The organism is Agromyces larvae, assembly GCF_022811705.1.
Taxonomy (GTDB): domain Bacteria; phylum Actinomycetota; class Actinomycetes; order Actinomycetales; family Microbacteriaceae; genus Agromyces; species Agromyces larvae.
The window spans coordinates 2771529-2998563 of the sequence record NZ_CP094528.1 but is presented as its reverse complement, the minus strand read 5'-3'; the positions used below and the strand labels follow the sequence as shown (position 1 = coordinate 2998563).

Annotated in this window: 220 protein-coding genes, 1 tRNA gene and 1 pseudogene (1 of these 222 running past the window's edge); 126 read left to right on the top strand and 96 right to left on the bottom strand. The window is 70.8% G+C overall.

All coding sequences use genetic code 11. The features are described from left to right. Together MTO99_RS14415 and MTO99_RS14410 are read left to right on the top strand one after the other, a co-directional pair. On the top strand, window positions 1-1163 hold the 3' portion of the coding sequence (locus MTO99_RS14415) for an MATE family efflux transporter (protein WP_243554327.1). Its footprint begins 361 nt before the window's first position; the window shows 1163 of its 1524 coding nt (coding positions 362-1524); its start codon lies off the left edge, out of view; its stop codon occupies window positions 1161-1163. A 34-nt stretch (window positions 1164-1197) separates the two neighbouring features. Beyond that, window positions 1198-1578, top strand: a complete 381-nt coding sequence (locus MTO99_RS14410) for a DUF2809 domain-containing protein (RefSeq protein WP_243554326.1) — start codon at window positions 1198-1200, stop codon at window positions 1576-1578. 8 nt (window positions 1579-1586) lie between these two features. Here MTO99_RS14410 and MTO99_RS14405 read toward each other — a convergent pair whose 3' ends face one another. Then, window positions 1587-3248 carry an MFS transporter gene (locus MTO99_RS14405; RefSeq protein ID WP_243554325.1) on the bottom strand — a complete coding sequence of 554 codons (1662 nt, stop codon included), beginning with the start codon at window positions 3246-3248 and terminating at the stop codon, window positions 1587-1589. Between the two features lie 78 nt (window positions 3249-3326). Between MTO99_RS14405 and MTO99_RS14400 the strand changes: the two genes are divergently transcribed. The 5 genes from MTO99_RS14400 to MTO99_RS14380 all read left to right on the top strand — a co-directional run bounded on the left by MTO99_RS14400 (window position 3327) and on the right by MTO99_RS14380 (window position 8383). Beyond that, window positions 3327-3704 carry a PadR family transcriptional regulator gene (locus MTO99_RS14400; RefSeq protein WP_243554324.1) on the top strand — a complete coding sequence of 126 codons (378 nt, stop codon included), beginning with the start codon at window positions 3327-3329 and terminating at the stop codon, window positions 3702-3704. Next, complete coding sequence (locus MTO99_RS14395) at window positions 3701-5254, top strand: HAAS signaling domain-containing protein (protein WP_243554323.1); 1554 nt, start codon at window positions 3701-3703, stop codon at window positions 5252-5254. Before MTO99_RS14400 ends, MTO99_RS14395 begins: the two co-directional genes overlap by 4 nt. A gap of 221 nt (window positions 5255-5475) precedes the next feature. Next, window positions 5476-6651: a Re/Si-specific NAD(P)(+) transhydrogenase subunit alpha gene (locus MTO99_RS14390; RefSeq protein ID WP_243554322.1), complete on the top strand. Its 1176-nt coding sequence runs from the start codon at window positions 5476-5478 to the stop codon at window positions 6649-6651. Beyond that, window positions 6651-7013 (top strand): NAD(P) transhydrogenase subunit alpha part 2, encoded by a 363-nt coding sequence (locus MTO99_RS14385; protein WP_243554321.1) that lies wholly within the window; start codon window positions 6651-6653, stop codon window positions 7011-7013. Before MTO99_RS14390 ends, MTO99_RS14385 begins: the two co-directional genes overlap by 1 nt. Then, window positions 7010-8383, top strand: a complete 1374-nt coding sequence (locus MTO99_RS14380; protein ID WP_243554320.1) for an NAD(P)(+) transhydrogenase (Re/Si-specific) subunit beta — start codon at window positions 7010-7012, stop codon at window positions 8381-8383. Before MTO99_RS14385 ends, MTO99_RS14380 begins: the two co-directional genes overlap by 4 nt. Before the next feature lie 32 nt (window positions 8384-8415). Here the strand turns inward: MTO99_RS14380 and MTO99_RS14375 are convergent, their stop codons facing one another. The 6 genes from MTO99_RS14375 to MTO99_RS14350 are packed head-to-tail and all read right to left on the bottom strand — an operon-like array spanning window position 8416 to window position 15197. Next, window positions 8416-9036 carry a dihydrofolate reductase family protein gene (locus MTO99_RS14375; RefSeq protein WP_243554319.1) on the bottom strand — a complete coding sequence of 207 codons (621 nt, stop codon included), beginning with the start codon at window positions 9034-9036 and terminating at the stop codon, window positions 8416-8418. After that, a complete protein-coding gene (locus tag MTO99_RS14370) occupies window positions 9033-9542 on the bottom strand; it encodes an SRPBCC family protein (RefSeq protein WP_243554318.1) in 510 nt (169 codons plus the stop codon). The genes MTO99_RS14375 and MTO99_RS14370 overlap by 4 nt, the downstream gene beginning before the upstream one ends. Then, complete coding sequence (locus MTO99_RS14365) at window positions 9535-9888, bottom strand: ArsR/SmtB family transcription factor (RefSeq protein ID WP_243554317.1); 354 nt, start codon at window positions 9886-9888, stop codon at window positions 9535-9537. Before MTO99_RS14365 ends, MTO99_RS14370 begins: the two co-directional genes overlap by 8 nt. Window positions 9889-9943: 55 nt before the next feature. After that, entirely contained in the window at window positions 9944-11743 is a 1800-nt protein-coding gene (locus MTO99_RS14360) for an ABC transporter ATP-binding protein (RefSeq protein ID WP_243554316.1), read from the bottom strand. After that, complete coding sequence (locus MTO99_RS14355) at window positions 11740-13764, bottom strand: ABC transporter ATP-binding protein (RefSeq protein ID WP_243554315.1); 2025 nt, start codon at window positions 13762-13764, stop codon at window positions 11740-11742. Before MTO99_RS14355 ends, MTO99_RS14360 begins: the two co-directional genes overlap by 4 nt. Then, window positions 13761-15197: a GntR family transcriptional regulator gene (locus MTO99_RS14350; RefSeq protein WP_243554314.1), complete on the bottom strand. Its 1437-nt coding sequence runs from the start codon at window positions 15195-15197 to the stop codon at window positions 13761-13763. Before MTO99_RS14350 ends, MTO99_RS14355 begins: the two co-directional genes overlap by 4 nt. A 221-nt stretch (window positions 15198-15418) precedes the next feature. On the opposite strand from MTO99_RS14350, the gene MTO99_RS14345 reads away from it, so the two are divergent. The 7 genes from MTO99_RS14345 (at window position 15419) to MTO99_RS14315 (ending at window position 23310) form a co-directional block, all read left to right on the top strand. Further along, window positions 15419-17113, top strand: a complete 1695-nt coding sequence (locus MTO99_RS14345; RefSeq protein ID WP_243554313.1) for an ABC transporter substrate-binding protein — start codon at window positions 15419-15421, stop codon at window positions 17111-17113. After that, complete coding sequence (locus tag MTO99_RS14340) at window positions 17110-18150, top strand: ABC transporter permease (RefSeq protein ID WP_243554312.1); 1041 nt, start codon at window positions 17110-17112, stop codon at window positions 18148-18150. Before MTO99_RS14345 ends, MTO99_RS14340 begins: the two co-directional genes overlap by 4 nt. After that, window positions 18147-19025 (top strand): ABC transporter permease, encoded by an 879-nt coding sequence (locus tag MTO99_RS14335; protein WP_243554311.1) that lies wholly within the window; start codon window positions 18147-18149, stop codon window positions 19023-19025. Before MTO99_RS14340 ends, MTO99_RS14335 begins: the two co-directional genes overlap by 4 nt. Beyond that, window positions 19022-20839, top strand: a complete 1818-nt coding sequence (locus MTO99_RS14330; protein WP_243554310.1) for a dipeptide ABC transporter ATP-binding protein — start codon at window positions 19022-19024, stop codon at window positions 20837-20839. The genes MTO99_RS14335 and MTO99_RS14330 overlap by 4 nt, the downstream gene beginning before the upstream one ends. Then, a complete protein-coding gene (locus tag MTO99_RS14325) occupies window positions 20836-22197 on the top strand; it encodes an NtaA/DmoA family FMN-dependent monooxygenase (RefSeq protein WP_243554309.1) in 1362 nt (453 codons plus the stop codon). Before MTO99_RS14330 ends, MTO99_RS14325 begins: the two co-directional genes overlap by 4 nt. 214 nt (window positions 22198-22411) lie before the next feature. Then, a complete protein-coding gene (locus MTO99_RS14320) occupies window positions 22412-23038 on the top strand; it encodes a DUF308 domain-containing protein (RefSeq protein ID WP_243554308.1) in 627 nt (208 codons plus the stop codon). Then, the gene (locus MTO99_RS14315) at window positions 23035-23310 is read left to right on the top strand and encodes an ABC transporter ATP-binding protein (RefSeq protein WP_243554307.1); all 276 of its coding nucleotides are present in this window, start codon (window positions 23035-23037) and stop codon (window positions 23308-23310) included. The genes MTO99_RS14320 and MTO99_RS14315 overlap by 4 nt, the downstream gene beginning before the upstream one ends. A 101-nt stretch (window positions 23311-23411) precedes the next feature. Here MTO99_RS14315 and purB read toward each other — a convergent pair whose 3' ends face one another. Both purB and MTO99_RS14305 read right to left on the bottom strand, forming a co-directional pair. Then, window positions 23412-24803 carry an adenylosuccinate lyase gene (gene purB / locus MTO99_RS14310; RefSeq protein WP_243554306.1) on the bottom strand — a complete coding sequence of 464 codons (1392 nt, stop codon included), beginning with the start codon at window positions 24801-24803 and terminating at the stop codon, window positions 23412-23414. After that, entirely contained in the window at window positions 24800-25327 is a 528-nt protein-coding gene (locus MTO99_RS14305; protein ID WP_243554305.1) for a low molecular weight protein-tyrosine-phosphatase, read from the bottom strand. Before MTO99_RS14305 ends, purB begins: the two co-directional genes overlap by 4 nt. 75 nt (window positions 25328-25402) lie before the next feature. Here MTO99_RS14305 and MTO99_RS14300 point away from each other — a divergent pair, with 75 nt between their 5' ends. The 3 genes from MTO99_RS14300 (at window position 25403) to MTO99_RS14290 (ending at window position 28377) form a co-directional block, all read left to right on the top strand. Further along, window positions 25403-26431 carry an aminoglycoside phosphotransferase family protein gene (locus tag MTO99_RS14300; protein ID WP_243554304.1) on the top strand — a complete coding sequence of 343 codons (1029 nt, stop codon included), beginning with the start codon at window positions 25403-25405 and terminating at the stop codon, window positions 26429-26431. A 93-nt stretch (window positions 26432-26524) separates the two neighbouring features. Next, the gene (locus MTO99_RS14295; RefSeq protein WP_243554303.1) at window positions 26525-26836 is read left to right on the top strand and encodes a hypothetical protein; all 312 of its coding nucleotides are present in this window, start codon (window positions 26525-26527) and stop codon (window positions 26834-26836) included. Further along, window positions 26833-28377: a hypothetical protein gene (locus MTO99_RS14290; RefSeq protein ID WP_243554302.1), complete on the top strand. Its 1545-nt coding sequence runs from the start codon at window positions 26833-26835 to the stop codon at window positions 28375-28377. Before MTO99_RS14295 ends, MTO99_RS14290 begins: the two co-directional genes overlap by 4 nt. Here MTO99_RS14290 and MTO99_RS14285 read toward each other — a convergent pair. Continuing rightward, entirely contained in the window at window positions 28343-28726 is a 384-nt protein-coding gene (locus tag MTO99_RS14285) for a phage holin family protein (protein WP_243554301.1), read from the bottom strand. The genes MTO99_RS14290 and MTO99_RS14285 overlap by 35 nt on opposite strands. A 52-nt stretch (window positions 28727-28778) precedes the next feature. Between MTO99_RS14285 and MTO99_RS14280 the strand changes: the two genes are divergently transcribed. The 4 genes from MTO99_RS14280 to MTO99_RS14265 all read left to right on the top strand — a co-directional run bounded on the left by MTO99_RS14280 (window position 28779) and on the right by MTO99_RS14265 (window position 33659). Further along, window positions 28779-29906, top strand: a complete 1128-nt coding sequence (locus tag MTO99_RS14280; RefSeq protein WP_494337199.1) for a histidinol-phosphate transaminase — start codon at window positions 28779-28781, stop codon at window positions 29904-29906. 29 nt (window positions 29907-29935) lie between these two features. Continuing rightward, on the top strand, window positions 29936-31069 hold the full coding sequence (locus MTO99_RS14275; protein WP_243554300.1) for a thiamine pyrophosphate-dependent dehydrogenase E1 component subunit alpha: 1134 nt from the start codon (window positions 29936-29938) through the stop codon (window positions 31067-31069). A 98-nt stretch (window positions 31070-31167) separates the two neighbouring features. Then, on the top strand, window positions 31168-32127 hold the full coding sequence (locus tag MTO99_RS14270) for an alpha-ketoacid dehydrogenase subunit beta (protein WP_243559112.1): 960 nt from the start codon (window positions 31168-31170) through the stop codon (window positions 32125-32127). 68 nt (window positions 32128-32195) lie between these two features. Continuing rightward, window positions 32196-33659 carry a dihydrolipoamide acetyltransferase family protein gene (locus tag MTO99_RS14265; protein WP_243554299.1) on the top strand — a complete coding sequence of 488 codons (1464 nt, stop codon included), beginning with the start codon at window positions 32196-32198 and terminating at the stop codon, window positions 33657-33659. A 181-nt stretch (window positions 33660-33840) separates the two neighbouring features. Here the strand turns inward: MTO99_RS14265 and MTO99_RS14260 are convergent, their stop codons facing one another. Next, complete coding sequence (locus tag MTO99_RS14260; protein WP_243554298.1) at window positions 33841-34323, bottom strand: GNAT family N-acetyltransferase; 483 nt, start codon at window positions 34321-34323, stop codon at window positions 33841-33843. A 132-nt stretch (window positions 34324-34455) separates the two neighbouring features. Here MTO99_RS14260 and MTO99_RS14255 point away from each other — a divergent pair, with 132 nt between their 5' ends. The 9 genes from MTO99_RS14255 to rpsN all read left to right on the top strand — a co-directional run bounded on the left by MTO99_RS14255 (window position 34456) and on the right by rpsN (window position 41058). Beyond that, window positions 34456-35550, top strand: coding sequence for a metal ABC transporter substrate-binding protein (locus MTO99_RS14255; RefSeq protein WP_243554297.1), 1095 nt, complete (start codon window positions 34456-34458; stop codon window positions 35548-35550). 4 nt (window positions 35551-35554) lie between these two features. Beyond that, a complete protein-coding gene (locus tag MTO99_RS14250) occupies window positions 35555-36403 on the top strand; it encodes a metal ABC transporter ATP-binding protein (RefSeq protein ID WP_243554296.1) in 849 nt (282 codons plus the stop codon). A gap of 22 nt (window positions 36404-36425) precedes the next feature. Then, on the top strand, window positions 36426-37397 hold the full coding sequence (locus tag MTO99_RS14245; RefSeq protein WP_243554295.1) for a metal ABC transporter permease: 972 nt from the start codon (window positions 36426-36428) through the stop codon (window positions 37395-37397). Next, window positions 37394-38239, top strand: coding sequence for a metal ABC transporter permease (locus MTO99_RS14240; RefSeq protein WP_243554294.1), 846 nt, complete (start codon window positions 37394-37396; stop codon window positions 38237-38239). Before MTO99_RS14245 ends, MTO99_RS14240 begins: the two co-directional genes overlap by 4 nt. Beyond that, window positions 38236-38706 carry a Fur family transcriptional regulator gene (locus MTO99_RS14235; protein ID WP_243554293.1) on the top strand — a complete coding sequence of 157 codons (471 nt, stop codon included), beginning with the start codon at window positions 38236-38238 and terminating at the stop codon, window positions 38704-38706. The genes MTO99_RS14240 and MTO99_RS14235 overlap by 4 nt, the downstream gene beginning before the upstream one ends. Before the next feature lie 44 nt (window positions 38707-38750). Then, on the top strand, window positions 38751-40121 hold the full coding sequence (gene gad / locus MTO99_RS14230) for a glutamate decarboxylase (protein WP_243554292.1): 1371 nt from the start codon (window positions 38751-38753) through the stop codon (window positions 40119-40121). A 225-nt stretch (window positions 40122-40346) separates the two neighbouring features. After that, complete coding sequence (gene rpmB, locus MTO99_RS14225) at window positions 40347-40583, top strand: 50S ribosomal protein L28 (protein WP_149160602.1); 237 nt, start codon at window positions 40347-40349, stop codon at window positions 40581-40583. Further along, window positions 40583-40750: a 50S ribosomal protein L33 gene (rpmG, locus tag MTO99_RS14220; protein WP_149160603.1), complete on the top strand. Its 168-nt coding sequence runs from the start codon at window positions 40583-40585 to the stop codon at window positions 40748-40750. The genes rpmB and rpmG overlap by 1 nt, the downstream gene beginning before the upstream one ends. A 2-nt stretch (window positions 40751-40752) precedes the next feature. Further along, entirely contained in the window at window positions 40753-41058 is a 306-nt protein-coding gene (rpsN, locus tag MTO99_RS14215) for a 30S ribosomal protein S14 (protein ID WP_243554291.1), read from the top strand. A 107-nt stretch (window positions 41059-41165) separates the two neighbouring features. Here the strand turns inward: rpsN and MTO99_RS14210 are convergent, their stop codons facing one another. Continuing rightward, complete coding sequence (locus tag MTO99_RS14210; protein ID WP_243554290.1) at window positions 41166-44969, bottom strand: InlB B-repeat-containing protein; 3804 nt, start codon at window positions 44967-44969, stop codon at window positions 41166-41168. A gap of 185 nt (window positions 44970-45154) precedes the next feature. Between MTO99_RS14210 and MTO99_RS14205 the strand changes: the two genes are divergently transcribed. The 4 genes from MTO99_RS14205 (at window position 45155) to MTO99_RS14190 (ending at window position 50467) form a co-directional block, all read left to right on the top strand. Next, window positions 45155-46630, top strand: a complete 1476-nt coding sequence (locus tag MTO99_RS14205) for a basic amino acid/polyamine antiporter (RefSeq protein ID WP_243554289.1) — start codon at window positions 45155-45157, stop codon at window positions 46628-46630. A 29-nt stretch (window positions 46631-46659) separates the two neighbouring features. After that, window positions 46660-47895 (top strand): arginine deiminase, encoded by a 1236-nt coding sequence (locus MTO99_RS14200; RefSeq protein WP_243554288.1) that lies wholly within the window; start codon window positions 46660-46662, stop codon window positions 47893-47895. A gap of 197 nt (window positions 47896-48092) precedes the next feature. After that, a complete protein-coding gene (locus tag MTO99_RS14195; RefSeq protein WP_149160606.1) occupies window positions 48093-48380 on the top strand; it encodes an HU family DNA-binding protein in 288 nt (95 codons plus the stop codon). Between the two features lie 122 nt (window positions 48381-48502). Continuing rightward, a complete protein-coding gene (locus MTO99_RS14190) occupies window positions 48503-50467 on the top strand; it encodes a bifunctional copper resistance protein CopD/cytochrome c oxidase assembly protein (RefSeq protein WP_243554287.1) in 1965 nt (654 codons plus the stop codon). A 10-nt stretch (window positions 50468-50477) separates the two neighbouring features. Here the strand turns inward: MTO99_RS14190 and MTO99_RS14185 are convergent, their stop codons facing one another. Continuing rightward, the gene (locus MTO99_RS14185; protein ID WP_243554286.1) at window positions 50478-51524 is read right to left on the bottom strand and encodes a hypothetical protein; all 1047 of its coding nucleotides are present in this window, start codon (window positions 51522-51524) and stop codon (window positions 50478-50480) included. Between the two features lie 140 nt (window positions 51525-51664). Here MTO99_RS14185 and MTO99_RS14180 point away from each other — a divergent pair, with 140 nt between their 5' ends. The 6 genes from MTO99_RS14180 (at window position 51665) to MTO99_RS14155 (ending at window position 56970) form a co-directional block, all read left to right on the top strand. Then, entirely contained in the window at window positions 51665-52987 is a 1323-nt protein-coding gene (locus MTO99_RS14180) for an ATP-dependent DNA helicase (RefSeq protein ID WP_243554285.1), read from the top strand. Window positions 52988-53035: 48 nt separating this feature from the next. Beyond that, window positions 53036-54400 (top strand): serine hydrolase domain-containing protein, encoded by a 1365-nt coding sequence (locus MTO99_RS14175; protein WP_243554284.1) that lies wholly within the window; start codon window positions 53036-53038, stop codon window positions 54398-54400. A gap of 27 nt (window positions 54401-54427) precedes the next feature. Further along, a complete protein-coding gene (locus MTO99_RS14170) occupies window positions 54428-55267 on the top strand; it encodes a class II glutamine amidotransferase (protein ID WP_243554283.1) in 840 nt (279 codons plus the stop codon). A gap of 80 nt (window positions 55268-55347) precedes the next feature. After that, window positions 55348-56178: a DUF2306 domain-containing protein gene (locus tag MTO99_RS14165; RefSeq protein WP_243554282.1), complete on the top strand. Its 831-nt coding sequence runs from the start codon at window positions 55348-55350 to the stop codon at window positions 56176-56178. A 28-nt stretch (window positions 56179-56206) separates the two neighbouring features. After that, entirely contained in the window at window positions 56207-56590 is a 384-nt protein-coding gene (locus MTO99_RS14160) for an SHOCT domain-containing protein (protein ID WP_243554281.1), read from the top strand. A gap of 107 nt (window positions 56591-56697) precedes the next feature. Continuing rightward, window positions 56698-56970: a nickel-binding protein gene (locus tag MTO99_RS14155; RefSeq protein ID WP_243554280.1), complete on the top strand. Its 273-nt coding sequence runs from the start codon at window positions 56698-56700 to the stop codon at window positions 56968-56970. A gap of 30 nt (window positions 56971-57000) precedes the next feature. Here MTO99_RS14155 and MTO99_RS14150 read toward each other — a convergent pair whose 3' ends face one another. Continuing rightward, complete coding sequence (locus MTO99_RS14150; RefSeq protein WP_243554279.1) at window positions 57001-59886, bottom strand: ATP-binding protein; 2886 nt, start codon at window positions 59884-59886, stop codon at window positions 57001-57003. A gap of 166 nt (window positions 59887-60052) precedes the next feature. Here MTO99_RS14150 and MTO99_RS14145 point away from each other — a divergent pair, with 166 nt between their 5' ends. Together MTO99_RS14145 and MTO99_RS14140 are read left to right on the top strand one after the other, a co-directional pair. Beyond that, entirely contained in the window at window positions 60053-60331 is a 279-nt protein-coding gene (locus tag MTO99_RS14145) for a hypothetical protein (RefSeq protein WP_243554278.1), read from the top strand. Window positions 60332-60403: 72 nt separating this feature from the next. Then, window positions 60404-60802, top strand: coding sequence for a hypothetical protein (locus MTO99_RS14140; protein ID WP_243554277.1), 399 nt, complete (start codon window positions 60404-60406; stop codon window positions 60800-60802). A gap of 14 nt (window positions 60803-60816) precedes the next feature. On the opposite strand, the gene MTO99_RS14135 is transcribed toward MTO99_RS14140, so the two are convergent. The 4 genes from MTO99_RS14135 to MTO99_RS14120 form a co-directional block, all read right to left on the bottom strand. Next, window positions 60817-61938 (bottom strand): magnesium and cobalt transport protein CorA, encoded by a 1122-nt coding sequence (locus MTO99_RS14135; protein ID WP_243554276.1) that lies wholly within the window; start codon window positions 61936-61938, stop codon window positions 60817-60819. A 90-nt stretch (window positions 61939-62028) separates the two neighbouring features. Next, window positions 62029-62412 (bottom strand): Rid family detoxifying hydrolase, encoded by a 384-nt coding sequence (locus MTO99_RS14130; RefSeq protein ID WP_243554275.1) that lies wholly within the window; start codon window positions 62410-62412, stop codon window positions 62029-62031. 31 nt (window positions 62413-62443) lie between these two features. After that, window positions 62444-62794: a DUF2200 domain-containing protein gene (locus MTO99_RS14125; protein WP_243554274.1), complete on the bottom strand. Its 351-nt coding sequence runs from the start codon at window positions 62792-62794 to the stop codon at window positions 62444-62446. 86 nt (window positions 62795-62880) lie between these two features. Beyond that, window positions 62881-63936: an amidohydrolase family protein gene (locus tag MTO99_RS14120; protein ID WP_243554273.1), complete on the bottom strand. Its 1056-nt coding sequence runs from the start codon at window positions 63934-63936 to the stop codon at window positions 62881-62883. A gap of 151 nt (window positions 63937-64087) precedes the next feature. Here MTO99_RS14120 and MTO99_RS14115 point away from each other — a divergent pair, with 151 nt between their 5' ends. The 9 genes from MTO99_RS14115 to MTO99_RS14075 all read left to right on the top strand — a co-directional run bounded on the left by MTO99_RS14115 (window position 64088) and on the right by MTO99_RS14075 (window position 73208). Then, window positions 64088-64855, top strand: coding sequence for a dienelactone hydrolase family protein (locus MTO99_RS14115; protein WP_243554272.1), 768 nt, complete (start codon window positions 64088-64090; stop codon window positions 64853-64855). A 17-nt stretch (window positions 64856-64872) separates the two neighbouring features. Beyond that, window positions 64873-66180 (top strand): FAD-dependent monooxygenase, encoded by a 1308-nt coding sequence (locus MTO99_RS14110; protein ID WP_243554271.1) that lies wholly within the window; start codon window positions 64873-64875, stop codon window positions 66178-66180. Then, window positions 66173-66643 (top strand): nuclear transport factor 2 family protein, encoded by a 471-nt coding sequence (locus tag MTO99_RS14105; protein WP_243554270.1) that lies wholly within the window; start codon window positions 66173-66175, stop codon window positions 66641-66643. Before MTO99_RS14110 ends, MTO99_RS14105 begins: the two co-directional genes overlap by 8 nt. Further along, window positions 66640-67500, top strand: a complete 861-nt coding sequence (locus MTO99_RS14100) for a fumarylacetoacetate hydrolase family protein (protein ID WP_243554269.1) — start codon at window positions 66640-66642, stop codon at window positions 67498-67500. Before MTO99_RS14105 ends, MTO99_RS14100 begins: the two co-directional genes overlap by 4 nt. After that, the gene (locus MTO99_RS14095; RefSeq protein ID WP_243554268.1) at window positions 67497-67901 is read left to right on the top strand and encodes a RidA family protein; all 405 of its coding nucleotides are present in this window, start codon (window positions 67497-67499) and stop codon (window positions 67899-67901) included. The genes MTO99_RS14100 and MTO99_RS14095 overlap by 4 nt, the downstream gene beginning before the upstream one ends. 64 nt (window positions 67902-67965) lie before the next feature. Next, window positions 67966-68979: an ABC transporter permease gene (locus MTO99_RS14090; protein WP_243554267.1), complete on the top strand. Its 1014-nt coding sequence runs from the start codon at window positions 67966-67968 to the stop codon at window positions 68977-68979. Window positions 68980-69044: 65 nt separating this feature from the next. After that, window positions 69045-70214: a sugar ABC transporter substrate-binding protein gene (locus MTO99_RS14085; protein ID WP_243554266.1), complete on the top strand. Its 1170-nt coding sequence runs from the start codon at window positions 69045-69047 to the stop codon at window positions 70212-70214. After that, window positions 70211-71878, top strand: a complete 1668-nt coding sequence (locus MTO99_RS14080) for a sugar ABC transporter ATP-binding protein (RefSeq protein WP_243554265.1) — start codon at window positions 70211-70213, stop codon at window positions 71876-71878. The genes MTO99_RS14085 and MTO99_RS14080 overlap by 4 nt, the downstream gene beginning before the upstream one ends. Further along, complete coding sequence (locus MTO99_RS14075; RefSeq protein WP_243554264.1) at window positions 71871-73208, top strand: DUF3500 domain-containing protein; 1338 nt, start codon at window positions 71871-71873, stop codon at window positions 73206-73208. The genes MTO99_RS14080 and MTO99_RS14075 overlap by 8 nt, the downstream gene beginning before the upstream one ends. A 113-nt stretch (window positions 73209-73321) precedes the next feature. Here the strand turns inward: MTO99_RS14075 and MTO99_RS14070 are convergent, their stop codons facing one another. The 4 genes and pseudogenes from MTO99_RS14070 to MTO99_RS14060 all read right to left on the bottom strand — a co-directional run bounded on the left by MTO99_RS14070 (window position 73322) and on the right by MTO99_RS14060 (window position 76171). Further along, window positions 73322-74083, bottom strand: coding sequence for a hypothetical protein (locus MTO99_RS14070; protein WP_243554263.1), 762 nt, complete (start codon window positions 74081-74083; stop codon window positions 73322-73324). A gap of 72 nt (window positions 74084-74155) precedes the next feature. Continuing rightward, a pseudogene (locus tag MTO99_RS19195) lies at window positions 74156-74284 on the bottom strand (type IV toxin-antitoxin system AbiEi family antitoxin domain-containing protein); the annotation flags it as partial. 229 nt (window positions 74285-74513) lie between these two features. Then, window positions 74514-75194: a GntR family transcriptional regulator gene (locus MTO99_RS14065; RefSeq protein WP_243554262.1), complete on the bottom strand. Its 681-nt coding sequence runs from the start codon at window positions 75192-75194 to the stop codon at window positions 74514-74516. A 38-nt stretch (window positions 75195-75232) separates the two neighbouring features. Next, on the bottom strand, window positions 75233-76171 hold the full coding sequence (locus tag MTO99_RS14060; protein ID WP_243554261.1) for a LysR family transcriptional regulator: 939 nt from the start codon (window positions 76169-76171) through the stop codon (window positions 75233-75235). Window positions 76172-76299: 128 nt separating this feature from the next. Here MTO99_RS14060 and hpaD point away from each other — a divergent pair, with 128 nt between their 5' ends. Beyond that, window positions 76300-77295 carry a 3,4-dihydroxyphenylacetate 2,3-dioxygenase gene (gene hpaD / locus MTO99_RS14055; protein ID WP_243554260.1) on the top strand — a complete coding sequence of 332 codons (996 nt, stop codon included), beginning with the start codon at window positions 76300-76302 and terminating at the stop codon, window positions 77293-77295. Window positions 77296-77492: 197 nt separating this feature from the next. Here the strand turns inward: hpaD and MTO99_RS14050 are convergent. Beyond that, window positions 77493-77566, bottom strand: a tRNA-Gly gene (locus tag MTO99_RS14050). A 117-nt stretch (window positions 77567-77683) separates the two neighbouring features. Here MTO99_RS14050 and MTO99_RS14045 point away from each other — a divergent pair. Both MTO99_RS14045 and dcd read left to right on the top strand, forming a co-directional pair. After that, window positions 77684-78538 (top strand): hypothetical protein, encoded by an 855-nt coding sequence (locus tag MTO99_RS14045; protein WP_243554259.1) that lies wholly within the window; start codon window positions 77684-77686, stop codon window positions 78536-78538. Between the two features lie 30 nt (window positions 78539-78568). Further along, window positions 78569-79174, top strand: a complete 606-nt coding sequence (dcd, locus tag MTO99_RS14040) for a dCTP deaminase (protein WP_243554258.1) — start codon at window positions 78569-78571, stop codon at window positions 79172-79174. A gap of 42 nt (window positions 79175-79216) precedes the next feature. Here the strand turns inward: dcd and MTO99_RS14035 are convergent, their stop codons facing one another. Next, the gene (locus tag MTO99_RS14035) at window positions 79217-79609 is read right to left on the bottom strand and encodes a DUF4267 domain-containing protein (protein WP_243554257.1); all 393 of its coding nucleotides are present in this window, start codon (window positions 79607-79609) and stop codon (window positions 79217-79219) included. A gap of 85 nt (window positions 79610-79694) precedes the next feature. On the opposite strand from MTO99_RS14035, the gene MTO99_RS14030 reads away from it, so the two are divergent. From MTO99_RS14030 to MTO99_RS14015, 4 genes are all read left to right on the top strand, one after another. Next, window positions 79695-80273: a TetR/AcrR family transcriptional regulator gene (locus MTO99_RS14030; protein ID WP_243554256.1), complete on the top strand. Its 579-nt coding sequence runs from the start codon at window positions 79695-79697 to the stop codon at window positions 80271-80273. A 93-nt stretch (window positions 80274-80366) separates the two neighbouring features. Beyond that, window positions 80367-80855: a CinA family protein gene (locus tag MTO99_RS14025; protein ID WP_243554255.1), complete on the top strand. Its 489-nt coding sequence runs from the start codon at window positions 80367-80369 to the stop codon at window positions 80853-80855. Further along, complete coding sequence (locus tag MTO99_RS14020) at window positions 80852-81535, top strand: carboxylate-amine ligase (protein ID WP_243554254.1); 684 nt, start codon at window positions 80852-80854, stop codon at window positions 81533-81535. The genes MTO99_RS14025 and MTO99_RS14020 overlap by 4 nt, the downstream gene beginning before the upstream one ends. Window positions 81536-81628: 93 nt before the next feature. After that, window positions 81629-81985 (top strand): hypothetical protein, encoded by a 357-nt coding sequence (locus MTO99_RS14015; RefSeq protein ID WP_243554253.1) that lies wholly within the window; start codon window positions 81629-81631, stop codon window positions 81983-81985. A gap of 67 nt (window positions 81986-82052) precedes the next feature. Here the strand turns inward: MTO99_RS14015 and MTO99_RS14010 are convergent, their stop codons facing one another. Beyond that, window positions 82053-82952: an alpha/beta fold hydrolase gene (locus MTO99_RS14010; protein WP_243554252.1), complete on the bottom strand. Its 900-nt coding sequence runs from the start codon at window positions 82950-82952 to the stop codon at window positions 82053-82055. Between the two features lie 130 nt (window positions 82953-83082). Between MTO99_RS14010 and MTO99_RS14005 the strand changes: the two genes are divergently transcribed. The 4 genes from MTO99_RS14005 to MTO99_RS13990 all read left to right on the top strand — a co-directional run bounded on the left by MTO99_RS14005 (window position 83083) and on the right by MTO99_RS13990 (window position 86861). Continuing rightward, a complete protein-coding gene (locus MTO99_RS14005) occupies window positions 83083-83760 on the top strand; it encodes a TetR/AcrR family transcriptional regulator (protein ID WP_243554251.1) in 678 nt (225 codons plus the stop codon). A gap of 38 nt (window positions 83761-83798) precedes the next feature. Continuing rightward, window positions 83799-84392, top strand: coding sequence for a nucleoside deaminase (locus MTO99_RS14000; protein ID WP_243554250.1), 594 nt, complete (start codon window positions 83799-83801; stop codon window positions 84390-84392). Between the two features lie 62 nt (window positions 84393-84454). Further along, window positions 84455-85624: a hypothetical protein gene (locus MTO99_RS13995; RefSeq protein WP_243554249.1), complete on the top strand. Its 1170-nt coding sequence runs from the start codon at window positions 84455-84457 to the stop codon at window positions 85622-85624. A 67-nt stretch (window positions 85625-85691) separates the two neighbouring features. After that, window positions 85692-86861, top strand: coding sequence for a hypothetical protein (locus MTO99_RS13990; RefSeq protein ID WP_243554248.1), 1170 nt, complete (start codon window positions 85692-85694; stop codon window positions 86859-86861). 91 nt (window positions 86862-86952) lie between these two features. Here the strand turns inward: MTO99_RS13990 and MTO99_RS13985 are convergent, their stop codons facing one another. Continuing rightward, window positions 86953-87693, bottom strand: a complete 741-nt coding sequence (locus tag MTO99_RS13985) for a MarR family winged helix-turn-helix transcriptional regulator (protein ID WP_243554247.1) — start codon at window positions 87691-87693, stop codon at window positions 86953-86955. A gap of 97 nt (window positions 87694-87790) precedes the next feature. Between MTO99_RS13985 and MTO99_RS13980 the strand changes: the two genes are divergently transcribed. Beyond that, the gene (locus MTO99_RS13980; protein WP_243554246.1) at window positions 87791-88435 is read left to right on the top strand and encodes a MarR family winged helix-turn-helix transcriptional regulator; all 645 of its coding nucleotides are present in this window, start codon (window positions 87791-87793) and stop codon (window positions 88433-88435) included. A gap of 40 nt (window positions 88436-88475) precedes the next feature. On the opposite strand, the gene MTO99_RS13975 is transcribed toward MTO99_RS13980, so the two are convergent. Further along, window positions 88476-89114 (bottom strand): TetR/AcrR family transcriptional regulator, encoded by a 639-nt coding sequence (locus tag MTO99_RS13975; protein ID WP_243554245.1) that lies wholly within the window; start codon window positions 89112-89114, stop codon window positions 88476-88478. A 218-nt stretch (window positions 89115-89332) separates the two neighbouring features. Here MTO99_RS13975 and MTO99_RS13970 point away from each other — a divergent pair, with 218 nt between their 5' ends. The 7 genes from MTO99_RS13970 to MTO99_RS13940 all read left to right on the top strand — a co-directional run bounded on the left by MTO99_RS13970 (window position 89333) and on the right by MTO99_RS13940 (window position 99615). Further along, window positions 89333-92035, top strand: a complete 2703-nt coding sequence (locus MTO99_RS13970) for a beta-glucosidase family protein (protein ID WP_243554244.1) — start codon at window positions 89333-89335, stop codon at window positions 92033-92035. Between the two features lie 47 nt (window positions 92036-92082). Then, entirely contained in the window at window positions 92083-93753 is a 1671-nt protein-coding gene (locus MTO99_RS13965) for an ABC transporter substrate-binding protein (RefSeq protein ID WP_243554243.1), read from the top strand. 159 nt (window positions 93754-93912) lie between these two features. Then, window positions 93913-95028: an ABC transporter ATP-binding protein gene (locus tag MTO99_RS13960; RefSeq protein ID WP_243554242.1), complete on the top strand. Its 1116-nt coding sequence runs from the start codon at window positions 93913-93915 to the stop codon at window positions 95026-95028. Beyond that, window positions 95025-96005, top strand: coding sequence for an ABC transporter permease (locus MTO99_RS13955; RefSeq protein WP_243554241.1), 981 nt, complete (start codon window positions 95025-95027; stop codon window positions 96003-96005). The genes MTO99_RS13960 and MTO99_RS13955 overlap by 4 nt, the downstream gene beginning before the upstream one ends. 1 nt (window position 96006) lies before the next feature. After that, entirely contained in the window at window positions 96007-97143 is a 1137-nt protein-coding gene (locus MTO99_RS13950) for an ABC transporter permease (protein ID WP_243554240.1), read from the top strand. Further along, window positions 97140-98255: an ABC transporter ATP-binding protein gene (locus MTO99_RS13945; protein ID WP_243554239.1), complete on the top strand. Its 1116-nt coding sequence runs from the start codon at window positions 97140-97142 to the stop codon at window positions 98253-98255. Before MTO99_RS13950 ends, MTO99_RS13945 begins: the two co-directional genes overlap by 4 nt. 310 nt (window positions 98256-98565) lie before the next feature. Then, window positions 98566-99615, top strand: coding sequence for a zinc-dependent alcohol dehydrogenase family protein (locus MTO99_RS13940; protein WP_243554238.1), 1050 nt, complete (start codon window positions 98566-98568; stop codon window positions 99613-99615). A gap of 88 nt (window positions 99616-99703) precedes the next feature. Here MTO99_RS13940 and MTO99_RS13935 read toward each other — a convergent pair whose 3' ends face one another. The 12 genes from MTO99_RS13935 to MTO99_RS13880 all read right to left on the bottom strand — a co-directional run bounded on the left by MTO99_RS13935 (window position 99704) and on the right by MTO99_RS13880 (window position 115617). Further along, window positions 99704-102988 carry an ExeM/NucH family extracellular endonuclease gene (locus MTO99_RS13935; RefSeq protein ID WP_243554237.1) on the bottom strand — a complete coding sequence of 1095 codons (3285 nt, stop codon included), beginning with the start codon at window positions 102986-102988 and terminating at the stop codon, window positions 99704-99706. 182 nt (window positions 102989-103170) lie between these two features. After that, window positions 103171-104571 carry an FAD-dependent oxidoreductase gene (locus MTO99_RS13930; protein WP_243554236.1) on the bottom strand — a complete coding sequence of 467 codons (1401 nt, stop codon included), beginning with the start codon at window positions 104569-104571 and terminating at the stop codon, window positions 103171-103173. Continuing rightward, the gene (cobA, locus tag MTO99_RS13925) at window positions 104568-105347 is read right to left on the bottom strand and encodes a uroporphyrinogen-III C-methyltransferase (protein ID WP_243554235.1); all 780 of its coding nucleotides are present in this window, start codon (window positions 105345-105347) and stop codon (window positions 104568-104570) included. Before cobA ends, MTO99_RS13930 begins: the two co-directional genes overlap by 4 nt. Further along, complete coding sequence (locus tag MTO99_RS13920) at window positions 105344-106381, bottom strand: ABC transporter permease (RefSeq protein ID WP_243554234.1); 1038 nt, start codon at window positions 106379-106381, stop codon at window positions 105344-105346. Before MTO99_RS13920 ends, cobA begins: the two co-directional genes overlap by 4 nt. Further along, the gene (locus MTO99_RS13915) at window positions 106371-107114 is read right to left on the bottom strand and encodes an ABC transporter ATP-binding protein (RefSeq protein WP_243554233.1); all 744 of its coding nucleotides are present in this window, start codon (window positions 107112-107114) and stop codon (window positions 106371-106373) included. The genes MTO99_RS13920 and MTO99_RS13915 overlap by 11 nt, the downstream gene beginning before the upstream one ends. Window positions 107115-107166: 52 nt before the next feature. Further along, window positions 107167-108246, bottom strand: coding sequence for an ABC transporter substrate-binding protein (locus MTO99_RS13910; RefSeq protein WP_243554232.1), 1080 nt, complete (start codon window positions 108244-108246; stop codon window positions 107167-107169). Between the two features lie 72 nt (window positions 108247-108318). Next, window positions 108319-109824 (bottom strand): sulfate adenylyltransferase subunit 1, encoded by a 1506-nt coding sequence (locus tag MTO99_RS13905; protein ID WP_243554231.1) that lies wholly within the window; start codon window positions 109822-109824, stop codon window positions 108319-108321. Beyond that, complete coding sequence (gene cysD / locus MTO99_RS13900; protein WP_243554230.1) at window positions 109824-110744, bottom strand: sulfate adenylyltransferase subunit CysD; 921 nt, start codon at window positions 110742-110744, stop codon at window positions 109824-109826. Before cysD ends, MTO99_RS13905 begins: the two co-directional genes overlap by 1 nt. Then, window positions 110741-111472, bottom strand: coding sequence for a phosphoadenylyl-sulfate reductase (locus MTO99_RS13895; protein ID WP_243559111.1), 732 nt, complete (start codon window positions 111470-111472; stop codon window positions 110741-110743). Before MTO99_RS13895 ends, cysD begins: the two co-directional genes overlap by 4 nt. 35 nt (window positions 111473-111507) lie before the next feature. Further along, window positions 111508-113235 carry a nitrite/sulfite reductase gene (locus MTO99_RS13890; protein WP_243554229.1) on the bottom strand — a complete coding sequence of 576 codons (1728 nt, stop codon included), beginning with the start codon at window positions 113233-113235 and terminating at the stop codon, window positions 111508-111510. Window positions 113236-113386: 151 nt separating this feature from the next. Continuing rightward, window positions 113387-114130: a sirohydrochlorin chelatase gene (locus tag MTO99_RS13885; RefSeq protein WP_243554228.1), complete on the bottom strand. Its 744-nt coding sequence runs from the start codon at window positions 114128-114130 to the stop codon at window positions 113387-113389. 41 nt (window positions 114131-114171) lie between these two features. After that, window positions 114172-115617, bottom strand: a complete 1446-nt coding sequence (locus MTO99_RS13880) for an MFS transporter (protein WP_435520762.1) — start codon at window positions 115615-115617, stop codon at window positions 114172-114174. 130 nt (window positions 115618-115747) lie between these two features. On the opposite strand from MTO99_RS13880, the gene MTO99_RS13875 reads away from it, so the two are divergent. The 3 genes from MTO99_RS13875 (at window position 115748) to MTO99_RS13865 (ending at window position 118530) form a co-directional block, all read left to right on the top strand. Next, window positions 115748-116431, top strand: a complete 684-nt coding sequence (locus MTO99_RS13875) for a YncE family protein (protein ID WP_243554227.1) — start codon at window positions 115748-115750, stop codon at window positions 116429-116431. Between the two features lie 89 nt (window positions 116432-116520). After that, entirely contained in the window at window positions 116521-117018 is a 498-nt protein-coding gene (locus tag MTO99_RS13870) for a DUF8696 domain-containing protein (RefSeq protein WP_243554226.1), read from the top strand. Between the two features lie 54 nt (window positions 117019-117072). Beyond that, complete coding sequence (locus MTO99_RS13865; protein ID WP_243554225.1) at window positions 117073-118530, top strand: Vgb family protein; 1458 nt, start codon at window positions 117073-117075, stop codon at window positions 118528-118530. 7 nt (window positions 118531-118537) lie between these two features. Here the strand turns inward: MTO99_RS13865 and MTO99_RS13860 are convergent, their stop codons facing one another. Next, complete coding sequence (locus MTO99_RS13860) at window positions 118538-119416, bottom strand: serine protein kinase RIO (RefSeq protein ID WP_243554224.1); 879 nt, start codon at window positions 119414-119416, stop codon at window positions 118538-118540. A gap of 254 nt (window positions 119417-119670) precedes the next feature. Here MTO99_RS13860 and MTO99_RS13855 point away from each other — a divergent pair, with 254 nt between their 5' ends. Further along, complete coding sequence (locus MTO99_RS13855) at window positions 119671-120054, top strand: ArsR/SmtB family transcription factor (protein WP_243559107.1); 384 nt, start codon at window positions 119671-119673, stop codon at window positions 120052-120054. Further along, window positions 120051-121703, top strand: a complete 1653-nt coding sequence (locus MTO99_RS13850) for a SulP family inorganic anion transporter (RefSeq protein ID WP_243554223.1) — start codon at window positions 120051-120053, stop codon at window positions 121701-121703. Before MTO99_RS13855 ends, MTO99_RS13850 begins: the two co-directional genes overlap by 4 nt. A gap of 58 nt (window positions 121704-121761) precedes the next feature. Here the strand turns inward: MTO99_RS13850 and MTO99_RS13845 are convergent, their stop codons facing one another. The 4 genes from MTO99_RS13845 to MTO99_RS13830 all read right to left on the bottom strand — a co-directional run bounded on the left by MTO99_RS13845 (window position 121762) and on the right by MTO99_RS13830 (window position 124560). Further along, the gene (locus MTO99_RS13845; protein WP_243554222.1) at window positions 121762-122139 is read right to left on the bottom strand and encodes a fluoride efflux transporter FluC; all 378 of its coding nucleotides are present in this window, start codon (window positions 122137-122139) and stop codon (window positions 121762-121764) included. After that, on the bottom strand, window positions 122136-122579 hold the full coding sequence (locus tag MTO99_RS13840; protein WP_243554221.1) for a fluoride efflux transporter FluC: 444 nt from the start codon (window positions 122577-122579) through the stop codon (window positions 122136-122138). Before MTO99_RS13840 ends, MTO99_RS13845 begins: the two co-directional genes overlap by 4 nt. After that, window positions 122576-123091, bottom strand: coding sequence for a universal stress protein (locus tag MTO99_RS13835; protein WP_243554220.1), 516 nt, complete (start codon window positions 123089-123091; stop codon window positions 122576-122578). The genes MTO99_RS13840 and MTO99_RS13835 overlap by 4 nt, the downstream gene beginning before the upstream one ends. A 266-nt stretch (window positions 123092-123357) precedes the next feature. Beyond that, the gene (locus MTO99_RS13830) at window positions 123358-124560 is read right to left on the bottom strand and encodes a GTP pyrophosphokinase (protein WP_243554219.1); all 1203 of its coding nucleotides are present in this window, start codon (window positions 124558-124560) and stop codon (window positions 123358-123360) included. Window positions 124561-124826: 266 nt separating this feature from the next. Between MTO99_RS13830 and dnaK the strand changes: the two genes are divergently transcribed. From dnaK to MTO99_RS13810, 4 genes are all read left to right on the top strand, one after another. Beyond that, window positions 124827-126695, top strand: a complete 1869-nt coding sequence (dnaK, locus tag MTO99_RS13825) for a molecular chaperone DnaK (RefSeq protein ID WP_243554218.1) — start codon at window positions 124827-124829, stop codon at window positions 126693-126695. A gap of 2 nt (window positions 126696-126697) precedes the next feature. Next, window positions 126698-127381 (top strand): nucleotide exchange factor GrpE, encoded by a 684-nt coding sequence (locus tag MTO99_RS13820; protein ID WP_243554217.1) that lies wholly within the window; start codon window positions 126698-126700, stop codon window positions 127379-127381. A 123-nt stretch (window positions 127382-127504) separates the two neighbouring features. Next, window positions 127505-128497 (top strand): DnaJ C-terminal domain-containing protein, encoded by a 993-nt coding sequence (locus tag MTO99_RS13815; RefSeq protein WP_243554216.1) that lies wholly within the window; start codon window positions 127505-127507, stop codon window positions 128495-128497. Between the two features lie 3 nt (window positions 128498-128500). Further along, a complete protein-coding gene (locus tag MTO99_RS13810) occupies window positions 128501-128914 on the top strand; it encodes a heat shock protein transcriptional repressor HspR (protein WP_243554215.1) in 414 nt (137 codons plus the stop codon). Between the two features lie 69 nt (window positions 128915-128983). Here the strand turns inward: MTO99_RS13810 and MTO99_RS13805 are convergent, their stop codons facing one another. Then, window positions 128984-129433, bottom strand: coding sequence for a MarR family winged helix-turn-helix transcriptional regulator (locus MTO99_RS13805; protein ID WP_243554214.1), 450 nt, complete (start codon window positions 129431-129433; stop codon window positions 128984-128986). A gap of 70 nt (window positions 129434-129503) precedes the next feature. On the opposite strand from MTO99_RS13805, the gene MTO99_RS13800 reads away from it, so the two are divergent. Further along, the gene (locus tag MTO99_RS13800; protein WP_243554213.1) at window positions 129504-130469 is read left to right on the top strand and encodes a quinone oxidoreductase family protein; all 966 of its coding nucleotides are present in this window, start codon (window positions 129504-129506) and stop codon (window positions 130467-130469) included. 76 nt (window positions 130470-130545) lie between these two features. Beyond that, window positions 130546-131376: a hypothetical protein gene (locus tag MTO99_RS19090; protein ID WP_290428388.1), complete on the top strand. Its 831-nt coding sequence runs from the start codon at window positions 130546-130548 to the stop codon at window positions 131374-131376. Window positions 131377-131392: 16 nt separating this feature from the next. Here the strand turns inward: MTO99_RS19090 and MTO99_RS13790 are convergent, their stop codons facing one another. Then, complete coding sequence (locus MTO99_RS13790; RefSeq protein WP_243554212.1) at window positions 131393-132109, bottom strand: hypothetical protein; 717 nt, start codon at window positions 132107-132109, stop codon at window positions 131393-131395. A gap of 69 nt (window positions 132110-132178) precedes the next feature. Here MTO99_RS13790 and MTO99_RS13785 point away from each other — a divergent pair, with 69 nt between their 5' ends. The 4 genes from MTO99_RS13785 to MTO99_RS13770 are packed head-to-tail and all read left to right on the top strand — an operon-like array spanning window position 132179 to window position 135373. Further along, complete coding sequence (locus MTO99_RS13785) at window positions 132179-133345, top strand: class I SAM-dependent methyltransferase (RefSeq protein WP_243554211.1); 1167 nt, start codon at window positions 132179-132181, stop codon at window positions 133343-133345. A gap of 53 nt (window positions 133346-133398) precedes the next feature. After that, window positions 133399-133689, top strand: coding sequence for an ATP-dependent Clp protease adapter ClpS (clpS, locus tag MTO99_RS13780; RefSeq protein ID WP_243554210.1), 291 nt, complete (start codon window positions 133399-133401; stop codon window positions 133687-133689). Next, a complete protein-coding gene (locus MTO99_RS13775; RefSeq protein WP_243554209.1) occupies window positions 133686-134174 on the top strand; it encodes a DUF2017 family protein in 489 nt (162 codons plus the stop codon). The genes clpS and MTO99_RS13775 overlap by 4 nt, the downstream gene beginning before the upstream one ends. A 50-nt stretch (window positions 134175-134224) precedes the next feature. Next, window positions 134225-135373 carry a hypothetical protein gene (locus MTO99_RS13770; protein WP_243554208.1) on the top strand — a complete coding sequence of 383 codons (1149 nt, stop codon included), beginning with the start codon at window positions 134225-134227 and terminating at the stop codon, window positions 135371-135373. A gap of 58 nt (window positions 135374-135431) precedes the next feature. Here MTO99_RS13770 and MTO99_RS13765 read toward each other — a convergent pair whose 3' ends face one another. Further along, window positions 135432-135830, bottom strand: a complete 399-nt coding sequence (locus MTO99_RS13765) for an SHOCT domain-containing protein (RefSeq protein ID WP_243554207.1) — start codon at window positions 135828-135830, stop codon at window positions 135432-135434. 274 nt (window positions 135831-136104) lie between these two features. Here MTO99_RS13765 and MTO99_RS13760 point away from each other — a divergent pair, with 274 nt between their 5' ends. Together MTO99_RS13760 and MTO99_RS13755 are read left to right on the top strand one after the other, a co-directional pair. Next, window positions 136105-137238, top strand: coding sequence for an AI-2E family transporter (locus tag MTO99_RS13760; protein ID WP_243554206.1), 1134 nt, complete (start codon window positions 136105-136107; stop codon window positions 137236-137238). Window positions 137239-137242: 4 nt separating this feature from the next. Next, on the top strand, window positions 137243-138391 hold the full coding sequence (locus MTO99_RS13755) for an AI-2E family transporter (protein WP_243554205.1): 1149 nt from the start codon (window positions 137243-137245) through the stop codon (window positions 138389-138391). Between the two features lie 152 nt (window positions 138392-138543). On the opposite strand, the gene MTO99_RS13750 is transcribed toward MTO99_RS13755, so the two are convergent. Genes MTO99_RS13750 through MTO99_RS13740 form a run of 3 tightly spaced genes read right to left on the bottom strand, consistent with a single transcriptional unit; the run spans window position 138544 to window position 142729 of the window. Then, entirely contained in the window at window positions 138544-140181 is a 1638-nt protein-coding gene (locus MTO99_RS13750; protein ID WP_243554204.1) for an MFS transporter, read from the bottom strand. After that, window positions 140178-141620, bottom strand: coding sequence for a DUF2252 domain-containing protein (locus tag MTO99_RS13745; protein ID WP_243554203.1), 1443 nt, complete (start codon window positions 141618-141620; stop codon window positions 140178-140180). The genes MTO99_RS13750 and MTO99_RS13745 overlap by 4 nt, the downstream gene beginning before the upstream one ends. Next, complete coding sequence (locus MTO99_RS13740) at window positions 141617-142729, bottom strand: DUF998 domain-containing protein (protein ID WP_243554202.1); 1113 nt, start codon at window positions 142727-142729, stop codon at window positions 141617-141619. The genes MTO99_RS13745 and MTO99_RS13740 overlap by 4 nt, the downstream gene beginning before the upstream one ends. Window positions 142730-142873: 144 nt before the next feature. On the opposite strand from MTO99_RS13740, the gene MTO99_RS13735 reads away from it, so the two are divergent. The 5 genes from MTO99_RS13735 to MTO99_RS13715 are packed head-to-tail and all read left to right on the top strand — an operon-like array spanning window position 142874 to window position 146842. Then, a complete protein-coding gene (locus MTO99_RS13735) occupies window positions 142874-143302 on the top strand; it encodes a DUF6325 family protein (protein WP_243554201.1) in 429 nt (142 codons plus the stop codon). A 2-nt stretch (window positions 143303-143304) separates the two neighbouring features. Continuing rightward, on the top strand, window positions 143305-143679 hold the full coding sequence (locus tag MTO99_RS13730) for an SHOCT domain-containing protein (protein WP_243554200.1): 375 nt from the start codon (window positions 143305-143307) through the stop codon (window positions 143677-143679). A gap of 60 nt (window positions 143680-143739) precedes the next feature. Further along, window positions 143740-144903: a type III polyketide synthase gene (locus MTO99_RS13725; protein WP_243554199.1), complete on the top strand. Its 1164-nt coding sequence runs from the start codon at window positions 143740-143742 to the stop codon at window positions 144901-144903. Window positions 144904-144914: 11 nt separating this feature from the next. Then, entirely contained in the window at window positions 144915-145637 is a 723-nt protein-coding gene (locus tag MTO99_RS13720) for a methyltransferase domain-containing protein (RefSeq protein WP_243554198.1), read from the top strand. Continuing rightward, window positions 145634-146842, top strand: a complete 1209-nt coding sequence (locus MTO99_RS13715) for an FAD-dependent oxidoreductase (RefSeq protein ID WP_243554197.1) — start codon at window positions 145634-145636, stop codon at window positions 146840-146842. The genes MTO99_RS13720 and MTO99_RS13715 overlap by 4 nt, the downstream gene beginning before the upstream one ends. 31 nt (window positions 146843-146873) lie before the next feature. Here the strand turns inward: MTO99_RS13715 and MTO99_RS13710 are convergent, their stop codons facing one another. Beyond that, the gene (locus MTO99_RS13710) at window positions 146874-147317 is read right to left on the bottom strand and encodes a nitroreductase family deazaflavin-dependent oxidoreductase (protein ID WP_243554196.1); all 444 of its coding nucleotides are present in this window, start codon (window positions 147315-147317) and stop codon (window positions 146874-146876) included. Window positions 147318-147429: 112 nt separating this feature from the next. Between MTO99_RS13710 and MTO99_RS13705 the strand changes: the two genes are divergently transcribed. Then, window positions 147430-148227 (top strand): tyrosine-protein phosphatase, encoded by a 798-nt coding sequence (locus MTO99_RS13705; RefSeq protein WP_243554195.1) that lies wholly within the window; start codon window positions 147430-147432, stop codon window positions 148225-148227. 16 nt (window positions 148228-148243) lie between these two features. Here the strand turns inward: MTO99_RS13705 and MTO99_RS13700 are convergent, their stop codons facing one another. After that, window positions 148244-149038, bottom strand: coding sequence for a helix-turn-helix domain-containing protein (locus MTO99_RS13700; protein ID WP_243554194.1), 795 nt, complete (start codon window positions 149036-149038; stop codon window positions 148244-148246). 89 nt (window positions 149039-149127) lie between these two features. Here MTO99_RS13700 and MTO99_RS13695 point away from each other — a divergent pair, with 89 nt between their 5' ends. The 7 genes from MTO99_RS13695 to MTO99_RS13665 all read left to right on the top strand — a co-directional run bounded on the left by MTO99_RS13695 (window position 149128) and on the right by MTO99_RS13665 (window position 156003). Beyond that, complete coding sequence (locus tag MTO99_RS13695) at window positions 149128-149997, top strand: siderophore-interacting protein (protein WP_168209157.1); 870 nt, start codon at window positions 149128-149130, stop codon at window positions 149995-149997. 140 nt (window positions 149998-150137) lie between these two features. Further along, window positions 150138-151130 carry a Fe2+-enterobactin ABC transporter substrate-binding protein gene (fepB, locus tag MTO99_RS13690; RefSeq protein WP_243554193.1) on the top strand — a complete coding sequence of 331 codons (993 nt, stop codon included), beginning with the start codon at window positions 150138-150140 and terminating at the stop codon, window positions 151128-151130. Then, a complete protein-coding gene (locus MTO99_RS13685) occupies window positions 151127-152245 on the top strand; it encodes a FecCD family ABC transporter permease (RefSeq protein ID WP_243554192.1) in 1119 nt (372 codons plus the stop codon). The genes fepB and MTO99_RS13685 overlap by 4 nt, the downstream gene beginning before the upstream one ends. Then, a complete protein-coding gene (locus MTO99_RS13680; RefSeq protein ID WP_243554191.1) occupies window positions 152245-153348 on the top strand; it encodes a FecCD family ABC transporter permease in 1104 nt (367 codons plus the stop codon). The genes MTO99_RS13685 and MTO99_RS13680 overlap by 1 nt, the downstream gene beginning before the upstream one ends. A 39-nt stretch (window positions 153349-153387) precedes the next feature. Then, window positions 153388-154215 (top strand): ABC transporter ATP-binding protein, encoded by an 828-nt coding sequence (locus MTO99_RS13675; protein WP_243554190.1) that lies wholly within the window; start codon window positions 153388-153390, stop codon window positions 154213-154215. Further along, entirely contained in the window at window positions 154212-155459 is a 1248-nt protein-coding gene (locus MTO99_RS13670; protein ID WP_243554189.1) for an enterochelin esterase domain-containing protein, read from the top strand. The genes MTO99_RS13675 and MTO99_RS13670 overlap by 4 nt, the downstream gene beginning before the upstream one ends. A 25-nt stretch (window positions 155460-155484) precedes the next feature. Then, on the top strand, window positions 155485-156003 hold the full coding sequence (locus MTO99_RS13665) for a GNAT family N-acetyltransferase (RefSeq protein ID WP_243554188.1): 519 nt from the start codon (window positions 155485-155487) through the stop codon (window positions 156001-156003). A gap of 19 nt (window positions 156004-156022) precedes the next feature. On the opposite strand, the gene MTO99_RS13660 is transcribed toward MTO99_RS13665, so the two are convergent. Continuing rightward, complete coding sequence (locus tag MTO99_RS13660) at window positions 156023-157051, bottom strand: LLM class flavin-dependent oxidoreductase (RefSeq protein WP_243554187.1); 1029 nt, start codon at window positions 157049-157051, stop codon at window positions 156023-156025. 208 nt (window positions 157052-157259) lie between these two features. On the opposite strand from MTO99_RS13660, the gene MTO99_RS13655 reads away from it, so the two are divergent. After that, complete coding sequence (locus tag MTO99_RS13655; RefSeq protein ID WP_243559105.1) at window positions 157260-159494, top strand: ATP-dependent Clp protease ATP-binding subunit; 2235 nt, start codon at window positions 157260-157262, stop codon at window positions 159492-159494. Between the two features lie 153 nt (window positions 159495-159647). Here the strand turns inward: MTO99_RS13655 and MTO99_RS13650 are convergent, their stop codons facing one another. After that, window positions 159648-160037, bottom strand: coding sequence for a peptidoglycan-binding domain-containing protein (locus MTO99_RS13650; protein ID WP_243554186.1), 390 nt, complete (start codon window positions 160035-160037; stop codon window positions 159648-159650). Window positions 160038-160150: 113 nt separating this feature from the next. Continuing rightward, window positions 160151-161425: an MFS transporter gene (locus tag MTO99_RS13645; protein WP_243554185.1), complete on the bottom strand. Its 1275-nt coding sequence runs from the start codon at window positions 161423-161425 to the stop codon at window positions 160151-160153. Window positions 161426-161616: 191 nt separating this feature from the next. Here MTO99_RS13645 and MTO99_RS13640 point away from each other — a divergent pair, with 191 nt between their 5' ends. Next, entirely contained in the window at window positions 161617-162090 is a 474-nt protein-coding gene (locus tag MTO99_RS13640) for an aromatic ring-opening dioxygenase LigA (protein WP_243554184.1), read from the top strand. A 212-nt stretch (window positions 162091-162302) separates the two neighbouring features. Here the strand turns inward: MTO99_RS13640 and MTO99_RS13635 are convergent, their stop codons facing one another. Beyond that, on the bottom strand, window positions 162303-162896 hold the full coding sequence (locus MTO99_RS13635) for a nitroreductase family protein (RefSeq protein ID WP_243554183.1): 594 nt from the start codon (window positions 162894-162896) through the stop codon (window positions 162303-162305). Between the two features lie 101 nt (window positions 162897-162997). After that, on the bottom strand, window positions 162998-164074 hold the full coding sequence (locus MTO99_RS13630) for a threonine aldolase family protein (protein WP_243554182.1): 1077 nt from the start codon (window positions 164072-164074) through the stop codon (window positions 162998-163000). 115 nt (window positions 164075-164189) lie between these two features. Between MTO99_RS13630 and MTO99_RS13625 the strand changes: the two genes are divergently transcribed. Next, window positions 164190-168155, top strand: coding sequence for a phage tail protein (locus MTO99_RS13625; protein WP_243554181.1), 3966 nt, complete (start codon window positions 164190-164192; stop codon window positions 168153-168155). Here the strand turns inward: MTO99_RS13625 and MTO99_RS13620 are convergent. Both MTO99_RS13620 and MTO99_RS13615 read right to left on the bottom strand, forming a co-directional pair. Then, window positions 168133-169317 carry an ABC transporter permease gene (locus MTO99_RS13620; RefSeq protein WP_243554180.1) on the bottom strand — a complete coding sequence of 395 codons (1185 nt, stop codon included), beginning with the start codon at window positions 169315-169317 and terminating at the stop codon, window positions 168133-168135. The genes MTO99_RS13625 and MTO99_RS13620 overlap by 23 nt on opposite strands. Then, on the bottom strand, window positions 169314-170198 hold the full coding sequence (locus MTO99_RS13615) for an ABC transporter ATP-binding protein (RefSeq protein WP_243554179.1): 885 nt from the start codon (window positions 170196-170198) through the stop codon (window positions 169314-169316). Before MTO99_RS13615 ends, MTO99_RS13620 begins: the two co-directional genes overlap by 4 nt. A gap of 311 nt (window positions 170199-170509) precedes the next feature. On the opposite strand from MTO99_RS13615, the gene MTO99_RS13610 reads away from it, so the two are divergent. The 3 genes from MTO99_RS13610 to MTO99_RS13600 all read left to right on the top strand — a co-directional run bounded on the left by MTO99_RS13610 (window position 170510) and on the right by MTO99_RS13600 (window position 173217). Beyond that, window positions 170510-171961: an MFS transporter gene (locus MTO99_RS13610; RefSeq protein ID WP_290428387.1), complete on the top strand. Its 1452-nt coding sequence runs from the start codon at window positions 170510-170512 to the stop codon at window positions 171959-171961. After that, on the top strand, window positions 171958-172329 hold the full coding sequence (locus MTO99_RS13605; protein WP_243554178.1) for a cupin domain-containing protein: 372 nt from the start codon (window positions 171958-171960) through the stop codon (window positions 172327-172329). The genes MTO99_RS13610 and MTO99_RS13605 overlap by 4 nt, the downstream gene beginning before the upstream one ends. 567 nt (window positions 172330-172896) lie before the next feature. Next, window positions 172897-173217 (top strand): hypothetical protein, encoded by a 321-nt coding sequence (locus tag MTO99_RS13600; protein ID WP_243554177.1) that lies wholly within the window; start codon window positions 172897-172899, stop codon window positions 173215-173217. A 376-nt stretch (window positions 173218-173593) separates the two neighbouring features. On the opposite strand, the gene MTO99_RS13595 is transcribed toward MTO99_RS13600, so the two are convergent. After that, window positions 173594-174346: a response regulator gene (locus MTO99_RS13595; protein WP_243554176.1), complete on the bottom strand. Its 753-nt coding sequence runs from the start codon at window positions 174344-174346 to the stop codon at window positions 173594-173596. Beyond that, window positions 174343-175776, bottom strand: coding sequence for a sensor histidine kinase (locus tag MTO99_RS13590; RefSeq protein WP_243554175.1), 1434 nt, complete (start codon window positions 175774-175776; stop codon window positions 174343-174345). Before MTO99_RS13590 ends, MTO99_RS13595 begins: the two co-directional genes overlap by 4 nt. 323 nt (window positions 175777-176099) lie before the next feature. Between MTO99_RS13590 and MTO99_RS13585 the strand changes: the two genes are divergently transcribed. Together MTO99_RS13585 and MTO99_RS13580 are read left to right on the top strand one after the other, a co-directional pair. Further along, window positions 176100-176648 (top strand): EXPERA domain-containing protein, encoded by a 549-nt coding sequence (locus tag MTO99_RS13585; protein WP_243554174.1) that lies wholly within the window; start codon window positions 176100-176102, stop codon window positions 176646-176648. Then, window positions 176648-177019: a UBP-type zinc finger domain-containing protein gene (locus tag MTO99_RS13580; RefSeq protein WP_243554173.1), complete on the top strand. Its 372-nt coding sequence runs from the start codon at window positions 176648-176650 to the stop codon at window positions 177017-177019. Before MTO99_RS13585 ends, MTO99_RS13580 begins: the two co-directional genes overlap by 1 nt. Window positions 177020-177149: 130 nt before the next feature. Here MTO99_RS13580 and MTO99_RS13575 read toward each other — a convergent pair whose 3' ends face one another. The 4 genes from MTO99_RS13575 to MTO99_RS13560 all read right to left on the bottom strand — a co-directional run bounded on the left by MTO99_RS13575 (window position 177150) and on the right by MTO99_RS13560 (window position 180191). Next, the gene (locus tag MTO99_RS13575) at window positions 177150-177293 is read right to left on the bottom strand and encodes a hypothetical protein (RefSeq protein ID WP_243554172.1); all 144 of its coding nucleotides are present in this window, start codon (window positions 177291-177293) and stop codon (window positions 177150-177152) included. A 29-nt stretch (window positions 177294-177322) separates the two neighbouring features. Next, window positions 177323-177952, bottom strand: a complete 630-nt coding sequence (locus MTO99_RS13570) for a VOC family protein (protein ID WP_243554171.1) — start codon at window positions 177950-177952, stop codon at window positions 177323-177325. 75 nt (window positions 177953-178027) lie between these two features. Continuing rightward, window positions 178028-179485, bottom strand: coding sequence for an AAA family ATPase (locus tag MTO99_RS13565; RefSeq protein WP_243554170.1), 1458 nt, complete (start codon window positions 179483-179485; stop codon window positions 178028-178030). Between the two features lie 316 nt (window positions 179486-179801). After that, window positions 179802-180191, bottom strand: a complete 390-nt coding sequence (locus MTO99_RS13560; protein ID WP_243554169.1) for a phage holin family protein — start codon at window positions 180189-180191, stop codon at window positions 179802-179804. 140 nt (window positions 180192-180331) lie between these two features. On the opposite strand from MTO99_RS13560, the gene MTO99_RS13555 reads away from it, so the two are divergent. Continuing rightward, window positions 180332-181318, top strand: a complete 987-nt coding sequence (locus MTO99_RS13555) for a hypothetical protein (protein ID WP_243554168.1) — start codon at window positions 180332-180334, stop codon at window positions 181316-181318. A 24-nt stretch (window positions 181319-181342) separates the two neighbouring features. Here the strand turns inward: MTO99_RS13555 and MTO99_RS13550 are convergent, their stop codons facing one another. The 4 genes from MTO99_RS13550 to MTO99_RS13535 form a co-directional block, all read right to left on the bottom strand. Next, complete coding sequence (locus MTO99_RS13550) at window positions 181343-181738, bottom strand: PPOX class F420-dependent oxidoreductase (protein WP_243554167.1); 396 nt, start codon at window positions 181736-181738, stop codon at window positions 181343-181345. A 112-nt stretch (window positions 181739-181850) separates the two neighbouring features. Beyond that, window positions 181851-182213 carry a hypothetical protein gene (locus tag MTO99_RS13545; RefSeq protein WP_243554166.1) on the bottom strand — a complete coding sequence of 121 codons (363 nt, stop codon included), beginning with the start codon at window positions 182211-182213 and terminating at the stop codon, window positions 181851-181853. Window positions 182214-182262: 49 nt separating this feature from the next. Then, the gene (locus MTO99_RS13540) at window positions 182263-183012 is read right to left on the bottom strand and encodes an SDR family NAD(P)-dependent oxidoreductase (protein WP_243554165.1); all 750 of its coding nucleotides are present in this window, start codon (window positions 183010-183012) and stop codon (window positions 182263-182265) included. Beyond that, window positions 183005-184540 carry a DUF6421 family protein gene (locus MTO99_RS13535; protein WP_243554164.1) on the bottom strand — a complete coding sequence of 512 codons (1536 nt, stop codon included), beginning with the start codon at window positions 184538-184540 and terminating at the stop codon, window positions 183005-183007. The genes MTO99_RS13540 and MTO99_RS13535 overlap by 8 nt, the downstream gene beginning before the upstream one ends. Window positions 184541-184873: 333 nt before the next feature. Between MTO99_RS13535 and MTO99_RS13530 the strand changes: the two genes are divergently transcribed. From MTO99_RS13530 to MTO99_RS13520, 3 genes are read left to right on the top strand one after another with little or no spacing between them, the layout of a single operon-like run. Further along, window positions 184874-185404, top strand: coding sequence for a hypothetical protein (locus MTO99_RS13530; protein ID WP_243554163.1), 531 nt, complete (start codon window positions 184874-184876; stop codon window positions 185402-185404). Window position 185405: 1 nt separating this feature from the next. Further along, window positions 185406-186155 (top strand): DNA alkylation repair protein, encoded by a 750-nt coding sequence (locus MTO99_RS13525; protein ID WP_243554162.1) that lies wholly within the window; start codon window positions 185406-185408, stop codon window positions 186153-186155. A 28-nt stretch (window positions 186156-186183) separates the two neighbouring features. Continuing rightward, a complete protein-coding gene (locus tag MTO99_RS13520) occupies window positions 186184-187776 on the top strand; it encodes a polysaccharide deacetylase family protein (RefSeq protein ID WP_243554161.1) in 1593 nt (530 codons plus the stop codon). 81 nt (window positions 187777-187857) lie between these two features. Here MTO99_RS13520 and acs read toward each other — a convergent pair whose 3' ends face one another. Then, entirely contained in the window at window positions 187858-189861 is a 2004-nt protein-coding gene (gene acs, locus MTO99_RS13515; RefSeq protein ID WP_243554160.1) for an acetate--CoA ligase, read from the bottom strand. 246 nt (window positions 189862-190107) lie between these two features. On the opposite strand from acs, the gene nhaA reads away from it, so the two are divergent. After that, a complete protein-coding gene (gene nhaA / locus MTO99_RS13510; protein WP_243554159.1) occupies window positions 190108-192033 on the top strand; it encodes a Na+/H+ antiporter NhaA in 1926 nt (641 codons plus the stop codon). Here nhaA and MTO99_RS13505 read toward each other — a convergent pair. The 7 genes from MTO99_RS13505 to MTO99_RS13475 form a co-directional block, all read right to left on the bottom strand. Continuing rightward, window positions 192026-192790 (bottom strand): ABC transporter permease, encoded by a 765-nt coding sequence (locus MTO99_RS13505; RefSeq protein WP_243554158.1) that lies wholly within the window; start codon window positions 192788-192790, stop codon window positions 192026-192028. The genes nhaA and MTO99_RS13505 overlap by 8 nt on opposite strands. Next, window positions 192787-193566 carry an ABC transporter ATP-binding protein gene (locus MTO99_RS13500; RefSeq protein ID WP_243554157.1) on the bottom strand — a complete coding sequence of 260 codons (780 nt, stop codon included), beginning with the start codon at window positions 193564-193566 and terminating at the stop codon, window positions 192787-192789. Before MTO99_RS13500 ends, MTO99_RS13505 begins: the two co-directional genes overlap by 4 nt. Window positions 193567-193597: 31 nt before the next feature. Further along, the gene (locus MTO99_RS13495) at window positions 193598-193963 is read right to left on the bottom strand and encodes a DUF1048 domain-containing protein (RefSeq protein WP_243554156.1); all 366 of its coding nucleotides are present in this window, start codon (window positions 193961-193963) and stop codon (window positions 193598-193600) included. Between the two features lies 1 nt (window position 193964). Next, a complete protein-coding gene (locus MTO99_RS13490; protein ID WP_243554155.1) occupies window positions 193965-194294 on the bottom strand; it encodes a PadR family transcriptional regulator in 330 nt (109 codons plus the stop codon). Window positions 194295-194568: 274 nt separating this feature from the next. Next, window positions 194569-195327: an ABC transporter permease gene (locus tag MTO99_RS13485; protein ID WP_243559102.1), complete on the bottom strand. Its 759-nt coding sequence runs from the start codon at window positions 195325-195327 to the stop codon at window positions 194569-194571. A gap of 274 nt (window positions 195328-195601) precedes the next feature. Further along, window positions 195602-196648 (bottom strand): aliphatic sulfonate ABC transporter substrate-binding protein, encoded by a 1047-nt coding sequence (locus tag MTO99_RS13480; RefSeq protein ID WP_243554154.1) that lies wholly within the window; start codon window positions 196646-196648, stop codon window positions 195602-195604. A 50-nt stretch (window positions 196649-196698) separates the two neighbouring features. Beyond that, the gene (locus MTO99_RS13475) at window positions 196699-197565 is read right to left on the bottom strand and encodes an ABC transporter ATP-binding protein (protein ID WP_435520761.1); all 867 of its coding nucleotides are present in this window, start codon (window positions 197563-197565) and stop codon (window positions 196699-196701) included. 147 nt (window positions 197566-197712) lie between these two features. Between MTO99_RS13475 and MTO99_RS13470 the strand changes: the two genes are divergently transcribed. Then, window positions 197713-198552 (top strand): SDR family NAD(P)-dependent oxidoreductase, encoded by an 840-nt coding sequence (locus MTO99_RS13470; RefSeq protein ID WP_243554153.1) that lies wholly within the window; start codon window positions 197713-197715, stop codon window positions 198550-198552. On the opposite strand, the gene MTO99_RS13465 is transcribed toward MTO99_RS13470, so the two are convergent. After that, window positions 198536-199009 carry a DUF2871 domain-containing protein gene (locus tag MTO99_RS13465; RefSeq protein ID WP_243554152.1) on the bottom strand — a complete coding sequence of 158 codons (474 nt, stop codon included), beginning with the start codon at window positions 199007-199009 and terminating at the stop codon, window positions 198536-198538. The genes MTO99_RS13470 and MTO99_RS13465 overlap by 17 nt on opposite strands. 86 nt (window positions 199010-199095) lie before the next feature. On the opposite strand from MTO99_RS13465, the gene MTO99_RS13460 reads away from it, so the two are divergent. Both MTO99_RS13460 and MTO99_RS13455 read left to right on the top strand, forming a co-directional pair. Then, window positions 199096-200301 (top strand): sensor histidine kinase, encoded by a 1206-nt coding sequence (locus MTO99_RS13460; RefSeq protein ID WP_243554151.1) that lies wholly within the window; start codon window positions 199096-199098, stop codon window positions 200299-200301. Further along, on the top strand, window positions 200298-200918 hold the full coding sequence (locus MTO99_RS13455) for a response regulator transcription factor (RefSeq protein WP_243554150.1): 621 nt from the start codon (window positions 200298-200300) through the stop codon (window positions 200916-200918). The genes MTO99_RS13460 and MTO99_RS13455 overlap by 4 nt, the downstream gene beginning before the upstream one ends. Before the next feature lie 11 nt (window positions 200919-200929). Here the strand turns inward: MTO99_RS13455 and MTO99_RS13450 are convergent, their stop codons facing one another. Together MTO99_RS13450 and MTO99_RS13445 are read right to left on the bottom strand one after the other, a co-directional pair. Next, complete coding sequence (locus MTO99_RS13450) at window positions 200930-201778, bottom strand: exodeoxyribonuclease III (protein ID WP_243554149.1); 849 nt, start codon at window positions 201776-201778, stop codon at window positions 200930-200932. 35 nt (window positions 201779-201813) lie between these two features. Beyond that, the gene (locus MTO99_RS13445) at window positions 201814-202308 is read right to left on the bottom strand and encodes a DUF6328 family protein (protein WP_243554148.1); all 495 of its coding nucleotides are present in this window, start codon (window positions 202306-202308) and stop codon (window positions 201814-201816) included. A 128-nt stretch (window positions 202309-202436) separates the two neighbouring features. Here MTO99_RS13445 and MTO99_RS13440 point away from each other — a divergent pair, with 128 nt between their 5' ends. The 4 genes from MTO99_RS13440 to fgd all read left to right on the top strand — a co-directional run bounded on the left by MTO99_RS13440 (window position 202437) and on the right by fgd (window position 206328). Beyond that, window positions 202437-203210, top strand: coding sequence for a coenzyme F420-0:L-glutamate ligase (locus tag MTO99_RS13440; protein ID WP_243554147.1), 774 nt, complete (start codon window positions 202437-202439; stop codon window positions 203208-203210). 170 nt (window positions 203211-203380) lie between these two features. After that, entirely contained in the window at window positions 203381-204382 is a 1002-nt protein-coding gene (locus MTO99_RS13435; RefSeq protein ID WP_243554146.1) for a TIGR03557 family F420-dependent LLM class oxidoreductase, read from the top strand. After that, window positions 204379-205236, top strand: a complete 858-nt coding sequence (locus MTO99_RS13430; RefSeq protein ID WP_243554145.1) for a CofC family guanylyltransferase — start codon at window positions 204379-204381, stop codon at window positions 205234-205236. Before MTO99_RS13435 ends, MTO99_RS13430 begins: the two co-directional genes overlap by 4 nt. A 45-nt stretch (window positions 205237-205281) precedes the next feature. Then, window positions 205282-206328, top strand: coding sequence for a glucose-6-phosphate dehydrogenase (coenzyme-F420) (gene fgd / locus MTO99_RS13425; RefSeq protein ID WP_243554144.1), 1047 nt, complete (start codon window positions 205282-205284; stop codon window positions 206326-206328). A 12-nt stretch (window positions 206329-206340) separates the two neighbouring features. Here the strand turns inward: fgd and MTO99_RS13420 are convergent, their stop codons facing one another. Then, complete coding sequence (locus MTO99_RS13420; protein WP_243554143.1) at window positions 206341-206838, bottom strand: hypothetical protein; 498 nt, start codon at window positions 206836-206838, stop codon at window positions 206341-206343. Between the two features lie 21 nt (window positions 206839-206859). After that, on the bottom strand, window positions 206860-207918 hold the full coding sequence (locus MTO99_RS13415) for an IS110 family RNA-guided transposase (RefSeq protein WP_243554124.1): 1059 nt from the start codon (window positions 207916-207918) through the stop codon (window positions 206860-206862). A gap of 1018 nt (window positions 207919-208936) precedes the next feature. On the opposite strand from MTO99_RS13415, the gene MTO99_RS13410 reads away from it, so the two are divergent. Then, window positions 208937-209578 carry a hypothetical protein gene (locus tag MTO99_RS13410; RefSeq protein WP_243554142.1) on the top strand — a complete coding sequence of 214 codons (642 nt, stop codon included), beginning with the start codon at window positions 208937-208939 and terminating at the stop codon, window positions 209576-209578. On the opposite strand, the gene MTO99_RS13405 is transcribed toward MTO99_RS13410, so the two are convergent. The 8 genes from MTO99_RS13405 to MTO99_RS13370 form a co-directional block, all read right to left on the bottom strand. Further along, window positions 209575-209916, bottom strand: a complete 342-nt coding sequence (locus MTO99_RS13405; protein WP_243554141.1) for a hypothetical protein — start codon at window positions 209914-209916, stop codon at window positions 209575-209577. The genes MTO99_RS13410 and MTO99_RS13405 overlap by 4 nt on opposite strands. Before the next feature lie 106 nt (window positions 209917-210022). Further along, a complete protein-coding gene (locus tag MTO99_RS13400) occupies window positions 210023-211120 on the bottom strand; it encodes an ABC transporter permease (protein ID WP_243554140.1) in 1098 nt (365 codons plus the stop codon). Further along, entirely contained in the window at window positions 211117-211758 is a 642-nt protein-coding gene (locus tag MTO99_RS13395; protein WP_243554139.1) for an ABC transporter ATP-binding protein, read from the bottom strand. The genes MTO99_RS13400 and MTO99_RS13395 overlap by 4 nt, the downstream gene beginning before the upstream one ends. Further along, window positions 211755-212807: a peptidoglycan-binding domain-containing protein gene (locus MTO99_RS13390; RefSeq protein ID WP_243554138.1), complete on the bottom strand. Its 1053-nt coding sequence runs from the start codon at window positions 212805-212807 to the stop codon at window positions 211755-211757. The genes MTO99_RS13395 and MTO99_RS13390 overlap by 4 nt, the downstream gene beginning before the upstream one ends. 689 nt (window positions 212808-213496) lie before the next feature. Beyond that, a protein-coding gene (locus MTO99_RS13385; protein WP_243554133.1) for an IS3 family transposase occupies window positions 213497-214647 on the bottom strand; the annotation gives its coding sequence in 2 pieces (ribosomal slippage) (window positions 213497-214377 and window positions 214377-214647; 1152 coding nt in all). A gap of 617 nt (window positions 214648-215264) precedes the next feature. Continuing rightward, window positions 215265-215645 carry a hypothetical protein gene (locus tag MTO99_RS13380; RefSeq protein WP_243554137.1) on the bottom strand — a complete coding sequence of 127 codons (381 nt, stop codon included), beginning with the start codon at window positions 215643-215645 and terminating at the stop codon, window positions 215265-215267. A 142-nt stretch (window positions 215646-215787) separates the two neighbouring features. After that, window positions 215788-216342, bottom strand: coding sequence for an RES family NAD+ phosphorylase (locus MTO99_RS13375; protein WP_243559098.1), 555 nt, complete (start codon window positions 216340-216342; stop codon window positions 215788-215790). A gap of 101 nt (window positions 216343-216443) precedes the next feature. Next, the gene (locus MTO99_RS13370; RefSeq protein WP_243554136.1) at window positions 216444-217025 is read right to left on the bottom strand and encodes a hypothetical protein; all 582 of its coding nucleotides are present in this window, start codon (window positions 217023-217025) and stop codon (window positions 216444-216446) included. Window positions 217026-218015: 990 nt separating this feature from the next. Here MTO99_RS13370 and MTO99_RS13365 point away from each other — a divergent pair. After that, entirely contained in the window at window positions 218016-218513 is a 498-nt protein-coding gene (locus MTO99_RS13365) for a toll/interleukin-1 receptor domain-containing protein (protein ID WP_243554135.1), read from the top strand. Window positions 218514-218613: 100 nt separating this feature from the next. On the opposite strand, the gene MTO99_RS13360 is transcribed toward MTO99_RS13365, so the two are convergent. After that, window positions 218614-219282: a hypothetical protein gene (locus tag MTO99_RS13360; protein ID WP_243554134.1), complete on the bottom strand. Its 669-nt coding sequence runs from the start codon at window positions 219280-219282 to the stop codon at window positions 218614-218616. Window positions 219283-219411: 129 nt separating this feature from the next. Here MTO99_RS13360 and MTO99_RS13355 point away from each other — a divergent pair. Next, window positions 219412-220562 (top strand): IS3 family transposase gene (locus MTO99_RS13355; protein WP_243554133.1). Its coding sequence is split into 2 segments (ribosomal slippage): window positions 219412-219682 and window positions 219682-220562, totalling 1152 coding nucleotides; the frame shifts between segments, so codons are not numbered across the junction. A gap of 1292 nt (window positions 220563-221854) precedes the next feature. Here the strand turns inward: MTO99_RS13355 and MTO99_RS13350 are convergent. Beyond that, window positions 221855-222487 carry a TetR family transcriptional regulator gene (locus tag MTO99_RS13350; protein WP_243554132.1) on the bottom strand — a complete coding sequence of 211 codons (633 nt, stop codon included), beginning with the start codon at window positions 222485-222487 and terminating at the stop codon, window positions 221855-221857. Between the two features lie 116 nt (window positions 222488-222603). Between MTO99_RS13350 and MTO99_RS13345 the strand changes: the two genes are divergently transcribed. Next, window positions 222604-223077, top strand: coding sequence for a hypothetical protein (locus MTO99_RS13345; protein ID WP_243554131.1), 474 nt, complete (start codon window positions 222604-222606; stop codon window positions 223075-223077). A gap of 28 nt (window positions 223078-223105) precedes the next feature. On the opposite strand, the gene MTO99_RS13340 is transcribed toward MTO99_RS13345, so the two are convergent. From MTO99_RS13340 to MTO99_RS13330, 3 genes are all read right to left on the bottom strand, one after another. Next, the gene (locus MTO99_RS13340; RefSeq protein WP_243554130.1) at window positions 223106-223546 is read right to left on the bottom strand and encodes a hypothetical protein; all 441 of its coding nucleotides are present in this window, start codon (window positions 223544-223546) and stop codon (window positions 223106-223108) included. A gap of 219 nt (window positions 223547-223765) precedes the next feature. Next, window positions 223766-224485, bottom strand: a complete 720-nt coding sequence (locus tag MTO99_RS13335) for an RES domain-containing protein (RefSeq protein ID WP_243554129.1) — start codon at window positions 224483-224485, stop codon at window positions 223766-223768. Next, entirely contained in the window at window positions 224482-224883 is a 402-nt protein-coding gene (locus MTO99_RS13330; RefSeq protein ID WP_243554128.1) for a hypothetical protein, read from the bottom strand. The genes MTO99_RS13335 and MTO99_RS13330 overlap by 4 nt, the downstream gene beginning before the upstream one ends. Before the next feature lie 209 nt (window positions 224884-225092). Between MTO99_RS13330 and MTO99_RS13325 the strand changes: the two genes are divergently transcribed. Beyond that, window positions 225093-225338: a DUF2188 domain-containing protein gene (locus MTO99_RS13325; RefSeq protein ID WP_243554127.1), complete on the top strand. Its 246-nt coding sequence runs from the start codon at window positions 225093-225095 to the stop codon at window positions 225336-225338. Between the two features lie 317 nt (window positions 225339-225655). Then, window positions 225656-225868: a PLD nuclease N-terminal domain-containing protein gene (locus tag MTO99_RS19190; RefSeq protein ID WP_354002486.1), complete on the top strand. Its 213-nt coding sequence runs from the start codon at window positions 225656-225658 to the stop codon at window positions 225866-225868. Window positions 225869-225871: 3 nt separating this feature from the next. On the opposite strand, the gene MTO99_RS13320 is transcribed toward MTO99_RS19190, so the two are convergent. Beyond that, window positions 225872-226567, bottom strand: a complete 696-nt coding sequence (locus MTO99_RS13320; protein ID WP_243554126.1) for a hypothetical protein — start codon at window positions 226565-226567, stop codon at window positions 225872-225874. Window positions 226568-227035: the final 468 nt, after the last annotated feature.

The following is a 227035-nucleotide window of genomic DNA, read 5'->3' as shown; positions in this document are numbered from 1 at the left end:
TGTTGCAGACGCCGCCCGAACTGCTCTCCGAAGCGACCGTGTTCACCCAGGTCAGCTTCCTCGGGGCATCCACGATGATGTTCTTCAACTACCTGTCGGCGATCATCCGCGCGATCGGCGACTCGCGCACGCCGCTGGTGTTCCTCACCGTGGCGTGCGGGTTGAACATCGCGCTCGTGCTGCTGATGGTCGGCGTGCTCGAGTGGGGCGTCGCGGGCGCGGCGCTCGCGACGGTGGTCGCGCAGCTCGTGTCCGTCCTGCTGTGCCTCGAGTTCGTGCGCCGCCGGGTTCCGGTGCTGCATGTGCGTCGGGCGGACTTCCGGGTGACCCGGGCGGAGGTCTCGGAGCACCTCCGGGTCGGCCTGCCGATGGGGTTCCAGGCGTCGATCATCGCGATCGGCACGCTGACCGTGCAGGTCGCCCTCAACGGGCTGGGCGCCGGAGCGGTCGCGGCCTACACGACCGGCGCCCGGGTCGACTCGCTCGCCGTCGCGCTGCTGCAGTCGCTCGGGCTGGCCGTCTCGATGTTCACCGCGCAGAACCTCGGCGGCCGTCGCCCGGACCGCATCCGTCGCGGCGTCGTGCAGGCGACCTGGATGTCGATCGCCGCCGCCCTCGTGCTCGGCGCGCTGCTCATCGCGTTCGGCTCGCACCTGGTCGGCCTCTTCGTCGGCGACGCGCCGGGTGCCGAATCCGTCGTGGCGGACGCGGCGCTGATGCTGACCATCAATGGCCTCACGTACACCGCCCTCGGCGTGCTGTTCGTGCTGCGCGGCGCGCTGCAGGGGCTCGGCCACACCATGGTGCCGACGGTCACGGGCGTGATCGAACTGGTGATGCGCGTGGGCGCGGCGGTCGTGCTGGGGTCGATCTTCGGGTTCGTCGGGGTGGTCTGGAGCAACCCGCTGGCCTGGTTCGGTGCGGTGGTGCTGCTCATCCCGGCGTACGTGCGCGAGCACCGACGGCTCGCGCGGATGCGCGTGGAGCTGCGCACGGCCACGCCGACCACGCCGATCCCGGTGGTCGGTCCGGTCGACGGATCGATGGCAGTCGACGCGGTGGTCACCGGTGCGATCCCGGTGGTGTCGAGCGACCTGGTCGCGCCGGGTCGCGGCGGTCGCGGCATCCGTTCGGTTCGCCTTCGCAGGCGCGCACGCAAGTAGCGGGCGCGCGCGCCCGGCATGGTTGACTGACCGGATGCCTCGAGCCCGCGCCGCCCGGCGCACCCGCCTGATCGCCGGTGGGGCGGTGATCGGATGTCTCGCCGCCGGCCTCTCGTTGCAGCTCGTCGACCGCAGCCCTGCGATCGACCTGCTCGGCAGTGTGCTGTACGCGGCCCTGATCGGGTTCGCGGTGCTGCTGGTCGCACCGGTCGCGCCGCCGTGGGTGCCGGCTGCCGTCGCCTTCGCCGCGGCGGCGGTGATCGAGGGGCTGCAGCTCACGCCGCTGCCCGCGGCGATCTCAGCGGTGGTGCCGGGCGCTCACCTGGTGCTCGGCAGCGCATTCGATCCGTGGGATCTCGCGGCGTATGCCGTCGGCGCGCTGGTCGTCTGGGTGGTGGCGCACTTCGCACGCTGAGGTGCCGGTCACGCCTCCACGTCGGCGTCGGTGTCGAGATCGATCCGGTCGGGGTCGTCGGGTTCGAGCTGTTCGGGGAGTTCGTCGCGCAGTTGGTCGGGCATGCGCGTGGCCGGCACGATCGCGAGCAGCGACAGCGCTGCGAGGGCGAGCAGCGAGAGCTGCAGGGCACGCAGACGGGCGTCCTCGTTGATCTGCACGGCGGCCTCGACCTCGTGCGGCGTGGCATCCGTCTGCGCGAGCACGTCCTCGAGGTGCTCGTTGGTGACGAAGTTGATGTTGTCGAGGTTCACCTGCTGCACCACCTCGGGGGTGAGCTCGGGGTGGTCGTCGACCTCGGAGAGCACGAGCCCGGTGAGGAGGCTGACCGCGAAGACGCTGATCACCGCGATGCCGACGCTGCCCGAGATGTTGTGCACGAGCCCGCGCCAGGCTCCCACATCCCCGGCGAGCTGCTTCGGTGCGCGCGAGAGCAGCGTGTTGAACACGAGGGCGACGATCGATCCCTGACCGAGACCGAGCAGCACCAGCCCGATCACGACGAACGCCTGGCCCCAGCTGTTCTGGATGGTGAACGCGAGCAGCGTGAGCGACCCGGCGACGACGACGAAGCCGACCGCGCCGAGCTGACGCGGCGAGAACCTGCCGTAGAGGGCGGCGACCAGGCTCGAGGCGATGAAGATGGAGATGGTGTACGGGATGATCGAGAAGCTCGTCTCGATGCCGGTCAGCCCCTGCACCACCTGCATGTACAGCGGGATGATGAAGTTCGCCGCGGTGCCGACGAAAAGCATGATGCCCATGCACGCGGTGATCGCGAGTTCGCCCCGGGTCTGCAGCACGCGCAGGTCGAAGATGCGGGCCCGGCTCTCGCTCTGACGGCGGCGGATCCAGACGAAGAAGATCTGCCCGACGACGAGGCCGAGCACGACGAGGATCGGGGCGGGCGAGAGCCCGAGGACGTCGAACGGCGCGCCATCCGTCGCAGTCACGACGCCCCACGGCTCCAGGCCGCTGAAGCCGAAGCTCAACAGGATCACCGCGAGCGCCGCGAGGCCGGCGCCGGTCCAGTCGATCGCGAGCAGCGGCTGGGCGGGAACCTTCTTGATGGTGACGCTCAGCAGCAGGTTCACGACGGCGAGGGCGACCATGAGGATGAACGACCAGCGCCAGCCGATGCTGGTGGCGAAGGTGCCGGCGATCAGCAGGGCGAGCACTCCGGCCAGCGGGATGGCGGCCGCGAGCAGGCCGATCGCGGTGCCCTGCTGCTTGCCGTGGTAGTTGGTGGCGATGAAGACCGTCAGCGCGGGCGCGATGAGCGCGATGACTGCGCCCGAGATCGCCTGAGACACGAAGAGCACCGTGCCCGTCGGTGCGAGGGCCACGCCCAGCATCGCCGCACCGTGGATGATCACCGCGATCTGGAACACGCCCTTGCTGCCGAAGCGGGAGCCGACCTTCGCCCCGAGCAGGATGAACGCGGCCATCGCGAAGGTGCCCGCGGTGATCGCGGTGCCGACGCTCGTGGCGGGGATGCCGAGGTCGCCCGTGATGCCGGCCATCGAGACGGTCAGCGCGTTCACCGCGAAGGACGCCTGGATCTGCGTCAGGACGACGATGATGAGCGGCAGCCACGAGGTGCGTGCGGCGGTCGGAGTTGCAGCGTTCACGGCGGTCCCCCTCGAGGTCAGCGTATCGATCGGGCGCGCACTTCCCTGTACCTTGCATGCTCTGGTACCTTGCGTTGCATGTATCCGGCGGAGCGCGTGCAGACGAACCTCCGCAAGGGCGTGCTCGAGTGGTGCGCGCTCGCCGTGATTCGGGGCGGCGACGTGTACGGGCGAGACCTCGCCCGCCGGCTCGCCGAACTCGGCCTGCTCGCCGGCGAGGGGTCGCTGTACCCGCTGCTCGCGCGGCTGCGCGAACAGGGCTGGGTCGAAACGCGCTGGGCCGAGTCGGCCAGCGGCCCGCCGCGACGCTACTACCGGCTCACCGCAGCGGGAGCCGATGCGGTCGTCGCATTCGAGCAGACCTGGCGCGACGTGTCGGGGTCGGTCGAGGCCGCGCTCGCGGTGACCTCGCCGCCCGAGCGCGACGAGCGAGCAGAACAGGACGGGAAGGGATGACGGTGACGCATTCGCACGACGAGGTGACCGAGCGCGCCTACCTCGAGGAGGTGCGTCGCGAGGTCGCCGCGGTCGATCCGGCCCAGGCCGACGGCATCGTCGCCGAGCTCGGTGAGCACCTTCGCGAAGCCAGGGCGGATGCCGCGGAGCGCGGCGATTCGTTCGACCTCGACGCCGCACTCAGCGACCTCGGCGACCCGGCGGTCATCGCGGCCGCGGTCGAGCGGCCCGCAGGCGACCCCGCCGCCTCCGCTGGTCGAGGAGCGACCGACGAAGGAGGGAGCGTCTCGAGACCCGCTGGCGCGCCATACGGCGCGAGCCGGTTCCTCGACTCGACGGCGGGCGTCGCGATCACGCTCGTGCTCATCGGGATCCCGGTCATCTCGGCCGGCTTCTGGGCCTTCCTCGTCGGCCTCGCACTGCTCTGGACCTCGCGGCGCTGGCGGCTGGGCGACAAGGTGTTCGCGACGGTGGCGATCCCGGCGACCGTGGCCTTCTTCTTGCTGGTGCTGCGTACGACGGGATTCGGGTACCTGTGGACCGCCCTCGTCCTGGCGCCGCCGGTGATCGCCGTCGTGCTCCTGCTTCGGTTGCGCCGCAGCGCCGACGACCGGCGGCGGGTGCTGCAGGTGCCGCGGGCGCCTCGACACGACGCGCCGCGCGGCGGGGTGCTCGGCGTCGCCGATCGCTGGCCCGGTGCGGTGCTCGCGATCGCGGCGGTGCCGGTCGCGACGGCCATCGTGACCGTGCCTGCGCTGGTGTCGCACTCCTGGGCCGCGCTGCCCGTCACCGGTTGGATCGGCGCCCTCGTGCTGGTCATCGGAATCGCCGAGCTCCTCGTCTCGCGCGGCTGGAGCACGGCCGAGCGGATCCTGGGGGTGCTCGCCACCGGCGCGGCGGGCGCGGTGCTCGCCGTGACGCTGAGCGGAGTGATCGGTGCCATTCCCGGGGTGCGGGCGTGTCAGGGCGATGTCTGCATCGATCTCGCCCCGGGGCTGCCCGACCCCGTCACGCTGCTCGACCCGCTCGTGCGGTTCGTGCTGCCGTTCGTGCTCGTCGCGGTCGGCTGGGCGGCGGCGCGGTTCCGGTCGGCGCGCGAGCAGGTCGATTCGCTCGACGGATGGCCCGCGGCGATCGCCGCAGCGGTCGGGATGCTGTTCGGCGCGGTCGCGGTGGCCGCGGTGTTCGCGCTGCGCACCGCCGAGCCGGCCGCCCCGGGCGAGGTCGCGGGCTCCGCCATCGTGGCGGCCTGGCTCGCGATCGCCGGGTCGTTGCTCTGGCTCGTCGGGGTGGTCGTGGTGCTGCGATCGCGCCGCTGGGGCTCGGCCGACCGGTTGATCGCCACGATCTCGGCGCCGCTGCTGTGGTTGGGCGCGCTGCTCGTCGTCGACTCGGCGGCGACCGCGGGCGGGCGCTACTACGGCTCCGACCCGAACCCCTCGCTGACCGACTCGCTGGCCATCACCGGCGCGTGGCCCGTCGTGCTGGCGATCGTCGGCGCCGTGCAGCTCGCGATCGCCGTGCGCCTGCTCGTGGCGCGCGCTCGCTGACCCGCTTCCGCCCCCGCCCCCGCGCTCATTTCTTCCGCCGCGCCCACGGTTCGCCGTTCAGGAAGGCCGGCCGACTCCTCGGCTCCGGCTCGAGTTCCGTCCGGTGAAGGAATCGGCGAAGTTTCGCCGGCGACCGCCGGGAATCATGGCGATTCGCACGCGCGGGTGCCTACGCTCGTCCCAGAGACGCACCACGCACAACGCAGTCGTGAGGAGTACACGTGAAAGTCGGCATCGCCAGGGAGCGACGCGAGGGCGAGCTACGGGTGGCCGCCACGCCCGAGTCGGTGCGGCAGTTGCGCGGCATCGGGCTGGAGGTGATCGTCGAGCGCGGGGCCGGGGATGCCGCGGGGTTCCCCGACGGCGGGTACGTCGACGCGGGGGCGACCCTCGTCGACACGCTCGACCTGGGCCAGCTCGATGTGCTCGCGCACGTGCGCCCGCTCGACCCCGAGACGCCGGCGAAGCTGCGGGCCGGTGCCGTGACCGTCGGGCTCGGCTCGCCGGCGAGCGAGCTCGCGACGGTGCAGGCGCTCGCCGAGGCATCCACGACGTCGTTCGCCCTCGAGCTCGTGCCGCGGATCTCGCGCGCGCAGTCGATGGACGCGCTGACCAGCCAGTCGCTGATCAGCGGCTACCGCTGCGTGCTCGAGGCGGCCATGCGGCTGCCGCGGTTCTTCCCGCTGTTCATGACCGCCGCGGGCACCATCCCGCCCGCGAAGGTGCTCGTGCTCGGTGCGGGCGTCGCCGGCCTCCAGGCGATCGGCACCGCGAAGCGGCTCGGGGCTCGCGTGTCGGCGAACGACGTGCGCGCCGCGTCGGCCGACGAGGTGCGCTCGATGGGCGGCACGTTCATCGACCTCGACCTGGCCGCGGCCGACGCGGCGGGCGGCTACGCGAAGGAGCTCGGCGAAGACCGCGCCGAGCTGCAGCGGCGCCTGCTCGCCCCGCACGTCGCCGAGGCCGATGTGCTCATCACGACGGCCGCGATCCCGGGCCGGGCCGCCCCACGGCTGGTCACGGCCGAGATGGTCGCCGCGATGAAGCCCGGCTCGGTCATCGTCGACCTCGCGGCCGAGACCGGCGGCAACGTCGAGGGCGCGGTCGCCGGGGCGGATGTCCCGGTGCCCGTCGCGGGCGGGCACGGGCACGTCACGATCGTCGGCATGAAGGACGCCGCGTCGCGCATGCCGCACGATGCATCCAAGCTCTACGCGAAGAACGTGTCGAACCTCATCGAACTGCTCACCCACGACGGCGTCGTCGCGCCCGACTTCGACGACGAGGTCGTCGCCGGCGCCTGCCTCACCCACGCCGGCGAGGTGCGGCACCAGCCCACCGCGCAGGCGCTCGCCGAGGCATCCGTCGCAGCCCGCCCCACGGAAGGGATCGCCTGATGGACGCCATCGCCCTCGCCACCATCACCGTGCTCGCGATCTTCGTCGGCTTCGAGGTCGTCTCGAAGGTGTCGAGCACGCTGCACACGCCCCTGATGAGCGGCACCAACGCGATCCACGGCATCGTGCTCGTCGGCGCGATCATCGTGGCCGGCCAGGCATCCGACCCGTGGGTGCTCGTCCTCGCGCTGCTGGCCGTCGTGCTCGCCACCGCCAACCTGGTCGGCGGCTTCGTCGTCACCGACCGCATGCTCGAGATGTTCAAGGGCCGCCGCGCTTCGACAGGCTCAGCGAGCTCGCCGAGCCCGTCGAAGCGAACGGATGCCTCGACCTCCACGACCCCGAAGGGAGCCGCCGAGTGAGCGTGCTCGACCCGACCTGGAGCGCGCTGCTCTACCTCGTCGCCGCGATCTGCTTCATCCTCGCCCTGAAAGGCCTGTCGTCGCCGAAGACGGCGCGCCGCGGCAACCTGATCGGCGCCTTCGGTGCGCTCGTCGCCGTGGTCACCGTGTTCCTGTCGAGCCGGCTCGAGAACATCCCCTGGATCCTGGCCGCGATCGCCGTCGGCACGGCGATCGCCTGGCCCGTCGCGCGTCGCGTGCAGATGACGCAGATGCCGCAGCTCGTCGCCCTGCTGAACGGCGTCGGCGGCGGTGCGGCGGCGATCGTCGCGCTGCTCGAACTCGGCCATGCGGGCGACTGGTGGATCCGCCTCGCGATTGTGCTCACCCTGGTGATCGGCGCGATCTCGTTCGCCGGGTCGATCATCACGTTCCTGAAGCTGCAGGGCATCATGTCGGCGCGCGCCATCCTCTTCCCGGGGCTGCCGGTCGTGATGGGGCTCGTGATCGCCGCGGCGGTCGCGGCGGGCGCCTGGGTCGTCGCCGGCGGGCCGGCGTGGGCGGCCGTCGTCGTGCTCGGCCTCGGCGCGGTGGTCGGCGTGCTGCTCGTGCTGCCGGTCGGCGGCGCCGACGTGCCCATCGTCATCTCACTGCTGAACGCGTTCACCGGCCTCGCGGTCGCCGCATCGGGGTTCGTGCTCGGCAACGTGCTGCTCATCATCGCAGGCACGCTCGTCGGAGCATCCGGAACCATCCTCACCCGCGCGATGGCCCACGCGATGGGCCGCAGCGTCGCGGGCATCCTGTTCGGGGCCTTCAAGGGCGGGTCGACCGCCGGATCGACGACCGAGAGCGACCGCCCGGTGCGCTCGTCGAACGCCGAGGACGTCGCGGTGCTGCTGGGCTACGCGCAGAAGGTCATCATCGTGCCGGGGTACGGGCTCGCGGTCGCGCAGGGTCAGCACACCGTCGCCGAGCTGCGGCAGGCGCTCGAGGCGCGCGGAACCGAGGTGTCGTTCGCGATCCACCCGGTCGCCGGCCGCATGCCCGGGCACATGAACGTGCTGCTCGCCGAAGCCGACGTGCCCTACGAGGCGCTGAAGGAGATGGGCGAGATCAACAGCGAGTTCAAACAGGCGGATGTCGCGCTGGTCGTCGGCGCGAACGACGTCGTGAACCCCGCCGCGAAGTCGACCCCTGGGTCGCCGATCTACGGCATGCCGATCCTCGAGGCGGCCGACGCGAAGCAGGTGGTCTTCCTCAAGCGCTCGATGCGGCCCGGCTTCGCCGGCATCGAGAACGACCTGCTGTACGAACCGCAGACCACGCTGCTGTTCGGCGACGCGAAGGAGTCGCTCGCGAAGGTGCTCACCGCGGTGAAGGGGCTGTAGCCGGCGCCCACCCGGGCGGCACCGGGGAGTCGCTATCGCGGTCGCACCGTGAAACTCAGGTGCGTCGCCCTGGGCGATGCCTCCACGTTGGTCCGGGTCAGCGCGACCCGCCCCGCATCGACGTGCTCGAAGAGGCGGATGCCCGAACCGAACAGGACCGGCGACAGTGCGATCGAGAACTCGTCGACCAGGCCGGCGTTGAGGTACTGCACGATCGTGTCGGCACCGCCGGCGATGCGGACGTCGCGGTCGCCGGCCGCCTCGCGGGCTCGATCGAGCGCGGAATCGATGCCGTCGGTGACGAAGTGGAAGGTCGTTCCGCCCGGCCGGGTCCACGGTTCGCGCGGCTCGTGCGTCACGACGAAGACCGGGGTGTGGAACGGCGCGTCCTCGGGCCACCTCCGCTCGCCGGCATCGAACATGCGCTTGCCCATGATGCTGGCGCCGGTGCGGGCGAACGTCGCCGCAGCGAGGTCGTTGTCGCGGCCCTCTTCGCCGCCCTCGCCGAACCCGAGGTTCTCGCGGGTGAACCGCAGCGAGAGGGTCCACGCCTGCAACTCCATCCACAGCGGCCCCATGAGGTCTTCGGGTGCTTCGGGTGCGATGAACCCGTCGAGCGACATCGAGACGCTGAAGAACACGGTCGCGGTCATCGGTCGGCCCTCCGGCTCGCGACGAGCTCGGCGACGTACTCGGCGAGGTTGCCGAGGGTCTGCTGCCCGCCCTCGATCGCGTGGTACTTCTCGACGGCTTCGTCGCGTTGGCGTGCGGTGGCGAACAGGGTGCGGAGCGTCACCCGGGTCGCCGACCCGTCGGGTTCGAAGGTCAGGACCGACTCGAACGAGTTCGGGTCGTCGCGGTACTCGCCGTGCCGGAACTCGATCCGCTCGGGCGGGCTGAGCAGCGTCCACTTGATCCACTCGGGGTAGTCGGTGCCGTCGGGTCCGCGCATGCGGAAGTGCCACTCGCCGCCCACGCGGAACTCGAAGTCGCTGGTCGTGGTGGTGAATCCATCGGGCCCCCACCACTGCGAGAGATGCCGCACGGCGGTGAACGCCTCGAACACCAGCTCACGGGGCGCGTCGACGACCCGGGAGACGACGAGCTCGCGATCCGCCGTCGTCGGTCGGTCGGCCTGTGCCGGGGTGGTCTCATGCATCGGTGTCTCCCGTCGTGGTGGCCTGCTTGAGTTCTTGCACGTACGCGTCGAGGCGGCCGAAGCTCTCGCTCCAGAACCGCTCGAATCCGCCGGTCCACTCGTGCACCGTTCGCAGCCCGCGCGCATCCAGGCCGTAGAGGCGCTGCTTGCCCGCCTTGCGGTCCTGGACGAGCCCGACCTCTCGCAGCACCCGCAGGTGCTTGGACGCCCCCGGCTGGGAGAGCCCCAGCTCCGAGGCGAGCTCGGTCACCGGGCGTTCGCCCGTCTGCAGCAGCACCAGGATGTGGCGCCGCTGCGGCTCGGCGATCGCGTTGAAGACGTCCGAGGTCGTCGCTGCTCGTGCCATAGGTCGATCATATAACCATATGGCTATGTGTCAAGAGTATGGCCGGCGGCGGCCGTCACACCGTGGTCGACTCCCATTCCGCGTGCAGTTCGGCGAACTCGCCGCCCTCGGCGATGAGCTCGGCCGGCGAGCCGTCCTCGAGCAGCCTTCCCCCGCCGAGCACGAGCACGCGGTCGGCGATCTCGACCGTCGAGAGCCGGTGGGCGATGATGATCGCCGTGCGCCCGTCGAGCAGGCGAGCGAGCCCGCGCTGCACGAGGGCTTCGCTCGGCAGGTCGAGCGAGCTCGTGGCCTCGTCGAGGATCAGCACGGCCGGGTCGGCGAGGAACGCGCGCGCGAACGACACGAGCTGACGCTGCCCCGCCGAGAGCCGCCCACCGCGCTTGTTCACGTCGGTGTCGTACCCGTCGGGCAGCAGCTCGATGAACCGGTCGGCGCCGACCGCACGTGCCGCGGCGCGGATCTCCTCGCGGGTCGCCTCGGGCCGGCCGACGGCGATGTTCTCGGCGATCGAGCCGCTGAACAGGAACGCCTCCTGCGTCACCATGACGACGGCGCGGCGCAGGTCGGCGAACGCCACCTCGCGCACGTCGACGCCGTCCAGGCGCACGACACCCTCGGTCACGTCGTAGAAACGGGCGACGAGCTTGGCGAGGGTCGACTTGCCCGCTCCGGTCGAGCCGACGAGCGCCACGGTCTGCCCGGCGGGGATCACCAGGTCGAGGTGCGGCAGGATGTCCCGTTCGGGCGTGTAGCCGAAGCGCACGTCGTCGAACTCGATCCGACCGGCCGCGCGCGGCAGCGGCACCGGCTGACGCGGCGGGCGGATGCTCGGCTGCTCTTCGAGCAGACCCGAGATCTTCTCGAGTGCGGCGACCGACGACTGCAGCGAGTTGTAGAACTGCGCCATGTCCTGCACCGGCGTGAAGAACCGCTTCGCGTAGAGCACCGCGGCCACGAGCGCACCGACCGCGAGCGTGCCCGAGAACACCCGGTATCCGTCGACGGCCAGCAGTGCGGCGACGGTCACGTTGCCGATGAGCACCAGGCCGGGGTTGTAGACGCCGATGAGCCCGACCGCGCGCTGGTCGGCGACGCGGTACTCGTCGGCGAGCCGGGTGTGCTCGTCGAGGTTGCGGCGTTCGCGGTGGAACGCCTGCACCGCGCGGTGCCCCGCCATCGTCTCGACGAACTGCACGATGAGGTTCGCCGACGCGACGCGCGTCGAGCGGTAGTGCAGCTGCGATCGCTGCTGGAACCACCTCGTCAGGAACCACACCGGCACGGCAGCGGCGAGCAGCACGAGCCCGCTCCAGGGGTCGAGCACGAACAGGAGCCCGGCGATGAACGCCATGTACAGGAATCCCGACAGCAGCTGGTTCACGCCCGAGTCGAGCACTTCGCGTACCGCGTCGAGGTCGGACGTCTGCCGCGCGATGATGCGTCCCGACGTGTACGTCTCGTGGAATTCGAGGCTGAGCCGCTGGGTGTGCAGGAACACCCGCTTGCGCAGGTCGAACAGCGCGGCCTGCGAGATCCGCGCGTTCAGGCGGATGAACCACAGCGTGAGGACCCCGCCCGCGACGGCCGCGGTCAGGTAGGCGCCGCCGTCGAGCAGGATCCGCGTCGGGTCGCCGCTGATCAGGGCGGGCAGCCCCGCATCGATGGCGGATGCCACGAGCAGCGGCCCGAGCGCCTTCGCACCCTGGGCGGATGCCACGAGCAGCAGCATGAGCGCGAACCGCCACCGCATCGGGCGCAGCAGCGAACCGAGCAGGTGCAGCGAACGCCGCCGCACGAAGCGGGCGCGCTCGCGCTCGAGCTGGATGTCGTCTTCGAATGCGACGCCGCTCATCGTCGTGCCCTCGCGATCGCCGTCGCGCCCGTCGGTTTCGCGGACGCGCCCGCCGGCTTCGCGGACGCGTCCGCCGGCTTCGCCGTCGCGGTGCGCTGCGCACGCGCGGCACCGTCGGCAGGGATCGGACCCACTCCGGATTCGCGCACCGGACGTGCCTGCCTGGCGAGCACCGAGCGGTACAGCTCGTGCGTCGCGAGCAGTTCGGCATGGGTGTCGACCGCGACGATGCGGCCCTCGTGCAGCAGCGCCACCCGGTCGGCGAGGGCGACCGTCGACGGCCGGTGCGCGACGACCAGCGTCGTGGTGCCGCGCAGCGAGGCCCGCAGGCGTTCGGTGACCAGCGCCTCGGTGCGCACGTCGAGCGCCGAGAGCGGGTCGTCGAGGATGAGCACCCGCGGCGCGGGGGCGATGGCGCGGGCGAGCGCGATGCGCTGGCGCTGGCCGCCCGACAGGCTGAGGCCCTCTTCGCCGATCATCGCGTCGACGCCGCCGGGAAGCGAGTGCACGAAGTCGGCGCCGGCGACGTCGAGCGCTTGCCGCAGCACGTCGTCGCCCGCGTCGGGCACGCCGAGCAGCACGTTCTCGCGCACCGATGCGGAGAACAGCACCGGGTCTTCGAACGCCATCGACACGTGCGTGCGAAGAGTCAACCGGTCGAGGTGGCGCACGTCGATGCCGCCGACCCGCACCGCGCCCCCGGTGACGTCGTACAGCCGCGGTACGAGCTGGGCGAGCGTGCTCTTGCCGCCGCCGGTGAGCGCGACGAGCGCGAGGGTCTCCCCCGGCTCGACGACGAGGTCGACTCCGTCGAGCAGGTCGGGTGCCTCGGGCGGCGCGTCGGGATAGCGGAAGCGCACGTCGGCGAACTCGAGCCGGATGCCTCGCTCCACGCGGCCCGACCGAGCCGTCGAGACATCCGAGACATCCGTGCTGTTCGAAGCATCCGTGTTGATCGAAGCATCCGTGCTGTCTGAAGGTTCCATGCCGATCGGGGCATCCAAGCTCTGCCGCTCGCCCTCGGCGGGGTCGAGGATCGTGTTCGGCACGTCGAGCACCTCGAAGTACCGATCGATCGCGGCCTTGGCGTCCATCGACATCGCGAACTGCTCGCCCAGCCGGCCGAGCGGGCCGTTGACGAGGGCCGCGGTCGCGAAGAACGCGACCAGCGCGCCCACCGTGAGGTCGCCGTCGGCGACCAGGAACGCGCCCACGACGAGCGCGACCGCGAGGGCGGCCTCGGGCAGCAGGGTGAGCAGCATCGAGACGGTCGACAGCGAGCGCGACTTCGAGAGCTCGGTCTCGCGCAGCTCGTCGGCGCGGGCGGCGAACGAGTCGAGCGCGTCGCGTCCGCGCCCGAAGGCCTTCAGGACGCGGATACCGCGGACCGACTCCTCGACGACCGTGGCGAGGTCGCCCGCCTGATCCTGCGCGAGGCGCGAGGCGATGCGGTACCGGCGGCGGAACCGGAAGCTCATGACGAGCACCGGCAGCGCGGCCGCCGCGTAGATCACGCCGAGCAGCCAGCTCGAGGCGAACATGAGCGCCGTGCCGATCGCGATCGTGATCGCGTTCACGCAGATCATGATCATGCCGAAGCTGATCCAGCGGCGGAACCGGCGGATGTCGCTCATCGACCTCGACAGCAACTGCCCGCTGCCCCACTCGTCGTGGAACGCGACCGGCAACTCGGTGAGGTGTGCGTAGAGGCGCACGCGCAGCTTCGCCTCGAGCTTCGTGCCCGGGGCGAGCACGAGCTGGCGGCGCGCGGTGAGCAGCGCCGCCTCGGCGATGCCGAGCGCGAGCACGATCCCGACGCCCCACCACAGGGCGACCGGGTCGGAGTCGGCGAAGAGCGGACCGTTCACGATCCACTGCAGCACCTGCGGAATCGCGAGCGCGACCGCGCTCGCCAGCACCGCCGTGGTCAAGCCCAGCGCGAGCCGGGGCACGACCTCGCGCGAAAGAGGGTAGAGGCGCACCAGCGATCGGCTGAACGAGCTCTCGGCGGTACCGGTCATTCGTCCTCCGTGGCGAGGGTGTGCGCGGCCGCAGCGGCGACCGCGTCGGCGAGCTCGGCGATGCGTTGCGGATCGTCGGGAAGCCTGGTCGTGGCGACCCGGATGTGCGGGGCCAGGTCGCCGAAGGTGCTCCGCGAGCCCGGGCTGGCCGAGACGCCGTGCTCGGCCAACCGCAGCAACGCATCGCGCTCGTCGGCCACCGGCACCCAGGCGAAGAACCCGCCCGCCCCCTGCGCGGAGATGCCCCGTGCTGCGAGCGCGTCGAGCAGGGCGCGGTTACGGCGGGCGTACGTCTCGGCAGCGGCGATGATCAGGGCGTCGGCCGACGCGTCCCGCATGAGCGCGGCGAGGGCGTCCTGCAGGAGTGGATTCGGCCGTGCGCCTTCGAGCCGCTGCACCTCGGCGACGGCGTGAACGGCGGTGCTCCCGCCCGCGAGGACCGCGGTCTGCAGCAGCGGACCGAACGCACGCGCGAGGTGCACGACCCTGAGCACTCGGTCGGGCAGCACTGCGCCGAGGCTCTCCCCCCTGGTCGTGCCACCGCCGGGGTGCCGGCCGCCGAGCGGCCCGGCGGGATCTTCCTCGAGGATCCACGGCGGCGCCGGAGCATTCGCGATGAGCTCCGCGAGTTCGTCGCGTCGACGCCTGGTGAGCGAAGCGCCGAGCGGAACCGCGGCGACCGGCTGGAACGCCAGCATCGTCAGGCCCTGCTCGAGAGCCGCCGCGACCGATTCGGGCAGCGGACCATCCGCGTCGGAGGCGATGGGGACCACCCGCGCGCCCGCGGCGCGGAGCAGGGCGAGGTTCCGCACGCACGTCGGATCCTCGACGGCGACGACATCGCCGGGTCGGAGGAGAGCGGTGTAGGCCAGGTGCATCGCGGCGTGCATGCCTGGCGCGGCTGCCACGGCCTGGGGGGTGAAGGAGAGCCCCGGGACGACTGCCGCACGGAGAGCCGGTGTGATCAGGTCGCTGCCGGAGTCGTCGGTGGTGTCGATCGCGGCGACGAGAAACGCGGTGGGGTCGGGGAGGAAGGCGGGATCGGCGCTTGCACGGCCGAGGTCGATGCGGTCGCGTCGGAGGAAGGCCCCGGCGACGTCGGGATCGCTCGAGCGGCCGACTCCCGTATCGCCCAGGGCGAGTCCGGCGGTGTCGGGGGTCTCGGCGCTGCGCGACGACACCGTCGTGCCGCCCCGGCGCCGAGTGTCGAGCAGACCGAGCCGCCTGAGCTCCGTCCACGCGTCGGCGACCGAGCCCACGCTGGTATCGAGCGCCGCGGCGACATCGCGAATCGTGGGCAGGCGGGTGCCCGGCGGCAGGGCACCCGAGGTGATGAGGTCGGCGATGGTGCGGCGGATGTCCTCGGACCGGGTGCCGCCGATCCGCTCCGCCAAGTCGAGCGCCGTGAGCGTTCCCTCGGTAGCGATCTCCATCGGCTCCTCCTTCCCATACGAATGTTCAGAATAGGGACGAGCATATCCGAACATAACCGCAATGTAATCCGAGGTCATGTGCAGACATTGGAGAACATATTCGCCGGCCCGGATTGACGACCGTTTTGTCTGCTGAGGAGCATTGCGGTCACGGCGGATGCATTCCCCGCCATCGACCGACAGCAACCGCTCACCGAGCGGTCCAGAACCGAAAGCAGACCATGACCCTCCGATCGAAGCATCCGCGGGCCCGCCTCGTCCTCGCCGGCGTCGCCCTCGTCGGTGCCGCCGCGATGCTCGCCGGTTGCGCCGGCCCCGCTCAGGACGAGGTGCCGACCGCGGATTCGCAGACCGACCTCGCTCGCCCGCCCGCTGAGGACGACCCGAACGCCGTCGCCGGCGGCACGCTGCGCCTCTCGACGTCATCCGACCCGGTGTGCCTCGACGGCCACCAGGTCTCGACCGCGCAGCTGCAACTCCTCGGCCGCATCATCTACGACAACCTCGTCAGCCTCGACGCCGACGGCAACCCGTCGCCGTGGCTCGCGGAATCGTGGGACATCTCCGAGGACGGACGCACCTACACCTTCCACCTGCGCGACGACGTGACCTTCAGCGACGGGACGCCGTTCGACGCGGCAGCAGTGGTTGCGAACTTCGATCACATGGCCGCTCCCGAGACCAAGTCCCCGCTGGCTGCCGCGTACATCGACCCGATCGCCTCCACTCGTGTGATCGACGACGAGACGCTCGAAGTGAAGCTCGACTACGCGTACAGCCCGTTCCTCTACGTGCTCGCGCAAGGGTGGCTCGGTCTCATCTCGCCGAAACAGCTCGCCGAGCACCCCGAGCAGACGTGCCTGCAGCCGATCGGCAGCGGCCCGTACGTCGTCGAGAAGTACACGCCGGGCGAGGGCGTCACGTTCGCCAAGCGCGCCGACTACGACTGGTCGGCCGACTATCTGAACCATGACGGTCCCGCCTACCTCGATCGCATCGAGATCAGCTTCATCACCGAGCCCGCTGTCCGGTACAGCTCGCTCGTCAGCGGTGAGTTCGACGCGACCGACAACATCGCCCCGCAGAACGCCGCGGCGATCGAGGCGGATTCGTCTATCGAATACCACAACATCTCGCGCATCGGGAACCCGCAGCGCATCACGCTCAACACCTCACGCCCGCCCTTCGACGACCTGAAGGTCCGGCAGGCGCTCGCGCTCGGCATCGACTCCGAGGGCATTGCGGAGGCCGTCGGGTTCGGTGAGTACGAGCCGCGCCACGCGTTCCTCTCGCCGACGACGCAGTACTACGACCCCGCTGCCGAAGAGGCGTGGGAGTACGACCCCGACCGCGCGGGCGAACTGCTCGACGAGGCGGGCTGGAGCACGATCGACGCCGACGGGTATCGAACGAAGGACGGTCAGCGGCTCACGGCCGAATTCCCCGTCACCGAGACCGCCACGCCTGGCTCGCTCAACGACCTCATCCAGTCCGAACTGAAGAAGCTGGGTGTCGAACTGAAGCTCATCCAGTTGCCGAGCGCCGAGGCGCAGGAGCGCCGCCGAAACGGCGACTACGACATCGGCACGGGTGTGTGGCACACGAACACCCCCGACGCCCTCTACATCGTGTACGCATCCGGCGAGATCACCTCACCTGAGCGCATCGGGCAGAACACTTCCCGACTGACCGACGCTGAGCTCGACGGAATCCTCCTCGACGCGCGCCAGACGACCGACACCGAGGAGCTCGCCGAGCTCTACGGCAAGGCGCAGGCGAGGCTCGCCGAACTCGTTCCGGCGATCCCGCTGTACGACTTCTATACGCCGTGGGCCGTGCACGACAACCTCCATGGCGTGCTCGCCGACTCGTCGCACGGTGTGCCCCTCTTCACGATCGCGTGGCTCGAACCATGACCGAGACGACTGTCGACGGGGCGGCGGAAGTGTCCGCCGCCCCCGAGTCGCCGACGCGGTCGTGGACCGCAGGCATCGCGCGGGGCCGCGTGACCCGCACGGTCCGCGCGCTCGGCCTGACCGTCGGGCGACGCGTCCTGAGCGGCATCCTCGTGCTCTGGGGCGCCGCGACGCTGACCTTCCTCGCACTCCACGTGCCGAAGGGAGACCCGGCGATCATGCTGCTCGGAGGCAGCGAGGCGAACCCCACGCCCGAGGTGCTGGCGCAGGTGCGTGCCGAGTGGGGGTTCGACCGTCCGATCTGGGAGCAGTACGCCCGATACTTCGGCCGTCTGCTCTCGGGCGACCTCGGCACGTCCTACCAGCAGCGGATGCCGGTGGCCGACGCGATCGGCATCCAACTCGGGCCGACCGTGGTGCTGGCCTTCACCGCCGCGGGCGTGTCGGTCGTGCTCGCGATCGTCGTCGCCCTCGCGACCGCGAAGCGCGGGCGGGTGCTCACCGGGTTCGCCTCCGGCACCGGCATCCTCCTCGCGAGCATTCCGGGTTTCGTGCTCGGCATCCTGCTGCTCTTCCTGTTCGCCGCACTGATCCCCATCTTCCCGTCCTCAGGGACCGACGGCATCGAACGGCTGGTTCTTCCCGTCCTCACGCTCGCGCTGCCGATCGCTGCGACGCTCGCCCAGGTGATGCGCACCGAACTCGACGAGGTGCTCGAGCAGCCCTTCATCCTCACCGCTCGCACCCGCGGGCTGAGCGTCACCGCAGTCAAGATCCGTCACGCGCTGCGCCACTCGCTCGTGCCCATCGCGACGATGACGGGCTTCGTGATCGCGAACCTGCTCGGCGGGGCGGTGCTGGTCGAGACGGTGTTCAGCCGTCAGGGCATCGGCCGGCTCGCGCTCGCCGCCGTACAGAACCAGGACTTGCCGCTCGTGCTGGGCGTCGTCCTGTTCGCGGCGCTCGTCTTCGTCGTCGTGAATCTCGTCGTCGACGTGCTGTACTCCGTCATCGACCCGAGGCTGGCGACGGCATGAGCGCGGCAACGACATCCGTCCTCGACGCGACGGTCGCGGCCCCCGCGCGAGCGCGTCGGCGCCCGCTCTGGTTGCGTACGAGCATCGTCGCTTCGGCGGCGTTCCTCGCTCTGATCATCTCGGCGGCGCTCTTCCCCACCGTCTTCGCTCCCTACGACCCGCTCGAAGTCGACCTTCGGGCGATCCTCGCGCCGCCGAGCGTCGACCACTGGTTCGGCACCGACGACGCCGGACGTGATGTGTTCAGCCGCATCGTCCACGGTGCGGCGGCCTCGCTCGCGATCGGCTTCGGGGCGACGATCATCGGAGTCGTGGGCGGCAGCCTGCTCGGCATCCTCGCCGGCCTCGGGCCGCGCTGGGCCGACGCGAGCGTCATGCGTCTCGTCGACTGCCTGGTCGCAGTGCCGGACATCCTGCTCGCGATGATCGTGATCACCCTCGCGGGCGGAGGCACGATGAACGCGCTCATCGCCGTCGGCATCGCGAGCATCCCGAGCTACGCCCGGATCATCCGGGCGCAGTCGCATCAGGTGCGCGTCGCACCGTACATCGAGGCCGCGCGCACGCTCGGCATCGGCAGCGGGCTCATCGCCGTGCGGCACGTGTTCCCGAACGCCTTCCGCCCGCTCATTCCGGTGATCGCGCTGCGCATCGGCGGTGCGATCGGTGCGGGGGCCGGCCTGAGCTTCCTCGGCCTGGGGGCGCAGCCGCCGGAGGCCGAATGGGGCGCGATGATCGCCTCGGCTCGCAACTTCCTCGTCAACGACCCGCTCCTCGTGTTCTGGCCTTCGCTCGCGGTGACGCTCACCGTGCTCGCGGTCGGCGTGATCGGGCGGGAACTCAAGCAGCGACTCGAAGGGAGGGGCCTCGGATGACGATCGAGGTCTTGGAACGGCCGGCCCCGGGCGCGGATGGCTCGGGCGCGGCACGTGAGAGCCGTGAGGGCTCGTCGGCCGGCGGCGGGCCGCCCACACCGGTGATCGAGGTGTCGGGTCTCGAGGTGGCCTTCCACCACCACGACCACGGCTGGCGCCGTGTCGTACGCGGAATCTCGCTCGAGGTGTCGCCAGGTGAATGCCTCGCCCTCGTCGGCGAGTCGGGCTCGGGCAAGTCGGTCACGTCGCGTTCCTTGGTCGGCCTGGCCGGCGAGCGTTCGCGTGTGCACGCCGATCGGCTGGCGATCGACGGTGTCGATGCCCGTCAGTTCTCGGAACGGAGCTGGCGAGGCATCCGCGGTTCGCGCATCGGCTTCGTACTGCAGGACGCGCTGGCGTCGCTCGACGGATTGCGACCCGTCGGCCGGGAGATCGGCGAGACGCTCGAGCTGCACACCCGGTTGACGCGCAAAGAGCGCGCACAACGGGTCGTGGAGTTGCTCACCGAGGTCGGCGTCCCCGAGCCCGAACTGCGGGCACGGCAGCATCCGTACGAACTGTCGGGGGGCCTTCGCCAGCGAGCGTTGATCGCCTCGGCGATCGCCGCGTCCCCGAAGGTGCTCATCGCCGACGAGCCGACGACCGCGCTCGACGCGACTGTGGCCGCGCAGATTCTGCGCCTGCTCGGACGTCTCAAGTCGGATGACGGCGCGATGCTGCTCGTGAGCCACGATCTCGCGGTCGTCGCGAGCATCGCCGACCGCATCGCCGTCATGCGCGACGGCGAGATCGTCGAGGCCGGCACCACCGAGGCCGTGCTTCACGATCCGCAGCACGAGTACACGAAGCGACTGCTCGCTGCGATTCCTTCCGCCGCTTCGAGAGGTTCGCGCCTCTCGCCCGACTCACCTCCCGCGGGCGTCTCGCGCGGGCGGTCGGCGGCGCGGCGGGTCGAGGCGGATGCCACGGCGCCATCGCCTGCGATCGACTCGGTGCCGGACGGCGGCCTGCTGATCGAGGCATCCGGGCTGGTGAAGCGATTCCGCGGACCGGACGGCATCGATCGCACCGTCGTCGACGACGTGTCCTTCGTACTCGGACGAGCCGAGACGCTGGGGATCGTCGGCGAGTCCGGTTCGGGGAAGACCACGGTGGCGCGGATCGCGCTGGGCGTCGAGACCGCCACCGAGGGAGAGGTTCGCGTCGCGGGTCGGCGTTGGCAGGATCTCGGCGGCGCTGAGCGCTCGAGGATCCGCCGACGCATCCAGGTGGTGTCGCAGGACCCGCTCGGATCGTTCGATCCGCGCTACACGGTGCGCAAGGTGCTCGACGAAGCGCTCGGCGTCGCCGGCATCCGAGGCGGTGCGCGCACCGCCCGGGAGCGCGAACTGCTCGATCTGGTGCGGCTCGAGCACGCGACCCTCGAACGCCGGCCGCTCGACCTCTCGGGCGGCCAGCGCCAACGCGTCGCGATCGCGCGCGCCCTCGCGGTCGATCCGGACGTGATCGTCGCCGACGAGCCGGTCTCCGCGCTGGATGTCTCGGTGCAGGCGCAGATCCTCGACCTGTTCGAGGACATCCAGCGCGAGTACGGCGTCGCTTACCTCTTCATCTCGCACGACCTCGGTGTCGTGCATCACGTCGCCGACCGCGTGCTCGTCATGAAGGACGGCCGCGTCGTCGAATCGGGTGAGGCCGACGCCGTATTCCACCGTCCATCGCATCAGTACACCCGTGCCCTGCTCGACGCGATTCCGAGCATTGCATCTGCCCGACGCACCAGCTCCACCACCACGGAAGGCGCACCACGATGACCGCAGACCGACCTCGCAGCATGAGCCTCGGGATGAACATCCTCGGGCTCGGCGGGCACGCCGCCGCAGCCCATCTCCACGAGGTGCCGCCGACGGCGACCACCGATGTCGACTACTTCGTGAACATCGCGAAGATCTCCGAGCGCGGCGCGCTCGACGGCATCTTCCTGGCCGACGGCCCGGCGTATCAGGGCGGGCGAGCGGGCGGCGGCAAGCTCGACCCGATCGTGCTGCTGACCGCGGTGGCGGCCGCGACCGAGCGCATCGGGGTGATCGCGACCGCCTCGACGTCGTACAACCATCCCTACAACCTGGCCCGCCGGATCGCGTCGCTCGACCACATCAGTCGCGGGCGGGCTGGCTGGAACGCGGTCACCACCGCGGGCGATGCCGCGGCCCGCAACTTCGGGCAGGACGGCGCCGCGTTCCACTCCGACCGCTACCGTCGCGCCGACGAGTTCATCGACGTCGTGACGAAGGCGTGGGGCAGTTGGGCGCCCGATGCGACTCGGCTCGGACCCGACGGGCTCATCGATCGCCGCCCCGACGCGGTGCAGCCCATCGGCCACACGGGCGAGTTCTTCTCGGTCGAGGGTGCGGGAACCCTGCCCCGCACTCCGCAGGGCCGACCGGTGATCGTGCAGGCCGGCGCATCCGAGGGCGGCAAGAACCTGGGCGCGAGGTGGGCTGACGCGATCTTCACGGCGCAGACGACGCTGGAGGACGGCATCGCGTTCGCCCGTGACATCCGAGCCCGCGCCGCGGCCTTCGGCCGCAATCCGAACCATGTGCGCATCCTGCCCGGTCTCTCGACCGTGATCGGCTCCACCGAGGAGGAGGCGCAGCGACGCTGGGACGAACTCGACTCCCACCTGTCGTTCGAACAGGAGTACGCGCAGATCTCGGGGCGGCTCGGCGTCGACGTGCGGGAGCTCGACCTCGACGCGCCGCTGCCGTGGGAGAAGTTCCCGAAGCCCGATGACTCGTTCCGCACCAGCCACGGCTTCCTCGAGGCGCAGCTCAGCCTGGCGCGGCGTGAGAACCTGACCCCGCGTCAGCTCGTGAAGCGCATCCGCAGCGGGCACCGGCTCGCGGTCGGCACGCCCGAGCAGATCGCCGACACGCTCGAGCAGTGGTTCCGGGCGGGTGCCGGAGACGGGTTCAACATCATGCCCGACGCGTTCCCGTCGGGTGCCGAGATCTTCGTCGACCACGTCGTGCCCGAACTGCGCCGTCGCGGACTGTTCCGGCACGAGTACGAGGGCACGACGCTGCGCGATCACCTCGGGCTGCCGCATCACGACCTGATCGAGGCGGACGAGCGCGAGCGGGCCGGGTCGCGAGCGCTCGCGAGCTGATCGGATGCCACGTCGCCGGTGCATCTCGTAGGACTCGCGCGGCGACACGCCGACGGGGCGGCGCGGCCTCCGGCGTGTCGGCCGCCAACTCCTACGCTCGGCGCACGCCCGCGACTCGACGACGGACCGGCCGGCCTGGTCGTGACGCAGCCGCCTCCCAGCGAGCCCGCGCGTAGGATGGGTCGGTATCCCTCCTGACGTGAAAGAGGTCCCGGTGGCCGAGGTCCACGACGCTGCGCCGAGCACGGCCGGCTCCTGGGTCGTCCCCGTCGTGCGAGGCATCCTCGCTCTCGTGCCCGCCGTGGTGATCACGTTCAACCAGGACCACTCCCCCGCGCTCGGCCTGGGCGTGTTCGGCTGGTGGGCCGTCGTGGCCGGCGCCGTCGTCGGCGCGCTCGCCCTGCGGCTCCAGCCCGACCGGGTCGTTCGGGGCGTCTCCGCCGTGACCGCGGTGGTCACCGTCGTCGCCGGCGTCCTGGCGCTCACCTTGCCGTCGAGCCTGCCCGTGCTGCTGTACCTGGTCAGCGTCTGGGCGGCCGTCACCGGCTTCACCGAGCTCTACCTCGGTCTGCGCGGGCGCGGCCGGGCGCCCGAAGCACGCGACTGGATGACGGTCGGCGCGTTCACCGCGCTGCTGGCGATCCTCTTCCTCCTGCTGCCGCCCGACGCCGTCACCGCGGTCGGATTCCTCGGCGCGTATTTCGTGATCGTCGGCGTGGCCCTGCTCATCGGCGGCTTCTCGCTGAAATGGGCGGCGAGCCGCCCGGCCCCGGATGCTCCGCAGGCGAGCCCGACCGCGGCATCCCCTGAGGCATCCGCACCCGAAACGGAGCAGTCGTGACCGATCCCTACAAGCCGAGCAAGCGCGATGTGCTGCGCCCCGCCGAGTACGTCGGCGGCGCCGCGATCGCCGCGATCTTCGTCGGCGTGATCGTGCTGGCCGGCACGCACGACTGGATCACCGCGCTCATCGGCACCGGCGGCGTGTTCATCGTCGTGCTGGTCGTGCTCGCGCTGCTGCAGATGGCGATCAAGCCCGACGCGTCCGAGCGCGCCGAACTCGAGGGCGACGGCCCCGACGAGCACACCGAGGACCGCCCGGGCCTGCACTAGCCCGCCGCTGCCTCGCTCGCGACTGAGGTCGATCTGAGCGACTGAGGTCGATCTGAGCGACTGAGGCTCGGCCAGGCCAGGCTCATACGCGCAAATCGACCTCAGTCGTGCGGCGCCAGCCGGTCGACGAGTTCGTCGGCCAGGCCCACGTACGACGCGGGCGTGAGCGCGAGCAGCCGCTGCGTCGCGGCATCCCCGATCTCGAGCGACGACACGAAGGCCGCCAGCTCGGCCGCACCGACCCGCTTGCCGCGCGTGAGCTCCTTGAGCAGCGCGTACGGGTCGCTGATCGTCGACCGGCCCGCGACGACCTCGCCGCGGATGACGGTCTGGATCGCCTCGCCCAGCACCTCCCAGTTGTGGTCGAGGTCGTCGAGCAGCAGCGCCCGGTCGAGGTCGATCTCGCCGAGCCCGCGCAGCAGGTTGTCGAGCGCGAGCAGCGAGTGCCCGAACCCGACGCCGATGTTGCGCTGCGCCGACGAGTCGGTGAGGTCGCGCTGCAGCCGCGAGGTGACGAGGGTCGCGGCGAGCGAGTCGAGCACGGCGCTCGAGAGCTCGAGGTTCGCCTCGGCGTTCTCGAACCGGATCGGGTTGACCTTGTGCGGCATCGTCGATGAGCCGGTCGCGCCGGCGGCCGGGATCTGCCGGAAGTAGCCGAGCGAGATGTAGGTCCAGATGTCGGTCGCGAGGTTGTGCAGCACGCGGTTGGCGTGCGAGACGCGGCCGTAGAGCTCGGCCTGCCAGTCGTGCGATTCGATCTGCGTGGTGAGCGGGTTCCAGGTGAGCCCGAGCGACTCGACGAACTCGCGCGACACGTCGGGCCACGAGACATCCGGCACCGCGACGACGTGCGCCGAGAACGTGCCGGTCGCGCCCGAGAACTTGCCCAGGTACTCGGTCGCCTCGACCTGCCGGGCGATGCGCTGCAGCCGGTGCGCGAACACCGCGAGCTCTTTGCCCATCGTGGTGGGCGTCGCGGGCTGGCCGTGCGTGCGCGAGAGCATCGAGGCATCCCGGTGCTCCTCGGCGAGCTCGGTCAAGCGTGAGATCACGAGACCGAGCTTCGGCAGCCAGATCTGCTGCACCGCATCGCGCACGGTGATCGCGTACGAGAGGTTGTTGATGTCTTCGCTCGTGCACGCGAAGTGGGTGAGCTCGGCGATCGAGTCGAGGCCGAGTAGCTCGAGCCGCCGGCGCACGTAGTACTCGACGGCCTTCACGTCGTGCCGGGTCGTCGCCTCGAGCGCGGCGAGCTCGTCGATGTCGGCCTGGCCGAAGTCGGTCACGACCGCGCGGAGGGCGTCCTTCTGCGAGGGCGTGAGCGGCTGCGTGCCGAAGAAGCCGCGGTCGGTCTGGGCGATCAGCCACTCGACCTCGACGTGGATGCGCGCGCGATTGAGCCCGGCCTCGGAGAGATGCTCGCCCAGCGACCCGACCGCCGCGCGGTAGCGTCCATCGAGCGGGCTGAGCGGCTGGGGAGGCAGCGAAGTCATCGGATTCCTTGTCTGAGAGCCGGCGCGAGTTGCCGGAAGAGCGCCTTGGTCGACCGCTCTATCATCCCAAGAACTCGATCGAAGGTTTCCGCATCCGAGTAGTAGGGGTCGGGCACGTCCTGCAACGGCGCCAGTTCGGGCTCGAATTCGAGCAGCAGGCGCACCTTGTGCTGGTCGGTCGCGTTCGTCGCCCAGTTGCGCAGGATGCGGGCCTGCCCGCGGTCGAACGCGACCACGAGGTCGAGCTCGCCGAAGTTCGTCGGGTCGAACTGCCGTGCCCGGTGCTTCGAGCCGTCGTAGCCCGCGCGGTCGAGTGCGTCGATGGTGCGCTGGTCGGCCTGCTCGCCGACGTGCCAGTCGCCGGTCGCGGCCGACTCGATCGCGAGCGCGCCGTCGAGCCCCGCGTGCTCGGCGAGGGATCGCAGCACCACTTCGGCCATCGGTGAGCGGCAGATGTTGCCGGTGCACACGAAGCTGATCCGGAAGGGCACAGCGGCGTCCCCCACGGGTTCCGCTCGGGTCATGAGCCCTATTCTGGTGGAGATCGAGCGCCCGCGCAGCGGCGAGTTCGGCGGGCGCGGCCGGGGTGCGGAGGCGGGATGTCGGGTTGGGATGCCTCACGGCCGGGCATGGCGACGGATGCCTCGGTGCCGGCGTCGGCGACGGATGCCTCGCCGATGTCGGCGACGGGTGCCTCGCCGGTGCGGCAGGCGCCCGATGCTCCCCCGGCCGATGTCGCGTCGGACCCGTCGCTCGTCGCCGCGCTCGTCGCGGCGCAGCATCCCGATCTGGCGGGCCCGGTGCGCGAGGTCGCGAGCGGGTGGGACAACACGGTCTTCCGGCTGGGCGAGCGCCTGGCGGTGCGGATGCCGCGCCGCGAGCTCGGGGCGCACCTCGTCGCCGGCGAGCAGCGCTGGCTGCCCGAACTCGCCCCGCGCCTGCCGGCGCCGGTGCCCGCACCGGTCCGCGTCGGTCGGCCGGCGCTCGGCTACCCGTACCCGTGGAGCATCGTGCCCTGGTTCGACGGCGTGGACGCGGCATCCGTCGCCCCCGCCGACCGCGGCGAGGCGGCCGACGGGCTCGCCGGCTTCCTCGCGGCCCTCGGCGATCCCCGCGCTCCCGCGCCGGCCGATGCCCCCGCCAACCCGTACCGCGGCGTGCCGCTCGTCGACCGCGACCCGATCACGCGCGAGCGCATCGACGCGGCCGTGGCGCAGGGGCTCGTCGATGCATCCGCCGCAGCCGTGCTCGATGCGGTGCGCGCCGACGCGCTCGCCGCGCCCGTCTGGGCCGGGCCGCCCGTGTGGGTGCACGGCGATCCGCATCCGGCGAATCTGCTGCTCGAGGCATCCGGGTCGCTGGCCGCGGTGCTCGACTTCGGCGACCTCACCTTGGGCGACCCGGCCTGCGATCTCGCGACCGGCTGGCTCACGTTCGACGCGGCCGGACGGGCGAGGTTCCGCGCCGCGATCGAGGCCCGACGCGAGACGGATGCCGCGGACTGGCGCCGCGCACGCGGCTGGGCCGTCGCGCTCGGACTCGCGATCGTGACCGCGGTCGGCGTCGACGGGCGCGTCGGGCGCATCGGGGCGCACGCGCTCGCCGAGGTCGTCGCCGAGGCGCGCTGACTGCTCCTCCCCAGCGCCGGCTCGCCGGGGGAGTTCGCACGGATGCCTCGTCGCCGCGCCGTGGCGGCGGCGCCGGCCGCGAGACTCGAGCGCATGTACCATGACCGACCGGCCGAGGCCTCCGAGACCACCCCGTACACGGCGTACCGGCTCGAGGTCGCCGAACGCGAACGCGCACGGCTCGCGGCGCTGCTCGACGAGGTGCGGGCGCTGCGACCGGGCCTGCCCGAACAGGGGCCGGCGTCCTGGCGGTCGGCCGCGTCCGAGCAGTACGACGTGCAGCTCGGCGATCTGCGCAACGCCGTCCTGGTCGGATGCGACCAGCTCGAGCGGGCCCACGACCACCTGGTCGCGCGCATCGCGGCGATGCGCCGGGCGCTCGAGTCCGCGACGGTGGCGCCGTGAGCGACGACCTCACGATCACCTCGGGGTCGGCGTCCACCGTGGCCGTCGACGACCTCCTGGTCGAAGCCGCGGCCCTCGGTGCGCTGGCCCACGCCGCCGACGAGTGGCGAACGCAGGTGCGGCAGATCCACGGCACGCTGGCGGCGCTCGACCTCGACGCCGAACCCGGCGCCTGGGGAGCCAACGCTCCCGTGCACGACCTCGCGCACGCCTGGTACCTGCTCGAACGGGCGATCGATCGTGCGGAACGGCTTCGCGCGGCCCTCGTCGGCGCCGCCGACACCTACGGCGCGACCGAGCAGCGGGTCCGCGCGATGTGGGACTTCGGCACCCGCGTCGGGGCGTGGCTGATCGGCGGGCGCCTGCCGATGATGCTCGGCCCGCTCGGGATCCTCGGCGTGGGCGGCGTCGCCGGGCTGCTCGCGCTCGGCGCCCGGGTGCGTTCGGCCGTCGATCCGAACGGCACCTCGGGCGACCTGCGCCGGCTGCTCGGCTCGGCCGGGTTCATCCGGGTCGTACGGGCGGCCGGCGGCGCGCTCGACGAACTGCTGCTCGGCGCGGCCGGGGTGCCCTTGCCGTTGGCGATGACGCTGGGCGATCGGGTTCGCACGCCCGAGAACACGGCCGTGCTGATGGGGCTGGCGAAGGCCGCGTCGGCGATCGGCAACCGCGCCCTCGTCGAGACGCCGGTCGGGGTCCGTCCGGCCGCCACCACCGCGGCCGGCGCCGCGGCATCGACGCCGGTGGCGCCGCCCGCCGGGCTCGGCGAACTCGGCCGACGCCTGCCGTCACCTCAGGACGGCGACCCGCAGATCGCGGTCGAGCGCTACGACACCGCCGAGGGGCCGCGGTTCATCGTGTACGTCGCCGGCACCGTCGACACGGGGGTGGTGCCCGGATCCCAGCCGCTCGACCTGACCAACGATGTCGCCGCGGTGGCCGAGTCGGCCGAGCTCGCGCAGGTGCTCGGCCTCGGCGAGGACGCCTCGGCGATGTCGCGTGCGGTCCGCGAGGCGCTGAGCCGGGCCGGGGCCTCCTCGACCGACCCGGTGCTCGCGGTCGGGTACTCGGCCGGCGGCATCGTGGCGGGCGACCTGCTCGGCGACGGAGCCTGGAACGTCGAACGGGCGGTCAACCTCGGCGGCCCGAACTCGCAGGCCGACCTCGGCGGCAAGCCGATGCTGTCGGTCGAGCACAGCGACGACCTGGTGCCCGCGCTGGGCGGGCCCGAGCAGTCCGGCGCCGAGCGACTCGTCGTCACGCGCCAGGCCGTCGACGGCGGCGAACCGGTCGACGGGGTGCTGCCCGGCCACGACCTCGCGCGCTACCGCGAGACGCTGGCGCTGCTCGATGCGTCGGACGCCCCCGAGGTCGTCGAGTTCGAGACGTACGTGCGCGAGTTCACCGCGGGCGCGCCCGGTGTGCGCACCGAGTGGACGGCGGTGCGGCTCGACCGCGCCGGCGCCGGCGGCGACATCGACGACGCCGCGGGGCGGTGCGTGCCGGTCAGTCCCGCCCGGGGCGGACGACCAGACCGATGAGCCAGGTGATGAGCCCCAGCACGAGCGCGCCGAGCACCCCCCACCAGAAGCTCTCGACGGTGAGGCCGAAGCCCATCAGGTCGCTGAACCACGCCACGATGAGCAGCAGCAGTCCGTTCACGAGGAACGACACCAGCCCGAGCGTGATGACGTACAGCGGGAACGCGACGATGCGGATCGCCGTGCCGACGACGGCGTTCACGAGTCCGAAGATGAACGCGATGAGCAGATACGTGAGCACCGTCGCCAGCGTGGTCTCCTCGTACGGGACCACGTTCACGCCCGCGACGATGAGCGTCGTCAGCCACAGTGCGAACGCCGAGACGATGACCTTCAGGAGGAATCGCATGGCTCAACTCTGGCAGATCGGCTCCCACGACCGTAGGGGTAGCGTGGATCACGTGACCCCAGCTGCACCCGAGACGCCGCACACCGCCGTGCGCCTTCGACCCGAGATCGCCGCACTCCCCCCGTATCGCCAGGGTCGGCCGGCGCCGGCCGACGGCTACAAGCTGTCGAGCAACGAGAACCCGCACGACCCGCTGCCCGCGGTCGTCGACGCCATCGCCGCGTCCGCGGCATCCGTCAACCGCTACCCCGACGCGACCGCGCTCGCGCTGCGCGAGAAGCTCGCCGAGCGATTCGGCGTCACATCCGACGAGGTGATCGTCGGCGCCGGCTCGGTCGCGCTCATCGCCCAGTTCATCCTCGCCGCGTGCGCGCCGGGCGACGAGGTCGTCTACTCGTGGCGCTCGTTCGAGGCGTACCCCGGTCTCTGCACCGTCGCGGGCGCGACGAGCGTGCAGGTGCCGAACCGACCCGATCACGGTCACGACCTCGACGCCCTCGCCGACGCCGTCACCGATCGCACCCGGGTCGTCATCGTCTGCTCCCCCAACAACCCGACCGGCCCGATCGTCACCGCCGACGAGTTCGCCGCGTTCATGGCGAAGGTGCCGAGCGACCGGCTCGTGCTGCTCGACGAGGCCTACATCGAGTTCGTCCGCGACGAGGCATCCCATCGAGCGGCTCCGGGCGCCGCCGTCGACGGCGCGACCCTGCTGGGCCGCTACCCGAACCTGGTCATCCTGCGCACGTTCTCGAAGGCGTACGGCCTGGCCGGGCTGCGCGTGGGGTACGCGATCGGGCCGGTGTCGATCCTCGACGCCGCCCGCGCGACGGCCATTCCGCTGGGCGTCACGGGTCAGGCGTCGGCCGCGGCGATCGCCTCGCTCGCCCCCGAGGCCGAGGCCGAACTGCGCCGTCGCGTCGACGTCATCGTCGAACGGCGCGACCGGCTGCGCGCCGCGCTCGTCGCGCAGGGCTGGGCGGTGCCCGAGGCGCAGGGCAACTTCGTGTGGCTGCCCACCGGCGAGCAGACGGCGGCCGTCGCCGAGGGTCTGTTCGACGCCGGGGTTGTGGCGCGGGCGTTCCCGCCCGAGGGCATCCGTATCTCGGTCGGCGAAGAGTCCTCTGTCGAGGTTGTCACCGAGATTCTGGGCCAGCTTGTCGGAAGTTCACAAACGTAGGCGTCGACCACGGGGTTTAGCGTGGAACGGTGGCAGCCCTCAAGCGAGATTTCTCCGCCCCCACGTTGCAGTTGCTGACGCCCGAGGGCGAGCTGCGGCCGACGCCCGAAGCCGAAGCGTTCCTGCCGATCGTCGACGCGCTGCCCGACGCCGAGCTCGAGCAGTTCTACCGTGACATGGCGATCTCGCGGCGGGTCGACATCGCCGGCGCCAACCTGCAACGGCAGGGTCAGCTCGCGCTCTGGGTGCCGAGCCACGGCCAGGAGGCCGCGCAGGTCGGGTCGGCGCGCGCGGCCCGCCCGCAGGACCACATCTTCCCGTCGTACCGCGAGCACATCGTCGGCATGATCCGCGGGCTCGACCCCGTGAAGATCCTCGGCCTGCTGCGCGGCGCCACCCTCGGCGGGTGGGACCCCGCCGAGAACGGCAACTTCCACCTGTACACGCTCGTGCTCGCGTCGCAGACGCTGCACGCGACCGGCTACGCGATGGGCCTGGCCTTCGACGGCGCCACCGCGACCGGCCACCCCGAGACGGATGCCGCGGTGCTGGTGTACTTCGGCGACGGCTCGACCTCGCAGGGCGATGCCAGCGAAGCCCTCGTCTTCGCGTCGAGCTACCAGACGCCGCAGGTGTTCTTCGTGCAGAACAACCAGTGGGCGATCTCGGTGCCGGTCGAGCGGCAGAGCCGCTCCCCCATCGCGCTGCGCGGCGGCGGATTCGGCATGCCGGGCGTGCGCATCGACGGCAACGACGTGCTGATCAGCTACGCCGTCAGCCGGCAGGCGCTCGAAGACGCGCGCTCGGGCGAGGGACCGAGCTTCATCGAGGCGGTCACCTACCGGATGGGCGCGCACACCACGGCCGACGATCCCACGAAGTACCGCACGCAGGACGAGGTCGACCTGTGGACCCGTCGCGATCCGATCACACGGTACCGAGCGTGGCTGGCCGGCCGCGGAGCATCCGATGCCTTCTTCACCGAGGTCGACGAACAGGCGCAGGATGTCGCGTCCGACGTGCGCCGACGCGCGCTCGAGATGCCCGCTCCCACGCGCGAGGTGATCTTCGAGCACGTGTACGCCGAGCCGCACCCGCTGATGCGCGAGCAGTACGCGTGGCTCGACGCGTTCGAGCGCAGCCTCGACGGAGGCGTAGCGTGAACGGGGCGGGGATCGATGAGGAGGTCGGCGTGAGCAATCCGACGGGGGCGCCGGTGGATGCCTCGAACCACGAACTGCGCGGGGTGCGCACGCTGTCGATGGCCAAGGCGATCAACGCCGGCCTGCGCGAGGCGATGCTCGCCGACCCCAAGGTGCTGCTCATGGGCGAGGACATCGGCAAGCTCGGCGGCGTGTTCCGCGTGACCGAAGGGTTGCAGGCCGAGTTCGGCGAACGGCGGGTGCTCGACTCGCCGCTGGCCGAGTCGGGCATCGTCGGCACGGCGATCGGGCTCGCGATGCGCGGTTACCGGCCGGTCATCGAGATCCAGTTCGACGGGTTCATCTTCCCCGCGTTCGATCAGATCACCACGCAGCTCGCCCGGCAGAACCTGCGGCACGGCGGCGGCATGCCGATGCCGATCGTCATCCGCGTGCCGTACGGCGGGCACATCGGGTCGATCGAGCACCACCAGGAGAGCCCCGAGGCCTACTTCGCCCACACCCCGGGCCTGCGGGTGGTCTCGCCGTCGAACCCGCACGACGCGTATTGGATGATCCAGGAGGCGATCGCCTCGAACGACCCCGTGCTCTACTTCGAACCGAAGAGCCGGTACTGGCCGAAAGGCCCGGTCGACCTCGAGCACGCCGGGCTGCCGCTGCATGCCTCGCGCGTCGTGCGCGAGGGCACCGACGTCACGGTCGTCGGACACGGCGCGATGGTCGCGACGCTGCTCCAGGCGGCCGACATCGCCGCCGAGGAGGGCACGAGCCTCGAGGTCGTCGACCTGCGATCGATCTCGCCGATCGACTACGGGCCCATCCTCGACTCGGTCGCCCGCACGGGCCGGCTGGTCGTGGCGCAGGAGGCGTACGGCAACGTCAGCGTCGGCTCCGAGATCGCGGCGACCGTCGCCGAGCGCGCCTTCTACACGCTCGAAGCGCCGGTGCTGCGGGTGTCGGGCTTCGACACGCCGTTCCCTCCGGCCGCGCTCGAGGCCGAGTTCCTGCCGAGCCCCGACCGGGTGCTCGAGGCGGTCGATCGGGCGCTCGCGTACTGATCGCCGCGCCCGCTGCCACGCTCGAAGACATGCCGCTTCGCGGATGCACCTGCTGAAAGGCTGAACAGATGGCTGAGATCCGCTTCCCGCTCCCCGACGTCGGCGAGGGCCTCACCGAGGCCGAGATCGTGCAGTGGCGCGTCGCGCCCGGCGATCGGGTCGAACTCGACCAGGTCTTCGTCGAGATCGAGACCGCGAAATCGCTGGTCGAACTGCCGAGTGCGTTCGACGGAGTCGTCGCCGAGCTGCTCGTCGACGAGGGCGCGACCGTCGAGGTCGGGACGCCCATCCTCGTGATCCAGACGGATGCCTCGAGCGGCATGTCTTCCGGGGGTGCTGGGGGTAGTGGCAGCGCCGCCGCGGCCGCTGCGGTCGCCGAGGCCGCGCCCGAGGCCGCGGCGCCCGCCGTCCCCGCTCCGCCGGCCGCCGCTGCCCCGGCCGCTGATGACTCGAGCGGTGCCGTGCTCGTCGGCCATGGTAGCTCGGGTCCGGCACGCAGTCGTCGCCGGCGCCACGAGGTGCCGGGTGGGGCGCACGAGCACCTGGCCGCGGTGCCGGCCCCGCCGTCTGCCGCCCCGGCGGCCTCGACCGGGGCTGCGGCGGTCGCGGCATCCGTCTCGGCCACGCCCTCCGCTTCGGCGGCCCCGTCGCCGCGCATCGCCGAGCCGCACGTGCCGGTGCTCGCGAAGCCGCCGATCCGAAAGCTCGCGAAGGACCTGGGCGTCGACCTGTCCCGGGTCACCGGCACCGGCCCGATCGGCGACATCACGCGCGACGACGTCATCCGCGAGGCGAGCCAGGCCAGCGTCTTCCGCAACATCCAGACGCCCGACCTGCCCGCCGATCGCGAGACGCGCATCCCAGTGAAGGGCGTGCGCAAGGCCATCGCGCAGGCGATGGTGCAGAGTGCATACTCCGCGCCGCATGTATCGGTGTTCGTCGACGTCGACGCCACGCGCACGATGGAATACATCAAGCGGTTGAAGGCGTCGCCCGACTACGCCGGCGTCAAGGTCTCGCCGCTGCTCATCATGGCCAAGGCGATCATCTGGGCGGTTCGGCGCAACCCCACGGTGAACGCGCAGTGGACCGATGACGAGATCATCGTGAAGCACTTCGTGAACCTCGGCATCGCGGCGGCGACGCCCCGCGGGCTGATCGTGCCGAACGTGAAGGAGGCGCAGGCGATGTCGCTGGTCGAACTCGCCACCGCGCTCGAGCAGCTGACGCTCACCGCACGAGAGGGCAAGACCCAGCCAGCCGAGATGCAGGGCGGCACCATCACGGTGACGAACATCGGCGTGTTCGGCATGGACACCGGCACGCCGATCCTGAACCCGGGGGAGGTCGGCATCGTCGCGCTCGGCACCATCAAGCAGAAGCCGTGGGTCGTCGACGGCGAGGTCCGCCCCCGGTTCGTGACGACCATCGGCGGGTCGTTCGACCACCGCGTGGTCGACGGCGACGTCGCGAGCCGGTTCCTCGCCGACGTCGCCTCGATCATCGAGGAGCCCGCACTCCTGCTGGAGTAACCCGCGCCCCTCCCACCCCCCGCGCAACCCCTCGACAGGGACGCAATTCAGGTTCGGAGGTGTGTCGGGGCGGGTTCAGGGGCTGTTTTCGGGCGACACGCCGTGCGTGGACCTGAATTGCGTACCTGTGTGCGGCGCGTGGTGCGGGGTGCAGCGGGTGGCGGGGCTGGGGGTGGGGTGCTCAGACGCGCAGTTCGTAGATGACGGCGTCGTCGGTGCGCGCGGCCTCGAGCATGCCGGCGGCCGTGAGCGCGCGTCGCGCCGAGAGGTTGGCGACCTCGCACTCGGCGCGGGCGATCTCGGCGCCGACCGAACGGATGAGCGCGAGCGCCGCGTGCACGGTGTGCGTGCCGAGCCCCTCGCCGCGCGCGGCGGGGACGAGGCCGAACACGAACTCGACGACGCGGGGGTCGTCGGTGGCGAACAGGTTGACACCGCCGATCGCGGCGCCGTCGGCACCGCGCCGCACGATGTACGGGCCGAACGGGGCCGGATCGCCGCCTTCGCGGACGGCGCCGAGGTACTCGTCGATCAGTTCGGGCTCGTCGATGAACGAATAGCCGCCCTCCCAGCCGTCGGTCAGATCGACCTCGCCCGCGAGCAGGCGCTCGGCATCGGCGACGGTGAAGGGGTGCAGGGTCAGGGGGACCGTGGTGGCTTCCACGTGGTTCACCTTCTCATCGACCGCGACGACACGCCAGCCCTGTCCACAGGTGTTCGGCAGATCCTGAGGATGCGCAGAGTCTCCACCTAGATGGTTTTGACAATCATTATCAATAAGCCGTACGCTGGGGGTATGGCCTCGTTCCGATCCCGTGCCCGCGCACCGTTCCGCATCCGACCGCTCGTGCTCGCTGCGGCGGCCGGCGCCGGCCTGCTCGTGCTGTCCGGGTGCGCCGGCGGCGGGGCATCCGATGCGTCCGACGATCGGCCGCAGATCGTCGCGACCACCACTCAGATCGCCGACTTCGCGCGTGAACTGGTCGGCGACCAGGCCGAGGTCGTCCAGTTGCTCGAGCCGGGGCAGAGCGCGCACTCGTTCGATCCCTCGGCGGGGCAGCTGCTCGCGATCTCGCGGGCCGACGCGGTGCTCGTCAACGGCGCCGGGCTCGAGAGCTGGCTCGACGATGCGCTCGATTCGGCCGGCTTCGACGGCCCGGTCGTGGATGCCTCGCAGGGCATCGAGCTGTTCGGCACCGACGACCACGAGCACGGCGAGGATGCGCACGCCGACGATGCGCACGCCGAGGACGGCGACGAGCACGCCGACGAGGCATCCGATCCCGACGATCACGACGCCGACCACGACCACGCCGACGGCAACCCGCACATCTGGACCTCGCCCGCGAACGCGACACGCATGGTCGAGAATCTGGCCGACGGCCTCGCCGAGATCCCGGGCATCGACGCCGACGCGGTGCGAACCGCCGAAGCCGGTTACACCGCTCGGCTCGCCGATCTCGACGCCTGGATCCGCGAGAACATCGCCCAGGTGCCGGTCGAGCAGCGCCTGCTCGTGACCAACCACGACGCGTTCACCTACTTCCTCCACGAGTACGACATCACGCTGGTCGGCAGCGTCATCCCGAGCTTCGACGACAACGCCGAGCCGAGCGCCGCAGAGATCGACGAGCTCGTCGCGAAGATCCGCGCGACCGGGGTGCGGGCGGTGTTCGCCGAGCAGGCGATCTCGCCGAAGACCGCGGCGACCATCGCCCGCGAGTCGGGCGTGACGGTGTACTCGGGCGACGACGCGCTGTACGGCGACGCGCTCGGCGCGGCCGGAACCGAGGGGGCGACCTACATCGGGTCGACGGTGCACAATGTGCGTCTCATGCTCGCGTCGTGGGGCGTCGAGGCTTCCGACCCGCCCGCGTCCCTGCGAGGATGACGCCGTGAACGACGCAGCGGGGGAGCAGGGCGCACGGATGCCACGACCGGTGCTCGCGCTCGACGGCGCCGCGTTCACGCATCCCGGCGGGTCGGGTGTGCACGGGCTGACGTTCTCGATCGCGCCGGGCGAGGCCGTGGCGCTGATCGGGCCGAACGGCGCCGGCAAGTCGACGCTCCTGCAGGGCCTGCTCGGGCTCGTGCCGCGCACGGCGGGCACGGTGCGGTTCGCGGGCTCCGAGGCATCCGATCGCAGCCGCGCCGGCCGCGGCGAGCTGGGCTTCCTGCCGCAGACCGTCGAGCTCGACCCCGACTTCCCGATCTCGCTCGAGCAGGTCGTGATGCAGGGGCGGTATCGGCGGCTCGGCTGGCTGCGCTGGCCCGGACGGGCCGACCGCGCGGCGGTGCGGGCGGCGCTCGACGCCGTCGGCCTCGCCGACCTCGCGAAGCACCAGTTCGGCGAGCTCTCGGGCGGGCAGCGCCAGCGCGGGCTGCTCGCGCGCGCCCTGGCATCCGATCCCGCGCTGCTGCTGCTCGACGAACCGTTCAACGGACTCGACCAGCCGAACCGCGACGCGCTCATCGAGACGCTGCGCACGCTGAAGGCGCGCGGTGTCGCGGTGCTGGTGTCGACGCACGACCTCGAACTCGCCCGCGAGGTCTGCGACCTGGTGCTGCTCGTGAACGGCGACCAGCGGGCGTTCGGCTCGGTCGACGACGTGCTCACGCTCGGCAACGTGCAGGACTGCTTCGAGGGCGTCGAGGTCGAGCTCGACGAGCACACGCTCGTGGTGCCCGGGCACGAAGGGCACGACGACCACGAGAGCTACGCCGCGCGCGAGGGGCTGCGCTGACCGCGGTGGGGGAGGGGCGCCCGTGAACCTCGCCGATGCGCTGTTCGGCGCGTTCGCGCTGCCGTTCATGGCGCGCGCCCTCGTGGTGCTGCTCGTGCTCGCGGTCGTCGCGGGCGTGGTGGGCGTGCTCGTGAACCTGCGCGGGCTCGAGTTCATCAGCGACGGGCTGACGCACGCGGTGTTCCCGGGGCTCGCGATCGGGCTCGCGGTCGGCGGGTCGGCGGGCCTGCTGCCGGGTGCGGCGCTCGCGGCGCTCGCGGCGGCGATCGTGCTCACCTGGCTCGCGCGCGCGGGCATCGCCTCGGATGCCGCGATCGCCATCGTGCTGACGGCGACGTTCGGCGTCGGCGTGCTCGTGGTGTCGCGTAGCGACGACTACGCGGGCGAGCTCGAGGCGCTGCTGTTCGGGCGGGTGCTGACGATTCCGCCCGGTCAGGTCGTGCCGCTCGTCGTGGTGTGCGCGGTCGCGCTGGTCGCGGTCGGCGTGACGCTGAAGCAGCAGGTGTTCCGCGCGTTCGACGCGCGGGGGAGTCGGGCCGCGGGAGACCCGGGGCTGGTACTCGATCTCGTGCTGAACGCGGCGATCGCGCTGGTCGTCGTGGCCGCGGCGGCGACGGTCGGGTCGCTGCTGGTGCTCGCGCTGCTCATCGTGCCCGGCGCCTCGGCCCGGCTCGTGACCCGTCGGCTGTGGCTGCTCTTCCCCGTCGCCGCCGGGTTCGCCGCGCTGGCGTCGTGGCTGGGCCTCGCCACGGGGTTCGCGGTGTCGGTCGGGGCCGGCGTGGACCTGCCGACCGGACCGACCGTCGTCGCGATGTTCGTCGCGCTCTACGCGCTGGTGCTCGGCGCCACCTCCCTGTCCGCCGGGGTGCGGTCCACCAGGGTGCGCTCCGGTGCGGCGGCGTCACGCGATCAGGAAGATCGGGGCGACAGGCCGGCACGAGCGGGCGCCGGGCGGCGTGTCGCGGAATTCTTCCTGAACGGCGGTCGAGCATGACCGGCGGGTACTTCGAGCTCGCGCTCATCGCGGCCACGGTGATCGGCGCCGGCAGCGGCTTCGTCGGCGCCCTCGTCGTGCTGCGCCGCCGCACGTTCTTCGCGCAGGCGCTCACGCACGCCACCTACCCGGGAGCGGTGGTCGCCGCCGCGATCGGCGTCAGCGTTCCGTTGGGGGCGGCCGTGGCATCCGTCGTCATCGTCGCGATCATGCAGTTCGTCGCCCGCACCCGCCGCCAGGGCGCGCAGGTCGCGGCCGGCATCGTGCTGACCGGCGGGTTCGCGGCGGGGGCGCTGCTGCAGGCGGCGATCCCGGGCATCCCGGTGCGGGCCGAGTCGCTGCTCGTCGGCTCGATCCTGACGGTCACGACCGGGGATGTGCTGCTCGCGGCATCCGTGTTCGCGATCGCGATCGTCGCGGTCGCCGCCTTCGGCAAGGAGCTCGCGTTCTCGACGTTCGACCCGGCCGGCTACCGGGCCGCGGGCTACCGCGCCTGGCCCACCGAGCTGCTCGTGCTCGCCCTCACCGCCGCGACCGTCGTGACCGCACTGCCCGCGGTCGGCGCGATCCTCGCGATCGCGCTCATCGCAGCGCCGGCGGCGGCGGCCCGGCTGGTGCTCGGGTCGTTCCGCGGCATCCTCATCGCGTCGGCGGCGATCGGCGCCGCCTCGGGCATCCTCGGCGTCCTCGCCTCGCGGGCGCTCGCCGTCGCCGCAGGACCGTCGATCGTGCTCGCGGCGACTGCGTTCTTCGTCATCGCCCTGCTCGCGCGACGCGCGAGGCGGCTACCGTGGAGACGGGACATCCCCGTCGAAACCGCGGAGGAGGCGAGGCTCGCATGAAGCGCAACACCTGGCAGCGCGAGGCCGTCCGCGAGGCGCTCGACAGCACCGACGGATTCATCAGCGCGCAGGCGCTGCACTCCGCGCTGCACGCGAGCGGGTCGCCGATCGGGCTCGCCACCGTCTACCGCGCGCTCGGCGACCTGGCCGCGGCGGGGGAGGCCGACTCGCTGCAGTCGCCCGAGGGCGAGGCGATCTACCGCGCCTGCTCGACGACCGGTCACCACCACCACCTGATCTGCCGCACCTGCGGGCTCACGGTCGAGATCGCCGCCGACGAGGTCGAGGCGTGGGCGAAGCGGGTCGCGGGCGAGCACGGCTTCACGCGTGCAGCCCACGTCGTCGACGTGTTCGGGTTGTGCGCGTCCTGCTCGGCCGCGATCGACGGGCCGCGATCGGATGCCACGCAGCATCCGGATGCTTCGAAGCGATCGGATGCCTCGCAGCCCGAGCCGCACACGCACTGACCCGGCCCGGGGCATGCCGGGCCGGTCGAACAGAGGGGGACTGCATGTCCGGACTCGACGACGAGCTCGAGCCGATCTTCACGCGCTTCGGCGAGGCCACCACCGCCCGCTACACGAAGCTGCCCGAGGGCGAGATGCTGCCCGACACGGCGTACCGCATGGTGCGCGACGAGACGATGCTCGACGGCAACGCGCGCCTGAACCTCGCGACCTTCGTCGGCACCTGGATGGACGATCACGCCCAGCGGCTCTACGCCGACTCGTTCGACAAGAACCTGATCGACAAGGACGAATACCCGGCGACGGCCGCGATCGAGGAGTACTGCTGGCGCATCCTCGCCGACCTGTGGAACGCGCCGAACCCCGACGACGTGATCGGCACCTCGACGATCGGGTCGAGCGAGGCGTGCATGCTCGGCGGGCTCGCGTTGAAGCGGCGCTGGCAGCACGCGCGCCGGGCGGCCGGACTGCCCGCCGAGAAGCCGAACCTGATCATGTCGAGCGCCGTGCAGGTCTGCTGGGAAAAGTTCTGCAACTACTTCGACGTCGAGATGCGGGTCATCCCGACCACTCCCGAGCACCCGGTCTTCGACGGCGAAGGGCTCGCCGAGACGGTCGACGAGCACACCATCGGGGTGGTCGCCCTCATGGGGGTGACGTACACGGGCGCGTACGAGCCGGTCGCGAAGATCGCCGGCATCCTCGACGGGATCCAGGCGACGACGGGCCTCGATGTGCCGATCCACGTCGACGGGGCATCCGGGGCCATGATCGCGCCGTTCCTGCAGCCCGACCTCGAGTGGGACTTCCGGCTGCCGCGGGTGGCGTCGATCAATACGTCGGGGCACAAGTACGGGCTCGTGTACCCGGGCGTCGGGTGGGTCGTGTGGCGGTCGACCGCGTCGCTGCCCGAGGACCTCGTCTTCCGGGTGAGCTACCTCGGCGGCGAGATGCCGACGTTCGCACTGAACTTCTCCCGGCCGGGGGCGCAGGTGCTGCTGCAGTACTACCGGTTCCTGCGGCTGGGGCGGCGCGGGTACACGGCGATCCAGCGGGAGTCGCAGCAGGTCGCCCGGTACCTCGCCGACGGGGTCGCCGCGCTCGCGCCCTACGAGCTCGTGACGGACGGCTCGGACATCCCGGTGTTCGCGTGGCGCCTGAAGCCGGGGCACACCGACAAGTGGACGCTCTCCCACCTGAGCGAACGGCTGCGGGTGCGCGGATGGCTCGTCCCCGCGTACCCGCTCTCGGGCGAGCTCGCCGACCAGACCGTGATGCGCATCGTGTGCCGCAACGGCCTCAGCCGCGACCTCGCCGAAGACCTGCTGCGCGACATCCGAACCGAGACCGCGCTGCTCGAATCGCTGCCCGCGCCGATCCCGCATCCGGGGCTGGGTCCGGCGTTCCACCATTGAGCTCGGGCGCGAGGCATCCGGCCGCGGCATCCGCGCGGGGCATCCGGCCGAGGCCCGCGAATTCGGGGCTCACCTGCCGGTCTGATAGACTCGACGTTTGGCTGGGTACTTCCACTGCCCAGACCGTAGACGAATCCCCTGTATCTCACCGGGCAACCGGAGGGGCTCGTCTGCAGACAAGAGACCTTGGGAGGGGCATCCGCCCCTCGGTATTGGAGGAAACCAATGGCAGCAGTGTGCCAGGTGACCGGCGCCGTTCCCGGCTTCGGTCACAACATCTCGCACTCGCACCGGCGTACGAAGCGTCGCTTCGACCCGAACATCCAGAAGAAGACGTACTACGTTCCGTCGCTTCGCCGTAACGTCACGCTGACCCTGTCGGCGAAGGGCATCAAGGTCATCGATGCCCGTGGCATCGAAGCCGTCGTGAAGGACCTCAAGGCTCGCGGGGTGAAGCTCTAATGGCGAAGCAGCAGGACATCCGTCCCATCATCAAGCTCCGTTCGACGGCCGGCACCGGGTACACCTACGTGACCCGCAAGAACCGTCGCAACACCCCCGACCGCCTCGTGCTCAAGAAGTACGACCCGGTGGTCCGCAAGCACGTCGACTTCCGAGAGGAGCGCTAAGCATGGCCAAGAAGAGCAAGATCGCGCGCAACGACCAGCGCAAGGTGGTCGTCGACCGCTACGCGGCCAAGCGCCTCGAGCTGAAGAAGGCGCTCGTCGACCCGAACGGCACCGACGAGAGCCGCGAGGCCGCTCGCGTGGGTCTGCAGAAGCTGCCCCGCAACGCGTCGCCGGTTCGTGTGCGCTCGCGTGACGCCATCGACGGCCGCCCCCGTGGCGTCCTCACGAAGTTCGGCATCTCGCGTGTCCGCTTCCGTGAGATGGCGCACCGCGGCGAGCTGCCCGGCATCACCAAGTCGAGCTGGTAACCCGCTCGCGCACAGCACGTCCAGGAGGGCGTCGGCTTCGGCCGGCGCCCTCCTTCGCGTCTCCGCTCCGCCGGGAGCCACCTGGGCTCCGCCGGCGGCGCCTGCGCTCAGGGGATGGTGCGGTGCGCCCGGTGATCGTTCCAGCGCCGCCGGCGTACCAGGACGCCGCCGGCGCCGGCCAGCAGCACCACGGCGAACAGTGCGGCTGATGGATCGAAGCCAGTGCCGGCGAGCTGAGGCATCACCTGGATGACGACCGAGTCGGACGCATCGCCGACCGTGCCCGTGATCCGGTGGGGCGACGCACTCGGGAACGTGACTCGGGCGCCGTCGATGATGTCGGACGCGACGCTGCTCGTAAATCGGGTCGCAGACGTGACATCGCCGAGCGAGTCTCCGTTTGCATCGAACCCCTCGACGGTGAGCGTGACGGCGCCGCCCTGCGGGACGACCAGCGCGTCGGGCGTGATGCGAATCGACACCACGGCCTCGAGCACGGAGAGCACGCTCAGGTCGAGTGCGGTCTCGGACGCGAGCCAATGCTCGGGGGACGGGTTGTAGAGGACGGAGACCGTGTGGTCGCCGATCACCGGCACAGCCCAGACGAGGGTCGCAGCGCCGGATGCATCGAGGACGACGGGTAGCCCGACCGGCGCGCCGTCGACCAGGAGCTGCACCATCCCCTGCGGGACCGGGGCATTCGGCTGATCGGCCGTGATCTGCACGGGGATCGGCAGCGCACGGCCCGCGACGGGCACCGCGGTGAGCGGGGCGACGACCGTGGTGCTCGCCGCGGGCCCGACCTCCACTCCGACCGTGCCAGATGTCGTCGCGAACGTCCCGGTGATGGTGCGCGTGCCTGCCGTGGTGAACGCGACCGTTGCACCCGACACGGCATCGACCGGGTCGCTGCTGGTGAACGCTGTATCTGCGCTGACATCGCCGATCTCGACGCCGTCGGCGTCGAATGCGACCGCGGTGAACGGCACCTCGTCGCCCACGAACACGGGATCCGCACCAGCCGTGACGACGAGGCTCGCCGTCGCGGTCGGGATGTCGAGCACCGTGACCTCGATCTCGCCGCTGTTCGCGATCCAGTCGCCGGGCTCGGGGAGGTACTGCACCTCGATGTCGTGTGCCCCAGCGGTCGGCGACGGCCAGGTGAGGGTCGCCGCGCCGGCTGTCAGATCGACCGCGGGGCCGATCGGCTCGCCGTCGACCACCAGTTGGACCCGGCCCGCCGGAGTACCGGCCGTGGCCGCGGTGGCGACCGTCGCGGCCACGTCGATCGCACGCCCCTCGACTGGGATGCCCTGCGGCGTCGCCGTCACCGTCGTGGCTGCGGGCGTCGCCGTGATCGTGGCGGTGTCTCCCGCGGCGCCGAGGGTGCCGGTGACGGTGCGGGCTCCGGCGCCGTGGGTGGTGACCGCGTTGCCGGTGACGGTGTCGGCGGCGGCGGAGCTGGTGAAGGTCGTCAGCGAGGTCACGTCGCCGAGGCTCGCGCCCTGGGCGTCGAACGCGGTCGCCGTCAGCGTCACCGTGTCGCCCTGCACCGGCGTCGCGGTGCTCGGCGTGATCGTCAGCGTCGCGGCCGCGTCGGTGACCGTGAGCACCGTCACGGTCGCCGACCCGGTCGCTGCCGCCCAGTCGGCGGGCGCAGGCGTGTACACGACTTCGATCGTCGTGCCGCCGGCCGTGGGCGATGGCCAGGTCAGGTCGGCCTGTCCGCCGCTGAGCGCGACCGGGGCGCCGACATCCACTCCGCCGATCCGCAGTTGCACTGTTCCCTGCGGCGTTCCGGCGGACGCCGCGGCGACCACGGCGGCGTGCACGGTGATGGCTCGGCCCTCGACCGGGATGCCCTGCGGCGTCACGGTCACGGTCGCGGGTGCGGCGGACGCCGTCACGACGGCGCCTCCACTCACGGCGCCGAACGTGCCGGTGACGGTGCGGGCTCCGGCGCCGTGGGTGGTGACCGCGTTGCCGGCGACGGTGTCGGCGGCGGCGGAGCTGGTGAAGGTCGTGAGGGCGGTCACGTTGCCGAGGCTCGCGCCCTGGGCGTCGAACGCGGTCGCCGTCAGCGTCACTGTGGCGCCCTGCACCGGTGTCGTTGTGCTCGGGGTGATCGTCAGCGTGGTCGCGGCCGCGGAGGTCGTCAGTACGGTCACGGTGGTGCTGCCGGTCGACGGGGCCCATCCGCCGCTCGGCGCGTATACGGCCACGACCAAGTGCGGGCCGGCGGGCAGGGCCGGGAGGGTGAACGCGGCCGTGCCGCCGGACAGCGGGAAGGTGCCCACCGGCCCCCCGTCGACGGTCACCGTCACGCTGCCCTGTGGGATGTCACTGGGCGCGAGGGTGTTCGCCACGCTCGCCTGCATCGGCGTCGGCCGATTCTCGGCTGGGATGCCGATCGCGGAGACGGTGGTGGCGGTCGTCGCGGGACTCCAGATCGCGTACACCGTCATGCTCGCGGTGATCACGGTCGAGGTGGTGAACGTCGCGCCGCCGCCGCCCGCAGCAGTGTTCCAGCCGAGGAACGTGTAGCCCGGTCGCGTTGGTGTGGCCGGGAACGACCGGGCTCCGGCGGTGAAGGTCGGCGCGAAGACACGTTCGGTGGAGGTCGGGCCCCCGGGGTAATTGCGGTCGAACGTGACGAGGTAGTTGTTCGGAAGCACGCCGAGGGTCGCGTAGGCCACGTTCGCCGTCGCAAGCGTGACCGCGCCGGTGTTCGTGAACAACCCAACGCCTGCCAGGCGACCTGTGCCGGTCACCACGCCCGCGTTTACGACGGATCCGCCGTCCGTGACCGTGATGGTCGATGACGCCGAGAGGCTGACCGTGGCGCCGGCCCCGATCTCGACCGTGCCGAACGACCTGCCCGGCCGGGCGCCGAGGGCGTACGTCGCGGAGATCGACACGCTGCCGCCCAGAATGCGGACGGCACCGCCGTTGCCGCTTCCTGCGCCGATGCCAGCCACGTACGTGCCCCCCGCGGTCGCCGTCGCCGTCACTGTGGCGGAACCGGCGATCGTGATGTCGCCGCCGGGTGCCACGTCGCCTCCCTCCACCCCGCCGCCGCCGATCGCCGAACCCCAACGGCCGCCGGTCGCATTCACGGTAGCCGAGTCCTGGATCAGGATGGTTCCCGGCGATCCGCCGTCGCCCCCACCGATCGCCGCCCCGCCGTTCGCACTCTGGGCGGTGACGACGGCGCTCCCGCCGATGGTGATGACGCCGCCCGAACCGCCATGCGCGTTGGAGTTCCCGCCGCCGCCGATCGCGGCGCCCAGCGAGTACAGGGTACTCGGCGCGCGCGCCGTCACGGTCGCCTGCCCGTCGATCGTGATCGTGCCGCCCGCGCCATTCTTGCCTCCGCCGATGGCTGCCCCGTTGTAATCTCCCGATGTCGGAGCTGTCGCCGTGACATCCGCGAAGCCCCGGATCGTGATCGTGCCGCCGCTCTGCTGGTCGCCGCCGCCGATCGCGGCGGAGTTCGCGGATCCTCCGTTCGCCGTCACCTGCGCATAGCCGTCGATGAGCAGGGACGCACCCGACGTCAGGATGCCGCCGGTCGCGGTCAACCGGTTGGTGCGCGCGGAGTCAGCGGTCGTGATCCTCAGCGACGATCCGCTGCCGAGGCTGATGTTCGTGACCTCGAGCGTGTAGGTCGCGAGGTCGAGCGTGAGCGCGGTGCCCGCTGCCAACGCGAGGGTGGATCCGGTCAGCGCACCGGTGAGCGATGCCGTGCCGCCGACCGAGGCGGGGTTCGTGAACGCGTCCTGCAGTGCGCCAAAACTCGCCACCGGCGCAGCGTGAGCCGGGTCTGGTGGATTGATCGGAGCCATGCCGAGTGCGCCGCCGACCAGTACCCCTGTGGCGACCAGTGCGGTCGCGCGTCCCACCCACCCCATGGCGAAACCATAGACCACGCGGACGCCCGTCCTGCGGAGGTCGCGCGTCGCGCGTGCGCAGGCGTCGGCCCGAGGCATCCTCACGATCCCGCCCTTGCCCCGCTGCGCAGAAGCGACTACACACGGAAGGGGGTCGGCGGGACATCACCTCGGATGCCTCGATCGCGATCCGCTTGGGGGCTCACGTGGCAACGGACACCGACACGCAGACGCAATCTCAGCCCACGACCGCGAAGCTCGCACTGCCCGCACTGACCGCGATGGTCGTGGGTTCGATGGTGGGGGCGGGCGTGTTCCAGCTGCCCGCACGATTCGCGACGCAGACCGGCGTGTACGGAGCCCTCATCGCGTGGGGCATCGCGGGGCTCGGCATGCTGACGCTCGCGCTCGTGTTCCAGTCGCTCGCGAACCGCAAGCCGAAGCTCGACAACGGGGTGTACGTGTACGCCCGCGAGGGATTCGGGGTGTATCCCGGTTTCCTCTCCGCGGTCGGCTTCTGGGCGTCCGCGTGCGCGGGCAACGCCTTCTACTGGGTGCTCATCATGACCACGATGAGCCAGCTCTTCCCCGAGCTCGAGCCGTGGCTCGGGCAGGGCGACACCTGGATCGCGTTCGGGGTGTCCACCGCGGCGGTGTGGGGGTTCTACTTCCTCATCCGTCGCGGGGTGAAGGAGGCCGCGGCGATCAACTTCATCGTGACGGTCGCGAAGGTCGTGCCGCTGCTGCTGTTCCTCGTGCTCGTGCTGTTCTTCGTGCGATGGGACGTGTTCGCCGCGAACCTCACCGGCGGCTACGACCTGCCCGGCGGCGACTCGCTGTTCCTCCAGGTGCAGGGCACGATGCTCATCACCGTGTTCGTGTTCCTCGGCATCGAGGGCGCCAGCGTGTACTCGCGGCATGCGAAGCGGCGCAAGGACGTCGGCAAGGCCACGGTGCTGGGGTTCCTCGCCGTGCTCGCGCTGTTCGCGTCGATCTCGATCCTGTCGTACGGGATCCTGCCGCGGGACGAGCTCGCCACGCTGGCGCAGCCGTCGGTCGGCAGCGTGCTCGAGGCCGCGGTGGGGCCGTGGGGCGGCGCCTTCATCCGCATCGGGCTCATCGTCTCGGTGCTCGGCGCCTACCTCGCCTGGCAGCTGCTCGCCGCGGACGTGGTCTACGCGGCCGCCAAGGACAACGACCTGCCGCACCAGTTCGCCCGGCTCAACAGCCGCGACGTGCCGAACAACGCCGTGCTGTGGACCTCGATCCTCGTGACCGTCATCCTCTTCGCGGTGCAGTTCGTCGGCAACGCGCTCGACTTCACGCTCGATCTCACCGCGGCCCTGGCGCTCGCGCCCTACGCGCTCGCGAGCGCGTACGCGGTGAAGATCGCGATCACCCGCGACGGATACGACGGCGAGCAGCCGCGGGTGCGCACCCGCGAGCTGATCATCGCGATCATCTCGACCGCGTACACCCTCTTCCTGATGTGGGCGGCGGGCTACGTCTTCCTCTTCCTCGCCTGCCTGCTGCTGGCACCCGCGACGGTGCTGTACTTCTTCGCTCGCCGAGAGCAGCAGGCGCGCATCTTCACGCGGCCGGGCCTCGTGACGTTCATCGTGATCGTCGTGTTCGCCGTCATCGGCATCGTGCTGCTCGCGACCGGCTTCGTGCAGATCTGAAATCCGCTCCGAACCAGACAGGGAGTTCCATGTCGAACACGTACGGCGTCCATTCCGAAGTCGGCAAGCTCGAGAAGGTGCTGGTGTGCCGACCCGGCCTCGCCCACGAGCGGCTGACGCCCAGCAACAACGACGACCTGCTCTTCGACGACGTGCTGTGGGTGCAGAACGCCAAACGCGACCACCACGACTTCGTGCTGAAGCTGCAGGATCGCGGCGTCGAGGTGGTCGAACTGCACGACCTGCTGGCGCAGACCCTGGCCGTGCCGGGTGCGAAGGAGTGGCTGCTCGACCGCAAGATCACGGCCAACGAGGTCGGCCTCGGCCTCGTCGACGACACCCGCGCCTACCTGGCGAGCCTCGGGGACGCGCCGCTCGCCGAGCTGCTCATCGGCGGGCTCTCGTCGCGCGAGCTGCCCGAGGAGTTCCGGTCGTCGTACCTCGCGCTCACCCGCGACGACGCAGGCGTCAACGACTACCTGATGCCGCCGCTGCCGAACACGATCTACACCCGGGACACGACCTGCTGGATCTACGGCGGCGTGACCCTGAACCCGCTCTTCTGGCCGGCGCGGCACGATGAGACCCTGCTGATGAAGGCGATCTACGAGTACCACCCCGACTTCGTCGGCAACACGATCTGGTGGGGCGACCCCGAAGAGGAGTGGGGCCAGGCCACGCTCGAGGGCGGCGACGTCATGCCGATCGGCAACGGCGCCGTGCTGATCGGCATGAGCGAGCGCACCTCGCGGCAGGCGATCAGCCAGGTCGCGGCGAAGTTGTTCGATGCCGGTGCGGCCGAGCGGGTGATCGTCGCCGGCATGCCGAAGCTGCGCGCCGCGATGCACCTGGACACCGTGTTCACGTTCGCGGACCGCGACCTCGTCACCTACTACCCCGACATCGTCGACGGCATCGACACGTTCTCGCTGCGGCCCGCCGACGACGGCAGCGTCGAGGTGACCGCCGAGAAGGATCCGTTCGTCGACGTGGTCGCCCACGCGCTCGGCCTGCCGAAGCTGCGCACGGTGGAGCCCGGCGGCGGATGGTACGCGGGGGAGCGTCAGCAGTGGGACAGCGGCAACAACGCGGTGGCGGTGGAGCCCGGCGTCGTCTTCACCTACGACCGCAACACGCACGTCAACACGCTGCTGCGCAAGGCCGGCGTCGAGGTGATCACGATCGTCGGGGCGGAGCTCGGGCGCGGACGCGGCGGCGGGCACTGCATGACCTGCCCGATCTCGCGACAGCCGGTCGAGTTCTGAGCGCGGCCCGACGCGTCGTCGTCAAGGCCGATCGGATGCCTCGAAGTGCACGAATGCCCCGGAAATCCGCGTGATTCCGCGGAACGGTGCTACATTCGAGGCGGCCTGATCGGCCAGGGGGGCGGTTCGACGATCGTTTCCCATGCATTTCACTGAACCAGCTGCAGAAGACAGCGAACGTCCGAGGAGGACACTCAATGGCTGACAAGTCGCTGAACAAGACCGAACTCGTCGCGAAGATCGCCGCGTCGACCGGTCAGAGCCAGGCCACCGTCGACAGCGTGCTCGGCGGGCTCTTCGACGCCCTCGGTGAGGCCGTCGGCTCGGGCACCAAGGTGTCGATCCCGGGCTGGCTCGCCGTCGAGCGCACCCACCGCGCCGCCCGCACGGGCCGCAACCCGCAGACCGGCGCCACCATCGAGATCCCGGCCGGCTACTCGGTCAAGGTCTCGGCGGGCTCGAAGCTCAAGGCTGCTGCCAAGTAGTCCCACCACCGCGAGCGAAGGGCGCCGGCCGTTGGCCGGTGCCCTTCGCCGTTCCCCGGTGCCCTTCGCCGTTCCCCGGCCCCGAGGCATCCGCTCTCAGGGTGCTCGCCTAGGCTGTTGCGGTGCCCCGCTCCGTCCGCGTGCTCGGCCCTGCCGTGCTGCTCGCCGTCGCGCTCGTCGCGCTGATCGGCGGACTCGTCGTCGGCGGCGGTGCCGACCCGCTCGCGATCCAGGATCCCGGTCCGGTGGTCCGCTGGGGTCTGCCGGTCGCCAAGCTGCTCGTCAACCTGGGCGCGGCCGGCATGATCGGCGCCCTGGCGCTGGCTGTGTGGGCGCTCAGCCCGAAGCATCCCGAGTTCGATGCGGCCCTCGACGTGGCCGCAGCATCCGCAGCCGTGATGACCGTCGCGAGCGGCGCCGCAGGCCTCATCACCTTCCTCGACGTCACCGGCGAATCGCTCGCGTTCGACGATCTGTTCGGCCGCAAGCTCGGTCAGTTCATCTCGACCATCGAACTGGGGCAGGCCTGGCTGATCACGACGCTGGTCGCGGCGGCCGTCACCGTGCTGTGCTTCGCGGTGCGCAACCACACCGCGCTGGTGTTCGTCGCGGTGCTGGCGGTCGCGAGCCTCGTGCCGCTGGCGCAGCAGGGCCACGCCGCCGGCACGGCGGGGCATGACGCCGCGATCACCGCGCTCGGGCTGCACCTCGTGTTCGCCGCGGTCTGGCTCGGCGGGCTCGTCACGATCGTGCTGCTGCAGCGCGCCCTCGGTCGCGATCGGCTGCCGGTCGTCCTCGCCCGGTACTCGACCGCCGCGCTGGTCTGCTTCATCGTCGTCGCGGTCTCGGGGTACGCGAGCGCGGCGCTGCGCATCGGCGACTGGCCCGATCTCGCGACCCCGTACGGTGCCCTCGTGGTCGCCAAGGCGGTCGCGCTGGTCGCGCTCGGGCTGTTCGGCGCAGCGCAGCGCCGCTGGCTGATCGGCCGGATGTCGCGGAGCGCGACGTCCGCGACCCGCTCGTTCTGGACGTTCGTCGTGCTGGAGCTCGCGTTCATGGGCATCGCGTCGGGCGTGGCCGCCGCGCTCGGGCGCACTGCGCCGCCGGTCGCCGAGCAACTCCCGACGGTGCCGACGCCCGCCGAGCTGCTCACCGGCGAACCGCTGCCGCCCTGGCCCGAATGGTGGCGGTACTTCACCGAGTGGCGCCCCGACCTGATCTGGCTCTTCGCGTGCGGGTTCGGCATCTTCTTCTACCTCGCGGGTGTCATCCGGCTGCGCCGTCGCGGCGACCACTGGCCGATCTATCGCACGGTGCTCTGGGTGGCGGGCCTGCTCCTGCTCGCGTTCATCACGAACGGCGGGGTGAACGCGTACGAGTCGTACCTGTTCTCGGCGCACATGCTGGGGCATATGGCGCTGACCATGACCGTGCCGGTGCTGCTCGTGCCGGGCGCGCCGGTCACGCTCGCGGCGCGCGCGATCCACGCTCGCAAGGACGGCTCGCGCGGCGGCCGCGAGTGGATCCTGCTCGCGGTGCACTCGAGGTTCGCGCAGCTCATCGCGAACCCGATCGTGGCCGCGGTGCTGTTCGCCGGGTCGCTCTGGGTGTTCTACTACTCGCCGCTGTTCCGCTGGACGATGCTCGACCACATCGGACACGAGTGGATGATCGCGCACTTCCTGATCACCGGGTACCTGTTCGTGCAGTCGCTCATCGGCATCGACCCCGTGCCGTACCGGTTGCCGTACCCGTTCCGGCTGCTGCTGCTGCTCGGCACGATGGCGTTCCACGCGTTCTTCGGCCTCGCGATCATGGTGGGCACCGGGCTGCTGCTCGCCGATTGGTACGGCGCGATGGGCTGGGGAACCGACGCGCTCGTCGACCAGCAGCTCGGCGGCGGGATCGCGTGGTCGATCGGCGAGATCCCGACGGTGGCGCTGGCGATCACGGTCGCGTTCCAATGGTCGCGCAGCGACGAGAAGGAGTCGAAGCGCCGCGACCGGCACGCCGACCGCACGGGCGATGCCGAGCTCGCCGAGTACAACGCCCGGCTGGCCGCGCTCGCCGACCGCGACAACGCGTAGGCGACGACCGCTACTTGAGCTGCACCGAGATCGACCCGTCGGGCTGGATGCTCGCGTCCAGCGCGACCTGGAACGTCTCGTCGGTCTCGAGCTGCTGGACTTCGCCGTCGAAGAGGGACTGCACCTCGACCGACAGGTGCGCGACGCCCGGGGTCGGGGGCATCTCGAACGCCGTCTCGCCCGCGCTCAACGTGACGGTCGGGTAGGAGACGATGCTCCACTGCGGCGCCGAGAGCACGCGGTCGGAGATCTCCTCCCCGAACGGGCAGCTCGTCGGCTGCAGCACCTGCTGCGTCGCGCAGCCGTCGAGGTAGGCGTCGAGCTGCGTCTGCACCCGGGAGACGAACTCGGGGGTCGGCTGCGCGTCGACGGTCACGGAGGGGCGGCTGGAGGGTTCGGCGGGCAGCTCGACGGTCTGGGCGATGAGCAGCGCGCTCTCGTACGAGAACTCGTACACGGCGGGAGCGATCGCGAGGTACGGCGCGGTCTGGCTGAACGCGGTCAGGTCGTCGCCGCTCTTGCGCGCGCGGGTGTCGAGGTTGAGCGCGCCGACCTGGAAGAACGGGTTGTGCGCGGCGGTGACGTCGATGACCGCCATCGGACTCACCGCGAACTCCCACCGGTTGAGCACCCCGTACAGCGGGGCGATCGGACGCACCTCGAACTCGGTGTCGATGATCGCGGTGCCGAGGCGGTAGCTCGCCGTCACCGTGTGCGACCCGTCTTCGTGGGCGACGTCGGCGGTGATCTGCACGGACTCGGGCGCCGCGCTGACCACGGTGCTGCGCAGCAACGCGGTCGACACGTCGGCGGGCAGGCCGAGCGCGGCCAGGTCGGCCTGGTCGAGCGAGACGCCGGGCGTCGCGGCGGCGAGGGCGATGTCGTCGTCGGCGATGAGCTCGAGATAGCGGGTCACGAACGAGGATGCCCCGTACAGCGTCTGGTTGAGGCCGCCGAGGGCGGCCAAGAACCCGGACGCGAGCAGGGCGGCGAGGCCGACCCAGCCGACGACCGAGAGCGGCGACACGCGTGCGCTTCGCTCGGCCGTGCTCCCCATGCGCCAAGTCTATGCACCGGTCGGCGTCTGGCCCGATGCATCCGTTCGCCACGCGGCTACAGTGGGAGCCGCGCCCGACGGGCGCGCTTCGAGCGGATGCCGCTTCGCCCGATGCATCCGCAGCCAGCGAGAGCCGACCCGTGATCGACGTGACCCTGACGCCCGAGCAGCAGGCGGTGTTCCAGGCGATCGAGGACACCCGCGACCACGTCTTCGTGACGGGCCGAGCGGGCACCGGCAAGTCGACGCTGCTCACCCACCTGAACTGGCGCACGAAGAAACAGATCGTCATCTGCGCGCCGACGGGGGTCGCTGCGCTGAACGTGGGCGGTCAGACCATCCACTCGCTGTTCCGCCTGCCGATCGGGGTCATCGCCGACCACGACATCGAGCAGAACGATGCGGTGCGCAAGATCCTGAACGCGATGGACACGCTCGTCATCGACGAGGTGTCGATGGTGAACGCCGACCTGATGGACGCGATGGACCGGTCGCTGCGCCAGGCGCGCCAGCGCAAGGCCGAGCCGTTCGGCGGCTCGCAGGTGGTGTTGTTCGGCGACCCGTACCAGCTGGCGCCGGTGCCGGGCGACGGCGACGAGCGCCGCTACTTCGCCGACACGTACGCGTCGATGTGGTTCTTCGACGCGAAGGTCTGGCAGGAGGCCGACCTGCGCATCTTCGAACTCGGCGAGGTGCACCGCCAGCACGACGACGCGTTCAAGCACATGCTGAACGCGGTGCGGCACGGGCAGGTGACCGCCGAGATCGCGGGCGTGCTGAACGAGACGGGCGCGCGCCGCCCGCTGCCCGAGCAGGGCGCCATCACCCTCGCGACCACGAACAGCACGGTGAACCGCATCAACCGCACCCAGCTGCACCGCCTGCCGGGCCAGTCGGTCGCGAACGAGGCCGAGATCAACGGCGACTTCGGCGGTCGTGCGTACCCGGCCGATGAGCGGCTCGAGCTGAAGGTGGGCGCGCAGGTGATGTTCCTGCGCAACGACACGCAGGTGCGCGGCGACGGTCCGCGGTGGGTGAACGGCACGATCGGCACGGTCACCTCGCTGCAGGGCGAACTGAAGGTCGAGGTCGACGGCGACGAGCACGAGGTCGAACCGGCGATCTGGGAGCGGTTCCGCTACTCGTGGGACCCGGTCGGCAAGCGGCTCACGAAGGACATCGTGGCCGAGTTCACGCAGTTCCCGCTGCGACTCGCGTGGGCCGTCACCATCCACAAGTCGCAGGGCGCGAGCTACGACACCGCGATCGTCGACCTCGGTCCGCGAGCGTTCAGCCCGGGGCAGACGTACGTCGCCCTGTCGCGGCTGACGTCGCTCGAGGGGCTGTACCTCACCCGGCCGCTGCGGCCGAGCGACATCATGGTCGACCCGAACGTCGAACGGTTCATGTCGGGTGCGGTGCGCTCGATCGGCGGCCCGCCCGCGGAGGCGGCACGGCCGTAACGACGGCGCAGGTTAGAATCGCTGCACACACGGCTGGGGGGAGCTCGAGTGTCAGCAGGTCTGGGCATCGGTCGACGTCGAGCGGCGCGGGCCATCGTGGCCGCGGCCGCCGTGGGCGTCGTGACGGCGCTCGCGTTCTCGGGCTGTACGGGATCCGTCGATCCCACCGAGGGTCTCGGCGGGGTCGAGACCGCGTTCACCGACGACCTCGCCGACCGCCTCGACGCGATGCTCACCGAGACGGTCGCGCTCGCCGGTGCGAGCGGCGGGCTCGCGACCGTGTCGGCGCCGTGGGCCGGGCAGTGGTCGGGTGCGGTCGGCACGGTCGGATTCGACGAGGGCGCCGCGCCGGTGAGCACCGAGACGCCGTTCCGGATGGGGCGGCTGACCGGCGAGATCACGTGCCTGCTGCTGCTGCGGCTCTCGGAGACCGGTCAGCTCGCCCTCGACGACGAGGTGTCGCAGTACGTCGAGGACATCCCCGGCCTCGACGGCATCACCCTCGAACAGCTGTGCCGCGACACCGCGGGCCTCACCGACTACACCCGGGCCCTGGGCCCGCACTTCCTCCGGAACCCCGAACGGGTCTGGCCCGAGGGCGAGCTCATCGCGTCGTCGCTGGCATCCGACCGGGTCGGAGCGCCCGGCCAGACCTGGTCGCCTTCGCGAACCAACATCCTGCTCGCCGCGCTCGCCGCCGAGCGCGCGACGCATCGCAGCTGGAACGACCTCGCCGCCGAGTACGTGCTCGGCCCGCTCGGGCTGTCGCACACCTCGCTGCCGTCGCCCACGGCGCAGGTCGCCGAGGGCACGCTCGGTGCGTACGCGGCGCTCCCGGGCGGCGACGGGTCACCCGACTGCGCGGCCAGGGCGGATGTCTCGCGGCAGTCGAGCTCGATCGGCGGCGAAGCCGCCGGCGCGGTGTCCACCCTCGCCGACGCCGCCCGGCTGAACGAGGCGTTCGCGACCGGTGCGCTGGTCGGCGAGCACGTCGAACAGCAGCAGTGGACGACGACTCCCACCTCCGCCGACGCGCCCGCCTGGCAGACGCAGGGCATCGGCGGCATGCAGTACGGCCCCATGCGCGGGGTCGTGAGCGAATCGCCGGGCATGCTCACGGCAGGTCTGACCGACCCGAAGAGCGGGCTCACCGTGGTGATCGTCCTGAACAACTCCACCTCGGGTGCCGCGTTCGTGCGCGAAGCGGCGTTCGCGTTCGCCTCGCTGGGCTCGAAGGCGACGCCCGTGGCCGACGAGGAACGCCCCCTCATCGAGCTGCCGTGGTCGGCCGAGCAGGCCACCGAGCAGCTGCACGCGCTCGCGAGATGCCCGATCGAGACCGCGCCGGAGGCGCCCGTCGAAGAACCGCCGGCCGAGGAACCGCCCGCCGAGGAACCGCCCGCCGAGGGCTGAACCGGCCCGGCCGAATCGAGGTGCACGATGTGCAGGTGGTTGGCGTATTCGGGTGAATCCCTGCATCCGTCGTCGCTGGTGCTCGACACCGCGCACTCGCTCGTCGCGCAGTCGCTGAACTCGCCGCTCGGCGCCGAAACGGTGAACGGCGACGGCTTCGGGCTCGGCTGGTACCCGATGGGCGCCGACGCGGCCGGCAGCCCGGCGCTGTTCCGCAGCATCGAGCCCGCCTGGTGGGACGAGAACCTGCGCGAGCTCACCCAGGCGATCGAGACCGAGCTGTTCTTCGCGCATGTGCGCGCGGCCGCCGGGCCGCCGATCCAGCAGACGAACTGCCACCCGTTCCGGCACGGCCGCTGGCTGTTCATGCACAACGGCGCGCTCGCCGAGTTCCACCGGTACCGGCGCGATCTGATGCTCGAGGTCGACCCCGAGCTGTTCCCGCTGATCCGCGGCACCACCGACTCCGAGGTGCTGTTCCATCTCGCGCTCACGTACGGGCTCGAACAGGATCCGGTCGCCGCGGTGGGTCGGGCCATCCGCCGGGTCGAGGCCGCCGGCCGGGCGCACCGCGTTCCCGACCCGATGCAGGGCACGGTCGCGGTCACCGACGGCTCGACGATCTGGGCGTTCCGCTACTCCAGCTCGGGGCGCTCGCGCTCGCTGTTCCACTCGATCGACATCCCGTCGCTGCGCGAGCTGTACCCCGACTTCGAGCGGCTCGACACGTTCGGTCCGACCGCGCGCGTGGTCGTGTCGGAGCCGCTCACCGACCTGCCCGGGGCGTTCGTCGAGGTGCCGGAGGCGACCCTCGTGGTCATCGGCCCCGGCGGCGATTTCCGGCAGGAGCCGTTTCTGGCGGGCTGAACGGCACGGTGGCTGCCCCCGGGCGGAAGGGGGGATAGCCCCATGACGGGCGATGCCCCCGCGTCGCTACCGTGCGGGGCATGCCCACCGCATCGACACCCGAGACATCCGCCACCGGGACATCCGCCACCGGAGCATCCGTTCATGAAGGAGCCGCGACCGTCGCGCGACCGTCGCCCGGCGCTCGCATCGGCTGGGCCTGGGTGCTGCTCTCGTCCATCGGCATCGCCGCGTTCGCGGTGACGCCCTACCTGACGGCATCGCTGCGCGAACTCGGCGAGGCGGGCACCGGTCTGGCCGGCCACTACGACGGGCAGCCCGCGTTCGTGCAGGTCGCCTTCTCCGTGCACATCGTGTTCGGCGGGTTCGCGCTGGTCACCGGCCCGCTGCAGTTCTGGCGCGGCCTCCGCGACCGGATGCCCCGACTGCACCGCTGGGTCGGCCGCGCCTACCTGGGCGCCGTCGGGGTGGGCGGCCTCGCGGGCCTGGCGATCGCGCCCTTCAGCCAGGCGGGCCTCGTCGGCTTCTTCGGCTTCGGCGCGCTCGCGGTGCTCTGGCTCGTGAGCGGATGGCGCGGCTATCGCGCGATCCGACGCGGGGATGTCGCGAACCACCGCGCCTGGATGATGCGCAACTTCGCCTTCACGTACTCGGCCGTGATGCTGCGACTGTGGGTCCCCGCGCTGCTGGTGCTGCAGATCCCGTTCGCGGGGGAGGGCGGGTTCGACTTCGACGCGTCGTTCGCGAACGCCTACGCAGCGGTGCCGTTCCTGTGCTGGCTGCCGAACGTCGTGGTCGCCGAGTGGTTGATCCGGCGCCGCGGGCTGCCGTCGTACGTCGTGGCATCCGCGCCGGTCGCGCGCGTGTCGCAGCCTCGCCGCCGGGCGTCCGCGGCGATAGGCTCCCGCTGAGGGCGGTGCGACGAGGGGGGAGCACGCGATGAACGTCTGGGACTGGTTCTGGTGGATGTTCTGGGTCTTCGTCTACGCGGCGTACCTGTGCGTGATCATCTTCATCATCATCGACATCTTCCGCGACCGCTCGCTGAACGGGTGGTGGAAGGCGCTCTGGCTGCTCTTCCTGCTGTTCGTGCCGTTCCTCACCGGGCTGGTGTACCTCATCGCCCGCGGGGGCGGCCTGTCGCAGCGCTGGGCGCGCCAGCAGGTCGAGTACCCCGATGAGGATGTCGCGGCCATCCGTTCGCAGTCGTTCCAGAACCCGGCCGACGAGATCGCGAAGGCGGCCGCGCTGCGCGACGCGGGCACGATCACGCCGGGCGAGTTCGAGGCGATCAAGGCGAAGGCGCTCGGCTCGAAGTTCTAGTCGGCCGGCGGGCGGCCGGCACCCATGCGACCACGATCGAGTGCGGTCTGCGGCGGCCGGGAGTACGATCCCACCGGGAATCCACTACTCCCATCCCGGGAGGCACCGTGCCCTTCTACATCATCGAACGCAACTTCGTCGAGCAGCTCGATCCGCCGATCGAGGCGGCGCCCGGCATCAACCTCATCAACGATGAGGAGGACGTGCGCTGGGTGTACTCGTTCCTGTCCGTCGATCGCCGACGCACCTACTGCCTCTACGAGGCGGCATCGGCCGAGGCGATCATCGCGGCCGCGGAGCGTGCCGGCATGCCGTACGACGTCATCACCGAGGTCGACGGCCGAGTGATGCCGACGGGCGTGCTCGCGGCGGTCGAGTAGCCGGAGCGCGGGGCGGTCGGGCGGTCGGGCTCAGACCAGCCCGCGCTCGCGCGCGTAGCGCGCCGCACTCGTGCGGTTCGGCATGCCCGTCTTCATGAGGATGCTCCGCACGTGGTTGGCCGCAGTGTGCTCGCTGATCACCAGCCGGCGGGCGATCTCGCGGTTGCTGAGTCCGTCGGCCACGAGCCGGAGCACCTCGGTCTCGCGGTGCGTGAGCGGGCCGTCACCGAGATCGTCGGATGCCTCGGGTGCGGCGTCGACCGACTCCACCGCCTCGGGTGCCGCGTCGAGGATCGCGAGCAGGCGGGTCATCCGTTCGCCGGCGAGCCGACGGGCTCGGGCCGTCAGCTTCGACGCGGTGGCGCGGTCGCCGGTCGCACGCGACCATTCCGCCGAGGCGGCGAGCGAGTAGGCCAGGTGCAGCGACGCCCCGATGCGTTCGGCCAGCTCGATCGCGGCGACGAAGTGCGCGCCTGGGTCGGCATCGCCGGTGAACGCGTCGAGCTCGCCGAGATACCGGTCGGCGGGCCCGAACGGCGCGACGAAGAACCCGAGCAGCAGGTTGCAGCCCGCGAACTCGGCCATGAGCGGGCGGATCGCGCGCGCCGCGTCGACGTCGCGGCACCCGAGCGCCGCCTCGGCCATGAGGGCGAGGCGTCCGGGCCAATCGGTGGAGACATGCCGCGCGGGAGCGTCGTGCTCGAGCAGCCAGTGCAGGACCCGGCGCGCCGCGTCGAGCATCCCGGCCTCGACGTAGAGCGCCATCAGGCCGGGCGCCCAGTTCGCCGCAGGCGATTCGTCGCCGGTGAGCAGCCGCAGCGCCGGCCCGAGCCGGCCCGTCTCGCGCCGGAGCATGAACGTCTGCGTGGCCGACACCGCCGACGAGGCATCCGATCGGAAGTCGGCCTCGATCGCCTCCAGCTCGGCGAGCCGCGCGGCGGCGAGTTCGAACCGCGCCTCCGAGAACGCGCGACCGAAGCCGGCGCAGGCGTGCCAGTACCGCCAGTACGCGCTCCAGCGCAGACTCGACTCGGCCAGCCTCCGCTCAGCGGCCGCGAGGTGCTCGGCGTCACCGAGCACGTAGGCCGTGTGCGCTCCGGCCATGCCCGCGGCACCGGCCCAGTCCTCGTCGACGCCGGTCGCGAGCCGGGCGAGCTCCTCGGCCTGATCGAGCCGCTCGCGGAGCTCTCCGATGCGGTCGGGCTGGGCGATGCGCGCCCGCAGCGTCGATGCGAGCGTGCGCTCGTCGCCGATCGCACGTGCGAGGCGGATGGCGAGATCGCCGTCCGCGGCGCCGCCGTCGACGTCGCCGGTGAACGCCAGTGCGCGCCCGCGGCTCGCGAGCGCCTCGATGTAGAGCGGGTCGCGCACGTCGGCGTCGATGCCGGCCAGCGCCGCCCCGAGCAGTTCCGCCGCCCGAACGCCGATCAGCCCGGGCCGCCACGACGCGTCCTCGAAGCCGATCGCCGCGCGCACGCGCGTACGCGGATCCGCCGACTCGAGGTTGAGCTCGTGGAGCGCGCGTGCCCGCGCGAAGTCGGCGGCGAGGCCCCAGCTGCGTGCGGCCCGCGCCCGCAGCCGGTCGGCCTCGTCGCTGCGCGACGTGACCGCGGAGGCCCGCTCGAGCAACGCCGCCGACTGCTGATGCGCGAGGCGCCGATCCGCGGACTCCGCGGCGCGGATGAGGTAGGTCACCGCGAGGTCGCCGTACCCGAGCGCGCGGGCGGCGTCGTAGTGGTGCGCGAGTCGCTGCACCAGCCGGGGAGCCGAGGGGAAGCGTGCCTCGAGCGTCTCGGCGATGCGCGCGTGCAGGCGCATCGCCTCCGAGGGCGGCACGAGGTCGAGCACGGCCTGCCGGGCGATCGCGTGCGGGAACGCGTAACCCGAGTCGTCGGCGTGCCGTTCGAGCAACCCGGCTCGAACGATGTCGTCGAGCGCGCGCAGCGCGACCTCGCGCGGCGCCTCGACGGTGGCGAGGAGTTCGGCCGGGTCGACGGTGTGCCCGCTCACCGCGGCGACCTGCAGCACGGCGAGGGCGTCGCCGTCGAGCATCGCGATGCGCGGTCGCAGCAGGTCGGCGCTCGTCTCGGGCATCTCGAACGCGGGTTCGCCGGTCTCCATCGCGGCGAGCAGCCGGGGCCACGCCTCGCCGACGAGGAACGGGTTGCCGCCCGTGATCGTGCGCAGCGCGCGCGCCGGGCCCGCAGCACGATCGGGCGGGAGCCCGGCACGTTCGCCCAGGTATTCGATCAGCTCGTCGTGCGTGAACGGTGCGAGGGCGATCCGGCTCACGTGGGCCAGGCGTGCGACCCGACCGACCGCCCCGACCAGCGCGGCCGACCGATCGGGCGGGGCGGACCGACTGGCGGCGACCACCAGCACGGGCGCGTCGGCGATGCCGATCGCCAGCCGCTCGAGCAGCCGCACCGCGTCGGCGCCGGCCCAGTGCAGGTCGTCGAGGACGACGACGAGCGGGTTCCGCGCAGCCGCGTCGCGCACCGCATCGACGACGGCGTCGTACAACTGCTCGCGACCGATCGCCCGCGCGTCGCCCGAGGGCCCGAAGGCGCTCTCCAGTGCGGCGACGGCGTCGGCCGATCCACCCGGGGCGACGGGCAGCCGCAGCAGCTGCTGGATCGCCGTGTCGAACGGCTCGAGCGGTCGGCCGAGCTCTTCGATGCAGGTCCCGGTCAGCACGGTCGCACCCCGCGCGTGCGCCTCGAGCCCGATGGCGACGAGCAGGCGCGACTTGCCGCCGCCCGGTTCACCGGTCACGAACACGGCTCGGCCGTCGCCCCCGATCGCCGCGTCGAGCGCGGCGCGGAGGGCGCGCAACTCGGCGCGTCGGGCCACGATGGGCGGGATGCCGGGTGTCGTCCAAGTCGACGGCAGTGCGAGCGCGGAACCGGTCCGCATGGCTCCACGTTAGCGCCCGCGGCCGGTTCGCCGAATGGTCGGAATTGCCTATCCGGTGCCCGGGAACCCGTGCGCGCAAGATGGGCAACCCTCGTCATGCGGGGCATCCGGGTGCTGCGTAGCGTCGCGAACGGTCGACATCCACGTCGATCGTCTGGGGGACATCATGAACGCACGAAGGGCCGTCTGGGCGGTGCCGCTCGCGGTGGCGGGCCTGCTGCTCGCCGGCTGCGGGTCGACCGCGCCGTCGGCGAAGCAGGGCGGCGCGAACCGCGAGGTCGTCTACAACACGGGCGCATGCAGCGGCCCGTCGTACATCCGCGAGCGGGCACCCGAAGGCGTCTGCGCGAGCCGCGCACCGCAGCAGGCTCCGGCCGTCGACACCGAGGTCGACGACTCGATGAACCTCGGCCGACTGTTCCGCGAGCAGTACGTGGCGGAGTGAGCCGCCGTCGCGCGGCGGCCGGCCCGGCGGACGGGCTGGCCACCGCGCGTGCGGATGCGGCATCCTGACTGGATGACCGAATCCGCCCCCCTGTCCCCGTCCGCCCCCGCGCCGTCACCGAACCCCGCGCCGTCACCGTACGGCACGGCGCCGGCCCGCCCGCGCAACGTCGTCGGCATCGCCGCTTTCATCGTCGGCGTGGCATCCAAGCTCGTAGGCGTCGGGTTCGGGCTGAGCGTTCCCGCGATCCTCGCGGCCGACGGCGCGTACGGCGTCTACCAGGTGGCGTCGTTCGCGACCTCGACGGTCGGATTCCTGCTCGCGCTCGTCGCCGTGGTGCTGGGCATCGTCGGCCTGGTGCGCCGCGGGGCACCGCGCGGCTTCGCCGCCGCCGGCACCGCGATCGGCGCGGTCGTCGTCGTCGAGGTGGGGGTCGGGGCGCTCCAGGGCGCGGTGTACTCGCTCTTCTGAGACGGCCGGCGCCGCTACATCCACTTGCTGCGCTTGAAGATCCAGTACAGCACCAGCGCGAAGCCGACCATCAGCGCCAGCGCCAACGGGTACCCGAACGCCCAGTGCAGTTCGGGCATCCAGTCGAAGTTCATGCCGTAGATCGCGGCGATCAGCGTCGGCGCGAACAGGATCGCCGCCCAGCCCGAGATCTTCTTCATGTCCTCGTTCTGCCGCTGCGCGACCAGCGTCGAGTTCACGCTCAGGATCTGCGACAGCGCGTCGCGGTACTCGGCGACCTGCGCGTTCGCGCGGGCGAGGTGATCCGAGACATCCTGCAGGTACGCCTGGAGCTCGTCGGGGATGCCGTACTTGCCGAAGCCGCCGCGCAGCCGGTCGAGCACCTCGGTCAGCGACGCCGTCGTGTGCTGCATGTCGATGACCTCTTGGCTCAGCCGGTAGATGCGCTCGGCGACCGCGGGGTCGCCGCTGAACACCTGGCGCTCGATCTGCTCCTTGTCGATCGCGATGCCCTTGAGCACGGGGGCGTACCCGTCGACGATCTCGTCGAGCAGGCGGTAGACCACCGCCTCGGGCCCGAGCTGCAGCAGGTGCTCGTCGGTGAGCGTGCGCTCGCGGCGATCGTTGCCGGTGAGCTCCTCGTCGTCGAACGACGTGCCGTCGGTGCCGTCGATCCAGCGCCTGTCCTGACAGAACAGGGCGACCGCGCGCTGCCCCACGACGATGTGGAACTCGGCGAAGTCGACCTCCTCGTCTTCGTCGATGTACCGCGCCGACCGCACCACCAGGAAGAGCACGTCGCCGTAGCGCTCGAGCTTCGGCCGCTGCCCCGCGTGCAGCAGGTCCTCGACCAGCAGCGGGTGCAGCTCCCAGGCGTCGGCGAACTCGCGCACCGCGGCGGGGGTGGGCGACGGGTAGAAGAAGATCGTCAGATGGTCGGGCGCCGCGTCGGCGAACTCGAGCCCGTCGGCGACGCTCGCACTCGCCGGGGCGTGCGTCGCCTCACCGGCGGTCACGTAGCGCATCAGCTTCGGCGGCTGCGGTTCGGTCGCGGTGTCCGGCCTGGGCGCGCCGGTGCGGCGGCGCAGGGGGTCGAGCCGGCGGAACGGGGTCGATTCGCTTCGGCGCTGGGCCATCGGATGCCCCCTCTCGAGTCGTGGCACACACGACCGTCGCGGCGGCCGCGGGTGAGGTGGGTTCGCCGTCGAGTGTAGTGAGGAAGGCGGTCAGCGGCGCAGCGCGGTGAGCTCGATCTCGATCCGCGCTCCGAGCGGCAGGCCCGCGACGGCCACCGTCGTGCGGGCCGGGAACGGCTGGGGGAAGACGGTCTCGTAGACCGCGTTCATCGCCGCGAAGTCGTCCATGTCGGTGAGGAACACGTTCACCTTCACCGCGTCGGCGAAGCCGAGACCGGCAGCGGCGAGCACCGCCCCGAGGTTCGCGAACACCTGACGAGCCTGCGCCGTGACGTCGCCCTCGACGAGGGCGCCGGTCGCCGGAACGATCGGCGTCTGCCCCGACAGGAACACGACCTCTCCGGCGGTCATCGCGTGCGAGTACGGGCCGACGGCGGCTGGAGCATCCACCGCGATGATGTGCGAGCGGGTCATAGGCCGACCTTAGCCGCACGCACCGGCGGTGTTACGCGGTGCGCAGGATCGACGTCATCTTCTTTCCGCGGGCGACCTCGTCGACGAGCTTGTCGAGGTAGCGGACCTTCTGCATCAGCGGGTCTTCGATCTGCTCGACCCGCACGCCGCAGATCACGCCCGTGATGAGCGACGCGTTCGGATTGAACGCGGGCGCCTGCTCGAAGAAGGTCTCGAGGTCGACCCCGTCGGCGATGACGCGCTGGAGGCCGGCCTCGTCGTAGCCGGTGAGCCACTCGATGACCTCGTCGAGCTCCTCACGGGTGCGCTGCTTGCGCTCGACCTTCTCGACGTAGAGCGGGTAGATGCTCGCGAAGCTCAGGCGGAAGATGTTGCGCGCCATCGTCGTCCCCTCCGTGGACTCCGCCGCGCCGAACGGTGCGACGCTCCCAGCGTACGAGGCACGCGGGAGCGCCGCACCTTCGCGGATCAGAGCTCGATCGGCAGGTCGAACAGCCGCTTGGCGTTGCCGGCGAGCACGAGTTCGCGGTCGGCGTCGCTGATCTCGAGCTCGTTCTGCACGAACTCGACGCCCTGGCCCATCCAGCTGTAGAACACGGGGAACGACGAGCCGAACAGGTAGTGGTCGGCGCCGTTGATCTCGAGCGCCGCCTCGACCTGCGTCTTGCCCCAGGAGTGCGGGTGGGTGAGGTCGAAGAAGATGTTCTCGCGCAGGTACTGCTGGATCTTCTCGCCGCCGGTCGACTCGAGCCGCTGCATCGCCTCCTTCTTGGGGGAGGCGTGTGGGGTGAGCAGCGCGGTGTTGGCGAACCAGTTGCCGCCGAGCATGGTGTGGATGAACCGCAGGTTGGGGTACTTGTCGAACATGCCGCTGAACAGCTCGCGGCCGACGGCGATGCCCTGGTCGATGATCCGGCCGTACTCGCGGCGGAGGTTCGTGTAGTCGATGACCGACTTCCACTCGACGGGCAGCGGCGTGTGGTGCACGATCACCGGGATCTCGAGGTCGTTCAGCACCTTGAGGTACGGGTCGAACGCCTCGTCGTCGAGGTAGAGCTGCCCGTAGTGGCAGGCGAGCTGCACGCCGACGACGCCGAGCTCCTTCACGCAGCGCTCGAGTTCGTAGATGCTCTGCTTGTCACCCCACGGCGGCACGCAGGCGGTCGAGAACAGGCGGCCGCCCGACCGCGCGACGATGTCGGCGGCGTTGTCGTTGACCGCCTTGCAGGTCTCGAGCGGCAGCCACTCCTGCCACACCGGCACGCGCATGATGCCGTAGTCGACGCCGGCTTCGTCCATCGCGGCGAGCTTCGCCTCGGCGGAGTAGTCGCCGTCGACGTAGTTGAGGTTCTGGTAGCCCTTCGGCTTCTCGAGCACGAGCTGCTGCTTGCCGCTCTCCATCTCGATGACGCGGGCGATCTCGCCGAAGCCGCGCGGCGCGCTGTCGAGGAAGCCGCGCAGGATGGCCTCGTTGCTGAAGAGGTCCTCGGGCAGGTGGTGGATGTTGATGTCGACGACCGTCATGGTCTGGTGCTCCTGTCTCGCGTCATCGCGGGGAAATCGAATCGCGTTCTAAATCGTGTGTGATTCCATGTAGGATCATGTCACGCCTCAGGGTCGAGCGCACGTCGTCGACTCGAGGAGTCCCGATCCACCTCAGCAGAAACGACGGCGCATGGCCCACACGATCACCCGCGACATCGCGTACCGGCACGCGGACACCCGCATGCTCGGATGCCTCCTGGCCGGTGCCCGCGCCGGGGATGCCGTCGGCGCGCGCCCTGGCATCCTGCTCGTCCACGACGCCTTCGGGCTCACCGCCGACCTCGTCGCGCTCGCCGAGCGCTACGCCGCCCTCGGCTACACGGTGTTCGCCGCCGACGTGTGGGGCGAGCGGTTCCAGCCGACCACGGGCGAGCAGATCGGCCGGCTGATCGGGTCGATGGCCGGCGACCGGGACGAATGGATGTCGCGCATCCGCGCCGCCCACCTGGCCGCCGCCGCTCAGCCCGAAGTCGACGCCGCGCGCATCGCCGTCGTCGGATACTGCGTCGGCGGGTCATCCGCCCTCGAGTACGTGCGCACCGGTGGCGACGTCGCCGGAGCCGTCAGCATCCACGGCGGCCTCGACCTCGTCGCCGGCGACTGGTCGGCCGCGACGAGCACGGCGAGCGTGCTGCTCTGCACCGGCGCCGCCGACCCGATGGCCGCACCCCGGCACTGGCAGCCGATCAAGGCGGGGCTCACCGACGCGGGCATCGACTGGGAGTTCGACCTCTACAGCGGTGCGCAGCACGCCTTCACCAACCCGAAGGCCGATGCCCTCGGCATGCCGGGTGCGGCCTACGACGCCCGCAGCGCCGCCCGAGCATGGGCCCGCACCGTCAGCTTCCTCGGCGAGCTGTTCGCCGAGGCCCCGAAGTCGTCGTCCACCGGCGCGTAAGAGAAGCAGGGACATCCATGACCGATATCGCCATCATCGGCGCCGGGCCCGGCGGGCTCGTCACCGCACTGCGTCTGCACCAGGCCGGGTTCCGGCCCACGATCTACGAGACCGTGCCCGAGCTGAAGCCGCTCGGCGTCGGCGTCGACATCAAGACGGTCGGCACCCGCGAACTCGACGACCTCGGCCTGCTCGACGAGTTCCGCGCGATCTCGGTCGACGCCGAGGACTCGATCTTCTTCAACCACTACGGCCAGGAGATCTACGCCGAGAAGTGCGGCGTGCACATGGGCTACCTGCACGAGCAGCGCTTCGTGCACCGGGGCATCCTCCAGATGCTGCTGTTCCGCACGGTGCTCGAGCGCCTCGGCGCCGAATCGGTCGTCCTCGGCGCGCGCGTCGCCGCCTACGCGCAGGACGCCGACGGCGTGACGCTCGACCTCGAGCACCGGGACGGCCGCACCGAACAGGTGCGCCACGACGCCGTCATCGCCGCAGACGGGATCAAGTCGGCCGTCCGCCGCCAGATGCACCCCCAGCAGGCCGAGCCCGAGTTCTCGGGCATCACGATGTGGCGCGGCACGACGCTGCGCGAGCCCATCCGCGGCGGGCACACCATCCTGCACCTCGGCGACCCGCGGGTGTCGACGATGATCGTGTACCCGATCGCCGAGAACTTCGAGGGAACCGGTCTCGACCTCATCAACTGGGTGGTCGAGACGAACGGCGAAGAGACCGTCGAGGACTGGAACCAGGTCGCCGACCCCGAACAGATCATCCCCGCGTTCGACACCCTCGAACTGCCCTTCCTCGACGTGCAGCAGCTGATCCGCGACGCGCGCGAGGTCTACCTCTTCCCGCTCATCCGCCACTTCCCGCTCGATAGCTGGGTCGACGGCCGCGTCGTGCTGCTCGGCGACGCCGCGCACGCCATGTACCCCCGCGGCGGCAACGGCATCACGCAGGCGATGCTCGACGCCCGCGTCCTCGCCGAGCACCTCACGCAGCACGGCGACCCGCGCGACGCGTTCGCCGCCTACGACGCCGACCGGCGCGAGATCGTGAACCGCATCGCCGACAACATGCGCGGCGAGGGGTACGAGGTCATCAGGCGGATCGTCGCCGAGCGCACCGACGGCAAGCCGTTCGATGACATCGAAGCCGTGCTGCCGCTGGCCGAGGCCGACGCCATCTTCTCGAAGTACCACGCGCTCGTCGGCGCCCCGCGCCCCGGCCACGAGGCCGGCGAGGCGACGGGCTTCCGCACCTGGCAGGTCGACGGGGTGCGGGTCGGCGGCAGCGAGGCCGGGGGCGTCCATGAGTGACATCCGCGACGCCACCCCCGACGAGCGCACCGCGATCCTGGCCGTCGAGGCCGCCCGACAGGCGGCCCTCATCGACGGCGACCTCGACACCCTCGCCCGCATCTTCGACGACCGGCTCGTGCACATCCACGCGCCCGGCGTCGTGCACGACAAGCGGATGCTGCTCGAACACGTCGGCACCCGCCGCGCGTACCTGTCGATCGAGCGCGGCGAGCTCGCGATCCGGGTCGTCGGCGACCTCGCCATCGCGACCGGCCCCATCGTGAACGAACTGCGCAACCCCGACGGCTCCGCCCGCACCCAGCGCGGCGTCGTCACGCAGGTGCTCGTCCGCGACGGCGACGACTGGCGGTTCCTGAACTTCCAGCTCACGCCGCTCGGCGAGGAGGTCTGGGGCAAGCTCCCGTCCGAGCAGGCCGCGTCGGCCGCGCAGAGCGCGAACACCGAGGAGGCGGCGCGATGAGGCTCGCCCGATTCCGCGTCGGCGACGGATCCGCCCGCATCGGCCGCGTCGACGGCGACACCCTCGTCGACGTGTCGGCGGTGCCGGGCGTCGGCACGTCGCTGCGGAGCATCCTGCCCGACCTGGCCGAACTCGCGCCCGCGATCCGAGCCGCCGACGGCCCGCGCCACGCGCTCGCCGAGGTCGTGCTGGAGGCGCCGATCGACGCGCCGCAGAAATACCTCGGCATCGGCATGAACTACAAGGAGCACGCCGAAGAGGCGCGCCAGGCCGGCATCCCGACGCCCACGAGCCAGCTGTGGTTCAACAAGCAGGTCTCCTGCATCGTGGGCCCGCACGCCGACATCGTGAAGCCCGCGGTGAGCGACCAGCTCGACTACGAGATCGAGCTCGGCGTGGTCATCGGCCGGCCCGCCCGGCACGTGCGCGCCGCCGATGCGCGCTCGTTCATCGCCGGCTACCTCGTCGCGAACGACGTCTCGGTGCGCGACTGGCTGCAGAAGCGCTCGCCCACGTTCACGCTGGGCAAGTCGTTCGACACGCACGGCCCCATCGGCCCGTGGCTCACGACCGACGACGAGATCGACGACCCGCTCGATCTCGCCATGCGGCTGACCGTGAACGGCGAGGTGCGGCAGGACTTCCGCACGAACGACATGATCTACGACGTCTACGAGCAGATCGAGTATCTGTCGACGGTCATGACGCTCATGCCGGGCGACCTCCTCGCCACCGGTACACCCGCCGGCATCGGCGCGCCGACCGGCCGGTTCCTGAAGGCCGGCGACGTCGTGCGCGCCGAGATCGAAGGGCTCGGCGCGATCGAGAACCGCGTCGTCGACGAGGTGCTGCCATGACCCGCACCAGCATCCACCTCGAGTCGTTCGCGCACGAGAACCCGGTGCCCGTGGCATCCCGGATCGGGCCGTACCTGTACTCGGGCGTGCTCACCGCGCGCGACCCGCGCACGAAGGAGATCCCGGAGGGGCTCGACGAGCAGGTCGCCGTCGTGTTCGAGCGCATCAGGGAGCTGATGGCCGCCGCCGGCGGCGGCACCGGCGACATCGTGAAGCTGACCTTCTGGGTGTCCGAGCTCCGCGACCGCACCGCGATCAACCGCGAGTGGGTCGCCATGTTCCCCGACCCGGCCGACCGGCCCGCACGCCAGGTGATGGCCGCCCGACTCGACCGCGGGGCACTCGTGCAGTGCGACGTCGTGGCCGTGCTCGCGGCGGATGCGCGAGAGCATCGGCGATGACCGAACAATCCAGCGAGATATCGCATATGATGTCGCACACGATCCAATGGAGGATGGACCCGCGATGACCGACACCAAGACGATTCCCAACGAGACCGTGGCGGTCGCCGCGGCACGGGAGGCCGAACCCCACTCGTGGTTCGGCTGGGCATCCTCACGCTTCGCCGTGATCGCCGTGTGGATCCTCCTCATCGGGCTGTTCATGGTGCTGCGCCCGCAGAACATGTTCCACCCCGGCACCTGGGGCTCCATCTTCGGCGGCCAATCCGACCTGGTCTTCCTCTCGGCCGCGCTGCTCTGCACGATCATCGTCGGCGAGTTCGTCGACATGTCCGTCGCCTCGAACTTCGGGCTCGCAGCCATCCTCGTGGTCGTGCTGAACGTCACGCACGGATGGAACGTCTGGATCGCCGCACTCGTGGCGATCGCCGTGTCGACGCTCGCCGGCATCATCAACGGTCTGCTCGTCGTCCGAGTCGGCGTGAACACCATCGTGGTCACCCTGGGCATGGGCACCGTGCTGCTCGGCATCGCCAGCTGGGTGAGCAACCTGCAGCCGGTGAGCGGCCTGCCCCCCGAGTTCTCCAGCGTCGCGACCACCCGCATCGGCGGGCTGCCGATCACGTTCTACCTCGCGGTCGCGCTCATGCTCGTCTTCGCCTACCTGCTGCAGTTCACCCCGCTCGGGCGCAACATGCGGTTCGTCGGCGAGAACCGCGAGGTCAGCCGGCTCGCGGGCGTCCGGGTGAACCGCATCCGCGTCGGCGCCTTCACCTTCGCCGGACTCATCGCCGGCATCGGCGGCGTGCTCTCGGCCGCCTACTTCGGCGGCGCCGAGGCCATGACCTCGCAGACCTACCTGCTGCCCATGTTCGCGGCGACGTTCCTCGGCACCGCGATCTTCCAGCCCGGGCGCTTCAACCCGCTCGGCACCCTCGTCGCGGTCTACTTCCTCGCGACCGGCGTGCTCGGCCTGAAGTTCCTCGGCGCGAGCCCCGCCATCTCGAACATCTTCTACGGCGGTGTGCTCGTCATCGCCGTCACGATCTCCACGATCCTCCACCGCCGGGCGAGGTAGCCCGGGGGCGCAGGCGCACCACCGCAATCCGAACTGTCAACGATGCCGAGTAAGGAACCCACAGCATGAACACCATCACCGCACGTCGCGCCCGGGGCATCCTCGCCGCCGGTGCCATCGCCGTGACCGCCGCAGCCCTCGTCGGGTGCAGCGAGGCCGGCGCCGAGCCGCCCGCGGCCACCACCGGCAGCGAGAGCAACGTCGACTCGTCGCTCGACGCGGCCCTCGAGGCCGTCTCGTCGCCGCTCGACGCGTACCCCATCCCCTCCGAGCCGATCGACGGCGTCGCCGACCTCGCCGGCCAGACCGTCTACTACGTGCCGATCACCCTCCAGTCGCCGCAGTTCTCGATCGTGAGCGCCCAGCTCACCGAGGCCCTCGGCAACGTCGGCATCGACGTGCAGGTCTGCGACGGCAAGGGCAACCCGAGCGACATCGGCTCCTGCATCGGCCAGGGCACCCAGGCCGGCGCCGCCGCCATCGTCACCGACGCGGTGCCGTACGGGCTCGCCGCGAACGCGCTCGACGCGGCGCAGGCCGCCGGGATCCCGGTGATCATCGCCAACCAGATCGCCGACGAGAACCACCCCACCTCCGAGACCCTCGGCTTCGTGCCCGCGGGCGGCTCCGACCAGGAGGTCGCGATCGCGCAGTGGATCACCAAGGACTCGGACGGCACGGCCAACATCCTCATGAACCGCACCGCCGACGGCCCCTCGCAGAAGGCCTACGTGCAGGCCGGCCTCGACGAGCTCGAGCAGATCTGCCCCGACTGCACGGTCACGATCAACGACGTCTCGTCGTCGAACTTCCCGCAGGTGACGCCGTCGGTGAGCGCCGCCCTGCTGAACGACCCGACCATCGGCTACGTCGTGAACGACTTCGCGCAGTTCCTCCAGCCCACCCAGGGCGGCGTGCAGGCGGCCGGCATGATCGACTCGGTCAAGGGCGTCACCGGCTCCGTCGGCGTCGGCGGCCTGCAGGCCCTCGCCTCGGGCACCTACCTCTACGCCGCCACCGGTCAGGCGAACGCCTACCAGGGCTGGGTCGAAGCCGACCTGGCGCTGCGCCTCATCACCGGGACGCCGGCACCCGAGTACACCATCCCCGTGCGCCTCTTCACCCGCGACAACATCGACTCGATCGAGCTGACCGAGGAGGCCGAGGCGTCGGGCGAGTGGTTCGGTCCGACCACCTTCCGCGACGACTTCCTCGCGCTGTGGGGTGTTGCGTGACCCTCGGCACCATCGACGGGGTGCGGGCGGAGACGCCCGCACCCCGGGGCACCCGGCTCGCGGTCGACTCGCTGTCGAAGACGTTCGGCCGCAGCCGAGTGCTGAAGGACATCTCGTTCGACGTCCGCGCCGGCGAGGTGCACGCCCTCGTCGGCCAGAACGGCTCGGGCAAATCGACGGTGGCGAAGATCCTCTCGGGGCTCTACACTCCCGACCCGGGCGGGGTGGTCTCGTTCGACGGGCGCCCCTTCGACCTGCCCGTGACCCCGCTCGACGCCCGCACTCGCGGCATGGCGATCGTGCACCAGAGCCTCGGACTCGTCGACGAGTTCACGGTGCTCGACAACCTGCGGGTCGGCCGGCTCGAAGCGACCGGCCCGTTCCGCCGGGTCGACTGGAAGCGCGAACGCGCCGCCGCGAAGGCGGTCTTCGACCGCATCCACCGCGACGTCCCGCTCGACGCGCGCGTCGGATCGCTGAACGAGGAGGAACGCGCGGTCGTCGCGATCGCGCGCGCCCTGCAGGATGCCACGCCGGGCAACGGTCTCATCATCTTCGACGAGTCGACCCGCGCGCTCGGCCGGCGAGCACTCGAGAGCTTCTTCACCCTGCTCGACGAGATCGTCGCCACCGGCACCGCCGTGCTGCTCATCACGCACCGCCTCGAGGAGGTCGTCGACGCGGCCGATCGGGTGACGATCCTGCGCGACGGCGCCGTCGTCGAGTCCGGCCGCGAGGTCGCCGGCATGACCGAGGCGACGCTCACCACCCTCATCCTCGGTCGCGACCTCATCGAGCTCGGCGAGCACGACCGGCCCGCCGCCGGCAACGGCGCACCGGTGCGGGTCGAGGGCGTCACCGGGCTCGGCGTGCACGACATCGGCTTCGAGATCCGCCCCGGCGAGGTGCTCGGCCTGACCGGCCTGGCGGGCTCGGGGTACGACGACGTGCCGTACCTGCTCGCCGGCGTGTCCCCCGCATCGGCGGGGTCGGTCACGATTCCCGCCGCGGAGTCGACCGGCGCCCAGGCATCCGCTCGTGACATCCGGCTGCCCGGCCTGTCCCCGAGCGACGCGATCGCCGCCGGTATCTCGCTCATCCCCGAAGGGCGCGAACACGCCGGCATCGCCGGCACGCTCTCGGTCGCCGAGAACGTCGCGTTCCCGCAGACGTCGCGCGCGCGCCGCCAGCTGATGCCGTTCTCGATCCGCGGCGAGCGAGCCCTCGCGGAGCGGTGGATCGAACGGCTCGACGTGCGACCGCCGCGCCCCGACGTGCCCGTCGCGACGCTGAGCGGCGGCAACCAGCAGAAGGTCTTCGTCGCCAAGTGGCTCGCGACGGACCCCGACCTCCTGCTGCTGCACGAACCGACCCAGGCGGTCGACATCGGCGCCAGGCACGTCATCGCGGACGCCATCCGGCGGGCCGCCGCCGACGGCACGTTCGTGCTCGTCGCCGGCTCCGACGAGAACGAGCTCTCGCTCGTCTGCGACCGGGTGCTCGTGTTCGCCGACGGCGCGGTGCGGCAGGAGCTCACCGCCCCCATGAGCCCCGACGACATCGTCGGCGCCATCTACGCCGACGGGTCGCGGGCGAAGCTCCGCCAGCGCGCCCCGCTGTCGGAGCCGTCGGCCGGATCGCACGAGGATGCTCCGCATGACTGACGACCGCGACATCGACGGGTTCTTCTCGACCGCACGGGTGAGCGGTCGCGACGAGGCGGTCACCCTCGACGCCGCGAGCTACCGGCAGTACCTCTACGCGCTCGACGACGACGAGCTCGCGCCCTGGCGCGGCATGTCGTACGAGGAGTTCACCGCGGCCCGGCAGGGCAACGAGTTCCTGCGCGAGCTGCTCGCCGACTGGGATGCGCGCTACGCCGAGCCGTTCCGCGGCGTCACCGCCGACGGGGTGGTGCGCGACGAGGTCTGGCCGCTCCCCGATGCGGGCGGCGACGCGGGCGCCGACGCGGATGCCGACGCCGGCGCCGCGGGCGACGGTTCGCTCGTGGCATCCGCTCGGCACCTGCTCGCGACGCTCGCGCCCGACCAGCTCGACCGCCTGCGCTACCCGATGGACGCGCCCGACTGGCGCGGCTGGAGCAACCCCGAGTTCGTCTTCCACCGCAACGGGCTCCGCCTCGAAGACCTCGCCGAGCCGCAGGTCGAGGCGATCCTCGCGGTCGTCGAGGCCTCGCTCAGCCCTGAGGGATACACGCGCGTGCGCGAGGCGATGGCGCTGAACGGGTTCCTCGGCGAACTCACCGAGCTGCCGACGATCATGAACGAGCGCAGCTACTGGTTCAGCCTGTTCGGCGACCCGTCGACGGATGCCCCGTGGGGCTGGCAGCTGTTCGGCCACCACGTAGCGGTCAACTTCGCGACCGTGGCCGGGGTCGACGTCATCGCGCCGGTCTTCATCGGTGCCGAGCCGGCGCTCTCCGATGGCGCGCGGCCGCCCTTGTTCGACGAGCGCGAGCGGCTCGCCCTCGAGCTCGCCGCCTCGCTCACGCCCGCCCAGCGCGCCGAGGCCGTCGTCTACGCCTCGGTGCTCGACCCCGCCATGCCCGAGGGCAGGCTGCACCCGGCCGACGAGCGCCATGTCGCCGGGGCGTTCCAGGACAACCGGGTGGTGCCGTACGAGGGCATCCCGGTGTCGCGGCTCGACGAGCGCCAGCGCGCCCTGCTGCGCCGGATCGTCGAGGACTTCCTGCTGCTGCTGCGCGAGCCGTCGAGGCGGCGTGCGCTCGAACGGTACGACGCGTACCTCGATGAGACGTGGTTCTCGTGGTACGGCGCGACCGACGGCACGCAGCCGGTGTACTTCCGTGTGCAGAGCCCCGTGATCCTCGCCGAGCTCGACAACCACGCCGGCGTCTGGCTCAGCAACCGCCTGCCCGCGCGCTTCCACGTGCACACGACCCTCCGCCTGCCCAACGGCAACGACTACGCCCGCGCCTACCTGGCGCAATGGCGCGCCCGCGCCCGCGCCTAACCCGCCCCCGCCCCCCGCCCCGCCCCCCGCCTCCGCCCCCCCCGCAGCAAGGTCGATCTGTGCATGCGAGGTCGCCCGCTCGGGCACTCGCACGCACAGAACGACCTTGGAGGTCACCCGAGCGACCGGGGTCGACGGGTGCGCGGGACGCCCATCGCGTCGAGGCGGCGCACGACGGGCGTCTCGGCGCGGCAATCGCGCCAGTCCCATCGGTCGAAGGCACGCAGACGCCGGCGAAGCGCGTTCTCACGATCCTTCTCGGCGATGACCGTCTCCGCCGACTCCGCGATGTCGGCTCGGCGGTACTTGCCGCGTCCGTCCGCTTCGGCGCCCGCCTCGACGTCGCGCCAGAAGAAGTCCACCTGGGCGGTGATGCCGAGCTCGTCGAGGTACAGCGAGTGCTGCAGTTCGGGCTCGGCGAAGCCGTGGCGCTCGAACAGCAGCCGGCTCGCCGTCTCGAGCACGCTGTCGCAGCGATCGGTGGCACGCTCGAGCACGGCTTCGGTGCGCCGGCTCCCGCGGTACGGAAGCATCCGTTCGTGTTCTGCGCGGAGCCGCTCGATCGTCGTGAGTGCCGGACGGTCCTTGGGGTGGCGAGGGGCGCGAAGCGCCGCATCGACGGCGGCGAGTGCGTCTGCGACGGGAGCCGCACGGCACAGCTGGATCAGCGTGTACTCGATGCTCGTCATGAGGATGCCGCCCACCTCCACGATGGCGGGTTCGCCGATGCGTGACACTTCGACGACGCCACGACGTCGATGGCCGTTGCGGGTCGCGCCGAGCAGCACCACGTCGTCGGGCCAGCGCCCGATGATCGGCAGCCCGAGCACCGCCGCGGCCGAGTACGACGTGAAGATCGGTCGCTCGAGGGTCACGGCGGCGGCTCGGACCAGTTGTGCGTGCCGCTGGCTCGGAAAGCGCGCGGGCCGATCGGAGACGACACGGTAGGCGCCCGGGCGTACGCGCTCGATCTCACCGGCCCGGCGAGCCGCTCGAAGGGCGGCGTCCAGGCCGAGGTCTCGGGCGTCTCTGGTGAGGATGAGGCCGTGCGGCCCGGGGACGAGACGGGGATCCATCGCCGCAGCTTCCATCACTGCGCAGCGCCGGCGATGGGGCGCTCATTCGTTCCGTGGAGAACCATGCGCCCGCAGCAGGTGGGGAGGAGCGCTCGCCGGCGGCCGCGGCTCATCCGTCGTCAAGGTCGCGATGGGCGTCCACGGATGCCCCGGGGCGGGCGTGGACGCACGCATCGACCTTGATCGGGGTGAAGGGCGGAGGGCGGGCGGCGGGGGCGGGAGGCGGCGCTCAGGCGAGCTCGGACTCGCTCGGGGCGTGGCCCGCGAGGGCCGCATCGTAGGTCGTCACGGCGGCGAGGGTGTTGACCTCGTGCTGGCGCGCGGCGGTCTCGATGGTGTCGGCATCGGCGCCCGACTCGATGAGGTCGAGGAGTTCGCCGTGCTCGACGACCGATGCCTGGGCGCGACCGGGTGCATACCAGTACGCCGACCGGCGGATGAAGTCGAGCCGCGCCCACTCGTTCGTGACGAGGTCGTTGAGCCGGTCGTCGTCGCACTTCGAGCACAGCAGCTGGTGGAAACGCCGGTTGAGCACGCCGAAGAGGTTGGTGTCGAGGTTCGCGAGCGCTTCGCCCATCTGCTCGTTCAGCGAGCGCGCCGCGGCGAGGTCGTCGGCCGTGAGGTGCGGTGCCGACAGCGAGGTGGCGAGGCCCTCGAGGCGGGAGAGCAGTCGGATGGTGCGCTCGAACGCGTGCGCGTCGAAGGTGCGCACGACCGCGCCGACGTTCTGGATGATGTCGACCCAGCCCTCGGCCTCGAGCCGGCGCAGCGATTCGCGCCAGGGCACCGAACTGATGCCGTGTTCACGGGCGAGCTGGTCGATCACGAGGCGGTAGCCGGGGCCGTAGGTGCCGTCCATGATGCGCGCCTTGAGAATGACGTACGACTGCTCGGCCTTGCTCGGTGGCATCCTCGGTCCTCTCGTGCGTTCGTCGATTGTATGGGAAATCACACACGATCTGCGACCGGCTCGCTCGCGGCCGGTGCGCCGGGTGCGCCGATCAGGTCGAGCAGCCCGCGCACGGCAGGGTCGGATGACCCGCCCCGCCCGGTGAGCACGAGCACGCGCAGCGCGCCCGGATCGGGATGCACCGGCCGCACCGTGAGGTCGAATCTGCCGAGGCTGGCGCGATCGGGGTCGGGCAGGAGGGCACGGCCGACGCCGGCTTCGATGAGCGGCACGATCGTCTGGATGGTGCCGACGGTGCGCACGTCGCGCGGCACGATGCCGTGCCGGAGGAACGCGGCGTCGACGAGTTCAGGCAGGCTCGGCACGGCGGCGGTCCGCTGGGGCAGGAACACGATCTGGTCGTCGAAGTCGCGCAGGGCGACGCGGTCGGATGCCTCGGAGCCCGGCGGCAGCGCCGCGACGAGCGGCACGTCGCCCCAGTCGACGATGTCGTACGCGTCGCGGTGCCGCGCGATGAAGCGGCCGTGGTCGGCGACCATGATCGCGGCGAGGTCGACGCGGCGCTGGGCGAGCAGGTCGAGTGCGGTCCACGGCGGCGGGTCGACGAGCCGGATCTCGATGTCGGGCGCGACGGCCGCGTGCGCGCGGACGAGCGACGGGATGCGGTGCCACATGAGCACGGGCACCGCGGCGAGGGTGAGGGTGCCGCTCGCCCCGCCAGCGGAGCGGCGGATGGTCGCGACGATCTCGTCGACCTCGCCCAGCACGCGGGTCGAGGCATCCAGCAGGTACCGCCCGGCGCTGGTCGGCTCGACGCCGCGCGACGAACGCACGAGCAGTCGCACCCCGAGTTCGGTTTCGAGCTTCGCGATCGCCACGCTGAGCGGTGGCTGGGACATGTGCAGGCGAGCCGCGGCCGCGGTGAGCGAGCCCGCCTCGACCACGGCGGCGAAGTAGCGGAGCTCGCGCAGTTCCATAGGAAGCAGACTAGTTCGTGGCATCCGATATAGCTCTGGTGTATGGCGACCAGAGTGAGACGGTAGTTCCGCCGGCGGCCCTGCGGTGTGACGCTGGCTGCGAGACATCCGATCGATTGGAGACGCCGATGCTGCCGGTCACCAACCCGAACCCGCCCTTTCAGATCACGCGTGCGAGCCACGTCACGATGGCGGTCACCGACCTCGCCAAGAGCCGCGACTTCTACCGCGACGTCGTCGGACTCGTGGTGACCGAGGAGACGAGCGACGCGATCTATCTGCGCGGTCTCGAGGAGGCAGCGCATCACAGCCTGATCCTCGAGCAATCGGATGTCGCGCAGGCGCGTCGTGTCGGACTTCGAGTGCGCAGCGAGCAGGACATCGTGTTCGCCGAGCGGTTCTTCAAGGCCAACGACATCGAGTTCCAGCGCGTCGAGCGCGACCACCAGGGCCCGACGCTGCAGTTCCGCGACCCCGTCGGCACACTCATGGAGTTCACCAGCGAGATGGACGTCGTCGAGCGCAAGATGCAGCGCTACGACGAGTACCGTTCGGGCGCCCCGCAGCGCATCGACCACTACCAGGTCGTCACCTACGACGTGCAGAAGGCGACCGACTTCTGGACGAGCCTCGGCATGCGGATGTCGGAGTACACCGCGAAGGACGGCACCGACGAGCTCTGGGGCTCGTGGATGGAGGTCAAGGGCAACACCCACGACCTGGTGTTCACGAACGGTCGCGGCCCGCGGCTGCACCACTTCGCGTTCGCCGTGCCCGACGCGACGTCGCTCATCCACGCCGCCGACGTCGCCGGCGCGCTCGGCGCGGGCAACGAGATCGACCGCGGACCGGGGCGGCACGGCATCTCGAACGCGCTGTTCCTCTACCTGCGCGACCCCGACCAGCACCGGGTCGAACTGTTCAACACGCACTACCAGTTCATCGACCTCGAGACCCCGCCGATCCGGTGGGACGTCACCGACCCGCGCCGGGCGCAGCTGTGGGGCATGCCCGCCTCGCGCCGCTGGTTCTTCGAGGCCAGCGAGTTCCCCGGCGAGGAGGTGCACGAGCCGCTGCTGACGGCGAACCCCGACACGCTGGAGGACTACCTCGGGATCCACTGAGCGGGGTGCCCGTCGCGCCCGGTTCCTGGCACACCTCTCCGGCGCCTCCGGCACTGATGCGCCTGTGGCATCAGTGCCGGAGGCGCGCGCACCGGCGGGCGCCGTATGCCACAGACGCATCACTGCCGGAGCCGCGTGCGGGCACACAAGCAGCGCGAAGAAGACTGGTCGGCGAATGCGTCCGAGCGGGCCAGAGGTGGAGCCGATGACGGGAATCGAACCCGCGCTGTCTGCTTGGGAAGCAGAAGTTCTACCATTGAACTACATCGGCGTTCGCCGCAATCGCGGCGTCGAATCATCCTAACAACGCCGTCGCCGAATCCCGCATCCGGCCCGCCACACGACGAACGTGCCGCGTCGCGCATACGGCCTGCGAGAGGCTGACCCCATGGGGGCCATCGATCTTCGACACCGCATCGTCGCCGTGTGCATCGCGCTCGCCGCGACCGCGTCGCTCGCCGGATGCGCGTCACCGGGGCAGCAGCGACTCGAGCACGCCATCCAGGAGCAGGTCGCCGCTGCGGCCGACGGCGCCGGGTTCGTCTCCCAGTCGCCGGGGCTTGAGGCGCCGGCGGATGCGATCGGCGCGTACGCGCGGAGCATCCAGGACGAACTGGTCGGCACCGGCGTGGAACCGCGGGGCGACTCGGGCTGGATCCCGGGTTCGCCCGACAGCGCCGAGCCGTTGCGACTCGTCGCGATCGAGCCGCGCACCGATGCGGCGTGGGATGCGCCGGTCGGCGCGCTGGTGCTCGCCAGCCGGCTGACCGTCGCCTCGGACCGCGACCGAGCTCCCTACGACCACTGCGTGCGGGTCGAGTTCGACCGGTGGGGGTGGATCGAGGGGTCGGTGCACGGCACCGCGTGCCCCGACCCGCTCACCGAGGTCGCGCCGCCCCCGGATCCGCGCGCTGTCGTGCCCGAGTCCGCCGAGGCGGTCGCGGTCGCGGCGCTCGCCGCGGCAACGACGACGATGACGGATGCCTCGGCCGACGAGCTTGCCGCCACGATCGCCGCGCAGCTGCCGCCCGACCCCGACGGTCGCCCGGTCGCCGAGGTGCGCGTGCTCCGCGACGGCGATCGGGTCGGCCTCGCGATGGGCGACGCACGCGACTGCCTGCTGGTTCGCGCCGAGGGCGGGGTCGCCGAGCGGATCCACGTGCAGCGGATCCTGCTGCAGCCGGGCGAGCTGGGCTGCCGGCCCGAGACGGCGTTGCGCACCGAGTTCCCGACGACGCACTGAGATCCGCGAGCGCTGGCTAGGCTGGCTGCCGTGCTGCTCTCAGACCGTGACATCCGGGCCGAGCTCGACCGCGGCCGCATCCGACTCGAGCCGTCCGAGCCGAGCATGCTGCAGCCCAGCAGCGTCGACGTGCGGCTCGACCGGTACTTCCGGCTCTTCGACAACCACAAGTACCCGTTCATCGATCCGGCTGAAGACCAGCCTGAGCTGACCCACCTCATCGAGGTGCGGCCCGACGAGCCGTTCATCCTGCACCCGGGCGAGTTCGTGCTGGCGTCGACGTTCGAGGCGGTCACCCTGCCCGACGACGTCGCCGCGCGACTCGAGGGCAAGAGCTCGCTGGGCCGGCTCGGCCTGCTCACGCACTCGACCGCGGGCTTCATCGACCCGGGGTTCACGGGCCATGTGACGCTCGAGCTCTCGAACGTCGCGACGCTGCCGATCAAGCTGTGGCCGGGCATGAAGATCGGCCAGATGTGCTTCTTCCGGCTGTCGTCGCCGGCCGAGAAGCCGTACGGTTCGGCCGACTACTCGAGCCGCTACCAGGGGCAGCGCGGGCCGACGGCGTCGCGATCGTTCCAGAACTTCCACCGCACCGATGTGAGCGTCACGGATGCGGGCGCGACGGGCGCGTAACCACCGAACGGATGCCTCGCCGGGCGCGTCGTCCGGCGCGGGCTACACCAGCAGCAGCACGCCCGCGACGATCATGAGCGCGGCGGTGGCGAAGTGCACGCCGACCGCTGTGGCGACCCGACCGCGATTGCGGAGGATCATCACGCCGTCGCCGATCGGAATGAGCGTCTCGACGAGCAGTGCGACACCTGCGGCTGCGGGGCCGAAGCCGATCAGGATCACGATGACGAGCAGCCCCGTCACGATGTCGCGCGGCCCCTTGATGTGCTGCCACGGGGTCACCTCGGGTGTGATCTCGCTCGTGAACCCGAACCCGCGGGAGATCGCGGTCGGGGCGATGGCGTAGCTGATGCCGATGAGGATGATGCCGAGCGTGGGCAGCATGGCGAGGACGGCGCCGATCCAGGTGGCGGGGGTGAACTGCGTGAGATCCAATTCGGGGCCTTTCGTAGGGATTCTTTCACTGAAATATTTCTAGCGACGCTAGCATCTCTTTCATCGCGGCGCTAGGGTTGGATTCGTGGCAACCAGTGAACGGATGGCGCGGCGTCGCGAACAGCGGCGGCTCGCGATTCTGGCCGCCGCACGCGAGTTCGCCGAGACCGAGGGGTGGCAGGCGGTCACCTCGCGGCGTCTGGCCGACGCGATCGACTACACCCAGCCGGTCATCTACTCGCACTTCGACTCGATGGACGCGGTCATCGACGCGGTCGCGGTCGAGGGGTTCGCCGAGCTGGCACGAGCTCTCGCCGACGCCCGCTCCGAGGCATCCGACGACCGCGGCGCCCTCGAAGCCGCGAGCCGCGCCTACCTCGGCTACGCCGACGCCCACCCGGCCATGTACGACGCGATGTTCGTTCGCGGCACCGCCCTCGCGTTCGCCGACGAACGCACCGAGCCCGAACTGCGTGCGGGATTCGCCGAACTCCGCGGCGCGGTCGAGCCGTTCGCCGACGACCCCGACACCCTCGCCGAGCTGCTCTGGGCGAGCCTGCACGGGCTGACCCTGCTGCAGCGCAGCCAGCGCATCCCAGGTGACCGCGACGTGCGGCTGCGCGCGCTGCTCGCGCTCATCGCCGGAGCCGACTCGGCGCGCTGAGGCTGCGGCACCCGCGTCCGCCCGCTCGCCCGCTCCCGTCGACACTCCGTCAACCCCTCGCCCCGCCGGCCGGTGAGCCGATAGGCAGGAGGCATGTCATCGATCGACGCGCTCGCCGAAGCCTGCGCGCGTGCCGCGCTCGCGGCGGGCGTGCGGGTCGCCGTCGCCGAATCGCTCACGAGCGGGGCGATCGCGACCACGCTCGGCAAAGCGCCCGAAGCGAGCGAGTGGTTCTCGGGCGGGGTGGTCGCCTACGACGCCGAGGTGAAGTTCGCGGTGCTGGGCGTCGACCGCGGGCCGGTCATCACGGCGAAGGCCGCCCGGCAGATGGCCGAGGGGCTGCTGCACCTCATGCCCGTCGAAGCGGTGGTCGCGGTCACGGGGGCGGGCGGGCCGGGCCCCGAAGAGGGCGAACCGGCGGGCACGGTCTTCATCGCGCACGCACGGGTGGGGCATCCGGATGCTCCGCCGCGCGCCGCCGTCGACGAGCACCGGTTCGACGGCGACCCGAGCGAGGTCGTGCACCAGACCGTCGAGGCGGCGCTGCACGCCCTGCTCGCCGAACTCGAGGCGCCCGCGTGACGGACGCCGCCGCTCCGGACGCGACCGGCTTCGGCATCGAAGAGGAGTTCGTGCTCCTCGACCCCGAGACCCTGCGCCCGGCGCCGGTCGGGCCCGAGGTGCTCGCCCGACTGCGGGCCGCCGGATTCGAGACCGCGACGTCGGAGTTCCTCGCGTCGCAGGTCGAGTTCGCCAGCCCCGTGTTCCGCGACGGTGCGGAGGCGACGGCCGAGCTCGCGCGCTTCCGCAGCGTGCTCGCCGGCATCGCCGACGGGTTCGGCGTCGTCGCGGCGTCGACGGGGACGCCGTTCGACAGCGGCGACGATCCCGAGGTGTTCCCCGAGGCGCGGTACGCGCGCGTCCACGACGACATCGGCGCGATGATCGCCGACCACCAGGTGTGCGGCCTGCACGTGCACGTCGGCATCGCCGACCGTGCCGACCGGGTGCGGGTGCTGAACGGGCTGCGGGCGTGGACGCCGATGCTCACCGCGCTCGCCGCGAACGCGCCGTTCCACCGCGGCGCGGACAGCGGGTTCGCGAGCTGGCGCACGGTGGTGCTGCGGCGGTGGACGACGCACGGCATCCCGGCGCGGTTCGCCGACGAGGCCGACTACGACCGGCGGCTCGCCGAGCTCGCCGCCGGAGGGGCGCCCGCGCTGCGCGCCCTGTTCGCCGGTCCACCGCCGCGGTCTGCGTGACGTTGCGTGCGGCGCCTTCCCGTTGCATCCGGTGCGCGCTACCGTGGCGAGCAGAGGCGGCCACCGCGCCGCACGAGATGGGGGAGGACCGACATGACCGGACCACGACCCGGCGGCGTGACGCTCGTCGCAGTGATCGCCTGGATCTCGGGGGCGCTGCAGATCATCGGGGGCGTCATCCAACTGTTCCCGGGCGGCCAGAACTTCGGCGCGGGCGTGTGGGCCATCATCATCGGCGCCATCACGATCGTGGTCAGCCTCGGGCTGTTCCGCGGCTCGAACGTGTCGCGCATCATCGTGACGATCGTGTTCGCGATCAACCTCGTGTCGGCGTTCTTCCTGCTGTTCGCGGCGCCGTCGTCGTTCTGGTCGTCGCTGTTCTCGGGGCTGCTCGCGCTGGTCGGAATCCTGCTGCTCTACACGAAGCCGGCGAACCGCTTCTTCAGCTGATCGGCACGCCTCGTCGCGGCTGAGCGCGGGCGGGCAGGATCCGCCGGCTCAGCCGCAGTGCGCCCGCTCAGCCGTGCACCGCCGCCGGCTGCCGCGGGCCCGAGGCGTCGACCGCGTCGAGCCCGCCGGCGACGAACGCGTTGACCGCGTCGAGGGTGGCATCGAGCCCGAGGACGCGGTTGTGGCCGCCGCCGGTCGTGACCACGAGTCGGGAGCGTTCGCCGTGGGCCTCGTGCACGCGCACGGCCTCTCCGACCGGCACCTCGCGGTCGTCGCGGTCGTGCACCAGCAGCAGCGGCACGTCGCTCGGCAGCGGGTTCGCGACGTCATCGAACCGCCGGAGCCTCGCGTCGTCGTCACCCAGCACGATGCGGGCGAAGCGGGATGCGAGCTGATCGGCGGTGGGGGTGCCGAGACCGACGCCCGCGGCGAAGGCGTCGACCACGAACCGCGCGGCGGACATGCCGGCGATCGCGACGACGCCGCCGGTCGCGACGCCCTCGCGTACCGCGGTGTGCGCGGCGACTGCGCCGAACGAGTGCCCGACGATCGCGCGGAACCGGCCGTGGCGGCGTTGCAGTTCCTCGATGACGGCGAGCCAGTCGCGGATGTCGGCGCGCCGACCGGGTGCGTCGCCGTTCGCGGGCGCGTCGAAGGCGACGACCCGGTACCCGTCGGAGCGCAGTTCGCGCACGATGGATCCGAACTGCGATGCCCGCCCGCGCCATCCGTGCGCGAGCAGTACGACCTCGGCGCCGTGACCCCACTCGTAGACGAGCGCGTCGCGATCGCGGACGCGCAGGCGGGTGATGCGGGCCGCGGCGTGCACCGCCCGGTCGCCGTCGCGCACGCGCATCGGCGGCCGGGTGGCGGTGAACAGCGGCTGCGCGACGCGCGCGGCGAGCACGGGCGAGACGCGTTCGGCCGTGCGCGCGGTGGCCAGCACGGCAACGACGGTGGGATGCATCGGAACCTCCGGATCTTCGGTGACGCAGCGTGCGCGCGCGGCGCACCAGCTCTGAGCCGTCCATCTGTACGAACGATCGTTCGTATAACAGACCACAGAGTATACGATCGTTCGTGCGTACACTAGGGGGATGCAGATTCCGGCTGACATCGTCGACGGGCGGAGGCTCCGAGGGGATGCTTCGCGTCGCGCGGTGCTCGCCGTCGCCGTCGATCTCGCATCCGTCGAAGGGCTCGACCACCTCTCCATCGGTCGCATCGCCGCCGTCTCCATGGTCAGCAAGTCGAACGTGGCGACGCTCTTCGGCAGCAAGGAGCGGCTGCAGCTCGCCGCCGTCGAGGCCGCACGCGAGCGGTTCCTCGCCACGGTCATCGAACCGGCGCGTGCGGCGCACCCTCGCGGCATCCGGCGCCTCACCGCCCTGCTGGACCGGGTCGTCGCCTACTCGGAAGACCGCGTCTTCCCCGGCGGATGCTTCTTCTCCGCCGCCGCCGCCGACTTCCATGCCAAACCGGGCGAGGTGCGCGAAGCCCTGGCCGCCGTGCTCGACCGGTGGGTGGGCTACCTCGCGGTGCAGGCGCGTCACGCGGCCGAGCAGGGCGAACTGCCGGGCCTGGACGATCCCGATCAGCTCGGATTCGAGCTCCAGGGCACCTTCGAGTGGATGAACCTGCTCGCCGTCATCCGAGACACCGACGAACCGTACCGGCGCGCCCGCACCGCGTACCGCGCGCGCCTCATCGCGCTGGGCGCCGACCCGGCGATCGCCGACCTGGTGCTGCAGCCCGGAGCCGCGATGCGGTCCTGACGAGGCCGCATCCTTCCATCGTGGTGCACGATGGAAGGATGGATGCCGCGCTCGCGACCGCATTCTCGGCGCCGCTGCCGGGCTGGCTCGTCGCCGACCCGCACGCCTACGCCGCACGCGAGCTCGCCACACCCGAACAGCGCACGGATCTCGTCAACGAACTCGCCGACCGCAACTGGCGGGCCGGCAACGGCGGACCGTTCGCGGCGATCGTCGTCGACCCGGCGACGGGCGAACTCGTGTCGATCGGGGTGAACGTCGTGCTGTCGACCGGGCTCAGCTCGGTGCATGCCGAGGTCATGGCGCTGAGCCTCGCCCAGACCCGCCTCGGCCGGTGGGATCTGGGCGACGGCGCCGACCTCGAACTGGTCGTCAACTGGCGACCATGCGTCATGTGCTACGGGGCGACCATGTGGTCCGGGGTGCGCGGGCTCACCATCGCCGGCGACGGCCCCGAGTGCGAGGAGCTCACCGGATTCGACGAGGGCCCGATGCATCCCGACTGGATCGAGCAGTTCGAGCGGCGCGGCATCCGGGTGACGATCGGGCCGCGGCGCGACGAAGCGGTCGACGTGTTCCGCGCGTTCGGCGCCTCCGACGCCGTGGTCTACAACGCCCGCGACGAACGCTGACGCCGGATGCACGCAGCCGCCCCCAGGTGGGGGAGGATGGCAGCGGAACCCGAGGTGATGAGATGACGACCCCTGCGCAACGACTGCCCGAGACTGCGGTGCCGCCGGCACCCGTTCCCTTCGACGCCAGCGCCCTGATCCAGCCGATCGACCAGGCCGAACTCCAGGCGTACGCCCGCCAGGTGGGAGGGTCGAGTCGGCGCGCCCGCCTCATCCGGCGCGCGGTGATCATGGTCGTGACGCTGTCGATGGTCGGCATCGTGATGATGTCGACGCTGTCCTCCACGCTCGCCGCGACCGGGGGTCGCTGGACGCCCTCGGCCATCGCGCAGGTGGTCTTCATGGCGGTGATGCTCGTGGTGTTCGTCGTGCCGTGGCGCCTGCGCGTGCCGGACCGCATCGCGACGATGCTGCGCCTCGACCGCTTCGCGCGGGCCAACGGCATGAGCTACCAGGCGGGGCTCGGCAACCCCGCCCTGCCGGGCATGATCTTCGGCATCGGTCATTCACGGCAGTCGCTCGACCTCGTGCGCGGCCTGCAGCCGCGGTTCGTCGAGTTCGCCAACTACCGGTACACGACCGGCAAGGGCAACACGGCGACGGTGCACAAGTGGGGGTACGTCGCTGTCAAGCTCGGTGCGCCGCTGCCGCACATCGTGCTCGACGCCGTCGGCAACAACGGCCTCACCGGATCGAACCTGCCCATGGCGTTCGACAAAGGCCAGCGGCTGAGCCTCGAGGGCGATTTCGACCGGCACTTCGCGCTCTACTGCCCCGAGGGGTACGAGCGCGACGCGCTGTACCTGTTCACCCCCGACATCATGGCTCGGTTCGTCGACAACGCCGCTGCGCTCGACGTCGAGATCGTCGACGACTGGCTCTTCCTCTACGCCAAGCGCGACTTCTCGACGCTCGACCCGGCGACCTGGGCGTGGCTGTTCTCGGTGGTCGGCGCCCTGCTCGACAAGTTCGCGCAGTGGGAGCGGTGGCGCGACGACCGGTCCGGAGCGCCGGACGCGGCGGCTGCGGCTGCGTCGGTCTCCCTCCTGCCGTTCGCTGTGCCCGCCGCCGCACCGGTTCCACCGCTGATCGCCGAGCCGCAGGTGGCACCGCAAGGCCGTCGGCTCGGCCGCACCTTCAAGCGGTGGCCGGTCGTGCTCATCGGCGGATTCGTGGCGCTCTGGCTGCTGATCTTCCTGACCGGCGTGATCTCCGAAATGATGCTACGGTGACGCGCCCGGACGACGGCGAGGTGGCCGGATGACCGCCCCGGCAGCAGGCCGACCCTCCGGAGGGCGGATGCCGTCGGCATCCGTCGCCTTCGACGCCCGCGCCCTGACCGAACCCGTCGACAAGGCGCAGGTCAGGTCGTACGCGCAGCACCACTCGGGCCGCGGCGGGTCCACCGGTTCCGCAGTGCGCTGGACCGGGGTGATCATCGTCGGCGTCGCCGTCGGACTGCTCGCGATGAGCCTGATCCTCTCGATGGCCGTCGGTGGTCAGGCGGGCCGGGGCGGTGGCGGATTCATGCCGACGGGGCAGTTCGTGCTCGTCGCACTGACCGGGGCGGCGGTGCTGGTCTTCAGGCGGATCAAGGCGGCGGCGCGCGCCGAACGGATGTTCCGCCTCGACCGCTTCGCGCGTGCCAATGGGATGACCTACCAGGCAGAGCTCGCCGCGCCGGGGTTGCCCGGCATGATCTTCGGCCTGGGCGACGGGCGGAGGGCGACCGACCAGGTGCGCGGAGACCATCCGCGGTTCGTCGAGTTCGCGAACTACGAGTATCAGACCCGGGCCGGCAAGCGGAAGGCGGTGCACACGTGGGGCTATGTCGCCGTCAAGCTCGGCGTGCCGCTGCCGCACATCGTGCTCGACGCCGTCGGCAACAACGAGCTGTTCGGCTCGAATCTGCCCATGGCGTTCGACAGGGCTCAGCGGCTGAGCCTCGAGGGCGACTTCGACCGTCATTTCACGCTGTACTGTCCCGCGGGCTACGAGCGCGATGCGCTCTACCTGTTCACGCCCGACATCATGGCTCGGTTCGTCGACAATGCCGCCGCGCTCGACGTCGAGATCGTCGACGACTGGTTGTTCCTCTACGCCAAGCGCGACTTCTCGACGCTCGACCCGGCCATGTGGGCGTGGTTGTTCTCAGTGGTCGGCGCCCTGCTCGACAAGCTCGCGCAGTGGGAGCGATGGCGCGACGACCGGCTTGCGGTGGAGCGGGCGGATGCCGCCCGCTCCACCGCGGTGCCGAGCCCCGAACCTGCGGGCGTCGACGGCCGGCCCGCGCCCGGGCTGCCCTTCGCGGCGCCGCTCGAGTCGCTGCGCCCACCGCCCGGCGTTGCGCCGCCCGGGCGACGCCTGTCGCACGGGATCAAGTGGGGGCCGATCGTGATCGTCGGGCTGATCGTGCTGGTGTGGCTGATGCAGTTCGCCGGCGGGTTCTTCACGACCCTGCTGCGCTGAGCGGTGACCGCTGACCAGCGACCGCTGACCAGCGACCGCTGAGCGGTGACCGCGGACGGCGCTGACGCGACCGCCCGCGGTCCTGGTCGACTCAGCTCCGGCCCGGAGCCTCGCCGCGGCGGTGCTTGCGACCGTGGTGCTCGTGCACGTGGACGTGCACGTGCACGTCCTGGTGCGGAGCGGGGTGCGGGTGGGGACCGAAACCGGCCCGGGGGCCGCGACCGAAGTCGCGCTCGTGCCCGCCGCGCTCGTGCCCGTATCCGTCGTGCTCGGGCCCGGCGCCCGGGGCGAAGCCCGGGAATCCCCGGCGCCCGTGCCCGAACCCGTGTGCGAACCGGCGTCCGAAGCCGCGGCCGCCGCGTCGCCCGCGGGGCATCGGCTGGGACTCGTCCCACCCGAGTTCGCGGGCGATCGCTTCGAGGGTCGCGAGCGTGGTCGCGAAGTCCTCGGGGCTCACGGCGCCGGCGACCCGGGCGCGCAGCCCGGTCACCCGCTCGAGCAGACGGTCGCGGGCGGTGCGGCCCGCGTCGGTGAGGGACGGCCCGTCGTGCGGGTCGGCCGGCACGTCGACCCAGCCGAGGTCGGCGAGTCGGCCGAGCAGGTCGGGTCGGTGGCGCAGCTTGTGGGCCAGGCGTTCGTCGTCGGCGTCGCCGGCGAGCAGGTTGAGCGTGCGCCAGTCGCGGCGGGTGATGCCTTCGTCGGCGAACAGGGCGCCCATCTCGTCGGAGATGCGGCGGTCGACCAGCTTCAGCCAGAAGCCGAGCGGTCGGCGGGAGGTGGGGAAGTCCGGCTTCTCGGAGCCGGATGTCTCGGTGAACTCGTGGTTCGTCATGGGGTTCCTCTCTCGGTGCGCTCGGAGCGAGCGCCCGGCGCGCGATGCGCGAATCGGTGTTGCATGTCAATTGACATGTATATGTAGGATGACATGTATGTCGGTGCCGAGTCAACCCGCTCCCGGCGAACGGTCAGGTTCCGCTGACGAGCCGGATGCCGCGACCGACGCCGTAGCGGCCATCGAGGCCGCGCTCGGCTCGCTGCGGCGGGGTCCGCAGTTCGGTCCGCCTGGAGCGGGCGGCCCGTTCGGACCCGGCGACGGTGCGGGGCCGGGCCCGTTCGGCCCGCTCGGCCCGCGCGGGGGCTTCGGCGGTCGACGGCACGGCGGGCCCGATGGCGACGCCGGCCCGCATCGCGGCCACCACGAGCACCCCGGCCACCACGAGCACCCGGGTCGGGGCCGCGGCGGCCACGCCGCGTTCCGGCTGCTGGCGGCGCTCGACGCGCACGGGCCGCAGTCGGTCACCGAGATCGCCGCGCACATCGGCGTCGATCAGCCGCGTGCGAGTCGGCTCGTGCAGGCCGCGGTGGACGCCGGTCACGTGCGGCGCGAGCCCGATCCGAGCGACGCGCGGCGGAGCATCCTGATCGTCACCGATGCCGGCCGCGCCGTGCTGAGCGCGACCGTCGGCCGTCGGCGCGAGGCGATCGAGACCGCGCTCGCCGGGTTCTCAGCCGTCGAGCGGGCCGAGTTCGCGCGACTGCTCGCGCGGTTCGTCGAAGGGTGGCCGCGGGGCTGAGCCCGGGCGGAAGGTCACCGGGGTCTCGATACGCGGCGCGCTACCGGGCGGACTCGAGCCGCGCAACCAGTTCGTCGATGACCGTGCTCACGAGCCTCGGCATCTCGACGGCGTCGGGCTCGAGCAGCCACTGCACCTGCAGGCCGTCCATCACGGCGATGAGGGTCGACGCGGCGTCGAGCAGCGACTGGCGGTCGGTGTTGCCCGTGACCTCGCCGAAGACGCCGGCGATCTTCTCGCGCAGGATGTGCAGTCGCTCGTGGAAGTAGTCGTTCGCGGGGTGCCCGTCGGTGACCGATTCGCCCGACAGCACCGAGTACGCCTGCACCACGCCGCGCCGGTGGGTGTTCTCCTCGACGGTGTCGATGAGGTGCTGGAGGAACGCGGGCCCCTCGGTCTGCGCGCGGGCGGGCACGCCGTTGACCTCTTCGCCGTCGCGGTATTTCAGCATCGCGACGAGCAGGCCCTCTTTGCTGCCGAAGTGATGCAGCACGCCGGCGTGGGTCATGCCGGCCTCCTCGGCGACCTCGACGAGCGCGCCCTTGTTGTAGCCGCGGGCGCCGAACACCTTCATGGCCGCCTTGAGCACGGCCTCACGTCGTTCGAGCGTGCGCGCCTGCGGGCGCTGCACCCGCTCGGCCGCGGGCTTCGCGCGGGTCTCGGTACGAGCTGCGTCCACCAGTGTTTCCTTCCCGATGCGCTCGGCGCGGCATCCGGCCTCGAAATCGTGTCGGTCGGCGCGCGCGTGCGCTGACCGTAAGGATGGCACGTCCGCGCTGCCGATGCGAGGAGCACGACGCGTTACCGAACCGTTATGGCCCTAACTTACTTACAAGTCAGTAAGTGTGTCACGATAGCTCGCGTCACTCAATGACGAGCCCCTAAGGAGACTACGGCGTGACCTCGACCACCACGGCCAGCGGAACCGACGAGCGGGCTGCGCATCGGCCCGATCCGACCGCCCTCGCCCTCGAGGACGCCATCGCCATCGCGACCGCGCTTCCGCTCGCCGACAAGGTGCGACTGCTCACCGGCGCCGCCACCTGGACGCTGACCGAGCTCCCCCAACTGGGCCTGCGCACCATGACCGTGTCCGACGGGCCCATCGGAGTCCGCGGCACCGGCGAAGACGGCCTGCCCTCGGCGCAGATGCCCGCACCGAGCGCGACCGCCGCCACCTGGGACGTGCGCCTCCAGGCCGCACTCGGCGAGCTGATGGCCGCCGAGGCCCGCCGCAAGGGCGTCGACGTCGTGCTCGCCCCGGTGGTGAACCTGCAGCGCTCGCCCGTCGGCGGCCGGCACTTCGAGTGCTTCTCCGAGGACCCGCTGCTCACCGCCCGCCTCGCCGTCGCGTTCATCGACGCGCTGCAGCAGCAGGGCATCGCCGGCTGCGTCAAGCACTTCATCGGCAACGAGACCGAGACCGACCGCACCACCTACCTCTCCCGCATCGACGAGCGCACGCTGCGCGAGGTCTACCTCGCCCCGTTCGAAGCCGTCGTCGAGGCCGGCGTGTGGACGATCATGGCCGCCTACAACGGGCTCAGCCGCGACGGCGTCGAGCAGACCGCGACCGCGCACGGCCCGCTGCTCAACGGCATCCTCAAGGGCGAGTGGGCGTTCGACGGCGTCGTGATCAGCGACTGGCTCGCCACCAAGCACACCGCCGAGTCGGCCAACGGCGGGCTCGACCTGATCATGCCCGGCCCCGGCGGGCCGTGGGGCGCGGCGCTCGTCGCCGCCGTCGAGTCGGGCGAGGTGCCCGAGTCGGTCATCGACGAGAAGGTCGCGCGCATCGTGCGGCTCGGCGAGCGGGTCGGCGCCCTGAGCGGCGTCGCCGGCGACGTGCTGCCCTACGACCAGGCGGGCGCCACCGACGACCCGGCCGGCGACGAGGTCGTCGCGCTGCTGCGCGAGGCCGCGGCGCGATCGACGGTCGTGCTGCGCAACGAAGGTGCGCTGCTCCCCATCGCATCGGGTGCGGATGCCCCGAAGCGCGTCGCCCTCATCGGCCACAATGCGGTCGAGCCGTTCACGCAGGGCGGCGGCAGCGCGTTCGTCACCGCACCCCACATCAGCGACCCGCTCGAGGCGCTGCAGGCGGCGCTGCCCGGCACCGAGGTCGCCCGATTCCGCGGCGGCGCGACGACCGTCACCGCACCGCTCGTGCCCGGCGAGCTCGTCACCACGCCCGACGGCGAGCCCGGCATCCGCATCGACCTGCTCGCCGCCGACGGCTCCACGGTCGAGTCGCTCCAGGTTCCGGATGCCACGGGCCTCTGGTTCCCGGTCGCCGACGCCCGCGTGGCATCCGCCCGCCTGACCGCCGAGGTCGCACTCGAGGGCGCCGGCCGTCACGTGATCGAGGTCGGCCCGGTCGGCGCGCACCGCGTCGTCGTCGACGGCGAACTGCGCGGCGAGTCGACCGACGAGGTCGGCGTCGAGGTCGTGCTGAACTCCAGCTACGCGAACCCGCCGATGATCGAGTCGACGATCGACGTCGAGGCCGACCGCCGCGTGCGCGTCGAGGCCGACCTGCAGGTCATCGACGGCGAGAGCTACGGGCGGTTCGTGCGCGTGCACTTCCGCTACCGCGCCCCCGGCCTCACCGTCGACGAGGAGATCGAGCAGGCCGTCGCCGCGGCCGCCGGCGCCGATCTCGCGGTCGTGGTCGTCGGCACCAACCCCGAGACCGAGTCCGAGGGCTGGGACCGCCCCGGCCTCGCGCTGCCCGGCCGGCAGGACGAGCTCGTGCGCCGTGTGGTGGCCGCGAACCCGCGCACCGTCGTCGTCGTGAACGCGGGCGCGCCCGTCATCCTGCCCTGGCTCGACGAGGTGCCCGCCGTGCTCTGGTGGTGGCTGCCCGGCCAGGAGGCCGGCTCGTCGCTCGCCGCCGTGCTCACCGGCGAGATCGAACCGAGCGGCCGACTGCCGTGGACCCTCCCGGCGAGCGAAGCCGACGTGCCGGTGCCGAACGGGCTGCCCGTCGACGGCTACATCGACTACACCGAGGGCGTGCACGTCGGCCACCGCGGCTGGGACCGCCTCGGCCGCACCCCCGCACGCGAGTTCGGGTTCGGCCTCGGTTACGGCGAGTGGGCCTATCGGTCGCTCGCGCTGGCGGAGTCCCCTGAGCTTGTCGAAGGGGGTGGGCTCGCTTCGACGGGCTCAGCGAGCTCGGTCGGGTCCCCTGAGCTTGTCGAAGGGGGTGGGCTCGCTTCGACGGGCTCAGCGAGCTCGACGGGCTCAGCGGGCTCGACGGGCTCTGCGAGCTCGACGGGCCCCGTCGTCACCGCGCACGTCACCGTCGCGAACGTCGGCACCGTCGACGCGCGCGAGGTCGTGCAGGCCTACCTCTCCGCCCCCGACGACACCGACGAGCAGCGCCCCCAGCGCTGGCTCGCGGGTTTCGCGCTCGTCGACGTCGCGGCGGGCGGCGAGGCATCCGTGTCGATCCCGATCGCGCGACGCGCGTTCGAGATCTGGGACACGGACACGCAAGCATGGACTCTTCCGGCCGGAGCGTACGAGCTCCGGGTGGGGCGGTCCAGCAGAGACCTCCGACTGGCAGCCCCGGTCGTCATCGGAGACACGAAGTAACACCCGAGCACCTGCTCACACCTATTGGAATGCAAGGAGGCATCGAAATGCGCAAGCGCATCCTCGCCGCCGGGGCCGTACTGGTCGCCGCCGGCTTGGTCTTCACGGGTTGCAGCAGCAACTCTGGGGGTGACGACAGCGGCGCCAGCAGCAAGGTGCTGGTCGTCGGCATGCCCAACGGCCCGCAGTCGCCCAACCAGAACCCGCTCGCGACCGGCTCGGCATCGCTCTCGCTCGGCTACGCGTTCGTGGTCTACGAGTCGCTGATGCAGGTCAACGAGCTGCACCCGACCGACGACCCCACCCCGTGGCTCGCCGAGTCGGTGGAGTGGAACGACGACTCGACCCAGGCGATCATCACCCCGCGCGAGGGCGTCAAGTGGAGCGACGGTGAAGACTTCACCGCCGACGACATCGCCTTCTCGGTGCAGCTCCGCAAGGACAACCCCGAGCTGAACATCGACTTCCCCGACCAGTACGAGGGCGTCTCGGTGGAGGACGGCAAGGTCGTCGTCGACTTCACGACCTCGCAGTTCGTCAACCGCGACAAGCTGTACCGGCTCCTCATCGTGCCCGAGCACATCTGGGGCGAGGTCGACAACCCCGTCGAGTTCACCGATGACGAGATGATCGGCACCGGTCCGTTCGTGCTCGACAAGTTCACCTCGCAGTCGGTGTCGCTGAAGCCGAACCCCGACTACTGGGGCGGGGCTCCGAAGGTGGGCGCGCTGCGCTACGACACCTTCAACGACAACAACGGCCTGACCACCGCGCTCACCACCGGCGACGCGCAGTGGGGCTGGACGTTCATCCCCGACTACGAGAACACCTTCATCGCCAAGAACCCCGAGCACTTCCACCAGGTGGCGGGCGGCGGTTTCGGCGTCGACGTGCTGTTCCTCAACAACCAGACGAAGCCGTTCAACAACCCGGCGTTCCGTCAGGCGCTCAACCTGACCATGGACCGCGATGAGATCTCGAAGAAGGCGGGCTACGGCGTCTGGCCGACCATCACCTCGGTGACCGGCCTGCCGACTCCGACCGGTGACGCGTTCATCGCTGACGAGTTCCAGGGCCAGGAGCTCGCGGTCGACGTCGACGGTGCGAAGCAGATCCTCACCGACGCCGGCTACACGTGGGACGACTCGGGCGCCCTCGTCGACCCCGACGGCGAGAAGGTCTCGTTCGTGCTGACCAACCCGGCCGGCTGGAGCGACTACCTCTCGGCGCTCGACATCATCGCGACCGGCGCCAAGGAGCTCGGCGCCGAGGCGACCGTCGAGCCCGCCGTGCAGGACACCTGGTTCAACGACATCATCCCGTTCGGCAACTTCCAGGCGACCCTGCACTGGGTCGACAACGGCTCCACCCCGTGGAACCTGTACTCGAACATCATGGACGGCGCGTCGTACGTGCCGCTCGGTGAGACCGCGAACTGGAACTTCGGTCGCTACAACAACCAGGCCGTCACCGACGCGCTCGCCGCGTTCAAGGGCGCATCGGATGACGCGACCCGCGCCGAGGCCATGCAGACCATCCAGCAGGCGTACGTGCAGGACGCCCCCGGTCTCGTGATCTGGCAGCGCCCGGCCGTCGCGCAGTACTCGACGGTGAACTACACGGGCTTCCCCACCGAGGAGGACCCGTACGCCAACCCGCAGCCCACCGGGCCGCAGGCGGCGCTCATCCTCTCGAAGCTGGTTCCGACCGAGAAGTGAGACCTGTCGGGCCGGTGACCTCGTCACCGGCCCGACGCCGAACCGGGCGGGCGGCGGGCCCTGCACCCGTCGTCCGCCCACACCCCCGGCGTCGCAGGATGCCGAATCCGAGCCCGGGCGCGCTTACCCTGTTCCCGGGCCCGTTTCGAAGGTGAACGAATGAGCAACACAGAACCCGAGCGATCGGTACTGCGAGCGGAGTCGCTCCGCAAGCACTTCCCGGTCCGCGGCATCGGCAAACACGGTGTCGTGCACGCGGTCGACGACGTCGACCTCGAACTCCACGCCGGCCGTGTCGTCGCCCTGGTCGGCGAGTCCGGCTCGGGCAAGAGCACCATCGCCCGCCTCCTCGCCCAGCTCATGCCCCTCACCGAGGGCCGCATCGTGCTCGACGGCGAAGACGCGACCGTGCACAACCGCCGCGCGTTCCGCCGGTACGTCGGGCGCGTGCAGATGATCTTCCAAGACCCGTTCGGGTCGATCAACCCGATCCACCCCGTGCGCTACACCCTCACCCGCGCACTCCGGATCCACCGCGGCCGCCTCCGCGGCCAGGCGCTCGAGGCCGCACTCGACGAACTGCTCGAGCGCGTGCAGCTCACGCCGCCCGCCCGCTACGTCGACAAGTACCCGCACGAGCTGTCGGGCGGTCAGCGCCAGCGCGTCGCCATCGCCCGCGCGCTCGCCGCGAACCCCGACGTGCTCCTCGCCGACGAGCCGATCTCGATGCTCGACGTGTCCATTCGCCTCGGCATCCTGAACCTCCTGAAAGACCTGCGCGATCGTCTGAAGATCGCGATCCTCTACATCACCCACGACATCGCGTCGGCCCGCTACTTCGCCGACCGCACGGCGGTCATGTACGCCGGCCGCATCGTCGAGACCGGCGACAGCGAGTCCGTCACGCAGGATCCGAAGCATCCGTACACCCAGCTGCTGGTGCGCAGCGCCCCCGACCCCGACGACCTCGAGGCGCGCGCGCACGGCGCCCGCGGCGAGGCGCCGAGCCTCGTGAACCCGCCGAGCGGGTGCCGGTTCAACCCGCGCTGCCCGTTCGCGACCGAGCTGTGCCGCACCGAGGTGCCGCCGCTGCTCGAGGTCGGCGAGGGCCGCCAGGCCGCCTGCTGGGGCTACTCCGACCGCCCCGACCGTCCGCAGGTCACCGACGTCATCGAGGTGCTCGGCGAGCGCCCCGCGGCCCCCGACGCCGCCGCGATCGTCGCGCACGCCGCAGGCGTCGACGCCGCGCACGCCGGAGAGGAGGCATCCGCATGAGGTTCTTCGTCCGACGTGGCATCTTCTACGTGATCACCGCCTGGGCGGCCGTCACGATCAACTTCTTCATCCCGCGCATGATGCCGGGCGACCCGGTGAAGGCGCTCATCGCCAAGAACCAGGGCAAGATCCCGACCGACGCGATCCCCGCGTTGTACGCGATGTTCGGCCTCGACGAGAACGTGCCGCTCTGGCAGCAGTACCTCGACTACTGGGCCAACCTGTTCCGCGGCGACCTGGGCATCTCGTTCTCGCTGTTCCCGATGCCGGTGACCGAGGTCATCGCGCAGGCGCTGCCGTGGACGGTGGGCCTGGTCGGCATCGCGACGATCATCAGCTTCTTCGTCGGCACCGTCATCGGCACCGGCATCGGCTGGCGCCGCGGCACCTGGGCCGACTCGCTGCTGCCGATCTCGACGTTCTTCTCGGCGGTGCCGTACTTCTGGCTCGGCCTCATCGCGATCTTCGTGTTCTCGGTGACGCTCGGCTGGTTCCCCTCGTCGGGCAGCTACGACCGGTCGCTCATCCCCTCCTGGGACTGGGAGTTCATCTCGTCGGTGATCTTCTACGGCACCCTGCCCGCGCTGACGATCATCATCTCGTCGATCTCGGGCTGGATCCTCGGCATGCGCAACATGGTGGTGACCGTGTCCAGCGAGGACTACGTGACCGTCGCGCAGGCCAAGGGCCTCTCGGAGCGCCGGGTCATGTTCAACTACGCCGCCCGCAACGCGGTGCTGCCGCAGGTGTCGAGCTTCGCGCTGTCGCTCGGCTTCATCGTCGGCGGCACGCTGATCATGGAGATGGTGTTCACCTACCAGGGCATCGGATTCCTGCTCTTCAACGCGGTGAACGCGAAGGACTACCCGCTCATGCAGGGCTGCTTCCTGGTGATCACGATCGCGGTGCTCGCGGCGAACATCCTCGCGGACTTCGTGTACGCATTCCTCGATCCCCGTACCCGGCAGGAGGGCTGAGATGACGATCGACAACAGCATCGTCGAGGAGCTCGACGAGGCCAGCCGCCCCACGCAGGCGCCCGACACGACCGCGGTCGCCGCGGCGGCGCAGGAGCGTTCGCGCAGCAAGGGCGGTGCCCACCGGTTCCTGTTCCTGCGCAACGGGAAGGCGCTCACCGGGCTCGCGATCATCGCGTTCTTCACGCTCATCGCGATCATCGGCCCGTGGATCGCCCCCTACGACCCGAGCGCGCAGAGCGACGACCTGATGCAGCCGCCGTCGTGGCAGCACTGGATGGGCACCACCCACCTCGGGCAGGACATCTTCAGCCAGCTCATCGTCGGCACGCGCGGCGTCATGGTGGTCGGGTTCATCGCCGGCATCCTCGCGACCGTGATCGGCGTGATCGTCGGCGTCACCGCCGGATACCTCGGCGGCATCGGCGACGAGACGCTGTCGGCGCTGTCGAACGTGTTCCTCGTGATCCCGCAGCTGCCGCTCATCATCATCATCGCCGGCCAGCTGCCGAGCGTCGGCGGCATCACCGTTGCGGTCGTGATCGCGGTCACGGGCTGGGCGTGGGGTGCGCGCGTGCTGCGCGCTCAGACCCTGTCGTTGCGCAAGCGCGACTTCGTCGAGGCGGCTCGCGCCACGGGCGAGCGGAGCTGGCGCATCATCACGGCCGAGATCCTGCCGAACCTCACCGCGATCATCGCGTCGGGCTTCGTCGGCACGGTCACCTTCGCGGTGCTCTCGCTCATCACCCTCGCGTTCATCGGCATCGGCTCGGGCAGCGACTGGAACTGGGGCACCATCCTGTTCTGGGCGCAGTCGCAGCTCGCGCTGCAGCGCGGCGCGTGGTGGTGGTTCATCCCCGCCGGTCTCTGCATCGCCCTGCTCGGCATGGGGCTCACCCTCATCAACTTCGGCATCGACGAGTTCGTCAACCCCCGTCTGCGGTCGACGGCGCTGAACGCCCGCAAGCTGCGCAAGCGGGGCATCCGGCCGCGCATCGGCTTCACGCCGGTCGTGTACGAGGCCCCCGGCGCGCGCGAGCGTCGCGATGTCACGGATGCCGCTGCTGCGGCCGTCCGCACCGAATCCGCCGCCCGCGCGGCCGAAGCCAAGCGCGCGGCGAAGGGAGCCCGCTCATGACCCTGCTCACCCCCGACTCCTCGGCGTCGACCGCCGCCGGCCGGCCGGCGACCGCGGCATCCGACCCGGTGCTCGAGATCCGCAACCTCTCGGTCGACTACGGCTACGAGGATGACGCGGTGCACGTGCTGCGCGACGTGTCCCTCACGCTCGGGCGCGGCGAGGTGCTGGGCCTGGCCGGCGAGTCAGGCTGCGGCAAGTCGACCCTCGCGTACGCGGCCACCCGGCTGCTGCCCCCGCCCGGCCTGATCACCGGCGGCGAGGTGCTGTTCACCGACCGAGACGGCACGAAGACCGACCTGCTGCGCCTGAACGACCAGCAACTGCGCGCCTCGCGCTGGCAGGACCTCGCGATCGTGTTCCAGGGCGCGATGAACTCGCTCAACCCCGTGCACCGCATCGGGTCGCAGATCGCCGACGGCATCATGGCGCACCGCCCGGGCATGAAGAAGCCCGAAGCGCTCGAGCGCGCCGCCGAACTGCTCGAACTGGTCGGCATCGCACCCGACCGGCTGCGGTCGTACCCGCACCAGCTGTCGGGCGGCATGCGCCAGCGCGTGATGATCGCGATGGCGCTCGCCCTCGAGCCGCAGGTGCTCATCATGGACGAGCCGACGACCGCGCTCGACGTCGTGATGCAGCGCCAGATCGTCGAGCAGATCGCCGAGTTGCGCGACCGGCTCGGGTTCTCGGTCATCTTCATCACGCACGACGTGTCGTTGCTGATCGAGATCGCCGACCGCATCGCGATCATGTACGCGGGCGGCATCGTCGAGGACGCGAAGTCGCTCGACGTCTACCACCGGCCGCGCCACCCGTACTCGTCGGCGCTGCTGCACTCGTTCCCTCCGCTGCGCGGCCCGCGGCGCGAGCTGACCGGCATCCCGGGCTCGCCGCCCGACCTGTCGAAGCTCGGAGGCGGCTGCCCGTTCCGCGACCGGTGCGCGTTCGCGTGGGACGCATGCGGCACGGTCGAGCCGGTGCTCACTGCGCCCGATGTCGACGGCGACGACCCGCGCCGCTCGGTGTCGTGCCTGCGGCACGACCCGGGCCGCGTCATCGCGGCGGGCTTCGAAGCCAAGCCGGTGCCCCTGGAGCTCTCGCAGCGCTGACGCGCAGCGCCCCGGTGCTGACGCGCCGCGCTGACGCGCAGCGCTTCGGCGCAACGAAGGCACGGTGTTCAGTCCGAGGAGCCGTCGGACGTGCCTCGGACTGAATACCGTGCCTCCAACCCGGGTACCCTCGCCCACGTCATCGAGCGCGAGCTCGCCGGCTGGGCCGCCCCGCAATCGAGGCACCGTGTTCAGTCGGAGGCACTGCCGGCGGTGCCGCCGTCTGCACAGGGTGCCTGCGACAGCGTCGGTGCCGGCGGCGGCCGCGGCGGCGGCCGCGGCCGCGGCGGCGTCGGCATAGGCTCGGACCATGCTCGCCACCGTCATCCACGCTGCCCGTGACATCCGCGTCGAAGCCGTGCCCGATCCGCTGCTCTCCACCGGCGGCGACGCGATCGTGCGCGTCGTCGCGGCCTGCGTGTGCGGGTCCGACCTGTGGCCGTACCGCGGCATCACCCCCACGCGCGAGCCGCACCGCATCGGTCACGAGTTCGTCGGCGTGGTCGAGGCGATCGGCGACGCGGTCGGGCTCGTGCAGGTCGGCGACTTCGTGATCGCGCCGTTCTACGTGTGCGACAACACCTGCGTGAACTGCCGCAACGGGTTCTCGACCTCGTGTCTGAACGGCAGCTGGTGGGGCGGCGACGACCGGTTCGGCGGGTTCGCCGACGGCGGGCAGGGCGAGCGGGTGCGGGTGCCGCTGGCCGACGGCACGCTCGTGGTCGTCCCCGGCCCGATCGCCGACGAGGAGGTGCCGGGGCTGCTCGCGCTCGCCGATGTCATGGGCACGGGCCATCACGCCGCGGTGTCCGCGGGCGTGACCGAGGGGTCGACGGTCGCCGTCGTCGGCGACGGCGCGGTCGGGCTCTGCGCGATCATCGCGGCGAAGCGGCTCGGCGCGGCCGAGATCATCGCGATGTCGCGGCACGCCGATCGGCAGGAGCTCGCGCGCGAGTTCGGCGCCACGCACGTCGTCGCCGAGCGAGGCGCCGAGGGCGTCGCCGCGGTGCGCGAACTGACCGGCGGCATCGGCGCCGACTGCGTGCTCGAGTGCGTCGGCACGAAGGAATCGATGGACCAGGCGCTGCGATCGGCGCGCCCCGGCGGGCAGGTCGGGTTCGTCGGCGTGCCGAACGGCGGGCCCGAGCTTCCCGTCCGGCGCATGTTCGACACGAACGTCGGCGTGCGGGGCGGGGTGGCGCCCGTGCGCGGCTACATCGAGGAGCTGCTGCCCGACGTGCGCTCGGGTGCCATTCGGCCGGGCCGGGTCTTCGACCTCGAGCTGCCGCTGTCCGAGGCATCCGAGGCGTATGCGGCGATGGACGAGCGCCGGGCGATCAAGGTGCTGCTGCGGCCGTAGGGCGCGTATCGAGACCCGGTGACCCGGCCTCGGAAGGCGGGGAACCGGGTTTCGATACGCGCTTCGCGCTCCTCGACCAGCGGAGGGATCAGCCGAACAGCCAGTCCAGGATCGTCTCGATCAGGTCGCGCACGGTGCCGACCTCGGTGCGCGCGGTCGCGGTCGTCGTGTTGCCCGTCGCGTCGGTCGCCCGGTACTCGAACGTGTAGCTCGTGCCCGGCATCGCGCGGATCTCGAACTTCGTGTCCGAGACCTTGCGCACCTGCGCGTGCTTGCCGGTGGTGGTCACCTTCACGAACGAGACGGTCGCCTGGCCCGAATCGTCGGATGCCACGGGCTTCAGGTTCACGGTCCGCCACGTCAGCGTCGGGATGAGGATCTTCGCGGGGTTCGCGGTGACCGTCAGCGTCGGCGCCGTGGTGTCGGGCGGGGTGAGCCGGATGCCCACGACGATCGGGTCGTGGTCGCTCGACCGGTACGGGTCGGGTGCGAACAGCGCGTCCTGGGCGGGCTGCTTGAAGGTCATGTCGTAGTCGATGATGCTCGGCTCGTCGGAGTTGATGTGCCAGGCGGATGCCCCGGTCACATCGCCGACCAGCCCGGTGCCCGCCAGCGCGTAGTCGAGGTACCCGAGCTGTCCGTCGAACACGTACGAGTACGCCTCCTCGCCGGTGAACTGCTTCTCGAGGTCGGTGTATCCGGCACCGGTCAGCACCTCGATCGGGTCCTCGTGGTCGTAGGAGTTCAGGTCGCCGATGATGAGCTCGCGCCCGACCGTGCCCTGCCCGGTCGGGTCGCCGGCGAGCCAGTCGACGATGGCCTCGGCGGCTGCGACCCGGGTGAGGTTGCAGTTGCCCTGCCCGTCGCCGCGGTCGGGGTCGCCCGAGCAGGCGGATCCCTTCGACTTCAGGTGGTTCACGACGACGGTCACCGCCTCGCCGGTCGCGTTCGAGGTGAACGTCTGCGCGAGTGCGGGCCGGTTGCGGTCGTCGTCGAAGCGCGGGTCCACCGAGGTGTCGAGCACCGCGTAGCCGCCCGCGGGCGTGACGTTCGCCGGCTGGTAGACGAGCGCGGTCGTGATCGCGTCGGTGCCGAGGGTGCCCGTTCGGATCGCCGCGTAGGTGCCCGCACCGGCCTGCTCGTTCAGCGCCGCGACGAGCGTGTCGAGGGCCGCGCCGTCGTTGTTGTTCTGGATCTCGATGAGGCCGACGACGTCGGCGTCGATCTCGGTGATCGCGGCGACGATCTTCGCCTCCTGGCGTTCGAACTCCTCGGCGGTGTTCGCGCCGCGGAAGTCGGTGCCGGGGGCGTCGAGGTCGAGGTCGGTGAAGTAGTTGAGCACGTTGAAGCTCGCCACCCGCAGGTCGCCGCCGACGTCGGGCAGGCTCTCGCGCGGCAGCACCGACGCGAACTGGGCCGGTTGCGTGGGCTGCACCGACCACTGGTCGAACCGGTAGTCGAGCACGCCGGTCGCCGCCGTCACGTGGTCGCCGGCGCGGAACGCGTTGTCGAGCGTGAACGCCTCGCCGTTCGGGTGCAGTGCGGGGTCGGGGTTCTGGACGCCGCGTCCGTCGTCGAGTCCGATCGAGTCGGCGACGTTCGCGGCCGCGAGCGCCACCGCCTCGGCGGAGCCGGGCGCGAACATCGCGGTCGGCTGGTACTGGCGCTCGGTGCCGAGCGTGATGAGCCCGAACTGGCCGTACTCGAAGGTCTCGAGGATCGAGAGCGTCTGCGGCAGCGTCACGCGCATGCCCTCGAAGCGCTCGCGGTCGGCGGGCGCGAGCGGCAGGGTCAGCTCGGTCGGCGCCGGGAGCGCGGACGTGCCGCCGGTGGCGCAGACGGATGCCGCGACCGCCGTGACCTCGGTCATGCCGAAGAACTCGGACACGGTGCCGACGACGTGCACGGTGTCGCCGAGCACCACGTCTGCGCCGCCCGGCGCGAACACGAAGATGCCGTCCGAGGTCGCCGCGTCGCCGTCGCCCGAGTCCTGCAGGTAGTAGCCGTCGAAGCCGCCGGTCTGGAAGTCGCCGACGACGACGCCCTCGACCTCGACCTGCGTGCCGGTCGCGAGCGGGGTCGCCGCGCCCGCGCCCTGCACCGAGCCGATCGTCACGGTCGGCGCGTCGCAGTCGGCCTCGATCGGCCCCGGACCCTCGTCGAGCTCGGTCGAGTTCACGGCACCGGGGGTGTTGACCGCCTCGCCGTCGATGAGCGTGCCCGTGTTGCCCGGGATGCCGGCGAGGTCGAAGTCGTTGCGCACCCAGTCGCCCGTGGCATCCGTGTCGGTGCCGTCGGGGATGCGCGACGCGCCGCCCGGCGCGAACGGCTGCCCGTCGTACGCGACGCCGAGGGTCACCGGCCCGTAGGTTACGTCGCCGGCTCCGCCGTCGTTCACCGCGACCGAGTCGACGACGATCAGACCGGATGCCTCGTCGATCACGCCGTCGTCGTCCGCGTCGAGGTCGGCACCGAGCGCGGGGGGCGTGCCGGTGACGAGCAGCAGGCTGAGCGTGCCGTTCTCGAGGTCGTTCGCGGCCAGGGTCGCGAGCGCGCGGCCGTCGGCGCCGGCGGTGCCGAACCCGATCACCTGGTCGACGACGCCGAACTGCGCGGCGCCGCTCGTCGGCGCATCGCCCTCGATCTCGAGCACGGTGTACGCCGACAGGTCGGCGTTCGGCGTACCGAGCAGCTCGACGTACTCGACGTCGGTGCCGGCCGTGGAGGCCGAGAACTCGTTGATCACCGGGTCGCCGGTCGGCGGTTCGACGTCGCCGCACGCGTGCGCGCCGAGCCCGTCGAACGTGTCGGTGGCGAAGCCGACCCACTCGACCGCCGGGTCGAACGCGTCGGTCGGGTCGGGGTCGCCGACGCAGACGTCGGCGGATCGGCGCAGCGTGTTGTCGGCCGTCGACGTGAGACCGGTGCCCCACTCGGTGCCGGGGTCGGCGCCGACCTGTCCGAACGAGTCGACGACCGCGCCGCCCGCGACCAGCGTCAGCGCGTCGTCGCCGTTGAACCACCCCGCACCGTTCGTCTGGTCGGCCTGCGCGAGGATCGGCGCCGATGCCGACGCGTGCGCGATCACGTGCACGTCGCCCGCCGCGACCGTGCCGGTGAGCGCGATCGTCAGGCCCGCCGTCGCACTGCCGTTGAAGAACATCTGCAGCGAGACGCCGTCGAGCGCGATCGGCTCGCCGGTCGGGTTGAACACCTCGACCGCCTTGTTGTTGCTCGACCCCTCGATCACCTCGCTGATGAACAGGTCGGTCGGTGCGGCGGCGGTGGCGGCGGACACCGGCACGACGACGCCGACCGCCGCGAGTGCGGCGGTCGCGAGCGTGGCGGTGAGGCCCCTGGTGAACGGTTGCATGCGATCTCCCCCTGATCAGCGCCCACATCGGCAGGGGGATCTCATCCCCCGTTCGCGTCACGCTAGGGGAGTCGGGCGCGCGAGGGAAGACCCCGCAGGGCGTCCAGCGGGTGAACGTGCGCGGATGCGCGGCGCAGGGCGTCGCATCCGCTCGAATGCGCAGCCCAGCTGGTCGAGGCGCGCTACTCGCTCACCAGCGCGCCGCGCGAGATGCCGACCTGCTCCTCGCGGGGCACGACCTTCACCCGCTCGCGGGGGAACTCGTCGGCCTCGCCGAGGGCGCGCTCGTGCGCGTCGAGGGCGAGCCAGCCGTCCCACGTCGAGTACTCGACTTCGCGCTCGTCGAGCAGTGCGAGCACCGCATCGCCGTCGGCCACGACAGGCGCGCGCAGCGCGCCGGCCGAGGCATCCGCGACCAGGTGCTCGATGGTCTCCATCGCATCGCTCTTGGTGTGGCCGATGAGCCCGACCGGGCCGCGCTTGATCCAGCCGGTCGCGTACAGGCCCGGCAGCGGGGCGCCGTCTGCGCCGACCACGCGCCCGCCCTCGTTCGCGATCACGCCGCGACGCTCGTCGAACGGCAGCCCGACGATCGGCGACCCGAAGTAGCCGACCGCGCGGTAGACCGCCTGCACGTCGTACGAACGGAACTCGTCGGTCGCGCGCACCTCGCCCCACGCGCCGCCGGGCACCGGCTCGTTGCGCTGGAAGCGCACGCCCTCGACGCGGTCGGTGCCGAGCACCTCGACGGGCGAGTGGTAGAAGTGCAGGTGCAGCCGGCGGGATGCCCCGGTCGACTCGCGGCCGCGCCACGACTCGAGCGTGCGCAGCATGATCTTCACCTGGTTGTTGGGCGCCTGCGTCGCGTCGACGCCGATGAAGTCCTCGTCGTGCACGACGATGTCGACGTTCGGCACCTCGCCGAGCTCGCGCAGCTCGATCGGCGTGAACTTCACGTCGGCGGGGCCGCGCCGGCCGAACACGTGCACGTCGGTCACCGGGGACGCCTCGAGGCCGGCGTAGACGTTCGCCGGGACATCCGTCTTGCGCAGATCGACCGGATGCTTCGCGAGCACGCGCGCGACATCGAGCGCGACGTTGCCGTTGCCGATGACCGCGATCGACTCGGCCTCGAGCGGCCACGTGCGCGGCACATCGGGGTGTCCGTCGTACCAGCTCACGAAGTCGGCGGCGCCGTACGAGCCGGGCAGGTCGATGCCGGGGATGTCGAGGGCCGCGTCGCGGATCGCGCCGGTCGCGAAGACGACGGCGTCGTAGTGCTCCTGCAGTTCGTCGACCGAGATGTCGCGGCCGACTTCGACGTTCGTGATCAGGCGGATGGTGCCGGCGTCGAGCATCTCGTGCAGCGAGTTCACGATGCCCTTGATGCGGGGATGGTCGGGCGCGACGCCGTACCGGATGAGCCCGTACGGCGCGGGCAACGACTCGAACAGGTCGATCGAGACGCGCGAGATCGCTCCCTGAGCCTCTCGAAGGGAGGCCACGACGTTGTTCAGGATGTTGCCGGCGTAGATGCCGGCGGGGCCGGCGCCGATGATGGCGACGCGGAGGTTCGAGCTCACTGGGTGGCTGCCTTTCGGAGGGATGCTGCGAGGGCTTCGGGGGCGTACGGGCTGAGCGCGACGACATCGCCCACCACGACGACGGCGGGCGAACGGATGCTCCGCCGCGCCGCCTGCACCGCGATGGTGTCGAGGGTGCCGATGGTCACGCGCTGACCCGGGCCGTATCCATCCTCCACGATCGCGACTGGACATTCGCTGCCTCGTTCGCCGCGTGCGAGGGTGATCGCCGCGTTCGCGAGCGTGCCGACGCCCATCAGGAGGACGACGGTGTGATCGCGGCCGCCGCCGAGCTCGCGGATCTGATCGTGCCCGGTGGCGACGGTGTAGGCGGTCGCGACGCCGCGATGGGTGAGCGGGATGCCGGCGAGGGCGGGCACACTGCCGGCGCTCGAGACGCCGGGGACCACCTCGACGTCGACGCCGGCGGCGCGGCACGCGAGGACCTCCTCGAGCCCGCGCCCGAACACGAACGGGTCGCCGCCCTTGAGCCGGACGACGCGCCTGCCGGCCTGCGCGAGCGAGACGAGGAGCGCGTTGATCGCGTCCTGCGGCACGGCGTGATGGCCGGGCAGCTTGCCGACGTCGACGACCTCGGCGGAAAGCGGCGGCTCGCCGGCGGCCGCGCGCTCGGCCGCGAGGCCGTCGAGCACGCCGCGGGCGCCGAGCCGGTCGGCGACGATGACGTCGGCCGCCTCGAGCGCGCGCAGCCCGCGCAGGGTGAGCAGCCCGACGTCACCCGGGCCGGCGCCGACGAGGGTCACGCCGCCGCTCACCGCGCGCGCTCCACGAGCAGGCCCCGGCGGCGCAGCATCCGTCGTTCCAGCGGCGCGAACACGACCAGTTCGATCAGGATGCCGATCGCGAGGATGGTGAGGATCGTCGCGAGCACGCCCGCGAGATCGGCGAGGTCGCGGTTCAACTGCAGCATCGAGCCGAGCCCGAAGCCGATCGAACCGCCCATCGCGATGATCTCGGCGGCCATCAGCGAGCGCCACGAGAACGCCCAGCCCTGCTTGAGCCCGGCGACATACCCGGGCAGCGACGCCGGCAGCACCACGAGGGTCGCGAGCCGGAACCGCCCGGCGCCGAGCACCGTGCCGACCCGGCGCAGCTGCGGCGGCACCTGCTCGACGCCCGCGATGAGGCCGTTCACGATCGACGGGATCGCGCCCATGAGGATCACGAAGTAGACCGTGGCATCCGTCAGCTGGAACCAGATGATCGCCGCGGGCACCCACGCGACCGACGGCAGCACCTGCAGGCCCGAGATGATCGGGCCGACCGCGCGCCGGAGCGGCCGCACCTCGGCGAGCAGCAGGCCGAGCGGTGTGCCCACAGCGGTCGCGATGAGGAACCCGAGGATGCCCCGTTCGAGGCTCGTGCCGACGGCGAGCTGGAGCTTGCCGGTCTCCCAGGCCGCGGCGAACGCGTTCACGACGTCGACGGGGCCCGGCGCGATGTCGGGGCGCGGTTGCGCGATCACGACGTAGAGCTGCCAGGCGGCGACCAGCGCGACGATGAACAGCACCGGCGGGAGCACGCTCGTCGTGAACCGGCGCCACGCGCTCGGGCGGGTGTCGAGATCGGTCTGCAGCCGGTCGAGGCCCGCCTCGAGGGAGCGGAGGTCGTCGTGCGCGGGCGTGGGGGCGCCGCCCCCTTCGACGGGCTCAGGGAGCTGATGTGCGGGGCTCGCTGAGCCTGTCGAAGCGACTTCGACGGGCTCAGGGAGCTGATCTGCATGGCTCGCTGAGCCTGTCGAAGCGACCCCGACGACCTCCTCGACCGTGCTGTTCGCGTCACGCGGCATTTCGGCGGATCTCCTTCCGCAGTCGCTCGGTGATCTCGATCGAGAGCGCCGCCACCTCGGGCGACTCGATGCGCCGACCGGATGTCTCGGCGATGCGCCACTCGCCCGCGACCCGGCCGGGCCGGCTCGACAGGAGCACGACGCGCTGCCCCAGCCGCGCGGCTTCGCGCACGTTGTGGGTGACGAAGACGATGGTGCGGCCGGTTCGCCGCCAGACCCGTTCGAGCTCCTCGTGGAGCAGGTCGCGGGTGATCGCGTCGAGCGCGGCGAACGGTTCGTCCATGAGCAGGACGGGGCGATCCTGCGCGAGCGCGCGGGCGAGCGCGACGCGCTGGCGCATGCCGCCCGACAGCTCGTGGGGGCGCTTGTCGGCGGCGTCCGCGAGGTTGACGACGTCGAGCAGTTCGAGCGCCTGCGTGCGCCGCGCCGCCCGTGGCACCCCGCGCAGGCGCAGTGCGAGCTCGACGTTGCGCGCCGCCGTGAGCCACGGCATGAGCGCCGACTCCTGGAACATCACGGCGGTGCCCTCGGCGGGCACGTGGATGGTGCCCGCCGAGGGCCGGTCGAGGCCGGCGATGAGGTTGAGGAGCGTCGACTTGCCGCAGCCGGATGCTCCGAGCAGGCAGACGAACTCGCCCTCGGCGATGTCGAGGTTCACGTCGTCGAGGACCACGGGGCCCGCGCCGAAGCGCTTGCCCACGTGCTCGAGGCGGATCGCGGTGCGGTCGGTCATGTCGTCTGCTCCCTGGCCGTGGCCCGGCTCGCCGTGTGCGGCGGCGCGCCGCCTACTCGGTTCCGAGCCCGCCGGCGGACACCGGCTCGGCTCCGGCCTTCTTCAGCAGGCCGTTGAGGATGGCGAGGTCGAACAGCCCGTCGATCGAGCCGTCCTTCTGCGTGCCCGCCTCGAGGCCGTTCTCGACGAGGGTCGAGAACGCCTCGGCGTGCGGATCCGCCGAGAACACGACGTGGTCGAGCGCTCGGTCGATGACGGCGTCGTCGAGGGCCTTGCCGGTGTCGGCGGTGAGCTGCGCGTTGATGACGCCGGCCGTCTCGTCGGGGTGCTCGGCGATCCAATCGATCGAGGCGAGCTCGCCCTCCAGCAGCGCCTCGATGGTCTCGGGGTGCTCGGCGAGGAACGTCTTGTTCACGAGCAGCACGGTCGTCGGGAACGCGCCGTCCTCCCAGAGTTCGGCCTCGTCGACCAGCACGTGCGCGCCGGCGTCGACGACCAGGCGCGACACCCACGGCTCGGGCAGCCATGCGCCGTCGAGCTGGCCCTGCTGGAACAGGGTCAGCGTCTGCGCGTTCTCGGTGGGCGTGATGTGCACGTCGCCGCCGCCCGACGTGTCGGTCTCGTAGCCCTCGTCGGCGAGCCAGGCGCGCAGCGCGACGTCCTGCGTGTTGCCGAGCTGCGGGGAGGCGAGGGTGGTGCCCTCGAGGTCGGCGGGGCTGTCGATGCCGTCGCGCACGACGAGGGCGGCGCCGCCCGTCGCGGCGCCCGCGACGACCACGGCCGATTCGCCGCCCGACTGGATGAACGTGTTGATCGACGGGTTCGGGCCGATGAACGTGGCGTCGATCGCACCTGCGGTCAGCGCCTCGACGGCCGCCGGGCCGGCGTTGAAGACGGAGGTGGTGAGCTTCGTGTCGCCGAGCGCGTCGGCGAACAGGCCCTCCTGGAGGCCGACGAGTGCGGGCGCGTGCGTCACGTTCGCGAAGTAGCCGAGTCGCAGTTCGGCGGCCGGCGACGTGTCGGCGGATGCCTCGGGCTCGGCCGCCCCGGATGCGGTGGCGCAACCGGTGAGCATCATGGCGCTCACTCCAAGGGCGGTGATCGTCGAGATGGTGCGGGTGCGGATGTTCACAGGCTTCGCCTCCTTCGTTTCAGTGATGGGATGGTGCGTGGTGCGTGGTGCGTCTCGGCTTCGGCGGATGCCTCAGCCGTGGGTGATCCCGGCCGCCAGCGTGGCGCCGTCGGCGGGATGGATCACGAGGAACGATCCGGCGGAGCGGTTCGCCTCGTACGGTTCGAGCGGCAGCTCCGCCGCGAAGCGGAGGGTCGCGCGACCGATGTCGTTGGCCTCGAGCGCCGAAGCGGGTTCGTGGGCGAGGGTGTCGAGGTCGCGTCGGGCGTCGACGGAGGCGACGAGCGCCTGCACCGTGCGGGTGCCGTGCTTCACGAGGACCCGTGCGCCGGGTAGGAGCGGGCGGGCGTCGAGCTGGAACAGCTCGGCCACGACCTCGCGCCGGCCCGCGGGCACCGTGCCCGCGGTCGCGATCACCGCGCCCCGCGCGGCGTCGATGTCGTCGGCCAGGCGCAGCGCGATCGATTGCGGGGCGACGGCTTCGTCGGCGGATGCTCCGGCCACGTCGATGCCTGTGACGGTGGTCTCGATGCCCGAGGGGAAGACTTGCACGCGGTCGCCCACCCGGACCCGGCCGGACGCGACCCGCCCGGCGAACGCACGGTAGTCGCGGTAGAACTCGGCGGCGGCCGGGTCGGCGGCGAGCTCGGGCGAGAGCCCGCCCTGCGGGCGCAGCACCAGCTGCACCGGGAGTCGGAAGTCCTCGGAAGCCCGGTCGTCGAGCAGCGACGACGGAGCGTCTCGAGACCCGAGCTCACCCTGCGCGGGCAGGTGTTCGAGCAGCTCGAGCAGCGCCGGGCCGTCGTACCAGGGCGTGTTCGCCGACCGCTCGACGACGTTGTCGCCCTCGAGCGCCGACACCGGGAGCACGTGCACGTCGCCCAGCCCGAGCTCGCGCGTCACGTCGCGCACCTGTCGCTCGACGGCGGCGAACGCCCCCACGTCGTAGCCGAGCAGGTCGATCTTGTTGACGGCGACGATCACGTGCGGCACCCGCAGCAGCGCGACGACCGCGAGGTGCCGTCGGGTCTGCTCGAGCACGCCCTTGCGACCGTCGATGAGCACCACGACCGCGTCGGCCGTGGTCGCCCCGGTGACCATGTTCCGGGTGTACTGCACGTGCCCGGGGCAGTCGGCGAGGATGAAGCTGCGCCGGCCCGTGGAGAAGTAGCGGTAGGCGACGTCGATGGTGATGCCCTGCTCGCGCTCGGCGCGCAGGCCGTCGGTGAGCAGCGCGAAATCGAACCCGGTGCCCTGGCCGAAGCCGCGCTCGCGCGAGGTGCGCGCGACCTGCTCGAGCTGGTCGGCGAGGATCGCCTTCGAGTCGTGCAGCAGCCGCCCGACGAGGGTCGACTTGCCGTCGTCGACGGACCCGGCGGTCGCGAACCGGAACAGGGTCGTGGTCGTGGGGGTCGCTTCGAGCGTGCGGCTCGCTGAGCTTGTCGAAGCGGGGCTCCCTTCGACGGGCTCAGGGAGCGCGGGGGTCGCTTCGAGCGTGGGGCTCCCTTCGACGGGCTCAGGGGGCGTGGGGCTCGCTTCGACGAGCTCGGGGTACTGGGTGGTCGTGGTGTCCGTCATCAGAAGTACCCGTCCTTCTTCCGGTCCTCCATCGCGGCCTCGCTGATCCGGTCGTCGGCGCGCGTCGCGCCGCGTTCGGTCAGGGTCGAGGCGGCGACCTCGCGCACCACGGACGCGACGTCCGAGGCATCCGATTCGACCGCGCCGGTGCAGCTCATGTCACCCACCGTGCGGTACCGGACCGTCCGGCGCTCGACGACCTCATCGGCTCGGGGCTCGCTGAACTCGCCGACCGCGCGCCACATGCCGTCGCGGCGGAACACCTCGCGCTCGTGCGCGAAGTACAGCGGCGGCAGCGGGATGCGCTCGCGCTCGAGGTACCGCCAGACGTCGAGCTCGGTCCAGTTCGAGATCGGGAAGACGCGCACGTGCTGGCCGGGCGTGTGCCGGCCGTTGTACAGGCTCCACAGCTCGGGCCGCTGGTTGCGCGGATCCCACTGACCGAACTCGTCGCGCAGTGAGAAGATGCGCTCCTTCGCGCGCGCTTTGTCCTCGTCGCGGCGGGCGCCGCCGAACACCGCGTCGTGCCGGCCGGCGGCGATCGCATCGAGCAGCGGCTGGGTCTGCAGCGGGTTGCGGGTGCCGTCGGCGCGCTCCTGCAGGCGCCCGTCGTCGAGGTAGCGTTGCACCTCGGCGACCTCGAGGTCGATGCCGAGCCGTGCGACCGTCTCGTCGCGGAACGCCAGCACCTCGGGGAAGTTGTGCCCGGTGTCGACGTGCAGCACCGGGAACGGCACCTTGCCGGGGCGGAACGCCTTGGCCGCGAGGTGCAGCACCACCACCGAGTCCTTGCCGCCCGAGAACAGCAGGACCGGTCGCTCGAACTCGGCGACGACTTCGCGGATGACGTGGATCGCCTCGGCCTCGAGCAGGTCGAGGGTGTCGAGGGCGATCGGCCTGGAGAGGATCTGCTCGGTCATAGGTGCAGCCCGCATTCCGTCTTCGAGAGGCCGGCCCAGCGGCCCGACCGGGGGTCTTCGCCGGCGGCGACCGGCTTGGTGCACGGCTCGCATCCGATCGACGGGTAGCCCTGGCCGAGCAGGTCGTTCACCGGTACGCCGAAGGCACCCGCGTAGTCGAGCAGTTCGTCGAAGCTCCACGCCGCGAGCGGGTTGACCTTCACGAGTCCGTTCCGTTCGTCCCAGTCGACGAGCGGGGTGTTCGTGCGGGTCGGGGCCTCGTCGCGGCGCACGCCGGTGAACCACACCTCGTAGCCCGCCAGCGAGGCGTGCAGCGGGGCGACCTTGCGGCGGGCGCAGCAGAGGTTCGGGTCGCGTTCGAAGAGGCGCGCCCCGAACTCGGCGTCCTGCTCGGCGACGGTCTGCTCGGGCAGGACGTCGACGATGCGCACATCGAGCGCGGATGCCACGAGGTCGCGCGTCTCGTACGTCTTCGCGAAGTGGTAGCCGGTGTCGAGGAAGAGCACATCCACGCCGGGCAGCGACTGCGCGACGACGTGCGGCAGCACGGCGTCGGCCATCGAGCAGGCGACGGCTGCGGCTTCCGTCGCGAAATTGCGCGCGACCCAGGCGACCACCTCGTACGCGGATGCCTCGCCGTCGGCGAGGCTGCGGAGTTCGGATGCCCCGCGAGCGGCGAGTGCCTGCAGCTCCTCCGCCGGTCGACGAGCGCGGATCCCCTCGACCAGCCCCTGGTCCGGCGGGTGCCCGATGTTGCGCGCGCTCACTGCAGGGCCTCCTCGTCGGCCCGGTGCGCCCACTGCGCGAACGTCTCGCCGGCCGAGGCATCCCGTTCGGCGAGGAACCGGGTGACCACCCGCTCGACGTAGTCGGCGATGCCGTCGGCCGCGACCTTCAGGCCGCGCACGGTGCGACCGAGTCCGGGCTCTTCGCGGTCGGCGCTCGCGAGCCCGCCGCCGAGGTGCACCTGGTAGCCGGGCACCTGCTCGCCGTCGATGGTGACGAGCTGGCCCTTCAGCCCGATGTCGGCGGTCTGGATGCGCGCGCACGAGTTGGGGCATCCGTTCACATGCAGCGCGATCGGATGCGGCAGGTCGAAGCCGGCCAACCGCTCCTCGAGGTCGAGCACCGCGGCCGTCGCGTACGCCTTCGTCTCGACGATGGCGAGCTTGCAGAACTCGATGCCGGTGCACGCGATCGTGCCGCGGCGGATCAGGCTCGGCCTGGCGCTCAGCCCGAGCTCGTCGAGCGCGGCGACGAGCGACTCGACGCGGTGCTCTTCGATGTCGAGGATGACGAGCTTCTGGTGCGGCGTGGTGCGCAGCCTGCTCGACCCGTGCGCTTCGATCACGTCGGCGAGCTTCGCGAGCGTCGGCCCCGAGATGCGGCCGACGATGGGCGTGACGCCCACGTAGAAACGGCCGTCCTTCTGCGGGTGCACACCGACGTGGTCGCCCTGGCCGAGCGGCTTCGGCGCGGCCGGGCCGTCGGGCAACGGATGGCCCAGGTACTCGTCTTCGAGCACCTGCCGGAACTTCTCGGCGCCCCACTCGGCGAGCAGGAACTTGAGGCGCGCCTTGTTGCGCAGCCGCCGGTAGCCGTAGTCGCGGAAGATCTGCGTCACCCCGTGCCACACGTCGGCGACCTCGTGCGGCGCGACGAACGCGCCGAGCCGCTCGGCGAGGCGCGGCGTCGTCGACAGGGCGCCGCCGACCCAGAGGTCGTAGCCGACGCCGAGCTCGGGGTGCTCGACCGCGACGAACGCGACGTCGTTGATCTCGTGCACCACGTCCTGGCTGGGGTGGCCGGTGATCGCCGTCTTGAACTTGCGCGGCAGGTTCGCCAGCGACTCGTCGCCGATGAAGCGGCGGGTGATCTCGTCGATCGCCGGCGTCGGGTCGATGAGTTCGTCGGCGGCGATGCCCGCGACGGGGGAGCCCAGGATGACGCGGGGCACGTCGCCGCAGGCTTCCGTCGTCTGGAGCCCGACCCCCTCGAGCCGTCGCCAGATCTCGGGCACGTCCTCGACGCGGATCCAGTGCAGCTGGATGTTCTGCCGGTCGGTGAGGTCGGCGGTGTCGCGGCCGAACTCCTGCGAGATGCCCGCGATGACGCGCAACTGCTCGGTCGTCAGCTGCCCGCCGTCGATGCGGACGCGCAGCATGAAGAACTCGTCCTCGAGCTCGTGCGGTTCGAGGGTCGCGGTGCGGCCGCCGTCGATGCCGGGCTTGCGCTGCGTGTACAGCCCCCACCAGCGGAAGCGCCCGTGCAGGTCGGTCGGGTCGATGCTCGCGAACCCGCCCGCGGCGTAGGTCGACTCGATCCGTTGGCGCACCTCGAGCCCGCCGCCCTGCTGCTTCCACTCCTCGTTGCCGTTCAGCGGTTCGGTGCCGTCGACCTTCCACTGCCCGTTCGGCTTGCCGCCGGGGCGCGGGGGCCGGGCGGCGCTGCGCGCCGGCGTGCGGCGCGTCTCGGTGTCGCTCAGGGTCACGGCGCCCCTCCGTCGTCACCCGGTGATGCCGGGGTCGACCGGTGGCCCCGATCGACTCGGTCGACGCTAGGGGAGGCCCTCGAACGCGTCACGTGCGCTCGTCAGAGGCCGCAACGCTCCGTCACGAGGCGTCGCACGGCGAAAGACGGCGTCACAGGCTTGACGCGACCGGTGCATCGAGGCAGTCGCGGTAGCGATCGATGACCACCTCGACGAGCTCGGGGGCCGGTGCGTCCCCGGCGAGCAGCGGTTCGGTGAGCACATCGGCGCCCGCGGCGGCCGCGAGGTCCTGGAAGTACCCCGGCGCGAGCAGGTAGCTCGAGACGACGACGCGTCGGCCCGGGGCATCCGCCCGCGCCGCTGCGACCGCCGCGTCGAGCCGCGGCTCCGCGGCCGAGAGGAACCCGACCGTCACCGGCCGGCCGAGCCGGGTGGCGAGCAGCTCGCCCATCCGCAGGCAGTCGTCGACCGCGCGGCGGTCGCTCGACCCGGCGACCGCGAGCACCAGCGCGTCGGGGCCGGCGTCGGGGTCGGCGAGCCCCGCGTCGCTCAGGCCGGCCTGCGCGAGCCGGCGGACGAGCACCTCCACGAGGCGTCCATCGGGCCCGAGCGCGCCCGCGATCTGCACGTGCGGGTGCGCGGCGGTCGCCTCGCGGATGTCGACGTGCACGTGGTACCCGGCCGACAGCAGCAGCGGCACGAGCACGATCGACTCGCCCGGCGGGATCGTCGCGATCGAGGCATCCACGTCGGGCTGCTGCACGTCCACATGACCGAGCCGAACCGTCACCTCGGGGAGTTCGGCGGCGACCGCGTCGACGAGCGCGCGCACCGCGCGCTGCCCGTCGGGAGAGGCCGTGCCGTGCGAGATGCCGAGGAGCGCGGGGGTCGTCATGCCACCATCTTGCCGCGCTCGCCGGATGCGCGCGGTCGGTGCTAGCCCGCCGTGCGCGCGTCGGCGCGCGGATCGCGCACGAACAGCATGAGCACGAACCCGGCGGCCAGGATGATCGCGATGCCGAGGATGCCCCAGTACGTGGCGCCGAAGACCAGGATGAGCGCGCTCCAGAGCATGGGCGAGAGGAAGCTCGCCGCCCGGCCCGTCGTCGCGTAGAGGCCGAAGATCTCGCTCTCGCGACCCGCCGGGGTGACCCGGGCGAGGAATGCGCGCGACGCCGCCTGCGCCGGCCCGACGAAGATGCAGAGCACGAGGCCGAAGATCCAGAACACCAGCTTGCCGGCGTCGTGCAGGAAGAACACGGTCAGCGCGGCCACCACGAGGCCGCCGAGTGCGAACAGGATGACCGCCCGCGCCCCGAACCGGTCGTCGAGACGGCCGGCGAGGATCGTCGAGACCCCCGCCACGAGGTTCGCCACGATGCCGAAGATCATCACCTCGTTCGGCGTGAAGTGGAACGCCACCGCGGCGATCACCGCGCCGAAGGCGAACACGCCCGCGAGCCCGTCGCGGTACACCGCACTCGCGAGCAGGAACCAGAAGGTGGGCCGTGACTGCTTCCAGAGCGCGACGATGTCCTTCACGAGCACGACGTAGCTGCGGAAGAAGCCGACCTTGTCGCGGTGCGCGGCCGGCGGGGCCTCGGGCACCCAGGCGAAGATCGGCCAGACGAACACCAGCGTCCAGATCGCGCAGCCGACCCCGATCACCCGGTAGGCGAGCCCGTTCTCGGTCGGCATGCCCCACCAGTCGAACGTGTTCGCCACGACCACCAGCACGAGCGCGACGATGCCGCCGATGTACCCGAGCCCCCACCCGAGGCCCGAGACGCGGCCGACCGTCTTCGGCGTCGACACCTGCACGAGCATCGCGTTGTAGTTGACGCCCGCGATCTCGCTGAACACCGTGCCGGCCGCGATGAGCGCCACGCCGAGGACGAAGTACGCGGGCGTGCCCTGCACGAAGAACAGGGCGAACATGGACAGCACCAGCGCGAGCGTCGCCCCGCCGAGCCAGAGCTTGCGTCGGCCCGTGACATCCGCCCGCTGCCCGAGCACCGGGGCGAGCAGCGCGATCAGCAGGCCCGCGATCGTGATCGCCCAGCCGAGACCGCTCGCGAGATCGGCCAACCCGCGCTCGTAGGCGGGGTCGCCCTCGCCGAGCGCTGCGACCGCGGGGTCGAGGAACGCGTCGCTGGTCAGATACAGCGCGGTGAAGACGAAGGTCAGGATGACCGAGTTGAACGGCTGCGTCGCCCAATCCCACAGTGCCCAGGAGATCACCTGCTTGCGCGGGATGCGTCGCCCCTCCTGCAGGTCGAGGCCCATCACGGCGATGGCGCCCGAGTCGGCGGTGGCGGGGAGATCGGCGGGGGAGCCGGAGGCGGGGGCGACGGACGCGGCCCCGTCGTTGCGGTCGGTCATGCACGCAAGGCTAGTCGCGGCGGGTGAACGGCGGGCAACGGATGTCCCGCGCATCTCTACCCGGTTCGCGACGGACGTGGGAAACTTCCCCCGAGCGGCTCCGAGGGGCCGGTCGAGCGAAGGGGTACGGATGTCTCGAGGTCGCGGCCTGCGGTTCGCGGGCGTCGTCGCGGTCGCGGCGGCCCTCGTGGCAGCCGGTGGAAGTCTGCCCGCCCAGGCCGACCCCGCCGAGACCTTCCTGTCGGTGCCGACCGGCCGCTACCCCATCGACGTGGACGCCTCGCCCGACGATTCGTACACCTTCGTCCTCGACCGCGGCGACGGCGCCTCCGCAGACCTCCGCGTGTTCGATGCGAGCGACTTCAGCCTCGTGAACACGATCACGTTCGGCACGTCCGACGACTTCAATCCGACCTCGGTGGAGGTGACGCCCGACGGCGCGCAGGTCTGGGTGTCGTTCTACAACCCCGGGCAGATCCGGGTGTATCCGACCGCCGAGCTCATCGCGGGCGGCTCGCCCGCACCGATGATCTTCACCGGTGGCGGCGGCTTCGTCGACCTGATGGCGGGCCCGGCCGGGGTCTACATGTACGCGGCCACGCTGCACAACCCGCAGTACCAGTTCCAGATCGCCGACCCGCTCGCGGCGCCCCGCACCCTCGACGTGACGGGCGGCTCGCGCGGTGTCGCCGTGCGCACCGACGGAACCCAGGTGTACTTCACCGTGCACGCCACTGCTCCGAACGGCGGCGTGCAGATCATCGAGGTCGCCGGAGACGGGTCCTGGGCGCTCGCGTCTACGTCGCCTGCCTGACGGGCGGCATCATCTCGCTCGACTACACGACCGGGCCTCCGCCCGTTGTCACACAGGTGCCGATCGGCGGCAACGTCGAATCGGTCGAGGTGCACACCCTCGACGGCGTCACCGCCGACCGCATCTACGCCACCAGCGGAGCCACCGACGAGCTGCTCGTCTTCACCCGCCCGACCGTGAACGGCAGCGGCGACCAGACCGTCGACGAGGGCGCCCCGGCCGAGTTCTCCGTCGTCGTCGACGACTTCTGGCAGCAGGTGCAGTGGCAGATCAGCAGCGACGGCGGCACCACCTGGGACGACGTGCCCGATGCATCGAGCGAATCGCTCACCGTGCCCGGAGCGCTCGCCGACTCGGGCAACCTCTACCGGGTCGTGGCCACGAGCGCGCTCTTCGACCCGGTGATCGGCGAACCCATGCTGCTCACCGTCATCCCGACGCCGACGCCGCCGCCGACGCCGACGCCCGGAGTGCTGCCGGCGACCGGCGTCGACGCCGCGGGCGCCGGGTGGGGCATCGGGGCCGGCGCGCTCGCCGCAGTCGGTGCGCTGCTCGTCGTCGGCGCGGCACGCCGCCGGCGCGCCTGAGGTCGAATCCGCTCGAGTGTTCCCCGTCGAACGGCGCGTGCATAGACTCGGCTCGTGCCCCTGTGCATCGGGGCCCAGTGGGGAGACGTCATGCCGCTCGGTCGGAGGATCGCCGCCGCTCTCGCGACGGCGACCATGGTGGGCGCGGCGCTGCTGCTGCCGTCGCCTGCGTTCGCCGAGAGCTCGACCGTCACCGTCGGCGACTTTCCCCGACCCGTGGCGATCTCGTCGGACGGCACTCGCGGCTACGCGGCGATCGCGGTAGCCGGTGGTGGTCCCGGGCGACTCGTCGAGTTCGACACCGCCACCGACCAGGTGCTGCGCGAGACGGCGATCCAGAACGAGCCGCTCAGCCTGGTGTTCTCGCCCGACGAGACCCGCGCCTACGTCACCGGCGAGGTGTCCGGCCTCATCGACGTGATCGACCTCGAGTCGCTGACGACCGTCGCGACGTGGACGGTGCCGCCGGTGGCCCCGGGAGACAACGGGCGCGCGCAGTTCCTCGCGGTCGGTCCCGACGGCGCCCTCTACGCGTCCGTGCGCAATCAGGCGCGCGTCGTGCGGCTCGACCCCGTCTCGGGGGAGGTCGAGGTCAGCTTCAACACCGGATCCCTCCCGGCGGGCATCGCCGTGGGCGGGGGCTACCTGTACGTGGCGGTGAGCGTCGGCCAGACCGTCAGCCGTTTCGACCTGGCCGCCCCGACGACGGTCTCCACCATCGACGTGCCCACCGCTCCCGCGACCTACTACCTCGCGCTCTCGCCCGACGGGTCGCAGCTGTGGGTCAGCGGGTACACGTCGACCATCGTGGCGCGGGTCGACACGGCGGACTTCACCACCAGATTCACCGTGAACCTCGGCGCCAGGGTCGCCGGCGGCGTGGTCGCCGCCGACGGTGCGCGCATCTACGTCCCGCTCGAGAACGCCAACGCGGTCGCGGTGCTCGACACCGCCGACGGATCCGAGCTCGGCCGGGTTGCGGTCGGCGCCGACCCGCGGTTCATCGCATTCGTGCCCGGCACCCAGTGGGCCTGGGTCAGCAACGTGCTGGGGGCGAGCCTGTCGCTGATCGGGCCACCGATCCCGCAGGCCCCGACGGATGTCGCGGCCGTCGAAGGCGAGCCGGTCAGCTTCTCCGCGGCGGCTCGCGCGACCGCAGACGGTTTCCGATGGCAGCGGAGCGACGACGGCGGGGCGACCTGGGTCGACGTTCCCGGCGGCACGGATGCCACGTTGTCGTTCGTCGCGACGCTCGCCGACGACGGCGCTCTGTTCCGGTTCGTCGCGTCGACGGAGCTGTTCGGGTCGGCCGAGTCCGAGTCGGCACTGCTCACCGTCAGCCCGGCACCGGTGCCGCCCGCGCCATGCCCCGGCGCGCAGGCCTGCCCGCTCCCGGCGACCGGTGTCGACGTCGCTCCCCTGGCTGCCGCCGTCGGAGGGATGCTCCTCGCCGGCGGCCTGCTGATCGCCGCGACGCGCCGGAGGGGCATCCGATCGCGCGCTCGCCGCTGAGCGGGCCTCACCACCCCACTTCGCCGACCAGTTCGCCGAACAGCTGCTCGGGGTCGCACTCGAGTCGCTGACGGCTGAACCACGTGCAGACGTTCACGCAGTCGCGGTGCATGAGGTCGAACCCGCTCGGGTTCGCCACGACGTCGATCACCTGCGGCAGGTCGATCGCCACCACGCGGCCGCGGTCGACGAGGAGGTTGTACGGCGAGAGGTCGCCGTGGGTCAGGCCCGCCCTCGCCAGGGTCCGCATGAACGTCACGACCTGCTGGAAGAGTTCGCGCAGCTCCGAGGCATCCGCTCTGATCTGCGCGAGCCGGGGCGCGGCGACGCGGCCGTCGCCGATGAACTCCATGAGCACTTCGGTCTCGTGCACCTGCACCGGGTAGGGTACGGCGGCGCCGAGCTCGGTGAGCCGGCAGAGTGCCGCGAACTCGGCCAGCGCCCACTGCACGCGGGCGACCTCGCGGCCGAAGGCGGTGCCGGTCTTCACGGCACGTGCGTCGCGGCTGCGGCGGGTGCCGCGACCCTCGGTGTAGACGGCCGAGCGGTGGAAGTCGGAGTGCTCGCTGCCGCGGTAGCGCTTCGCGGCGAGCAGGGTCGCCTGCCCGGTCGAGCCGGGCGCGCCCGAGTCGACGCCGGGCACGGCGCGCTCGATGAGGAAGAGGTCGGCCTCCTTGCCGCTCTTCACGACGCCGAGTTCGGTGTCGATCGCCGCGGCCGAGGTCACGACCCAGTCGGGGCGCGGCAGCGGGCCGCGCTCGGACGGCGTGGTCGCCGGCCACGTCGACCAGCGCTGGTGTTCGTCGGGTTCGACGGTCGAGAAGACGAGGGCGGATGCATCGAAGGATGCTGCGTCGAACGACGCGGTGGAACCGGTGGATGTCACGGTGGTGTCTCCGGATCTGGAGGCCACCGGGTGGGTTCGGTTAGGCGGCGACCTCGGAAGGAAGGGTGTCTGCGATGCGCGCGACGGTGACGGCGTGCATGGTTCGCTCCTTCCTCTGATCAGGGCGCGGATGCCACGGGCGAATGTCCGCGGGCGAGCCTACGCGCCCGTCGCGCGCGTGTCCAGGGTCGGCGAGGCGGCGGTTCGGGATTGTGATTTGATGGTTCTCTCAAACCGTGAAACCGGGAGCCGCCATGTTCGTCGACCCGACCCGCCCGCTCTACGAGGTGAAGGCCGGCCTGTTCAAAGGGCTCGCGCACCCGATCCGCATCCGCATCCTCGAAGTGCTCTCCTCGGCTGCGGAGGTGCCCGTCGCCTCCCTGCTCGAACAGACCTCGCTCGAGGCATCCCACCTCTCGCAGCACCTGGCCGTGCTGCGGCGCAACCGGCTCGTCGAGTCCGAACGGCGCGGAAGCCTCGTCTACTACCGGCTCGCGTACCCCGAGGTGGCCGACCTGCTCCGGGTCGCCCGGGTGCTGCTCGGCGAGATCCTCGGCACGACCGAGCAGCAGCTCGTCGCGCAGCGCGAACTGCCCGAAATCCCGCGGGCCGACGCATGGGCCGAGGCGCGCGGATGAGCGGCACCGCGGCACGCCTGCGCGGGCTGCTGCCGTCGACCGGCGACTACCGCGGACTCGGGCGCACCTGGCGCCTCGATCTCGTCGCCGGGGTGACGGTCGGCATCGTCGCGCTGCCGCTCGCACTCGCGTTCGGGGTGACCTCGGGCGCCGGCGCCGAAGCCGGGCTCGTCACCGCGATCGTCGCCGGGTTCGTCGCCGCCGTGTTCGGCGGGTCGAACGTGCAGGTGTCGGGGCCGACGGGGGCCATGGTCGTCGTGCTCGCGCCCATCATCGCCACCCACGGCGTCGGAGTGCTCGCCGTCGTGTGCGTGCTCGCCGGCGTCGTCGTGGCCGCCGCCGGCGCGCTGCGCCTCGGACGCGCCGTGACGTACATCCCGTGGCCGGTGATCGAGGGGTTCACCCTCGGCATCGCGGTCATCATCTTCCTGCAGCAGGTTCCGGCTGCGCTCGGCACCGCGGCCGGGCCCAGCCCGAACGCGTTCGTCGCCGCCCTCGAATCGCTGCCGACCGCGGCCTGGCCCGAGATCGGCTGGACGCTCGGGATCGTCGGCGTCGTGGCGGCCGTCATGCTGCTCGGGCCGCGGTGGATCCACCCGAGGTTCCCCGGCTCGATCGTCGCGATCATCGTCGTCAGCGTGCTGGCAGCCCTCGCGCACCTGCCCGTCGACACGATCGGCGAGCTTCCGGCCGGGCTGCCCGCGCCGGCCCTGCCGAGCTTCGACTGGGCGCAGCTGCCCGGCCTCGCCGGCCCGATCCTCGCCGTCGCCGCGCTCGCCGCGATCGAGTCGCTGCTCTCGGCGCGGGTCGCGGCATCCATCTCCGACACCGGCCCCTACGACGCCGACCGCGAGCTCGTCGGCCAGGGCCTCGCGTCGATCGCGGCCGGACTGTTCGGCGGGATGCCGGCGACCGGGGCGATCGCCCGAACCGCGGTCAACGTCAGGGCGGGCGCCCGCACCCGACTCGCGGCCGTCGTGCACGCGGTGCTGCTGCTCGGGGTCGTCTCGTTCGGGGCATCCATCGTCGGAACCATCCCGCTCGCGGCGCTCGCCGGCGTGCTCATGGTGACCGCGACCCGCATGATCTCGATCGCGACCGTGCGCAGCGTGGTGGGCTCGACCCGGTCCGACGCGATCGTGTTCGTCGTGACCGCCGTGATCACCGTGAGCTTCGACCTGATCTACGCGGTGCTCATCGGGGTCGCTGCCGCGGCGTTCTTCGCGCTCCGGGCCCTCGCGGACTCGGCCGGGGTGCACCGCGAGGAGCTGCCCGGCCCGGCCGAGCCGGGCGATGAGCGCATCGCGCTGTTCCGGCTCGAGGGTGCGCTGTTCTTCGGCGCGGCCGAGCGGGTGCTCGAGCGGGTGGGCGACATCCGCGACATCGAGGTCGTCATCATCCGGATGTCGCAACTGCAGATCCTCGACGCCACCGGCGCCCAGGTCATCACCGAGCTCATCACCCAGCTCGAACGTCGCGGCGTGACCGTGCTCGTGAAGGGGATCCGCAGTCATCACCTGCGCCTCGCCGAACGCGTCGGCGTGGTGCGGTCGCTGCGGCACCAGAACCACCTGTTCGACGAGCTGCCGGCCGCCGTCGAACACGCGCGCAGCCACGTGCGTCGCGCCGCCGAGGCCCGGGGCACGTAGCCGCGTCGGGCGGCGCGCGGCGGCGCGGAGCCGCGTCGCGGAGCCGCGTCGCGGCCGCTCAGGCGAGCGAGCCGAGCCCGACCCCGAGCAGGGCGAGCGCGACGCCCGCCGCCAGCACGCCGAACCCGTACCCGATCGCCGCGCGCCAGCGACGGTCGCGTGCGAGCCGCACGGTCTCGACGCTCGCGGTGCTGAACGTCGTGTACCCGCCGAGCAGGCCCGTGCCGAGCAGCATCACCCAGTCCGCGCCGATGCGGTGCTGCGCCAGCCCGACGAGCACCCCGAGGGCGAACGATCCGGTCAGGTTGATGAGCGCCGTCCCCCACGGCAGGCCGCCGCCGAACCGGGCGCGCACCAGCCCGTCGACCACGAACCGCAGGGCCGCGCCGACGCCGCCGGCCGCGGCGGTGCCGAGGAAGACGAGCCATCCGCTCATCGCGCGCCTCCGGTCTCGCGATGCGCGGCCCGCGCGAGCAGGATGCCGCCCAGGCTCGCCGCGCCGCCGAGCACGACGGTGCCGAGCGCGTACCCGGCCGCGATCAGCGTTTCGCCGGCGAGGAGCAGTCGGGCGGTGTCGGTCGAGAACGCGCTGTAGGTCGTGAATCCGCCCAGCACCCCGGTGCCGACGAACAGTCGGATGCTCCGCCGCACGCCCTCGTCGGGCCCGCGCAGCACGAGGGCTTCGAGCAGCACGCCGAGCACGAACGCGCCGATCAGGTTCACGGTGAACGTCGTCACCGGGAAGACGGCGCCGGGCAGCGCCGCGGTGACCGCGATGCCGAGCCCGGCGCGCGCCGCCGTGCCGATCGCGCCGCCGAGCGCGACCAGCCCGATCAGCCGCCACTGGAGGTGCGGCGGACGGTTCCCGAGGCTCACGACGCCGAATCCCAGGGTGCGACGTCGTCGAATCCGACCGGGGCGAGCGGCACCACGAGCACCGGTCGATGCTGGCGATGCGCGAGGTGCGCGGCGACCGAGCCGCTGAAGAACTCCCGCAGGGTGCCGCGCACGCCGGGTTCGCGCGTGCCCACCACGATCATCGCGGCGTCGAGGGTGTCGGCCAGGTGCGCGAGCGCACGGGTCGGATCGCCGGCGAGGCCGCGGTGCTCCCAGCGGAGACCGGTCGGATCGAGCAGGGCATGCAGGCGTTCGACCAGGTCGGCGGCCTCGCGGTCGCCGCTGCGCTCGAGATCGCCGGCGTCGGGGTCGACCTCGAGCGAGCGCACGCTGCCGTCGGGATGCTCCTCGACGACGTAGTGGCCCGGGTCCACGGTCGCGCACACGAGTCGGGCGCCCAGGGCTCCGGCGAGAGCGGCCGCGTGCTGCACGACCGCATCGGGCTGGTGCGGCGTGACGCCGACGACGATGGTCGGGAAGGTCTCGGGCACGGGTCTCCTATCTCGGGCGCGGTTGATCACGAGACAGGGACTGTTGTCGACCGGAGTCGAGGTTGGGTGCGGCGAGCCCCACCGCCGCAGCGCCGGAGCGCTGCGCCCAGTTTCGCACACTCCCTGCGTTCCCTTCCCTTCCCCTCGTCCCCCACCCTCTGTTCCCCGGACCGTGGTGGTGCGAATCGACCTTGTTCCAGGGAGAGGGAGCGGGCACCCGGGGGAACGGGAAGGGCGAGGGGAAGGGAGGAAAGGGGTGCGGCGGATCACGCGAGGCTGATCGGCGCGAACCCCTCGTCGTCGAGTGTGCCGGCCGGCGCGGCGAGGGCGACGTATCGGTTGCGCACGCTGAGGGCCGAGGCATCCGGGTTCACGTTCAGGTACTCGGCCACCACGCGGTACTCGGCCAGGCGCCCGTCGGGGACGCGGCTCTCGCGTACTGCGGTGCCGGCGACGAGGGCGGCCGCGAGCGCCGTCCAGTACACCCCGATGCCGCGGAACGATCGGGCGGGTCGCTGCGGCTCGGCATCGGTGAGCAGGATGTCGCGGGTCGTGTTCGCGCACGCGATCGCGAGTCGACGCCCCAGTTCGGAGTACTCGGCGAAGCCGTCGGCGAGTTGGTCGTACCGGTGCCACCCGGCCGCGCGGACGACGCTGCGCAGTTCGCGGCCCGAGCCCGTGACGGCGCCGAACGGCACGTCGAGCGCGGCGGTGATGAGCTGGTCGAGCGTGCGCGAGTCGCCGTCGTACTGGATGAACCGGCCGATGTACCCGCGCTCGCCGCCGCCGTCGGCCCGCGAGGGCGGGGCGACCCGCGCCTCCTCGACCTGCCGGCGGATCTGATCGAGGTTGTCGTCGGCCTGCTCGAGCAGCGCCGCCGAGAGCGCGAACAGCCGGTCGACCTCGCGGGGGAGCTGCCGCGCCGACTTGTAGCGCAGGTCGTGCTCGAGCTCCGACCAGGTGTCGCTCAGCGCGGTGCGCAGCTGCACCTCGACCTGCGGAGCATCCGAGGCATCCGCCGCACCATCCGCACCGACCGTCCTGAGCGCCCCCGTGGCGACGCGCTCCTGACCCTCCTCGGGGACGCGGCCCACGAACTGCACCGAGCGGTACCCGAATGCGTCGATCGGCAGCATCTCGGACTTGTCGACCCACGAGTCGTCGTCGACGATGAGCGCCTCGCGCACCACCTGCTCCATCGCGGGCAGGTCGCCCTCGAAGTGCGCGATCACGCGGACGCCGAGGAGGTCGCGCACCTCGCGATCGGGCGCGCGCCGCACTTTGCGCTCGAAGGAGTCGCGCGACTTCACGCGTGCCGTCACGTGGAAGTACTTGAAGCCGGCCGCCTCGAGCCGCCGGGCGAAGTCGGCCTCGATGCGGCTGCGCAGCTTGCGGTACCGCTTCAGCTCGCGGTCGTACCGGGCGAGCTCGGCGGCGATGAGCTGGCCGTCCTGCTCACGCGTGTCCACATGGGCAGGCTAATGCTCGCCGCAGACACCGTCGTGGTGCCACAGGGAATACCGCGCACATCCCGAGAGTTGAGTCAGATGCGCTCAAGTTTCGCGATCTCGACTTGACACGTTCGAGTCGCTGCGTGACACTTGAGCCGTTGAGACTCAAGTCTCAACGTCACCGACTTTCGGCCGCGGGCGGGCACCGCCGGGCCACCAGTCCGGAAAGGGCCCGGCACGGGGCATCCGTGCGGTTCCTTCCCGGGCGAGAAGGAGAAACACACATGTCACGTGCAGTTGGAATCGACCTCGGCACGACCAACTCGGTCGTCAGCGTCCTCGAGGGCGGTGAGCCCGTCGTCATCGCGAACGCCGAGGGCTTCCGCACGACCCCGTCGGTCGTCGCGTTCACGAAGGACGGCGAGGTGCTCGTCGGCGAGACCGCCAAGCGCCAGGCTGTCACGAACGTCGACCGCACCATCTCGTCGGTCAAGCGCCACATGGGCACCGACTGGAAGACGCAGGAGATCGACGGCAAGCAGTACACCCCGCAGGAGATCTCGGCCCGCATCCTGCAGAAGCTCAAGCGCGACGCCGAGCAGTACCTCGGCGACACCGTCACCGACGCGGTCATCACCGTGCCGGCGTACTTCAACGACGCCGAGCGCCAGGCCACGAAGGAGGCCGGCGAGATCGCGGGCCTGAACGTGCTGCGCATCATCAACGAGCCCACCGCCGCCGCGCTCGCCTACGGCCTCGACAAGGGCAAGGAGGACGAGCTGATCCTCGTCTTCGACCTGGGCGGCGGCACGTTCGACGTGTCCCTGCTCGAGGTCGGCAAGGACGACGACTTCTCGACCATCCAGGTGCGCGCCACCTCGGGCGACAACCGCCTCGGCGGCGACGACTGGGACCAGCGCATCGTCGACCACCTGATCAAGCGCTTCAAGGAGTCGACCGGCGTCGACGTCTCGAAGGACAAGATCGCCCTGCAGCGCCTCAAGGAGGCCGCCGAGCAGGCCAAGAAGGAGCTGTCGAGCTCGACCAGCACCAGCATCCAGCTGCCCTACCTCTCCCTCACCGAGAACGGCCCGGCGAACCTCGACGAGACGCTCACCCGCGCCCAGTTCGAGAACATGACGAGCGACCTGCTCGACCGCACGAAGAAGCCCTTCGAGGACGTCATGCGCGAGGCCGGCGTGAAGATCAGCGACATCGCCCACGTGGTGCTCGTCGGCGGATCGACCCGCATGCCCGCCGTCGCCGAACTCATCAAGAAGGAGACCGGCAAGGAGCCCAACAAGGGCGTCAACCCCGATGAGGTCGTCGCCGTGGGCGCCGCCCTGCAGGCCGGTGTCCTGAAGGGCGAGCGCAAGGACGTGCTGCTCATCGACGTCACCCCGCTGAGCCTCGGCATCGAGACCAAGGGCGGCATCATGACCAAGCTCATCGAGCGCAACACGGCCATTCCGACCAAGCGCAGCGAGACCTTCACGACCGCCGACGACAACCAGCCGTCGGTCGCGATCCAGGTCTTCCAGGGCGAGCGCGAGTTCACCCGCGACAACAAGCCGCTGGGCACCTTCGAGCTCACCGGCATCGCCCCGGCGCCGCGCGGCATCCCGCAGATCGAGGTCACCTTCGACATCGACGCGAACGGCATCGTGCACGTGTCCGCGAAGGACAAGGGCACCGGCAAGGAGCAGTCGATGACCATCACCGGCGGCTCGTCGCTGCCGAAGGACGACATCGACCGCATGGTGCGCGAGGCCGAGGAGCACGCCGCCGAAGACAAGAAGCGCCGCGAGTCCGCCGAGCAGCGCAACTCCGCCGAGCAGCTCGCCTACTCGGTCGAGAAGCTGATCAAGGACAACGACGACAAGCTGCCCGCCGACGTGAAGACCGAGGTGCAGGGCGACGTCGACGCGCTGAAGTCGGCGCTCGCCGGCGACGACGACGACGCGGTGAAGACCGCGTTCGAGAAGCTCTCGCAGTCGCAGACCAAGCTCGGCGAGGCGATCTACGCGCAGGGCCAGGCGGCGGATGCTACGGCCGGCGAGGACGCCTCGGCGACCGGCGCCGCGGGCGGCGAGTCCAGCGACGAGGACGTGGTCGACGCCGAAGTCGTCGACGACGAAGACGAGAAGAAGTAACCATGGCTTCCGAGGAAGACCGGAACCACGAGGAGCCGATCATCCGCGACAAGCGGAAGATCGACCCCGAGACCGGTGCGGTTCGGCAGCCCGTCGGCGCCCCTGAGCCCCCTGAGCCTGTCGAAGGGGAAACCCCCGCTTCGACGGGCTCAGCGAGCGAGCCCCCTGAGCCTGTCGAAGGGGAGACCCCCGCTTCGACGAGCTCGGCGAGCGAGCACGAGCTCACCGTCGACGACATCCTGAACGCGGCGCAGGCCGAGGTGCAGGACCCGACCGACGAGCACCTGGCCGACCTGAAGCGGGTGACCGCCGAGTACGCCAACTACCGTCGGCGCACCGAGCAGAACCGCGAGCTCGAGCGCGAGCGCGCGGTCGGCGCGGCGGTCGCGGTGCTGCTGCCGGTGCTCGACGACCTCGACCGGGCCGAGAAGCACGGCGACCTCGAGGGCGACACCCCGTTCGCGACGATCGCCGCGAAGCTGCGCGCCGCGACCGAGAAGCTCGGGCTCGAGCGCTTCGGCGAGGCGGGCGAGGCGTTCGACCCGCAGAAGCACGAGGCGATCTTCCAGCAGCCCTCGCCCGACGTGGAGGCCGACACGGTCGCCGACGTCGTCGAGGCGGGCTACACGCTCGGCAGCGTCCAGCTGCGCCCGGCGAAGGTCGTGGTGCACACCCCGGCGTCCTGACGGACGCCACCCGCGCCGAGTGTTTCCGTTCGCGCCGAGCGTTTCCGCACCAGCGGAAACCAAGGGCGCGAACGGAAACGCTCGGCGGCACGACAGACTGAACAGCAGAGAGAGGAGGCGCCCGTGGCCAGTCAGGATTGGTTCGACAAGGACTTCTACCAGGTGCTCGGCGTCTCCAAGGACGCGAGCGACGCCGACATCAAGAAGGCGTACCGCAAGCTCGCGCGCAAGTACCATCCCGACCAGAACCCGGGCGACGCCGCGGCCGAGGCGAAGTTCAAGGAGATCAGCGAGGCGAACTCGGTGCTCTCCGACCCCGAGGAGCGCAAGGAGTACGACGCGATCCGGGCGATGGGCTCGGGGGCGCGGTTCACTGCGCCGGGCGGGGCGGGCGCCGGCGGCTTCGAGGACGTGTTCGGCGGCATGTTCGGCCAGGGCGGCGGTGGCCAGCGCTTCACCTTCCAGCAGGGTGCGGGCGGCGACTACGACGACCTGCTCGGCGGGCTCTTCGGCGGCGGCCGGTTCGGCCAGTCGACGGGCGGCTACCGCGGCTTCGGCGGGCCGACGCCCGGTCGGGACGTCACGGCCACGACCACGCTCGACTTCATCACCGCGACCCGCGGCGACCAGGTGACCCTGCAGACCGCCGAGGGCAAGCCGGTGACGGTGAACATCCCTGCGGGCGTCGCCGACGGGCAGAAGATCCGCCTGCGCGGCAAGGGCCACCCGTCGCCCGACGGCGGTGCGACCGGCGACATGATCCTCACCGTGAACGTGCGCAAGCATCCGGTGTTCGAACGCGACGGACTCAACCTGCGGGTCACCGTACCGGTGACCTTCGAGGAGGCCGCGCTCGGCGCGACGATCCAGGTGCCCACCCTCGGCGGCGACCCCGTGAAGCTGAAGGTGGCGCCCGGCACCCCGAGCGGCCGGGTGCTGCGGGTGAAGGGCCGCGGCGTTGCGACGAAGAAGGGCACGGGCGACCTGCTCGCCGTCGTGCAGGTGGCGGTGCCGTCGCACCTCTCGAAGGAGGCCGAGGAGCGGCTGCGCGAGTTCGCGGCCCTGCTGCCCGACGAGAACCCGCGCGACGACCTCCTCGCCCGCGCGAAGGGGTAGTCGATGGACGAGACGAGCCCGATCTTCGTGATCTCGGTCGCGGCCGAGCTCGCCGGGATGCATCCGCAGACCCTGCGCCAGTACGACCGCCTCGGCCTCGTCTCGCCGAGTCGCACCGCCGGCAAGTCGCGCCGGTACTCGATGCGCGACGTCGTGCAGTTGCGCGAGATCGCCCAGCTGTCGAGCGAGGGTGTGAGCCTCGAGGGCATCCGCCGCGTGCTCGGCCTCGAAGACGAGGTGACCGCGCTGCGCGCCCGGGTGCGCGAACTCGAGGCGATGCTCGCCGACGAGATGCTGAACCGCCCCGGCCGCCGCGTGTTCGCCGCCGGGTCGGCCGGCGACATCGTCACCATCAAGGCGGGCACGCGAGTGCGCCGCGAGAACGCCCTCGTCGTCTGGCGGCCGCTCGACCGGTAGCCGATCGGGGTCGTCGGCGTCCGCGCCGGGTCACCGGGTGATGCGGCCGCGGTGCGAGGCCGCCGCGGATCAGGGCGTGAGGCCCAGCTGATCCGCCTCGGCGCTCAGCACGCGGTTCGTGAGCGCCACCCAGCGCGCGCGCTCCGCGTCGGTCAGCACCGCGAGCAACTGCTGCACATCGAGCTCGAACGACGCGGTTGCCGCGTCGATCAGGGTGCGCCCGGACCCTTCCAGTCGCACTCGCACCGCGCGGCCGTCGCGCTCGTGCCGGGTGCGGCTCACCAGCCCGCGCCGCTCCGCACGGATGACCAGCCCGCTGACGCTGGACTTGTCGACGCCGAGCAGGACGGTGAGTTCGTTGATCGTCGGCTCCCGGTCGCGCAGGATGCCCAGCAGGCGCAGCTGCTGCACCGAGAGACCCTCGCCGACCTCTGCAGCGCGTGCCTCCAGGCGCGCGTTCGTCAGGAATGCCAGCCGCGCCAGGGCGTCGGCGGCCGATCGCGCGCCCTCGTCTTCCACGATCTCAGTCTAGCAATAGTACGTAGTACGTACTATAGTAGTGCGTGCCACGTACTAACTAGGAGATCACATGACGCACATCAACGCCGCACTCGTCGAGTCGTTCGGCGAACCGCCGCGCTATCGCTCCATCCCCGCGCCGCAGGCCGACGCGCGACGCGAGGTGGCGGAAGTGCTCGCGGTCGGCATCCACCCCGTCACGCGGGGCGTCGCCTCGGGTCGCCACTACGCGAGTTCGGGGGCGCTGCCGGTGGTGCCCGGCATCGACGGCGTCGTCCGCCGGGCCGACGGCTCGCTCGCCTACGTCGGCGGCCTCGGCGGCGGCGGCACCATGGCCGAGCGCATCCTCATCGATCCGCGATCGGCCATCCCGGTGCCCTCCGGGGCGGACCCCGCGACCGTCGCCGCCTCCATGAACCCCGCGATGTCGTCGTGGGTCGCGCTTCGCGGACGCGTCCCGTTCCGGGCGGGCCAGTCGGTGCTCGTGATCGGCGCCACCGGTGCCGCAGGGTCGATCGCGGTGAAGACGGCGCGCCACCTCGGCGCCGGGCGGGTCGTCGCCGCCGGTCGCAACCGGCAGCGCCTCGAACAGCTCGCCGCAGACGGCGCCGACGCCATCGTCGAGCTGTCACCCGACGACGACGCGACCGCTGCGGCGTTCGCAGCGGCGGCGGCCGAGGTCGACGTCGTCCTCGACTACGTCTGGGGTGCGCCGACCGAGCTCGCGATGCGCGCCATCCTCGGTGCCCGAACCGATCACGCGCGCCTGCTCGACTGGGTGCACATCGGCAGCACCGCGGGGCCCACGATCACGCTCGATGGCTCCGGCCTGCGCTCGAACGCGCTCCGGATCAGCGGAAGCGGGTTCGGCTCCATCGACCTGCGGCAGGCAGGGCTGCCCGAGCTCGTCGCCGCGGTCGCGTCCGGTGCGCTGACCGTGCGGCCGCGGCCGGTACCGCTCGAGACCATCGAGCAGGCCTGGGGCCACGAGGATGCCCCGGGCGAACGCACGGTCGTCATCCCGACGTCAGCGTGACCGCTCGCGGCGACGCGCTCGCGCGCGGCCGGGCCGATACGGCAGGGTGGTTGCAGCCGATGAGAGGGCCCGACACATGACCGACCAGACTCCGCAGCCCCTGCCGCCCGACCAGCCCGATCCCCGAACCGGATACCCGCAGCCCGGGTATGCGCAGCCCGGCTCCCCGCAGCCTGCGTACCCGCAGCCCGGCTCCCCGCAGCAGCCTGCGTACCCGCAGCCCGGGTACCCGCAGCCCGCATACCCGCAGCAGTGGGCGCCGGTTCCGGCACCGGCGCCCCGGCCGCCGCTCGAGCCGCGCAGCCGCACGGGGGCGCTGGTCGGCGGCGGCGTCGGGCTCACCCTCGTGACCTGGGGGTTGGGGCTTGCGGCATTCGGGGCGATCTTCGGCATCGTCGCCCTCATTCTCGCCGCCGTGGCCGGTGCCGTGCGGGCCGGCGACGACGGCGACAACGCGTTCACGCGGTTCATCGACGCCGTGCCCATGTGGCTCGTCATCGCCGTGATCGCCGGTGCCGTGGTGGTCGGCGCCGCGCTCGTGGTCGGAGGCGTCCTCGGCCAGCGTGCCATCCTGCGACGTCACGGCGTGCACCGGCCGACCGCGGTCACCTGGAGCAGCCTCGGCATCGGCGTGGTCGCGAACGGCACGATCGGGGGCGTGCTCAGCGCGCCGGCGTCCATCCTGCCGGGCGTGTGGTCCAGGTCGTCCGATTCCGCGCCGGGCGTGCTGCTCCTCATCGGCGCGAGCGTCGTGGGCGTCGCAGTGACGGCCGCGATCGGCGCGTTCGCGTCGTGGTGGATGGCGCACGCGTTCCGCTCAGCGCAGCCCGCTGCGTCGGCCGCCGCCGCGCCCGCCGCGCCCGCCGCGACGACTCCCGATCAGCCGGGGCGCCCCACCGCCGGTTGACGAGCGCGCTCGGCGCTCAGCGGCCCCAGGCCGATGCCGGCGCTTCGACGGCCTCGACAGGGCGGGTCGACCAGTGCGTGCCGTTGCCGTAGTGGCTGCCGGCCCACGGCGACGCCCAGATCGCGGCGGCCGTGGCATCCGCATCGTCGCCCGCTTCGAGGGCCGCCTCGATCGCGTCGTAGAACGAGTACCGGCGCAGGCTGTCGGCGGCGTAGTACGCGCCGGTGACGAGCGTGTCGTAGCTGCCGAGGCCCGATCCGCCGCCCGATCCGTTGCCGTTGTTCAGGGGGTTGTTGCGGTTCCACCAGTTGTCGACGCCGTTCTCCTGGCGCATCCAGCGCAGGATGACGGTGACGTTCGCATCGGTCACGGGGAACGCGCCGTCGACGAGCACGAGTTCGGCCCAGTCGTGATTGGTGCCGCCCTCGATGAGGGTCTCGGGCCCCGTCGAGGCGACGTACGAGTCCTCGGAGACCCCGGGCACGGCGGCCGCGGCATCGACCGAGACCCGCTGCAGGCGGTCGTGCGAGCCCGAGCCGGCCGCGGCGGCGGGATCGGCGAGCAGGGCCGGCGCGGTGGGCGCGATCGCGAGGGTGGCGAGCATGCCGCCGACCGCGAACGTGGCGAGCAGCGCACCGAACCGGCGCACCGCGCGGGGACGAGCGACGGGCGTCGCGACCGATGTCGACGCGACGCGGCGGCCCCCCGGCTGGCTTCGGCGTGTTTCCCGCATGCTCGACCGAGGGTAGCAAACACCGGCTGAAGCCTCACCGTGACCCTCGAGTGAGGGTAACCTGCCCGGGTGGAACTCAGCGACCTCCGCCGGCGCCCCGATGTCAGCGCGCCCGGCCTCGAGGCTTCCGACGCGGCCGACCGGCTCATCCTCGATGAGGCGAGACCGTTCGTCGATGCGCTCGTCGCCGAGGTCGGCTCCGACGCCGCGGGCGCTGCGCTCGTCACGATCGGCGACACGCACGGGGCGCTCACGCTCGGGGTCGCTGCGGCCAACGGACTGCGGGGCATCCGTGCGCATCAGGACGCCCTGCTCGGCGAGCGGGCGATCCTCGAGAACGCGCGCCGGCTCGGGTACGCCGAGGCGGTGCGGATGCTTCCGGCCGAGGCCGAGCTCGTCGAGGGCGCCCGGGTCGTGCTGCTGCGGTTGCCGCGCTCGCTGGATGCGCTCGACGAGGTGGGGGCGCTGATCGCCGAGCACGCCGCCGATGACGTGGTCGTCATCGCGGGCGGGCGGCTCAAGCACATGAGTCCCGCGATGAACCACGTGCTGCTGCGCCATTTCGGGCGGGTCGACGTCAGCCACGCCCGGCAGAAATCGCGGGTCCTCGTCGTGCGCGAACCGCATCCGTCAGGCATCGGGGGCTCCGCCGGGCCGGATGCCGCGTGGCCGCGTCGCGCTCACGACGACGAGCTGGGGATCGAGATCGTCTCGCACGGCGGGGCGTTCGCCGGCACCTCGGTCGACATCGGCACCCGGTTCCTGATCGGCGAGCTGCCCGTCGCGATCGGCGGCGAGCTGCCCGAGCGGGCCATCGACCTGGCCTGCGGCACCGGTGTGGTGGCGGTCGCGCTCGCCCGCCTGCTCCCGGCCGCGCAGATCGAGGCGTACGACCAGTCGGCCGTCGCCGTCGACTCGGCCAGAGCGACGGCCGCGGCGAACGGCGTCGCCGAGCGCATCCTGGTCGAGCGCGCCGACGGGCTCGAACTGGTCGGCGACGGCGACGCCGACCTCGTCGTCCTGAACCCGCCGTTCCACTCGGGCGGCGCCCTGACCACGGCGCTCGCCGAACGGCTGTTCGCCGATGCGGGGCGCGCGCTGCGTCCCGGCGGCCGGCTCGTGGCGGTCTGGAACTCGCACCTGAAATACCGCCCGGCGCTGCAGCGGCTCGTGGGCCCGACCCGGCAGATCGCCCGGAATCCGAAGTTCACGGTCACCGTCTCGACGCGCCCCTGAGGGCGCTCGCGGGCGGGGATGCATCCATCGGGGGATCGTGTCAGGCTTGGAGGATGACCGACATCCTCGAGCGCCACGACCTCGACGTCGCGACCATCGCGACCGTCGATCGGCCGTGGAACGTCGTCGTGTGGGACGACCCGGTCAACCTCATGACGTACGTCACCTACGTGTTCCAGACCTACTTCGGGTTCGCGCGCGAGCAGGCCGAGCGGTTGATGCTGCGCGTGCACACCGAGGGGCGCGCCGTGGTCGCGTCGGGCAACCGCGAAGCGATGGAACGGCATGTCGTCGCGATGCACGGCTACGGGCTGCAGGCCACGGTCATGAGGGCCGACGCATGATCGTCGCCGGCCGCGAGGGGGGCGACGGAGTCCGCCTGGTGCTCGAGGCCGAGGAGGCGATGCTGCTGTCCGAGCTCGCCGACCAGGTCGACTCGGTGCTGCTGCTCGGCACCGAGGACGACCCCGCGCTCGGGCGGTTGTTCCCCAACGCGTACCCCGATGACGCGTCGGCGTCCCGCGACTACACGCGCTACACCCGTGAGAGCCTCGTCGACGGCAAGCGTCAGGCGGCGCAGTCGGTGCGCGACGCGACGGCCGCACCGGGCGATCGCGGGCTCGTCGAGATCGAACTCGACCAGTCGCAGGCGTGGGGGTGGCTGACGTTCCTCACCGACCTCAGGCTGATCCTCGCCGAACGGGTCGGCGTCGTCGAGGAGGGCAGCGACGACGCCGACGAGTCGCGCGACGACTACCTGCGGGCGGCCTACGAGTGGGCGGGGTTCGTGCAGGGATCGATGCTCGAAGTGCTCGACCCGATGCCCTGACCGGTGGGAGGCTGGTGCCGAGCGGCAGGGGGCCGCGAGGGGGAGCAGCGATGAGCGATCCGGCCGTCACCAGCGCACCGGCGGCGTCGACGAAACGACGGGCCACCTCGCTCGCGCAGCTCGCGCGGCGACCGGCCGAGAACGCCGAATCGCTCGAATCGGTCGCGCTGATCATCGGGGCGCTCGCGTTCGCGGTGGGTGCGCTCGCCGCGCTCGTCGCGTTCTGGAACCGCGACGTGCCGATCTCGGGGGCCGGGTCGATCGGCGAGTTCGTCGCGATCAGCGGTGCGCTGGTCGCGATCGCGGCGTTCGTGCTGGGGCGGCTGGTGCTGCGGTCGCCGAGTACCGCCCTGCAGCGCGACGTCGGTCCGGGGCTGGCGGTCGCGGGTGCGCGGCTGCACTGGTTCGACCTCGCGGCGCTCGCGCTCGCGCACGGCGCGGTCGTCTTGATCGCCTGGCTCGGCCTCTCGAACGTGCTCGAGCGCAGCTTCATCGGCGCGGTCGTGTTCACGCTGCCCGCGGTCGCGTTGACCGGGGTCGGGCTGGCGGTGAGCGCCTACGCGGTGTTCCTGTCGGCGGCACGGCTCACCCCGATGCTGCTGTCGCTGGTGCTCGCGGTGTTCCTCGTCGTGGGGGCGATCGCCAGCATGCTCGGGGCGAGCGACCCGCTGTGGTGGCAGAAGAACCTGTCGGCCCTGGGCATCGGCCACGATGCATCCGCCATCGCCTTCAACGTGACGCTCATCATCGCCGGCGCGATCGTGACCATCATCGCCCGCTACTGCACCGCCGCGCTGCCCACCTCGACGCCGCTCGACCGCCGGCACCGCAACGTGGTGCGCAACGGGCTGGCGCTCATCGGCATCTTCCTCGCCTGCGTGGGCATCTTCTCGGTCGACCAGTTCTTCTGGGTGCACAACTCGGTCGCCACGGGCATGGCGGTCGCGTACGCGGTCGTCGTGATCGGGTTGCCGTGGTTCGTACCCGGGATGCCGCGCCCGTTCGTGATCCTCGGCTACGTGTACGTCGCGGTGATCGTGGTGCTCGGTGTCTTCTTCGCGATCGGCTACTACAATCTGACGGCGGTCGAGCTGGTCGCGGCGGTGCTCATCTTCAGCTGGATCATCTTGTTCCTGCGCAACTCGAGCGCGATGAGCCAGGCGGATGCTCCGGAGCCGGCGCCGCCCGTCCCCGCCTGACACGGCGGACGACGGAGGGGCGGATGCCGAAGCATCCGCCCCTCCGTCGCCGGGTGGATCAGGCGCCCGAAAGCGCCCGCGCCTTCAGCGCGTCGTACTCGGCCTGGTTGATCGTGCCGGAATCGAGCAGCGCCTTGGCCTTGGCGATCTCGTCGGACGGACTCGCGGAGGCGCCCGCCGTCTGCCGGATGTACGCGTCCGTCGCCGACTGCACCTGCGCCGCCTCCTTCTGCGCCCGCTCGGCCATGCCGTTGCCGCGCGCGATCAGGTAGACGAGGGCGGTGATGAACGGGAAGAACAGCAGGAAGATGATCCAGACCGCCTTCCACCACCCGTTGAGCTTGTGGTCGCGGAACAGGTCGCTGATGATCGCGATGACCGCCCACAGGTAGGCGAAGAACGCGAAGATCCAGATCGTCCACCAGACGATGTCCCAGAAACTCTGCCAGAAACTCATTCGGAGGCCTTTCTTCGATTGTGAGAGTCGACGCGGGGCGCGTCGACGGGTCGCAAGCGAAGGGACGGGCGGCTGACGCCTCGACCGAAGTTGCTCGATCTCCCCCCAGATCTTCGTGTTCCCCCTCTGCACACTACCGCGGCGAATACCCGGAATGGCAAGGAATGTTCGGGTCTGCGGCGAGCGCGGCACGTCGAGGCGGATCCCCGCGGGGGGCGTGCCCGCCCGCTATGTTGCAAGCAACGAAGTGCCGATGTGCGATGAGGGGAACGCAGTGGGCAACGTGATCGGGCAGCTCGCGCCGCGGCCGCTCGCGCACGGCACGCGCGTCCTGGTCACGGCGGCGGCTGCGGTCGTCGTGTTCGCCGGGATCTGGTTCGCGCAGGGCATCCTCGCGCCGGCCGCGATCGGCGCGGTGATCACGATCATCGCGGTGCCCGTGTACGCACCGCTGGTACGGCGCGGTTGGCCGTCCTGGTTGGCGACGACCGCGGTCGTGGCAGTCGGATGGCTCATCCTCGCGGTGCTCGCGCTGCTGCTGTTCGTGGCATCCGCCCAGTTCGTGCGCATGCTGCCCGACTATGCCGACCAGTTCCGGATCGCCGCCGGCGGCCTTCGGAGCCTGCTCGCCTCGCTGGGTCTCTCGGAGGCCGCCTCCGACGCCGCCGGGTCGGTGCTCTCACCCGACACCTTGGTCGCCTTCGCGACGTCGGTCGCCGACACGGTGCTCGGTATCGCCACCGCGTTCTTCTTCGTGTTCGCGTACGTCATCTTCATGGCCGCCGACGCGGCCCGATTCGCGCGGCTCGGCGTCGCGTTCGGACGCGGGGAACCCGACCGCATCGGGCGGCGGTACTTCTCGGGTGTGCGCCGCTACTACGTCGTGAACGCGACGTTCGGTGCGATCGTCGCCGTGCTCGACGGGCTCGCGCTGTGGTGGCTCGGCATCCCCATCCCGCTGGTGTGGGCCATCCTCGCGTTCGTCACCAACTTCGTGCCGAACATCGGGTTCGTGCTGGGGCTCATCCCGCCGGCGGTGCTCGCGCTCGTGGTCGGCGGGTGGCCGCTCGCGCTCGCCGTGATCGCCGTGTACTGCGTCGTCAACGTCGTGCTGCAGGTGCTGGTGCAGCCGAAGTTCGTGAGCGACGCGGTCGACCTGAGCCTCACGCTCTCGTTCTTCTCGGTCGTGTTCTGGGCGTTCGTGATCGGGCCGGTCGGGGCGATCCTGTCGATTCCGCTGACCCTGCTGGTGCGCGCGCTGCTCATCGCGCCCGAGGGGCGCGGCGGTGCGCTGTGGCGGTTGAGCGGCAACGCGGCGGCGGGCGCTCAGGATGCTGCGAAGCATCCGGATGCCTCGCCGCCCATCGAAGGGGGAGCCGATGTGGTGGAACCGGAAACGCGGACCTGACCGAGTGCCGCCCGCGCCCGACGCGCCCAGCGATCCCGGCGCGCCCGGCGCGACCCCGCCGGCCATCGCCCACCGCACCGCGTTCATCCTGCTCGGGCTGGGCGGTGCCGCGGTCGCCTCGTTCGGCATCGCCGCGATCGGATCGATCTTCACCGCGGCGTTCTTCGCGCTCGTGCTGACGATCTGCGTGCACCCGATCCGCACCTGGATGCAGGGTCGCGGGGTTCCGCGCGGCATCGCGACGGTGTCGGTGCTCCTCGCGGTCGTGCTGCTGCTCGGTGCGTTCGCGGGGGCGCTGTTCCTGTCGTTCGCGCAGTTCTCGTCGCTGCTGCCCTCGTATCTGCCGCAGCTGCAGGCCGCGCTGACCGACTTCGGCGCCTGGCTCGAAGGGCTCGGCATCGGCGCCGAGCAGGTGCAGCGCATCCTGGACTCGTTCGACCCGACGCAGGTGATCGCCTTCCTCGGCGGCGTGCTGGGCGGTGCGGCCGGGTTCGTCTCGTCGGCGGTGATCCTGCTCACCCTGCTCGTGCTGATGGCGATGGACTCGTCCTACGCGTCGCCGCTGCTCGAGGGCATCGGGCGCCGTCGGCCCTGGATCGCCGTCGGAGTGGGCCGGTTCACGTCGGGGGTGCGGCGCTACATGGCCGTGACCACCGGACTCGGCGCCGCCCAAGGCGTGGTGAACTGGATCGCGCTGGCGATCATGGGCATTCCGGGGGCGCCGCTGTGGGGCATCCTCTCGTTCCTGTGCAGCTTCATCCCCAACATCGGATACTTCATCGCGATCATCCCGCCGCTGGTGTTCGCCGCGCTCGTCGGCGGCTGGCCGCTCGTGGTGGCCGTGATCGTCGTGTACGGCCTCATCAACGGCATCATCCAGTCGGTCATCCAGCCGAAGGTGGTCGGCGACGCGGTGTCGCTCAGCCAGTCGCTCACGTTCATCTCGGTGCTGTTCTGGGCGGTCGTGCTCGGCCCGATGGGCGCACTGCTCGCGGTACCGCTCACGCTGCTGGTGCGGATGCTGCTCGTCGACACCGACCCCCGGCTGAACTGGATCAGACCCGCGCTCGGCGAGCTCGACCAGACCAAGCTCGAGATGCGGGTCGAGGATGCCGCGGCGAAGGCCGAGCGCAAGGCCCGCAAGTCGGGGTAGGTCTCGAGCGACCGCGCGCGGACGGCCCGACTCATCCCCGGCTCCCTCGCCGTCGTCGTCTGCGCCATCGTGTTCCGGCGCACGGCGCTGGAGTTCACCATCGAGGATGCCTGAAGCCAGCGCTGCCGGTTCCACGTGCGGGCCGGGCGGAGCTACGCTTCCGCGCCCTGCTCCCGCCCGGGCAGCCGCCGAGTCGCCGGCAGCGCGATGAGCGCCGCGGCCCCGCACGCGAGCAGCCCGAGCTTCACCCCGATGAGCTGGGCTTCGACATAGGCGTCGACGAGGTCGTCGACCTGCTCGCGCGGGAACCCCTCGTCGAGCAGAGCCTGCTCGGCATCGGCGGCGGGCACGTACTCGATGCCCGACGCCACCTGGACCGTCGCCCGGTCGGCGACCGCAGCCTCGATGTCGGGGTCGGCCGCGATGAGGTCGAGTACCGCGGTGGCGAGCGCGGCGACCATGAGCGAGCCGATGAGCGCGGTGCCGAGCGACGAGCCGAGGTTCTGAGCGGTGTACTGCAGGCCACCGGCCTCGCTGCGAGCCTCGGGCGGCACCGCCGACTGCACGATGTTGCCGAGCTGCGAGGCGAGCAACCCGGTGCCGAGGCCCACCAGCGCCATGCCGATCGCGAACGGCACGGTCGCGAGTTCGGGTTCGACGGTTGCGACGATGAGCACGCATGCGGCGGCGACCGTCAGCAAGCCTGTCCGAACGATCGTTCGTGCTCCGAAGCGGGTGCCGACTCGCGCGCCCACGGCGGCGGCGAGCAGCATCGCAATCGACGTCGGCAGCAGCCGCAGGCCGGTCTGGAACGCGTCCATGCCCTGGCTCACCTGCAGGTACAGCGGCACCGCGAAGAAGATGCCGAGCAGCACCAGGTTCTGGGCGAGCAGGCTGACGAGCCCCGAACGCAGCGCGGGAATGCGCAGGTTGCGCACGTCGAGCAGCGGCACCCGCCCGCGCCCGGCCACTCGCCGCTCCCACCCGAAGAACGCCCACAGCACCGCCAGGCCGCCGCCGATCATGAACGGCGTGAGCGACAGGCCGAACGGGGTGACGGGCGACTGCAACGGCAGCACCCAGCCCCAGGTTCCACTCTGCAGCACGCCGATGACGACGAGCGACAGGCCGACCGCCGACAGCACCGCCCCGAACCCGTCGAGCCGGAATCGCGCGCGCTGCTCGTCGTCGCGGATCCAGCTGCCGAGCAGCAGCACGATCACGACGAACACGACTTCGCCGGCGAACACCCATCGCCACGAGTACGCGGTGGTGAGCCAGCCGCCGAGCAGCGGCCCGATCGCGATGCCGGCGCCGGCGACGCCGCCGATGATGCCGTAGGCGCGGGCGCGCCCGGCGCCCTCGTAGTTGCCGGCGACCAGGGCTGCGAGCGCCGGCAGCACGAGCGCGGCGCCGGCGCCCTCGATGAACGACCAGCCCACGATGAGCACCATCACCGTCGGCGCGAGCGCGGTCATGAGCGAGCCGACCGCATAGATCACGAGCCCGATGCGGAACACCCGCAGCCGGCCGAACAGGTCGCCGAGCTTGCCGCCGGTGAGCATGAGCGCCGCCATGACGAGTGCGTACAGCGTGATCGCGAGCTGGATGGTCGACACCGTGGTGTCGAACTCCTCGACGAGCTGGCTGATCGACACGCTCATCACCGAGCTGTCGAGCACCATGATGAACTGCGCGATCGCGAGCGGCAGCACCGCGCGCGACGCGGCGGGGGCGCCCGGCCCGGCTCGGGCCGCGCCCGGCGAGGACGGTCCGGATGTCTCGCTCACGGCGCGACCGCCGGCAGGCGTCCGCCCGCGATCGCGTCGAGCAGCGCCGTGTGGTCGCGTTCGGTGCGGTCGGCGTACGCTGCGGCGAACTGCACGAGCGCCCGCGCGAACGCGCGCCCGTCGCCGAGGTAGCCCGAGATCGTGGCCGCATCGCCGCCTCGGGCGTGCGCCCGTGCCAGCACGATGCCGCAGTACTCGGCGTAGAGCTTCATCGTCGACCGCTCCATGCGCTCGGGCTCGGCCGAGCCCTTCCAATCGCGGAACTGCCGCACGTAGAAGTCGCGCTCCTTCCCGTCGATGCCCACGACATGCGTGTGGCCGAGCAGCACGTCGCCGAACGCCTGCAGCCGTCGCTGCCCGTGCACCACCCGCTCGCCCTGGTGGGCGTAGGCGCTGGGGCGGTCGGGGGGCTCGAGCACCGACCGCTGCGCCTCCTTGGCCTGCAGCACGAGCACGTCGCGCTTGCCGTTGCCGGTGAGCAGCACCACCCAGGCGCGCGTGCCGACACTGCCGACGCCGACGACCTTCAGCGCGACATCCACGACCCGGAACCGATCGAGGATGCGTGCATGCGCCTCGGTGAGCGACGACCGGTAGCCGTGCAGCATCGCCTCGACCCGGTCGATGCCCGTCGCCTGATCGATGCCGGTGTGCTCGGCGAGGTCGCGCAGCGGCACGAGCGTCGGCGCATTCGTGCGGAACCGGTACGTACCGCCGACCTGGTCGGCGAGCCGGGCGACGGCGTCGGCGCTGTCACGCTGTCGCGTCTTGGCGATGCCCTTGACCACGCGCTCGGCGACCTCGGGTCGCAGCTCGCCGCGCACCCGCGCGATCATCGCGTCGGCATCGAGCCGGGCGGTCGCCATCTCGAGCACCGGGGTGCGGGATGCCACGTCGATCGCCTCGGCGTAGGAGGTCAGGAGACGGGAGATGATGCGGGCGCGCTGTTCAGGTGCGAACCCGCGCGCGCGTCCCGCGAGCTCGAAGCTCGCCGCCATGCGCTTCACATCCCACTCGAACGGCCCGACGGCCGTCTCGTCGAAGTCGTTCAGGTCGATCAGGAGCGACCGCTCGGGCGAGGCGAACAACCCGACATTCGACAGGTGCGCGTCGCCGCAGAGCTGGGTCTCGATACCCGTGTCGGGCACGGCGCGCAGGTCGTCGGCCATGATCGCCGCAGCTCCCCGGTAGAACGCGAACGGCGACGCCGCCATCCGCCCGTGGCGCAACGCCAGCAGGTCGGGCAGCCGGGTGCGCCCCTGCGCCTCGATGACCGCGACCGGGTCGCGACCGCGCTCGTCCCCGGACGACTCGGCGTGCGCCTCATGCGGGAGCCGATCGCGCACCGCCGCACCCGCGGCCCGGCGCTCGGACCTGGTCGGACGATGCGCGCCCAGGCGGGCGATGCTCGCGTCGGCGGACGCGACGGTGTCGGTCATGGTCGGGCTCCTCTCGATGCGGGGTGCGGAGCCGCGTCGGCATCCGGCGGGCCCGGAGCATCCGTCTCATCGCCCGTGAGGGCGTTCACGAACCGGATGAACACCGTGATCCAGCCGAAGATCAGGCTGAAAGCGACCAGCTCGAAGGCCGTCAGATTCCAGTACGCGATCGGCGCGTACAGCAGGAACCCGCCGATCAGCAGCGCGAACACGGCGTAGCAGAACACGAAGAAGCGCCGCGGCAGCCCGCGCAGGATCGCCGGCGAACCCAGCACCATCGCCGCGAACGCCGCGGCCATGCCCGCGGCGCAGCCGTTGTGCAGGGCGATGCTGACGTCGAGCGGGAACAGGCCGACGCCGGCGAGCATCAGCCCGAGCACGACGAACACGATGCCGTAGAACCGCGGCGCCCAGGGCCGCTCGAGCACGCCTCGCCGGGCCAACGTCGTCAGGTCGCGGGTCAGGTACAGCGAGAACGTGGTCACGAAGACGCCGGCGACGATGAGCGTGCTGTTGAACAGGAAGGCCGAGAAGTCGTCGGCCGTGCCGAGCTGGCTGAAGTGGTACTCCCACCAGAGCGGATCCTCGACCGCTGCGATGCTGCCGAGCGTCGCCACGGCCATGTAGGTCACCAGCAGCGTCGACATCTTGCGCGTCGTCACGGTCGCCGCCGACGAGGAGGTCAGGTAGGCCGAGAACCCGGCGGATGCCACGACCGCGAGCGTGCCGATGAAGGCGTCGACCTCGAGCCCGGCGAAGCTGCGTTGCAGCAGCACGAACACCGCGAGCGTGAGGATCGCCGTGATCGCAGCGTGCACCAGCGAGACCGTGCCGACATCGACCGCGTCGAGCCACGGCCGGAGCCGCCGGCGCCACTGCTGGCCGGGCCTCCGACGCGAGCGTACGTAGGCGGTGCCGGCCGCGCCGGCACTCGTGACGAACACCGCGATGCCGGCGACCACGCCGACCGACCGACCGAGCGCCCACAGCGGAGTCAGCGACCCTGCGAACAGCAGCAGCGCGACCGTCCCCGCCGTCGCGGCGCCCACGACGCCCGCGACGACCGCCTCGGTCTCAGCACGTACGCCTTCATTGCCCGACCCGCTCATGCCGACCGCCCCCTCACGCCCGCCGCCCGCGCGCGGACCCCCGCCAGGCGCGTTCGACCTCGAGCCCGGCCGACGCGACGACCTGGGACCGACGCTACCGCGCGCGATGACGGCGGGATAGGGTCATCGTGTCAGGGGGGAACGATGGCGGATTTCGAGTACGGTCCGGTCGACCTGTACGTCATCGGCTTCGAGGGGGAGCGGCTCGACGCCGACACGTTCGCGGCGATCGCAGAGCTCGTGGATACGGGCCACATCCGCGTGCTCGATGCGATCATCGTGTCCCGGCACGAGGACGGCACCGTCGAGGTGCGCGAGTTCGAAGACCTGGGCGACGAGTTCGACGTCACCCAGGTCACCTTCGAGGAGGGCGGACTCGTCGGCGACGAGGACATCGACGAGCTGGCCGAGGTGATCCCGCCCGGCACATCGGGGGCCGTGCTCGCGATCGAACTCGTCTGGGCGAAGCAGCTCGCGTCGCGGTTCGCCGCCGCCGGCGGCGTCGTGCTGCAGACCGAGCGCATTCCGGCGGCGGTCGTCAACGCCGTGCTCGCAGAGGCGGAGGGGGAGTAGCCATGCCCATCAGAAGAGTCGGTCGACCCGGACTCCTCGGGCTCGCAGCGCGCACCGCGGTCGTCGCGGGCACCGCCACGGCGGTGTCGGGCGGCATGCAGCGGCATCAGCAGCAGCGGGCGCAGGACGAGTACGAGCAGCAGCAGTTCGAAGCCCATCAGCAGCAGGCGCAGTTGCAGGCCGCAGCGCAGCAGGCGGTCGCCCAGCAGCAAGCCGGGGCCGCGCCCGGGCCGGTCGCGGCTGCACCGGGGACTCCGGCCGCTCCGGCGGGCGCTGTCGACATCGTCGCCGAGCTCCAGAAGCTCGCCGCGCTGCAGCAGCAGGGCCTCCTGAGCGCCGACGAGTTCGCCGCCGCGAAAGCGAAGCTCCTCGGGTAGCGCGGCCGAGCGAGTGTGCAACCCCTGTCGCGACATCCGGCCGGCTTCGTACCCTGAGCCATGACCGCCACGCTGCGAGGCCTGTCCACCGTCGTTCCGCCGACCGTGCTGGTGCAGTCGGAGGTGCGCGACGTCTACGCCGCCCAGCCCGGCCTGAACCGGCTCGCGCAGCGGATCCTCACGACCGCGTTCAACGAGTCGGGCATCGAGACCCGGCACACCGTCCTCGACGAACTCACCTGGGATCCGCGCGACGAGGAACCCGTGTTCTTCGACCAGGCCACGGGTGACCTGCTGCTGCCCGGCACCAAAGCCCGCAACGACATCTACGTCGCCGAGGCCTCGCGCATCTTCCTCGAGGCGGGTGCGGCGGCGATCGCGGCCACACCCGGCATCGAGGCATCCGATGTCACGCATGTGATCACCGTGAGCTGCACCGGGTTCTACGCGCCCGGCCCCGACTACGTGCTCGCCCGCGATCTCGGGCTTCCGGCGGGAGTGCAGCGCTACCACCTCGGGTTCATGGGATGCTACGCCTCGATCCCGGCGCTGCGGCTCGCGGCCCAGCTCTGCGACGCGGATGCCTCGGCCGTCGTGCTCGTCGTGTCGGTCGAACTGTGCACGCTGCACCTGCGCAGCTCGAACGACCCCGACACGATCGTCGCGTCCTCGCTGTTCGCCGACGGCGCCGGAGCCGGCATCGTGACCGCGCGGCCGCTCGAACCGGGTGAGCGCGGCTTCGACCTAGACCGGTTCGCGACCCGCATCACGCCCGTCGGCGAGGGCGACATGGCGTGGAAGATCGGCGACCACGGCTTCGACATCGGCCTCTCGCCGCAGGTGCCGCACATCATCGGCGAGCACATCACGGGCGCGCTCGAGCCGCTGTTCGCGGGCGACGATGCGGAATCCCGCGCGCTGTCGCAGGCGCTCGAGACCGATGCCTCGGGCGAATCGATCGCGCACTGGGCGATCCACCCCGGCGGGCGGAGCATCCTGGACCGCGTCGAGGCCCGGCTCGCGCTGCGCGAGGACCAGTTGGTGCCGTCGCGGTCGACGCTGCGCGACTTCGGCAACATGTCCAGCGCCACCGTGCTGTTCGTGCTGCGCGGCATCCTCGACGGGGTGGGCCCGGTCGCGGCGGTCGACGGCGACCGGGTCGCGGCGATGGCGTTCGGGCCGGGCCTGACCGTCGAGTCGGCACTGCTCACGGTGCGGGGCTGAGGGCGCGCGCCGTGGCATCCGCTCGCTTCCTCGCCGAGCGCGACGCCGACGCGCGCGAGCAGATGGACGCGTCCGACGCCGACCCGCGCCTGCTCGCGCGCACCTACGCTCGCTTCGCGCTGGTGAACGCCGTCGTGTCGGGCGCGCGCGACGTCTACCGGCGCTGGGTGCGGCCGCGCCTGTCGCCCGTGTGGACCTCGCGGATGCTCGACATCGGCACCGGCGGCGGCGACCTGCCGCGACGCCTGCTGCGCTGGGCTGCGGCGGACGGGCTGCGGCTCGAAGCGCTCGCGATCGACCCCGACGAGCGGGCGATGGCGTTCGCCACGTCGCAGCCCGCGACGCCCGGGTTGCGGTTCGCGGCGACGACGAGCCGCGCGCTCGCCGACGCCGACGAGCGGTTCGAGGTCGTGGTCTCGAACCACGTGCTGCACCACCTGAGCGGGCAGGAGTTCGGGGCGTTGCTCGCCGACTCCGAGCGGCTGACCGCCGCCGGCGGGGTGGCGGTGCACGGCGACATCGAACGGTCGCGGCTCGGGTACGCGGCGTTCGCGGCCGGCACCTGGCCGTTCGCGGGCAACCTGCTGGCCGACTCGTACATCCGCGCCGATGGGCTGACCTCGATCCGGCGCAGCCACACCGCGGCCGAGCTCGCTCCGGCGCTGCCCGCCGGGTGGCGGGTGCGCCGGGCGTTCCCGTCGCGGCTCGAGGTGGTGCGCGAGGACTGGCCGTGAGCGGGGTGCGAGGTCGATTCGTGCGACCGAGGTCATCGCAACCCGACCTCGGTCGCGCGAATCGACCTCGGTCGGGCGGCGATCGGCGTCACGACGTCGCCATCGTCGGGGGCGGGCCGGTCGGGTTGCTGCTCGGATGCCTCGTGGCCGCGCGCGGGCTCGACGTCGTGGTGCTCGAGCGGCGCAGCGAACCCTCGGGGTCGTCGCGGGCGATCGGCATCCACCCGCCGGGGCTGCGCGTGCTCGACGCGGCCGGCGTGGGCGCCGCCGTGCGCGACCGGTCGGCGCCGATCCGCGACGGCGTCGTGAGCTGCGAGGGCCGCACGCTCGGGCGGATGCGATTCCGCGAACCGGTGCGGGCGCTGCCGCAGCACGAGACCGAGGCGCTGCTCGAGGCCCGGCTCGCGGCGCTCGCACCCGGCGCGCTGCGGCGCGGCGTCGCCGTCACGGGCTGGCGAGATCGCGGCACCCACGTCGAACTCGCGGTCGCGTCACCGCCCGGTGCGGGCGTGATCGCGGCGACCTACCTGGTCGGCGCCGACGGGGTGCGCAGCACCGTGCGGCAGGTCGCGGGCATCGGATGGCGCGAGCGCCGCGGGCGGGCCGAGTACGTCATGGGCGACAGCGACGACACCACGGATGCCACGACCACCGCGCTGCTGTACTTCGAGCCGTCGGGCGTGGTCGAGTCGTTCCCGCTGCCGGGCGGGCGCCGCCGCTGGGTGGCATGGGTGCGGCGGGCGCCGACTCCGCTGGACGCCGAGGCGCTCGCGACCATCGTCGCGACGCGCGCCGGAGCATCCGTCGATCCGTCCTCGGCGGGCGAGCCGAGCGGCTTCACCGCACGCCAGCACCTCGCCGACCGGTTCGCGAACGGACGCGTCGCCCTCGCCGGGGACGCCGCGCACGAGGTCAGCCCGATCGGCGGGCAGGGCATGAACCTCGGATGGCTCGACGCGCAGCAGCTCGCACGCGACCTCGCCGGCGGAGTCGCGGAAGGCGGCGTGCTCGAGGCGTTCGTCGCCTACGACCGGGCGCGGCGCTCGGCGGCGGCGCGCGCCATCCGGCAGGCGCGGTTCAACATGCGGATGGGCGCACCCGCCGCCGGCGCCCGCCTGCGCGCCCGCAACGCCGCGGTGCGGGTGCTCGCGGTGCCGCCGTTCCGGCCGCTGCTGGCGGCCGCGTTCACGATGCGATGGTTGTAGCCGCCCACTCCTCGCTGCGCTCGGGCGCTCCTCAACCAGCGGAAGGGGTCAGCAGGAAGAGCGGGATGAGCCGGTCGGTCTTCGCCTGGTAGCCCGCGTAGTCGGGCCAGGTCTCGTTCGCACGGGCCCACCACAGGTCGCGCTCGGGGCCGGGCTCGAGTTCGCGCACCGCGTAGTCGTGCTTCTCGGCACCGTCCTGCAGTTCGGCGAGGGGGTGGGCGCGCAGGTTCGCCACCCACTTCGGGTGCTCGGGGGCGCCGCCCTTGGACCCCACGACCACGTACTCGCCGTCGTGCTCGACGCGCATGAGCGCGGTCTTGCGCAGCTTGCCGCTCTGGACGCCGAGCGTGGTGAGCACGATGATCGGGCGGCCGCGCAGCGTGTTCGCCTTCGCGCCGCCGGTCGCCTCGAACTCCTCTGCCTGCTTGCGCGCCCAACTCGACGTGCTCGGTGCGTACTCCCCCTGCAGCGGCATGCGTGCTCCCTCTGGTTCGACGGTCGGTTCTGCGGCAGATTAACGAGGGATGCCCCGAGGGCATTCCTCGCGGCATCCCATCGGATGCCGCGGATCGACCCGAGGGGGCACCATGACCGAGCCCGGCGCCGCGATTCCGCTCGCCACGTTGCCGAACCTGCGCGACCTGGGCGGGTGGGCGACCGCCGACGGCCGGCGGATCCGGCTGGGCGAGGTGTACCGGTCGACCGAGCTGGGCCGGGTCGACGCCGACGATCTGCGCCGGTTCGCCGAGCTGCGGGTGCGCACGATCTTCGACCTGCGCACGGCGGTCGAGCGCGAGGCGTCGCCCGACCGGGTGCCCGACGGGGTGCGCGACGAGGCGCTCGACGTGCTCGCCGACGCGGGGGCGGGGGCCGCGCCGGCCGAGCTCATGAAGATCGTCTCCGACCCGGCTTCGGCCGATCGACTGCTCGGCGACGGGCGGGCGCAGACGCTCTTCGCCCAGGCGTACCGGCAGATCGTCAGCCTGCCCAGCGCGCTCGCGTCGTATCGGCGGCTCTACACCGAGCTCGCCGAGCCGGCGAACCGGCCGGCGCTGTTCCACTGCACCACCGGCAAGGACCGCACCGGGTGGGGTGCTGCGGCGCTGCTCAGCTTCCTCGGCGTGCCCGAGGAACTCGTCATCCGCGACTACCTGCTCACGAACGAGCAGCTGCTGCCGGCGCTCGAGCCGGTGTTCCAGCAGTTCGAGGCGGCGGGCGGCGACCGGGCGTTGCTCGTGCCCGTGCTCGGGGTGGAGCGCGGCTACCTCGAGACGGCGTTCGACGAGCTGCACACCAGGTTCGGCGACATCCAGGGCTACTTCGACGAGGGGCTCGCGCTCGAGGCATCCGTGCAGCAGGCCCTGCGCGACGCGCTGCTGGAGTGAGTGCCGGGCCGCGCGCTCAGCCGAGCGGCACGCGGGAGCGGGCGGCGTTCGTGCCCCGGCCGGGCGCTCGCACCGCGAGCGTGCCGGGCGTCACCCCGTAGCGTCGGCGGAACGCCGCGATGAACGCACTCGCGTTGGCGTAGCCGACGGCGCGTGCTGCGGTGAGCACGCCCTCGCCGTGCTCGATGCGCCGGCGCGCGAGTGCGAGGCGCGCGTTGACGCGCCAGTGCTGGAAGCTGAGGCCGGTGTCCTTCACGAAGTGGCGCTGCAGCGTCTTGCCGCTGGTGTGCACGCGCGCGGCCCAGTCGTCGAGCGATTCGTGCGTCGCAGGGTGCTCGAGGATCGCGCGCGCGACGGTGCGGGCGCGGCTGTCGGCGGGCAGCGCGGGCATGTCGGATGCCTCGGCTGCGACGACCAGCTCGTGCGCGGCGCGGCGCGCGGCGTCGAGGGCGGATGCCTCGGCGAGTCCCGGCTGGAGCAGCGCGCGTGCGCACAGCTCGAGCGCGGGGGTCCGGGCGATCAGGCGGGCGGATGCGACATCCGGTCGCTCCTCGTCGGCGTCATGCGGGCCCGACAGTCCGTCGGGGAACAGCAGCGGGAACACGATCGAGTCGGGCCGGGGGATCACGGTGTGCTCGACGCCCGCGGGGATGACGAGGGCTTGGCGGGTGTCGACGATCCAGCGCTGCCTGTCGACCTCGACGGTGCACGAGCCGTCGACCACCCAGGTCAGCTCGTCGACGTCATGCCGGTGCGTCGTCTGGTCGCGCAGCCGCACGGCGCCGAGCGAGGCGTTCATCGTCGCCGTCATGCGCCCACCCGTCGAAGTCGTCCGCTCACCGTCATGCCATGTCCGATTGTAGGCAGCGAGTCAGGTTAGGCAAACCTAAGCTTTCTGCGATGACCGATCTCGCTGCTCGCCCTGCCGCTCGCCCCGCCGCCCCGATCGCGGCCCGCACCGACGCTCCGGTCGCGTCCCGCGCCGTCCAGACCGTCATGCACCCGCTCCGCGCCCGCCTGCTCGAGGTGGCCGCGACCGAGCGCATCGGCCCGCGCATGCAGCGCATCACGCTCGCCGGCGATCAACTCGACGCGTTCCCGTTCCCCGCGTTCGCCGCCGGCGACCACGTCAAGCTCGTGCTGCCCGACCCGGTGACGGGGCGCATCCCGCTGCCCGGCGTGCGCGACGACCGACTCGCGATGCCGGGCGACGCCGACCCGATCCTGCGCGACTACACCGTGCGGGCGTACAGCGCCGACGGGCTCGTGCTCGACTTCGTGCGCCACGACCACGGCCCCGCCGGGCGCTGGGCGATCGCGGCGAAGGTCGGCGACCCGATCGGCGTGCTCGGCCCGCGCGGTTCGCACCTCTACCCACGCGACTACGCACGCTACGTGCTCGTCGCCGACGAGACCGCGCTGCCCGCCGTCGGCCGCTGGCTCGACGAACCCGGGTGGACCGCCGAGGTCGAGGTGTTCGCCCTCGCCGCCGAGGCGGGCGAGTACCCGCTGCCCGTGCGCCCGCGGACCCGCGTGCACTGGCTGGAGCATCCGATCGGCCCGAACCGCGCCGACGTGCTGGCCGAGGTCGCCGGCCTCATCGCCGACCTCGACGACACGTTCGTCTGGGCTGCGGGCGAAGCCGGGTCGCTGAAGCCGTTCCGGCGCGCGCTGCGCGCGGCCGGCGTGCCCCGCGAAGCATCCGACATCGACGGCTACTGGAAGCTCGGCACCGCCGGGCTCGACCACCACCTCCCCGACGAGGACTGACCGGCGCCGCGCCCCCGCGCGGCGCCCACCGAGCTCACCGACGAGCGCACGCCCACGCGGCCGCCCGCTCGACGGGCGCGCCTCGGGCGAGCGCGCCCCGCGGCATCCGTCGCACCCCACCCACCGAGAGAGAGCAGAACATGCCTGCACACTGGAAGTCCGTCGCGGCCGCGGGAGTCGCCGCCGTCGCGCTCCTCCTGACCGGATGCTCCGGCCCCTCCGCCGCCGAAGAGGCACCGAACACCGCGGCCGACGACGGTGCCTGGCCCCGCACGATCGAGCACGTGGGCGGGGTCACCGAGATCCCCGCGGCGCCCGAGCGCATCGTGTCGACCTCGCTCACCCTCGCCGGCACGCTGCTCGCGATCGACGCGCCGATCGTGGCGACCGCCACGACCACGCCGAGCGCCATCACCGACGAGAACGGGTTCTTCAGCCAGTGGGCCGACGTCGCCGTGGAGCGCGGCGTCGAATCGCTGTACCCGAACCTCGAGTTCGACGAGGAGGCCGTCATCGCCGCCGACCCCGATCTGATCGTGGTGTCGTCGAGCGGGGCCGACTCGACCGCCGACGAGCTCGAGGCGCTGTCGGCGATCGCGCCCACCATCGTGCTCGACTACGGTGCGAACACCTGGCAGCAGCTCGCCGCCGTGCTCGGCGAGGCGACCGGGCACGAGGACGAGGCCGCCGACGTCGTCGCGTCATTCGACGCGCACGTCGCCGAGGTCGCCGACGCGATCACCGTGCCCGACGGCACCGCGAACGCGATCGTGTGGAACGGCACCGAGAACCCGACCGCGTTCGCGAAGCCGGGCAGTGCGCACACCGAGCTGCTCGAGTCGCTCGGCTTCGTCGTCGAGGGGGCACCCGACGAGTTCGACACGAGCGAGCAGCCGCGCAACGACTTCGCGTTCCTCTCGATCGAGAACGTGACGACCGCGCTGACCGGCGACACCGTGTTCCTGGTGAGCGGCGGCGACGCGACCGCCGACGACCTCCTCGCCACCGCGGTGCTCGCGACCGCGCCGGCCATCGCCTCCGGATCGGTGGTGTCGCTCGGGCCGACCTCGTTCCGCATCGACTACTACAGCGCGTCGCAGATCGTCGACATCGTGGAGTCCGAGTTCGCGTGAACCTCGCCCCGCCCGCAGTGATCGCCCCGTCGGCCGTGCGCCGGCGGGGCGGCCTGCGCGGCGTGCGCGGGCTGGGCGGCCTGCGCGGCGTGCGCGGGCTGCGGCGGCGGCCCGTGGTCGCGCTCGTGATCGGGCTGGTGCTGCTCGCGGTGCTCGCCGTCCTGAGCGTGCTGGTCGGGACGCGCGGGATCGACCCCGCCGTGGTGTGGGCCGCCGTCGTCGACTTCGACCCGACCGACGACCGCCACCTCGTGGTGGCCGAACTCCGGCTGCCCCGCACCGCGCTCGCCGCGCTCGTCGGCGCCGCGCTCGGGGTGGCGGGTGCGGTCATGCAGGCGCTCACCCGGAACCCGCTCGCCGAACCCGGCATCCTCGGCGTGAACGCGGGCGCCGCCGCGGCCGCCGCCACCGGCATCGCCGTCTCGGGTGCCGCATTCGGCGGGATGCCGGGCGGAGTGTTCGGCACGCTCGCCTTCGCGTTCGCGGGCGCCGCGGTCGCGTCGGTGCTGGTCGCCGCACTCGGCGGGATGTTCCGCACCGGTGCCGACCCGATCCGGCTCACCCTCGCCGGCGCCGCCCTGTCGGTCGTGCTCGGTGCGTACACCAACGCGCTGCTGCTGAACTTCCCCACGGTGTTCGACACGTTCCGGCACTGGGCGGTCGGCTCGGTGCAGGGGCGCGGCCCCGAGCTGGTGCTGCCCGCGACCCTCGTGATCGTGCCGACGCTGCTCGCCGCCTGCCTGCTCGGGCCGTCGTTCAACGCCATCGCGCTGGGCCGCGAGCTCGGGCGTTCGCTCGGCGCCGACCCCCGGCGCGTGCTGTCGGCGGGCGCGGTGATCATCGTGCTGCTCGCCGGAGGCGCCACCGCCATCGCCGGGCCGATCGTCTTCGTCGGGCTCGCGGCGCCGCTGGGCGTGCGGCTGCTCGTCGGCCCCGACTACCGGTGGATCCTGCCGCTGTCGGCCGTCGCCGCCGCGGCGCTGGTGCTCGGATCCGACATCATCGGGCGGCTGATCCTGCCCGGCGCCGAGGTCGAGACCTCGATCGTGACGGCGCTGATCGGTGCGCCGATCTTCATCCTGCTCGCTCGCCGACGCCGACTGATGAGGCTCTGATGGCGCACCCGATCCCCGCGCACTCCACGCCCGCCGATCTTGCGGATCAGGAATTCCGGGCGGAGCCCCGGCACTCGGGCGGGGCGGTGGTCTGGCGCAGCCGCGGCGAGCGCGTCTCGCTGCGGTGGCGCCTGCGCCCGGCGATCGTCGCCGGGGTGCTCATCGTGCTGCTCGTGCCGCTCGGCGTCGGCGTGCTCACGACCGGGTCGATGCCGCTCGCCCCGGCCGACATCTGGGCTGCGCTGATCGGTCAGGGCGAGGGCCCGGCGGTCCGCGTGATCGAGGGCATCCGGATGCCCCGCCTCGTCGCCGGCGTCGTCGTCGGCGCCGCGCTCGGCGTGAGCGGCGCGGTGTTCCAGGCGGTGTCGCGCAACCCGCTCGGCTCGCCCGACATCATCGGATTCGTCTCGGGGTCGGCGACGGGTGCGATCGTCGCGATCATCGTGTTCGACGCCCCGGCGCGGATCGTGGCCGCATCGGCCGTCGTGGCCGGCCTCGTCGTCGCTCTCGTGGTCGGTGCGCTCACCCTGCGGCACGGGTCGGGCGCCGGGTACCGGCTGGTGCTCGTCGGCATCGGCGCCGGGGCGTTCCTCGGCGCGGTCAACGATCTGCTCCTCACCCGCAGCCAGCGCGACGAGGCGGTCGGCGCGCAGCAGTGGCTCGTCGGCACGCTGAACGCGCGCGGGTGGGAGGAGGTGCTGCCGACGATCGTCGCGGTCGTCGTGCTCCTGCCGGCCCTCGTGGTGCTGCGCAGCCGGCTCGTGATGCTCGACCTCGGCGACGACGCCGCGCGCCAGATCGGCGTGCCGCTCGGTTCGCTGCGCGTCACGTCGATCGCGATCGCGGTGGTGCTCGCCGCGTTCGCCACCGCCACGGCCGGCCCGATCTCGTTCGTCGCGCTCGCCGCACCGCAGCTCGTGATGCGCGTCGGCCGGTCGGGCACGCTGTCGATCGTCGGTTCGGCCGCGATGGGCGCCGTGCTGCTCGTGACATCCGACCTCGTGTCGCAGCACCTGCCGCTCGCCCTCGCCGCACCCGTCGGCATCGTGACCGCGATGCTCGGCGGCGTGTACCTGCTCTGGCTGCTCTCGCGCGGCCGCTGACCCAGACCTCGGAACGAACGCCGACCCGGAGGACACACCGTGCACGAGACATCCGCACACCCCCGCGATGCGCACGAGGCGCGCCTCGAGGCATCCTCGCTGCGCCTGGCCTACGACGGACGCGACGTCGTGCACGACCTGGCCGTGCGCATTCCCGACGGCGGCTTCACCGTCATCATCGGGCCGAACGCGTGCGGCAAGTCGACTGTGCTGCGCGCGCTCGCCCGTCAGCTCCGGCCGTCGGCCGGGGCGGTGACGCTCGACGGGCGCGACGTCGATGCGTACCGCCCGAAGGAGTTCGCCCGCGCGCTCGCGCTGCTGCCGCAGTCGGTCGTGCCGCCCGACGGCATCTCGGTGGCCGACCTCATCGCGCGCGGGCGGTTCCCGCACCAGCGGATGCTGCGGCAGTGGTCGACCGACGACGAACGGGCGGTGGCGCACGCGATGGCGGCGACGGGCGTCGACGACCTGGCCGACCGGCTCGTCGACGAGCTCTCGGGCGGGCAGCGTCAGCGCGTGCTGCTCGCGATGGTGCTCGCCCAGTCGACCGATCTCGTGCTGCTCGACGAGCCCACGACGTTCCTCGACCTCACCCATCAGATCGAGGTGCTCGAGCTCTGCCGCGACCTGCACGCCGCCGGCAAGACGGTCGTCGCCGTGCTGCACGACGTCGATCAGGCCTGCCGGTATGCGACCCACCTCATCGCGATGCGCGATGGACGCGTCGTCGCCGAGGGTCCGCCCGGCGAGCTCGTGACCGCCGAGCTCGTGGAGGAGGTCTTCGGGTTGCGCGCGCAGGTCGTGCCCGATCCGCTGACGGGCACCCCCTTGGTCGTGCCGCTGCCCGGGCGGGCGGCGGTCGCGTGAGCGCGCCGGCCACGATGGGCAGATCGGATGCCGCGGGCGCACGCCGACCGGCCCGGCCGGCGCCTCGGCGGGCCGACTCCGACGCTCGGGCGCGCCTGCTCGCCGGGGAGCGGCCCGAGGCGGTGTCGCCGACGTGGCCCGTGTTCGGTCGTCGGTCCTTCTCCGACGACGGCCGGATGCTCCGCGAGGTCACGTTCGTCGCGGACCTGCCGGCGGGGCACGAGGGCATGATCCACCTGAACGGCATCACCGACGGGCATCGCCACGACCTCGGTCCGGCGCTGCTCGAGCGGGTTCCCGTGGCGGTCGGCTCCGACGCCCCGCTCGGCGTCATCGCCTACCTGCTGCCCGACGACCTGGTCGCCAGTTACCGCTTCGCGAGCGCGCCGCACCTGCCCCGCGACGCGGGCCTGACGCATGCGGGCTGGCGGAGCATCCACCGGCTGGGATGTCCCGACCCCCGCAACCCGCGCGAACTGCCGAACCCGCTCGGCACCCGGTCGTCGGTGCTGGTCATGCCGGGTGCGCGGGTGCATCCGGCCTGGGAGGCGCGCACCCCGCGGGAGCCGCGCGAGGTGCGCGCCGAGGTCGTGCCGATCGACGGCGACACCTCGCTCACCGTGCTGCGCCCGGCCGGCGCCGCCGATGGGCGGGTGCTGCTGCTCTTCGACGGCGAGCACTGGGCCGGGGCCGGTGTGCGCGAGGCGCTCGCGCGGCACCTCGCTCCGCCCGCGACCGTGGTGCTCGTGCCGTCGGGGGACCTCGCCCGCCGCGCGGCGCTGCTGCCGCATCCGGAGCGCGTGATCGCGCATCTCGAGACCGAGGTGCTGCCCGCCGTCGCCGCGCTGATCGGCGGACTCCCCGACCCGTCGCAGGTCGTCGTCGCCGGGCAGAGCTACGGCGGGCTCGCCGCGGCATCCGTGACGGCCCTGCGTCCCGACCTCGCGGCGACGGCGATCGTGCAGTCCGGGTCGTTCCACTTCCGGGCCGACGAGGAGTTGCGGGTGCCCGCCGGACAGGTGGGCGATCTCGTGCGGCGGCTCGCCGAAGCATCCGTCTCGGGGCGGTTCGCGGTGCAGGCCGGAACCGAGGAGGCCGGCATGCTCGACCTCGCGCACAGTTTCGCCGATGCCGCCCGCGCGGCCGGCGGCGACGTGACGTTGCGTGCGTACACGGGCGGGCACGACTACGCCTGGTGGCGCACCGGCCTGTTCGACGCCCTCGACGAGCTCGACGCGCGCTGAATCCGTCGCCGTGCAGACTGGATGCGTGCTGAACGCCCTCGACCTGCCCGCATCGCTCTCGCCCACCATCCCCGATGCGGTGCTGCGCACCGCGCGACCCGACGACGTCGACGCGATCATCCGGCTGCTCACCGACGACGACCTCACGGTCGCGCGCGGGCACGGCGCCGACACCGTGGACCGTGCGGCTTACCTGCGCGGCCTCGAGTCGGTCATCGGCGACCCGGCGAACACGATCGTGGTCGCCGACCACCCCGTGGACGGCGTCGTGGGCACGATGCAGCTCACGGTCATCCCGGGGATGACCCGCGGCGGGGCCACGCGCCTGCACATCGAAGCGGTGCGGGTGCGCAGCGACCTGCGGTCGGCGGGCATCGGCGGCGCGATGATGCGGTGGGTGACCGAGGTCGCAGCCCCGCGCCTCGGCGTCGCGCTCGTGCAGCTCACCAGCGACGACCGACGTGTCGATGCGCACCGCTTCTACGAGCGTCTCGGCTTCGCGGGGTCGCACCGCGGGTTCAAGTACGCGGTGCCACGGGGGTGAAGCCCGCGCGCGGCGTCGCTCAGTCGCGCGTCGACTCCCAGCCGAGGCTCGGGGCGACGTGCTCGGCGAAGGCCGTGACGAGTCGCAGGTTGAACTCGACGCCGAGCTGGCTCGGGATGGTGAGCATGAGCGTGTCGGCCGCCTGGATCGCGGCATCCCGCTGCAACTGGTCGACCAGCCGGTCGGGCGTGCCCGCGTAGGTCTTGCCGAACGTCGAGCGGATGCCGTCGATCACGCCGACGCCGTCGCCGTCCTGGCGACCGCCGAAGTACAGCTCGTCCTCGGCCGTCGTGATCGGGAAGATCGAGCGGCTCACCGACACGCGGGGCTCGCCCGGATGCCCCGCTTCGCGCCACGCGGCACGGAACGCCTCGATCTGCTGAGCTTGCAGTTCGTCGAACGGGATGCCGCGATCTTCGGTGAGCAGCGTCGACGACATGAGGTTGACGCCCGTCCGGCCCGCCCACTCGGCGGAGTCGCGGTTGCCGGCGCCCCACCACACCCGCGAGCGCAGCCCTTCGGAGTAGGGCTCGATGCGCTGCATGCCCGTGCCCCCGCCGAACGGCGACGCGGCATCCCGCTCGGCGAGCCCTTCGCCCTCGATCGCCTGCAGGAACCTCGCGAAGTGGTCGCGGGCGATGTCGGCGCCGCGCGGGTCTTCGGAGCCCGTGTAGCCGAACGCCTCGTATCCGCGCACGACGCTCTCGGGTGACCCGCGGCTCACGCCCAGCGCGAGCCGGCCGCCCGAGAGGAGGTCGACCGCGGCCGCCTCCTCGGCGAGGTGCAGCGGGTTCTCGTACCGCATGTCGATGACGCCGGTGCCGACCTCGATGTGCTCGGTGCGCGCGGCGATCGCGGCGAGCAGCGGCATCGGCGACGACTGCTGGCGGGCGAAGTGGTGCACGCGGAAGTACGCGCCGTTCACGCCGAGCTCGTCCATGCCCTGCGCGAGCTCGACCGCCTGCAGCATCGAGTCGGCGGCGGAGAGATGGCGCCCGGCGCCGATGGGTCCGTAGTGGCCGAAGGAGAGAGTCCCGAAGCGTCGCACGTCGGGGGCAACGCGGGGGTGCCGGGGGCTATTCCGGCGGGTGGCGTGCTGCCAGCCGAACCGGCGGCTGGGGTTCCGGGCGCGCCCGACAGGTGACAGCCGCGAGGCATCCGTCTAGCGTGAGCAAGTGGGGAATACTCGCCCTGGATCGCAAAGTTGAGTTGGATAGACTCAAGTTTGAAGAGAAGGGATACCGCCTGTGGCGAACATGCAGGGCGCGCCGAGCTCGCAGGACGAGCAGAAGTCGGCGCTGGAACAGTTCGGCGTCGACCTCACCGCGCTCGCGAAGGCCGGCAAACTCGACCCGGTGATCGGCCGCGACTCCGAGATCCGCCGCGTCAGCCAGGTGCTCACCCGGCGCACCAAGAACAACCCCGTGCTCATCGGCGAGCCCGGCGTCGGCAAGACCGCGGTCGTCGAGGGGCTCGCGCAGCGCATCGTCGCGGGCGACGTCGCCGAGAGCCTGAAGAACAAGCGGCTCGTCTCGCTCGACATCTCCGCGCTCGTCGCGGGCGCCATGTACCGCGGTCAGTTCGAAGAGCGGCTGAAGAGCGTGCTCAAAGAGATCGACGAGGCCGAGGGCGAGATCATCACCTTCGTCGACGAGCTGCACCTGCTGATGGGCGCCGGCGGCGGTGAGGGATCGGTCGCGGCATCCAACATGCTGAAGCCCATGCTCGCCCGCGGCGAGCTGCACCTCATCGGCGCGACCACGCTCAACGAGTACCGCGAGTTCATCGAGAAGGATGCGGCGCTCGAGCGCCGCTTCCAGCAGGTGTACGTCGGCGAGCCCAGCGTCGAAGACACCATCGCGATCCTGCGCGGCCTGCGCGGCCGGTACGAGGCGCACCACGGCGTCACGATCACCGACGCCGCGCTCGTCGCCGCGGCCTCCCTCTCGAACCGGTACATCTCGGCGCGCCAGCTGCCCGACAAGGCCATCGACCTCGTCGACGAGGCGATGAGCCGCCTCAAGATGGAGATCGACTCGAGCCCCGTCGAGATCGACCAGCTGAAGCGCGAGGTCGACCGCATGAAGCTCGAAGAGCTCGCCCTGAAGAAAGAGAAGGATGACGCGTCGAAAGAGCGGCTCGCGAAGCTGCGCGAGACCCTCGTCGACAAGGAGCGCGAGCTCGCGGCCCTCGAAGCGCGGTGGAGCCGCGAGAAGCAGGGCCTCAACCGGGTCGGCGAGCTGAAGAAGCGGCTCGACGAGGCGATCACCCAGCGCGACCTCGCGCTGCGCGCCGGCGACTACGCGCGGGCGTCGCAACTCGAGTACGAGACGATCGCCCAGCTCGGGCGCGACATCGCCGAGGCCGAGCAGGCGGATGCTTCGACGGGCTCAGCGACCGATGAGCCCCGCATGGTCAACGAGCAGGTGACCGAGGAGGACATCGCCGCGGTCATCTCGGCGTGGACCGGCATCCCCGTCGGCCGCCTGCTGCAGGGCGAGATGGAGAAGCTGCTGCACCTCGAGGCCGAGCTCGGCAAGCGGCTCATCGGGCAGAAGGCGGCCGTGGCATCCGTCGCCGATGCCGTACGCCGCTCGCGCGCCGGGCTCAGCGACCCCAATCGTCCGACCGGGTCGTTCCTGTTCCTCGGCCCGACCGGTGTCGGCAAGACCGAGCTGGCGAAGGCGCTCGCCGAGTTCCTGTTCGACGACGAGCACGCGATGGTGCGCATCGACATGAGCGAGTACGGCGAGAAGTTCTCGGTCTCACGGCTCGTCGGCGCCCCTCCCGGGTACATCGGGTACGAGCAGGGCGGCCAGCTCACCGAGGCGGTGCGTCGGCGGCCGTACAGCGTGATCCTGCTCGACGAGGTCGAGAAGGCGCACCCCGAGGTGTTCGACGTGCTGCTGCAGGTGCTCGACGACGGCCGCCTCACCGACGGGCAGGGCCGCACGGTCGACTTCCGCAACGTCATCCTCATCCTCACGTCGAACCTCGGGTCGCAGTACCTCATCGACCCCACCCTCTCGTGGGATGAGAAGGAGGCGGCGGTGCAGGCCGCCGTGCGCCAGTCGTTCAAGCCCGAGTTCGTGAACCGGCTCGACGACATCGTCGTGTTCAGCGCGCTCTCGGAGGAGGAGCTCGCCGAGATCGTGAACCTCTACATCGACCGGCTCGGGCGGCGGCTGCACGAGCGCCGGCTCGAGCTCGGGGTCACGCCCGACGCGCGCGCCTGGCTCGCCGAACGCGGCTACGACCCGCTGTACGGCGCACGCCCGCTGCGCCGGCTCATGCAGAAGGAGATCGACGACCGGTTGGCACGGGCGCTGCTCTCGGGTGAGATCCACGACGGCGACGCGGTCGTCGTCGGGCTCGCGCCCGACGGGGAGTCGCTCACCGTCACGCGCGGTGAGGCGATCGCGCGGCCGGATGCCTCGGAGGCGTCGGATGCCCCGGATGACGACGTGATCGACGCCGAGATCGTGGAGTAGGCGCGGCGCCCGCCGCCCGCGTCTCATCCCCATCCGCTCCTCGTCCAGCGGAGGGTGATCGCGTCGCCCCCAGGACCGCGCGTCGACGCCGGGGAGACGAAGGGCCCCGCCTGCCGGTGCAGGCGGGGCCCGGAAGGTCTGCGTGTGTGCGCCTCAGCAGCCGGCGTGGTCCTGCGCGGCGTATGCCGACTTGAGGAATGCCGCCGTGCCGTAGCCGAACTTGTGTGCGCAGAGCGCCTGCCAGGTCTTCGGGCCGACGACGCCGTCGGCGGTGAGCCCCTTCGACGACTGGAACCACTTGACGGAGTTGCGGGTGTTGGCGCCGAAGGAGTTGTCGACCTTCAGGCGGTAGCTGCCCTGGACCGAGTGCGCCAGGTTCAGGATCTTCTGGATGTCGCCGACACAGCTGGAGTATCCGCCGTACTTGTAGACGTTGTCGACGCAATCCGTCGCCGCGGCGGCAGGGCTGACCGGTGCTACGGCGAGGGTTGCCGCGAGGGCGACGCCGCCGAGCACCGAGAAGGTCTTCTTTACGAGATTCACGCCGAGATGTTAGCGCGGCTGGCCGCACGGCATGCGCGTGCTCTCCACAGCGCCGAATCAGCACGACGCGACTCAGACGCTGTCTTGCGCATCCTGTTGCTGTGCGGCCGCGCCTACTCGGCGGGTGACGCCGCCGGCTCGGGTTCGGGCACGCCGTTCACGTCGGGGGCGATGCGCCGTTCCAGCGCGATCGCGAGCACTGCGATGGCGAGGCATCCGATCACCATCGTCGCGATGTAGCCCGCCTGCAGATCGTGGTCGAGCAGGAGCCCGGCCGCGATCGGCCCCAGGATGGCGCCGCCCTGGAACGCCGCCGAGTTGATCGCGTTGTACCGCCCGCGGCTGCGATCGCTCGCGAGGTCGTTGTAGACCGCCGGCACCGTCGGCTGCAGCATCGTCTCGCCGAAGGCGAAGACACCCATGAACGCGAGCACGCCGATCGCCGCGGCGAGCGAGTCGGGCAGCAGGCCGGTCGCACCGAGGATGAGCCACGACACGCCCCACACCAGCGCCATCACCTGCATCACCCGGGTGCGCCGCTTGCCCGTGATGAACCGCAGCACCGTGAACTGCAGCAGCACGATGACCGCCGTGTTCACCGCGAACGAGAACCCGATGATCTGCGTCGACACCCCGGAGACCTGCCGCGCGAACGCCGGGAAGCCGCCCTCCATCTGCCCGTAGCCGATGAACATCGCCACGAACGTGAGCAGCGTGACCCACAGCACCTCGGGACGGCGCAGGATCTGACGGTAGCCCTCGGCCGGCGTCTCGTGCCGCGCCTCGGCGTCGCCGTGCGTGCGCACCCGCCGCAGCGGCCCGAGCAACAGCGCCATCGGGATGAGGTTCGTCGCGGCATCCACCAGGAAGATCGCCGTGAAGGTCTCGGGACGCGTGACGTCGACGAAGAACCCGCCGATGATGCCGCCCACCCCGATGCCGAGGTTGACGAGTGCGAAGTTCACGCCGAAGTACTGCTGCCGAAGGTCGCCCTGCACGAGCGTCGCGATGATGGCGTTGAACCCGATCCACGAGACGCCGAAGTTCAGGCCGATGAGCACGAGTGCGACGCCGGCGACGATCGCGTTCGTCGCGTACGCGAGCAGCACGCAGCCGATGATCATCGCGACGAGGCCCACGAGCAGCACGACGCGTGCGCCGAACCGGTCGATCAGGGTGCCGCTCGGCGCTGCGATGGCCAGGGCGACGATGGCGATGAGGCTCATCAGGAACCCCGACAACCCGAGGTCGAACCCGCGCACCTCGTGCAGGTAGATGATCGTGAACGGCAGGGTGAGCCCGCGCCCGAGGGTCTGGAATGCGACCGTCGACAGCAGCCACCGCCCCTCGATGGGAAGGGAGTGCCAGAAGGAGCGCGCGCTGATCACTCGGGACATTCTGCCGCAACCCCCCGACAGGGGTGCACGCACGTGAGCGTGCGCATGCGGGGTCGCGGGGCGCCTCGCCGAGCCGTCGAGTCGCACGCTCGTTGCGCGCGGCGCTTCCCTCCGGCCGCCGCCGCTCGATAACGTGAGCGCAGACGCCCCGGGGGAACGAGGCGCGACGAGGGGAGGCCGCCATGTCCGCAGAGGATTTCGAGACAGGCACCGCGGTGCTGAGTGCCGGACGCGTGAAGGGGGTGCGATTGGTGGGGCTCGCCGGCATCATCGGCGGCATCCTGCTCATCATCGTGGCGATCCTGGCGTGGATCATGGTGACCACCGAGTTGCGTGCCGAGAGCATCACGGTGCCCGACGACGCGATGGCCTTCCAGGGGCAGCAGGTCAGCGGCCCGCTGACCGCCTATGTGCAGGCCGAGATCATCCGCGAGCACGCGCTCGCCGCGAGCGGCGGCAAGACCTTCGCCCAGCTCTCGCAGGACGACCCGGTGCGGGCGACGATGGCGAACGCGTCGTTCCTGCGCGCGTCGCTGTTCACGTCGGTCGTCTCGTACGGGGTCGCGTTGTTCGCGGCCGCGGCGGGTCTGCTGTTCCTGCTGTTCGGTTGGGCGTTGCGCGCGCTCGTGCCACCGTTGCCCAGAACTGCGAGCTGAACGGGCCGCCGTCGATCACGAGCGGTCGAGACATCCGACCGGCCCGACCGGCGCACGTGATGCGCACGTCGTAGGAGATCCGGAGGGCCGAGCGGCGTGTCGCGGGAGCGGCCCGGCGTGTCGCACCAGAACTCCTCCGTGCGGCGCGGGCGCGCGAACGGCACACCGCCTCGGCCCGCGCGCGCCAGGCCCCCAGGCCGTACCGGGCGACCTCAGCCCGCGGCGACCACCAGCTCCTCGAGCGGCTTGCGCGAGCGGGGGGCGACCTCGCGCTCGCGCAGCGTCTCGGACAGCGCGTCGACGTCGCCGAGCACGCCGATCGCGGTGACGGAGACGACCTCGACGTGCTCGCCGAGCCCGAACGCCTCGGCGAGGCGGGCGCCGTCGAACCCGCCCATCTGGTGGGTGTGCAGGCCCTCGTGCTGCGCCTGCACGGTGAGGTGCGCGACGGCCTGGCCGAGGTCGTAGCGCGCCCACGGACGCTGGCGGCCCTCGTCGTCGACGGTCTCGGCGAGGTTCACGATGAGCACGGCGGCGGAGTCGGCCCAGGCCCGGTTGAACCCCATCAGCGCGTCATGCACGGTCGTGAACGCGTCGCCGCCGCGGCGGGCGACGATGAAGCGCCACGGCTGCGTGTTGTTCGCCGACGGCGCCCAGCGCGCGGCTTCGAGGATGGTGCGCAGCACGTCGGTCGAGACCTCGGCAGCGGGGTCGTAGGCGCGGGGGCTCCACCGCTCGATGAGGGGATCGATGAGCGGTGCGGTGGTGTCGGCCTTGCGCGACGTGAGGTCGGTGACGAGCGTCATGGCGGTGCAGCTTTCGAACGGTACGGATGATTCGGATGGAGCTCGGGGCGCCATCGACCCGCTCCATTCAAACGTATCGAACCTGGACGTATTCCCCAGGGTCAGTTCGCGGCCGCGAGTTCCTCGCGGATCGCGGCGACGAACGCGTCGATGTCGGCCTCGGCCGTGTCGAACGAGCACATCCAGCGCACCTCGTTGCGCGAGGCATCCCAGTCGTAGAACCGGAACCCGCACGCCCGCAGCTTGTCGGCCACCCCCGCGGGCAGCGTCGCGAACACGCCGTTCGACTGAGTTTGCTGCGTGAAGCCGAGCCCGTGCAGCTCGCCCGACGCGATGCCGGCGTCGAGCGCGTCGCGCAGGCGGCGGGCCATCGCGTTCGCATGCGCGGCGCTGCGCAGCCACAGATCGCCGTCGAGCAGCGCGATCAGCTGGGCTGACACGAACCGCATCTTCGACGCGAGCTGCATGTTGAGCTTGCGCAGGTAGATCAGCCCCTCGGATGCCTCGGGGTTCAGCACCACGATCGCCTCGGCGCCGAGCGCACCGTTCTTGGTGCCGCCGAAGCTCAGCACGTCGACGCCGGCGTCGCGGGTGAACGCGCGCAGCGGCAGGTCGAGCGATGCCGCCGCGTTCGCGAGGCGGGCGCCGTCGAGGTGCAGCTTCATGCCGTGCCCGTGGGCATGATCGGCGAGCGCACGGATCTCGTCGGCGGTGTACGCCGTGCCGAGCTCGGTGGTCTGCGTGATCGACACGACGACCGGCTGCGCGCGGTGCTCGTCGCCCCAGCCCCACGCCTCGCGGTCGACGAGCTCGGGCGTGAGCTTGCCGTCGGGCGTCTCGACGGTCAGCAGCTTCATGCCGCCGACGCGCTCGGGCGCACCGCCCTCGTCGGAGTTGATGTGCGCCGTCTTCGCGCTGATGACCGCACCCCAGCGGGGCAGCATCGACTGCAGCGCGGTCACGTTCGCGCCGGTGCCGTTGAACACCGGGAACGCCTCGACGCCCTCGCCGAAGTGCTGCGCGAACACCTGTTGCAGACGCTCGGTGTACTGGTCTTCGCCGTAGGCGACCTGGTGGCCGCCGTTCGCCGCGGCGATCGCGTCGAGCACCTCGGGGTGCACACCGGAGTAGTTGTCGCTGGCGAAGTCGCGGATAGCCGTGTCGTGGAGCTGGTTCACCGAACCATCCTTGCATCGGCGGGAGGGTGGGGGTGCCCGATCGGGCGGCCGGGCGTGCCCCATCGGGTGCGTCGCGGGCGGGTCGGATGCCGCGACCCTCGGCGAGACTCGAAGCATGGCCGGCGCACCGCACTCGGTCGCCACGAGGGCTGCCGTGACCAGCGCGCTCGCCGACGCCCGGCATCGGGGCGCCGGCACGGCACCGCACGGCCCCGCGGGCCGAGCCGGCGCGGTGCTCGCGCTGCAGCGCACCGCAGGCAACGCGGCGGTCAGCGCGCTCATGTCGGCGAAGCTGAAGTGGCCGAGCGAGCAGGCGGGATCCGAGATCGACGCCGCGCTGCGTGAACTGCGCCGCGATGAGCCGGCGATCGACACCGTCGAGCGGGGGCTCAAGCAGGCCAAGGCGGTCGGCGTCCCCGTCGACCTCGAGGGCACCAAACCGCCGGCTGCGGCGCTCGCCGTGACGAAGACGGGGTTCGGCCCGGGCTCGGTCGCGGCGAAGAAGCCCGTGCCGCCGCCGAAGCCGGTGCCGGCGATTTCGCCGCTCGGCAAAGCGGCGGCGGCGAAGCCGAAGCCCGCAGTCGGGGGCGCCAAAGGTGCGAAGCCGGTAGCGGGCGCGGGCGCGCCCGGCGCGGTGATCGCGGGCGGTGGTGCCGGCGCCGGTCTCGCCGCCGCGGGCGCCGCGGCATCCGCACCGCTCAGCGCCGACAAGCTGCTGCTCCCGCCCGAGCCGCCCGCGCACACCAAGCCCGCGCAGGATCCCGCGTTCGCGAAGGTCACCGGCGGCGTGAAGGCGACGGCTGCCGCGAAGCGGGCCCACCCCACCGCCGCGTCGAAGGCGCAGGAGGCGCAGGGCGCCGCGGTCGCGCCCGCCGACGATATGGCCGGGCAGGCGAAGGCCGCCAAGGCCGACCAGATGGACGCGCAGCAGCCCGGGACGTTCGACAAGAAGGCGTTCATCGCCGCGGTGAAGGCCGCGATCGAGGCGAAGTCGCCGAAGACGCTGAAAGAGGCCGACGACGCGGCGAAGTCGGGCAAGGCCGGCGACGTGAAGGGCGAGATCAAGGGGCTCGTCGGCCAGGGCACGAACGAGTCGGCGAAGGACATCGAACAGGCGACGGATGCTCCGCCCGACACCTCGAAGGCGGTCGCCAAGCCCGTGACGCCGCTCGCGCCCGAGAACCCGGGCCCCGCGCCATCCGTGCCCGCCGCCGGAGCCGTGCCGAAGCCCGCACCGCCAGAGCAGACCAACCTGCAGGCCGGCAAGCAGCAGGTCGGCGACGAGATGGCGCAGGCGAACGTCACCGACCAGCAGCTGGCCGAGTCGAACGAGCCCGAGTTCCAGGGCGCGCTGGCCGACAAGCAGGAGGCCGCCAAGCACGCCGACACCGCCCCCGCAGAGTATCGCGCGCAGGAGCAGGCCACCATCGAGCAGAGCAAGGCGGATGCCTCGGCCACCGCCGCGGCGGGCATGCAGGGCATGCAGGGGTCGAAGGTCGCCGCCCTCGCGCAGCTCGTCGCGCAGAAGGGCAAGGCGAAGTCGAAGGACGAGCAGAAGCGCGCCGAGGTGACCGCGAAGATCCAGTCGATCTTCGCCGCCACCGAGACCGACGTGAAGCAGCTGCTCGACGGCATCGACCCGAAGGTCGAGAAGGCGTTCGAGACCGGTGAGGCATCGGCGCGCGCCGCGTTCGAGTCGTACGTCTCGCAGAAGATGTCGGCCTACAAGGCGGATCGGTACGGCGGATGGCTCGGCGGCCTGCGCTGGGCCAAGGACAAGCTCTTCGGCATGCCCGCCAAGGTCGACGAGTTCTACGAGGCCGGCCGCGAGCTGTACCTGAAGCGCATGGACGGAGTGATCTCGGGGGTCGCGGACATCGTCGCCACGGATCTCACGAAGGCGAAGCAGCGCATCGCGAAGGGCCGCGCCGAGATCGCCGCCTACGTGAAGTCGCTGCCGCAGGACCTGCAGAAGGTCGGCTCCGAAGCGGCGACCGAGATCGGCGACCGGTTCGAACAGCTCGAGAGCGACGTGAACGACAAGCAGAACGAGGTCGTCGAGACCCTCGCGTCGAAGTACGTCGAAGCCCGGTCGGGCCTCGATGAGCGCATCGAGGCGCTGCAGGCCGAGAACAAGGGACTCGTCGACAAGGCGATCGGCGCGATCAAGGCCGTCATCAACACCATCCGCGAGCTCGTGGCCATGCTGACCAACGCGCTCGCGCGCGCAGTGAGCGTCATCGGCGACATCGTCGCCGCGCCGGTGCGGTTCCTCGGGAACCTGATCGCCGGCGTGAAGGGCGGCATCCAGAAGTTCTTCGCCGGCATCGAGACGCACCTGAGGAAGGGCCTGATGGCATGGCTCTTCGGGCAGCTCGGCGACGCCGGCATCGAACTGCCCGACACCTTCGACATCAAGGGGATCGTCAAGCTCGTGGCATCCGTCTTCGGACTGACCTGGACGAACATCCGCACCCGCATCGTGAAGCAGATCGGCGAGACCGCGATGGGCGCGGTCGAGAAGGGCGTCGAGGTCTTCACCCTGCTGAAGGATCAGGGTGTCGGCGGCCTCTGGCAGAAGCTCGTCGAGAAGATCGGCGACATCAAGGCCATGATCATGGAGCAGCTGCAGGACTTCGTCGTGACGAAGATCATCGTCGCCGGCATCCAATGGCTGATCGGACTGCTGAACCCCGCCGCCGCGTTCATCAAGGCCTGCAAGCTCATCTACGACGTCGTCATGTTCTTCGTGAACAACGCCGCCCGCATCGCCGAGTTCGTGAACACCGTGCTCGACGGCGTCGTCGAGATCGCGCGCGGCAACGTGAGCGTCGTCGTCGACAAGGTCGACCAGGCGCTCGGCCGCATGGTGCCGATCCTCATCGGCTTCATGGCCAGCGTGCTCGGCATCGGCGGCATCGGCGAGAAGATCCGCTCGATCCTGAAGGCCATCCAGCGGCCCATCACCAAGGCCATCGACGCGATCATCAAGGGCGGGCTCAAGCTCGCGGGTCCGATCATCCGCGGCATCAAGGGCATCAGCACGAAGGTGAAGGCCAAGGTCGCCGCCGGCAAGGCGTGGGTGAAGGGGAAGGCCGAGGCCGCGAAGCAGAAGGTGCTGCGCCTGTTCAAGAAGCCGTTCTCCGTCAAGGGCCAGGCGCACACGCTCAAGCTGGCCGCGCGACCGGGGGGCGGAACGGTGCTCACGGTGGCGAGCCATGAAGCGCCCATCGCCGTGCACCAGGCCGCCGCTGCCGAGACCGCCAAGCGGAAGGGGCGGCCCGAGCTCGCGGCCGAGGCGAAGGCGCTGATCGCCAAGGCTGCGACCGTGACCGCCGCGGCGAACGCCGCCGACGCGAACGATGCCGCGACCCGGGCCGCCATCGCCGACTTCGCCCAGCTCATCCAAGCCGTGTGGGAGCGGATCGGCTATCAGGGCGTGCCGCCCAGCGAGCAGTTCGCCGACGAGGGCGAGAAAGGCGTGCTCGGAGAGATCGGCCGGCACAAGGATCAGGGATCCCGAGGATACGGCGGCAAAGACACCCGGGCGAAGGAGGACCGGCTCGAGAGCGAGCACGTCGTGCCGCGCGCCTGGATCATGGCCTACCTCGCCAACTTCTCGAAGCATCGGGTGTCGAAGGCCGAGGGCAAGCGCATGTACGCCCGCATGACCACGATCATGATCTACAAGGGCGCCGCCGACCGGAAGACCGAGAAGCAGAAGCGCGCCGACAACGTGGTCATCAGCAAGCTCAAGAACCTCATGAAGGGCCACCCCGACGCGAAGAACCCGGCGAAGGTGGCCGAGTCGGTGAAGGCCGCCTTCTCGGGGCCGATCGCGAGTCGCGTGGAGCTCACGAAGTGGGCCCGGAACGAAGAGCACAAGGCGAACAACCGGCCCGGTTCGCCGGCGCCGGCGGACTCGCTGATCGAAGGCGCGGCACTTCGTCAGCTTCTCGACGTGGCCGAGTTCCTCGCCGCGAGTCTCGCCGCCCGTTCGACGGCACAGACGATCCGGGAGGAGGATGCCCCGGCGACCGAGGCATCCGAACGGGCAACTACCCGCGCAGCGCCTCGCTGAACTTCACCCGCGCCCCGGTGCGCAGCAGCGAGTTGCGGTACATCCGCTCGCCGACGAGCACCGCCACCACGGTCGTCGCGACGAGGATCACGAGCGACACGATCGGCTCCCACCATTCGGCCTGCTCGAGGAAGATCCGCACGGGCATGCCGATCGGCGCCGAGAATGGCACGTAGCTCATGATCGTGAGCACCGCTGCGTTGTCGTTGAAGAACACCACCAGGAAGTACGGGATCATCACGAGCATCGTCACGGGCGTGGTCACGTTGCCCACGTCTTCGGCACGCGAGACGGTCGCCGCCGTCGCCGCGAACAGCGCCGCGAGCATGACGAACCCGATCGCGAAGAACACCACGAACCACACCACCGACGGCCCGATCCCGCCGAGCAGCACGCGCTGACCGGTGATCGCGAGCCCGAGGATCGCGAGCGCCGCGATCGCGATGATCTGCCCGAACGCCATCACGCTGTTGCCGATCACCTTGCCCGTGAGCAGGACCCGCGCCGAGACCGTCGAGAGCAGGATCTCGATGATGCGGGTCTGCTTCTCTTCGACCACCGACTGCGCGATCGTCGACCCGAACGTGATCGCCGAGAAGAAGAACACGATGCCGAAGCCCAGCGCGACGAAGTACGCGAGCAGCGGGTCGGCGGGCGCCGGGTCGAGCACCGCGAACGGCGGCGTGATCGCGAGCGCCTGCACCACGCCGCGGGGTGCCTGGTCGAGGCCGATCACGGTCACGTCGAACGCGGCCTCCGATGCGGCCTGCGAGGCATCCGCGCCGCTGGTCACGGTCGTCGCGTCGTCGAGCAGGCCGGATGACTCGACCAGCGCCGTGGGCGCCACGATCGCGTCGACATCGCCGTCGCGCAGCAACTGCTCGGCCGCGTCGAGGTCGGCGGCGGGCTCCGAGCGCAGGCCGGTCGCGGCGACCGCGTCGGATGCCTCGCCGACGACGGCGACCTTCGGCGGCTCCTGGTTGGCGCTCACGAGCGAGCCGATCACGACCGATGCGAGCACGGCGAGCATGAGCACGAGCGTCGAGATGACGAACGCCTTGCTGCGCAGCCGCGACATGATCTCGCGCGACGCGACGAGCCCGACGGTTTCGCTGAAACGCGGCTCGTGCTGCTCCTTCTGCACTGAAACGGCGGTGCTCATTGCACGACCTCCTTGAAGATCTGGGCGAGCGTGGTCTGCTCGCGGGTGAAGCTGACGACATCGCCGCGGCGCACGGCCTCTTCGAGCACCGCCTGCCGCGAGGCATCCGATTCGGCTTCGAAGAGCGCCCATCCGCCGTCGAAGCCGACCACCTCGATGCCGGGTACGTCGCGCACCCAGCCGGCGTCGCCGCCGGTGAGCAGCTCCCAGCGGGCGGTGCCGTGCTCTTCGCGCAGCGCGTCGCGCGACCCGGCGGCACGGATGCGGCCGTCGGCGATGATCACGAGGTCGTCGCAGATCCGCTCGACGACGTCGAGCTGGTGGCTCGAGAACAGCACCGGCGCGCCCTGCGCGGCCGCGTCGGCGAGCACACCCTGCACGACGTCGACCGCCATCGGGTCGAGGCCCGAGAACGGCTCGTCGAGCACCAGCACGTCGGGCCGGTGCACGAGTGCGGCGGCGATCTGCGCGCGCTGCTGGTTGCCGAGCGAGAGCGACTCGACCGTGTCATCCAGTCGCTCTTCGAGCCCGAGCCGCTCGAGCAGCTCGGTCGCGTTGCGGCGGGCGGCCGCCTGCGACCAGCCGTGCAGCCGGGCGAGGTAGACCGTCTGCTCGAGCACCTTCATCTTGGGGTAGAGGCCGCGCTCCTCGGGCATGTAGCCGAAGCGGCGGCGGTCGGCGACCGTGATCGCGCGGCCGTCCAGCCGCACCTCGCCGGCGTCCGCGGCCAGCACGCCGAGGACGATCCGCATGGTGGTGGTCTTGCCGGCGCCGTTGCCGCCGACGAAGCCGGTGAGCCGGCCGTCGCCGACGGCGAAGCTGACGCCGTCGAGCGCGAGGCGGTCGCCGTAGCGCTTGGTGAGTCCGTCGAGTTCGAGCATGGATGTCACGGTACGGATGCCTCGCCGACGAGGCATCCGTCGTATGGGGGGTCTTGGGGCATCCGCCCTGCGGTGGAGAGGCTCGCTGAGCCTGTCGAGCTCGCTGAGCCTGTCGAGTTCGCTGAGCCTGTCGAGTTCGCTGAGCCTGTCGAAGCGAGGCGGATTCGTTCCCTTCGACGAGCTCGCTGAGCCTGTCGAGCTCGCTGAGCCTGTCGAGCTCGCTGAGCCTGTCGAAGCGAGGCGGATTCGCTCCCTTCGATGAGCTCGGGGAGCCTGTAGCGGATGTCGGAGGTGCTGACTACGCTCGCAGGATGACCGAGGCGACGACCTCGACCACGGGGATGCGCACCTTCCTGCAGGTGCTCGTGAATACGCTCATCGCGAACGTGACCACGAGCTTCCTGTGGTTCGCGCTGACGTTCTGGGTGTACCTCGAGACCAGATCCGTGCTCGCGACCGGCATCATCGGCGGCGCGTACATGCTGCTCGTCGCGGTGTTCGGCATCCTGTTCGGCACGCTCGTCGACCGATATCGCAAGCACCGGGTGATGCTGGTGTCGAGCGTCGTCACGCTGGCCGCGTTCGCGGCGGCCGGCGGGCTCTATCTCGCGCAACCCGAGGAGGCGCTCGTCGACCTGGGCGGGCCGTGGTTCTGGGTGTTCACCGGGGTCATCCTGTTCGGCGCGGTCGTCGAGAACTTGCGCAACATCGCCCTGTCGACCACGGTGACGCTGCTCGTGCCGGTCGAGCGTCACGCGAACGCGAACGGGCTCGTCGGCACGGTGCAGGGGCTCGCATTCATCGTGACGAGCGTGTTCTCGGGGCTGGCGATCGGCCTGCTCGGCATGGGGTGGACCCTCGTCATCGCGATCGGGTTCACGCTGCTCGCGCTCGTGCACCTCGCGTTCGTGCGCATCCCCGAGGCGAAGCCCGAGCCAGCCGAGGGCGAGCACGCGTCGACGTTCGACCTGCGCGGCAGCATCAGGGCCATCAAGGCCGCGTCGGGGCTGTTCGCGCTCATCATCTTCTCGACGTTCAACAACCTGATCGGCGGCGTCTACATGGCGCTCATGGATCCGTACGGCCTCGAGCTGTTCCCGGTCGAGATCTGGGGCATCGTGCTCGCCGTCACCGCGACCGGGTTCCTGATCGGCGGTGCGGTCGTGGCGAAGGTCGGGCTCGGCCGCAACCCCATCCGCACGATGCTGTGGCTCGTCGTCATCATGGGCGTGCTCGGCTCGCTGTTCACGCTGCGCGACTGGTGGTGGCTGTACGCCGGCGGCATCTGGCTGTACATGATGCTCATCCCCGCGGTGGAGGCGGCCGAGCAGACCGTCATCCAGAAGGTGGTGCCGTTCCGCACGCAGGGCCGCGTGTTCGGGTTCGCCCAGGCGTTCGAGGCTGCGGCTGCGCCGATCACGGCGTTCCTCATCGCGCCGATCGCCGAGTTCTGGATCATCCCCTACATGGAGGGCGCCGACGGGCAGAGTACGTGGGGCTGGCTGGTCGGCGACGGTGTCGCACGCGGCATCGCGCTCGTGTTCGTGTTCGCCGGGCTGGTGATGGTGGTGCTCGCGCTCGCCGCGTTCACGACGAAGTCGTATCGCGTGTTGTCGAAGCGGTACGAGTCGGCCCCGGGGGATGCGCCCGGCGTGGAGCCGGGGGCCGGGGCGGATGCTTCGGCGGATGCTTCGTCGATCGCCTCGTCGGATGCCTCGCCGATCGTCCAGGATGCCGATGACGAAGTGGAGGCCGGCCGATGACCAATCAAGACGACGTGCGGAGCCTGCGCACCGCACTCGACTCGTTCTCCGAGCACTGGTCGCCGCACCGGCTCGCGAGGGTGAACGACTACGACGTGAAGGTCGTGAAGGCGCTCGGCGAGTTCACCAGGCACTCTCACCCCGAGACCGACGAGCTGTTCCTCGTGGTGTCGGGCACGCTCGTCATCCAGCTGCGCGACGGAGACGTCGAGCTCGGGCCCGGCGACGTGTACGTGGTGCCGAAGGGCGTCGAACACTGCCCGCGCGCCGACGGCGAGGTCGAACTCGTGCTGCTCGAGCCGCGCGGCACGGTGAACACCGGCGATACTCCCAGCGTGCGAACGGCCGAAGTGCGCGAGCTCGGCTGATCGGCTCGGTCGAGTTCAGTCCCGCGGGCGGCTGAGCATCGTCACGACCCTGCGCTCGATCGCGCTGAACCAGCGACCCGGACCGTAGCGCTCGACGAGCGTAACCGGATGCCAGTCGGGCGCGAGCGAATCGTCGGTCGGGCGCGGGACGACGTGTGCCGGCCCAAATGAGTCGTATATGTTCTGGTCCCGCTCACGGACGCCGTGATTGCATCCCAAGCGGTTCGTCTCCGCGGGGACGAGGAAGGTGCGGCCAAACATAAGGGTGCAAGTTTCGGGGATGCCCCGCTCGCCAATCGGACAATGGGTGAGAGGTGATGATGTTCTTTGGAATCGGTTCGGACTTTCGATCGTGATCGCGTTCGTGAGCCCCTACGTGTGGAACTCAGTCGAAGATCCGGCTTTCGCGACGGCAACGACGACAGTGCTGGCGCTGCTGGTCTTCGGCGGTGGCGGCTACCTCCTCGACCGGCGTCGACGCCGTGACAGGGCGTCCTGAGCCAACGGGCATCTTTGCCTCGGTGAGCGTGGCTTTCCCAGGGTTCACGACTGAATCGAGGAGAAGCATTGAAGATACTCACGTCGAGCGTGGCAACGGCTGCGCTGGCCGCCGCGAAGTTCGTCGGTACCACCGGTGTCGCCTCCGCGGAGCCGCTCAACTCGGATTCGCTGGCAACCGCAATCAGCCAGCCTGGCAGCCTGCAGGTGGCTCAGGACGACGAGACGAGGGAAGCCCTCGACTACGTCGTCGAGCACAACAAACCCGTTGACATGCGGGCGACGGCTTCCGCCGCCGACGTCGTCGAGACCGTGGCGATCAGGGCGTTCAGCCTTGATGCCCCGTCGTGTCGGTTCACCTGCGTCGTGACCGGCGAGACCGGACGATGACGAGGTAGATGGCGGCGCCGATAGCCCCGATCGCCAGGACGATGCCCACGGCATAGCCCAGTGTGCCGGCGAAGCTCTCGATCATCAGAACGACCCCTGCGATGACTTCTGTCGCATGAATTCTCCAAACCGTTGCCGACGTCAAGCGACGTCAATCAGTGATGTCCGGCGGTGCGCCATCGGTTCACATTCCTTTGAGATTTCGTCGGCAGCGGCTTCTGCGGCAGTGGGCTCGGTCATCGTCGGTCCAGATCTCGGCGTCGATGCCGTGTTTGGCGTCGGGTTTCGAGAACACCCCCACCAGAACTCGGCAGCAGCGCGGCGACGGCCCGATCGAACCTCGGCAGACAGGTCGATCGACCGTTCGTCGTGCGGATCAGCCCTGCGGCCGCACGACGCCGTGCTCGTAGGCGTAGACGACTGCGTGCACGCGATCGCGCAGGCCGAGCTTCTGCAGCACGTTCGACACGTGCGTCTTCACGGTCGCCTCGCCGACCCACAGGCGCGCGGCGATCTCGGCGTTCGAGATTCCGAGGGCGAGCAGTTCGAGCACCTCGCGCTCGCGCTCGGTGAGCGACGCGAGGGCGGGGTTTGCACCGCCGGGTGTTTCCCTTGGCGCATCCGGTTTCCGTTCAGGTGGAAACGGAGTGCGCGAACGGAAACCCTCGGCGCCGGCGGCGTCCGCGTGGGGGGTGGGGGTGCCGCGGCGTGCGGCCGCCGCGATCACGGCGCGGGTCACATCGGGCGAGAGCAGCGCGTCGCCGCGGGCGACGACCTGCACGGCCTCGATGAGTTGTTCGGGGCTCGAGTTCTTGAGCAGGAACCCGCTCGCGCCCGCCTCGAGCGCGTCGAACAGGTAGTCCTCGCGGTTGAACGTGGTGAGCACGAGCACCGCGGGTCGGTCACCCCCTGCGGCGACGATCTGCCGCGTCGCGGTCAGTCCGTCGACGCCGGGCATCTGCACGTCCATGCAGACGACATCGGGGTCGAGCATCGCGATCGAAGCGATCGCCGCCGCGCCGTCGGCCGCCTCGCCGACGACCTCGATGCCCGGCTCTGAGTCGAGGATCGTGCGGAACCCCGCGCGCACGAGTGCCTGGTCGTCGACCACGAGCACGCGGACGGTCACGACACGACTCCCTGCGGAGCATCCGTTCGCCGCAGTGGCAGCGTCGCCCGCACGAGGTACCCGCCGCCGCGGGGACGAGGGCCGGCCTCGAGCGCGCCGCCGACCGCCGCGATCCGCTCGCGCATGCCGGCCTGCCCGAGCCCGCCGGCCGCGCTCGCGGCGCCGGCGCCCGCGGGCCCGCCGGGCGCCGCGGATCGGCCCAGCCCGGTGTCGGTCACCTCGACCTCGACGGATGCCTCGCTCCACCGCACCCGCAGCTCGGCGGTCGCGGCGGCGCCGGCGTGCTTGCGCACGTTCGTCAGCGACTCCTGCGCGATGCGGTATGCCGTGAGCCCGATGAGCCCCGTCGTCTCACGGGGGTCGCCGACGACGCGATACGTCGTCGGCACGCCCGCGTCGGTGGTCGCCGCGGCGAGCGCGGCGAGGTCGGCGAAGCCGCGCGCCACGGCCTCGGTGGGGCCGGTCGCGGTCGACGGGTCGGCGCCTCCGGCGCCGGAGGCATCCGATCCGCCCTGTCGCAGCGTGCCGAGCAGTCCGTGCAACTCGGCGATCGCCTCGCGCGCACTCGACTCGATCGCGGTCAGCGACGCGGATGCCGCGTCGGGGTCGCGCTCGAGCACCCGCCGCGCGGCGCCTGCCTGCACCCCGATCACGGACACGTGGTGCGCGACGACGTCGTGCAGTTCGCGGGCGATGCGCAGCCGCTCGAGCTCGACCGCCTGCGCCCGACTGCGCTCGCGCTCGGCGGCGAGCTCGGCGGTGCGCTGCTCGAGCGCCGCCCGCGAGCGCGCCGACCGGAACGCGGTGTCGCCGAAGTACCACGCCCCGCCGAAGTACAGCAGGTTCGTCACGATGTTGATGAGTGCGAACGCGACGTACGGCGACACAATGCCACCGTCGGCCTCGCGCGAGAGCTCGGGCAGGTGATCGGGCACGTTCGAGGCGATGATGAGCCCCCAGAACAGCCACACGAGCATGCTCACGACGATGAGCACGCGCGACGCGAGCGCCCACCGGCGGTGCCGGCTCCACGCACCGACGGTGTAGATCGCGATGAACAGGTCGATGTTCGCGAACAGCGGCTCGGCGAGCTGGGCGACGGCGCCGGCGAAGAACACCGCCGTGAGCACGATCGCGACGATCTCGGGAACGACGCGGCGAGCGGCGAGCGGCAGCGCCATGCCCGCGCACCAGAGCGTCGCGAGCCAGAGCGGCGCCGGGTCCTCCCAGAACCCCGCCGTGCGGTAGAGCAGCGTGCTCAGGAACGTCGCCGCGAACAGCACCAGCGCGAGCAGCGCGTCGTTGCGCACCTGGTGGCGCGTCGGTCGGGGCCGCAGCCAGTCGGCGTCGTCGGCGGCGCGGGCCTGCGCGGCCGGTTCGGCGGGTGCGGCCGGTTCGGCGGGTGCGGCAGTGGCGGGGCGGGCGGTCACCCCGTTCACGCTAGCCGCGGCGCGTGCCCGAGGCATCCGCCACGCGACGGATGTCCCGGAGCGCGGCGCCGCAGGGTCTCGCGGGTGTTTCCGTTCGCGCACCCCGTTTCCCGAAGACCGGAAACCGACTGCGCAAACGGAAACACTCGCGAGAAGACGTCACCCGCGGGTGATCGTGAACTCCGCGATCGCGGTGCGCTCGGTCAAGGTTCCTCCTTCAGACGTCGGAGGTGCTCGTCGAGCAGGTCGAGGATGCCTCGTCAACCCGTGCGATCCGAATCCCCGGCACCACGAGGCATCCGCCGCCGCTACGCTCGTCTGCCATGACCGCCTCCGTGTCGACGACGACCCCGCACGACCCCGCCGCGCCCTCGGCTCCCGCGAATCTGCGCCTGCGCGACCGCCCCATCGACATCTTCTTCGTCATCGTGTTCAGCCTGTTCATCATCACGAGCTCGATCGCCGACATGGTGCCGACGCTGGGCATCGACTTCAACCAGCCGTCGCCGAACTTCATCGTGAACTCGAACTGGTGGTACGCGCACGACACCGACCCGCTGTTCCAGAACCCGCCGGTGTGGATGCGCATCGTCACGGGTCTCAGCGCCTTCGTCTATCTGGCGTTCTACCTCGTGCTCGTGCCGGCGCTGATCAAGGGGTGGAACTGGATCCAGCTGCCCGCCGTCATCTACGCGACGATGATCGCGTCCATCACGGGCATCATCGTGTTCGGCGTCGAGTTCTTCGGCGAGCCCGAGTGGGTGACCCCGAACCCGGCGAAGTTCCTCGCGTTCAACCTGCCGTACGTGCTCATCCCGATCCTGCTGCTGATCCGGATGCGCAAGCCCATGCCGTTCACCCGGAGGTTCTGATGACGGATGCCACGACCGACGACCGTGCGATCCGCCCCGAGGTGCCGCCGTCGGGCGACGGCTGCGGCGAGTGCCTCGAACTGCCCGACGGCTGGTGGTTCCATCTGCGCCGCTGTGCGGCGTGCGGCCACATCGGATGCTGCGACTCCTCGCCCGGGCAGCATGCCAGCCGGCACGCGCAAGAGGCGGGGCATCCGGTCGCCCAGTCCTTCGAACCCGGCGAGGACTGGATGTGGGACTACGCGCGCAACGAGCCCGTCGAGTCCGTCGAGCTCGCCCCGCCGACCAGCCGCCCCGAGGGGCAGCGCCCGCCGTCGCCCCGCGACCGCGTGCCCGACGACTGGCGAGAGCAACTGCACCGACTCGGGTGACGCACTGCCCTGCCGGTCGAGTACCCCGCGACGAAGGAGGACGCGTGTCGAGACCTGGCGACCGCGTGCGGGGTCGCGGGTCTCGACACGGTCGCTTCGCTCCCTCCTCGAGCAGCGGAGGGCGAGACGGTCAGCGGCGCTCGTGCTCGGCGGCCTCGGCTTCGAGGAGCTCGACGATGCGGTCGTTCGAGTCGCGGATGGTGCGCAGCGAACCCGTGATCGAGATCGTGCCGAGCACGAAGACGAGCAGTACCCCGAGCAGCATCCATTCCATGCGTGGAGCGTAGCGGGGCGGATGCCTCGTCAGGCAGACTGCCCCCACACGAACCCGTCGGGGTCGGTGAACGTCGCGCCCTCGGGGGACCCGATGCGGATGCGATGCGACCCGGTGCCGGCCTCGTCGACGCCGGCGTCCTTCGCGAGCGCCCGGCGCTTGTAGAGGCCGAGCTTGATCGGGCTGCCGGGCACGTCGAACTCGGCGTACGAACCGAAGCTCTTGCCCAGCACCAGCCCGTGCTCGACGTAGAAGCGCTTGCTCGCGGGCACGTCGTCGGCGCCGAGCAGCAGCACGATCGAGTCGATCGCGCCCGTCGCGGGTGCCGAGTCCTTCTTGGTCGTGGTCGCGACCTTCCAGATCGCGCCGTCGGGTGCCTGCACGGTCGCGCCGACCCCCCAGAGGTTCTTCGCGACGGGCTTCACGACGGTCGCGCCGGCGGCGACGGCGCGGTCGACGAGCAGGCGCACGTCGCCCGGCTGCGAGACGGTGAGCGAGAGCGTGTAACCGCGGAACCCGCTCGTCGGAGCATCCGTCGCGACGACGCGGATTCGCTCGCCGAGCCCGAAGGCCTCGGCGTAGAACCGCTCGGCGGCGACCGGGTCGGTCGCTTCGAGGGTGACGGAATCGATGCTGGTGATCTTCGTGATGGTATCCATGCAGGTCACGCTACGAACCGCCCGCGGGTGGCCGCTTCTCGATTCCTGACCGCTTGCGCGGGCGCTCCGTCCAGGTCAGCCTGCGACGAACCCGAACGAGCCCCCTCCGTACGCCACCGCGCCCGAGGGGCCGTTCGTCTCGGGCTCGACCCGACCGCCCACGAGCAGCCGCTTCGTCAGCGCTTCGCGGTTCGACAGGAGCTCGTCGAGGGCCGATTCGAGGTCGGCATCGCCCACCGGGCGGCCGGCTTCCGCCGCGCGCAGCACGGCCCGGCGGGTGAGCTCCTTCGCGAACGACCCCGTGGTGCCGTCGGTTCGCTCGGCCGCCGCGTCGAGGGCCTCGCGCGAGAAGGGCAGCGTGCCTGCGTACAGGTCGAGCAGGCGTCGGCGCGCCGCCGCGTCGGGCAGCGGAATCTCGGCAGCGTGATCGATGCGCCCCGGGCGGTCGGCGAGCGCACGCTCGAGCACCTCGACCCGGTTGGTCGTCAGCACGAACGTGACATCCGCGTCGCCGTCCAGGCCGTCCAGCGCATCGAGGATCATGAACAGCACCGAGCCGTTCGGAGTGATCGACCGATCGTTCGCGACCAGGTCGACGTCTTCGAGCACGACGATCGACGGCTGCATCGCGCGAGCGACCTCGGCGGCAAGGGTGATGTACCTGATCGCGGGCCCGGTGAGCACGACCGCCGTTGTCTCGGGCGTGCGCGAGAGCAGGTGCCGCACGGTCAGCGTCTTGCCCGTGCCGGGCGGCCCGTAGAGCAGCAGCCCTCGCTTGAGATGCTGACCGGCGGTGCGCAGCACCGTGCGGTGCTCGCCGATGCCGACGGCGTGGCGCACGATGCCGTCGAGTGTCGCTGCATCCAGGACCACCTGGTCGGCGGCGACCGACGGCCGTTCGAGGAAGGTCATCGTTCCGGTGCCGCGACCGAACTGGCTGGCACCGACGGTGAGGACCTTCCCGCGCAGGACGCTCCGTTCGAGCATGAGCCGGTGCACCTCGGCGAGGAACGACTCACCCGCGGACGCGTCGGCGGCGAGGATCTCGAGCCTGCCCGTCTCCAGGCCGTGCTCGGGGGAGGCGGCCCGCTGCAGCACCGCCACCGGAACACCGTCGAACCGCAGCAACCGGATGCCGAACGCGACGGTGCGCCGGCTCGTCGTCGGCCCGGTGGACGTCGTGATGTAGTCGACCGGCCCGGGCGCATAGCCGAAATGCGGATTCTCGAGCAGGTCGGTGAACGACTGATGGCTGCGCGCGTTGCCGCCGGTGACGCCGATCAGGCGGCCGTCGCTGAGCGAGGCGAGTTCGTCGAGCGCCAGGTCGGCATCGACGAGCCGGTGCTGCGCGATGTTCTCAGTCAGCACGGGCAGGTCGTCGACGGTTCCGCCGAGGTGCTCGCGCACCACCGCCCCGACCGGAGTTGTGATCGCCACGGACGCCCGAGGCTGGTTCACCACCCGGTCCATGAAGCGTCGGAAGGTCTCGATGAACGCGGTTTCGGTGGCATCTTCGCGCGGGTCCGGTCCCATGGTCGATCACCCTAGCGCCAGGCTCCGACTCACCGTTCCGCCATCGGGACCGAGAGCTGCCACTCCGTGTCGACCTGCTCGAACTCGGATGAGGAGCACTTCTGGTCGTCACCCGAGCTGACGGCCTCGCCGGTGATCGAGAAGGTGACGATGGGCCCGCTCTCGTCGACGCCGATGAGAGCGTGACCCGCGTACCGCGATGGCGGTCGAAGATCACGCCGAAGGCATCGCCGTCGCCGGAATGTCCGCTCGAGTGTGATCGGTTCCCTCGGTCCGGCCCGGCCCGGCCCGGTACGGCCCGCTGCGCGGGGCCGGACTACTCCTTCGCCTTCGACGGTGCGACCCGCGGCAGCAGGTACTTGCCGGCGAGCCATCCGATCAGGCCCGTGACCAACCACACGACGACGGCCGCGAGCACCCACGCCGCGATGCCGTCGAAGGTGAGCCCGTCGCCGATCAGCGTCGCGAGCCAGAGCGCGACCGCAGTCGAGATGAGCCCCGCGACGCCCGCGACGGCCGGCGCGCCCCGGCGGAAGATCGACTCGACCAACCAAGCGACGAACGCCTGCACGATCGCGAACACCACGATCGCGAGGAGGAAGCCGGCCCAGTGCAGATGCATGCCGGGCACGAGGAGGGCGGCGAGGAGCAGGGCGACCGCGGCCAGCCCCAGGAAGACGGCGAGACGAATCAGCACCCGGACCATGCGAAGAGCGTAGCCCGCCCCCGAACCACCGCCTCGGCGCCTCGCAGGCATGCGGGCGAGCCGAGTGAAATCGTGAACGACCGGCGAAATCGGTCGTGTGACCTTTGCGAGGGGTACGCGATCTGCGTACACTGCCCGGAATGTCTTCGCGCCCCTCGCCTCGTCGCCTCGCCGTGTTCGGCACGGCGGCGCTCGTGCTGCTGTGCGGGGCGGGGTTCGCGATCGGCGCGCACGCGGCGTTCGGCGACCACGACGGACCGGCCGTGCTGATGGCGCATCCCGGGGTGCTGCCCTGGGATCGCGACGAGGTTTCCTCCAGGCCGGGTGTCGATGCTCCGAGACAGATCGAGGCGGCCCCGAAGGATCCGGGTGCGACCGACCCGCCCGCGGCGACGCCGGCCCCCACTCCTCCTCCCGCACCCGTCCCGTCGCCCACGCCGTCGCCCACGCCCGATCCGGCCCCGACGCCGGCTCCGTCGCATCCGCCCGTGTCGACCGACCCGACCGACCCGATGTCGCCGAAGTACAACCCGTACACGACGCCCGGCGACCCCGCCTACGTGACCGACGACGCCAAGGCGAGCTGGCTCGGCCGCCAGACCGTCGTTCGCCAGTGCATGGCCGACGCCGGCTTCGCCTACCTCGACTGGCTGTGGTGGGAGGGCGGCAGCCCCATGCCGCAGGGCCTCGACGCCGCCGCCGAGGCGGCGTGGATGCAGGCGCTGCGCGGCGACGGATCGGCCGACGGCGACTGGCAGTCCGCCGGGTGCGAGGGCGCCGCCTGGCATGCCGCCGACGAGGCCGCAGCCGCGGGCACCCCGCTCACGGCACCGGTGCCGCCGCCGTCGACCGGACCGACGCCCCGCGAGCGGTGGCTCGGATTCCAGGACGCCGTACGCGCGTGCATGGCCGACGCAGGGTTCGAGTACCGCTACTGGGAGTTCTGGAACCCCGCGTACGCCGGCACCGACGGGCCCGCGGCGATGCCGACCGGGCTCGACGAGGCGCAGCGCGCGGCGTGGACGACGGCCGCGTTCGGCTCGCCCGATAGCAGCGGCGGGTCGCTCGACGGCGGCGGATGCTGGACGACCGGCGCCGAGGCGACCGGCTACGCCGAGTTCGGCTGAACCCGGCGGCCGCCGCTTCGCCGCCTACTTCCGCTGGAACCGCTCGACCGACATGGTGAGCACGACCCGGTCGGCGATGTCGGCCGGCGGCTTCGTGGCCGGGTCGCCGTAGCGCGTGCCGAGCCGCACGTAGAACGCGCCGGTCGGGTCGGGCGTGACATCGACGAGCTTGCCGCGCACCTCGAGGAACCGCATCGGGTCGTCGGGATCGATCACGAGCAGGCTCATCGCCGGGTTGTGCTGCAGGTTGCGGTACTTCGCCCGGTACGTCGTATGCGTGAACCGGATGACGTCGTCGGCCGGGTCGTACTCGAACCACATCGGGTTGACCTGCACGGTGTCGTTCGGCTTGATCGTGCCGAGCGCGCCGAACAGCGGGCGTTCGACCAGGTCGATGAGGTCGTCGGGGATCACGGTCATGCTCTTCCTCCTGTCAGGGTGCGCCGCGAACCGGCGGGCGCACTCCCCATCGACAACGCGAGGATGCCGCGGAGCATGCCCGCGGAGAGCTGATGTCGCGACGATCGTTGCGTCACTCCGCGTCCTCGGGCTGAGGGGAGACGGTGATCACGACGGACTTGTCCCTGTCGAATGGGCCAACCTCCACGATGGCGGAGCCGATCTCGTCATCTGCGCAGCGAGCAGTGAACTCGTAGGAGCCCGGGGGGAGTTCGAAACCGAATGTGCCGTCGGGCCCGGAGACCGGGGCGAGTTCGGGGATCGGCCCTCCAGAGATGACGGCCGGTGAGATCGCGCATCTTGACCGCGGGTCGTCATCCTTCCCGATCACCAGACCGTCGATGTCGGTATGCGCCGTGGAGCATCCCGAAAGAGTGAGCGCTGCGGCGACCGCGAGCGGGGCGATGGCCGCAGCGTTTCGATTCGGTATCTTCACGATCCAATGATCACAAGGGATCGTGAGGAATGGTGCTCGGAAGGTCAGGTCATCGCGGGAGTTCGACGACCGTGCCGTTCAGGTCGGCGGCCGGCGCATCCCAGAGGGCGATGACGGATGCTGCGAGCTGCTCTTCGAGGCCGGCGAGCGATCGCACGCGGAACGTCACCGCGGCGGCCGAGGCATCCGACCCCGCGAAGCCGCGCGCGAGCGCCTGCATCCAGGCCTCGCAGGCCGCCTTGACCGTCGCGTAGTTCGCGCCGCCGGCGGTCGGCGCTGCGACCGAGGTCGACGACACGATCGCGATGCGCCCGGCGGGGGATGACACCAGGTCGTCCCAGAAGGCGCGGCTCACGAAGCGCAGCGCGGTGAGCGAGCGCTCGATCGCCCGGTAGTCCTCGTCGCTCTGGGTGAGGATGCCGCCGCCGCCGCGCCAGCCGCCGACGAGCGGGATGACGCCGTCGACGTCGCCGACGGCCGCGTGCACGCGCATCGCGAGTTCGAGCACCTCGTCCTCGTCGGTGAGGTCGGCGACCTCGCCGACGAGACCCGGCAGGTCGGTCTCGAGTTCCTCGATGCGGGTGCGATCGCTGCCGACGGCGATCACCCGCGCGCCGGCATCGAGCAGTGCCGCGGCGACGGCCCGGCCGGACGCGCTCGTCGCTCCCGCGATGAGCACCGTCCGGCCGCGAAGCACCCCTTCGGCCTCGCTCGCTGAGCTTGTCGAAGCGGGCCCTTCAGCCTCGCTCGCTGAGCTTGTCGAAGCGGGCCCTTCGACACGCTCAGGGAGCTCAGTCATCCGTCGTCCCGGTGATGCCCACCGTCGACTCGATGATCGTCTTCATCTTCTTGTCGAGCGCCTCGTAGAACATCGAGAGGGGGAACTCGTCGTCCATCACGAGGTCGGTGTACCCCTTGGGCGGCCCGGCGAGCACCTCGCGCGGCAGCCCTTCGGCCCAGACCGAGGCGGGGTTCGGCGTGAGCACCGAGCGCACGAGTTCGTACGCGGCGAGCCAGTGCGCGGTCTTCGGCCGGTCGATCGACTTCCAGTACAGCTCGTCGATCGCGTCGCCCAGCTCGACCACCGCGTCGGGCACCGCGGCCCAGTCGAAGCTCAGCGAGACATCCGTCCACTCGAGCACGTGCTTCCGGTGCAGCCACGCGAACAGCAGCTGGCCGCCGAGCCCGTCGTAATTGCGCACCCGCGACCCGGTGATCGCGAACCGGAAGATCCGGTCGAAGATCACCGCGTACTGCACGAGCTTCGCGTGCTCGCGCACCGTGGCATCCGTCGCGGGGTCGCGCTCGAGCTTCACCGACTCGCGGAACGCGGTCAGATCGCACCGCAGCTCCTCGAGCGAGTAGAGGAAGAACGGCATGCGCTGTTTGATCATGAACGGGTCGAACGGCAGGTCGCCGCGCATGTGGGTGCGGTCGTGGATGAGATCCCACATCACGAAGGTGGATTCGGCCAGCTTCTGGTCGTCGAGCAGGCGGGCCGCGTCATCGGGCAGGTCGAGCTTCGTGATCTCGGATGCCGCGCGCACGACCCTGCGGTAGCGGGCCGCCTCGCGGTCCTGGAAGATCGCGCCCCACGTGAACGGCGGGATCTCGCGCATCGCGACCGTCTCGGGGAACAGTACCGCCGAGTTCGTGTTGTACCCGGGCGTGAAGTCGACCAGCCGCAGGCTCACGAACAGCTTGTTCGAATAGGCGGATGCCTCGAGGCCGGCGATGAACTCGGGCCAGATCGTCTCGACGACGAGCGCCTCGACGTGCCGGTCGGGCGAGCCGTTCTGCGTGTACATCGGGAACACCACAAGGTGGCGGATGCCGTCGACCCGGTGCCGCTGCGGCTGGAACTCGACCAGCGAGTCGAGGAAGTCGGGCACCCCGAAGCCCTCGGCCTGCCACCGGCGGAAGTCGGTCTGCAGCGCTTCGAGGTAGGCGGCCTCGTGCGGGAAGCGCGGTGCGAGCGCGGCGATCGATTCCACGATCGCGTCCACGAGGGCGGATGCCTCGTCGTGGGCTCCGCCGCCTGAGCCGGTCGAAGGGGGGTTCGCTTCGACGGGCTCAGCGAGCTTGCCTCCGCTCCCTGAGCCTGTCGAAGGGGGGTTCGCTTCGACGGGCTCAGCGAGCTCCGAAGGGGGCACCGAGCCGTCCTTCACCTGCAGTGCCTGCAGTGCCGTCGCCGCCTCCTTGAGGCGCAGCCACGCGGCGTCGCGCTCGACGCCGTCGGCGAGGGCGATGACCTCGGGTGTCACGGTGAGGGCGTCCTCGAGGACCTCGGGTTCGCCAACGATCGTCGCCATGGTGGTCTGTGACATCGGAACCTCCGTTCCTCGGGATCGGGCCGCCCTCGGAATTCGCGCGGCAGGGGCGCGGCGCGGCTGCGTCGCTGCATCCCAGGCTAGGAGCGAAGCATCCGCGATTGATTGCGAATCGACGCGGGTTTCGTGCGTAGCGTTCCGAGATCGCGCATGATCAGAGCGTCCTCGTCATGTGCAACGCGTGCGTAGCCGTGGCGACGGTGCGGGCTCGGATGCCTCGGTCATGCGCCCATCGTGGCATCCGATCTCGCCGCGTCGGAAGGCATAGCGAACCGAAAGGCGATTCGCGTACGGTTGGCGAGACCCTGACTTCCATCGAGAGGCACCTCCATGTCTGCACGCCGCCCGTCCACCGCCGTCGCCCTGCTGGTGCCGGCGATCACCCTCATCGGCGCCGGCGCCGTCGCGGTCTACGGCGCGGTGCGCGTCTCGGCCACCAACAGCGCCCTGGTCGAAGCCCTGCAGAGCCCCACCGCGACCGCCGCCGACGTCTACGGCGGGCAGGCGGAGCTGCAGATCGCCTCGACCCTGCTCGGTGCGGGCATCATCGGCGTGGTCATCGCGCTCGCCGTGTTCGGTGTGCTCCTCGCCCTCGGCGGGTTCTCGGGCGCGGCCTCCGACGCCGCGTCGGACGCCGACGCCGACGAGTTCGACGACGACATCGACGACGAAGGCTTCGAGGAGGATTCGGTCGAAACCGTCTCGGCCGCCGTCGCAGACGCACCCGCCGCGCCCGCCGCACCCGCCGCGGCCCCCGCCTCCGAGACGGCCGAGGTCGTCGAAGCGGTCGAGGCGGTCGAGGCCCCGGCCGCGCCTGAGGCTCCCGCCGCGCCCGCCGAGGGCGACGCACCCCGCGCCTGACATGCCGGCGACGGCCTCCGACGTCTGCTCCGCGCTCGCCGACCTCGCGAGCGCGGAGCGCGCGGAGGCCTACGCCTGGTTCTTCAAGACCGGCCCGGGCGGGTACGGCGAGGGCGACGAGTTCATCGGCGTGACGATGCCGCAGATCCGGGCCGTCGCCAAGCGATTCGCCGACCTGCCGCAGGCCGAGCTCGACGAACTCGTCGCGAGCCCGTTCCACGAGCACCGGATGTGCGGGCTGGTCGTCATGACCGACCGGTTCCGCCGGGCGAGCCGGGCGCGCACGCGCGACGACGCGCAGCGCCAGGCGCTGCACGCGTCGTACCTCGAGCACCTGGCGGCCGGGCACGTCGACAACTGGGACCTCGTGGATGCCACGGCCGAGTACCTGGTCGGAGACATCCTGTTCGTCCCCGCCCCCGCCGACCCGTTCCCGGCGCTCAGCGCCCGCCTCGCGGCATCCGACTCGGTCTGGCACCGCCGCGTCGCGGTGGTGGCGACCTTCGCCGCGATCAAGGCGGGCGACGCGCGCCCGACGATCGAGGTGGCGACCCGGCTCGTCGAAGACCCGCACGACCTCATCCGCAAAGCCGTCGGCTGGATGCTGCGCGAGGTCGGCAAGCGGATCTCGCGCGACGAGCTGCTCGCCTTCCTCGACGAGCACGCCGCGCGGATGCCCCGCGTCATGCTGTCGTACGCGACCGAGCATCTCGACCCGTCGCACCGCGCCGCCTACCGCGCGATGCGCTGACCGCCGCGGCGCCCCGTAAGGTGACGGCATGGGGTGGGCGAGGCGTCGGCGCGTCTCCGGCGTCGGGTTCGTCGCGGTGCTCGCAGCAGCATCGCTGCTCGCCGGCTGCGCCCCCGCGGCCGTCGACGACGCGCTCTGGTCGGTCGGGCGGCCGCCGCGCATCGGCGTCGGCGTGCCGGTCGAGCCGCAGCCCGTGGAGCCGTGGTTCGACGGCGAGGATCGGCTCGGCCGGTCTCCGCAGCCGCGGGTGGCGACCGGTCGGGCGATCCCGCAGTTCGACCCCGAGGAGGCACCGGGTCTCGTGTCGCGCCTCGCGGCGATGGCCGGTGCCGACTTCACCGCGGTGGCCAGGTGGGCGACGCCGCCCGGGCGCACCGGATTCGGCGATCGGCTCGACGGCTTCGTCGCCGGTGCGGTGCGCGAGTACGCGTCGTCGCGCGGGGCGGGCTGGACGCCCGGTGTCGACATCGCGCCCGGCGGGGTCGGGCCGGCGTGCGCCCGGACCGGGCCGCCGTCCGGCGCGCACGCGTTCTCGATCGGATGCACCGTGGTCGCCGCATCCGGCCCGATGCTGGGCGAGCGCATCGTCGTGCTGCGCCGCGAGGCCGGAGTGACCGTCTCGGCGACCCGCGCCGTGCAGTACCGCGCGCCCGACGGCGCGCTCGGCGACGGCGCCGACCTCTACCGCCCCGAGACGCACCGGCAGGTGCTCGGCCAGCTCGCTCGCGCGCTCGTGCTCGGCAACCTGCTGCCGCCCGGCGCGGCGCCGTTCCGCGACGTCACGGCGGAGGGCGCGCGGGCGATCCTCGCCGATTCGACCGTCGTCGCCGAGGGTGTCGTGATCGCGGTGCCGTGGCCCGTGCGTGCCGACGGGTCGGGGGAGTACACCGTGACGGTCGTCCTGCCCGCGCGCACCGTGGGGCCGTGGCTCACGGGATTCGGGCGGAGCATCCTCGACGCCGTACGCGCCGCCGAACCGTTCGACGCCGGCGACGCGCCCACCGCGGCCGACCCGGTCGACTGCACCCTCGTCGCCTGCGTGTCCATCACCTACGACGACGGCCCGACCGGCCTGACCGACACGCTGCTCGACACGCTCGCGGATCGGCGCGCGCCCGCGACGTTCTTCCTCCAGGGCGGCTACGTCGGCAACCGCCCCGACACGGTGCGGCGCACGGCGGCCGAGGGGCACGAGCTCGGCAATCACACCTGGGGGCATCCCGATCTCACGAAACTGCCCGACGACCAGGTGCGCGCCGAGATCGACCGCACCCAGGCGGCGATCGCCGCGGTGACCGGGCAGGCGCCGGCGATGGTGCGGCCGCCGTACGGGGCATCCGATGAGCGGGTGCGCTCGCTCGTGCCGCTCGTCTGGGTCGTCTGGAGCGTCGACACGAACGACTGGCGCGACCCCGGCGTCGAATCGCTCACCGCGTACGCCGTAGGTGCCGCCGGGCGCGGCGGCATCATCCTCATGCACGACACGCACGCGCAGACGGTCGAGGCGGCCGCGGGCATCGTCGACGGCCTGCGCGCGCGGGGGTTCACGCTCGCGACGGTCGGCAGCCAGTTCGGCGGCGTGCTGCCCCCGCCGGGCACCCTGGTCTCGCACGGGCAGTGAGCGGCGCCGCGCTCATCTGCAGCGCCCATCCGACCCCGGTGGAGGTCTGCGGGCAGGGTGTCGGGAGGCGTATGGGCCGGGTCAGCGGGCGAGCAGCTGCGCGATGCGGTCGGGCACCGTCGAGTCCTGCAGCGAGGTGGTGTCGCCGAGCGTGCGACCCTCGGCGAGATCGACCAGCAGCCGGCGCATGATCTTGCCCGAGCGGGTCTTCGGCAGGTCGGTGACGAAGACCACATCACGGGGCTTCGCGATCGGCCCGATGGCGGATGCCACGTGCGCGCGCAGCGCGGCAGCGCGATCGGATGCCTCGCCCGAGGCATCCGGGTGGCCCTCGACGCCGTCGCCGGCGACCACGAACGCGGCGATCGCCTCACCGGTCGTGGCATCGGAGACGCCGACCACGCCCGCCTCGGTGACCGACGGGTGCGCGACCAGCGCCGACTCGATCTCGATCGTCGAGAGCCGGTGCCCCGACACATTGATGACGTCGTCGACCCGGCCGAGCAGCCACACGTCGCCGTCGGCGTCGAGCTTCGCGCCGTCGCCCGAGAAGAACGAGCCGCGGTGCGCGAAGCGCTCCCAGTACGACGCGCGGTACCGGTCGGGGTCGCCCCACACCGTGCGCGCCATGCCCGGCCAGGTGCCGTCGACCACCAGGTAGCCGCCGCTGCCCGGCGCGACGTCGTCGCCGTGCTCGTCGACGACGCGCGTGCGCAGGCCGGGCAGCGCGCGCAGCGACGACCCGGGCTTCAGCGTGTCGACGCCGGGCAGCGGCGCCTGCACCGCGGCGCCCGTCTCGGACTGCCACCACGTGTCCACGATCGGCGCGCGGCCGCCGCCGATCTCGCGGTGGAACCACACCCACGCCTCGGGGTTGATCGCCTCGCCGACCGAGCCGAGCAGGCGGATGCTCGACAGATCGAAGCCGCGCACCCCGGCCGGGAACCACGTCATGAGGCTGCGGATCAGCGTCGGCGCCGTGTAGTACGTCGTCACCCCGTACCGCTGGATGATCTCGAAGTGCCGGCCCGGGTGCGGCGTGTTCGGCGTGCCCTCGTAGATCACGCTGGTCAGCCCGTTCAGCAGCGGGCCGTACAGCTCGTACGTGTGCGCGGTCACCCACGCGAGGTCGGCCGTGCACCAGTACACGTCGTCGGGCTTCACGTCGAACACCGCCCACTGCGTGTACGCGGCGTGCGTCAGGTAGCCGCCGGTCGTGTGCACGAGGCCCTTCGGGCGCCCGGTCGTGCCCGACGTGTAGATGATGAACAGCGGGTTCTCGGCGTCGAAGAACTCGGGCTCGTGGGTGTCGGGCTGGCGGTCGACGACGTCGTGCCACCAGACGTCGCGGCCGGGCGTCCACGGGATGCCGGGCGTCTCGTCGCCCGTGCGCCGGATCACGAGCACGTGCTCGATGGATGCCACGCCGTCGACCGCGGCGTCCGCGGCCGCCTTGACGGGCACCGCCTGCCCCCGCCGGAACTGCCCGTCGGTCGTGACGAGCAGCTTCGCGCCCGTGTCCTCCACCCGGAACCGCAGCGCCTCGGCCGAGAACCCCCCGAACACGAGCGAGTGCACGGCGCCGAGCCGCGCGACGGCGAGGGTGACGATGACGGTCTCGAGCAGCACCGGCAGGTAGACCACGACCCGGTCGCCACGGCCGATGCCGAGCTCGGTGAGCGCGTTCGCCGCCTTGGCGACCTCGCGCTCGAGTTCGGCGTAGGTGAGCGAACGGCGGTCGCCGCGCTCGCCCTCGAAGAAGAAGGCGACCTTGTCGCCCAGGCCGGATGCCACGTGCCGGTCGACGCAGTTCACGGCCGTGTTCAGCCGCCCGCCCGAGAACCAGGTCGCCCCGACGGGCCCCCCGGTCGGCTCGGCCCCCACCGGGTGCGCCCACGTGTGCGCCGTCTGCCACCGCTCGGCCCAGTCGAGCCGTTCGGCCTGCCGCTCCCAGAACGCGACCGGGTCGGCGTCGGCTGCGGCGTACAGCGCCTCGGCGTCGGCCGCGGTCACGTTCGCCTGCGCCGCGAACGCGGCGGGCACGGGGTAGCGGCGCTGCTCGTCGAGCAGGGTGTCGATGGTCATGCTGGCGTCCTTCGCGAATCGGTCGCGGCAACGCCGGCGCGAGGCATCCGTACCCCATCGACGGTAGGCGACCTCGCCCGCCGGTGTCGGGCCGGGCGTCACGCCCCGTAACCCCGGGCTTCGATTCGGGAATTCCCGGGTGCGCACCGGGGACCGGGTGTGGACGCAGCCAGACCATCGGATTAGCGTGGCGCGCATCGCATCGCACGTCGTCGCGTCAGCCCACATCCTCGAGAGGGCCGCCCCATGCCGGAAGTCACGATCTCCCCGACCGCCTCGGAGCCCCAGCCCGAGAACGCCCCACCCCGCCGGTCGTTCGCCGACGCCCTGCGGTCGCTCGGACGCAACCGCATCGGAGCGATCCTGCTGCTCGCAGCCACCGTCGCGGCGATCATCTGGGCGAACGCCGGCGCCGGCGGCTACGAGTCGTTCTGGGAGACGCAGCTGTCGATCGGGGTCGCCGACCTGCGGCTCGACTTCACCCTCCACTCGGTCGTCAACGACGCGCTCATGGCGATGTTCTTCTTCACCGTCGGGCTCGAGGTGCGTCGCGAGTTCGCGATCGGCGAGCTCACCAGCTGGTCGCGCGCGCTCGTGCCCGTGATCGCCGCGCTCGCCGGCCTCGCGGTGCCCGCACTGCTCTTCGTGCTCATCGCGTCGGGGACGGGCCACGAGCACGCCTGGGGCGTGGTCATCTCGACCGACACGGCGTTCCTGGTCGGCGCGCTCGCGCTCGTGGGGCCGAAAGTGCCCGGGCGACTGCGCGTGTTCCTGCTCGCGCTCGCCGTCGTCGACGACATCGGGGCGCTCAGCATCATCGCGTTCGTCTACACCGAGGACTTCACCCCGCTGCCGCTGGCGCTGGCCGCGGTCGGTCTGGCGGGGGTCTACCTGACCCGCTACCTGCGCGGCGGACGGGGCCCGGTCTACGCGACGCTCGCCGTCTTCGTCTGGCTCTGCTTCCTCGCATCGGGCGTGCATCCGACGCTCGCCGGAGTGGCGATCGCGTTGCTCGTGCCGGTCTACCGGCCGAACCGCCGCGACGTCGAACACGCCCTCGAACTCGCGCGGACCTTCCGTCAGTCACCGAACAGCGAGTACGCGCGGCAGGCCGCGAACAGCCTGCGCGAGTCGATCTCGATCAACGAGCGACTGCAATCGGCGTGGGACCCGTACATCGCGTACTTCGTCCTGCCGGTGTTCGCGCTCGCGAACGCGGGCGTGCACCTCAGCCCCGAGATCCTCGCCGACGCGGCGGGGTCGGCGGTGACCTGGGGCATCGTCGTCGGGCTCGTGGTGGGCAAGTTCGTCGGCGTCTTCGGATCGACCTCCGTGCTGCGCCGGCTGCGAGTCGGCGAATTCGGCATGGGGCTCACCTCGGCGCGCATGGCCGGCGGGGCGGCGCTGTGCGGCATCGGCTTCACGATCTCGCTGTTCATCGTCGACCTCGCGATCGACGACGACGCCGCACAGAACGAGGCGCGCGTCGGCGTGCTCGCCGCGTCGCTCATCGCGTTCCTCCTGGCCACCGCGATCTTCCGCATCTCCGACGCGGTCAGCCCCGTGCAGCGGGTCGGCGAGACGCTCGCGCGGCCGGTCGACTCGACGCGCGATCACGTGTTCGGCTCCGACGACGCCGAGTACACGATCGTCGAGTACGGCGACTTCCAGTGCCCGTTCTGCCTGAAGGCCTCGGGGTCGATCCAGGAGGTGCACGAGGTGCTCGGCGACCGGCTGCGCTACGTCTGGCGGCACGCGCCGCTCTCGCAGGTGCATCCGAACGCCCAGGCGGCGGCCGAGGCGTCCGAGGCGGCCGCCCTGCAGGGCCGGTTCTTCGAGATGGAGCGGAGCCTGTTCGCCGACCAGGACCACCTGCTGCCCGGCGACATCCTGCGCCGTGCCGCCGAGCTCGGCCTCGACGTCGACCGGTTCGAATCCGACCTGACCTCCGCGCAGGTCGCCGCCCGCGTCCGCGACGACGTCCTCGACGCCGAGGCGATGGACATCACGTCCACGCCGACCCTGTTCGTCAACGGTCGGCGGCACCGGGGTCCGTTCGACGCGCGCTCGCTCATCCGGGCCCTCCAGGAGACGCAGCCGGCCGCGACCCCGGAATCCTCCTCGGACCCCTCGTCGCGGCCGGTCGAGCCACGTGTCGAGGACGTCAGCTGAACTTGCGGCGGTAGATCGCGACGGCCCAGACATAGGCGACGAGGAGGATGCCGACGAGCCAGGCGAGCGCGACCCAGATGTCGGCGCCGACCGGCTGCTGCGCGAACAGCGCCCGCAGGGTGTTCACGATCGACGTCACCGGCTGGTGCTCGGCGAACCAGGCGACCGGTGCGGGCATCGACCCGGTCGGCACGAACGCCGAGCTGATGAACGGGAGGAAGATCAGCGGATAGCTGAACGCGCTCGCGCCGTCGACCGTCTTCGCCGAGAGCCCCGCGACCACCGCGAGCCAGGTCAGAGCCAGGGTGAACAGCACCAGGATTCCGGCGACGGCGAGCCAGGCGCCGACCGATGCGCCGGTGCGGAAGCCCATGATCAGCGCCACGCCGACCACGATCGCGACCGAGACGAGGTTCGCGACGAGCGACGTGAGCACGTGCGCCCAGAGCACGCTGGACCTCGCGATCGGCATGGACTGGAATCGTTCGAAGATGCCGCCCTGCAGGTCGAGGAACAGCCGGTACGCCGTGTACGCGATGCCCGACGCGATCGTGATCAGCAGGATGCCCGGGAGCAGATAGTCGATGTACGACCCGGCGGAGCCCGTGTCGATCGCCCCGCCGAGCACGTACACGAACAGGAGCATCAGGGCGATCGGGGTGATCGCGGTGGTGATGATCGTGTCGGGGCTGCGGAGGATGTGGGTCAGCGAGCGGCCCGTGAGGACACGGGTGTCGCCGAGGGCGTGCGCGGTCATGATGACTCCGTTCCGGTCGGTGCGCCGACCAGCGCGAGGAACACCTCCTCGAGCGTGGGCTGCTTCTCGACGTACTCGACCTGGGCGGCCGGGAGGAGCTGCTTCAGCTCGGCGAGGGTGCCGTTCTGGATGATGCGGCCCTCGTGCAGGATCGCGATGCGGTCGGCCAACTGCTCGGCCTCGTCGAGGTACTGCGTGGTGAGCAGCACGGTGGTGCCGCCCTCGGCGAGCTGCTGCACCGTCTGCCAGACCTCGATGCGGGCCTGCGGGTCGAGGCCCGTCGTCGGCTCGTCGAGGAAGATGACGGGCGGGTCGCCGATCAGGCTCATCGCGATGTCGAGGCGGCGGCGCATGCCGCCCGAGTAGGTGCCCGCGCGGCGCCCGCCCGCCTCGGTGAGCGAGAAGCGCGCCAGCAGGTCGTCGGCGATCGCGGCCGGATGCTTCAGATGCCGCAGCTTCGCGACCAGGACGAGGTTCTCGCGCCCGGTGAGCACCTCGTCGACCGCGGCGAACTGCCCGGTCAGGCTGATCGACTCGCGCACGTCGCCGGGCTTCTCGGCCACGTCGTGGCCGTGCACCGTCGCGGCACCCGCATCGGCGTTCAGCAGGGTCGCGAGGATGCGCACGAGCGTCGTCTTGCCGGCGCCGTTCGAGCCGAGCAGCGCGAAGATGGTCCCCGGTGCGACGTCGAAGTCGACGCCGCGCAGCACGTGCAGGTCCTGGAACGACTTCTCGATGCCGCGTACGCGGATCGCCGGTTGGAGTGCGGTGTTCACGGTGGTTCCCTCCCGCCGAGGCCAGCGAGCCTCAGTTCTCGTCTGCGGTGGCTTCGCCGATCGCGTCGGTGAGGCGCTGCTTCTCTTTGTTGCGCCACTGCCCGTCGGCGTAGTTCGCGAGGAACGTCTCGGCGAACTCCACGGGGTCGTCGCCGACGATCGCGCTGACGGGCGTGCCGTCGGCGGCGGCCTGCTCGAAGAGCGTGGCCAGGTCGTCGAACATCCTGAGCATCACGTCGCTCTTCACGACGCCGCCCGAGTAGATGACGTAGCGGTCGAGCGCCTGGGCGGCCGTGCGGTATTTGCCGGGCAGCGCCTCGAGGCGAGCCTTGTACTGCTTGTACTGCTTCTTGTCGTCGAGCGATCCGGTGATCGTCTCGATCCATTTCGCGGCCATGTCAGTTCCCCTTCGCGTGGAGCTGTGCGATCCGGTCTGCGAGGAAGCTCCATGTCCTCCAGAATTCGTCGAGGTCCTGCTGACCTCTGGGGTTGAGCGAGTACACCTTGCGCGGCGGCCCCTTCTCGGAGGGGACCTTCTCGACATCGACGAGCCCGCGCTGCTCGATGCGCACCAGCAGGGCGTAGATCGTGCCCTCGGCGATGTCGGTGAACCCCTGCTCGCGAAGCCGCGCGGTGATCTCGTACCCGTACGCGGGCTGCCCCGCGATGAGTGCGAGCACGATGCCCTCCAAGGTGCCCTTGAGCATCTCGGTCATCTGCTTCCCCATCACGCCTCCTCTCGACTAGTCGGTGTTGCTGAGTACTGGTACATAGTAAGCATGAGTACCGGTAGATAGCAACACTGAATACCGCAATCGGCGGAAAGCTCGCCCGACTGCGCCAGTTCGCGCCGGTCTGCGCCATCCGGGATGGCGCACGCGACGCTCGGCGCCCCCGGTTGCGCCACTTCGGGCGCGTCTGCGCCATCCGACCTGGTGCGGAGGATGCGCAACTGGCGCAGAGCCGAGCCTGAAGCCCGGGTGGCTCAGGGCGCGGGAGGGTTCACGCCCAGCGGCGCACGGCCCACTTCTCGAACAGGCCGACGACGGCGTCGGTGAGCTTGCCGAGGATCGCGAGCAGGATGATCGCGAGGAAGATCCGGTCGATGCGACCGTTGTTGCCCGAGTCGACGAGCAGGAACCCGAGGCCCATCGAGCTCGCGATGAGCTCGGCCGCCACGAGGAACAGCCACGCCTGCGCGAGCGCGAGCCGCAGCGCCGACACGACGGAGGGCACCACGGCGGGCAGCTGCACCGCCGTGAACAGGCGGATGCCGCGCAGCCCGAACGCGCGCCCCGCTTCGAAGAGCTGTCGGTCGACGTGCCGCAGCGCGGCCGCCACGATCGTGTACACGGGGAAGAACGCGCCGATCGCGATGAGGATGATCTTGGACTCTTCGCCGATCTTGAACCAGAGGATCAGCAGCGGAACCCAGGCCAGCGACGGCACCGCGCGGATCGCGCCGAGCGTCGGCGAGAGCAGGATGTCGCCCAGCTTCGAGAGCCCGACGATCGCGCCGGCTGCGAGCCCGATCGCGGCCCCGAACGCGAATCCGATGAAGACGCGCTGCGTCGAGATCGCGACGTAGAGCCCGAGCAGGCCGCGCTGCGCGAGGTCGACGGCGGCGAGCCACACCATCTCGGGGCTCGGCAGCTGCGAGACGGGCACCGCGCCCGAGGTCGACACGACCTGCCAGGTGATGAGCAGCACGATGGGGATGAGTGCGCCGCCGACGACGCGGAACCAGCGGCGGTCGACCAGGCGGCGACGGGCGCCCGCAGCGCCCGGAGCACCGGGTGCCCCCGGCGTACCGGCCGACCCGGGCGCGGAGGAGGACGGGGAGACGGATGCCTCGCGGCGGTCGATGCCCGACGATCCGAGCGGTCCCGCTGCGGCGACGGCGAGCCCGCCGTCGGCCACGGGTGACGCGAACTGCCCGTCGACCGAGGTCACCGAGGCATCCGCTCGCTCATCGCGGGCCGAAGCCCGATCATCGGTGCGCGTTCCGCGCGAGGCATCCGTCATCTGCTCGGCCTCAGTCTTCGAAGCGCGACGGGTCGGCCGCGGAGGCGAACTCGTCGTTGATGAGCGTGTCGAGCGCGTCGTCGACCTGCTGCTGCGAGGCGACGTCGCCGAGTTCGACGAAGATCGGGCCGATCTTCTCGAGCACCGCGACCTGCGTGTCGCCGGGCACGTGGTCGACGTCGAGGTTGGTGCGCTCGTCGATGACCTTGGTGGCGACCGAGAGTTCGAGGCCGGCGACGTCGGCGAGGATCTGCGCGGTCTCCTCGGGGTTCGCCTCGGCCCACTCGCGCGCCTTCGCGTACGCGTCGACGACGGCCTGCGCGACCTCGGGCTTGTTCTGGATGAAGTCCTCGGTGGCGTTCAGGAACCCGTACGAGTTGAAGTCGACGTTGCGGTAGAACAGCGTCGCGCCGGCCTCTTCGGCACCGGCCATGATCGGGTCCAGGCCCGCCCACGCGTCGACCGAACCGTTCTGCAGGGCGGCCCAACCGTCGGCGTGCTGCAGGTTCTGCACGGTGATCTCGTCGGGCGAGACGCCCTCGGCCTCGAGCGACTGCAGCAGGAAGAAGTACGGGTCGGTGCCCTTGGTGGCGGCGACCTGCTTGCCCTTCAGGTCCTGCACGGTCGAGATGCCGGTGCCGTCGACCGTGACCAGGGCCGACCATTCGGGCTGCGAGTACAGGTCGATCACCTGGATCGGCGACCCGTTCGAGCGGGCGAGCAGCGCCGCCGAACCGGCGGTCGAACCGACCTCGACCGCGCCGGCGCGCAGCGCCTCGTTCGCCTTGTTCGAGCCCGCCGACTGCACCCAGGTGACCTCGAGGCCGAGGTCTTCGAGCCAGCCCTGGTCTTTGATCACGAGCGACAGCGGGTTGTAGGTGGCGAAGTCGATCGCGAGGGTCTGGCCCTCGAGCGAGGTGGCGCCGTCGCCGGCTTCGGATGCCTCGGGCTGGGCGGCCTGGCCCTCGCCGGCGACGCACCCGGTCAGGACGAGGGCGGATGCCGCGGCGACGACGCCGGCCGCGAGCGCGGAGCGGAGGAAGCGGGAGCGGGACATGGGCGGGACTCCTTCGATGGGCGGTGCAGGGCTGTGTCAGTAGGGCTGTGTCAGTAGGGGTAGTGCGGGATGGTCGTGGTCGCGGGGATGCCACGTGCCTTGCCGTGACGGTCGATGCCGAGGCCGTCGAGGAGGCGGCCGCGGAGTTCGGCGAGCTCGGCCGATCCGCGGTCGCGCGGTCGGTGGCCGGGGACGGTGACGACCTGGCGGATGACGGCTCCTGGGGCTGCCGGGCCGAGTTCGTCGTCGTCGGGTTCGGCACCGAGCAGGATGACCCGGTCGGCGAGCTGCAACGCCTCGTCGACGTCGTGGGTGACCAGGAGGACGGTCGTGGGGGCGGCCGCGTGCACGTCGAGCAGCAGGTCCTGCATCTTCAGCCGGGTGAGCGCGTCGAGCGCGCCGAACGGCTCGTCGAGCAGCAGCACCTCGGGCCGGCGGGCGAGCGCCCGGGCGAGCGAGGTGCGCTGCGCCATGCCGCCCGAGATCTCGCGGGGGCGGTGGCGGGCGAACGACGCGAGACCGACGAGTTCGAGCAGCTCGGCGACGCGGGCGCGGCCGGTCTGCCGCGGCGTACCGCGGGGAAGGCCGAGCGCCACGTTCTGCTCGACCGAGCGCCACGGCAGCAGCCGCGGCTCCTGGAACCCCACCGCGCAGCGCACGTCGTAGTCGCGCACGGGCGTGCCGTCGATCTCGACCGAGCCCGCGGTGGCGCGGTCGAGCCCGCCGACGATGCGCAGCAGCGTCGACTTGCCGCAGCCGCTCGGCCCGAGGATCGCGACGATCTCACCGGGCACGACCTCGAGGTCGACGTCGCGCAGCACGGGGCGCTCGCCGAACGACCGGCCGAGGCCGGTGAGCCGCACGCCGACCGCGGTGCCGGCGACGTCGGCGGGGGTGGAAGCTACTGCGACGGACACAGGGGTTCTCCGAAGAACGTGGAATGGCGGTGCTTCGAAGCTACCCACGCCCGCAGATCCTGTCGTGGCCGCCCGACCCGCGACGTAACACGCGCCCGCCGTCGGATCCGTTCGAGGTGCGGGGGTCGGCGCGGCAGAATTGCAGGTATGACGAGGACGGTACGCGGCGCGACACTGCTCATCACCGGGGGCGGCGCCGGCATGGGTCGGATGTACGCCGAGCGGGCTGTGGCGGAGGGCGCGGCATCCGTCATCCTGTGGGATCGCGACGCCGGCGCGCTGGCCCGCACCGCCGACGAGCTCGGCGCCCGCTCGCGCGGCCGCACCCGCGTGCACACCTACGTGGTCGACGTGGGCGACCTCGGCGCGATCGCGAAGCACGCGCAGAAGGTGCGCAAAGAGGTCGGCAACCCCGACATCGTCGTGAACAATGCCGGCATCGTGCGCGGCAACCGGTACTTCTGGGAGACCGACAGCGGCGAGGACATCCGCCCGACCATGCTCGTCAACGCGCTCGCGCCGATGTACGTCGCCCGCGAGTTCCTGCCGGGCATGATCGCCGACCCCGCCCGCGAGGCGCGCATCGTGAACATCGCGAGCGCGGCCGGCACGCTCGGCAACCCGCGGATGGCGACCTACGCCGCGTCGAAGGCGGCCGTCATCGGCTGGAGCGACTCGCTGCGCATCGAGCTCGAGCAGGCCGGGCACCGGCACGTGAAGGTGCTCACCGTGACCCCGAGCTACATCTCGACCGGCATGTTCGCCGGTGCGACGGGCCCGCTGCTCGCGCCGGTGCTCGAGCCCGACTACGTCATCGACCGGGTGTGGCGGTCGATGCTCGCCGGCGATCCGCTGCTCGAGCTGCCGTCGAGCGTGCGCCTCTCACGCGTGCTGCGCGCCGTGCTGCCCACGCGCGTGTTCGACCGCGTCGTGGGCGACGGCTTCGGCGTCTACCGCTCGATGCAGGGGTTCACCGGGCGGCGCTGAGCGGGGCGTCCGATGCGGCGCTGAGCGGGGCATCCGCCGATGCGATGCGGTCCGCCCGCAGCCGCTTGCCCAGCGCGACCAGCAGCAGCGTGGTGCCGACGCCCAGCAGCAGGTGACCGGTGCCGGCGATGCCGGCGATCGCCTTCGAGCTCTCGAGCCCGAGGACGGTGAGCGACCCGTGCAGCGCCAGCATGCCGGCGGTGAGCACGAGGCCCGCGTTGTACGTCCAGAAGAACCATCCGAACAGGCGCGACCGGCTGAGCGCGAAGAGCCGCTCGAGCACCAGGAACAGCAGCATCGCGAGGAATCCGAGCGTGAGCAGGTGGGTGTGCACCACGGCGAGCTGCGTGGCGCCGCCCTCGGGGAACCCGGTGAGTTTCGTGAACTCGCGGTGGAAGAGGCCGCCGGCGAGGCCGGCGGCGAGGTAGACGCAGGCTGCGATGAAGAGTCGTCTCATGCGGTCGAGCCTGTCGCGTCGGGCGGGTGCGCGCGTTCATCCGAACGGATGAATCGGGGCCGGCGCCGGCCGGGTAGCCTCGAGCCATGACCCGGTCGCACCACCGCGGCGATCCGCCGGGCATCGCGCGGATCCTCACCGTGCTCGGCTGGGCGGTCGCCGCGCTGCTGGCCGGGCTGGTCGCCATCGTGGTGCTGCGCGCGTGCATCGGGATCGCGGAATCCGGCTGGACGCCGACTGCGGTCGCGACGCTTGCGGGCGTGACCGGGTTCGTCGCGTGCTGCGCGCTCGGGGCGCGTTCCGCGGCCGGCACCGAGGCGCGTGCCCGGCGCGCCCGACGGATCCGGCTGGTCTGGCTCGCCGCCGCCGTCCTGATCTGGGCGGGGCTCGTCTGGGTCGCCGCGGACGCGCTGTTCCTCGCGTTCCCGCTGTGCTTCATCGTGCTGCACGAGCGGCCCGGGCTCCGCGGCATCGCCTGGGTGGCGGGCATCACCGCGATCGCCGTGGTCGTGCCCGGGCTGCGGTCGGGGTGGTCGCTCGGCGGGGTGATCGGGCCGGTGCTCGGCGCGGCCGTCGCGGTCGTGATCTCGGCGGCGCTCGAAGCGTTCATCCGGCAGGCGCGTGAGCGCGACCGGCTGATCGGCGAACTCACCGACACCCGGGACCGGCTCGCCGCCGCCGAACGCGAATCCGGCGTGCTCGCCGAGCGGGCGCGGATCGGCCGCGACCTGCACGACACGGTCGCGCAGGCCCTGTCGAGCATCCAGCTGCTGCTGCACGCGGCCGAGCGCGGTGCGCTCGACCCGGCCGTGCGGGCCGACGTCCGGCTCGCTCGGGAGACCGCGGGCGATGCGCTCGCCGAGTCGCGCCGGTTCATCGCCGGGCTGCGGGCGGATGCCACGGACGGACTCGCGGCCGCACTGCAGCGGCTCGCCGTCGAGACCACCGCGATCTCGAAGGTGCCCGTCGGCGCGCACGTGACGGGCGACCCGCACGACCTCGACGAGGTCACGGCGGGCGAGCTGCTGCGGATCGCCCAGGGCGCGGTCGCCAACGCGGTGCGGCACGCCGGCGCCACCCGGGTCGACCTGACGCTGAGCCATCTCGGGTCAGGTGAGGTCGCCCTCGACGTGGTCGACGACGGTGCGGGCTTCGACCCGGCGACCACCTCGGGGTTCGGTCTGCAGTCGATGCGCGAGCGTGCGGCGGCCCTCGGCGGCACGCTGAGCATCGAGTCGGCGCCGGGGCGCGGCACCGCCGTGGCCGTGACCGTTCCCGGGAGGTCGGCGTGATCCGCGTGCTCATCGTCGACGACCACCCCGTCGTGCGGGCCGGCCTGCGGGCGGTGCTGTCGTCGGAGCCCGATGTCGAGGTCGTCGCCGATCTCGGCGAGGCATCCGCCGCGATCGACGCGGTCGCGACCCTGCGACCCGACGTGGTGCTCATGGACCTGCAGTTCCCGACCGGGATGCAGGGCGCCGAAGCGACCGGCCTGATCCGCTCGGGCGGGCCGGAGCCCGTCGCCCCGCCCGCGGTGCTCATCCTCACCAACTACGACAGCGACCGCGACATCGTGCGCGCCATCGACGCGGGCGCCACGTCGTACCTGCTGAAGGACGCCCCGCCCGACGTGCTGGTGGCCGCGATCCGCTCGGCGGCGGCAGGAGACCCGGTGCGCGGCGCCGTGCTGCTCGCCGAACGCGCCGAGCTCGCCCCGCTCAGCCGCCGCGAGCTCGAGGTGCTCGAACTCGTCGCGGCCGGCGAGTCGAACCGTGCGATCGCCGCGGCCCTGCACCTCAGCGAGGCGACCGTGAAGTCGCACCTCGCCCGCATCAACCACCGGCTCGGCGCAACCTCGCGCACCGACGCGGTCGCGCGCGCCCGCGAGTGGGGCGTGCTGCGCGACTGACCCGCCGCCCGCTACAGGAACATCGGCCGGTCGAAGTCCTCGTCGTCGCCCTCGGCGTCGGCGAGGTCGACGAGCACCGGCACGTGGTCGCTCGGCGCGGTGCCCTTGCGCTCGTTGCGGTGGATCGAGGCATCCGTCACCCGCTCGGCGAACGCCGCCGAACCGAGGATGAAGTCGATGCGCATGCCCTCGTTGCGGGGGAACTTGAGCTGCTGGTAGTCCCAGTAGGTGTAGAGGCCCTCGGGCACCCGCGCGCGCACCACGTCGGCGACACCCGCGTTCTCGAGTGTGAAGAACGCCTCGCGCTCCTCGGGCGACACGTGCGTGGTGACCCCGACCCGCACGGCCGGGTCGCCGTTGTCGACGTCGAACGGCGCGATGTTGAAGTCGCCCATGAGCGCGAACGGCACCTCGGGCCGACCGGTGGTCTCGGCGCGCGTGTACTCGGTCAGCGCGGCGAGCCAGTCGAGCTTGTACACGTAGTGCGGGTCGGCGAGGGCGCGCCCGTTCGGCACGTACAGGCTCCACAGCCGCACGCCGCCGACGGTCGCGCCGAGCGCACGCGCCTCGATCGGCAGGTCGGGCCCGTCATGCCCCTTCAGGAAGCCGGGCTGGCCCGGGAAGTGCGTCTCGACATCGGTGATCGGATGCCTCGCGGCGATCGCGACCCCGTTCCACTGGTTCAGCCCGTGCGCGACGACCTCGTACCCGGCCGCCTCGAACGCCTCGTGCGGAAACTGCTCGGGCTTACACTTGATCTCCTGCATCGCGAGCACGTCGACGTCTTCGCGCACCAGCCAGTCGACGACCCGGGCGTGGCGGGTGCGGATCGAGTTGACGTTCCAGGTGGCGATGCGCATGCGATCCAGCGTAAGCGGCGCCGCCGACCCGGATGCTACGCGCCCGCGTCCGTCGCGGCCCGGCGCCCGATGCGCGGCACGACGATCCAGAACATGACGACGACCGCGAGCGAGACCCCGAGCGCGATGAAACCGGCCTCACGGGTGACGGCGACGTCGAAGATGAGGCTCACCACCCCGGCCGCGAGCAGCGACACCACCACCAGCAGCGCGATGAGCAACCGGTTCGCGGTGTGCACGAGCCGTGCCTTCTGGTGCCGGGCGAAGAGCTGCCGGTGCATGATCACGGGCGCCAGCCCCAGCACGGTGGCGAACCCGGCGAGCACGACGAGCACGAGGTACAGGCCGACCTCGTACCCGTCGAGGTCGGCGAACTTCGGCTGGAACGCGACCGCGAGCAGGAAGCCCGAGAGGATCTGCGAGCCGGTCTGCACGGCGCGGAGCTCCTGCAGGATGTCGTTCCAGTTGCGGTCGGCCTTCTCGGTGGGCGTCTCGGTGCGCCCGTCGCCCGGGATGTCGGCGTGCGTCATGGTCGGATGCTACGCGGCCGACGGGTGCGGCACGAGGCCTTGCGGACGCCCGCACGCGGATGCGCCTGGTCGGATGCTCCGGCTGCCGCGAACTGCAATGATGGTCGGCGAGACATCCGGGGGTGTGCGTGGGCTTCAGCGTCGCAGGCGTCGAGGGCATCGGCGAGATCAGGGCGGGCGACGACCTCGCCGGCATCATCGCGGCCGCAGCCGACCTCGAAGACGGCGACATCCTCGTCGTCACGTCGAAGATCGTGTCGAAGGCCGAGGGGCGCGTGATCGAGGCATCCGATCGCGAGGACGCGATCACCGCCGAGACGGTGCGCGTCGTCGCGACCCGCGAGTACGAGGGCGGTGTGACCCGCATCGTCGAGAACCGGCAGGGCATCGTGCAGGCCGCCGCCGGGGTCGACGCATCCAACGCCCCGGACGGCACGGTGCTGCTGCTGCCCGTCGACCCCGATGCATCCGCCCGCGAACTGGCGACCGGCCTGCGGGCGCTCACCGGTCTGCGGCTCGGGGTGATCCTCTCCGACACCGTCGGGCGCGCCTGGCGCGAGGGGCAGACCGATCTCGCGATCGGTGCGGCCGGCGTGCACGTCTTCGAGGATCTGCGCGGGTCGACGGATGCCTCGGGCAAGGCGCTCGCGGTCACCATGCCGTGCGTGGCCGACGAGATCGCCGGCGCGGCCGAACTCGTGAAGGGCAAGTCGGCGGGCATCCCGGTCGCGATCGTGCGCGGTCTCGGGCGGTACGTGGGCGACCTCGACCTGCCCGGCGCGCGCAGCATCGTGCGGCCCGCCGAACGCGACCTCTTCCGGCTCGGCGCCGACGAGGCGTACGACGAGGGCTACCGCGCCGGCTTCGACGAGGCGCAGGCCGAGGGCCCGCTGGTCGGCTGAGCCCGAGGAGCCCGAGGAGCCCGCTGAGCTCGCTGAGCCAGCTGAGCTCGCTGAGCCAGCTGAGCCAGCTGAGCTCGCTGAGCTCGCTGAGCTTGTCGAAGCGCGCCCCCTTCGACGGGCTTAGGGGGCTCAGGCCGCTCTCACGACCGTCCCGGGTGCAGGATTGACGCATGCCTGCGCACATCGGCTACGCCGCGATGCTCGAACGCTTCCCGCCCGCCGAGGCGGTCGAGCTCGCCGCGCTCGCCGAGCGGCACGGCTTCGCCGGCACGATGGCGAGCGATCACTTCCAACCGTGGCTGCCGGCGCAGGGCGAGTCATCCTTCGTCTGGAGCGTGCTCGCCGCGATCGCCGCCCGCACCACGGGCGACTTCGGCCCAGGCGTCACGACCCCCGGGTACCGGATGCACCCCGCCGTCGTTGCGCAGGCGTCGGCGACGCTCGCGGCGATGCATCCCGGCCGGCACTGGCTCGGCATCGGGTCGGGCGAGGCCCTCAACGAGCACGTGGTGGGGCAGTACTGGCCCGAAGCGCCCGAGCGCATCAACCGCATGTTCGAGGCGGTCGACCTGATCAAGCGCCTGTTCGCGGCGTCGATCGCGGGCCGCGACGTGCGGTTCGCCGGGCAGGACTTCAAGCTCGAGTCGACCCGGCTCTGGACGATGCCCGAGGTCGCGCCGCCCATCCTGGTCGCGGCGGGCGGCCCGGTGACGGCGAAGCGCGCGGGCCGCACGGTCGACGGACTCATCACCACGGGCGCGCCCGGCGACGACCGGCTCGCCGTGCTGCTCGCGAAGTTCGCCGAGGGGGCCCGCGAGGTCGGCCGCGACGCATCCCGGATGCCGAAGGTGCTGCAGCTGCACGTCTCGTGGGCGCCCACCGACGAGGAGGCGATCGCGAATGCGGTCGCGCAGTGGCCGATCGCGGGGCTGCGGATCCCGCGCGGCGACATCCGCTCGCCGTTCGACTTCGAGCACATCGCCCGCACCGTGCGCCCCGAGGACTTCGCCGGGCGCATGCTCATCGGCGCCGACCCCGACGTGCACCGCGCCGGCATCCAGCGCGCGCTCGACCTCGGGTTCGACCGGGTGTACGTGCACCAGGTCGGGCGCGACCATCGTGCGTTCCTCGAGGTGTACGGCCGCGAGGTGCTGCCGGGGCTGCGTCGATGAGCCCGGCCGACGACGGCGTGCCGGCCCCCGAGCCCGCGCCCGCCCCCGCCGCTGCGCCACGTGCGCGCCCTGCGCGCCAGCCGGAATGGCGCAGCGGGCGGCGAACTGGCGCGCAGCGCGGGCCCACGGATGCCTGGACCCTCGTCATCCCGGTGAAGTCGCCGTCGCGCGCGAAGACGCGCCTCGCCCCCGAGGCCGGCCCCGACGAGCGGGCCGCGCTCGCGCGCGCGTTCGCCGCCGACACCGTCGCGGTCGCGCTCGCGACCCCCGGCGTCGGGCGTGTGCTCGTGGTCGCCGACGACCCCGCGCTCGCCGGCGCCGCCGAGTTCGTCGCCGAGCCCGAGGTGCGCGGACTCGATCCCGCGATCGCCGACGGCATCGCGGCGGCGGCGGGTGCGCCCGGCGCCGGCGCTGCGCCACCTACGCGCGTGTCGCGCCAGTCCGAATGGCGCGCAGGGCGCTCAAGTGGCGCGCACCCCGCGGATGCCCCGCCCATCGGCGTGCTGCTCGGCGACCTGCCGGCCCTGCGCGCGGACGACCTCGCCTCGGCGCTCGAGGCCGCGGCGCGGCATCCGCTCGCCTTCGTCCGCGACGCCGACGGCACCGGCACCACCCTCGCGACCGCCCGAGGCGGCGTGCCGTTCGCCCCCCGGTTCGGGCCCGACTCGGCGGCCCGGCACGCCGCCGCCGGGTTCGTCGAGCTCGGAGCATCCGATATGTCGTCCTGGCCCACCCTGCGACGCGATGTCGACACCGCGGCCGCGCTCGTCGCGGCCGTCGCGCTCGGGGTCGGCCCGGCGACCGCGGCCGAGCTCGCCCGCCTCGCGGCGTCCCTCCCCTGGCTGCCCCGCTGAATCCCGCCCGCTCGCCCGACGGGCCGCCGTGGGAGGATCGAACACATGACCCTCACCCTCGGATACAAGGCCAGCGCCGAGCAGTTCAACCCGCGCGAGCTCGTCGAGATCGCGGTGCTCGCCGAGCAGCACGGCATGGAATCGGTGTGGACGAGCGACCACTTCCAGCCGTGGCGGCACGAGGGCGGGCATGCGCCGTTCTCGCTCACCTGGATGGCCGCGGTCGGCGAGCGCACGAGCACCGTGCGCATCGGCACGAGCGTCATGACGCCGACGTTCCGCTACAACCCGGCGGTGCTGGCGCAGGCGTTCGCATCGCTCGGATGCCTGTACCCGGGCCGCATCATCGCCGGCTTCGGCACCGGTGAGGCGCTGAACGAGATCGCGACCGGGTTCCGCGGTGCGGGCGAGCAGGACTGGCCCGAGTTCCGCGAGCGGTTCGCGCGGCTGCGCGAGGCGGTTCGCCTCATGCGCGCCCTCTGGACTGAGGAGGGCCAGGTCAGCTTCGAGGGCGAGTACTACTCGACGCACGGCGCGTCGATCTACGACCGGCCGGATGTCGCGGTGCCGGTGTACATCGCCGCCGGCGGGCCGACCGTGGCGAAGTACGCGGGTCGTGCGGGCGACGGGTTCATCTGCACGTCGGGCAAGGGCGCCGAGCTGTACGTCGACCAGCTCATCCCGGCGGTGAAGGAGGGTGCAGCCGCGGGCGGTCGCGACTTCGGCGCACTCGACCGCATGATCGAGATCAAGCTCTCGTACGAGGAGACCCTCGACGCCGCCCTCGAGAACACCCGCTTCTGGTCGCCGCTGTCGCTCTCGAAGGAGCAGAAGCACGACATCACCGACCCGGTCGAAATGGAGAAGGCCGCCGATGCGCTGCCGATCGAGCAGATCGCGAAGCGCTGGATCGTCGGCACCGACCCCGACGAGGTCGTCGAGCAGATCGGGCAGTACCTCGACTGGGGCTTCGATCACCTCGTGTTCCACGCGCCGGGGCACGACCAGCGACGGTTCCTCGAACTGTTCGAGCGCGACCTCGCGCCGCGGCTGCGGGCGCGCGCTGCGGGCGGGGCCGACCCGCGCTCCTGAGCCGGCCGCCGCTCAGTTCAGCCCGGGCGGGTTCACGCTCGGCGGCAGCTTGCAGTAGTCGTAGAAGTACCGCGTGGGGGCGTCCTCGTCGGTCGCGTCGACGATGACGTCGGCACCCGAGTTCGGCAGTTCGTCGCCCGAGAGCGTCCAGACGCGGAAGTGCCACAGCCCGTGCGCCGAGCCGTCGATGATGCCGCGGCCGTCGACGACGAGCACCGTGTCGGGGTCGTCGGCACCCGCGAGCGTGCCCGCACGGAACGGCTCGATGGTCTCGGCGCGCAGCGCCTGCTCGCCGGCGTCGCCGTTCGACACCCGCGTCGCGGGCTGGCCCTTCGCCCGCAGCCGGTCGGCGAGGTCGTCGGCCCAGCGCGCCGCCTGCTCGGGCGAGGCGCCGTCGACTGCGAGCAGACGCCGCCCGCGGGGCGAGTTGTGCAGGAACTCGTCGAGGATCGAATCGAGCTGGTCGCGTCGCGCGTCGGTCAGCCGTGCCGCATCGGTCGTGTCGCTCATGAGTTTCTCCTATGTCAAGTGTTAGGCCGCGAGTGGGTGGCTCGCGGGGGTTTGTGCGGGGTGCTGGTCGGTGTGGAGGGCATGGAAGACGATGCGGACGAGGCGTCGTTTCAGGCAGCGGAGGGCTTCGACGGTGGAGTCGCCCGTGTCGAGTCGTTTGCGGTAGTAGGCGCGGCCGAGGCTGTCGAGTCGGATCTGGGTGACGGCGATGCGGTGAAGGGCTGCGTTGAGTTGCCGGTTCCCGGTGCGACTCATCCGGACCCGCCCTTTGGTGTTCCCTGACCAGACCGGCAGGGGTGCGACGCCGGCGTTCATCGCGAAGCATGCTTCGGACCGGAAGCGGTCGACGTTCGCGGTCTCTCCGGCGATCTTCGCCGCCGTCAGAGCGCCGCAGCCGGGGATCGCGAGCAGGTGCGGGTAACGGTCCTCGACCAACGCAGTGATCCGCTTCTCGAGGTCGTCGATGCGGGAGCTGCCCGCGTCAATGTCCGCGAGGACATCGCGTGCCAGTTCAGCGACCAGTCCGTCGCGGCCGTCCAACCAGTCCGCGACGCGTCTCCGTTGCTTGCTGATCGCGAACCCTTTCACCGGAACATCGAACTCGGGATCCAGTTCATGCAGATGCCAGCGGAGTCGGTTGATCTGACGGGTTCGTTCGCCGACCAGGTCTTCCCGCCTGTCGACGAGCAGTTTCAGTTCACGGGTCGACTCGTCGTGCGACGCGACCGGGAGGTCGGGTTCGCGCAGCGCCGCGCGGGCCACGGCCATCGCATCGATCGGATCGGACTTGCCCCGTTCCCGGGACGATGCGCGGGACTGGGCCATCAGTTTCGGCGGCACCCGCACCACGTCCTGCCCCGCCGCGAGGAGGTCGCGCTCGAGTCGTGCTGACAGGTGGCGGCAGTCCTCGATACCCCACCGCAACTCGCCAGGGAACTCGCGTCTGGCCCACCGCATCGCCGTCTCGTGGCCACCGGTCGTGGCCTTCACGGTCTTCTCACCGAGCTTGCGGCCCACGTCGTCGACCGCGACGAACGTGTGCGTGGCCTTATGGACATCCGCACCGATGACGATCACCATGGGAATCGTCTCCTTCCAACATCCGAACGGGACAGGTTGGGCCGGTCGGCGGACAAACCTCAGTCGGGGGCGATGCCACGCTCCTATCAAGTCACGCCGGCCGGTCCATCACACCCGGCATCGGCAAAACGCATGCACGCCAACCCGAAAGCGGCAGTCACGCTACGAGCCAGACACCAGGTGATCAGGATCCAACCACCGCGAAGCGGCACTGTCACCCTGACACTGAGCACACGCTACGCCCGTGGACAGCCGCCGGCGCTCCTCGGCCGAGCGGCGTAGCGTGCGCGCATGGGTGAGGTGCTGCAGCTGCCGGTCGAGTTTTGCGAACCGTGGTTCACAACCGAGCCCCAGCTGCATAGCTGGGAGCCGTTGCCCCGGTCACTCCCGGTTGAGTGGCGGCCGGTACTCGGAGAGTAGGCGTCCATCGAGCGCCGCGGCGTCGGCGGCCGAGCCGCAGACCGTCCAGGCGAAGGTGCACTCGTCAGCCAAGCTCTGATCGCGGCCGCATGCAGGAGCGTCACCTTCGTGCGGTCCGCCCGCCCGTGACGCTCCTCGGGATCCCGTGTAGCAACTCGCAGACCTTCCTGCAGCTGGGCATGTGGGTCAAGCAGCCTCTGATCCAGATCAGCGTGGCGGCCAAGCAAATTCACCGCGACCGTGCCCATGCCTCGACTCGGGACAACGGCGGCGATGCCGGTCGCTGACCGCTCCTCCGCGAGGCGCTCACGTTCGCGCGGAGCGACGGGAGGGAACACGAGACCCCGATTGCCGTATGATCCGCCTGCGCTGTTGTCGCGATGACGGGGGCGCCAAGTGCTTCTGGCCCGAGCGTTTGTGAAAGACGGATAAGTGATTTCACCATCACCCAAGGCCCAGCTCACTCATGTCACCGCCGGCAGCCGCGGTTTCCTCACCTGCCACGGGAGTCAGCTAGACGCTTCGTGGCTCGCGATGTGAGAGAAGGCGACGCCTAGTATTAGCTCATCCGTGCGTATGAACGATAGAGGAGAGCCACATGCGTCGGTTCGGATACCTTGCCTACTCCGTATCGTCCTGTGTCGCCGTAGGCATCCTGCTCACGGGTTGCACTGCGCCGGCGCCGGCGCCGGTGCCGGCGCCTGATGTCACCCCGATCAGTGGGGAAGCGGCCGAAGAAATCATGGCCCAGGTACTGGATGATCAGTGGGCTGCGACAGGCCTGCCAACCGCAGATCGGCCAACCGTGACACGAGAACGGATTATTGACGCCAACGAGTGGGCGAGTGTAATAACCGGCTGCCTAAACGAGGCGGGGTTTTCGAGCGCCACGGCTGATGAAGACGGCGGCATCGCTTCCGGCAGCCTGCCGGCAGCCCAGCAATCCGCATATGCAATGGCGATGTACACGTGCAACGCTAAGTATCCAGTTTCAGCCGTCTACAACACACCGCTGGACGATAGCCAGCTGGAGTACATTTATTCGTACTTTGAGTCGACTCTGATTCCATGCCTCAACGAGCTGGGTTACGAGATCGAGGAACCACCCTCACGCACGTCATTCGTGACGAACTATGGCCCGAACGGGTGGTCCCCATACAAGAACTTGAGCCTCGGCTCGAAGAAACTCGCCGAAGCTCAAGAACGATGCCCCCAGGTTCCAGAGGGGCTATACGGTTAGACGTCGCAGTAGATCGACGCCCAGGTCGTGCTTGCACCAGCCACACTCGCGGACAGCACATAGCCGTTGAGACTGTTGTACACCCTGTTCTGTGCGTAGGTGTAGTTGTTCCAGGTTTTTGTCGAGTAGTAATCATTTGGGCGTTCGTGAGCGTGCGTCACCTGACCGGAGCCGTAACTCTCGGTATGGATATAGGGCGTGCCTGGATCACACGACTTGATACCGAACAACCATTCACCGGCAAACGCCGGAGCTGCCGACGCAACGACCGCAGCAAGCGCCAACCCGACTGAACTCGCGCCGATGATGCCCAACCGCTTGGTTGAGTTCTTCCGCATCTGTTTCCTCTCTGAAGTAGACCAGTTGACCTCACATTAGCCATCAGCTGATTCGTCGGGGAAGAGCGGATTTCGGTGGCCTGACAGTATCTGGGCTCAGGATCCCTCACGGAACTCGCAGCTCGCGTATCGGTTCACGCCGGGCAGCTGCCATCGCGGGTAATAGGCTCGCAGTTACCCCCACTGCCACGGCGAGCACGACTAGCCCCGCAACGTAAGCGAGTCCAGGAACCGGGTCGCCCGCACCTGCCAACACAGACAGCGCCGTAATACTGCCAAGAACAGCGCCTGTGAAAGCGACAAGCCCACTTTGAACCACAAGCAAGGCAACAATGAATCGCTGGCTGGCACCGAGCGCACGCCTACGGCCAAAGTCCTTGCGTCGCAACATCACAAGGCCATATAGGGTTACCGCGGCTAGGGCACCGGTCAGCAACAGGATCCCGATCGTCAACGTTCGACCGAACGCGCCCAACTGCCCCTCGATCAGGCCGCGAAGGGTCGCGAGCGCTTCACTGGTCTGCACTGTCACCTTGGTAGGATCATCAACCGCAAGCACTCCGGTGACGGCGGTCGCCAAGGGCGCGACTAGATCCGGACGCTCGGCGACGACTACCAGCACCGCGACCGCCCCTGAGGAAGTCGGCGGCTGCGGCGCGAATACAGCTGGTTCGAGAAATGAAAGATGCGTGGGAAGCTCTAGGCGCCCGCCAACTGCATAACCAACACCATCAGCGTCTGCGATCGCGCCGACCGGATGGGACATCCCGAGCTGATCGAGCGCAGTCTGCGACCCCCACGCAATCTCACCCCCACCTGGAACGGATGCGGGCATTCCAGCGGCCGACCAGCTATCAGCCCATACCAACCGGAGAGGAACGGGGGCCCCGCCCGGGAACGCCTCGTTGCGCATGTCATCGGTGGCACTGAAAGCGCCGACCCATTCAACGCCGCCGAGTCCACGTATTCGATCGAGCACGCTGGAATCCAAACCGGCTTCAGGTTTGGCTCGAATCACGATTGATCGTGTGCCAGCGGAATCGATCGAGCCGATAACTGCTTGCTCTGCTCCGACCGTACGACCCGATGTCAATATCACCGCACTGCACATCCCAGCAATCATCACGAGCGTGATCAACGAGGCGACAGGAGCCGTCAGCGCGGAAACTATCGCCTCGCGCATCACCACTTGCACGGATCTCACAGCTCAATCCTCCGGTGACAACGCTCGACAAGGGTTGGATCGTGGGTCACAACCACAACTGCAGCGCCACGGCCGGCTTGCTCGTGCAGGGCCTGAACAACAACGTCCGACGATGCCGGATCGAGATTTCCGGTTGGCTCGTCAGCAAGCAGCACGCCGGGGTTACCGATCAGCGCTCGACACAGAGCGATACGCTGCGCCTGCCCACCCGACACCTGACCCGGCTTCGCGTCTCGACGAAGCGCGACTCCTAGCTGCTCCATCAGCGCATCTGCTCGGCGCACGAAATCGTCCCGGCGCCCGCCCCGATAGAGGGTGGTCTCGAGGATGTTGTCCAGAACGGTGCGCGAAGGGTCGAGCGCTGCATCCTGGAACACGAAACCATACCGGCCAGCTCGCGCGGCCGCGCGCTCGCGGTCACTTCGATCGTGCAAGGCTCGCCCATCCAGGAGGATCTCGCCGTTGCTCGGTTTTAGCATCAGTCCGAGCAGGTACAGCAAAGTCGATTTGCCTCTACCGGATGGGCCGGTAACTGCGACCACTTCTCCCGAGTGGAACTCGGCAGACCAGTTCTCCAGCAGCGGCGTCGCGGGGTCGTATCGGAAGCTGAGCTCGCGAGCCGCAAGAGCAACCTTCACCTGGATGCTTCCGGCTCAGCTGGGATGCGCACTTTGGTGCCGGCTTCGACTCCCTCAATGACGGACATCCCACGTGCGGACGCGACCACCGTGACTGGGTATTCAGCACCATCGACCCCGATGACCGAAACCGTCCCATTCGGTGAGCTCCGGAGCGCAGCGGACGGGACGACCAAGCCAGGCACTGTCGGTTGGGTGATGACGCGTGACGGGAGTATCGACTCACCCTCGACAGGCACGAGAGCGCACTCGGTGCCACAGATCGCCCCTCCGTCAGTCGCCGTGAGTGTGATCTGTACTTGGTCGACAGCATCCGACGGTTCCTGACCCGCGGCCACCGCATGCCAGACCGCTTCCTGGACGGTGATCTCGACCTCAGTCCCAGGCGGGATCTTCGCAGCCTGCTGCGCCGTGACCGGAACTTTGAAACTCGGTTCGCCTGATAGCACCGATACCACTGTCTCGCCGCCTACCAGCGTCGCACCTCGGAAGACTTTCTCGCCATTCAGACTCACTCGCGCCGGGAGGTTCGGCACGAAAACGATGTCTGCAGCACGGACGACGCCGTCGTCCTCGACATCAAGTGAGTCCTGCCATTCCATCACTGCAGCTGCGGTTGCGGTCCCGAACTCGCCGTCCTGCGCTCCGTCATAGAAGCCAAGCGCGGCAAGGAACTCCTGCACTTGCAGCACGTCCGCACCTTCTGCCCCCACTGTAAGGTCACGGAAGGCCGGTGTTTCACCCTGTGCCACGACAATTGGGCGCAAGCCGACCTCATACAAGGCCTGACCTGCTGCTACCTCGTCCCCGGGCTGGGCCCGCACCGCAGTTACGACGCCTACGGCCTGATTCGTGCCAGCGGGCTGCTGCGTCCACTCCGCGACCGTGTTCAACGAGATAGAGGAACCGACTTCCCCTTCGAGCACCGTCACATCGGTGAACGCGGCCTCAACGATGGCCTCACCTGGCGGCGCGAATACGACAAAGGCCGCCCACCCCACTAGCGCGGCGCCGCCAAGCAACGCTACGGTGCCCGCTCCGATAGCCAACAGCCGCCAACGCCGATGCGGTTGATGCACTGGGATTTCGTTGACTCGGTCTCGCATTCGTTACTTTTCTTCCCCGGTACGAAGAGCTCGCTGTCGTTGTGCCTCAGGCTAGTCGATGCGGTTGTCCCCAGTCGGTACGGCAGCGACGACGCAGTTGTCCTGTCCCTCGCCCAGGAGGCGAGAGCTGCGGACTGCTGACGAACCTAGCTACACCCGACACCGACGTACATTGAACCCGCCCCTCCCAGAGGAAGAGCGACTCGCGAATGCACGTGCGAGCCGCCAGGCCTGGTGGGACGCCCACCCCAACTACAAGGCTGAGTGGTACGCGGCAAACGCCAACCGTATTCGCGAGCGCAACCGCGACTACATGCGCGAGTACACCGCCCGCAGGAGCGCCGAGAAGCAGCAGCGCAAGCGCGAGTCTGAGCGTGTGGGGGAGTGGGCGAAGAAGAACCCCGAAAAGGTCAGGGCGACACGGGAGCGGTACAAGGAGCGAAATCCGGAGGGGGTTCGCGCGCAGAAGCGCGACTATTACCATCGCAACAAAGAGGCGATCAAGGCTCGACGCGACGCTCGACAAGGCCAGGATCCCGAGAAGCTGCGCGAGGCACGCCGCACGTATGCTGCGAGCCGCGCAATCAACCCCGATTCGGGGTGGAGAGCGAATGAAGAGTGGGCCGCCCCCTTCATTCGGTCCGGACGCTCTGTGAGTCGTCGGTTTCGATTTGATGGGTGCACTGCCGAGCGTACTCGGCGGGCGGTAGGTAGCCGAGCGAGGAGTGCCGGCGGTGATGGTTGTACTCGTCCTTCCAGTCGCCGATCACGACCTGCGCGTGCAGCAGCGAGTAGAAGCTGTTGATGTTCAGGCACTCGTCGCGGAGCCGGCTATTGAACGACTCGACGTACCCGTTGCGCCACGGCGAGCCCGGCGGGATGTAGCTCAGCCCGGTGCGGGTGCCGGCCCAGTCGGCCATCGCGTCGCTGATGAACTCCGGTCCGTTGTCGGATCTGAGCACGGCCGGGGCGCCGCGGACGGCGACGAGGTCCTCGAGGTGAGCGGTGAGCCGTTCGGCCGTGATCGACCGCTCGGTGAGCCCACCTATGCACTCCCGGGTGTGCTCATCGACGATCGAGCAGATCTTGATCGGACGGCCCTGCTCGTCGGCATCGAACTGGAAATCGACCGCCCACACCACGTTCGGCGCATCCGCGGCAGGTGCCTCGACGGTCGAGGACCCGACGCGTTTGCGTCGACGCCGTTGCGGGACGCGCAGACCCTCGACACGCCAGAGGCGTTGGATCTTCTTGTGGTTCACGACCCAGCCCTCGGCGCGGGCGTCGTGATACGCCCGCCGGTACCCGCAACGCGGGTGCTTCTTCGCCCAGGCGCGCAGCCAGTCCCGTAGCGCACGGTCCGGGTCCGCGACCGTGTCGCCCTTGAGCGGGCGCCGGTATGCGGAGCGAGAGAGCCCGGCCAGGCGGCACGCCATCCGTTCGCTCACCCGCAGTGTCCTGATCAGGTGAGCGACGGCGGCGCGGCGCCTGCCCGGGCTTAGAAGTTTCCCTCAGCCAGCTCCTTGAGCGCGGCCTTCTCCAGCTCCGCCTCCGCGAGCAGCCGCTTCAGCGTCGCGTTCTGCTTCTCAAGCTCCTTCAGACGCTTCGCGTCGTCGGCCTTCAGCCCGCCGTACTGGTTACGCCACCGGTAGTACGTCTGCTCGGAGATCCCGAGCTCCCGGCACACCGCCGCGACATCCGCGCCGTCAGCGAGCATCCGGTCGGCCTGACCGAGCTTGCGAACGACCTGCTCCGGGGTATGACGCTTCCTGCTGTTCGACATGATCTGACCAGTCTCCCTGCCCGCAACCACGGGCAACAGGACGACTCTCAGAACCACCGGACCTACGAAAAGGGGTCAGCCCAAGAGCAACGGGACCGGTATAGGGCGCAATCTCGCGAGAAGCGGCAGCTCGAGCGACGCCTTGCCGCGGCAGGCCTGCCCGCGCGTAGGCTTCATCCAACGCTCGCGGCGGAGCGGCGCTTCAACGCTACAACCGCGGATGCCTTCTTCAACCGTGCACGCAGTCGAGCTGAGGTCCGGCGCCTAAGCCACGGAGATGTCGCACCGAACCTGATCGAGGGATGGGCACAATACTCAACCTTGATCCGCCAACGTAATGACTTCCTCCGAGATGTCCGGGCTTACCTCGCTACTCACGGTGATCGAATCCGCGATGAGGCGGAACTCGATTCGAGGGCGAGGCAAATGCGCGGTAAGCCACCTCTCGATATCGATGCGGCAACCCATTCGCGTGCGATAGAGGCCGTTCGGATTGCGCACGGGGTCTCGCCCCCGTCCTCGCACGCAGCACTTCATCAGCGGCTGCAACCTTGCGTCGAGTTGCCAGCCCCGATTCGCTCTCCTCCGAGCGGGAGCGCTAGCGCGTTACGAACCGATCAGACCGGCAACACCCCTTTCGCGACTGCGTTGCGGTTCCATTCGACGAGCCGAGCGCGCAGCGACGTGTTCGAGGCGCGCGCGGTCGCGCCGCCGGTCGTGTGGGTGATGCCATGAATGGTGATCATCACGGGAGGCCCGTTGAACGCGAGCAGCTTGTCACTGAGAGCTCGAGCAGTCGTGCTATGGAGGTAGTGCCGCGCTTCCCCGATTGTGATGAGTATGCACTCGTTGGCATCCTCGGCCGTGAGAGCAACATTTATGTCGGCGTCCGAGAGACTGTGCTCGCTCCCAGCCAACCGTGGAGCGGCTGCAACCTGGACATGGCCGTTGGGCCAGTCGATCGGCTCGACTGGCTCGTGCGTTTCAATCGCGGTCACCCGATCTCATTTCTACGAAATTAGTCGCTTGGTCTCTACGCTCAGCAAGCCCGTCAAGGCTTCCACCCGCTCATCAGTAGCGTTCCAGGTGGTGTTCTCTTAGTTCAAACGGTCTGGCCGATTGCATATCGCCTACTCGCGTTCATCCGACGACGTCGATGTGCAGGGGAGCGCAGAAGTCACTGAGCCAGGCCAGGTCAGCGGGCAGGTCGAACGCGCGCCCGTAGGAGGCGTCGATCGCGAGCGCGTCGGCTGGGACGCGATCGCCGAAGAGCATGACCGCCTTGTCGGAGTTGCAGCGCCGGCTCATCCAGGAGGTGCCGTGAGCACGCCGGCCCTGACGCTCGAACTCGTGCGCGGCCTCAGCCCACTGCACGGTGCGGTCGTAGTGGATGCTCTCGGTGTCGGTGAGCTGGCGGGGCTCGATGCCGAGTTGGCGCAGCCCGAGTCCGTGGAAGGAGACGAGGCGCAAGTCCGTCGTGGTCTTAAGGCGGCTGACGACCCTGCCCTGGTAATCGCGGGGGCGGACCTGACCGCCGGCGGCCGGCACGTCGTGCAGGATGCTCTCGCTGATCGCCGCTTCCTCGGTAGTCGCGGCGTACAACACCGGCACGGGCGGTCGTAGGAAGAACGCGAACCGGGTCCGCCCACCGGCGCCTGGGTTGAACTCGTTCCCGAGGCGTGTGTTCCCGTGCACCCGATACAGCAACGTGCCCGCCCGGAGTAGCTCGACGGCCGGGGTGAACGGCTCCGGCGGGTCCGGTACGAGCGGCGGGTCCGGGAGCTCGTGCGGCCCGGCTACCACTCGACCGTCGCCGTCTCACGGGCGCGCCGGATGAGGTCAGCCTCATCGAGATGGTCGACCGGCCGGTCACCATCGAACGCCCCGGACGGTGCGCACAACCAGAGCACCACTTCCTCACTCGGCCAGCCGATTTCCTCCGCCAGCGCCACCAGCTCCGGGATGATCGAGCGGACCTGACCGTCCCGGGTGAACTGGAACCCGGGATACCGGAAGGAGTTCAACCGACGCACCGCCAGGAGCTGCCCCCGCTTGCGATACGTCTTCGCGAGATCCCGGTTCGCATTGCGTGATCCGAGCCGCGCGGCGACCTCGGTGCTCGTCAGCAGCCCGAACTCATCCTCGATCCGCTTCCACGCATTCTCGGTCGCCTGCGCGATCCGAGCAAGCCCCGCCGGCACGGCGGGCAGCCTCTGCATCGCTGGAGCCAGCGCAGCCATACTTAGCCGGGCTCGCACCACCTGCGCGACGACCTGCTCCAGCACCTCCGCATCGTTCACCACATGCGCCTCCGCCAACGCCTCACGCAAAGGCCCTCGCACGCGCTCGATGTCCCGCTGAGTCGCAGCGATACTCATCGCACACCTCTTTCTTACATGATTATCCTAGCGTAAGTAATGGGGTTCTGGCTCGAGGATGCGCCCCCTCAGCGATCCTGTTCGTCGCCGGCCCTCTCTTAGGAGAGGCCCAGGAGCCCTATGCTTCCGGCGTGCGAGGCATGAGAGCGAACTGGTTGGAGTCCGTTGCTCTCGGAACCGTGGTGGAGCGGTGTACAAGGCATCCTCGCGATCATCGGGATCAGAAAAATACTCATCCGGTAAGCCGATAATGTTGATTATGTCCGATAGAACATCTCCTAAGGTCAACCCCGAGCTTCGTTAAAGCTGTTGATCAGGCATTTCATCGACCAACTCTGCGCAGATCCCGCAGACGAGCTAGAAGCCGCCACCCCCTGGCGACACCTGTGCCGCGCCCAGCATCCGCTGCATATGCGCGCCCCATCGCCTCCGCATGCGACGCGTCTCCCTGAGCCCCGTGGTGATGCTCAGTTAGTGAACGATTCCGTCGCTCGCGAACGACGAGGAGCGCCGTCACGACGACTCCGAGCACAACAACCACGACCGCCGCGACAATTACCCACTCCATGTCATCCTCCGCATCGGTTGGGCACACGCTCCATCAGGGGCCGCCATGCCGCCGAGATGGCGAGGAATCGCTTCGGAGCCACCTCGATCGAGACTCGAAGAAGTGCGTCTCTGCGTCCACTGACGGACGCCCGCAAGCGGATGGCCTTCGGGAACAACCGCCGCTGCTACGATCCGGTCATGAGTGGATGCACAGCCCCGCGCCAAGGCCATCGGACATCCAGCGGAGCTGCAGCGTGTCCTGTACACGGGGGCCGGTACTCGTCCAGGGCATATTACACGCCGCCGACGACCTACACCCCGCGCCCGACCTACACGCAAGAGAGCGTGAGTGGCTCAAGAAGCGGAGGCGGTGGGGGACGTCGCACCGCTCGTCCTAGTTGGTCGCCGAGCACCTCGACGGTCTCATACACGCCGCAGGAGGTGCGCAACCTCGAGCCAGTACGCAAAGCGGCCGAGTCCCGAACGCAGGCGAACGACGTGTTCCTCTGCCACGCCTGGCCCGACCGTCAGACCGATGCGAAGAATCTCTACGACCTACTAGTCGATGAGGACGTGTCGGTGTGGTTCAGTGAGGTGAGCCTCACACTCGGTACTGACATGCGAGGAGCCATCGACAAGGGGCTCGTGAGTTCGCGCATCGGAATCGTGCTAGTGACGCCTGCCATGCTCGATCGCCTACGCACCGACCGGAGCGTCGCAGGTAGCGAGCTCAGCGCTCTGCTGCGCCGAAATCTCCTTGTGCCGGTTCTGCATGACGTGACGTTCGAAGAGCTTGACCAGGTCAGCCCCTTGCTCGCATCGCGTGGTGGGCTGAGCACGTCCGAGGACTCCATGGCTGACATCGCCGCGAAGATCGCCGAGTTAGTTGCGACGCTCGACGGCGAAGAAGCCGACGAACTCAGCACGAAGGCTGGCTAAGCCTCACTGAAAGCATCGCGCCCAGGCGCAGACCCGAGCCTCCACTGATGCGCGTCACTGCGTCATTGAGACCGGCACCGACGCATAATTGTCTGGAGCCTCACGTCTCGTGGTCTGCTTCGTCTGCGGCCCACAGCACGTCTTCTCCGGTGACCTCGCGTACACACCGGCCGAGCTCGTCCTTGAACTCTGCGCGCTCCTGGTTCGATATCTCGTCGTCCCGGAGCGCGGCAACAAGGTCAGGCACATCCGGGTGAGCCGCGAACGCTGCCCACCGCTCTGCTGCCTCATCGATACGTGCTGGTAGGTACTGCCGGAACTGCTTCACCATCGCCGGCACGGCCTCGTCGTGCGGCACAAGCCGGTACTCGAATTCGCGGTTAATCTCCTCCAGTTTGCGAGCGTTATCCGCGTCGTTGAGGATCAGCGGACGGATGTACTGATTCCGTGTGGTGATCAAGTGGAACCCGATCTGCCTGGCCATCGATCCGAGCGGGTCTTGCGCCCACCGGCACACAAATACTGGAACCATCCACCGATCAGGATGATCGAGCTGCAACGTGACGGCCTTGTCCAGGAGCTGATAGAGCTCCTGTGTTCGTGGGTATATCCACTGACGCAGATTCTTCGCCTCGATCGGAACGAGCGTGGCCCGCGACGGTGCCCCCGCCGCATCAACCCCAAAATGCCAGGCACCGTTGTCCAGCGGCCCGCCCGGCACCCTTGCTCCAAGCACTACCCGGACTTCGCCACCCGCCGGATTCAGCAACCGGTACCCGTGCGGGGCCGCCTCCGTGAGCGAAGCATGTACGACCTGGGCTGACCCCTTTTCGTAGGTCCGGTGGTTCTGAGAGTCGTCCTGTTGCCCGTGGTTGCGGGCAGGGAGACTGGTCAGATCATGTCGAACAGCAGGAAGCGTCATACCCCGGAGCAGGTCGTTCGCAAGCTCGGTCAGGCCGACCGGATGCTCGCTGACGGCGCGGATGTCGCGGCGGTGTGCCGGGAGCTCGGGATCTCCGAGCAGACGTACTACCGGTGGCGTAACCAGTACGGCGGGCTGAAGGCCGACGACGCGAAGCGTCTGAAGGAGCTTGAGAAGCAGAACGCGACGCTGAAGCGGCTGCTCGCGGAGGCGGAGCTGGAGAAGGCCGCGCTCAAGGAGCTGGCTGAGGGAAACTTCTAAGCCCGGGCAGGCGCCGCGCCGCCGTCGCTCACCTGATCAGGACACTGCGGGTGAGCGAACGGATGGCGTGCCGCCTGGCCGGGCTCTCTCGCTCCGCATACCGGCGCCCGCTCAAGGGCGACACGGTCGCGGACCCGGACCGTGCGCTACGGGACTGGCTGCGCGCCTGGGCGAAGAAGCACCCGCGTTGCGGGTACCGGCGGGCGTATCACGACGCCCGCGCCGAGGGCTGGGTCGTGAACCACAAGAAGATCCAACGCCTCTGGCGTGTCGAGGGTCTGCGCGTCCCGCAACGGCGTCGACGCAAACGCGTCGGGTCCTCGACCGTCGAGGCACCTGCCGCGGATGCGCCGAACGTGGTGTGGGCGGTCGATTTCCAGTTCGATGCCGACGAGCAGGGCCGTCCGATCAAGATCTGCTCGATCGTCGATGAGCACACCCGGGAGTGCATAGGTGGGCTCACCGAGCGGTCGATCACGGCCGAACGGCTCACCGCTCACCTCGAGGACCTCGTCGCCGTCCGCGGCGCCCCGGCCGTGCTCAGATCCGACAACGGACCGGAGTTCATCAGCGACGCGATGGCCGACTGGGCCGGCACCCGCACCGGGCTGAGCTACATCCCGCCGGGCTCGCCGTGGCGCAACGGGTACGTCGAGTCGTTCAATAGCCGGCTCCGCGACGAGTGCCTGAACATCAACAGCTTCTACTCGCTGCTGCACGCGCAGGTCGTGATCGGCGACTGGAAGGACGAGTACAACCATCACCGCCGGCACTCCTCGCTCGGCTACCTACCGCCCGCCGAGTACGCTCGGCAGTGCACCCATCAAATCGAAACCGACGACTCACAGAGCGTCCGGACCGAATGAAGGGGGCGGCCCAGACCCGCTCGAGCGCAGGCCCGACGAGTGACGGGTTCCACTCCTTCGTCACCTGCGTCCAGCTGTGATACCGCGCAGCCAACAACCGCTTCCGCCCAGCCGCCCGCTGCGCCACCTTCGACGGACCCGCCATCGTCACCACCCGTTGGAACGACCCACCGCGCGTGGACAAGACCGTCGACTCGAGAACCCCGGCCTGCTCCAACTTCATCCGCGCGAACGTGAGGTGATGCGGATTGATCGTCGGAAACTCTCCCCACCGCCGCTCAGCCACCTTGGCTTCCAACTCATACGCCACGAATGCCCGCTCGACACTGAGAAAATCAAGGATTGCCGCCTCAGCGAGACCCCGCCACTCCTCAACAGACCGCCGCACACGCCGACGCTACCGGAGACACTTCTATATCTGGCACTCCATCCCGGTGAAATGCCCGCCGCGTCTCCTACCGGGATTCAGTGCCAGAGTTCCTAGCCCCTAACAGCGGGCCCGATCCGGTCGAGCCGTCGATACCCACCCTAGGGCCCGATCCGGTCGAGCCGTCGATACCCACCCTAGGGCCCGATCCGGTCGAGCCGTCGATACCCACCCTAGGGCCCGATCCGGTCGAGCCGTCGATACCCACCCTAGGGCCCGATCCGGTCGAGCCGTCGATACCCACCCTAGGGCCCGATCCGGTCGAGCCGTCGATACCCACCCTAGGGCCCGATCCGGTCGAGCCGTCGATACCCACCCTAGGGCCCGATCCGGTCGAGCCGTCGATACCCACCCTAGGGCCCGATCCGGTCGAGCCGTCGATACCCACCCTAGGGCCCGATCCGGTCGAGCCGTCGATACCCACCCTAGGGCCCGATCCGGTCGAGCCGTCGATACCCACCCTAGGGCCCGATCCGGTCGAGCCGTCGATACCCACCCTAGGGCCCGATCCGGTCGAGCCGTCGATACCCACCCTAGGGCCCGATCCGGTCGAGCCGTCGATACCCACCCTAGGGCCCGATCCGGTCGAGCCGTCGATACCCACCCTGGGGCCCGATAGCCGGTCCCCCACCGGTGCTCGCGATGGATCAGCTGCCCCGTCACTTCCGACTGACTGAGCGGCAGGTAAACCGACGAGGCTGAACAGACCGAGTCCGCGGTCTCATGCGACGGATGCTTGCCAAGGAACCCATTCTTCGGCCATGCCGGGCGATTCAGTTCCTCGTTTGGCTTGGTGACGGATTGTCGGGCTTCGCTTGAGATTCCAGTCGGGGCAATGGTTGATCGGCATGGCCACGTCGACGCCTCACGCTTTGCCCTGAAGACTTCCCTCTACCCAGATCAGACTGATTCGGTCTTGAACCATCGCGCGCGCATCGTCAACGATCGTCAGGTAGTCGTTCGTATCGGTGGCCAGACTCAGGAGTCCCGCGACGCCGGCGACAAGCAGGCGGGCATGGTAGGACACGTCCGAATCCTCAGGAATCTGTCCTAGCTGGCGCGCTTCTTCGAAATAGTCGCTGATGCGTGCGAGCCAGCCGCTGTACCTGTCTGGGCTGCCATCGGCGCGGACATCCTTGCGGCGATGGAGTCGGATCGCCACGCGAGCCAACTGGGTGTGTGCGACGCTGTCCGCGACGTGCTCAGTTGCTTCAACGATCGCTTCGAGTGGGCTGACTGCGTGCCGCGGCACTCCCATGAACACGCCATTTGGGTACGCCAGGTGCACCACCGTGGAAGCCAGGAAGATCTTGGCCGGAAAATGGTAGCTGACCAGTGACTTTGATACGCCCGCTCGTTGCGCTATGCGGGCTATGCTCGCGGCGGTAAATCCGACCTCATCGAACTCTTCGATTGCAGCTCTGAGGATTACAGGTGTCGCGTTATCCTGCCCAGTTTCGCTGATCTTGTAGAGCCCGATCTTGCCTCTAGTGGTCATCCCACCTCCTCGTGGTCGATACATGAGGACGCTATTCCCTGGCCGACCGTCCAGGAAATAGCTTCCTGACCACCTGACGGGGACGAACCGTTCCTGTCGAAGAGAGAGGTTGGAAGATGAAGAAGCTGGCAAGCATCATCACTGGTCTGGCGATCGCCGCCATGACCTTCCTCGCCCCGACGGCGGTGTACGCGGCCACCCCGGAACCGGCGCCGACCGTGGCTCCGCTGACTGCGAACCTGACAGTGGTCGGCCCCGCTGCTCCCGAACCCGTCGCGGTGCCAATGACGGGGGAGTATGAGTACATCTGTCAGATGCCCGATGGAAATAGCTGGTCGCTCCAGGTGGGCGAGCCGACGACCGACTGTCACGGAAGCTACCTCCAGAAGTACATCAACGGGTCAATGGTGGCGAACTACCACCTCGCTTACGGCGGCGGAGCGGCGCAGGTTCCGCCGTGGAACACGGGTTGCGTTCTCGCGGTCGCGAGCGGCGTCGCCCTCTTCGTCTTCCCGCCCACAGGTGCAACCGCCTGGGTCGTCGTGGGTGGACTGACGGCCGCGGGCTTGTACGTCTCCTGCGTCGCGTAGCAGGCCTTCCCGCAGCGCGCTGGCCGTATCAAGCGATGCGGTCAGTGCGCTCCTCTGCCACCCAAACCCCGCTCGCGACCACTGCGAACACGAACGCGCCCAGCATCCATACGAACCACTGAGAATCCCCCGGACGGAGCAGGGTCCATGCCACGACGAGCGAACCAACCAGCACGACTGCCACGGCCGCGACGTAGACGACTGCACGCCGGCTGAGTGGGGGTGAGAGCGGGGAACCGCCAGAGGATTTGCGGGCGATGAAGTCGATCACTCCAACAACAATTGCCGCGACGACGAGAACAAGGCCAGCTGCAGGCTGTGGCAAGAAGACCGACGTGACAACTGCCGCTGCCGCCACGATGCCAACAGCGGGAAAGTACCACCGAGACGTCCGCGACCGCGTCGCGGGATTCCGACCCGCGCTCCCGCCCGAGTTCAAGTTTGATGTGTCGGCAGATGCGTATTCCATGTGGGCAGTCAACGCGCGAGCTCCTGGCCTGTCAACCCACGCGTCTGTGAGTCGATGGGGTAATTTGCAGTGGGCTACTTGATTGACGGGCTCGACCCCAAAGGACCGTTCATGGCCTCGAAGGACGAGAACAATCCCCGGCGAGCCCCTGGTCTACACGGCACCGCCGCCGCTCCTATCGCCATGTGGTGTCGCGGCCAACCGGAAGCGGTATGGCAGTCACCAGCTAAGGCCGAATCGGCGCATGGCCTCGACTAGTTCGGGAAGGGCGTCCGTGACAGGCTCGGGTTCCGAGGTTGTGTTGAGATGATGGCTCCGCGAGTCATCTCGGCTGCGCTCGAATATGGCCCACACGTGGATGTCATCGCCGTGACGGGACCGGAACTCGATTCCATCGACGACCTCACGACGGTCGTCGTCGCGGAGATCATAGACCCATCGTGCGATAGACCGGGTCAGGACTCGATCATGCGCGTCCTTCAGCAATGCAGCATCGACGTCGATGGCCGCGATGCCGTGCCGGCCGAACGGATAATGACGCTGCAGTGCTGCGACGGTGCGGGAGTGCGTGATGAAGCAGTATCTGCCCGTCTGCGAAGCAGAACCGTACTCTCTCCCGTCGAGCCACGAATACCCGACCACGCCGACCCCGGCCTCCCCGAAGGCCGCGATCGTGCCGTCGTCGTCCTCGATCTCGTCGAGCGCAGCGAGCACGGGCGTGCTCGGCCGGAAATGGGCAAGCAGCTCGAGAAAGCACCCGAGCAAGCTGTCGGCTGTGTAGATGGTCCGGAACTCTCCGAGTTCATCATCCCAACGCCCATTGAACCGGCCAGCATCCCCCGCGTACTTCCACGGCGCCCAGCCCCACGGGTCTGGCGAGCGCCCGACATGCCAGACGTCTGCGGGCTCGTCGGTGACCTCAAGGTCGGGGACGCTCATCCGATCGTCGTGAACGACTTTGCGGCCGCGATCACCTCAGGAGCCCCCTCGAACGGCTCCACGTCGCGGAGAACCTGCGCCGGCGCGACATCCCCGAGCGCGGGATTCATACCCTTGAACCACGACTGTACGGTGGTCGCGTCGTATCGATCGCGCAGCAACGCGGCGGCGTGGAACGCATGACGGAGCCGCTCGCGATCCTTCTCACCAGGCTCGCTCGAGCCATCCGCCCACGCACTCACCATCCGCGCAGACTTCACACCACCGATATACGCCACCAGGCGCACGCCAAGAATCTCGCGCAAGTCGCCCACAAGGTTCGCGAATGGCAAGCGGACAGAATCCTCATAGGCCCGAAGTCCGGGGCGCTGATCAGACGACGCCAGTGCGGTACCCATACGGCCAATGATACCGAAGTTACACGTAAATCGCAGGAGTAATTGCACTGACAATTACTACAGTTGCCGACAGAGCCTCGATTGCCCGCCTCGAGTTCGCCCGCTCGATGCGGCTGAACTTGTCTGGATGTCGGTGGCCGCCTTTACCCTGTGCCCGTGCTTGGGGGCCAGACGGCAGCACATTCGAAACGAGTAGACAGGAGCCCTTCATGGGCAACAGCAACAACCGGCACGTAGTTCCGAACCCGAACGGCGGATGGGACGTGCGAGCGCCTGGCGCAGACCGCGCATCGGCGCATCTGCCGACCCAGGCGGGTGCGACTGATCGCGCACGGCAGATCGTCACGAACCTGGGCGGCGGGGAAGTGAGGATCCACGGCCGCAACGGTCAGATCCGCGACTCCGACACCGTACGCCCAGGGAACGACCCGCACCCGCCAACCGACAAGAAGTAGGCGGTAGGGGGTCGGCACTCGCTAGTGCGGGCCCCCTCTTCGCACCGCAGGTCTACAGCCCGTTCTAGTGGTATAGCAGCGCGCAGATCGGGCCTCGCGCCATCACGGAGTCGAAGCCCGGTGTCAGGAAGATCGACCGTCCACTGCCGATGCTTTGGCCACCGTGCGAAAGGGGTTGGCCGCTCACGGGGGTGATCTGTGATTTACAGTCGCGCCTCCGTGGAGAGCGAGTCCGGGCACTCGTCGGACTGCCATCAGGGGCGGTAGCGTTTGGCATGACGAGATGAGGGAGAAGGCCGTTGGAGGTTCTGAGAGCTGTGGCCCTCGGCGTGCTGGTGATCGGTGCGTATGCCTCAGTCCTTGTTTACGTTCTCCGAGATATGGGGAGAACTTCAATGTCCGAGGTGGAGAAAACCGCCTGGCTTGTCGCAGTACTCTTTATGCCGTTCTTCGGTGCGATCGTATGGTTCGCCGCTTCAAGCGGTAAGCCACGTGATGCGGGGCCGGCTCAGAGCCGGCCCCGCAAATAGATATCATCCGTATTCCGGCCAGCCCTTGTCTTCGCCCACCAGGAGCCTGAGGTTCGAGTCGGTCGAAATCGGGATACCGACGTCTATCGTGCCCGAGACGCGGTAGCGTGCTTCAGCGGGTACGCCCGACGTCACGTCCTCGTAGCGCCTAGTCCGCTCGAGGACTTCTGCCGAGACTGTCACGCCGATGAGGAGCTTGGCTTCGTCATAGGGCTCATACACTTCATCAGCGGTGGGGCCCTTGGTCGCCTCCCACCCCCCGCGGAAGCTCATCGTGATCATGCCCGAGGAATAGAAGATGTAGCAGTCCTCTACATTGTACCAGACCGGACTCCCTGCCTCCTGGCACTCAGAAATGGTCGGGTTGAGCAGCGAACTCGCCTTCGGTGAAAAAGCGCGGGCCACCGTCTCAGAAGCGTTGGACTTCGACGGCAGCTCCACCATTCCCAGGAGAATGATTGAGCCATCTGCGAACGTCTGCACGGTCGTCGGCACGCCATTGATGACTCGTTCCTCCTGGAGAACGTAGTCAGCGCCAGAAACCGAATCCCACGCCTCTCCTCGTTTCAGCTTCTCGATGAGGCCGTCCGCGACGACATCGCCGACCCCGTGGTCGATCAGCCAACCCTCGAGTTGAGCTATAACGGCTGTTTCCGTCTTGCTTTCGGCATGAGCTGGTGCGGTCGCGACGCCAACCATGAGGGCGACCGCGGAGACGGCAGCGAGAGCCGATCTCAATATGCGCATTCGTTCTCCATCGTTCGGGAAAGGACGGGCTCGCGCCCTTCTGCACGATGGCAGGCGGTTTTGTTGCTGACAAGTCGGCTTTAGATCTGACTTGATGCACAAGTCCTTCGCGCGATACGTCGACCGAGCCTCGCATTCGATGCTTCGAGTTCGTTGCCGTCGACGACAGACAGGCGGCACTGCCGGGTGGCGCCCACGGCGAGCACATCTATCGGTGGTGACGATTCGATCCTTGTGATGGAGTCCCGGAGTCACGCGGAGATTTAAGAGGTGCGACGAGTTCTCGCATCAGATGCAACTCGCGACCGTTTCGCGCCGATAATATATTTATGTCGGAAACCCCAGATCAGAGGCGGTTTCCTGCACCTACGGCACATCGTATACGCCCCCTCGGCCTCGGATAGACGGCGAGTCATCACG

Bases quoted from the DNA above. Each gene is read 5' to 3' on its own strand.
- MTO99_RS14410 (WP_243554326.1), top strand. From the start codon at position 1,198: ATGCCTCGAGCCCGCGCCGCCCGGCGCACCCGCCTGATCGCCGGTGGG.
- MTO99_RS14400 (WP_243554324.1), top strand. From the start codon at position 3,327: ATGTATCCGGCGGAGCGCGTGCAGACGAACCTCCGCAAGGGCGTGCTC.
- MTO99_RS14395 (WP_243554323.1), top strand. From the start codon at position 3,701: ATGACGGTGACGCATTCGCACGACGAGGTGACCGAGCGCGCCTACCTC.
- MTO99_RS14385 (WP_243554321.1), top strand. From the start codon at position 6,651: ATGGACGCCATCGCCCTCGCCACCATCACCGTGCTCGCGATCTTCGTC.
- MTO99_RS14375 (WP_243554319.1), bottom strand. From the start codon at position 9,036: ATGACCGCGACCGTGTTCTTCAGCGTCTCGATGTCGCTCGACGGGTTC.
- MTO99_RS14370 (WP_243554318.1), bottom strand. From the start codon at position 9,542: ATGCATGAGACCACCCCGGCACAGGCCGACCGACCGACGACGGCGGAT.
- MTO99_RS14365 (WP_243554317.1), bottom strand. From the start codon at position 9,888: ATGGCACGAGCAGCGACGACCTCGGACGTCTTCAACGCGATCGCCGAG.
- MTO99_RS14360 (WP_243554316.1), bottom strand. From the start codon at position 11,743: ATGAGCGGCGTCGCATTCGAAGACGACATCCAGCTCGAGCGCGAGCGC.
- MTO99_RS14355 (WP_243554315.1), bottom strand. From the start codon at position 13,764: ATGACCGGTACCGCCGAGAGCTCGTTCAGCCGATCGCTGGTGCGCCTC.
- MTO99_RS14350 (WP_243554314.1), bottom strand. From the start codon at position 15,197: ATGGAGATCGCTACCGAGGGAACGCTCACGGCGCTCGACTTGGCGGAG.
- MTO99_RS14345 (WP_243554313.1), top strand. From the start codon at position 15,419: ATGACCCTCCGATCGAAGCATCCGCGGGCCCGCCTCGTCCTCGCCGGC.
- MTO99_RS14340 (WP_243554312.1), top strand. From the start codon at position 17,110: ATGACCGAGACGACTGTCGACGGGGCGGCGGAAGTGTCCGCCGCCCCC.
- MTO99_RS14335 (WP_243554311.1), top strand. From the start codon at position 18,147: ATGAGCGCGGCAACGACATCCGTCCTCGACGCGACGGTCGCGGCCCCC.
- MTO99_RS14330 (WP_243554310.1), top strand. From the start codon at position 19,022: ATGACGATCGAGGTCTTGGAACGGCCGGCCCCGGGCGCGGATGGCTCG.
- MTO99_RS14325 (WP_243554309.1), top strand. From the start codon at position 20,836: ATGACCGCAGACCGACCTCGCAGCATGAGCCTCGGGATGAACATCCTC.
- purB (WP_243554306.1), bottom strand. From the start codon at position 24,803: ATGACTTCGCTGCCTCCCCAGCCGCTCAGCCCGCTCGATGGACGCTAC.
- MTO99_RS14305 (WP_243554305.1), bottom strand. From the start codon at position 25,327: ATGACCCGAGCGGAACCCGTGGGGGACGCCGCTGTGCCCTTCCGGATC.
- MTO99_RS14300 (WP_243554304.1), top strand. From the start codon at position 25,403: ATGTCGGGTTGGGATGCCTCACGGCCGGGCATGGCGACGGATGCCTCG.
- MTO99_RS14295 (WP_243554303.1), top strand. From the start codon at position 26,525: ATGTACCATGACCGACCGGCCGAGGCCTCCGAGACCACCCCGTACACG.
- MTO99_RS14285 (WP_243554301.1), bottom strand. From the start codon at position 28,726: ATGCGATTCCTCCTGAAGGTCATCGTCTCGGCGTTCGCACTGTGGCTG.
- MTO99_RS14270 (WP_243559112.1), top strand. From the start codon at position 31,168: ATGGCCAAGGCGATCAACGCCGGCCTGCGCGAGGCGATGCTCGCCGAC.
- MTO99_RS14265 (WP_243554299.1), top strand. From the start codon at position 32,196: ATGGCTGAGATCCGCTTCCCGCTCCCCGACGTCGGCGAGGGCCTCACC.
- MTO99_RS14255 (WP_243554297.1), top strand. From the start codon at position 34,456: ATGGCCTCGTTCCGATCCCGTGCCCGCGCACCGTTCCGCATCCGACCG.
- MTO99_RS14240 (WP_243554294.1), top strand. From the start codon at position 37,394: ATGACCGGCGGGTACTTCGAGCTCGCGCTCATCGCGGCCACGGTGATC.
- MTO99_RS14235 (WP_243554293.1), top strand. From the start codon at position 38,236: ATGAAGCGCAACACCTGGCAGCGCGAGGCCGTCCGCGAGGCGCTCGAC.
- gad (WP_243554292.1), top strand. From the start codon at position 38,751: ATGTCCGGACTCGACGACGAGCTCGAGCCGATCTTCACGCGCTTCGGC.
- rpmB (WP_149160602.1), top strand. From the start codon at position 40,347: ATGGCAGCAGTGTGCCAGGTGACCGGCGCCGTTCCCGGCTTCGGTCAC.
- rpmG (WP_149160603.1), top strand. From the start codon at position 40,583: ATGGCGAAGCAGCAGGACATCCGTCCCATCATCAAGCTCCGTTCGACG.
- rpsN (WP_243554291.1), top strand. From the start codon at position 40,753: ATGGCCAAGAAGAGCAAGATCGCGCGCAACGACCAGCGCAAGGTGGTC.
- MTO99_RS14210 (WP_243554290.1), bottom strand. From the start codon at position 44,969: ATGGGGTGGGTGGGACGCGCGACCGCACTGGTCGCCACAGGGGTACTG.
- MTO99_RS14200 (WP_243554288.1), top strand. From the start codon at position 46,660: ATGTCGAACACGTACGGCGTCCATTCCGAAGTCGGCAAGCTCGAGAAG.
- MTO99_RS14195 (WP_149160606.1), top strand. From the start codon at position 48,093: ATGGCTGACAAGTCGCTGAACAAGACCGAACTCGTCGCGAAGATCGCC.
- MTO99_RS14185 (WP_243554286.1), bottom strand. From the start codon at position 51,524: ATGGGGAGCACGGCCGAGCGAAGCGCACGCGTGTCGCCGCTCTCGGTC.
- MTO99_RS14170 (WP_243554283.1), top strand. From the start codon at position 54,428: ATGTGCAGGTGGTTGGCGTATTCGGGTGAATCCCTGCATCCGTCGTCG.
- MTO99_RS14165 (WP_243554282.1), top strand. From the start codon at position 55,348: ATGCCCACCGCATCGACACCCGAGACATCCGCCACCGGGACATCCGCC.
- MTO99_RS14160 (WP_243554281.1), top strand. From the start codon at position 56,207: ATGAACGTCTGGGACTGGTTCTGGTGGATGTTCTGGGTCTTCGTCTAC.
- MTO99_RS14150 (WP_243554279.1), bottom strand. From the start codon at position 59,886: ATGCGGACCGGTTCCGCGCTCGCACTGCCGTCGACTTGGACGACACCC.
- MTO99_RS14145 (WP_243554278.1), top strand. From the start codon at position 60,053: ATGAACGCACGAAGGGCCGTCTGGGCGGTGCCGCTCGCGGTGGCGGGC.
- MTO99_RS14140 (WP_243554277.1), top strand. From the start codon at position 60,404: ATGACCGAATCCGCCCCCCTGTCCCCGTCCGCCCCCGCGCCGTCACCG.
- MTO99_RS14135 (WP_243554276.1), bottom strand. From the start codon at position 61,938: ATGGCCCAGCGCCGAAGCGAATCGACCCCGTTCCGCCGGCTCGACCCC.
- MTO99_RS14130 (WP_243554275.1), bottom strand. From the start codon at position 62,412: ATGACCCGCTCGCACATCATCGCGGTGGATGCTCCAGCCGCCGTCGGC.
- MTO99_RS14125 (WP_243554274.1), bottom strand. From the start codon at position 62,794: ATGGCGCGCAACATCTTCCGCCTGAGCTTCGCGAGCATCTACCCGCTC.
- MTO99_RS14120 (WP_243554273.1), bottom strand. From the start codon at position 63,936: ATGACGGTCGTCGACATCAACATCCACCACCTGCCCGAGGACCTCTTC.
- MTO99_RS14115 (WP_243554272.1), top strand. From the start codon at position 64,088: ATGGCCCACACGATCACCCGCGACATCGCGTACCGGCACGCGGACACC.
- MTO99_RS14110 (WP_243554271.1), top strand. From the start codon at position 64,873: ATGACCGATATCGCCATCATCGGCGCCGGGCCCGGCGGGCTCGTCACC.
- MTO99_RS14105 (WP_243554270.1), top strand. From the start codon at position 66,173: ATGAGTGACATCCGCGACGCCACCCCCGACGAGCGCACCGCGATCCTG.
- MTO99_RS14100 (WP_243554269.1), top strand. From the start codon at position 66,640: ATGAGGCTCGCCCGATTCCGCGTCGGCGACGGATCCGCCCGCATCGGC.
- MTO99_RS14095 (WP_243554268.1), top strand. From the start codon at position 67,497: ATGACCCGCACCAGCATCCACCTCGAGTCGTTCGCGCACGAGAACCCG.
- MTO99_RS14090 (WP_243554267.1), top strand. From the start codon at position 67,966: ATGACCGACACCAAGACGATTCCCAACGAGACCGTGGCGGTCGCCGCG.
- MTO99_RS14085 (WP_243554266.1), top strand. From the start codon at position 69,045: ATGAACACCATCACCGCACGTCGCGCCCGGGGCATCCTCGCCGCCGGT.
- MTO99_RS14075 (WP_243554264.1), top strand. From the start codon at position 71,871: ATGACTGACGACCGCGACATCGACGGGTTCTTCTCGACCGCACGGGTG.
- MTO99_RS14065 (WP_243554262.1), bottom strand. From the start codon at position 75,194: ATGCCACCGAGCAAGGCCGAGCAGTCGTACGTCATTCTCAAGGCGCGC.
- MTO99_RS14060 (WP_243554261.1), bottom strand. From the start codon at position 76,171: ATGGAACTGCGCGAGCTCCGCTACTTCGCCGCCGTGGTCGAGGCGGGC.
- hpaD (WP_243554260.1), top strand. From the start codon at position 76,300: ATGCTGCCGGTCACCAACCCGAACCCGCCCTTTCAGATCACGCGTGCG.
- MTO99_RS14045 (WP_243554259.1), top strand. From the start codon at position 77,684: ATGGGGGCCATCGATCTTCGACACCGCATCGTCGCCGTGTGCATCGCG.
- MTO99_RS14025 (WP_243554255.1), top strand. From the start codon at position 80,367: ATGTCATCGATCGACGCGCTCGCCGAAGCCTGCGCGCGTGCCGCGCTC.
- MTO99_RS14015 (WP_243554253.1), top strand. From the start codon at position 81,629: ATGACCGGACCACGACCCGGCGGCGTGACGCTCGTCGCAGTGATCGCC.
- MTO99_RS14010 (WP_243554252.1), bottom strand. From the start codon at position 82,952: ATGCATCCCACCGTCGTTGCCGTGCTGGCCACCGCGCGCACGGCCGAA.
- MTO99_RS14005 (WP_243554251.1), top strand. From the start codon at position 83,083: ATGCAGATTCCGGCTGACATCGTCGACGGGCGGAGGCTCCGAGGGGAT.
- MTO99_RS14000 (WP_243554250.1), top strand. From the start codon at position 83,799: ATGGATGCCGCGCTCGCGACCGCATTCTCGGCGCCGCTGCCGGGCTGG.
- MTO99_RS13995 (WP_243554249.1), top strand. From the start codon at position 84,455: ATGACGACCCCTGCGCAACGACTGCCCGAGACTGCGGTGCCGCCGGCA.
- MTO99_RS13990 (WP_243554248.1), top strand. From the start codon at position 85,692: ATGCCGTCGGCATCCGTCGCCTTCGACGCCCGCGCCCTGACCGAACCC.
- MTO99_RS13985 (WP_243554247.1), bottom strand. From the start codon at position 87,693: ATGACGAACCACGAGTTCACCGAGACATCCGGCTCCGAGAAGCCGGAC.
- MTO99_RS13980 (WP_243554246.1), top strand. From the start codon at position 87,791: ATGTCGGTGCCGAGTCAACCCGCTCCCGGCGAACGGTCAGGTTCCGCT.
- MTO99_RS13965 (WP_243554243.1), top strand. From the start codon at position 92,083: ATGCGCAAGCGCATCCTCGCCGCCGGGGCCGTACTGGTCGCCGCCGGC.
- MTO99_RS13960 (WP_243554242.1), top strand. From the start codon at position 93,913: ATGAGCAACACAGAACCCGAGCGATCGGTACTGCGAGCGGAGTCGCTC.
- MTO99_RS13955 (WP_243554241.1), top strand. From the start codon at position 95,025: ATGAGGTTCTTCGTCCGACGTGGCATCTTCTACGTGATCACCGCCTGG.
- MTO99_RS13950 (WP_243554240.1), top strand. From the start codon at position 96,007: ATGACGATCGACAACAGCATCGTCGAGGAGCTCGACGAGGCCAGCCGC.
- MTO99_RS13945 (WP_243554239.1), top strand. From the start codon at position 97,140: ATGACCCTGCTCACCCCCGACTCCTCGGCGTCGACCGCCGCCGGCCGG.
- MTO99_RS13940 (WP_243554238.1), top strand. From the start codon at position 98,566: ATGCTCGCCACCGTCATCCACGCTGCCCGTGACATCCGCGTCGAAGCC.
- MTO99_RS13935 (WP_243554237.1), bottom strand. From the start codon at position 102,988: ATGCAACCGTTCACCAGGGGCCTCACCGCCACGCTCGCGACCGCCGCA.
- MTO99_RS13920 (WP_243554234.1), bottom strand. From the start codon at position 106,381: ATGCCGCGTGACGCGAACAGCACGGTCGAGGAGGTCGTCGGGGTCGCT.
- MTO99_RS13915 (WP_243554233.1), bottom strand. From the start codon at position 107,114: ATGACCGACCGCACCGCGATCCGCCTCGAGCACGTGGGCAAGCGCTTC.
- MTO99_RS13905 (WP_243554231.1), bottom strand. From the start codon at position 109,824: ATGACGGACACCACGACCACCCAGTACCCCGAGCTCGTCGAAGCGAGC.
- cysD (WP_243554230.1), bottom strand. From the start codon at position 110,744: ATGACCGAGCAGATCCTCTCCAGGCCGATCGCCCTCGACACCCTCGAC.
- MTO99_RS13885 (WP_243554228.1), bottom strand. From the start codon at position 114,130: ATGACGACCCCCGCGCTCCTCGGCATCTCGCACGGCACGGCCTCTCCC.
- MTO99_RS13880 (WP_435520762.1), bottom strand. From the start codon at position 115,617: ATGACCGACCGCAACGACGGGGCCGCGTCCGTCGCCCCCGCCTCCGGC.
- MTO99_RS13875 (WP_243554227.1), top strand. From the start codon at position 115,748: ATGTCTCGAGGTCGCGGCCTGCGGTTCGCGGGCGTCGTCGCGGTCGCG.
- MTO99_RS13855 (WP_243559107.1), top strand. From the start codon at position 119,671: ATGTTCGTCGACCCGACCCGCCCGCTCTACGAGGTGAAGGCCGGCCTG.
- MTO99_RS13850 (WP_243554223.1), top strand. From the start codon at position 120,051: ATGAGCGGCACCGCGGCACGCCTGCGCGGGCTGCTGCCGTCGACCGGC.
- MTO99_RS13845 (WP_243554222.1), bottom strand. From the start codon at position 122,139: ATGAGCGGATGGCTCGTCTTCCTCGGCACCGCCGCGGCCGGCGGCGTC.
- dnaK (WP_243554218.1), top strand. From the start codon at position 124,827: ATGTCACGTGCAGTTGGAATCGACCTCGGCACGACCAACTCGGTCGTC.
- MTO99_RS13820 (WP_243554217.1), top strand. From the start codon at position 126,698: ATGGCTTCCGAGGAAGACCGGAACCACGAGGAGCCGATCATCCGCGAC.
- MTO99_RS13810 (WP_243554215.1), top strand. From the start codon at position 128,501: ATGGACGAGACGAGCCCGATCTTCGTGATCTCGGTCGCGGCCGAGCTC.
- MTO99_RS13800 (WP_243554213.1), top strand. From the start codon at position 129,504: ATGACGCACATCAACGCCGCACTCGTCGAGTCGTTCGGCGAACCGCCG.
- MTO99_RS19090 (WP_290428388.1), top strand. From the start codon at position 130,546: ATGACCGACCAGACTCCGCAGCCCCTGCCGCCCGACCAGCCCGATCCC.
- MTO99_RS13790 (WP_243554212.1), bottom strand. From the start codon at position 132,109: ATGCGGGAAACACGCCGAAGCCAGCCGGGGGGCCGCCGCGTCGCGTCG.
- clpS (WP_243554210.1), top strand. From the start codon at position 133,399: ATGACCGACATCCTCGAGCGCCACGACCTCGACGTCGCGACCATCGCG.
- MTO99_RS13775 (WP_243554209.1), top strand. From the start codon at position 133,686: ATGATCGTCGCCGGCCGCGAGGGGGGCGACGGAGTCCGCCTGGTGCTC.
- MTO99_RS13770 (WP_243554208.1), top strand. From the start codon at position 134,225: ATGAGCGATCCGGCCGTCACCAGCGCACCGGCGGCGTCGACGAAACGA.
- MTO99_RS13765 (WP_243554207.1), bottom strand. From the start codon at position 135,830: ATGAGTTTCTGGCAGAGTTTCTGGGACATCGTCTGGTGGACGATCTGG.
- MTO99_RS13745 (WP_243554203.1), bottom strand. From the start codon at position 141,620: ATGACCGACACCGTCGCGTCCGCCGACGCGAGCATCGCCCGCCTGGGC.
- MTO99_RS13740 (WP_243554202.1), bottom strand. From the start codon at position 142,729: ATGAGCGGGTCGGGCAATGAAGGCGTACGTGCTGAGACCGAGGCGGTC.
- MTO99_RS13735 (WP_243554201.1), top strand. From the start codon at position 142,874: ATGGCGGATTTCGAGTACGGTCCGGTCGACCTGTACGTCATCGGCTTC.
- MTO99_RS13730 (WP_243554200.1), top strand. From the start codon at position 143,305: ATGCCCATCAGAAGAGTCGGTCGACCCGGACTCCTCGGGCTCGCAGCG.
- MTO99_RS13725 (WP_243554199.1), top strand. From the start codon at position 143,740: ATGACCGCCACGCTGCGAGGCCTGTCCACCGTCGTTCCGCCGACCGTG.
- MTO99_RS13710 (WP_243554196.1), bottom strand. From the start codon at position 147,317: ATGCCGCTGCAGGGGGAGTACGCACCGAGCACGTCGAGTTGGGCGCGC.
- MTO99_RS13705 (WP_243554195.1), top strand. From the start codon at position 147,430: ATGACCGAGCCCGGCGCCGCGATTCCGCTCGCCACGTTGCCGAACCTG.
- MTO99_RS13700 (WP_243554194.1), bottom strand. From the start codon at position 149,038: ATGACGGCGACGATGAACGCCTCGCTCGGCGCCGTGCGGCTGCGCGAC.
- MTO99_RS13695 (WP_168209157.1), top strand. From the start codon at position 149,128: ATGACCGATCTCGCTGCTCGCCCTGCCGCTCGCCCCGCCGCCCCGATC.
- fepB (WP_243554193.1), top strand. From the start codon at position 150,138: ATGCCTGCACACTGGAAGTCCGTCGCGGCCGCGGGAGTCGCCGCCGTC.
- MTO99_RS13680 (WP_243554191.1), top strand. From the start codon at position 152,245: ATGGCGCACCCGATCCCCGCGCACTCCACGCCCGCCGATCTTGCGGAT.
- MTO99_RS13655 (WP_243559105.1), top strand. From the start codon at position 157,260: ATGCAGGGCGCGCCGAGCTCGCAGGACGAGCAGAAGTCGGCGCTGGAA.
- MTO99_RS13640 (WP_243554184.1), top strand. From the start codon at position 161,617: ATGTCCGCAGAGGATTTCGAGACAGGCACCGCGGTGCTGAGTGCCGGA.
- MTO99_RS13635 (WP_243554183.1), bottom strand. From the start codon at position 162,896: ATGACGCTCGTCACCGACCTCACGTCGCGCAAGGCCGACACCACCGCA.
- MTO99_RS13625 (WP_243554181.1), top strand. From the start codon at position 164,190: ATGGCCGGCGCACCGCACTCGGTCGCCACGAGGGCTGCCGTGACCAGC.
- MTO99_RS13620 (WP_243554180.1), bottom strand. From the start codon at position 169,317: ATGAGCACCGCCGTTTCAGTGCAGAAGGAGCAGCACGAGCCGCGTTTC.
- MTO99_RS13615 (WP_243554179.1), bottom strand. From the start codon at position 170,198: ATGCTCGAACTCGACGGACTCACCAAGCGCTACGGCGACCGCCTCGCG.
- MTO99_RS13610 (WP_290428387.1), top strand. From the start codon at position 170,510: ATGACCGAGGCGACGACCTCGACCACGGGGATGCGCACCTTCCTGCAG.
- MTO99_RS13605 (WP_243554178.1), top strand. From the start codon at position 171,958: ATGACCAATCAAGACGACGTGCGGAGCCTGCGCACCGCACTCGACTCG.
- MTO99_RS13585 (WP_243554174.1), top strand. From the start codon at position 176,100: ATGACCGCCTCCGTGTCGACGACGACCCCGCACGACCCCGCCGCGCCC.
- MTO99_RS13580 (WP_243554173.1), top strand. From the start codon at position 176,648: ATGACGGATGCCACGACCGACGACCGTGCGATCCGCCCCGAGGTGCCG.
- MTO99_RS13575 (WP_243554172.1), bottom strand. From the start codon at position 177,293: ATGGAATGGATGCTGCTCGGGGTACTGCTCGTCTTCGTGCTCGGCACG.
- MTO99_RS13570 (WP_243554171.1), bottom strand. From the start codon at position 177,952: ATGGATACCATCACGAAGATCACCAGCATCGATTCCGTCACCCTCGAA.
- MTO99_RS13565 (WP_243554170.1), bottom strand. From the start codon at position 179,485: ATGGGACCGGACCCGCGCGAAGATGCCACCGAAACCGCGTTCATCGAG.
- MTO99_RS13560 (WP_243554169.1), bottom strand. From the start codon at position 180,191: ATGGTCCGGGTGCTGATTCGTCTCGCCGTCTTCCTGGGGCTGGCCGCG.
- MTO99_RS13555 (WP_243554168.1), top strand. From the start codon at position 180,332: ATGTCTTCGCGCCCCTCGCCTCGTCGCCTCGCCGTGTTCGGCACGGCG.
- MTO99_RS13550 (WP_243554167.1), bottom strand. From the start codon at position 181,738: ATGACCGTGATCCCCGACGACCTCATCGACCTGGTCGAACGCCCGCTG.
- MTO99_RS13540 (WP_243554165.1), bottom strand. From the start codon at position 183,012: ATGACTGAGCTCCCTGAGCGTGTCGAAGGGCCCGCTTCGACAAGCTCA.
- MTO99_RS13535 (WP_243554164.1), bottom strand. From the start codon at position 184,540: ATGTCACAGACCACCATGGCGACGATCGTTGGCGAACCCGAGGTCCTC.
- MTO99_RS13530 (WP_243554163.1), top strand. From the start codon at position 184,874: ATGTCTGCACGCCGCCCGTCCACCGCCGTCGCCCTGCTGGTGCCGGCG.
- MTO99_RS13525 (WP_243554162.1), top strand. From the start codon at position 185,406: ATGCCGGCGACGGCCTCCGACGTCTGCTCCGCGCTCGCCGACCTCGCG.
- MTO99_RS13520 (WP_243554161.1), top strand. From the start codon at position 186,184: ATGGGGTGGGCGAGGCGTCGGCGCGTCTCCGGCGTCGGGTTCGTCGCG.
- acs (WP_243554160.1), bottom strand. From the start codon at position 189,861: ATGACCATCGACACCCTGCTCGACGAGCAGCGCCGCTACCCCGTGCCC.
- nhaA (WP_243554159.1), top strand. From the start codon at position 190,108: ATGCCGGAAGTCACGATCTCCCCGACCGCCTCGGAGCCCCAGCCCGAG.
- MTO99_RS13505 (WP_243554158.1), bottom strand. From the start codon at position 192,790: ATGACCGCGCACGCCCTCGGCGACACCCGTGTCCTCACGGGCCGCTCG.
- MTO99_RS13495 (WP_243554156.1), bottom strand. From the start codon at position 193,963: ATGGCCGCGAAATGGATCGAGACGATCACCGGATCGCTCGACGACAAG.
- MTO99_RS13490 (WP_243554155.1), bottom strand. From the start codon at position 194,294: ATGGGGAAGCAGATGACCGAGATGCTCAAGGGCACCTTGGAGGGCATC.
- MTO99_RS13480 (WP_243554154.1), bottom strand. From the start codon at position 196,648: ATGTCCCGCTCCCGCTTCCTCCGCTCCGCGCTCGCGGCCGGCGTCGTC.
- MTO99_RS13470 (WP_243554153.1), top strand. From the start codon at position 197,713: ATGACGAGGACGGTACGCGGCGCGACACTGCTCATCACCGGGGGCGGC.
- MTO99_RS13465 (WP_243554152.1), bottom strand. From the start codon at position 199,009: ATGAGACGACTCTTCATCGCAGCCTGCGTCTACCTCGCCGCCGGCCTC.
- MTO99_RS13460 (WP_243554151.1), top strand. From the start codon at position 199,096: ATGACCCGGTCGCACCACCGCGGCGATCCGCCGGGCATCGCGCGGATC.
- MTO99_RS13450 (WP_243554149.1), bottom strand. From the start codon at position 201,778: ATGCGCATCGCCACCTGGAACGTCAACTCGATCCGCACCCGCCACGCC.
- MTO99_RS13445 (WP_243554148.1), bottom strand. From the start codon at position 202,308: ATGACGCACGCCGACATCCCGGGCGACGGGCGCACCGAGACGCCCACC.
- MTO99_RS13435 (WP_243554146.1), top strand. From the start codon at position 203,381: ATGCCTGCGCACATCGGCTACGCCGCGATGCTCGAACGCTTCCCGCCC.
- MTO99_RS13430 (WP_243554145.1), top strand. From the start codon at position 204,379: ATGAGCCCGGCCGACGACGGCGTGCCGGCCCCCGAGCCCGCGCCCGCC.
- fgd (WP_243554144.1), top strand. From the start codon at position 205,282: ATGACCCTCACCCTCGGATACAAGGCCAGCGCCGAGCAGTTCAACCCG.
- MTO99_RS13420 (WP_243554143.1), bottom strand. From the start codon at position 206,838: ATGAGCGACACGACCGATGCGGCACGGCTGACCGACGCGCGACGCGAC.
- MTO99_RS13415 (WP_243554124.1), bottom strand. From the start codon at position 207,918: ATGGTGATCGTCATCGGTGCGGATGTCCATAAGGCCACGCACACGTTC.
- MTO99_RS13410 (WP_243554142.1), top strand. From the start codon at position 208,937: ATGCGTCGGTTCGGATACCTTGCCTACTCCGTATCGTCCTGTGTCGCC.
- MTO99_RS13405 (WP_243554141.1), bottom strand. From the start codon at position 209,916: ATGCGGAAGAACTCAACCAAGCGGTTGGGCATCATCGGCGCGAGTTCA.
- MTO99_RS13370 (WP_243554136.1), bottom strand. From the start codon at position 217,025: ATGAGTATCGCTGCGACTCAGCGGGACATCGAGCGCGTGCGAGGGCCT.
- MTO99_RS13350 (WP_243554132.1), bottom strand. From the start codon at position 222,487: ATGACCACTAGAGGCAAGATCGGGCTCTACAAGATCAGCGAAACTGGG.
- MTO99_RS13345 (WP_243554131.1), top strand. From the start codon at position 222,604: ATGAAGAAGCTGGCAAGCATCATCACTGGTCTGGCGATCGCCGCCATG.
- MTO99_RS13340 (WP_243554130.1), bottom strand. From the start codon at position 223,546: ATGGAATACGCATCTGCCGACACATCAAACTTGAACTCGGGCGGGAGC.
- MTO99_RS13335 (WP_243554129.1), bottom strand. From the start codon at position 224,485: ATGAGCGTCCCCGACCTTGAGGTCACCGACGAGCCCGCAGACGTCTGG.
- MTO99_RS13330 (WP_243554128.1), bottom strand. From the start codon at position 224,883: ATGGGTACCGCACTGGCGTCGTCTGATCAGCGCCCCGGACTTCGGGCC.
- MTO99_RS13325 (WP_243554127.1), top strand. From the start codon at position 225,093: ATGGGCAACAGCAACAACCGGCACGTAGTTCCGAACCCGAACGGCGGA.
- MTO99_RS13320 (WP_243554126.1), bottom strand. From the start codon at position 226,567: ATGGTTGGCGTCGCGACCGCACCAGCTCATGCCGAAAGCAAGACGGAA.